The sequence below is a fragment of the Streptomyces sp. NPDC042102 genome (assembly GCF_055582305.1).
In genome coordinates, this window is record NZ_JBVJDL010000008.1 from 1 (window position 1) to 211,999 (window position 211,999).

Here is a 211,999-nt window from a genome sequence, read left to right on the forward strand (position 1 = left end):
CGCCCGCTGGGCATCAGTGACCGACAACGGCGGAATCTTCGGACCCGGACGACTCATGCCCGACTAACGACGAATCTTTGACTCAGGTCACTAGGTGGGTCCCACCCGCCACACCCAGACGTCCGCCACCCGCGCCGGCTCCGCGCCCAGCAGCTCCGTCAGCAGGACGCGCAGCTCGTCGGCCCGGTCCTGGTCCGGCAGGACCACCGCGCCCGCCTTCCAGTGCGCCAGGTCCTGGCGGGCCTGCTCCTGCCACTGCGGACCGATCTCGGGCAGGTCGGCGCCGTACCGCACGTCGCGCAGCAGGTTGGACAGGTGCCGCGGGGCCGCGCCGTAGATGCCGATCCGCTCGGGTCCCCAGGGGCCGTTGAAGTACCCGCCGGCCAGCCGGAAGCCGAAATCCGCCTCGACCTGCCAGTGCAGCGCGTCCGCCCCGGCGGGGTCCGGCAGCGGTACCGGAACGAGCGTCTCGCCCTCCTTGACGTACGGCTTCCAGGCACCCGAGGTGACGAACTCCGGCACCGGCGCGCGGTCCCGTACGGGCAGCGGCGTCGGCAGCACCGGCACCAGCGCGGCCGCCACCGCCAGCATGCCCAGGACGCGCTGGTCCCGGACGCGCAGGCGCAGGATCCGGTCGAGGGCGAGGGCCAGCAGCATGCCCAGGACCGGGGCGCAGATCATCGCCACGCGGCCCTCGATGACCGATTCGAAGAGCGGGGCCTCGGCCAGCAGCGCCCAGGGCCCGGGCAGCACCACGTCGGTGTGCGGGATGCGGACGAGGGGCCCGAGGGAGAGCAGGGCCGCGGCCACCGCCGTGAGCGCCAGCGCGCGCACGGCCGTACGGCGCCGCATCCACACCGAGACGGCGCCGCCGAGCGCGAGGAGCGGCCAGCCGTAGAAGGCGTTCTGCTCGGTCGGGTTCATCGAGAGCCGCTCGGCGGTCTTCTCGTCGCCGAAGAGCGAGCGCCCGGCGTACTCGATCAGGGCGCGCGGGCTGTTCCCGGCGTTGTCCCCGTGCAGCACCGAGTGGTAGCTCTGCGGGCCGAAGAACTGCCACCACAGCGGGAAGGCCACCAGCGGTACGGCGACCGCCGCGCCGATGGCCAGGCCCCGCCCCAGCGGCCGCCAGGAGACCCGGGCCCGCTCGCGGTCGAAGGCGGCGTACCCGGCCGCGAAGACGAGCATGCCGACGGCCGCGAGCAGGAAGGGCTCCTCGCCGAGGAAGACCTGGTACGCCGACAGCAGCCCGAGGATCACACCGTCACGTACGACATTGCGCCCCGTGCACAGCCGCAGCGCCCGGTCGATGATCAGCGGGAGCACGAAGAGGACGACGAAGTTCGGGTGCGCGGTGGCGTGCGAGACCATCGGCGGCGCGAAGGCGGCCAGCGCCCCGCCCACGGCCGCCGGCCAGCGGCCCACAGGCAGCCACCGGCGCATCAGCCGGTACCAGGTCCAGGCGGTCACGGCGATGCCGAGCGTGAAGACCAGCGCGAGCGTGAAGGTCGGGCCGAACGCGAGCGTGACGGGGGTCAGCGGCACGGACAGGCCGAGCATGACCGTGTTGCCCATCAGGTTGACCCCGTCGGGCGCGCCCTGGAACGTGGTGAAGAGCGGATTGCGCAGGTGGGAGACGTTGTCGGCGGTGACCGCGAAGAACCATTCCCACTGGTTCTGGTCCTGCATCGCGTCGCGCAGGTAACCGCCGCCGAGGTCGGACCACAGACGGTGGTAGAGCAGCACCGCGCCCAGCAGGTAGAGCGCGGCCACGGCCAGCCCGCCGGCCTTCAGCCGGGCCAGGTCCCCCAGGACGCGCAGGTAGTCGGCCGGGCGGATCTTGGAGCCCTCCTGGTGCGCCCAGCGCACCGGCACCTCGGCCACCGGCCAGCCCCGGGTCCGGAAGTACTGCAGGATCTCCACGTCGATGGCCCAGCCGTCCAGCCGGGAGGCGGCGAAGGCGGCGCGTGCCCGGTCGCCGTCTAAGAGCTTGAAGCCGCACTGGGTGTCACGGACACCGGGGACGGCGACGGCGCGTATCAGCCGGTTGCCGGTACGGCCGAGCAGCTCGCGCAGGGGGCTCTGGTGGCGCTCGATGAGGGAGTCGGGGTGGGCGCGCGAACCGATGGCGGCCCAGCTCGCGGGCTCCTGCGCGAGGGTCTGCTCCAGCCGTTCCAACTCCTCGACGGGCGTGGCGAGGTCGGCGTCCGTGAGCAGCACCCGGCGGCCGGCGGAGGCGGCCACGCCCAGGCGCAGGGCGTGGCCCTTGCCGCGGTTGCGGTCGGAGCGGACCAGGCGGATCCGGGGTTCGGTGGCGGCCGCGGCCCGGGCGACGGCGGCGGTGCCGTCCGGGGAGCCGTCGTCCACGACGATGACCTCCCAGTCGGCGGGGCCGGTGCCCAGCCGCTGGTCGAGGTGGGCGCGGATGCGCTCCAGGGACGGCCCGAGGCGGTCCTCCTCGCAGAAGGCGGGGACGACGACGCTGAGCGTCACGGGGCCGAGCCACGGGCGGGGGGCTGCGGGGGTGGTTCCGGCGGTGCGGATTCTGGTGGCCGTGGTTCCGGCGGTGCGGGTTCCGGTGGCCGTGGTTCCGGTGGCCTGGGCGGGATCGGTGCGGTCGGGGCGTTCCGTGGCCGTCACGCGTCCGCCGCCTCGAGGCCTGCCGCCCAGTCCAGGCCGTGCTGGTTGTAGGCGCGCACGAGGCGCCGTACCTCCTCCGCGTCGGCACGCGTCACCGCGTCCACCAGCTCGCTGTGCCCGCGCCACAGCACGGTGTTCAGCTGCGGCTCCCGCTTGAGGTGGGGCACCGCGAAGACCCAGCACTGCACGCGCAGGCGGTGCAGGAACTCGGAGATGTACGTGTTCCCCACCAGTCCGCCCAGCTCGCGCCAGAACCGCAGGTCGTAGCCGATGAGGACCTCCAGCGAGCCGCTCTGGGCGGCCCGCATGGCCTCCTCGGCGCGCCGCCGTACGGACACCAGCTGCTCGGCGGCGCGGGCCGACGTACCGCGCTCCACCAGCCGGCGGAAGATCCCGTCGACTATGAGGATCCGGGCCTCGACCATGCCCCGGAAGTCGGCCACCGAGTAGACCCGGACCCGGAACCCGCGGTGCGTCGCGGATTCCAGCAGCCCCTGGGCCGAGAGGTCGACGAGCGCCTCCCGGACCGGGGTCGCGGAGACCTCGTACTGCTCGGCGATCTGCTTGACCGTGAACTCGGTCCCGGGCGGCAGGCGTCCCGCGAGCACCTCGTCGCGCAGTGCGTCGGCGATCTGCTGGCGAAGTGTGTTGCGGGTGACAGCGCCGCTGCCGGCCATAGGGGTCCGTCTCCTTCGTAAGAACTTCCGGACACCTTAGGCCAGGCGACGGAGCCGGACCGGGTGGATGTGACGCCCCTAACCGCCGGTCGTGTGGCGGTCGGCGACCGTCAGCGCCTCGTCGAGCAGGGCCAGGCCCTCCTTGGCCTCCTCGTCGGTGATCGTGCAGGCGGGGACGACATGGGTGCGGTTCATATTGACGAAGGGCCACAGACCGGACTTCTTGCACGCGGCCGCGAACTCGGCCATCGGCGCGTTGTCGGCGCCCGCCGCGTTGTAGGGCACGAGCGGTTCGCGGGTGGCGCGGTCGCGTACGAGCTCCAGGGCCCAGAAGGCGCCCAGGCCCCGGACCTCGCCGACCGAGGGGTGGCGCTCGGCGAGTTCGGCCAGGCCCGGCCCGAGGATGTCGGCCCCCAGGTGGGCGGCGTGCTCGACGACGCCCTCCTCCGCCATGGTCGTGATCGTCGCGACGGCGGCGGCGCAGGCCAGGGGGTGACCGGAGTAGGTCAGTCCGCCGGGGTAGGGGCGGGTGGCGAAGGTCTCGGCGATCGCCGCCGAGATGGCGACGCCGCCGAGCGGCACGTAACCGGAGTTGACGCCCTTGGCGAAGGTGAGCAGGTCGGGCGTGACGTCCCAGTGCTCGGCGGCGAACCAGGTGCCGGTGCGGCCGAAGCCCGCCATCACCTCGTCGAGGATGAAGACGATGCCGTGGCGGTCGCAGAGCTCACGGACGCCCGCGAGGTAGCCGGCCGGCGGGACCATGATCCCGGCGGTGCCGGGCACCGTCTCCAGGATGATCGCGGCGATGGAGGCCGGACCCTCGAAGGCGATGGTGTCGGCGAGGTGGGCGAGCGCGCGCTCGCACTCCTCCTGCTCGGTGGTGGCGTGGAAGGGCGAGCGGTAGAGGAACGGTCCCCAGAAGTGCACGACGCCGGCCGAGGCGGTGTCGGAGGGCCAGCGGCGCGGGTCGCCGGTGAGGTTGATCGCGGCGGCGGTGGCGCCGTGGTACGAGCGGTAGGTGGAGAGCACCTTCTGGCGGCCGGTGTGCAGCCGGGCCATCCGGACGGCGTTCTCGACGGCCTCGGCGCCGCCGTTGGTGAAGAAGATCTTGTCGAGGTCGCCGGGGGTCCGCTCGGCGATGAGGCGTGCGGCCTCGGAGCGGACGTCGACGGCGAAGCCGGGGGCCAGGGTGCAGAGCCGGCCGGCCTGCTCCTGGATCGCGGCGACGACCTTGGGGTGCTGGTGGCCGATGTTGGTGTTGACCAGCTGGGAGGAGAAGTCGAGGAAGCGGTTGCCGTCGTAGTCCCAGAAGTACGACCCCTCGGCCCCGGCGACGGCGAGCGGATCGATGAGCTTCTGGGCGGACCAGGAGTGGAAGACGTGCGCGCGGTCGGCGGCCTTGACGGCGGCACCGGCCTGCGGGTCGGCGGCGGACACGGAGTGAGGGGTCATGGGGGGAGGGTAGAAGTGCGCAGGTGGGAGGGGGTATCGGCGCTGTGTACGGGAGTGGGGCGCGGACCTCGGCAACCTGTCGGGGAGACGATGCATCGCAGCATTGACAGCATGCTGTCGTCATGACAGTCTTATGTCATACGGAGCGACACACGGAGGCGAGCAACATGAGCGACACCACTCGGCGCGGCATCGTCCACCTCGCGGTCTACGACACGTACGCGGACTGGGAGACCGGCCACACCACCGCACACCTGGCCCAGCGCGGCTACGAGATCCGTACGGTCGCCCTGTCGGCCGGCACCACGGTCACCACCATGGGCGGCGTCCGCATACAGCCCGACCTGGCGCTCGCGGACCTCGACCCCGCCGACTCCTCGCTGCTCATCCTGACCGGTGCCCACCTGTGGGACGCCGGCGACTCGCTGGCCCCGTTCGCGGCCAAGGCGCGCGCCTTCCTGGAGGCCGGCGTGCCGGTGGCGGCGATCTGCGGCGCCACGGCGGGCCTGGCGCGGGAGGGCCTGCTGGACGGCCGGACCCACACCAGCGCGGCGCCGTACTACCTGGCGCAGACCGGGTACGCGGGCGGCGAGGCGTACGTCGAGGCGGACGCGGTCACGGACGGCGACCTGATCACGGCGGGGCCGACGGAGCCGGTGGCCTTCGCGCGCGAGGTCTTCGCGCGGCTCGACACGTACAAGCCGGATGTACTGGACGCCTGGTACCGGCTCTTCCACGACTCGGACGCGAGCGCCTTCCCGGTGCTCGCGGCGGCCGCGGAGACGGGCGATGCGTGACGGCCCGGGGGGCGGTGGGGCGCGGGCGCGGCAGGACCTGCTCAGCCGGACCGCGCTCGGCGTCTTCCGGCTGAACGGCCAGTTCCTCTCCGTATCGGAGGAGCTGGCCCGGCCGGCGGGGCTGACGGCGGCCTGGTGGCAGGTGCTCGGCGCGGTCCTGCGCGAGCCGCTGCCCGTCGCGGGCATCGCGCGGGCGATGGGCATCACCCGGCAGAGCGTCCAGCGGATCGCGGACCTGCTGGTGGCCAAGGGGCTGGCCGAGTACGTCCCCAACCCGGCCCACCGGCGCGCCAAACTGCTGCGTCCGACGGAGGCCGGCCGGGCGGCGGTCGCCCGGATCTCCCCGGGGCACGCGCGGCTGGCCGACCGGCTCGCGGCGGAACTCGGCGAGGAGGCGTTCGCGCAGACCGTCCGCACTCTGGAACGGCTGGCGGCGGCGATGGACTCGATGACCGAGGCGGTGCCCGACGCGCTGCCCGAGGTGCAGGGCGAGGTGTAGGGCAGGCCGTACGGCGGGGCGCAGGGCGGGGCCGGCGCGGCGCTCAGGGCGGGGACGGGGCGCCTTCGCGGGCCGCCGGAGAACCGGAAATGCGGCCGAGGCCGTCCCTCTCGCTGCGCGAGCGGCGCAAACGGCACTATCCTCGGCCCGTTCGGCCAGTCCTAGGGGGAGGGACCACTCGGCCATGGAGCAACTGCTGCCAGGCGATCCGCACCAGATCGGCCCGTACCGCCTGCTGTCCCGGCTCGGGGCCGGCGGCATGGGTCAGGTCTTCCTCGCCCGGTCCGACCGCGGGCGGACCGTCGCGGTCAAGCTCGTGCACCGCGAGCTGGCGCTCCGAGAGGAGTTCCGCAACCGGTTCCGGCAGGAGGTCGCGGCCGCGCGCCGGGTCGGCGGGGAATGGACCGCTCCGGTCCTCGACGCCGACACCGAGGCCGACACGCCCTGGTTCGCGACGGGTTACGTCGCCGGCCCGAGCCTGCGGCAGGTGGTCCACCGCGACTTCGGTCCGCTGCCGAGCCGTTCCGTACGCATCCTGGCGGCCGGACTCGCGTACGCCCTCCAGGACATCCATGCCGCGGGCCTGATCCACCGCGACCTCAAACCGTCGAACGTCCTGCTCACCATCGACGGGCCCCGGGTCATCGACTTCGGCATCGCGCGCGCCCTGGAGGCGGCCGACGGCGACGGCGGGCTGACCCGGACCGGCGAACTCGTCGGTTCTCCCGGCTTCATGGCCCCCGAGCAGGTCCGCGGCGAACCGGTGACGGCGGCGTGCGACGTGTTCTGCCTCGGCGCGGTGCTGGCGTACGCGGCGACCGGGTCGCTGCCCTTCGGCGACGCGGAGGGGGCGGGCGGGCTGGCCCCGCTGCTGCTGCGGATCACGGAGGCGGAACCGGCGCTCGACGACGTACCGGCCGAGCTGCGGGACCTCGTACGGGACTGCCTGCACAAGGACCCGTCGGCCCGGCCGACGCCGGCGGACGTGCTGGCGCGGGTGGGCGCGGACGACACGGTCGCCGACGGAAGATCCCTGGAGCCCTGGCTTCCGGGGGCGCTGGTGGCGCAGCTGGGGCGGCACGCCGTACAGCTGCTGGACCGGGAGGACACCGGGCCGGAGCGGACCGTTCCGCCGCAGGGCGGTGCGGGTCGCGCGGCCGGGGCGGGGGCCGCGGGGGCTGTGGGCACGGCGGGTGCCGCGGGTGGCGCGGCCGGTGCGGGTGTTCCGGTGCCGCCGGTCGCTCCCCCGGGCGCGACGGCTCCGACCGTTCCCGTGACCACGGATCCGGCGACCCTGGTGGCGCCGCCCGGGTACGGGCAGCAGCCGCCCGCGTACCCGGGGCAGATGGCGGGGCACGTACCGGGGCAGATGTCCGGTCACCTGCCGGGGCACGTACCTGGTCATGCGCCCGGTCCCATGCCCGGTCCCATGCCCGGACACGTTCCCGGTCACGCGCAGATTCCGGGGCAGGTGACGGGTCAGGGACACGTCGGATACGTCGCCGGGCCCGGCCAGTCGTACCCGACGTACCCCTCCTACCCGGTGTTCCCGCCGGTCGAGGAGCGACGGCCGCCGCGTACCGCCTCCACCGCGTTCCTGATCGGCGTTGCCGCGGTGGTCGCGATCGCGGCGGGCGGCACCGTGTACGCGGTGATGCGCGGCGGTGACGCGAACAACGCGGCGCCCGTCGCCCCGAACGGCTCGGCGTCGGCCCCGGCCTCGCCCGGTTCCTCGGGATCGTCGGGGGCATCGGGGTCCTCCGGTTCGCCTTCCGGTTCGTCCTCCGGTTCGTCGTCCGGCTCCTCCTCCGGCCCGTCCGGCACCGCGCCCACGGCCCCGGCGACGCCGCCGACCGCGCCGGACGCGCTGCCGTCGGGATACGTGGGCAGCTGGCGGACCACCTCCGCCACCCAGAGCTGGCAGCTCACGCTCGCGCCCGGCCGGGTCGGCGACACCGTGATGACGCTGTCCGTCCAGGACTCCGCGTTCTCCTGCACCTGGACGGCCACGCTGCAACGCGGCGGCAGCAATGTCGAGCTCAGTGCCTCGTCCCTGACGGCCGGCGGTCCGCCGCACTGCGACCCCGGCCAGTGGAGCCGGCTGCGGCTGCTCGGCGACGGCTCGCTGGAGCGTGAACTGGTCGGCAGCAGCCGCTCGCCCCTCGTATACCGGCGCGGCTGAGCGAGCCGACCGTTCCTCGCGGCGGATTGTCACCCTCGTCATACCTGAGAGCCAGTCGGAAAGGCGGCTCTGAAGCGTGACGCCGACCACGGGACGCGATTTCTAACTTCGGAACCAGGGAGAAAGATCCTCTCCCTCCCCTGGACCGAAGGGACGAACTGCCATGACCAGCAGCCGGAAGCGTCGCCGACCCACCGGACGTCTGCGTCGCACGCTGCTGGCCTCGCTCGTCGCCGGCGCCGTCGTCCTCCCCCTGTCCGCGGCGACCGCCGCGCCCGACGTGCCGGCGCCCGCCGCCATCGGCTTCGGTGACGGGTCGGGTGCGGGCGCCGACGCGGCCGCGGTGCAGGAGCGGTACGCCGCCACGCTGGCCGGCGTGGCGGGGGCCGCCGCGATGGCCGAGGACGCCGGGCGCCCGGAGCGGGCCGCGAAGCTGCGGGAGATGACCGCGGGCGGCTCGGCGCGGTTCCTCGCCTTCGACGGGCACGGGAAGGGGAGGGCCGTCGAGGTGTTCGGCCGGCTCGTGACCGCCGACCGGGTCACGGTCCTGGTCCCGGGGTCGGACACGACGCTCGACACCTATCAGAGGTTCCGTGCCGGGGCCGTCGCCCTGCAGCAGCGCCTGGAGCGGGAGCACCCGGAGTCCGCCGTCGTGGCATGGCTCGGGTACGACGCCCCCGGCACGGTCAGTCCCGCGGTGGCCACCACCGGCCGCGCCGACGACGCCGCGCATGAACTGGCGCCCTTTCTGGACCGGTTGCCGGCGCTGACCGCGCCCGGGGCCCGGCTGTCGTTGCTGTGCCACTCCTACGGCTCGGTGGTCTGCGCCCGGACCAGGACCGGTCCCGCCGTCACCGACATGGTCCTGTTCGGCAGCCCGGGCACCGGCGCCGACGCCGCGGCGGCCCTGCCGACCGGGGCGCGGGTGTGGGCCGGGCGCGGCAGCCGTGACTGGATAGCCCACGTGCCCCATGTGCGGTTCGCGGGGATCGGCTTCGGGGCCGACCCGGTGGACCCCGCCTTCGGGGCCCGCCCGTTCGCCGCCGGTCCGGCCGGGCACAGCGACTACCTCAAGCCCGGCACGCGCTCCCTCGACAGCCTCGCCGCGATCGTTCTCGGCACCGCTGCCCCGGAGGCCTCCCATGGGTGAGCTCCGTGAACGCTGGTCGGTCCTGGCCGGACGGATCGAGACGGGCACCCCCGCCGGACGTGACCGGGCCGTCGATGCGCTGCGGGCCTTCGCCATCCTCGGCGTGGTCCTCGGACACTGGCTGGTCACCGCACTGACCACCGCCAAGGGGGGCCTGAGCACCACCAGCCCGCTCGTGCACCTGCCGTATCTGGTGCCGCTGTCCTGGGTGTTCCAGACCCTGGCGGTCTTCTTCCTCGTCGGTGGGCAGGTGGCCGCCCGCGGGTACGCGTCGGCGCGGGAGCGCGGGACGCCGTACCGGGAGTGGGTCGGGGGGCGGCTGGGGCGGCTGTTCCGGCCGGTGCTGGCGGTGCTGACGCTGTGGGCGGTGGCCTCGGCGGGGATGCTGGTGGGCGGGGTACCGCTGGACACGGTGCACACCCTGCTGAAGCTGGTGCTGTCGCCGCTGTGGTTCCTGCTGGTCTTCGCGGTGCTGACCGCCGCGACCCCGCTGGTGGCCCGGCTGCACCCGCTGTGGCCGCTGGCCGTGGTGGCGGCGGTCGATGCCGGCCGCTTCGTGGGCGGTGCCCTCGAGTGGCTGGGCTGGATCAACGTGGCGGCCGGCTGGCTGGTCCCCTTCACCCTGGGCGCGGCCTGGTCCCGCGGCGCCGCGTACACCCGGCGCGGGCCGGCCGTGGCGCTGCTGGCCGGCGGCGCGGTCACCACGGCCGCGCTGATCGTGTGGGGCGGGTACCCGGCCTCCATGGTCGGCGTACCGGGGGCGGCGGTGTCGAATCTGAACCCGCCGACCCTGGCGGCGGTGGCGTTCGGGCTGGCCCAGTGCGGGCTGGCGCTGCTGGTGCGCGGGCCGCTGGCCCGGGTGATGCGCCGGCCGCGTGCGTGGGCGGCGGTGGCGCTGGTGAACCTCTCCGCGATGACCGTGTTCCTGTGGCACCAGACCGCGATGATGGCCGTCACCGCCATGGGTCTGCTGGCCGACGGGGACCTGCCGGGCCTGCACACCGTGCCCGGCGACTGGACGTGGATAGCGGCCCGCCTGCTGTGGCTGCCGGTGTTCGCGGGTGCGCTGCTGGTCTGCTGGGGCGCGTTCCGGATCCACGAGCAGGGGCGGCGGGCGGCGGGGCGCGGTGCCCCGGTCTCCCGGGCCCGGGTGGCGGCTGAGCCGGAGATCGCCCGTGCCTAGGCTGATCGGCGTGAAAGAGCCGAACGAGTCCGACGAGCCCCGGGGTCGCGCCGCCGTCCCGGTCATGGCGTGGATCCGCGGGGCGGCGGGGACCCTGGCGCGGGACCTGCTGACCGCGCAGCGCGACCCGTTGCCGAGGATGCGCAAGCCACGCTGGCTGGCCCGTCTGCCGCACGTCTTCGTCGGCTACTGGGCCTACTTCTTCGGCTTCCTCGTCTCCATACAGCTCAGCGGCACGTACCAGGTCTACGGCTTCGTCCCCGGGACCATGCTCGGGGTGCTGGCCGGGCTGTCGATCCTGGTGGCGATGTTCCGGCCGATGCCCGGCTTCTGGCTGGGGATCGGTGCGGCGACCTGGGCCGCCTGGGAGATGAGGGACAGCCTCGGCGCCGACGGGGTCGAGGCGTTCGCCGTCGGTGGCCAGAGCTGGCCCTGGACACCCGCCGGGCTGCCCGCGTTCGCGGTGGTGATCCTGCTGGTCGCCCTGCGGGTGCCGCCCCGGGTCACCGCCGAAGCGGTCGGCGTGGCGCTGGCGTTCACGGCGCTGGCGGAGCTGGTCTTCGCCCCTGTGGTCCCGGCGGGCGCCACCACCTCCACGTTCCTGGAGGCGGTGCTCGTCCTCGGCGTCGCCGGCATCCTCGGCTACGCGCTGCGCGCGGTGCGGCTCGCCCGCGGCAAGCTGGAGGAGCAGGAGACCCTCACCGAGGCCGAGCGGGCCCAGCGCACGCTGCTGGAGGAGCGCAGCCGGATCGCGCGCGAGCTGCACGACGTGGTCGCCCACCACATGTCGGTGATCTCGATCCAGGCGCAGGTCGCCCCGCACCTGGTGGAGAACCCGTCGCAGGAGCTGAAGGAGAACCTGGCGGGCATACGGCAGAACGCGCTGGAGGCCCTCACCGAGCTGCGCCGGGTGCTGGGCGTGCTGCGCTCGGAGGATCCGGACGACCCGGCCAATCCCCACCATCCGCAGCCCACGCTGGCCGATCTCGACGCGCTCGTGGACAACGTGCGGGGAGCCGGGCTGGAGGTGACCACCGAGATCGCCGGTGTCCGTCGGCCGCTGACCCCGGGCACGGAGCTGACCGCGTACCGGATCGTGCAGGAGGCGCTGAGCAACTGCCTGCGCCACGCGCCCGGTTCCCGGGTCGAGGTGGGCGTCGCCTACGGGCCGCGCGAGCTGCACCTGTGCATCGCCAACAGCAGGCCGACCCGGTCCGCCCCGCCCTCGCAGGGCGCCGGGCACGGGCTGCTCGGCATGCGCGAACGGGCGGGCATGCTGGGGGGCGAACTCGCCGCGGGGCCCCGCCCCGGCGGCGGGTACGAGGTGTCCGCCGTGCTCCCCATGGATCCCCCGGCCGCCACCACCGAGACGACGAAGGACTGAAACAGCCTCATGACCACGCCGATCCGGGTGATGATCGCCGACGACCAGATGATGGTCCGGCAGGGCTTCACCGTGCTGCTCAACGCCCAGCCCGACATCGAGGTGGTCGGGCAGGCCGTGGACGGCGCCGACGCCGTCGAGAAGGCCGCCGGACTCGCCCCCGACGTGGTCCTCATGGACATCCGCATGCCGGGCATGGGCGGTATCGAGGCCACCGCCGCCCTCACCGGCGCGCCCGGGGCCACGGTGAAGGTGCTGGTGCTGACCACCTTCGACCTCGACGAGTACGTGTACGAGGCGCTGCGCGCCGGGGCCTCCGGGTTCCTCCTCAAGGACGCCTCCGCCGACCAGCTCGCCGAGGCGGTCCGGGTGATCGCCGCCGGCGAGGCGCTGCTGTCGCCGAACATCACCAAGCGGCTGATCACCGAGTTCTCCCGGCTGGGCGCGCCCAGGGCGCCCTCCAGGGACCGGATCGGGGAGCTGACGGAGCGGGAGACGGAGGTGCTGGCGCTGATCGCCCAGGGCCTGTCGAACGCGGAGATCGCCGCGCACCTGGTGGTGGCCGAGCAGACGGTGAAGACCCATGTCGGACGGATCCTGCTGAAGCTGGGCCTGCGCGACCGCACGCAGGCGGCGGTCTTCGCCTACGAGACGGGTCTGGTCCGTCCGACGGGCTACTGAGGGCCGCGGGTCATACCTGAGGGGGACCTGGAGAGATCGGTATCAGTGGCGACGCGGGTGAGGGGGGCGGCGGCCTAACGTTTCGAGTGTGACCGAGACGACTCCCGGGGCGGCCCCCCGGACACCCGAGATCCGGATGGCCTCCGGACTGTTCGAGACCCTGCGGCGGGATCTGATCACCGACGCGTTCGCCTACCGGCCGCTGCCGCCGATGCGGACGGACGGACGGCTGACACGTCTGCTGCCGGCGCGCATACGGGCCGAGATGCGCCACGCGCCGCATGCGTTCGTGGTGCTGATCGCCCTCGTGGTGGTGCTGTCCATGGGGGTCGCGACGCAGTCGCCGCTCCATCTGGTGATGGGGCTGATAGCGGCCGCTCCCGTGATGCTGGCCCTGACGCGACCGGTCGGAGCGTTCTGGTGCTCCGTGGCGGCCTCCGCGCTGCTGGCCTTCGCCGACCACGGGGGCGCCACCTGGCCGTGGTCGCCGGCCTCCTTCTTCGCCTACCTCGCCGTGCTGACCATCGTGGCGATGCGGACCCGGCCGCGCGTGGCGGGCTGGATGTGGCTCGTCACCGTGCTGCTGGGGGTGATCATGTCCGTGGTGCTCCGCGCCGACACGGTCTCCAACTCCGTGCCCATGGCGGTTGTCGCCGCGGTCGTGCTGCTGGTGGTCACCGTCCGCAACACCCGCCGGGAGGCCGTGCAGGAGGTCACCGCCCAGCAGGAGGTGACCGCCGTCGAGCGGGACCGGCGGACCCTTCTGGAGGAGCGGACGACGATCGCGCGGGAGCTGCACGACGTGGTGGCGCACCACATGTCGGTGGTGGCGATCCAGGCGGAGGCGGCGCCGTACCGGGTGAAGAACCCGCCGCCGGAGCTGGAGGCGGCGTTCGTCACCATCCGGGAGAACGCGGTGGCGGCGCTGACCGAGCTGCGCCGGGTGCTGGGCGTGGTCCGCTCCGCCGACTACGAGGCGCCGGACGCCCCGCAGCCGACCCTGGCCACGCTGGAGGGGCTGCTGGCCAATGTGCGGGAGGCGGGGCTGAGCGTGGAGCGGACGGTGACGGGCTCGGTGCGGGAGCTGCCGCAGGGCGTGGAGCTGTCGGCGTACCGGATCATTCAGGAGGCGCTGAGCAATACGCTGCGTCATGCGCCCGGGGCGCGGGCCGGGGTGGAGCTGTCGTACGTGCTGGGCGGGCTGGGCATACGGATCGTCAACGACGCCCCGACCGGGGCCGTGCGGCCCTCGCCGGGAGCCGGGCACGGGATCACGGGGATGCGGGAGCGGGTGGCGATGCTGGAGGGTGAGATGACGGCCGGACAGACGGCGGAGGGCGGGTACGAGGTGGCGGTGTTCATACCCGTGGCGCGGCCCGCGGCGGAGCCGGCATGACGATCAGGGTCCTGATCGTGGACGACCAGATGATGGTCCGCGAGGGCTTCTCGGTGCTGCTCAACGCGCAGCCGGACATCGAGGTCGTGGGGGAGGCGGTCGACGGCCGCCAGGCGATCGCGCAGGTGGCGGCGCTGCGGCCGGACGTGGTGCTGATGGACATCCGGATGCCGGAGCTGAACGGCCTGGAGGCCACCCGGGAGATCGTGGCGGCGGACGCGGACGCGAAGGTGCTGGTCCTGACGACCTTCGACCTCGACGAGTACGTGTACCAGGCCCTGCGGGCGGGAGCCTCCGGGTTCCTCCTCAAGGACGCCTCGGCCCGTCAGCTCGCGGACGGGGTCCGGGTGGTGGCGGCGGGCGAAGCCCTGCTGGCGCCGTCGGTGACGAAGCGGCTGATCGCGGAGTTCTCCAAGATCTCCAGCGGCCCCCGGGTCCCCGACACGGCGGCGGCCGGCGAACTGACCGAACGGGAGACGGAGGTGCTGGTCCTGATCGCCCAGGGGCTGTCCAACTCCGAGATCGCCGACCGGCTGGTCGTCGCGGAGTCCACCATCAAGACCCATGTGAGCCGGATCCTGGTGAAGCTGGGCCTGCGCGACCGCACGCAGGCGGCGGTGTACGCGTACGAGACCCGCCTGGTCATCCCCGGCTAGGGTCCGGGGATGGACTTCGATCCGTGGAATCCCGCATTCGTCGCCGATCCCTATCCCGCCTACGAGGCGCTGCGCGCACGGGGACGGGTCATCCGGTACGAGCCCACCGGGCAGTGGCTGGTCCCGCACTACGCGGATGTCAGCACGCTGCTCAGGGACCGCCGGCTGGGGCGGACGTACCTGCACCGCTTCAGCCACGAGGAGTTCGGCCGGACCCCTCCCCCGCCCGAGCACGAGCCGTTCCACACCCTCAACGACCAGGGCATGCTCGATCTGGAGGACCCCGCCCACGCCCGGGTGCGGCGGCTGGTCGCCAAGGCCTTCACGCCGCGGACGGTCGAGCGGCTGGCCCCGGCCGTCACCCGGATGGCCGAGGACCTGGTGGCCGGCTTCGTCGCCGACGGCGGCGGCGACCTGCTCACCGCGATCGCCGAGCCGCTGCCCGTCGCCGTCATCGCCGAGCTGCTGGGCATCCCCGGTCCGGACCGGCCCCTGCTGCGGCCGTGGTCGGCGGACATCTGCGGGATGTTCGAGCTCAACCCGGGCGAGGAGGTCGCCCGCCGGGCGGTCCGCGCGTCGGTCGAGTTCAGCGCGTACCTGCGCGGGCTCATTGCCGAGCGCCGCAAGGATCCCGGCACGGACCTGATCTCCGCGCTGATCGCTGCCCACGACTCCGAGGACGGCCGGCTCAGCGAACAGGAGATGATCTCCACCTGTGTGCTGCTGCTCAACGCGGGCCACGAGGCGACCGTCAACACCACCGCCAACGGCTGGTGGACGCTCCTGCGTCATCCGCACGAGCTCGCCGCCCTCCGCGCCGATCCCACGATGTTGTCCACAGCTGTGGATGAACTGATGCGCTACGACACCCCGCTCCAGATGTTCGAGCGCTGGGTCCTCGACGACATCGAGGTCGGCGGGACCGTCGTCCCCCGCGGCAGCGAGGTCGCCCTGCTCTTCGGCTCCGCCAACCGCGACCCCGCCCGCTTCGAGCGCCCCGACACCCTGGACCTGCGGCGGACGGACAACCCGCACCTGAGCTTCGGCGCCGGGATCCACTACTGCCTGGGCGCTCCGCTCGCCCGCGTCGAGCTCGCCGCGTCCTTCGGCGCGCTGCTGGCGGACAGCACTCCGCCACTGCGGCTCGTGCGCGAGCCGCAGTGGCGGGAGGGCTATGTGATCCGGGGCCTGCGCGAACTCGTCGTCGCGTTCTAGACGGCCAGGTCCCGGCGGCGCAGGGCCGTCAGGCCGGCCCCGGCGAAGGCCACGGCCAGTGCGGTCAGCACCAGCAGCGGGGACCAGGCCACGTCGGCCGCGCTCGGCAGCTTGGGCAGGTGGGCGAAGGGCGAGAGGTTCAGGGCGGCCTGCGGAAGGTTCAGCACCGGGCCGATCCAGCCCAGGGCCAGCGCGATCCCGGCCACCGCCCAGGCGCCCACCGCCAGCCGCGGTGCCGCGCCGTGCAACAGCACCGCCAGCGCCCCGACCACCCAGACGGCGGGCAGCTGCGCGAGGGTCGCGCCGACCGCGGCGCCCACGTCCTGGCCGTGGCCCAGCCCCAGTCCGAGCCCGCCGAGGGTGAGGATCAGCGCGGCGCCGCCGAAGGCGATGGCCAGGTGGCCGCCGGCCCAGCGCAGCCGGCCGACCGCCGCCGCGAGCAGCGGTTCGGCGCGCTGCCCGGACTCCTCGCCCGACAGCCGCAGGACCGAGGCGACGACGTAGAGGGCGGCGACCATGCCGAGCATCCCGGCCATCGACGCGAGGAAGGCGTCCGTCAGGCCGCTCTGGCCGCCCATCCGCTCGATGATCTGGCGGGTCTTCTCGTTGTCGCCGACCAGGTCGGCGGCGCCCTCCGTCATCCCGCCGAAGACCAGTCCGGCGACCAGGAACCCGGCGCTCCACCCCAGGACGCTGCCGCGCTGCAGCCGCCAGGCGAGCGCGCCCGCCGTGCCGAGCCGGCCCTCGGCCGGGCCCGGCCGGGTGGCCAGGAAGCTCATCCCGAGGTCGCGGCGGCCGGCCAGCACGTACGCCAGGCCCAGCTGGGCGACGACGGCGGCGGCCAGGAGCGCCAGCACCCACCAGCGTTCGGTGGCGAAGGGCCGTACGTTCTCGGCCCAGCCGAGCGGCGAGAGCCAGGTCAGGACCGACTCCCCGCCCGGCGTCCCCGCGTCGCCCGCCGCCTTGAGGACGAAGGCGGCGCCCAGGACGGCGGACGTGATGCCCTTGGCGGCGCGGGCGCTCTCGGTGAGCTGCGCCGCTATGGCGGCGGTGGTCGCGAAGAGCATGCCGGTGCCGGCGATGGCGAGTGCCAGGGCGAGCGCGCCCGGCCCGCCCTGCTCGGCCAGCCCGCCCGCGATCAGCAGGGCGACGGCGGTGTTGGCGACCAGCGCCGCCAGCAGCGCGGACGTCAGCGGGGCGCGCCGGCCCACCATGGCGGCGGAGAGCATCTCCTGACGGCCCGTCTCCTCTTCCTCCCTGGTGTGCCGGATGACGATGATCAGGCTCATGACGGCGGCGAGGACGGCGCCGTAGACGCCCATCCGCCAGGCGCTCAGGCCCCCGAGGGAGTCGCTGAACACGGGCCCGTACAGGGCGCGCATGGAGCCGTTGGCGTTCATCGAGGCGGCCAGTTCGGCGCGTTCGGCGGCGGTGCCGTACACGCTCTCCAGCGAACCGGGCATGCTCACCACCATCATCGCGGTGATCAGCACCCAGACCGGCATCATCACGCGGTCGCGGCGCAGGGCCAGCCGGAGCAGCGCGCCGGTGCCCGCCAGTTCTCGCTTCATCGTGCGTTCGCCTCGTCAGCGGTGGTGTAGTGGCGCAGGAACAGCTCTTCGAGGGTGGGCGGGGTCGAGGTCAGCGACCGCACGCCCGAGTTCGTCAGGGAGCGCAGGACGGCGTCCAGCTTGTCGGTGTCGGCCTGCAGCCGGACCCGCTCGCCCTGGACCTGGACGTCGTACACGCCGGGCAGCTGCGCGAGGCCGTTGGGCGGCCCGGCCAGCTCGGCGCTGATCGACGTACGCGTGAGGTGGCGCAGCTGCGCGAGGGTGCCGCTCTCCACGGTGCGGCCCTTGCGGATGATGCTGACGCGGTCGCAGAGGGTCTCGACCTCGCTGAGGATGTGCGAGCTCAGCAGGACGGTGCGGCCGGCGCTGCGCGCCTGGGCCACGCAGTTCTGGAAGACCTCCTCCATGAGGGGGTCGAGGCCGGACGTCGGCTCGTCGAGGATCAGCAGTTCGGCGTCCGAAGCGAAGGCGGCGACGAGGGCGACCTTCTGCCGGTTGCCCTTGGAGTACGTCCGCCCCTTCTTCGTGGGGTCCAGCTCGAACCGCTCGATCAGCTCGGCCCGGCGGGCCGTGTTCAGGCCCCCGCGCAGCCGGCCGTAGAGGTCGATGACCTCGCCGCCGGACAGGTTGCGCCACAGGGTCACGTCGCCGGGCACGTACGCGATCCGGCGGTGCAGCTCGACGGCGTCGGCCCACGGGTCGCCACCGAGCAGCCGGGTGGTGCCGGAGTCGGCGCGGAGCAGCCCGAGGAGGACCCGGATGGTGGTGGACTTGCCGGCGCCGTTGGGGCCGAGGAAGCCGTGGACCTCGCCGGTCGCGACGGAGAGGTCGAGGCCGTCCAGTGCGTGGGTGCGGCCGAACGCCTTGTGGAGTCCGGCGACGCTGATTGCCTTCGTCATGTTTCTGAACGTACGCTACTTTCATAAATTTGTGAAGCTCGGGAATCACGTAAAGTTCGGAGGGTGGAGATGAACACGAAGAACGTGGAGAAGACGCAGAGCAGCGCCCCTGGCCGGGACGACGAAGCGGTCTCCCGCTTCGTGGAGCGGTTCGCGGCGCAGCTGACGGACGCCGGCATGCAGCGGATGGCCTCGCGCGTGTTCGCGGCCCTGCTGGCCAGCGACGGCGCGGCGATGACCTCGGTGGAGCTGGGCGAGACGCTGCAGATCAGCCCGGCGGCGGTGTCGGGGGCGATCAGCTACCTGACCCAGGTCGGCATGGTCAGCCGCGAGCGCGAACCGGGCTCCCGGCGGGACCGGTACGTCCTGCACAACGAGCTCTGGTACGAGACGTTCACCCATCGTGACCAGGTCCTGACGATGTTCGAGAAGACCCTGCGCGACGGCGCGGCGAGCCTGGACCCGACGACGCCGGCGGGTGCGCGCGTCGCGGAGACGGCGGCGTTCTTCGAGTTCCTGACGCGGGAGATGCACGGGATGATGGAGCGCTGGCGCACGCACCGCACGACGCTGAACCTGCCGGGGTCCTGACGGGGCCGCGGCCGACCGGGCCTACGCGTACGGGCCGGACGCGGGCGTCCCGCCTTCCCGGCCCGTACGCAGCGCCCGCAGCGCCCGGTGCCTACGGGCCCGGCCCAGCGGGCGGGCCAGGCCCAGCCGCCCGGTCTCCGGGACCCACAGCAGGACCGCGTCGGCGGGATCCCCGCAGAGCCACACGACCGGCCCGCACGCGGGCGCCGCTCCGGGTTCCCGCGCGGGTGACGGCCCCGGCCGGCGCCAGGGGTGGAAGGGACGCAGGACACGGTGGGACAGCGGACCCAGGGTGAAGGCGTGCGGCCCCCCGGCACCGGGCTCCGCCGGAACGGCCGGGGCCGGGGCCGGGTGCGGGCGCGCACCCCGGGCCGCGGGGCCCGTCAGCAGGGCCACTGGTGGGCGCAGCCGACCGCCGGTCACCGTGAGGACGTACGGCGTCCAGCTCGCCCCCGGCCGCAGGCGGCGCTCCGCGCCGCGCAGGACGTACAGCTCCCTCAGGCCCAGCCCGCTCGGCGCGCACAGCACCGCCAGGTGCAGGGCCGCCACCGGCCCCCACGGCACCGCGACCAGCTGCGCCAGCAGCGCGGGCAGGAAGAACAGCGGCAGGAGGCACAGCAGTACGCCGTCCCGCCGCCAGTCGGCCACCGCGTCCCGCAGCGCCGCGCCGTCCGGCCCGTCCGTCACCCCTTCCCCGCCCGCCCCCGCCACCCGCCGGCTACCGCGGAACCGTCAGTTCCCACGCCCCCGGGCGCAGCGTCCAGGTGCGGCGCCGGACCGGGCCCGTCACCGTGTGATCGGCCCGGTAGCGGAAGTCCGGCCCCGACACCGTCACCGACCGCGCCCGCGCCACCCTCGGCCCGGCACCGCCGCCGGCCCGCACGCTCACCTCGGCCAGCCCGTCCCGCACCACCACCGACACCTCGTGCACCGGCTGGTCCACGTCCGCCAGCAGCACCCCGTCCGCCTCCACCCGCAGCCGGTGCGCCGCCCCCGGCGCGACCGGGCCCTCGCCGCCCACCGGGGGCCGGACCAGCGTCCGCACCAGCGACCGGCACGCGCTCCACACGGACGGCGCCGCCGGCCCGGACACAGCGCGCCGCGCCGCCGCCGGGGACGACGGGATCCGCAGGCCCCCCAGCACCACCCCGTCGCTGTCGTCGACCAGCAGGTCGTACGTCCGCACCGCCCCGTCCAGGACCGCCCGCGCCGCCGCCACCGCCCCCGCCGGAACCCCCAGCGAGCGCGCCACCACCAGCGACCCGGCCGGCCCCACCGGGATCAGTGCCACCGCCGACGCCCCCAGCTCCCGCGAGCGGTGCAGCAGGGCCACCGTCCGTGCCAGCGCCCGGTCGTCGCCCACCACGACCGGCCGGCGACTGCCGCGGCGGGCGAGCGCCCGCGCGTACTCCTCAGGGGTCTGCGGGAGGCAGATCTTGGCCGCCGCCCCCGCGCTCAGCACGTCCTTCGCGATCCGTACGGACTCGCCGTCCAGGCGGCGGGCGACCGGGTCGACGAGCACGAGCAGGCCGCCCACCGGCGCGCCCGCGTGACTCATGGTGGGCTCTGGAGCCGACACCTCGGTCCTTCCTCGGGTAGCATCTTTGTGCAAGAGCCCCTTGCGCTATTGCGCCAGGGGCTTCGTCTATTCCGGGGCAACCGGTCCGACGGCTCAGCCTGCGGTGTACATCGTCGTACGCCCCCTGACCTTGGACATGCCCCATCCGGAAGAGGTGTACGCCTGTGCCCGCTCTTGTGCTGCTCGGAGCCCAGTGGGGTGACGAGGGCAAGGGAAAGGCCACCGACCTCCTCGGTGGCTCCGTCGACTACGTGGTCCGCTACCAGGGCGGCAACAACGCCGGCCACACGGTCGTCGTAGGCGACCAGAAGTACGCCCTTCACCTGCTCCCTTCCGGCATCCTCTCGCCCAGCTGCACGCCGGTCATCGGCAACGGTGTCGTCGTCGACCCGTCCGTGCTGCTGTCCGAGCTCCGTGGCCTGAACGAGCGCGGGATCGACACCTCCAAGCTCCTGATCAGCGGTAACGCCCACCTGATCACGCCGTACAACGTCACCCTCGACAAGGTGGGCGAGCGCTTCCTCGGCAAGCGCAAGATCGGCACCACCGGCCGCGGCATCGGCCCGACGTACGCGGACAAGATCAACCGCGTCGGCATCCGCGTCCAGGACCTCTACGACGAGTCGATCCTCACCCAGAAGGTCGAGGCGGCGCTGGAGAACAAGAACCAGCTGCTCGCCAAGCTCTACAACCGCCGCGCCATCGAGGCCGGGGCGATCGTGGAGGAGATGCTCCAGTACGCGGACCAGATCAAGCCGTACGTCGCCGACACGACGCTGATCCTGAACAACGCGCTGGACGAGGACAAGGTCGTCCTCTTCGAGGGCGGCCAGGGCACGCTCCTCGACGTCGACCACGGCACGTACCCCTTCGTCACCTCCTCGAACCCGACGGCCGGCGGCGCCTGCACCGGCACCGGCGTGGGCCCGACGAAGATCACCCGGGTCATCGGCATCCTGAAGGCGTACACCACGCGCGTCGGCGCCGGTCCGTTCCCGACCGAGCTCTTCGACCAGGACGGCGAGGACCTGCGCCGCATCGGTGGCGAGCGCGGTGTCACCACCGGCCGCGACCGCCGCTGCGGCTGGTTCGACGCGGTCATCGCCCGCTACGCCACCCGCGTGAACGGCCTGACCGACTTCTTCCTCACCAAGCTCGACGTCCTCACCGGCTGGGAGCAGATCCCGGTCTGCGTCGCGTACGAGATCGACGGCAAGCGCGTCGAGGAACTGCCGTACTCGCAGTCCGACTTCCACCACGCGAAGCCGGTCTACGAGTACCTGCCCGGCTGGTCGGAGGACATCACCAAGGCGCAGACCTTCGATGACCTGCCGAAGAACGCCCAGGCGTACGTGAAGGCGCTGGAGGAGATGTCCGGCGCCCCGATCTCGGCGATCGGCGTCGGCCCGGGCCGCACCGAGACGATCCAGATCAACTCGTTCCTGTAGGAACCGCGTGTCCCCGAGGGGGACGGCCGACGCACCCCGTCGGCCGTCCCCCTCCGCCGTTCCCTCCGGTCGACACCGCCACGCCGGGGCGGGATCATGAGAAGGAAGTGACGTTCCGGCGTCGCCCTCCTGCGCCGACGCGCCATGGGAGGAGAGCCATGAACCGGCGCACCCGTCGCACTCGTCTCATCACCCTCAGCCCGCTCCTCGCCGGCGCGATCGCCCTCGGCCCGTTCGCGGCCGCTGCCGGTGTCGCCTCGGCGAAGGCCCCGGTCATCACGTGCACCGTGGCACGGGACCCCGCAGCCGCCGACAGGGTGACGGTGAGCGGTACCGGCTTCACCAGCCACAAACAGGTGTTGCTCAAGCAGTTGCAGGTGCCCGCCTCGGGTGAGCACCGGGTCGCGGTGTCGGCGGGAAAGTTCACGGCGCTGCTCCCCGAGGGCGACTACACCGCCACCCCGCAGGAGCCGGCGGGCGATCGCGTCCTCTGCACGAAGGTGAGCATGGCCCAGACCGAGGGGTTCGACGCGAAGGCCGAGTTCGACAAGGGCTTCCAGCGCGCGTTCCAGCAGATGAGGGCCAACTGCCAGGCCACCCCGCCCCAGACCGCCGAGCCGCTCGACCCCGACTGGCTGAAGGGTTTCGCAGCCGGCGCCGCGCTCGGGGAGAAGACCTTCTGCACGTAACCCCGCCCCACGGGAGGCAAGCCATGACCCGGCGCACCCGCCTCGTCGCGCTCAGCCCGCTGATCGCCTGCTCGGTCGCCCTCTTTCCCTACGCGGCCGCCACCACGACGGCCGCCCCGCAGGTCCCGGCCGCACCCTCCTGCACCGTGGAACCGTTTCCCGGCGCCGCCGATCACGTCACCGTGAAAGGGGCCGGATTCGACGGGAAGGTCGTCGTCAGGGAGACGAGCGGGCTGAAGCAGGTCACGGTCGACACGACGGCGCAGGGCACGTTCGAGGCACCGGCCCTCCCGGCGGGCTCGTACGCCGCCATCCCGTACAAGTCACAGAGCCAGCAGGACGAGAGCTACCCCTGCACGCAGAAGGGCGGCAAGACCACGACGGACGGGGACAACGCGAAGGCCGAGTACGACAAGGGCTTCCAGTTCGCGTTCCAGCAGATCAAGGCCAACTGCCAGGCCACCCCGCCCAAGACCGCCGATCAGGTCGACCCCAACTGGCAGAAGGGCTACGACAACGGCGCCGAACTGGCGGCCAAGACCTTCTGCAAGGGCCGGACCAACGACCCGAAGGCCGGCAAGAGCCCCGAATGGATCAAGGGTTACGACCTCGCCTACGGCCGGATCCAGGCGAACTGCCAGGCCACCCCGCCCAAGACCACCGGTCAGGTCGACCCCGAGTGGGAGGCCGGCTACACCAAGGGCGCCGAGGACGCGGCCGCGAAGTTCTGCACGCAGGCCCCGTGAGCCGCACAGGCCCTACCCCGGGTCCGGCGGGGCGCTGTCGTACAGTTCCTCCGCCACCATGAACCGGAAGTGGAAGACGGCCGACCACTTGCTCTCCAGCACCAGCAGGAAGCCGTCACGGTCGCGGTAGAGCCTGCGGCGTACGACCCGCCCCGGGCGTTCGGGGTCGAAGCACTCCGCCCGGCGGCGCAGCTCCGCCAGCGCCTCCTCCCGGGTGCCGTCGACATGCCCCACCACCCTCGCCTGCCACATCCGCCGCTCGTACCCGACGTTCTGCTCGACGATCAACCCCCACCTGGCCAACGCCACCACCCCCAGCGGCCATTGTCTCGAACCAGCCGCTTTTCGTCCCGGGTCGTGACGCCTGTCTGCTGTCTACCAGGCGAGCTGGGCGATCTCCTCGCAGACCACCGCGCAGGCGTCCGCCGCCGGGTCGATCAGCGGGAAGTGACCGACGCCGTCCAGCAGCGTCAGACCGACCATCTCGCCGGCCTTCGCGGCGGCGGCCACGTACGACTCGGCGACCGGTGCCGGGACGACGATGTCCTCCCGGCCATGGACGATGGCCGTGGCGATGCCCGTCGGCAGCAGGGCCGCCGGGTCCGCGTACGGCAGCCGCTCCGTGAACGCGGCCGCGCCGCCCAGCAGCTGGGCGCTGGCGCCGCCGCAGACGCCGAGCTCCTCCGCCACCACGAAGTCCGCGATGGGGGCCAGCGCCACCACCCCGCGCAGCGGCGGCGGGGAGGGCAGCCGCCAGGGCGAACCGGCCGGCAGGACGTGCCGGGCCGCGGCCCACAGCGCGAGGTGGCCGCCGGCCGAGTGGCCGGTGACGACCGTCCGGCGTACGTCGGCCTGCGGCAGCGCGGCCGCCACCAGCGCCGGGAGCGCGTCCATCGCGGCGGCGACGTCGTCGAAGGTCTCCGGCCAGCGCCCGGCCACGGGGCCGCCCGGGCCCTGGTGCGGCACGGACCGGCCGCGCCGGTACTCGATGTTGGCCACCGCGAAACCGCGCCGGGCCAGGAAGTCCGCGAGGGGGGTGATGTGCTGCCGGTCGTACGGGGCGCGCCAGGCACCGCCGTGCAGGACGGCCACCAGCGGGGCGGGCACGGCGCGTTCGCCCCGGGGGGCGTAGAAGTCGATGACCTGGTCGGGGTGTTCGCCGTACGCGGCGGTGGCGTCGGGGGCGACCGGGGGGTGAGCGAAGGCCGAGGCGGCCTCGGCGGCGTCCCGTTCGACTGCGGGGTCCGTCATCGGCTCAACCTCTCGGTAAACGCGTGGGACAAGGGGGACACATGTTCCGGGCAGAGCGGGACGGTACCAGGCCGGAACCGAACGTCTCGCGCCAGCCCGAGGCCCGGGCGGGCGCACACGGGGCCGATGCGGGGGCGGACCGGACCGAAATCCCGCCCGCCCCCGGCACGTCACGTCCGAGGTGACGTTTCAGCAGCCCGTCACCCGAAAATGTGACCCAGTGTCCGCGCCGCCCGCTCCGCGTCGGCGAAGCCGACGTACAGCGGGGTGAAACCGAAACGCAGCACGTCGGGGGCCCGGAAGTCCCCGATCACACCCCGCGCGATCAGCTCGCGCATGACCTCGGCGGCGTTGTCGGTGCGCAGCGAGACCTGGCTGCCGCGCTCGGCGTGGGCCAGTGGAGTGACGCACTCGACCCGGCCGGCCGGAACGTACGCCTCGACGCACTCCAGGAAGAAGTCCGTCAGGGCGAGCGACTTCGCCCGTACGGCCTCCACCGCGACCCCGTCCCACGCGTCGAGCGCCGCCTCCAGGGCGAGCATCGACAGGATGTCCGGGGTGCCGACCCGGCCGCGGACCGCCCCCTCGCCCGCCGTGTACACCGGGCTCATGGCGAACGGGTCCGCGTGCGAGTTCCAGCCGGGCAGCGGGGAGTCGAAGCGGGCCTGGTGCCGCTCGGCGACGTAGAGGTACGCGGGCGAGCCCGGACCGCCGTTGAGGTACTTGTACGTGCAGCCCACCGCGAGGTCGACGCCGTGCTCGTCGAGGCCCACCGGGAGGGCGCCCGCGCTGTGGCACAGGTCCCAGACGGCGAGCGCGCCCGCCGACCGGACCGCCGCGGTGAGCCCGGCCAGGTCGTGCAGCCGGCCGGTGCGGTAGTCGACGTGGTTGAGCAGGACCGCGGCGGTGCGCGGGCCCAGGGCGGCCGGGACCTCCGAGGGCTCCACCGGGACCACGGTCAGGCCGGTCATCCGCGCCGCGGAGGCGGCGATGTAGCCGTCGGTGGGGAAGGTGGTGGCGTCCACGAGCAGCTCGGTGCGGCCCTCGCCCGCCAGGCGGGCGGCGCCGACCAGCGCCTTGAAGAGGTTCACGCTGGTGGAGTCGCCCACGACGATCCGGCCGGGCGCGGCGCCGACCAGCGGGGCGATCCGGTCGCCGATCCGCTCGGGCGCGGTCCACCAGCCGCTCTCGTCCCAGGACCGGATGAGCAGCTCGCCCCACTGGCGGCCGATGACGTCCGCGACCGCGCCGGGGACGGAGGCCGGCAGGGCGCCGAGCGAGTTGCCGTCGAGGTAGACGACGCCGTCGGGGAGCCGGAAACGCTCGCGCAGCTTGCCGAGGTCGTCGGCGGCGTCCGCCTCGGCCGCGCGTATGCCGAGCGGGGTCGGCGTCGGCTCAGACATGGCTGCGCGCCGTCCACAGCTCGGGGAAGACGTTCTTCTGGGCGCGCTTCTCCAGCCAGGTGACCCCGGCGGAGCCGCCCGTACCGGTCTTCGCGCCCATCGCGCGGCGGGTGGCGACCAGGTGGTCGTTGCGCCAGCGCCAGACGAGCTCGGCGACGTCGGTGAGGACCTCGCCGAGGCGGTGCAGGTCGTGCTCGGCGTCCGGGTCCGCGTACAGGGCGGTCCAGACGGCCTCGACGGCGGGCGAGGGCTCGTAACGCCGGGAGAGGTCGCGTTCCAGGACCTCCGGCGGGACGGGCAGGCCGCGGCGGGCGAGCAGGCGCAGGACCTCGTCGTAGAGGCTGGGCTCCTGGAGGGCCTTCTCCAGCTCCGCGTGGACGCGCGGGGCGCCGCGGTGCGGGACGAGCATGGAGGCCGACTTCTCGCCGAGCAGGAACTCCATCCGGCGGTACATCGCCGACTGGAAGCCCGAGCCCTCGCCGAGGGCGGCGCGGTAGGAGTTGAACTGCCCCGGAGTGAGCTGGGCGAGCGGGCGCCAGGAGGCATTGAGGGCCTCCAGTTCGCGCAGGGACCGCTTCAGCGCGTCCATCGCGACCGGCACGCGGTCCTCGCGGAGGGCCTTCGCGGCCGTCTCCCACTCGTGGACGATGACGGTGAACCACAGCTCCATGACCTGGGTGGTGACCAGGAAGACCATCTCGCCCGGATCGTCCGAACGGGGGTGCTGGAGGTGGGTGAGGACGTCCGCCTGGACGTAGTCCTCGTACGGGGTGGTGCCGTCGAAGTCGAGGTTCGGGGTGTCCGAACCGCCGGCTCCGGAGGCATCAAGGGAAGGCGTCGACATTGCTGTCTCCTCGACACGTGGTTCCGGGTAGCGGTCCGCTCCTTCCTGTCTCGGAAAAGTGGAGCCCCGGTCCCCTGCCCGCATCATAAGCCGGTCCGGCCCGCCGCCCCCAGCGAAGAGTGACGGGCATCACATCGGGGGCGGCGGCCGGTCGGCACGGGCCGCGACGGGCCCGGGCGCAGGTCAGCCGAGGGTGTCGGCGGCCGTCTGCGAGGAGTCGCGCAGGAAGGTCGAGCAGCGCTCGTACTCGTCCTTCTCGCCGATGGCCTGCGCGGCCCGGGCGAGGGCGTGCAGCGCCCGCAGGAAGCCGCGGTTCGGCTCGTGCTCCCACGGGACCGGGCCGTGGCCCTTCCAGCCGGCGCGGCGCAGGGCGTCCAGACCGCGGTGGTAGCCGGTACGGGCGTACGCGTACGACTCGACCGTGCGGCCGGCCTCGAAGGCGTCGTCCGCCAGCCGCGCCCAGGCGAGGGAGGAGGTGGGATGCTGCGCGGCCACCTCGGCCGGTTCGGTGCCGGCGGCGAGCGCCTCGCGCGGCTCCGGGTCGTCGGGGAGGTGGGTCGGGGCGGGTCCCCCGAGCAGGTTCTCGTGAATGGCCATGGTCACCAGTCTGCTGCACCGGACCCCGCCCGCGGCGCCGGGCCGTCCGGCCACCCGCCCCGACCGGCGCTAGCCGGCGGTGCGGACCGCGCGGACCATGCGGGCGGCCAGGAAGCGTACGGAGTCCAGCGAGGCCTGCGCGACGGACAGCGGCACGTGCGGGGAGGACGGCGGGGGAACGTGCGTACCGAGCCAGTCCATGCCCAACCCCTGTGCGAAGACGCACAGTTCCCGCAGCCGGTCGTACGGGTCGGCCCGCGGGTCCGTGAACCCGGCGGCGGGCCGGCCCCGCCAGTCCGCGCGCCCGGCCGCGCCGGGCAGCTCGGCGCCGAACAGGATCCCGCCCGCCGCCCGCAGCAGCGCCCACTGCGGCTCGCCCAGGCCCTGCGACCCGACGAGCACACAGCGCGCGCCGACTTCCGCCGCGCCGTCACGGGCGGCATAGGCCTGCGGCGAGGCCCAGCCCTGACGGCCGTCGTGGACGACCGCTATGAGGGGTGTCGTGCCAGCCATCGCTCAGGTCCAGCCCGTGTCACCCGACCCGCCGGTCGTCGGCTCGCGGTATGGCTGCGGTGCCCCCACCGTGCTCTCCCCCGTACGAAAAATCAGTACCTGTAAGTGTTTTTCCTGGAACGTATTCATGATCACGAAGAACGTAGCGCCCGCACCGCCCCGGCCAAAACCGAACCCCCCGCCAGCGGCGGGGGGTTCGGTCGGGTCCCACGCGGACGAGGGGCCCTGCCCGCCGTCCCGGGACGGCGGGCAGGGCCCCTCGCGTGGTGCTGAGCGGCGGCGTCGTGACGCTGCCGCGCTGCCGCGTTACTTCAGCTTGGTGCCGGTGGAGCGCAGGTTCGCGCAGGCCTCGGTGACGCGCTGGGCCATGCTCGCCTCGGCCAGCTTGCCCCAGGTGCGCGGGTCGTAGGTGGACTTCTTGCCGACCTCGCCGTCGACCTTCAGGACACCGTCGTAGTTGCGGAACATGTGGTCCGCGACCGGGCGGGTGAAGGCGTACTGGGTGTCGGTGTCGAGGTTCATCTTCACGACGCCGTTCTCCAGCGCGGTGGCGATCTCCTGCTCGGTGGAGCCGGAGCCGCCGTGGAAGACGAAGTCGAACGGGGAGGACTTGCCGTACTTCTCGCCGACACCCTGCTGCAGGTCCTTCAGCAGCTCGGGGCGCAGGACGACGTTGCCCGGCTTGTAGACGCCGTGCACGTTGCCGAAGGAGGCGGCCAGCAGGTAGCGGCCCTTCTCGCCCAGGCCCAGGGCCTCGGCGGTACGGATCGCGTCGTCGACGGTGGTGTACAGCTCGTCGTTGATCTCGTGGGTGACGCCGTCCTCCTCGCCGCCGGTCGGGGTGATCTCGACCTCGAGGATGATCTTCGCCGCGACGGCCTTGGCGAGCAGCTCCTGGCCGATGGCCAGGTTGTCGGCCAGGGTCTCGGCGGAGCCGTCCCACATGTGGGACTGGAAGAGCGGGTTCAGACCCTTGGCGACGCGCTCGGCGGAGATGTCGAGCAGCGGGCGGACGTAGCCGTCCAGCTTGTCCTTGGGGCAGTGGTCGGTGTGCAGGGCGACCGTGATGTCGTACTTGGCGGCCACGACGTGCGCGAACTCCGCCAGCGCGACCGCGCCGGTGACCATGTCCTTCTTGTGCTGGCCGCCCAGGAACTCGGCGCCGCCGGTCGAGATCTGGATGATGCCGTCGCTCTCGGCCTCCGCGAAGCCGCGCAGCGCAGCGTGCAGGGTCTGGCTCGAGGTCACGTTGATGGCCGGGTAGGCGAACTTGCCTGCCTTCGCCCGGTCCAGCATCTCGTTGTAGACCTCGGGGGTTGCGATGGGCATCTGTCCGCTCCTTGGGTATGCGGGTGGTGTGCTGAGTTGCTGTCCCTGACCTGGGGGCGACGTCACCGTCGCGCCCATCTTTCCAGACTCTCGGAGACACTCCAGACCGCGTCCGGGCGGCCGTGCTCCACGACGGTCCGGGTGTTTCACGTGAAACACCCGGGCCCGCCGGAAAGGCGCAGGTCAGGCCTGATCAGGCGAGGTCGAGGTCCTCGAGGCGGTACCCGGTGAGGTACTGCAGACCCGCCTGCGCGATGGCGTCGGCGGCACCGCGGTCCACGATCGTGGCCACCGCGACGACCTCACCGCCGGCCTCGCGGACCGCCTCGACGGCGGTCAGCGGGGAGCCGCCGGTGGTCGAGGTGTCCTCGACGACCAGGCAGCGGCGGCCCTTGACGTCGGTGCCCTCGATACGGCGCTGCATGCCGTGGGCCTTCTGCGCCTTGCGCACGACGAAGGCGTCCAGGCGCTGCCCACGCGCGGCGGAGGCGTGCAGCATCGAGGTCGCGACCGGGTCGGCGCCCAGGGTCAGGCCACCGACGCAGTCGTAGTCGAGGTCGGCGGTGAGGTCGAGCATGACCTGCCCGACCAGGGGGGCCGCCTCGCCGTCCAGCGTGACCCGGCGGAGGTCGATGTAGTAGTCGGCCTCTAGGCCGGAGGAGAGGATCACCTTGCCGTGCACGACGGCCTTGTCCTTGATCTGCTGGAGCAGCTCACCACGTACGTCACTCATGAACCCACAGCTTAGGGGGTGCCCGGCGGACACCCCCTCGGCCCTGGAACCCGCGGCTCCGCGTGCCGCTTCTAGAGCCGCCGCCAGGTCCAGGTGGCCGTGACCTCCAGGGGGTCGACGGGGGTGACCAGGCGAGGGGCGGTGTTGAAGCCGTTCGGCGGGCCGGACTGGGGCTCGACGCAGACGGCCTCGGGCTGTTCGTCGTAGACGACCACCCATTCCGCCCGGCTGGTGATCTTCAGCTCCAGCGCGCCGGGCCAGGTCAGCATGACGTCCACGCCGTAGGGCATGCCGAAGCAGTCGTCCCACGGGCCGGGGCGCGGCTCGATCCGGCGGCCGGTGGGCAGGTGGTCCTCGCCCCGCTCCTCCTGCCACTCGGGCCGGAAGTCGAGCACCGCGTCCTCGCCGTGCCCGAGGTTGCGCAGGAACCAGGGGTGCCAGCCGGCCTGCGCCGGGAAGCTGTCCCCGTACGTCTCGACGCCCAGCGCGAGCGTCAGGGAGTCCTCGGTGAGCGCGAAGGTCTGGGTGACGCGGCCCGGGTGGGGCCACGGCTCGGCGAGGTCGTACGTGAAGGCCGCCTCGGTCTTGTCGGCGGTGGCGGTGCGCCAGGCGGCGTCGCGGCCAAGGCCGTGGAGGGCGTGCGGAGGGTGGTTGAGCGGCATCTGCCGGGTGACACCGCCGTCCTGGAACCGCCCGTCGGCGAGCCGCCCGCACCACGGCACCATCGGGAACGCGCCGAAGTGCGGACCCTGGCGCAGCAGCTCGGTGCCGTCGATACGGAGGCTGCTGATACGGCAGCCGTTGTCCTGGTCGACGGTCACCTCGGCGCCGCCGGCACTCAGTTGCGTACTCATGGCCCCGACCCTACGGCCCGTCAGCCCGGGACGCCCCCTACCTGCGGCGGCGCAGCACGCGGCCGACGACGACGGCGGAGGCGATGGCGAGCGCGGCGGCGGGCGCGAGCCAGCGCAGGCTCGCGCCGGGCGCCACGGTGGCGGGGGCGGGCACCGGCGCGTAGCGGCCGCGCGGCGGCGCGTGGTCGACCTCCTCCGCGCTGCGCCCGATCATGGTCCGCCGTGCGTGGGCGGCCTCGGCGGGCGGGCGCGGCCCTTCGCCGAACTCGGCCTCCAGGAAGGGTTCGAGGGAGGGGTCGAGGGAGGGCGGCGGCACCTCGGCGTCGAAGACGGAGGCCGAACCGTCGGCCGGCGATCCGTCGACGGACGGAAAGTCGGCGGACGGAACGTCGACAGGTGGAATGTCGGTGGGCTCGATGAAGTCCGGGGCCTCCACCACGTCGACCCCGTCCTCGCCGAGGCCCGCGTCCGTGCCCGTGCCCGTGTCGACGTCGTCGTCCAGGCCCGCATCCGTATCGACGTCGGCGTCCAGGTCCGCCTCGACCACGTCCGCCCCGGCCGCGCCGGGCGCCTCAGCGGCCCCGGGCCGGCCGGCCACCGTGGCCAGGTGGGCCGCGGTCCGGTCCAGCAGCCGGTGGACGGCCGTCGTGGTGGCCTCGGGGGCGAAGGCGGCCGCCCGGCCGTCGGCGGTGGCGTCACCCGTGAAGGCGACCCGCGTACCACCGTCCACGTCGGCCAGCCGCAGGGCCAGCGCCAGCTTCACGGTCCCCGAGCCGCGGACCTCGGTACCCTCGCCGCTGATCTCGTACGTGTCCGGGTCCCGCTCGGTGACGGTCAGCGCGCCCCGGTAGGTGACGGTGTGCCCGCCGACGCGCAGCTTCAGCCGCCCGGCCAGCGGCCCGCTGGCCTCGTCCGCGTCCTGCTGGAGCCCCGGCACACACCGGGCCACCTGCACGGGGTCCCGCAGCACGGCGCGGAGGTTCTCTACGGCCACCGGAACGAACACCAGATGCTCCATGCAGCCGAGCCTACCGACGACACCCCCTCCCGCACCCGGTCCGGCACCGACCAAACGCCGACCAGCACCGTGGCTCCAGCGGAGCCCGAGCGCCGCCGGCCGCCCCGGCGCCGGTCAGGAGAACGAGTACCGGGGGTGCGGGAGCGTCGACGGCGGCAGGCCCGGCATCCGCAGGCGCTCCGCGTCGCGCGCCGCGTCCCGCAGGGAGCCCGTCGAGAGGGAGCGCAGGCCGCCGGGGGTGTCGTGGTCGACGTACAGGGCCGGGCGGTGGTCGCGGGCGGCCAGGACGAAGCCCCAGTCCTGCGGCGGGGCGTCGGCCGCGCCCAGGGTGCGGTCGGGGCCCGCGGCGAAACCGGAGAGCCGGCCGCCCGCGCTGTACGGCGCGGTCCGCAGGCCCGCCGCCCGCAGGGTGGCCTCAACCGTCCAGTACGTGCGCGGCCGCGTGGCCAGCGGCCCCGCGTGCACCACGAGCCGTCCGCCCGGGGCCAGCGCCCGCCCGGCCAGTCCGTAGAACTCCTGCGAGTACAGCTTCGTGCTGGGCGTGATCCCGGGGTCGGGCAGATCGGAGACGATCACGTCGTACCGCCCGGCCTGCACCCCCCGCAGCCAGCGGAACGCGTCCGCCGTGACGACGTGGACGCGCGGGTCCGCGAACACGCCGGCGTTCAGCGCCGACAGCATCGGGTCGGTCCGGGCCAGCCGCACCACCCCCGGGTCCAGCTCCACCACAGTCACCGCCGCGACGTCCGGGTGGCGCAGCACCTCCCGCGCGGCCATCCCGTCCCCGCCGCCGAGCACCAGCACCCGCGCGTGGGGGCCCGACATCGCCGGGTGCACCAGCGCCTCGTGGTAGCGGTACTCGTCGTAGCCGCTGATCCGCAGCCGGCCGTCCAGGAACAGGTCGAGCGAGCGCGGCGAGCCGGTGCGCGGGCCCGTGACCACCAGTTCCTGCACCCCGGTCTGCACCGCCACCCGCACCTCGCCGCCGTAGACCGCGCGCCGGGCGGCCCGCTCGAAGTCGTCGGCGAGCACGGTCGCGGACGCCAGCGCGGCGAGGACGGCGACGTTCGCGGCCAGGATCAGCCAGCGCGCCCGCCGGGTCAGGTCCCGCCGGAACAGCCACAGCACCAGGGCCCCGCCGGCCGCCGCGTTGACGGTGCCCGTCAGCATGGCGCCGGTCAGCTGGCCGAGCAGCGGCAGCAGCAGGAACGGGAAGGCCAGGCCCCCGACCAGCGCCCCCACGTAGTCGGCGGCGAACAGGTCGGCGACCGCCCCGCCGGCGTCCTGCCGCCGCACCCGCTGGATCAGGGTCATCAGCAGCGGCACCTCGGCCCCGATCAGCACCCCGATGACGAGCGAGAAGCCCACCAGCGCCGGCCGCGACTCCCCCAGCCAGGCGAAGCTCGCGTAGAGCGCGGTCGCCGAGAGCCCGCCAACCAGCGCCAGGGCCGCCTCGATGACGGCGAAGCCGACCGCCGGGCGCGCCCGCAGCCCCTTGGCGAGCAGCGAGCCGACGCCCATCGCGAAGACCATGAGGGACAGCACGACGGAGGCCTGGGTGACGGAGTCACCGATCAGGTACGAGGCGAGGGCCAGCAGCTCCAGCTCGTACACGAGCCCGCAGGCGGCGCAGACGAACACGGTGGCCAGGACGAGGAGTCGGCCGGTCCGGGGCCGTACGGGCAGGGCGGCCGGGACGGTCGCCGCACCCCGAGGCTCCGGCGCCGGGAGCACCCCGCGGGAGGCGGAACGGTCGATCATGCAGCGAACCGTACGTCACGGCCCGCTCGCACCGAGTCACCCACATGGGTGCAACTGGAGCACTGCTCCGGCCAGTTGGAGTAACGGAGCAGAAACGACTCGGCACCTCGCCCGCCGGCGCGGGAACGGCGCCTCACACGGCGGCGGCGGCCATCCGCACCCCGACCCTCGTCCGGGTCGCGACCAGCTGTCCTTCCTGCGGGTAGGCGTGCCAGGTACGCCAGCGCACCTGCCCCTCGTAGCGCTGCGCGAGCATCGCGGTGAAGGCGTGCGGACTGCCCGGAAAGGTGCCGGCGAGTCCGTTCGGGTGATCGGCGACCAGCGCGAGCAGTTCCTGCGCCCGACCCGCGAAAGACCCCTGGGAGAGGGTCTCCACCCGCGCGGCGAACTCGTACTCCCAGTCACCCACCCGCTTTGCCACGCCGAGCGGCAGCGGCGTGCTGCTGCCGGGGATACAGGCCACCGTCTCCGAACAGAGGACCTCGTCCTCCTCCAGGAGCACCTGATGGGAGGCTCCGAGCAGGCGCAGCTCCACCTTCGCGCCCGCCAGCTCGAGGTTCAGTACGGCCAGTGCGGGCAGCCGGTCACGGCCCAGGGCCCAGGCGAGGTCGGCGGCACGCGTGTCGGTGTAGGTGGTCTGGAGGGTCGTGAGCATGAGTCGGCTCCGCAAACGCGCGAGGGAGAGGGGCCGGAGCCCCGCCAGCGGTCATGCGACGGGTGGGGGGTCACCGGCTCGGGTCCACAGGAAGTCCAGGGAGGTCCGAGGACTGGTCTACTCAACCGAGGGAATCATGAAAGGCACGGCACTCACAGCGTTTTTACCCAACTTGAAGGGGTTTACATCCCCTCGGGGGCTCCACAGTTCACGTGTTCAACCAGGCACGTCACCCGCCCCGCGCGAAAGGCGCTCCAACGGGACGGCGCCCGGCGGAAGTTGTCCCCGCCGGACGCCCCGCGCGGGCCGCTCACCTGCGTCAGTCGACGCCCTGACAGCCGTTCAGGCAGGAGTGCGGTCCGCTGCCGCACTGCGGGTGACCGCCGCAGGAGTGCGGACGCCCGCATTCCTGCGGCGCCGCCGTTTCGGCCGCCGCCCACCAGCTGTGCGTGGTGTCGTTCGACGGCCGTGCGAGCCGGTCCAGCCAGGCTCTGATCATCGTGCTCGACCCCCTTCCGGGCACCGCGGGACGCCGGGGGCCGACACCGTGTCCCGGCCCCCGGCGTCCCGCGTACAGACGTAGAGAGGGGATGCCCGCACCACGCCCTGCCGAAGCAGGATCAGCTGCCTCCGCCTCCGCAGCCCCCGCCGCCACCGCCACCGCCGCCGCCCCCGCACGAGGAGGACGACGAGCCGCAGGAGGAGCCCCCGCCGGAGTCGCCACCGGAGTCACCGCCCCACCAGCTGGAGGACGACGACGCGTGCGAGCGCCTGCTCCTGGAGCCGGAGCCGACCGCGCCGATCCGCGCGACCAGCACGATGAACCCGACGACCACCAGGATGGTCGGAATGAGAATGGCCATCCACATGACGTCCAGCCCCCTTCGTACGCCTCGGTCCCCCGAGGAGCGGGATCCCCGCGTCCCGCGTGAGAGGGGGATGCCCCCGCCTCCGGCGGCCCAAAGCACACTTGAGCAAGTCCAGAGGTTCCCCTCAGGATGGCGCCCATGAGCGCATCCGCGGGCGAGAACCGCCCCTTCCTGAACCGCCGTCTCGCGGCTTTCGGCACCACGATCTTCGCGGAGATGTCGGCTCTGGCCACCCGCACCGGCTCCCTCAACCTGGGTCAGGGGTTCCCCGACACCGACGGCCCCGCCGAGATCGCCGAGGCGGCCGTCCGCGCCGTCCGCGACGGCCGCGGCAACCAGTACCCGCCCGCCCCCGGCATCCCGGAGCTGCGCCGGGCGGTCGCCGCCCATCAGGAGCGCTTCTACGGCCTGTCCTACGACCCCGACACCGAGGTCCTCGTCACGGCCGGCGCCACCGAGGCCATCGCCGCCGCCCTCCTCGCGCTCCTCGAGCCCGGCGACGAGGTCGTCGCGCTCGAACCCTTCTACGACTCCTACGCCGCCTGCATCGCGATGGCCGGCGCCACCCGCGTCCCGGTCACGCTGCGCCCGCGCGACGGCGCCTTCGCGCTCGACCTCGACGAGCTGCGCGCGGCCCTCACCCCGCGCACCCGGCTGCTCCTGCTGAACACCCCGCACAACCCCACGGGCCACGTCCTGCCCGACTCCGATCTCGCCGCCATCGCCGCCCTCGCCGTCGAGCGCGACCTGCTGGTGGTCACCGACGAGGTGTACGAGCACCTCGTCTTCGAGGGCGGGCACACCCCGCTGGCGGGCCTGCCCGGGATGCGCGAGCGCACCGTCACCATCTCCTCCGCCGGCAAGACCTTCTCCTTCACCGGCTGGAAGGTCGGCTGGGTCACCGCGCCTCCCGCCCTGGTCACGGCGGTCCGCTCCGCCAAGCAGTTCCTCACCTACGTCGCCTCCGGGCCCTTCCAGTACGCGATCGCCGAGGCCCTGGCCCTGCCGGACGCCTACTACCGCGACTTCCGCGAGGACCTGCGCGCCAAGCGGGACCTGCTCGCCGACGGCCTGCGCCGGGCCGGTTTCGAGGTCTACGCGCCCCGGGGCACGTACTTCATCACCACCGACATCGCCCCGCTCGGCGAGGAGGACGGCCTGGCCTTCTGCCGTGCCCTGCCCGAACGCGCGGGGCTGGTCGCCATCCCCAACTCCGTCTTCTACGACGACAAGGACGCCGGCCGCACCCATGTGCGCTGGGCCTTCTGCAAGCGCACCGAGGTCCTCGAAGAGGCCGTCGCCCGTCTCGGCAGGCTCTAGTGCCGGTGACGACGGGCAGAGCGCCCGCCGCCACCGTCCCCTCCCCCGCCGTCCCCGCCGCCCTGCCCGGGGCCGTCGTGGCGCTCGCCGCGTTCGCCCTCGTACGGGGGCTGGGCGCGGGCGCCGTCGCCCTGGGCGCGTGGTGGGCGGGCAAGGACCCGGTGGCGGTGCTGGGGGCGTCGTGGGACTCCGGCTGGTACATCGCCATCGCCGAGCGCGGGTACGGGCGGACGCTGGCGTGGCCCGAGGGCGGCTACCTCCAGAGCGACCTGGCGTTCTTCCCGCTCTACCCGGGTCTGATGCGGCTGGCCTCGGCCGTGCTCGGCGTCGGCGCGGCGGGCGCCGGGCTGCTGGTGGCCTGGGCGGCGGCCGCCGCCGCCGCGGTCGGCGTGTACCGGATCGGGGAGCGGATCTCGGGGGCCCGGGCCGGGGTGCTGCTGGTGGTGCTGTGGGCGGCGGTGCCGCACGCGGTGGTGCTGAGCATGGGCTACACCGAGGCGCTGCTGGCCGCGCTCGCCGCCTGGGCGCTGTACGCGCTGCTGACCGGGCGGTGGCTGTGGGCGGCGGGCCTCGCGGTCCTGGCCGGACTGACCCGGCCGACCGGGATCGCGGTGGCGGCGGCGGTGTCCGTGGCGGCGCTGTGGGCGCTGCGGGAGCACCGCGGGCGGGCCGGGGCGGCCGTGTGGGCGGCCGGGCTGCTGGCCCCGGCGGGCTGGGCGGCGTACCTGCTGGCCGTCGGGATCCGGCGGGGGGATCCGCTGGGCGGGTACTTCACCGTGCAGCGCGGCTGGGGGTCGCGCTTCGACTTCGGGGCCGGGGCGGCCGGGTCCGCGGCGCGCGTGCTGACCGGCGACGGGCGGACGACGTTCGCCTCGGTGGTGACGCTGCTGGTGCTGGTGGGGGCGGTGGCGCTGGGGGTGGCGCTGGTGCGGTACCGGGCCCCGCTGCCGCTGCTCGTGTACACCGGCGTCCTGCTGGTGATCTCGCTGGGCGGGAGCGGGTTCTTCGAGTCCAAGCCCCGGTTCCTGCTGCCGGCGTTCCCGCTGCTGCTGCCGCTCGCGGCCGTCATGGCGCGAGCCCGGCCGCGGTCCGCGGTCGTGGCGACCGCGGCCCTGGCCGGGCTCTCGTCGGGCTACGGGGCGTACCTGCTGCTCATCGCCCGGGTGCCGTTGTGACGGCGGGTGCGGGGGCGGGGACTACTTGCCGTCCTCGCCGCCGTCGGCCTCGCCCTCGGACGAGTCGACCTCCTGCTCCAGGCCGAGCTGCTCCAGGAGCCACTTGTCGAACTCGATCGAGGCGCGGACCCAGCTGACCGTGGAGGACACGAAGTGCTCCAGGGAGACGCCGGTGCCGATCAGCATCTGCGCCTCACCGATCAGACGGACGGAGCCGTCGTCGTGGGTGTGGGTGTAGACCTTGGGCCACAGGGTGCGGCGGTTCCAGTCGTCGATCGACTCCAGCAGCTGGTGCTTCTCGTCGATCTTGTGCGGGCGGTCGTAGAACGTCCGCACCGAGAAGACCTGCTGCTCGTCCTCGCCGCGGAACATGAAGTACGTGCGGAACTCCTCCCACGGCGCCGCGAGGTCACCCTCGTCGTCGACGACGTACTTGAGCTCCATCTGCTCCAGCAGCTGCTTGACCAGGTCCTGGTCGGGGACGACGGGGCCCGCCGGTCCTGAGGCCTGCGGTTCGGGCTGACTCCCGAAATTCGGAATCGAGGCCGGGTCGATGCTCACCGTGTTTTTCCCTTCGTGCGGATACCGCCATCCTCCCCCATGGCGCCCACCCCGTGGCAACCCTCGCACCGACGATCCGCTCCGGGCGGACACGATCGGCGGCGTCAGGGGCCCCGCGGGGCCCCTGACGTGGGCGATCGCCGCGACCGCGGCCGCGGCGACGCCCGGACCGCGGTTACAGGGCGCGGCCGACCAGCAGGTCCTCGCCGGCGACGTCCACGCGTACGGTGTCCCCGTCGCGGACCTCGCCCGCCAGGATCTCCTTGGCCAGCCGGTCGCCGACGGCCGTCTGGATCAGGCGGCGCAGCGGCCGGGCGCCGTACGCCGGGTCGTTGCCCTTCTCCGCCAGCCAGGCCAGGGCCTGCGGCGTGACGTCCAGCGTCAGCCGGCGCTCGGCCAGCCGGCTCGCCAGGCGGCCGATCTGGAGCTCGGCGATCCGGCCCAGCTCGGCCCGGTCCAGGGCCGAGAAGACGACCAGGTCGTCCAGCCGGTTGAGGAACTCCGGCTTGAAGGAGGCCCGGACGACCTCCAGTACCTGCTCGCGCTTGACGTCCTCGCTGGTCAGCGGCTCGACCAGGTACTGGCTGCCCAGGTTCGAGGTCAGGATCAGGATGGTGTTGCGGAAGTCCACCGTCCGCCCCTGGCCGTCGGTGAGCCGGCCGTCGTCGAGGACCTGGAGCAGGATGTCGAAGACCTCCGGGTGCGCCTTCTCCACCTCGTCCAGCAGCACCACGCTGTACGGGCGGCGGCGCACCGCCTCGGTCAGCTGGCCGCCCTCCTCGTAGCCGACGTACCCGGGAGGGGCGCCGACCAGGCGGGCGACCGAGTGCTTCTCGCCGTACTCCGACATGTCGATGCGGACCATGGCCCGCTCGTCGTCGAAGAGGAAGTCCGCGAGCGCCTTGGCCAGCTCGGTCTTGCCGACGCCGGTGGGGCCCAGGAACAGGAAGGAACCGGTGGGGCGGTCGGGGTCGGCGATCCCGGCGCGGGTGCGGCGCACGGCGTCCGAGACGGCCCGTACGGCCTCCGACTGGCCGATCAGGCGGCGGCCCAGCTCCTCCTCCATGCGCAGGAGCTTCTGGGTCTCGCCCTCCAGCAGCCGGCCGGCCGGGATGCCGGTCCAGGCGCCGACCACGTCCGCGATGTCGTCGGGGCCGACCTCGTCCTTGACCATGGTGTCGCGGGCGGCGCTCTCCTCGTCCGCGGTGGCGGCCTCCAGCTCCTCCTTCAGCGCCGGGATCTCGCCGTACTTCAGCTTGGACGCCGCCTCCAGGTCGCCGTCCCGCTCGGCACGCTCCAGCAGGCCCTCCAGGGCGTCCAGGCGCTCCTTGAGCTCACCCACCCGGTTGAGGGACTGCTTCTCCTTCTCCCAGCGCGCGGTGAGGCCGCGCAGCTCCTCCTCCTTGTCGGCGAGGTCCTTGCGCAGCTTCTCCAGGCGCTCGATCGAGGCGGGGTCGGACTCGTTCTTCAGCGCCAGCTCCTCCATGCGGAGCCGGTCCACCGACCGCTGGAGCTCGTCGATCTCCAGCGGGGAGGAGTCGATCTCCATGCGCAGCCGGGAGGCGGCCTCGTCGACGAGGTCGATGGCCTTGTCGGGCAGGAAGCGGGAGGTGATGTACCGGTCGGACAGGGTCGCGGCGGCCACCAGGGCGCTGTCGTTGATCTGCACCTTGTGGTGGGCCTCGTAGCGGCCCTTGAGCCCGCGCAGGATCGCGATCGTGTCCTCGACGCTCGGCTCCGCCACCAGCACCTGCTGGAAGCGGCGCTCCAGGGCCGGGTCCTTCTCGATCCGCTCGCGGTACTCGTCGAGGGTGGTCGCGCCGACCATGCGCAGCTCGCCGCGCGCCAGCATGGGCTTGAGCATGTTGCCCGCGTCCATGGCCGAGTCGCCGCCGGCGCCCGCGCCCACGACGGTGTGCAGCTCGTCGATGAAGGTGATGATCTGCCCGTCGCTGGCCTTGATCTCCGCGAGGACGGTCTTGAGGCGCTCCTCGAACTCTCCGCGGTACTTCGCGCCGGCCACCATCGCGCCGAGGTCCAGGGCCACCAGGCGCTTGTTCTTCAGCGACTCGGGGACGTCGCCCTTGACGATGCGCTGCGCGAGGCCCTCGACGACGGCCGTCTTGCCGACGCCGGGCTCGCCGATGAGCACCGGGTTGTTCTTCGTACGGCGCGAGAGCACCTGGACGACGCGGCGGATCTCGTGGTCGCGGCCGATGACCGGGTCGAGCTTGCCCTCGCGGGCGGCCGCCGTGAAGTCGGTGCCGAACTTCTCCAGGGCCTTGTACTGGCCCTCGGGGTCGGGGGTGGTCACCCGCCGTCCTCCTCGTACGTTCTCGAAGGCGGCCAGCAGTTTGCCGGCGGTCGCGCCCTGGGCGGTCAGGACCTCACCGGCGGCGCCGCCCTTGGCGGCGACGGCGATGAGGAGGTGTTCGGTGGAGAGGTAGTCGTCCCCGAGCCGGCCGGCCTCGGCGTCCGCCTCGGCCAGGACGGCGAGCAGCTCGCGGCTGGGCTGCGGCGGCGCCACCGTGGAGCCGGTGACGCTGGGCAGGCCCGCCAGGACGCGCTCGGCGCCGGCGCGGACGGCGGCCTGGTCGGCGTCGACCGCGACGAGCAGATCGACGATGTTCTCGTTGTCCTCGCCGGCGAGGAGGGCCAGCAGCAGGTGCGCGGGGGTCAGGTCCGGGTGGCCGTCCTTCACGGCCCGGGTGGTGGCGGCGTTCAGGGCGGCCCGGCTCCTGTTGGTCAGCTCGGCGTCCACGTGCGGCTTCTCCTCTCCGGCTCTTCCTGGATACTGACAAGGTCAGCGTACACAAAGTTGAGTCTATTCCACTCAAGGCGCTGGCCGGTAGAGGCGCGGGCGTCGGCCCACACCCCGGTGGATACGCTGCGGCCCATGTCCCACGACGTACGGAACCCGACGCCCGACTACCTCGCCTTCTGGCGGGAACGGCACGTCTGCACGCTGACCACCCCGCGCCCCGACGGCACCCCCCACGTGGTCCCGGTGGGCGTGACGTACGACCCGGAGGCCGGGGTGGCACGGGTGATCAGCAACAAGCACAGCAAGAAGGTCCGCAACGTCCTGGCGGCGGCGCCGGGGACGGCGCGGGTCGCGGTCTGCCAGATGGCGGGACGGCGCTGGGCCACGCTGGAGGGGCGCGCGACCGTCGCCACGGACGAGGCGTCGGTCGCCGACGCCGTGGCGCGCTACGCGGTGCGGTACGGGCGGACGCCGTCGCCGAACCCGGACCGGGTGGTCATCGAGATCGCCCTGGACCGCGCGATGGGCCGGGCCTGATCACGAACGTGGCACCGAGTGCCGCCGGCGCGGGGCCGTGACCTGGTACGGCACCGGCTGAGAGCGGGATTCCGCTTTCGGTTCGGATTTCATCTTGTCCGGTTCGCGTATGGACGCGGACAGCACAACGGCGCCATCGTGTTCAGGTCCACGATGGCGCCGTTGTGTGGGGGTAGCGCCTGAGCGATCTGCGACGACGGGGGAATCGCGTCAGGCACTGCGGGGGGTGGCGGTGGTGATGTCGGGCTCGAACAACTGGTGGTCCCGCTGGTCCAGGTTGACGAACACCATGCCGTACCGGACTTCGCAGCGGACGGGCTGCGGCGCACCACGGGGGCGCCGCAGGCACCGGTACGCCCGGACGTCTTCGTCCTCCTCGCGCACCACGACGATCGGCTGCCCGAACAGGGTGACCATCAACGAATCGCCAGGGTGGGGGATGGCCGTGACGAGATCGATGAACTGCCACCCGGACCGGTAGGCCGAGGCCATTTCACGCCGGAAGTCGCGGTCGTCGGGGGTCATCAGGACACCTTCGCAGGGGCCGAGGTCCACCCGGTGTCCAACTTGCCCGCCGTCGGACCGTTGGTCCAGCCGGTGTCTCCGTCGGCACGAGCACTGCCCGCATCAGCGTCGATCGCGCTCACTGCCCCAAATACCGCAACGGCGGAGAAAACAACGGCAAGCGCCGAGCGAAGCATTCTCTTGTACATGGTCGGCTTCGTCCTCACTTGATGGAATCCTCTCCCCCGCGTGTCAGACGATGGCTCATTCGGGCACGTCAATGCCACAGGGACGATGCATCATGTTCTTGCATGTTCAGGACCCTGGGGGGTGGAGATTTGCCCAGAAACGACACAAACCCGACACATCCCCACCCCGTCACGTCCCTGTGCGGCGAGGGAACACGGCTTTACGCGGCAGCGCTCAGCACCGGACGAATCGCCCGGGGAGAGGTCCAGAACGCTCCCTGCCTGCTTGAATTCGCCCTTCTTCAGCCCGACCCTGACGACGCGAACCAACTCCGTCCGGTTCCCCCGTCCGTCGCGCTCGCCCAACGGCTCCACCCGATTGAACGGGAGATCCAGGACCGGCGACGGACCGCTGTAGATCTCACCGACGCTTTCGAGCCGTTCCTGGCCATCAGCGCGCAGAGCCCGTCGGACACCCACGCCATCACGGTGCTCGAGGGCTTCGAACGGATCAACGCCGCCCTCAACCTCGCCACCGCCGAGTGCCACACCGAGGTCCTCACGGTCCAGCCGGGCGGCCCGCGGCCCTCCCTGGCCCTCAGTCAGGCCCTGGAACGCGACGCCCCGCTGATCGACCGTGGGGTCAGCATACGGACTCTCTACCAGCACACCGTGCGGCACAGTCAGGGCACGCTCGCGTACGTCGACCGGATATCCGCCGGCAAGGTGGAGATCCGCACCCTGGAGGAGCTCATCGAGCGCCTCATCATCTTCGACCGCTCGGTGGCCTTCATCCCGGCGAGCGACGACCGCCGGGTGGCGCTGGAACTGCGGCATCCGGGACTGGTCGACTACCTCATCAAGGTCTTCGAACAACTGTGGCGGCGCGCCGTGCCGCTGCGCGACGAGGTCACCTACACCCCGACGCCGACCGGCATATCGGGGGTCCAGCGCTCGATCGCGCAGCTCCTGGTCGAGGGCCACGTGGACGAGGCGATCGCCCGCCGGCTGGGCATGAACGTCCGCACCTGCCGGGCGCACATCGCCAAACTGGCCACCACCCTGGGCAGCGGCAGCCGCGCCCAGCTCGGCTTCCTCATCGCCCAGTCGGGCATCCTCAACGGCCCGGAGCGCTGATCCCCGTACGCTCGCCGGTACGTCGGCCCGGAGGCGGCCCCGGAGGCCTCCCGGGACGCGCGAAGGCCCCGCCCGGGGTCTTCCCGGGCAGGGCCTTCGTCACGTACGCCGGTACCGCACCGGTGCCGGGTCAGTCCTGCGGGCGCTTGGGTCGCCACACGACCAGGGCACTGGTCTGCTGCGGCGGCTGGTACGGGACCAGGTCGCGCCGGTAGGAGGCGTGCACCTGGGCCTCGCGCTGGCGCATCGCCGCCGCCGCGCCGTCCACCGCCGCCGAGAGCTCGGCCACCCGCTGCTGGAGCGCCGCGACCTGGTTCTCCAGCTCGATGATCCGCTTGATGCCCGCCAGGTTGATGCCCTCGTCCTGCGACAGCTGCTGCACCGTGCGCAGCAGCTCGATGTCACGGGCCGAATAGCGCCGGCCGCGCCCGGCCGTACGGTCCGGGGAGACCAGGCCGAGCCGGTCGTACTGGCGGAGGGTCTGCGGGTGCAGACCCGAGAGCTGGGCGGCCACCGAGATGACGTAGACCGGGGTCTCGTCGGTCAGCTGGTACGGATTCCTGCGGCGGCCGTCCATGTCATGCTCCCTTCGCGGACTCGAACAAGGTGGCGCGCGGGTCCTCGGAGGAGGTCGCGTCGCGGTACGTCTCCAGTGCCTCGCGGGCCTTGTCCGACAGCTGCGTCGGAACGGCCACCTCGATGGTGACGAGCAGATCGCCCCGGGTGCCGTCCTTGCGGACCGCGCCCTTGCCGCGGGCGCGCAGCGTGCGCCCGCCCGGGGTGCCCGGCGGCAGCTTCAGGGTCACCGAGGGGCCGCCCAGGGTGGGGACCTTGATCTCGGCGCCCAGCGCCGCCTCCGTGAAGGTGACCGGGACGGTCACCGTCAGGTTGTCGTCCCGCCGCCCGAAGACCGGGTGCGTGCCGACGTGCACGACGACGTACAGATCACCGGCCGGACCGCCGCGCTCGCCCGGGGCTCCCTTGCCGCGCAGCCGGATCCGCTGGCCGTCGGAGACGCCCGCCGGGATCCTGACCTGCATGGTCCGCGAGGACTTGGCCCGGCCGCTGCCCTTGCAGACGTCGCAGGGGTGCTCGGCGATCAGGCCGCGGCCCTTGCAGTCCGCGCACGGGTCGGTGAGCGAGAAGCCGCCGCCACTGCCCCGCGAGACCTGCCCGGTGCCCACGCAGGTCGGGCACACGCGCGGCGTGCCGTTCTTGTCGCCGGTGCCGGAACAGGCCTTGCAGGCCGCCTGGGAGGACATCCGCAGCGGCACCGTGGCCCCGTCCACCGCCTCCGTGAAGGAGAGGGTGACCTCGGACTCGATGTCCTGGCCGCGGCGCGGCTGCGTACGGGTGCCCGTACCCGCCCCGCCGCGGTTGAACAGGCCGCCGAAGACGTCGCCCAGCCCGCCGCCGAAGCCTCCGGCGCCCGCTCCGCCCGGCTGCGTGCCCCCGAAGAGGTCGCCGAGGTCGAAGTTGAACGAGCCGCCGCCACCGCCCGGTCCGGGGCGGAAGCCACCGTTGCCGAAGAGGGCGCGGGCCTCGTCGTACTCCTTGCGCTTCTTGGCGTCGCCGAGGATGTCGTTGGCCTCGGAGATCTCCTTGAAGCGCTCCTCCGCCGAGGCGTCGCCCTTGTTGGCGTCCGGGTGGAACTCGCGCGCGAGCTTCCGGTACGCCTTCTTGATCTCGGCCTCGGTGGCGTCCTTCGGGACACCGAGGACCTTGTAGTAGTCCTTCTCCACGAAGTCCTTGGTACTCACCCTCGGTGTCCCTCCTCTCGCAGTGGAATTGCGTCAGCCCTTGTCAGGGGCATCCGTGTCCGCATCGCCAGCGTCCTCGGACTTCGGCGCCGCGCCCGGCTGGGGCTCGGCGACCGCGACCCGCGCGGGACGGATCGTGCGCTCGCCGATCCGGTACCCCGGCTGCAGGATCGCCACGCACGTCGTCTCGGTGACATCCGGCGCGTAGCTGTGCATCAGGGCCTCGTGGATCGTCGGGTCGAAGGGCTCGCCCTCCTTGCCGAACTGCTGCAGACCCATCTTCGCGGCGACCGTCTCCAGCGATTCGGCCACCGACTTGAAGCCGCCGACCAGCTCGCCGTGGTCCCGCGCCCGGCCGATGTCGTCCAGCGTGGGCAGCAGCTCGGTCAGCAGGCTCGCGACGGCGATCTCCTTGACCGTGACGCGGTCCCGCTCGACCCGGCGGCGGTAGTTCTGGTACTCGGCCTGGAGCCGCTGGAGGTCCGTGGTGCGCTCGTTGAGCGCCGTACGGGCCTGGTCCAGCTGCGCCAGCAGAGCGACGTCCTGCTTCGCGTCCCCGGCCGGGGCCGCCGCCTCCTCCTTGGCGGAGTCGGCGGCCTTCGGCTCGTCGGGCGTGGTGCCGTCGGCGGGGACTTCGGGCTTCTCCTCGAAGCCCGGGGTCTCCTCCGACATCAGGCAGCGCCGCCCTTCGGCTTCTCGTCGTCGACGATCTCGGCGTCGACGACGTCGTCGTCGGCCTTGGCCTGCTGCTCACCGGCGGGGGCGCCGGCGGCCTGCGCGCCCTGGGCGTCGGCGTAGATCGCCTGGCCGAGCTTCTGGCTGACCGCGGCGACCTTCTCGGTCGCGGTGCGGATCTCGGCGGTGTCCTCGCCCTTGAGCTTCTCCTTCAGCTCGGCGACGGCCGCCTCGACCTCGGTCTTGACGTCGGCCGGGACCTTGTCCTCGTTGTCCTTGACGAACTTCTCCGTCTGGTACACGAGCTGCTCGGCCTGGTTGCGGGTCTCGGCGGACTCGCGGCGGCGCTGGTCCTCCTCCGCGTACTGCTCGGCCTCCTGGCGCATGCGGTCGACCTCGTCCTTGGCGAGCGAGGAGCCGCCGGTGACGGTCATCTTCTGCTCCTTGCCCGTGCCCAGGTCCTTCGCGGTCACGTGCATGATGCCGTTGGCGTCGATGTCGAAGGAGACCTCGATCTGCGGGACGCCACGCGGGGCCGGCGGCAGGCCGGTCAGCTCGAACATGCCGAGCTTCTTGTTGTACGCCGCGATCTCGCGCTCACCCTGGTAGACCTGGATCTGCACGGACGGCTGGTTGTCCTCGGCCGTCGTGAAGATCTCCGACCGCTTGGTCGGGATCGTGGTGTTGCGCTCGATGAGCTTGGTCATGATGCCGCCCTTGGTCTCGATGCCGAGGGACAGCGGGGTCACGTCGAGGAGCAGGACGTCCTTGACCTCACCCTTGAGGACACCGGCCTGGAGGGTGGCGCCCATGGCGACGACCTCGTCCGGGTTGACGCCCTTGTTGGCGTCCTTGCCGCCGGTCAGCTCCTTGACGAGCTCGGCGACGGCCGGCATGCGGGTCGAGCCGCCGACCAGGACCACGTGGTCGATGTCGGACAGCGAGATGTTCGCGTCCTTGATGACGTTGTGGAACGGGGTCTTGCAGCGGTCCAGGAGGTCCGCGGTCAGCTGCTGGAACTGGGCGCGGGTGAGCTTCTCGTCCAGGTGCAGCGGGCCCTCGGCGGACGCCGTGATGTAGGGCAGGTTGATCGTGGTCTCCGTAGAGGAGGAGAGCTCGATCTTCGCCTTCTCGGCGGCCTCGCGCAGGCGCTGGAGCGCCATCTTGTCCTTGGACAGGTCGACGCCGTGGCCGTTGGCGAACTGCTTCACCAGGTAGTCGACGACGCGCTGGTCCCAGTCGTCACCACCGAGGTGGTTGTCACCGTTGGTCGCGCGGACCTCGACGACACCGTCACCGATCTCCAGGAGGGACACGTCGAAGGTGCCGCCGCCGAGGTCGAAGACGAGAATGGTCTGGTCGTCCTTGTCGAGGCCGTACGCCAGGGCGGCGGCGGTCGGCTCGTTGACGATGCGCAGGACGTTCAGGCCCGCGATCTCGCCGGCCTCCTTGGTGGCCTGGCGCTCGGAGTCGTTGAAGTACGCCGGCACGGTGATGACCGCGTCGGTGACCTTCTCACCCAGGTAGGCCTCGGCGTCGCGCTTCAGCTTCTGCAGGATGAAGGCGCTCATCTGCTGCGGGTTGAAGTCCTTGCCGTCAAGGTTGATCTTCCAGTCGGTGCCCATGTGGCGCTTGACCGACCGGATGGTGCGGTCCACGTTCGTGACCGCCTGGCGCTTGGCGACCTCGCCGACGAGGACCTCGCCGTTCTTGGCGAAGGCGACGACGGACGGCGTGGTCCTGGCGCCCTCGGCGTTGGTGATGACGGTGGGCTCGCCGCCTTCGAGAACGCTGACGACGGAGTTGGTGGTGCCCAGGTCGATGCCGACCGCACGAGCCATTTTGATTCCTCCAGCTGACTTGAGTGGAACAGACTCAAGGATGCAATACGGGTCGCCGCCCCGTCAACAGACCTGAGTCGACGGGACTCAACTCTTACGCCAGCCTTACGCTCACCCCGGCCGTGGCCCGTCCGGGCGGGCCGGGACCGGGGTGAGCCGGGCGGGGGACGGCCGCCCTCCCGCGCCGCGCGGCGCGCGGCGCCGCCGGGGGCGGTGCGGCACGGTGCCTGCATGCCGTTGCCGCCGCCGCCGCCGCTGACGCTGCCGCTGCCGTTGCCGGCCCTGCCGCCGGCCAAGCGGGTCGTCGACCTCGCCGGCGCGCTCACCCTGCTGGCCCTGCTCGCGCCGGCGCTGGCGCTGGCGGCCGCCGCGCTGGCCGCGACCGGGCGCGGGCGGGCACCCGGACGGGTCCCCGGACGGATCTCCGGACGGGTCTCCGGACGGGTCTCCGGACGGATCTCCGGACGGATCTCCGGACGGGTCTTCGTACGGCAGGAGTGCGCCGGGCTGGCCGGCGCCGCCTTCCGGACCTGGCGGTTCGCGACCACGGGGCCCGCCGGAGCGCTGCTGGAGCGCTGCGCGCTGGACGGGCTGCCGCAGCTGCTCAACGTCGTGCGCGGGGAGATGTCCCTGGTCGGCCCGCGGCCACAGGCCGGCCCCGGCGGCCCGGACACCGGGCGGGCGCCCGTACGGCTGCCCGAGCGGCTCCCCGTACGCCTGCTCGTACGCCCCGGGGTGACGGGGCTGTGGCAGGTCAGCGCCCGATCGGAGCTACCGTGGGAGGAGATGGCGCTGCTCGACCGGCACTACGTCGAGCACCACTGGCTGGGAATGGACCTGGCGATCCTGGCCCGGACACCACGCGCGGCGCTGGCCCACCGGGCCCGCGCCGGGGCCGCCTGAACCGCACGCTCACGCCGCCACGTAGGGTTGCCTGAGCGACACAGATCACCGCCTGCGCGGCTACAGTGCGGCCGTATAAGTCGGTAACCTCAGGCTTGACTGAATAAGTTACCGCTTAGTAACGGCCCGCCCGAGGAGCCCGTCATGCAACTCGCCGCGATCATTGTGTCGCTGACCCTGACCGTGGTCGGCGTTGCACTCTTCGCCCGAGCGATCGCCCAGATCTACCGGTTCGTGAAGATCGGCCAGCCCGTGCCGGCCGGCAGCCGCACGGACAACTGGAAGGCCCGTACGGTCACACTGACCAGGGAATTCCTCGGCCACACCCGGATGAACCGGTGGGGCATCGTCGGCTTCGCCCACTGGTTCGTGGCGATCGGCTTCCTGACCCTGCCGCCGACCCTGGCCCAGGCGTACGGCCAGCTCTTCGAGGCGGAGTTCACGCTGCCGATCATCGGCGGCTTCCTGCCGTTCGAGCTGTACATCGAGTTCATCGGCGTGATGACGATCCTGGGCATCCTCGCCCTGATCGTGATCCGCCTGCTGAGCCTGCCCTCGCGGGCGGGCCGCAAGTCGCGCTTCGCGGGCTCGAAGGCCTGGCAGGCGTACTTCGTCGAGTACGTCATCCTCACCATCGGCCTCGCCATCTACGTGCTCCGCGGCCTGGAAGGCGCCATCCACCACGTGGACTCCTACGAGGCCGCGTACTTCGCCTCGTACCCGCTGGTCGTGGCCTTCGAGGGACTGTCGGTCACCACCCTGCAGAACCTGCTCTACTTCACGGCGATGGTGAAGATCAGCGTCTCGCTGATCTGGATGATCACCGTCGCGCTGAACACCAACATGGGTGTCGCCTGGCACCGCTTCCTCGGCTTCCCGAACATCTGGTTCAAGCGCAACGCCGACGGGGCCACGGCGCTGGGCGCCCTGCAGCCGATGACCAGCGGCGGCAAGGAGATCGACTTCGAGGACCCGGGCGAGGACGACGTCTTCGGCGTCTCCCAGGTCGAGCAGTTCTCCTGGAAGGGCATCCTCGACTTCTCCACCTGCACCGAGTGCGGCCGCTGCCAGTCGCAGTGCCCCGCCTGGAACACCGGCAAGCCGCTCTCGCCGAAGCTCCTGATCATGTCGCTGCGCGACCACGCGCACGCCAAGGCCCCGTACCTGCTGGCCGGTGGCGGCAAGAACATGGAGGGCGAGGAGAAGGCCACCGAGGAGCAGCTGAAGGACGTCCCGGCCGCCGCCCTGGCGGAGGCCGAGCGCCCGCTGATCGGCACCGCCGAGGAGAACGGCGTCATCGACCCGGACGTGCTGTGGTCCTGCACCACCTGCGGCGCGTGCGTGGAGCAGTGCCCGGTCGACATCGAGCACATCGACCACATCGTCGACATGCGCCGCTACCAGGTGATGATCGAGTCCGCCTTCCCGAGCGAGGCCGGCACGATGCTGAAGAACCTGGAGAAGAAGGGCAACCCCTGGGGTCTGGCCAAGAAGCAGCGCGTGGAGTGGACCAAGGAGGTCGACTTCGAGGTCCCGATCGTCGGCAAGGACGTCGAGGACCTGTCGGAGGTCGACTACCTCTACTGGGTCGGCTGCGCCGGCGCCCTGGAGGACCGGGCCAAGAAGACCACGAAGGCCTTCGCCGAGCTGCTGCACATCGCGGGCGTGAAGTTCGCGATCATGGGCGGCGAGGAGAAGTGCACGGGTGACTCCCCGCGCCGCCTGGGCAACGAGCCGCTGTTCCAGCAGCTGGGCCAGGAGAACGTCGCGATGCTGAACATGGCGTTCGGCGAGGACGACGAGGACCCGGAGACGAAGAAGCCGAAGTCGGCGAAGAAGATCGTCTCCACCTGCCCGCACTGCTTCAACACCATCGCGAACGAGTACCCGCAGCTCGGCGGCGAGTACGAGGTCATCCACCACACCCAGCTGCTCCAGCACCTCATCGACGAGGGCCGGCTGCTGCCGGTGACCCCGGTCGACGGGCTGATCACGTACCACGACCCCTGCTACCTGGGCCGGCACAACAAGGTCTACACGCCGCCGCGCGAGATCATGTCCGCCGTCCCGGGCCTGCGCCAGCAGGAGATGCACCGCCACAAGGAGCGCGGCTTCTGCTGCGGCGCCGGTGGTGCGCGGATGTGGATGGAGGAGCGGATCGGCAAGCGCATCAACACCGAGCGCGTGGACGAGGCGCTGTCCCTGAACCCGGACATCGTCTCCACCGCCTGCCCGTTCTGCCTGGTCATGCTGACCGACTCGGTCAACGGCAAGAAGAACGACGGCCAGGCGAAGGAGTCGCTGCAGGTCGTGGACGTCGCGCAGCTGCTGCTCGACTCGGTGAGGACACCGCCGCAGGCGGCGGGCGAGGACGTCGCGGAGCCGGAGCCCGAGCCGGAGCCGCAGCCCGCGAAGTGACCGGGCGGCCGGCGGACACGTGAGCGGCCGGGATCCCCCGTGGGGGGATCCCGGCCGCTCGGCGTTCCGGCCCGACTGCCGACTGCCGTCTAGCCCTTCAGCTGCCGGTCGGCCGGCTGGGAATACCGTCGAGAACGTAACAACCATCCACAGAAGGCTATGTAGGGGTGTGAACCGGACGGGGTGCGTACCCCATGGGGTACCCCTAGGGGATGTCACAGGTCAGCCGCAAAGGGTGGCAATTCCGGTCGCTCGTTCACCGTCCCGCGCCGGACCAGGTACGTTCGATCACGTGGCTGGATTCAGGATCGGACGGGGCCGGGACAACAACCGCACCCCGCAACAACCCCCGCGGCAGCAGCCGTACGGTCAGCAGCAACCGCCGCAGGCACCGTACGGCCAGCAGCCCTACCCCCCGGCAGGCCCGCCGCCGCAGCAGCAGTGGCCGCAGCAGGCCCCGGGAGGTCACGGCGAACCGGAGTACTTCGACCCGCACACGGGTGGCCCGGCGTACGGCGGCCGGCAGCAGCCGTACGGCTACGACCCCGGACACGGGCCAGGCGACGGCGGGTACGCCAACAACCCCGGCCACACCCAGGCCTTCGCCGTCGGCGAGGACCCGTACGGCCAGGGCGCGACGTACCACGCGGGCGCGGCGGCCGCCCCGGCCGGACCGCGGCTGCACTGGAAGGACCTGCTCCGCGGCATCGTGCTGCGGCCCGGGCCGACCTTCCTGCAGATGCGGGACTACCCGGTGTGGGGCCCGGCGCTGATCGTCACGTTCCTCTACGGCCTGCTGGCCGTCTTCGGCCTCGACAAGGCCCGTGAGGACGCGATCAACGCCACCCTCTCCCAGGCCGTCCCGATCGTCCTGAGCGCCGGTGTGGCCTTCGTGGTGTGCGGTCTGATCCTGGGCGCCGTCACGCACACGCTGGCCCGCCAGATGGGCGGCGACGGGTCCTGGCAGCCGACCGTGGGCCTGTCCATGCTGGTCATGTCCATCACGGACGCGCCGCGCCTGCTCTTCGCCGTCTTCCTGGGCGGCGACAACATGCTGGTGCAGGTGCTCGGCTGGGCCACGTGGGTGGCGGCCGGCGCCCTGTTCACCTCGCTGATCAGCAAGTCCCACGACCTGCCGTGGCCGAAGGCACTGGGTGCCTCCGCGATCCAGCTGATCGCCCTGCTGTCGATCATCAAGCTGGGCACGCTGTAGCCGTCGACGAAAAGGGCCCCGCCGCGCGAAACGCGCGGCGGGGCCCTTTCCCTTAGCTCGTCCCTCGACGGCTCGGACGACTCAGGCGTCGAGGACCTGACCCTCACGCTTGACGACGGGCGGCTCGACCGACCAGGGGAAGTTGATCCACTCGTCGGTCTTCTTCCACACGTATTCGCACTTCACGAGCGAGTGGGACTTCTCGTAGATGACGGCGGAGCGCACCTCGGCGACGGTGCCCAGGCAGAAGTCGTGCACCAGCTTCAGCGTCTTGCCGGTGTCGGCGACGTCATCGGCGATCAGCACCTTCTTGTCGCTGAAATCGATGGCGTCCGGCACGGGGGCGAGCATCACCGGCATTTCGAGAGTGGTGCCCACTCCCGTGTAGAACTCGACATTCACGAGGTGAATGTTCTTGCAGTCGAGGGCGTAGGCCAGCCCGCCGGCCACGAATACGCCGCCCCGCGCGATGCTCAGAATGATGTCGGGCTCGAAGCCGTCGTCGGCGATGGTCTGCGCCAGTTCGCGCACCGCGCGTCCGAACCCCGCGTAGTCCAGGTTCTCGCGTACGTCACTCATGCCGGTCGCCTTACTTCGGTGCGGTGGAAGTTCTGGAAGGAACGCGAGGCGGTCGGCCCGCGCTGCCCCTGATACCTGGACCCGTACCGCTCACTGCCGTACGGGAACTCGGCGGGCGAGCTGAGCCGGAACATGCACAGCTGGCCGATCTTCATCCCGGGCCACAGCTTGATCGGAAGCGTGGCGAGATTCGACAGCTCGAGGGTCACGTGACCGGAGAATCCCGGATCGATGAACCCGGCCGTCGAGTGCGTCACCAGACCCAGCCGCCCGAGACTGGACTTCCCCTCCAGTCTGGAGGCGATGTCCTCGGGAAGCGAGATGACCTCGTACGTCGAGGCGAGGACGAACTCCCCGGGGTGGAGGATGAAAGCCTCGTCGCCTTCCGGCTCGACCATCCTGGTCAGATCGGGCTGCTCGATCGCCGGGTCGATATGGGCATAGCGGTGGTTCTCGAACACCCGGAAATACCGGTCGAGCCGCACGTCGATACTGGAGGGCTGCACCATCGATTCGTCGAACGGGTCGATGCGCACCCGTCCGCTGTCGATCTCGGCCCGGATGTCCTTGTCTGAGAGAAGCACGTCCCGAGGATACGCAGAGCGCGCAGGTCCCCCCCAATCGAGAGCACCCGCGCGCGTCCCCGCCCCGCCGATCCCTAGCGCTTCACGGCCCCCACGGGCACGGCATGCCGGAGCCGCGCGCACCGCGGACACCGCAGCAGCCGCCCCGGCCCGATCCGGCCGGCCCCGAGCTGCTGCATCGGGAACGTGGCGGTGCTGAAAACATGCCCTTCGGCACAACGGACGACGGTGTGCTCCATCGAGTCCCTTTCCCCAACGAGCGTACTGCGACGAATCGCCACATTAGGGGATGTTCGGGACCCGCTCCAGCCGCCGCTCCGCACCCCCACGGTACGCCCCAACTCCCGCCCCCACAGCAGCCGGTACCCACCCACAACACGACGACCCCCGGGCGAATTCACCGAGGGCCGACCATGGGGTACAGTGTGCAACGATGCGGTTCCAGGAAGCTGGCCCGCTGTGCGGATGTAGTTTAATGGTAGAACATGAGCTTCCCAAGCTTATAGCGCGGGTTCGATTCCCGTCATCCGCTCCATGACAAAGCCCCAGGTCAATGACCTGGGGCTTTTGTGTTGTCCAGACCTCTCTACGATCCGCGTGCCAGATCCGTGCCAGATGCCTTGATCCTCATGGCACGCACCCGCGCATCGATCCCCGCTGCAACCTCCTGCTGCCGCTCAAGGTTGGAGTGCTGGTAGATCATCGCCGCCTTCTCCGAGGACTGGCCGGCCCGCACCATGGTGTCTTTCAGCGTGGCGCCGGACTGGGTCGAGAGCGTGTGCCCGGTGTGACGAAGGTCGTAGAGCGTGAACCCGTCGGGCAGTCCCACTTTCTTCCGGGCCTTCTTCCACTTCCGTCCAAAGGTGGTCCGCCGAAAGGGGCCGCCTCGCTCCCCCACGAAGAGCAGACCGTCCGGCTTTTGCTCCGCATACAGATACATGTGGAGCTTCAGATCACCCTTCATGAAGTCCGGCAGGACGATGAACCGCTTACCTGCCTCGGACTTGGTCTCGCCAGGAGCACGCTTCCCGGTGTTCAGCTCAGGCTCGGCGGACCGCACCCACACGCCGTTGTTCACCAGGTCGACGTCATGCCGTCGCAGGGCTGCCTGCTCCTCCGGCCGGGCGGGGCCGTAAGCGGCGATGTAGACGAGGAGCCGCCACCGCGCCCCCAGCTCCCGGGCGAGCGCGTCGACCTGCTCGACGGTGGCGGTCTGTCGTTCCGCCGGCGACTCCTTCCCCGCGCCCTTGATCCGGCAGGGGTTCCGGCGGATCAACTCATCGTCGGCAGCCGTCTCCATGATCGCCTTCAGCAGCCGGTACGCCTTCGCCACGGTCGTGGCCCCGGTCACCTTGAGACGCTCGGCCCGCCAAGTGCGGACCCGGGGCGGTGTGATCTCGTCGAGGTCGTACTCCTCGAAGGCAGGCAGCAGGTGCAATCGCAGAAGCCGCCGGTACAGCTCATCGGTCGTGGCGGCGAGCCCCCGCTCCTCCACCCACTGGAGTGCGTAGTCCCGGAAGTTGACCGCCCCGGCGTCCGGGTCCCGCCAATCCCCCTTCTTGATCTCGGTCTGCTGCTCGGCGAGCCAATCGTCCGCGTCGCGCGAGGACGCGAAGGTCTCGGGCGCCGGCCGCATGACGCCGTCAGGACCCGGATACCGGGCCTGGAACCGCCCGGACGGCAACTTGCGAATGGCGCCGAACGTACGCTTCCTGCCCTTGCGGTTACCCATCAGGCAGCCCTCCGGAAGCGCGACCGCTGCGGCCGACGAGGCTCGACGGTGTTGGCGCTGATGTACTCCTGCACCGCGCTCTCAGGGATCCGCACGTGCGTGCCGACCTTCACGTACCGGATGCGCCGCTCGGCCACCAGGCGACGCGGAAACCGCACGGTGGTGCCGAGCAGTTCAGCGACCTGGGCGACGGACAGGTGGCGCTCATTCATGCAGTTCCCCCTTCATGGCTTCGCGGGCGGTGTCGCGGTTGAGCTGGATGTCGCGGGCGATCGAGGCGGCGAGGACGGCTTCACCCGGGGTGTGGCCGTGGCCGGCGTACTGCCAGGAGGCGAGGACGAGCACGGTGTCCGGCTCGACGTCGTCGAAGCCGCGGGAGGCTTGCTCCTGGGCGGCGCGGTAGTCGGCGCGGGTCTGGCGGAGGGCGCCGAGGGTGGTCGAGTACTGGCGGGACTTGGTGGAGAAGTGGCCCCGGAAGCCGAGCATGTGGGCCCAGCGGGTCAGCGCGCGGTCCGGGTAGAGGGGCTGCAGAGCGACGCAGGCCTCCATCAGGCGGCGGGCGTGGTCGGAGATGGGCAAGCGGGTGAGGTCCTCACCCAGGCCGGTCCCCCGGCAGCGGGTGCAGCGGCTGAGCGCGGATCCAGGGCGGCGGTAGGAGTCAGACAAGCCGCTTCCCCGGCACTTGCGGCAGTGCACGGCCGTGTCGGTCGCGCCCGTCGTCTCCGCAGCCTTGGTGGCGTACTTGGCGACGTAGGAGGCCACGGCCTGTTCGGTGATGTCGGAGCCGTCGCCGAAGGCCTTGATGGGGCGGATGTCGAGCTGGGTGCCCCAGCGCAGGACGCGGGCGGGTTGGCCGGCGGCGGCCGGGACGGTGATCGAGGTGTAGGTGTGGTGGGCGGCGGCGCGGATGGCTTCGGTGAGCAGGTGGGTGCTGGCCCAGTGCGGGGGCGGGGTGTCGGCGTCGGCCCAGCCGTCGAGGCGGATGACGGCGTGGAAGTGGATCGCGCCGCGCTTCTGGAACTCGGCGACCTTGCCGAACGCTACGCGGCAGGTGACGGCCAGTTCGCGTTGGGTGAGTCCTGCGCGGGCGGCGATCTCGCGGCGCAGACGGGTGGTGAAGCGGGACCACAGCCCGCCGGCGTGGTTGTTGAAGAGGACGGCGCCGGCGTAGTCGTAGGTGGCGGGGTCGAGGGCGGTGCCGAGTTCCTCGTCCTGGGGGGTGTGGTGGGTGCCGCAGCGGCAGCGGCCGGAGTCGGGGCGGTTGTGGACGGGGCCGAAGGAGGGGGCGGTGAGGGTGGCGAAGACGCGGGGGTGTTCGCGGACGGTGGAGGGGATGTTGCGGCGGTCGTCTCCGGCGAGGCCGGCGCGGATGAGCTGGTAGGTGTCCCCGGCGTACGTCCAGGCGCAGGAGGGGCAGCGGGAGGCGCGGCGGTTGCCGCAGGCGATGCGGAGCCGGGCGCCGGGCTCGTCCTTGGTGGTGTAGCGGTGCAGAGTCTCGCCGGTGGTCTTGTGCTTGGCGAGGGTCCAGCCGGTGATGTGGATCGGGTCGGAACAGCCGCCGGTGCGGTGGATCTGGTCCTGCCAGCGGTCGAAGCCGGGAGCCCCGGCCACCGTGAGCAGGTCGCCCAGGGTGGCCGGGTCCAGGCCCGCCATGTTGACGGTGTCGGTCACGCGTGCACCGCCTCGCCACAGGTCGGGAAGACGGTGTAGACCCGGATGCTGATGCGGCCCAGCGGTGCGGTGAACAGGAGCTTCCTGTCGTCCTCGCGCTCGGTGAGTGCGACGTCGGCGGAGTCCGTGTGCGTGGCCACGCGCCAGGCTTCCAGGTCGGCCGGACCGTCGAGGAGGACGTGAGCCTCGTGAGGAGTGATCTGACTTGCGGTGATGTAGGCGCCGGGCAAGTCCGGGTGCAGGTCGGCCAGCCGGGAGAGGGTCGCAAAGATCTCGGTCATGGCGGCCAGCGGAGCGGTCATCTCGGTGTGGGTGAGCATCGTCGTCACCGTCCGGCCGGGACGGTCGCCGTGTGGCGGACGGCGCGGGTGCCGGTGCCGTGGCAGGCGGGGCAGTGGGCGGTGATGGTGCGCAGGTGGCCGGCGCGGTCGCGGCCGCCAAGGGTGATGGCGACGGAGGCGTGGCCGACGCAGTCCGGGCAGATGCGGCCCGGGGGGTGGGTGTGCTGGGTCATGATGGTGCTTCCTTCCGGATCGGTTGGTTCGGGCAGGAGCACGGCACCGGGACGGCCGAAGCGTGGTGGCAGAGACCGTCCCGGGGCCGGTCAGCGGCGGCGGTTGCGGCGGGGCTTGGAGTAGCCGGGCGGGATCGCGTCGTACGCCTGGACTCCGTCGGCGAACGCGGAGAGGTCCCCGTCGCTGGCGGTGATCTGGCGCTTGATCGCGTTCATGGTCCGGCGGTCGCCGTGGCGGCGGGCGTTGGCGTACTCGCGCCCGAGTTCGGTCATGGCGGGGTCGGCGGGCGGGGTGCCGTCGGGCTTGCTGCGGCGGAAGATGCCCATGTCAGCGGTGTCCTTTCAGCGGGTGGGCGGGTCAGTGGGTGATGTGGCGGGGTCTGCGGGGGCCGGTCGATGGAAAGGGGCTGGTCAGCGGTTGCCGAGCTCCTGGCGCAGGGCGCGGACCAGGAGCAGCAGGACGACGCCGCTGACGGACAGGGCGACGGCGGTGACGGCGACGGCCAGGAGGAGCGAGACGGCGACGGAGGCCAGGGCGAGGACCCCGGCGACCCCGCCGGCGGCGAGGGCGAGCGCGGTTCCGGGCGACTGAGTGGCCAGGCCGCCGAGACCGGATGCCTTCACGGCCGGGGCCGGGGCGGCGGTGGTCTCGGTCTGCTCGGTCGGGACGGGGGTGGGGTGGACGATCGCCGGGACGACGTAGGTGTCGGGGGTCGGGTAGCGGGGCTTGAACACGGGGTTTCTCCTTCCGGGTCGGGTTACTTGATCGCGGTGTCGATGGCGGGGCCGAGGATGCTTCCGGCGAGGAGGAACCCGCCGAGGAGGATCACGGCGACCAGCCACCAGGGCGGGCGGACGAGCTTGACGCCGAGCCAGCCGATGACGATCACGGCGAGCCAGAGCGGGATGTCCATGGCGGTGTCTCCCTGAGGTCAGCGCGGGGCGCAGCGGTGAGCGGTGGCGGCGAGTTCGGCGGCGGCGCGGCTGGCGTAGTCGGCGGACCAGTCGCAGCGCGGGGCGGTGCAGGCGGCGGCGTGGGCCTCGCGGCCGTGGCGGTCGGTGTAGGTGCCGACGTCGACGGGGCCGAAGCGGCGTACGTCGCGGAAGCGGTAGCGGGGCACGGGCGGTTCCTCCTGTCAGGCGAGCTGGGCGGCGATGGCGTCGGCCATGGGGGCGGGGACACCGAGGCGGGTGCGCAGGGTGTCGGGGTCGATCGGGTTGCCGGTACGGGCCCGGTGCTCGTCGGCGACCTTGCGGCCGTACGCGAGCAGCGCGTCCGGGATCGCGACCGGTGGAGGGGCGGGGTCCGGCGGAGCTGGCATGGCGACCGCTTCCGGGGCCGGGACCTCGGCGAGCGGTCCTGTGGCCGGTAGGGGCTCGACATCGTCCACCGGGCCGGCGGGGGCGGGTTCTGCCGGGCTGTGCGCCAGGAGGGTGCCGCCGAGGAAGGCCAGGGCGGGCCATCCGGCGACGAGGATCCGCAGCCAGGCCGGGACGTCGTTCAGGTCGAGGAGGCCGGCGGTGGCGACGTTGGCGCCGAGGGACGCGGCCAGGGCGATGCCGAACCAGGTCCACGCGGACCGAGTCGGTTCCCCGGCGTCGCGCAGGCGCCGGAGCCGGTGCCAGGCGGCGACGAGGAGCAGGTCCACACTGACCGGGTAGGCCCAGGCCTTCCAGCCGTCCTGGCCGGCGGCGGCCGCCAGGTCGTGAAGGTGGGCGAAGGACAGGGCCCCGGCGATCACGGCCTGTACCAGGACGGCGTCCGGTCGGAGCTTGGCGGGCATGACGGGCTTCCTCTCCGCTTTCAGGCATGGGAGGGGTAGGGACGTGGCGCGAGGCGGTCACGCCGACCGGTGGAGAGGGAGAGATCAGACGGTCCGCTGGGCCTGAGAGGGGATCTCGGCCGGGACCGGGACGTGCGGACGGAAGGCGTCCAGTGCCGGGACGTCCGGCGTCAGTCCCTCGTACGCGGCGCAGACGGCCGCGGCTTGATCGAGGGAGACGAACGGGGACCGGATGCGGGCCCAGCCACCACTCGCGAGGCCGACCACGGCCGTACCGGGCCGTTCAGCCGGGATGGAGGTAGCGGCACCGACAGCCCTCAGACTGATGTCGCCGAGCGCCATCTTGGCGGACGCTTCGTCGTTGACGCGATGCGAGACACGCCCCGTGAGCTGGGCGCGCAGCGCAGTGGCACCGGTGCCGAGTTCGGAGCCGAACCGCTGGCCGCAGATCTCCAGATAGATCGCGGCGGCCCGCCCCAGCTGCCCCAGCCGCACCAGCTGAGTGACCATGTGGTCCCGGCGCTTCTCATCCGCCTTGCTGGCGATCAGGAACAGCTCCGCCACCTCGTCCACGATCACCACGATCGGTACCGGCCGGATGTCCTCGGGCAGGCCCCAGACATCCGAGGTGATCGACTCCGGCGACGCATCCGGGTCCAGGTTCTGGGAGGCCCGTATCAGCTCATAGCGACCGGTCATCTCCTCCACCAGCGCATCGAGCAGAGCGCCGGCGTCCTCCGGCGTGTACGCCAGTGCCGAGAGGCGACGGGTGAACGGGGCCAGCTCCACGCCCCACTTGCAGTCGATCCCGACCAGCGCGACCCGCTGCGGTGCCAGGCCCTTGATCAGCCCGCGCAGGTAGACCGACTTCCCCGACTCGGTCGCCCCGATGACCAGTTCATGAGGGCTGGCCCGGAAGTCCCGCTCATGCACGGCCCCATCGGCCCGGAGCGCGACCGGCACCCGAAGCAGCTCGGCCGCCAGCTTGCGCGGCATCTCCACCCACCGCAGCACGTCGTACGCGATCAGCCGTACTTCCAAGTACCCGGGCTTCAACGCTCTGACGTGCACCCCGTGCATCCGCCAGGAGTGCCGCAGACGCTCGCTCGCGGCGTCGAAGTCCAGGACCTCCTGGCCGGGCAGGATCTTCAGCCGCAGCACCAGCCCGGAGCGGGTGACCCGCGCTCCCCTCACCCTGGGCACCGCACGAGCCGGCGCCCGGTCCATCGCGGTGGCCATCCACACCCGGGACCGCGACGGCTGCTCGGTCAGCCCGCAGGCCTCCATCACCGCCCGGTACGACCACAGCAGCCGCACCAGGGTGACCAGCCACCCGAATCCGAGCCAGTACCAGACCGGCCGCTTCCACCTCAGCCACCCCACCAGGGCGGCGACCAGCACTAAGCCGCCCAGCGCGGCGAGCGTCCCCCCGGACATCGGGGTCAGACCGTAACCGGCGCGGCCGCGATGGCGGTGACGGCGGCGGCGCGGAAGCTGATCCCGTGCCGCTTCTGGCCGTTGAACTCGTTCTCCCACGGCCGGGCCATCAGCCCGGTCAGCGCGACCGGGGTCCCCATGACCAGCTCACCCGAGACGCCGGGCTTGGGCACCGCAACGGCCAGGACCTCGGCCTCACCGTTCGCGGCGAACAGCACCTCCACCGTCATCATCGCGGCCCCGGTGTCGGGGTCGGTCGCGATCTCACCGGTCCGCCGGTCCTTCAGCTTCGGCGCCGGGGGCACGGCCACCATGACCAGCGCGGACGACGTGTCGACAGGGATCTGACGCACAAGAACCACTCCTCTGTACAAGCTGGACTCCCTCACTCCTGTATAGGAGTGACATGAAGAAGAGTGCCCAACTCCTACACATGAGTCAACCCGCTACGAAAGAAAACTCGCAGCGGGTCGAGGGAAGTTGAGCGACCGTCAGTCGGTGGCGGGGATCCGGAACTCGAAGACGAACTGGTCAGCGGCCATGAGGGTGTCGCAGACCTCCACGACCCGTCCTTCCTCGGTCACCGCGTTCCGCAGCAGGTGAACGACTGGCGCCCCAGGGCTGAGAGCCAACTCGGAGGCCTCAGCCTTGGCGGCCGGCCGAGCCTGCAAGGTCTCCACGAACTCGGCGAAGACGTGCCCCTGGTCCTCAAGTCGGGCGTAGATGCCGCCGGGACCAGGGTTCTCCTCGAAGAGTTCAGGGATGTCCCGCACCACGTCCCAAGGCAGGTACGACGTGGCCGTCTCCACAGGCGTCCCATTACGGAAGTAGAGCCGCCGCCGGGCAAGCACCTTCGTCCCCACCTCAACGTCAAGCCGCTCGGCGATCCCCTCAGGCGCTTCGGCCGGCCCGATGTAGATCACGCTGACACCTGCGGTGGCGCCGGACTGCTCGGACTCGGCGAGGTAGGCGGCCTTGCCGCCCCGACGGAGCGAGCGGCGGAAGCGGTCCGAGGACCGGTGACGCACGGGCGGCCGGGACTTCACGTACGAGCCCTTGCCGTGCCGCGTATCGACGAGCCCGCTGGCACGGATCTCCAGCATGGCCTTACGAATCGTCCCGCCGGAGACCTTGTAGCGGTCGATCATCTCCGCTTCGCTCGGCACCTGGTCGCCGGGCTCCAGCACCCCTGAGCGGATCTGCTGGACGATGTCCTCGGCGATCTGCAAGTACCGCGGTACGGCCTTGCCCCCTCCTACAGCTGTTCCCATGGTCCTTCGCTTCCTCCTATGCTCCTGTACATGAGTAACAGCGCCCCGACGACCAGGTCAACGCCGCGCCACTCCGTATCGGTAGCGGGCGTGGTGGTGCGCGAGGACGGCCGGCTGCTGGCGATCCGGCGGGCGGACAACGGGACGTGGGAGCTGCCGGGCGGAGTGCTGGAGCTGACAGAGGCTCCGGAGGAGGGCGTCCGGCGCGAGGTCCTGGAGGAGACCGGGATCGAGGTCGAGGTCGCCGACCTCACGGGCGTCTACAAGAACATCGTCGTCGGCGTCGTGGCCCTGGTCTTCCGCTGCAAGCCGTCCGGCGGCACCGAGCGCACGTCCGACGAGACCACGGCAGTCCAGTGGCTCACGCCCGAAGAAGTAGCCGACCGTATGTCCGAGGTCTACGCGATCCGCCTCCTGGACGCCCTGGACGGAAACGGCCCCCACGTCCGCAGCCACGACGGGCGCCAGCTCCTCACGGTGCGGTGAGAGTTTCCCTACTCCATCAAGGCACCCGCCGCGCACAGCGCGGCGAGCGCGCCCGTCGCCCGGGCCTGCGCTCCTGTCTCCGCCCCGCTCCAGCCCAGCCGCCGGCCGCGCGCCGGAGGGCGCGGGTCTGATGGTGCGAACCCCACCTTGCGGCTGGCGGTAGTAGGCACTGCGGCCGCACACCACGCCAGCCCAACTGCCGAGTCGAGCAGGCCCAGCGACACCGCCCCAACTCTTCCCAGGCACGCCCCTGCCGCCAGATCAGCCGGGGCGACCGGAAGTACCGCGGGATGCCGCACCTCGCCCCAGCCACATCGCCGCCAGCACCTCAGAACCCTTGCCTCCGGCGGGGGCGCTCCGACTCCGGGATGCCCGGGGGCCGACGTGCGGGTGCCGGCCGGTTTGTGGTGGGGGTGGGGAGCTGTCATCCCGTCTGCCGTCGACCCAGGCAAGCCATAGCAGACCAGGCTTCTGGGGCCCAGGTCGTTCGTCCAGCAGGGCGCTCCACCTGGGCCCCAGAAGCCTGCCCCGCTATCACTCCGTGTGGGTCGACGGCAGACGGGATGACAGCGGGGGCCGTGCGGCTGGCCACCTGGCCGCAGTCCGGCCGGTGTAATGGCACCGTTCGGGTCACCCCGCCTCCCGATGCTGACAAGATGCCTCTGTACCGGTACAGGGGAGGAACTTTGCGCGTCTCACCAAAGGTTATGCAGAAGCTCGACCTGAATGGATCCACTACCTTCTGCCTAAACACGCCTCTGGATCGCCTTCCTGCGCTGATCTCAGATCGATGCATGGAAAACGCAACCGGCACAGTAAACAAATGGGTACAGGCCAACTTCACAGGGGGCATGCATATCCCCAAAGAAATCATCACCATGCCGAAAAGCAGATTCGGCCAGCGCCCTGTCACCCTAACCTCCTTCTCGGCTCGAGTCCTCTATCATGCCCTCGTGTCAGGAATTCAGGGCGACCTAGAGCCCAATAGTCGTGGCGGGGAAGCATGGGTGCAGCATGAAGCATTCGCCGAAGAGTCTCCGAGCGAATATGTCGTCGAAGTCGATATCGCCGCGTGCTACGAATTCATCGACCACGAAAGATTGCGGGAGGAGATCGTCACACGTACCCTTGACGCGGAGCGCGCGAGGGCAATTTCAGATTTCCTTGGCGAATGTTCCACGAACAAAAGAGGACTCCCCCAGCTCACTGCGGCGAGCGACGCCCTAGCCGACGTATACCTGAGCATCATCCAACGGCAGTTGATGCGGCAAGGCCTCGACGTTTCTCGTTACGCAGACGATTTCATAATCAGAGTGAGCAGCTGGGAAAAAGCGAACGAAACGATCGAATATGCCGCCGAATTCGCAAGAAACTTGGGCTTGATCCTTTCCTACGAAAAGACAAGAGCGTCGCGGACTTACTTCTTCAAGCAGAAGGCCGAGTCACAGAGAGAGCTTCAGAGGAAGTACTTCGACAGCGAGAAGGAGCGCATGACGTTCTTCCATGTCGTGGGGGGCGACCGGTATGGCGATGCCTCGCTCATAGAGATCCAGCCAGACGACGCCGAGACGCTCAAGGCCTCAATGTGGAGGGTCATCGCCCACTGGCAGGAGCAAAGCGGTGCTGCCCGGGCGAACCCGGATATCGAAGTTGCCAGCGAATCATCGCTTCGGCGCCTGCTGCCACTCGCGATTTCAGTCCTGCAGGATGACGAGAGAATTAAAAACCAAGTCTTGGCCGATCTGGTCCGGGCAGAGCCAATCCGGCTTGAACGGGTGTGCAGGTACATTCTAGCTCGACTTTCACGCCCAGAGGAGGCGACTAGTTGGAGGCTGGTGCAAACACTCACCGAATCCGGGAGACTCAGCCCATGGGCCCGACTCTGGCTGTTGCACGTTGCCTCGGAACTGCCGGCTGTAGATGATCCAGCATTTGAGCGAGTGCAGAAATGGGTGGATATCCAGCTTACCGATCGACACGAGACGGTCAGGGCCCAGGCGGCCTGGGCGGCCGCCAGTTTCAAGAAGCTTAATAACGAGCAAGTTCTTGAGCTTCTGCGGAATGCTACCCCCATCACCCAGACGGGTATCGCAGCATCCATGGGACGCAAGGCGGGCACCCTAGCTGCCGAGGAGCGCCAGGGCGGGCTCAGTAAGTCCCTAATCAATTCGGTTATCGGCGAAAACGGATTGATGAAGGCAGCTTACGAATGGGGGGAATCTCTGTGAATACCAGATCTCTCACTTCTTCCGGCGAGGAGACGATCCGCAGGGTCTCTGCTCTACTGAAAGAGGCTGAGGATCTCCAGGCTGATAGCGGCGGGAATGAAGTGGTAGCCTTCGCGACCCTAACCGAAGCCCACGTCGACAAAACAATCCGTCAACTCTTCAGCGATTCAGGAGTTTTTGAGGCTGAAGTCAGTAGGCGCCTCTATTTGGAAGTTCACGACGCTATCCATCGAAGCTGGGATACTCGCTACAAGTGGCTCTCTCAGTCCTTCGGTGTCAAAATTGCGGGGGAGCGATTTGAGCAAGACTTCAACCTGCTCGTCGAGCTTCGAAACAGCATAATTCACGGAAACGGAAATCTGACTGCGCTGCAAGCCTCGAAGGTGCCGCAAATGATCGCGATTCGCGCTGGGCTGCGCAGGGTTCTCGGTTTGGAGTCTCACGGGAGGAAGTTCCTGCTCAATGGCACGATCGTAGTCCCGTCTGCGAAGATCTGCCGAGATTACATCTTCGGGTTCGATGCCCTTGTAAAAGAGCGCTTTCCTAAATTTGACGTCTGATTCTGCCTCGGATCGCTGCATCGGACCGTGTGGGTGCGGGTGGCAGTAGGTGGCTGGCCCCGTCGAATGACGCCGTGGCCTATTCGCGGGCGACTGAAGCCGCGATGGGCGGCATGCTGACCTGCTCCTACGTGAGAGGTACACGGGCCTTCCGGAGCCATGCGCAGAGAAGCCCCGGTGTGAGCCGGGGCTTTCTGCCGTGATGAGTGGCGTTGCTTTATCAGTCGAGAACTGTCGTGGGCGGCCGAGAGAGCCGGCGTCAATGCTGGGGCATGGAGTCAGCGGCTGTGGCCGCGGCTTTCTGCTACGCGCAAGGTGTTCTGCAAGGCGCGGGCGAGGTCTGTGGCCAGGGTGCGGAGGTCCTCCGAGGTCGTCTTCTTGTCGTCGAGTATGGCGGAGGCGTCGTCCAGGAGGTCGGCCGCCGAGTCGAGTTGGAGGGCTTCGGTGGTGTCGGCGAGGCGGGACAGGAGGCTGTTGCTGTTGTCGGTGCTCAGGAAGCACGGCTTGCCGTCAGGGCCCGACCACGGGAGGAGCCGCAGCTGGTCGTGGGGCGTCATCCGTCCGTCTCGCTCTCTTCGGTTGCGGGGTGGGTGGTGAAGACAGCGTTGGTGTTGTCGCCCGGATGGGTTTGAAGTGCGGCTTCGATGACGCGGCCCCTGGCGTTGGTGGCCACCCTGGTGATCGCGAGCACGGGCAGGGTGGGGCTGATGCGGAGGGTTGTCGCTTCCTCTGGGGTGGGGAGGCGGGCCGTGACTGTCTCGCGGATCTCCGTCCAGCCGCTGCTTGTCCCGCAGGGCCAGGGTGGCGAGCCGGCGAGTATGGCCGGCGCCAGGTCGCGGGGGACGTAGATGCGGGCCAGGCCTCGGGGGGTCTGGTCCTCGTGCGTGATGCAGAAGAACTCGGTCAGGAGGCTGTTCGACGTGACCTTGAGCAGAGTTCTGAGGTGGCCCCTGGCCCGGAGGTTGGTCGTGCGGACTGTGACCTGGAGGCGCGGGTCGAAGAGAGTCCGGCCACCGCCGGCGTACGTGATGTGGCGCCGTGGGGGACGTACGAAGTTGCCCTTGCCGTGGACCTTGTCGATGAGGCCCTCGGCCTGGAGGAGGGCGAGGGCCTGCCTCAAGGTTGGGGTGCTGGCCTTGTAGTGGGTGGCGAGCTGGGGCTCTGAGGGCAGGCGTTCGCCGGGGTTGAGGCGGCCAGTGGTGATCTGCGTGCGGAGGTCTTCGGCGATGGTGTCGCGCAGGGTGGGCACGGGGTGGTCACCACCTTCTGAGGACTCGGAGGGCGACGAGGCGCGTGCGACGGTGCATCGTCAGCTGCTCGCCCGTCTCGAAGAGGAGACGTTTGGCGCCGCGGGGCAGTTGGCGAATGTCGATCACTCGGTACGGCTCGCCGCCGACCTGGATGACGTCCCCGCGCTGCACGTTGGTCGAGGTGATCTCCACCCGGGAGGCGATGGCGCCGGTCGGGGTCCATGACGTCATCCCGTCGCCTCCGTGGGCTCGTGATGGGTGGCCGGCGGGTGGCAGGGGCAGGCGCACGCCTCGTAGATGACGGGGATACCGAGCGGGGCCGTGGCCGGGGAGGAGTGCGCGCACTCGTGGTGCGTGCCGATTCGGCACGAGGTCGAGTGGTACGGCGCTGCCTGCGCGTGGAGCATCAGGAAGCCTCCGCCGGCGTGAGGGGCTGGCCGGCGGTGAGCGGTAATGCCTTGTGGCGGCGAGGGCTTCCCGGGCGCCGGCCTCTGGTGGGTGGCGCCGCGCGGCGGATACGGTTGAACACGCTGATCAGCTCCTATCGCTGATGGCCAGGTCCCCGGACGTCGCCCGTCGCGGGGACCGCTTTGTGTACGGCGGCCCATAAGGTGCGGCCGTTCTCGCTGCTGGCGTGGAGGCCGAATCGGTCTGCCTGCGCCACCACGTCCAGGGCCTCCCGCCATGCCTGCGCGGGGAGGGGTTCCGGCACCTCCGCTTCGATCGTCGTTCGGTCGGCGTGCGGCTCCACGCGCGTGATGAATCCGAGGGCGGACAGCCCGGCGGCGATGTCCTCGGCGCTTGGCTTCGAAGCGGGCACAGACGAGCCTCCGTCGCCGGATGATGACACTGCGTGAAGCTAGTTAACTAGATTAGAGCTAGTGGACTAGATTTTCCACATGCCTGAGCAGCCGCCATACCTCCGCATCGCGGATGTCCTTCGAGAGCGGATCGCGGCGCACGAATGGGCGCCGGGGGATCGGCTGCCCTCACGCGCGCAGATCGCCCAGGAGCACGGCGTTGGCGACAACGTGGTGCGTCGGGCGCAGGAGTTGCTGATCTCTCAGGGTGTGCTGGAGGGGCGTGCGGGGTCGGGAACGTACGTCGCCGAGCCGCGGCAGCGGGTGCGGGTGGTTCGCTCCGTGGCGCGGGAGCAGGGCGGTGGTTCGCCGTTCCGGTCCGACATGAGGGCCATGGGCAGGCTCGGGGACTGGGAGAGCCGCATGGAGGCCAAGGTCCCGGCGCCGGCCGAGATCGCCGCGCGGCTCGGAATCGGCGAGGGGGACCTGTGCGTGCGGACCACGTACGAGTTCCTCGCGGATGGCCGGCCCGTGCAGCTGTCAACCAGCTGGGAGCCGTACGACCTCACCGGCGGGACCATCGTCGTCCTGCCCGAGGGCGGGCCCCACGCGGGTGAGGGTGTCGTGAACCGGATGGCCGTCATCGGCATCACGGTCACCCACGCCTTGGAGCAGCCCGAGCCGGCGCATGCGACCGCGGAGGAAGCCACGCTCCTCGGGATCCAGAAGGGTTCCTTCGTGACGCGCATCCGGCGGACGTACTACAGCGACGAGGGGCGGCCCGTGGAGACGGCGGACATCGTCGTGCCCGCCACGCTGTGCGAGATCGTTTACGAGGTGCCCGTCAGCCGGTAGGCAGGGCTGTCAGTGCTCCGGCGTACCGTCCCACCATGGCGAACAGACCCCCTGAAGCGTGGCGTGCCTGCATGGCGGAGGAAGCTCAGGCGGTGGCGTCCGGAGCGTTGAAGGCGGAGGGCGCCGGGGCGGCCGAGCTGTATCCCGAGTCTCTGTTGAGGGCGACGGACGTGGCGCTGGCGGCGTTCGAGGTGGAAGTGCGCGCCCTGGTGGAGCCCAGTGACGCGGAGGTCTTCGGGACGGTCGAGAGGGTAGTTCTCGCGCTCAACGCCGTCGACGGTGACGATAGTCATGGTGGCGCCGGCTACTGCACGGAGGAGCGGGAGCAACTGTGCGAGTACATCGATCGCACCTTGGGAGAGCACGGCGTGGATGTGGCCGCTCTGGCGGCGAGGAGGGGCATCGGCCGCGCCGAGATCACCGACGCTTGGCGTGACTGGTGACCGCTACCCGAGCGGGCGGAGGTCCGTCGTTGATGTCGTCAGGGGAGGAGTCCGGTCGCTCACATCCAAGGCCGACGCCATCGGGACTTGCGGTACAGCAGCGTCGTACCGCAACCACCGCAACCGCGCCTGGCTCGTTGCGGCCCGGAGCGGTCGTGAAGCGGCCGGTATGGCCCCCGCTGACCGATCCGGCTAGAGCTACGGATCAGAAGGTGTCTGACATGCAAGCCGCCGCCGGATGGGTCCGATTGCCGGCGCGACGAGCAGTGGTGGACTCGGCGGGGACGATCGCATCTAAAGCGGTGGTGGACAGCCGTCAGTATCTGCACGCTGTACGCATGCTTGCCGACGATGATTACCTGCTCCGCATCGGGCGCTTCTCCTACCTGGTCACCTACCTTGAGTGGCAGGTTCTGGGGGACCTCCCTCACATCCCAGGTCTGCCTGCCGAGCTGGACGTACAGAGGCTGGTTGGCATGACCACTGGGCGCCTCGCGCAGACCTTCCAGAGCAAGAAGGTCCTTCAGCAGGTGACGGACGTCGCTGCCCGGAACTGGCTGCGGAGATCGGGGGAGCTGTTGGAGAGCACCGCCCGGGATCGAAATTCTGTTCTGCATGCCCGCCCGGCCACGATCGCTGGCAGGCAAATGCTGCATCGGTGGCACCCAGAGGGGAGCCAAGTGTTCGCCGTAGATGAGGCATGGCTCGAAGCAGCCGAGCAGCGGCTTCGAGACGCCATTCGCGAAATCTCTGCCAGCCGGCTGGCCCGGATCCCATAGCGGCACGAAGTTCGGTGAAGGCTTGGCTTGCGGTACCACAGCGATACCGCAAGCCCCCGCTTCCGTCCCCCAACTTGCGCCATCCCGTAAGACTTTGAAGGGGCCGGTATGGCTGCACCTGGCCAGTCTTTCTAGAGCTACAGGTCGGAAGGTCGCCGTGCCAGACGCGTGCCAGACAGGGCGGGGAATCGCGGTCAACGGCGGGCACCGGGGCAAGCCTCAGCCTTCCGACTGAGACCTGTTTCCGCTGGTCAGAGGGCAGATGGCGCGGGCAAGATCGGTGATTCCCAAGCTTATAGCGCGGGTTCGATTCCCGTCATCCGCTCTTGAACGAAGGCCCTGGTCAGCGACCAGGGCCTTCGTCATTGTCTAGACCTCTCACCCTTTGCCGTGCCCTCCACGCGCCCCAACTCCCGCGAATGCCCTGGCCGGGGACCCTTTGGCACACCACCTGCGGCACCTGGACAGCCAGCCGGCCCGAATCGCGAGACGCACTTTGAGTGACCTGCGTCATAACCTGCCGTGGATTCGCGCATTCGCCGTCTCAAAGACACTGGCCAATCGCCATCCCGAACGCGTCAGTTGACGACGTCCTGCTGATGGTCCGCTCACCCAGCTGCCGGGATCCCGAGCTCGTCGAGCAGACCACGGACGCGCTGCTCGATCTGGTCACGGATGGGCCGGACCGAGGCGACGCCCTGGCCGGCGGGGTCGTCGAGGGTCCAGTCGAGGTAGCGCTTGCCGGGAAAGTACGGGCAGGCATCCCCGCAGCCCATGGTGATCACGACGTCCGACGCCTGGACAGCTTCCACAGTCAGCACCTTGGGGGTCTCGGCGGAGATGTCGATGCCGACCTCCGCCATGGCCTCGACCACCGCGGGGTTGACGGTGCCGGCCGGGGCGGAGCCGGCGGAGCGGACCTCGACGCGGTTCTGGCCGAGGTGGGTGAGGAAGGCGGCGCCCATCTGCGAGCGGCCGGCGTTGTGGACGCAGACGAACAGCACGGACGGGCGCGTGGGGGACGGGTTCACGGCAGGGGGCTCCAGACTTCAGCGGGAGGCGGGGACGGTGGCGATCGGCGCGGATCGGTCGGAGGCCTGCCGGGCGGGCGGGCCGAAAACAAGGAGGAGCAGGCCGAGGCCGGCGGCGGCGCCGAGGATCTGGGCGGCGACGAACGCGGGGACGGAGGCGGGGGCGATCCCGGCGAAGGAGTCGGTGAAGGCCCGGCCGATGGTGACCGCGGGGTTCGCGAAGGAGGTGGAGGAGGTGAACCAGTACGCCGCGCCGATGAACGCGGCCACGACCGCCGGGGCGAGGTGCGCCCGGCCGGTCCGGTTCAGACCGAAGGCGACCATCAGCAGTCCGGCCGTCGCGACGACCTCCCCCAGCCACAGGTGCGAAGCGGAGCGGTCATGCACGGAGAGGGCGAGCACGGGCTGACCGAAGACGGCGTTGGCCAGGAGCGAGCCGGTGATCGCGCCGGTGATCTGGGCGGGCACGTACGCGGCCACGTCCCTCGGGGACGGGCCGTCGCCGGAGCGGCGGCCCGTGAGGTGGGCGGCGAGGGTGACGACGGGGTTGAAGTGGGCGCCGGAGACCGGTCCGAACACCGCGATCAGCACGCCGAGGCCGAAGACCGTCGCCAGGCAGTTGGCCAGCAGCTGGATGCCGACGTCCTGGGACAGCTCGGTGGCCTGGATCCCGGAGCCGACCACGACCGCCACCAGCAGCGCGGTCCCGACCGCCTCCGCCGCCACGCGGCGTCTGAGCGGCACCGGGTCCGCGCTCACGTCTTCACCTCGGCAGCCTGCGGGGCGCCTTCAGGACGGCGGCAAGCCGGTCCAGAGTGGCGGGCAGCAGCCAGTAGTAGACCCAGGTGCCACGGCGTTCGCAGTCGACGAGGCCGGCCTGCCGCAGCAGCTTGAGGTGGTGGGAGATCGTCGGCTGGGACAGCTCGAAGGCCGGGGTCAGCTCGCACACGCAGACCTCGCCACCCTCTCGCGAGGCGATCATCGACAGGAGCCGCAGCCGGACCGGGTCACCCAGGGCCTTGAATACCTTCGCCAGGTCGGTGGCCTGGTCCTCGTCCAGCGGGGCCGCAGCGATCTGGCCGCAGCAGCCGTCGGCGTCCTGCCCCAGGACCACAAGCTCTTGTTTCGACATGCCTCTATGTTGACGTTCCTCGATCCAAGGCGCAAGCTTGTATCGATAAACATCGATGCAAGCTCGTCCCGCCAGGCCGGGCAGGGACCTCGTCCGTTGGGAGTCATCGTCATGAGCGAGCAGTCCACCAACCCGCGGGAAACCGTCCGCCGCCGCTACGCCGCGGCAGCCGTCCAGGTCACCGCGGGCGGCACCGCCTGCTGCGGGCCGGAGCCGGTCGAGATCGACGAGAACTTCGGCTCCACCCTCTACGCCGCCGACGAGCGCGAGGTCCTGCCCGCCGAGGCCGTCGCCGCCTCCCTGGGCTGCGGCAACCCCACCGCCGTCGCGGACCTGAACGAAGGCGAGCGCGTACTGGATCTGGGCTCGGGCGGGGGCATCGACGTCCTCCTGTCCGCCCGCCGCGTCGGCCCCACCGGCAAGGCGTACGGGCTGGACATCACCGAGGAGATGCTCGCCCTCGCCCTGGCCAACGCCGCGAAGGCGGGCACCACGAACGTCGAGTTCCTGAAAGGGGCCATCGAGGAGATCCCGCTGCCCGCGAACACCATCGACGTCGTGATCTCGAACTGCGTGATCAACCTGTCCACCGACAAGCAGGCCGTCTTCGCCGAGACCTTCCGCGTCCTCAAGCCGGGCGGCCGGATCGCCATCTCCGACGTCGTCGCCGACGACACCCTGAGCCCGGAACAGCGGGCCGAGCGCGGCGACTACGTCGGCTGCATCGCCGGCGCCCTCTCCTTCAGCGAGTATCGCCGCGGGCTCGAATCCGCCGGGTTCACCGACGTCGAGATCACTCCGACGCACTCCGTCGCGGACGGCATGCGCTCCGCCATCGTGCGCGCCGTCAAACCCTCCGCCATGGCTGACGCCTGGGCCGCCATCGGCACCCTCGTCGAGGAAGGAAAACTCCCGCTCCACGCACCCCTGGGCACCTTCCGGGACGAGGTCGCCACCCACCCGCTGGCCCAGGCCACGGCCCACCACCTGCTCAAGGACTCCCTCCGCGCCCACCAGGTCTACGGCTGCTGCTTCGACGACACCGCCGAGTGATGCTGTGCGAGGTGCCGCCGACGGCCACCTCCCTGTGCCCGTAGCGGCGTTCGGGATCGCAGCACTGCTTTCTGTGATTGGTCGAACAGCCGTTGGTCTGGCGGGGCGGTGGCCGGTTCTGCGATGCTTCCGTCCGACAAGCGACGGCGGAACGAGGAAGCCGGTGGGATTCCGGCACGGTACCGCCACTGTGTAGGGGGAGCGACTCCGCCATGGCCACCGCCCCGTCGAGGGGTGGGAAGGCCGGAGAAGCGTTGATCCCGAGTCAGGAGACTCACGCCGTCGCACCTCGATGTACGGGGCGGATTTCCCCAGGAGAGGCGGTGGCACCCGTGTGCCTGCGTACGTGTGGCGGCGGCTTCGCGCGGCCCTTGGCCCGTCCGGGCCTCTCGGCCCGGTGTGATGCGCCGCGAGCCCGTTCGGCCGGATTCTGACGACCCTCCCAACGGGCCCCTCTTCAGGAGTCCTTCTCCCGCGGGTCCCTTCCCGTACGCCGCGCCACGCGCCCCGGAACGCCGGTTCGCGCTGCCCACGCACGCCACCAGGAGTCACCTTGTCCGTACACCCAGTCACGCCCGGCCGCCGGCCGGCGGCGGCCACGGCCGCCCTGCTCGCCCTGGCGCTCGCCCTCACCGCGTGCGGTGGTGGCCGCGACTCCAGCCCATCCGCCGATGCGAAGGCCCAGGCCGCCGGGGAGGGATGCATCAAGGACTTCGACCCTGCCAAGGACTACTTCCCGGTCAAGTCGGCGGTGAAGCACGCCAAGAACTTCACGCTCCGGTACGAGAAGAGCTACCAGGTCCTCACCGTCAACGAGCCGTACCCCAAGGGCAAGCCCGAATCGTATGTGCTGGTCAAGTGCGGTGCGCCGAAGCCCCAGCTGACCGGTGAACTGGCCTCCGCGCAAGCGGTCACGGTCCCCGTCAAGAGCCTGTACTCCGCCTCCACCACCCACCTGCCCCTGCTGACCGAGACCGGCACCCTGGACGTGCTGACGGGTGTGGCGAGCGCAGCGAACATCAGCTCGGCCGAGGTGATCGAGCGCGTGAAGGCCGGCAAGGTCACCGAGTACGCCAAGGACCGGACCCTCAACGCCGAGACGGTCATCGGTGCCAAGCCGGACGTGCTCATGACCCAGGGCACCGACGACCCGCAGTACCCGAAGCTCCGTCAGGCCGGCATCGCCGTGGTCGCCAACGCCGAATGGCTGGAGCCCAGCCCGCTCGGCCGCGCCGAGTGGGTCAAGGCCATGGCCGCGCTCACCGGCGCGGAAAAGCGTGCGGGCGAGGTGTTCGACACCATCGAGGGCGACTACCGCAAGGTCGCCGACAAGGCCGCCGAGACGGTCAAGGCGGGCAAGCCCGTCGAGGTCCTGCCCGGCACGATGTACCAGGGCACGTGGTACATGCCCGCCGGCGGCAGCTACGCCGCCCAGTTGATCAAGGATGCGGGCGGTACCTACCCCTGGGCCGGCGAGGCGGGCACCGGCAACGTGCAGCTGAACTTCGAGGCCGTGTACGCCAAGGGCGGCCAGGCCCCGGTCTGGATCGCCGACAAGAAGTGGGAGTCCACCGGCGACGCGGTCAAGGCCGACAGCCGGTACGGGGAGCTGAAGGCGGTCTCCGACGGGGCGGTGTGGACGAACCAGAAGGCGCTCGGCCCCGGCGGCGGCAACGACTACTTCGAGCGCGGTGTGCTGCGCCCGGACCTGGTCCTCGCCGACCTCTTCGCGCTGATCCACCCCGACCAGGCGAAGGGCCACGCCTTCACCTTCTACAAGCCGGTGCCGAAGGCGTGAGCACGCACACGGCAACCGCGCCGGCCGCCGCCCCGGACACCACGCCGGGGCCGCGGCCGGCGGTACGGCCAGGGCGGCGGCGCCTCGCCGTCGTCCTCGCCCTCGCGGCCGGTACCGCCTTGCTCTTCGTCCTCACCATCGCGACCGGCTCCCACCCGGTGCCGGTCGCGGAGGTGGTGCGGATCCTGTTCGGCGGCACCGCCGACGACCCGCGATGGACCGTGATCGTCGAGCAGGTCCGGCTGCCGCGCGCGCTGACCGCCGCCGCCGTCGGTGCCGCCCTCGCGGTGGCGGGCGTGCAGATGCAGACCCTGTTCCGCAACGCGCTGGCCGACCCGTTCTCCCTCGGGGTGAGCTCGGGCGCGAGCATGGGCGTCGCCGCCGTGGTGGTCGGCACCGGCGGGGTCGCCGGAAGCTTCACCGGGAACCTGGCCGGGCTGGGACGGCTGGGCGTCGTCCTCGCCGCCTCACTCGGGGCCGCCGCCGTACTGGCCCTCGTCCTGCTCCTCTCGCAGTGGGTGCGGTCCGCCGTCACCCTGCTCGTCATCGGCGTCATGATCGGGTCGGCGGCCACCGCCGTGGTCAGCGTGATGCTGGTCTACGCCCGGCCCGAGCACGCGCAGCAGTTCGTCATGTGGGGCTTGGGCAGTTTCAGCGCCACGACCTGGCCCGACCTCCAGGTCATGCTGCCCGTCATCGGCGCGGGCCTGCTGGCCGCGCTCCTGACCTCCAAGCACCTCAACGCCCTGCTGCTCGGTGAGGACTACGCCCGCACCATGGGGCTCAACGTGCGGCGCAGCCGCGATCTGGCACTGCTGGGAACCTCGCTTCTGGCGGGCGCGGCGACCGCGTTCTGCGGCCCGGTCGCTTTCCTGGGCCTCGCGGTGCCGCATCTGACGCGGGTCGCGCTGGGCACCTCGGACCACCGGGCACTGATCCCGGCGTCGATGCTCGCGGGGGCGTTCCTCGCGCTCGCGTGCGCGCTGCTGAGCCAGCCCCCCGGCACCGAGGCCGTGCTGCCGCTCAACGCCATCACCTCACTGTTCGGTGCCCCGGTCGTCATCGCGTTCCTGATCCGCAGCCGTCGCGGCGTACAAGGAGTGACCTCGTGACCGACACGATGACCGAGCCCGTCAAGGACATGGCCGAGGGGTCGGACCGCCCCGGCGGACTGGCCACCGACCGGCTCGCCGTCGGCTACCGGGGCCGGCGGGGCCGCGGGCGCGGAGCGGGACGGGCCGTGCTGTCGGGGCTCGATCTCCAGGCGCGGGCCGGCGAGCTGACCGTACTGCTCGGGCCCAACGGCGCTGGCAAGTCCACATTGCTGCGGACCCTGTGCGGGCTCCTGCCGCCGCTCGACGGCCGGATCCGCGTGGGCGGGGCCGACCTGGCACGGCAGTCGCCGGCCGCCCTCGCCCGGCGGCTGGCCGTCGTCCTGACCGACCGGGTGGACCCCGGGCTGCTGTCCGTACGGGAACTGGCCGGGCTCGGCCGCCACCCGCACACCGGGTTCACCGGCCGCCTCACGGCAGCGGACCACGCCGCGGTCGAGTGGGCGCTGAAGGCGGTGGGCGCAGCGCAACTGGCGGACCGTCCGGCCGCCGAACTCTCCGACGGCGAACGCCAGCGCGTACTGACCGCTCGGGCCCTCGCCCAGGAGCCGGAGGTCGTCCTCCTCGACGAGCCGACCGCCTTCCTGGACGTGCCCTCCCGCGTGGCCCTCACCGTACTGCTGCGCGACCTCGCCCGGGACAAGGGTTTGACCGTGGTGGTCAGTACGCACGATCTGGAGCTGGCCCTGCGGGTGGCCGATGCCGTCTGGCTCGTCGACCGCGCATCCCGTGTTCAGGCCGGAGCACCCGAGGACCTGATCCGCAGCGGCGCCGTCGCCGGGGCGTTCGACGCCGACCACCTCGCCTTCGACCCGGCATCCGGCACCTTCGGCCTGCGCCGCACCGCACGCGCCGCCGTCGCGGTGGACGCGCCGGCCGATGTGCTCCCGCTCCTCGAACGCGCCCTCGCCCGGGAAGGGCTGGCCGTCGCGGACCAAGGTGATCCGCCCGCCAGGTCGAACGTGAGCTGGGACGGCGCGGACCGGCTCACCCTCACCGGACCGGACGGACGGACCGTCCGCGTCCGGGGCTTCCACGAACTCACGCGGACGGTGCGGACATGGTGACGTCGGCCCTCACCCCCGCCGCCCTGGCACGGATCTCGGTGATCGGCCCGTACTTCGCGCTGGCCACCGGCCATCGCCCCGGCACCGAGGGCTTCCGGCCGCTGACCGACCTGTACACCGACCCGGGCGCGCTGGAGGAATGCGTACGGGCCGTCTCCGGGCGGCTCGGCACCGACCAGCCCAGGGTGGCCGCGTCCACCCTGCACCTGGGCACCGTCTCCCGGCTCTGGTCCATCGCCCTGGCCTGCGCCACGCTCACCGGCAGCGTCCCCGACCTCGCGCCCGACCGGCTGTGGTGGCGCCTGCCCGCCTCCGGCCCCCTCGACCTGTGGCTCCCCGACCTGAGGGAGGTCGACCAGGAGCCGCTCCCGGCCCTGCTCCACACCGTCGCCGTCCAGAACCTGGCCCCCTGGGCCGACGCCGTACGGCGCGTGTCGGGCGTATCCGCGCACACCCTGCGCGGCAACGCCGCCTCGGCGCTGATCGGAGCCCACCGCGTCCTGCTGGCCAGGGCGCCGGACCCCTTCCTCCCCGTCGTGCCCCTCGTCCGCGCGCTGCTGGACCGGCCGCCGCTGGCGGGCACCGGCACGTACCGCGCCACCCCTCCCGGACCGCTCGCCTTCCGACGTCGCAGCTGCTGCCTGTACTACCGCGTACCGGGCGCGGGCACCTGCGGCGACTGCGTCCTCACCCCCAACGCCCACAAGGAGAAGACCCCGTGACCACCACCGAGCCGACCGTCGTCGAGACCCCCGGCGGCGGTACCCAGCACGTCTGGCCCCTCCCGGTCGACGAGGCCACCCTCCTCGACCTCGTCACCACCGTCTTCACCGACCACTGGCAGCATATCCACTTCGGTCCCATCATCGAAGGCGCCGCCTGGGAGGTGGGCGCCCCGGGCGCCCCCACCGCCATCACCATGAACGACGGCTACGCCACCATCGACTTCGGCGCCTGGCACTTCCACCTGTGCATCGGCGAGCACACCGCCTCCGGCCCCGAACTCGGACGCATCCGCCGCTGCTCCCGCGCCGAGCTCTACCGCAGCATCGGCTCCGACGGCGCCCCCGTCAGCTGGGGCGCCCGCCTGTTCAACGGCCGGGACGAGCAGATGATGACCGTCCTGCTGCCCAACCCGTTCCTCACCGACCGCCAGGAGATCCTCGACGCCCCCGACTTCACCCGGCTCACCGCCTGGGACGCCCTCCGCGACCGCTTCCTCGGCCTGTCGCCCGACCCTCTCGACCGCACGGGCAAAGGCTTCCGGCACGACGGCTGACGTACGGGCGGATGCCGCTCGCGTCCGCAACAGCAGGCCCGGCACGCCGGACCGGACCGCAAGACGGCATCGCCCCGCAGTTCGCCGCGGCACGGGGCGGCCTTTTCGCTACCCCTGCACTTCACGGACCCAGGCCGTGAGTCCCGCCAGGAAACCCGCCTTCTCGTCGGGCGACAACCCCTCCAGCGCGCGCAGCAGCGGATCCGTTCGCCGGACGATGAAGGATTCGAGCGGCGGGCGGTATTGCTCGGCCAGGGACACCAGGACGCGGCGACGGTTGGCCGGGTCCTCTGCCCGTTCCACGATGCCGGCCCGGCTCAACGCTCCCACCAGCTCGCTGGCGGTGGGCAGTGACACCTGAAGACGTCGGGCGATCTCACTGACGGCCAGCGGCTGCCCGGCCAGCAACTGTGGCAGCACCGCGCCGTGGCGTGGCGTGAGGCCGTGCGCCTCCATGGCGTCGCGCAGGGGCTCCGGCATCAGGTCCCGCACGGCCGAACCGCGGAAGAACGGCTCCAGCAGCGGGACGAGACCGGCGACTTCGAGCTCGGCCGGCGTCGGCTTCCGTGGCGTTCTCGCGGAGTCCTGGGTGCGCGGCATACTGCAAGTGTATATGGTTTGGATCTCCAAACTATTTGGCTTTCCGAAGGGACTTCTCATGCCCTCGATCGGCTACAGCGATGCGCTCAACGACGCTCTTGAACGGATGGACGACCTCGGATACGAGCGAGGAGTGGGGGTCGACCTCGCCAATCACGGCCCGATGGGCGCCGAGGCGCTTGCCCTGCTCGGGCACGGGGACGAGGTCGCCCGCTGGGTGGAGCGCTACCGGAAGGCGATGGAGCACCACGAACCCCCCGCAGCCCGTTTCGCCCTGGACCCCGCGGACGAGGCTTCGTGGCGTCCCGCTCTCGGCAGCTTCCAGCGGGCCGGTGACTGGGAGCGGCTCTTCGTCCGGGAACTGGCCGAGCAGCACTGGCGCGACGTGCTCGTACGCTGGTGGCCCCGCCTGCTCCCAGGTCTGTTCGCGGGCCTGACGCACGGACTCATCCGCACCGCGCACGCCGTACGCGGCCTGTACGCGGCCGGCGACAGCCCCGCACCGCTCCAGCTGAACGAACTGGCCCGTGGGCTCGCATACTGGGCGGCCCGCTACACCGAACTCCCGGGCCACCCGCGCCTGCGCGGCTCCCAAGCGCTGCCCGACGCGGTCGCGGCGCTGCCCCGCGTACCGCTCGACGGCCCCATGGGGCCGGACACCGCACGCCACCGCCTGGACACGCTCGCCGAACTGCCCGGCTACGGCGACTCGTTGGATCTGCTGGAGCGGCAGCAGGCACCCCGGCTGCTGAGCGAGATGACGGCCCAGTTCGCGGATGTCTATCTGGGCCACCCCGAGGTGTACCCCGTACCGCTGATCCACGGCGTCACCGCGCCCGCCGCCGTCCGCCTCGTGCTCCCGCATCTGCCGCACGAACTGTACGAACCGACGGTGGCTCGGCTCTGGCAGGTGCAGTCCGCCTTCCTGTTCGCCTTCACGTCGGACCGTCGCGACGAGGGCACTGAAGCCTGGCGGTCGGAGATACCGGACCTCCCCGCGCCGGCCGAGCTCGGGGCCCGTGCCGCCGAGCACGGTGACGAGCACGTCATCAAGTTCACCGAGGCGTGCCTGCGCGAGTACGCCCTGCGGCCCGACCCCCGGTACCCGGCCGCCGCCTACGCCGCGCTGCGGCGCATCGCCCCGCTCGACGACGGCGGCGGGGTCCGCGGCGCCGTCTCGTGACGCACCGGCGCCCGAGATCTGGTCGGTGACTGCCTTTACCTCGTCGCGGACGACCTTCGTCAGCCGGCCTCATCCTCGGCGTGGAAGGCGTACTCCCACACCCAGCGGTCGCCGGTCACCGGGCGGCCCCGCCGGCGGTTCGGATGCCCGCCTCGGTGGCCGCGGCGCCCGACCCGAGGCCGCCGAGTCGGAGGGCGTCTCTCATCTCGCTGAGCTTCGCGGTCGACTCCGGAGTTCGCTCCTGCGCCCGTTCCGCGAGTTGAACGGCGTCCTCGATCTCGCGGAGCTTCGCGGAGGGCAGGATGCCGGCCGGCTCGATCAGGTCGTCCCGGGACACAGTGGTCAGCCACGTACAGGGGGTGAAGCCCGGTCGCGGGAACGCGAACCGCAGGACACCGTCAAAGGGCAGTCCCTCCAGGGCGCCCACGGCCACTTCGACGCCCAGACCGCTGATGTCCACGCCCGCTGGGTCGACGACCTGCATCACCCTGATCCCGGAGGCGCTGTCTCCCGACAGCACGACGGCCGGCCGCCGCTCGTCGAACTCGACCCACCAGACTTCCCCACGTCGCACAGGTCCTCCCGGATGCAGAACGGCGGTGGACACGGACACCCTGCGCCAGAGTACGGAGTGATTCCCGGCTCCGCGGGATGGTGGGCAGGGGCGGAGGTCAGCCCAGGGCGAGCCAACGGATGCCGAGTCGTTCGACCTGAGCGGCCTCCGCTTCGTCCAGTGCCTCTCGGCCGGTGGCCTTGCGCAGGAAACGCGTCGGGTTCCACCCCAGATTGTCAGCCGCCGCCGTGTGCTCCGGGCCGAGGAGCAGCTCCGTCAGGGTCTCGCCGGCCGCCGGGGTCAGCCAGGCTTCGCATCCGAGCGCGTCGGCCAGGTCGAGGCCGTGGACGGCGACCTCCACGACGCGGGTAAGAAGGAAGTCCGACAGCAGCATGGCGTCGCCGTGGCGTGTCCGCACGGTCCGGCCGGCGGGTTGTTCCTGGCACATCCGGTCGACCCGCCGCCAGGTCGCGGCGAAGTCCTCGGCGCATTCGGGGCCGTCTGTCGGCCGCGCGGCACGGTCCTGGGCCAAGGCGATCCGCTTGCTGTTGGTCTGCGCCGAGAAGCGGTCGTCCGGGCGGTAGTACTCCACCGCGGAGATCTCCGCCTCGCCGGGTGCCGGCGCGTCCAGCATGGCCGGAAGCCAGTCGATCACCACGCATACGTGCCCGAGCAGGTCGCGTACGGACCAGGGAGTGCAGCGTGTCGGGAGGTTCCACTCGGCCTCGGCCAGTCCCGCCACGGCGTCGCCGAGAGCCTCGCATTCCAGCCGGAAGGCTCCGAGCACCTGGTCGTGGTCCACTCCGCTCCGCTCCCCGTCCGCTCGCCGTCCCGCGCTCACTTCGCCCCCCGTTCCGCTCCGCCCGGAGCACTGAGTAGATCACCAGATCGTTCCGATGTCCGCCTCAGATCATCGATACGCGCGGCAATGCGCTCCCGGTTGCAGACCGATGAAAAAGATCGCCGGGCAGGAGCCCGGCCTTCTCCGCCGATCTTCCTCACGGGGCGTGCGACAGCTTCCCCGCCATGACCGAACCCGGATCCTTCGCCTGGCCGCCCGCCCCGATACCGAGCTCGCTGTTAAGGGGCATGGTCAGCCCGCACCACGCGCGCGAAAGTGCCGGGGCCGAGGGTGTCGGTGCGCCGAAGTTCGATCGTGGTCTTCGGCGGCACGCAGAAGGATGGCAGGTCAGGAGGCGGGGAAGGCGGCCCCGCGCGGCCACTCGGCAGGCAACCGCGTCACGCGTGGCCCTTTCGAGTGAGCGCTCCGCAGGGCGTCAGCGTGCCGACCGGGCCCGTTGTGATCATGGCGATGCACGCACCCTTCTCCGCCAACGCGAAAGGCAGCGCCCCATGAGCACTCCCGGAGATGACAGCCCTACGCCGGTCACCGCGAACCAGCTGTCCCAGGTGCAGAGGTCCGGCGTCTGGGCCTCTGACACCTCGGTCTCGGCCGACGCCGTGGCGTTGAGCGAGGCGCTGGTCGCCACGATGACCGGCACCGCTGAACAGCCTCTGCTGCCGAAGGAGTTGCAGGAGCTGGTCGACCAGGTGAAGGCGGTCGCCACGATCGGCGTCCCGTGGATCACCGCGCACGACGGCGTCCGGCTGTCCGCCTTCAGCATCAAGCTCAACGGCGACGAGCCCCGCCCGGTGGTCATCGTCCCGGCCGGGTGGACGCCGCTCGGCTGGACGATGTTCCCGTACCTGTACCTGCGCCTGGCCAAGCGCGGCTACCACGTGCTCGCCTACTCCCCGCGCGGCATCGGCCAGACCTTCCAGCTCCCGGGCGGCGACTTCATCGACGCCCCGTTCACCTCCAAGGGCACCGTGGATGTGGCCGGACCCGACGACTGGGCCGACGGCTCCACGATGATCGACTACGCGCAGCAGCAGTTCGACCCGAGCAAGGTCGCGTTCCTCGGCGAGTCCTACGGCTCCGGGATCAGCCAGCTGGTCGCGGCACACGACCGGGCGGAGCGCGTGGCTGCCGTGGTGGCGCTGAGCACCTGGGGCGACCTGCATGCCTCGCTGCTCGGCAACACCACCCGCCACCTGGCCGCCGTCGATGCCCTCGCCAAGTTCACCGGCGGGCCCGAGGAGCGCAAGTTCGATGCGGCCACCCGACAGCTGCTCAAGGACTTCCGCGACGGCACGAACCCGAAGGGCGTGAAGGCCTGGGCGCTGGAGCGGTCCCCGATCAGCTACCTGAAGCAGACCAACGCCCGTGGCATCCCGACGTTCTACTCCAACACGTGGCACGAGACGCTGTTCCCCGTCAACGGCGCCCTGGCCACGTTCCAGAAGCTGACCGTCCCCAAGCACCTGAACCTGTGGATCGGCGACCACGCCGCCCCCGAGGGCGCCGGCCTGACCGTGCCGGGCCCGAACCTCCCGGTCGACGAGGCCCTCGCCTGGCTCGACCACCACATCCTCGGCGTCGCCAACGACGTCCCCTCCTGGCCGCAGATCAGGAGCCAGGTGATGTTCGCCCCCACCGTCCGCGAGTCCATCGCGAACTGGGACGAGGTGACCAAGCGCACCGAGAAGCTGTACCCGGGCGCCGCGGCCGAGGGCCAGGACGGCCCGCTCGGCACCGCCCCGGCCGCCGGATGGCAGGTCTCGTTCACCACGGGCAAGCTCACCGAGGCCAAGGCCGTGGACGAGCTCCTGACCACCGGCCAGCAGGAGTGGCAGGGCAACCCGAAGAGCTACGCCACGGGTAAGTTCGACCGCCGCTACCTCGCCACCTGGGTCTCCCCGGCCGGAGCCCGCAAGGTGCGCGGCGTGCCGCACATCCAGCTGACCGTCACTCCCGCCGCCGAGTCCGCGACGCTGGTGGCCTACCTGTTCGACCTCGCCCCGGACGGCAGCGCCCGCATCATCACCCACGAGCCGTACACCCTCACCGGCGCCACGGCCGGGCGGGCCACCACCGTGGACTGGGACCTGCAGGCCGCCGCCTACGACATCGCGGCCGACCACAAGGTGATGCTGGTGGTCAACGCCAAGGACAAGCTCTACTCCGACGACAACCCCAACCTCGTCACCCTCGGCATCGGCTCCACCGCCGGCAGCGAGGCCCGCCTCGACCTGCCCCTCGGCTGATCCGAGCCCCCGCCCGCCCCGCAGTGACGGCGGGGCGGGGCGGGCCGGAACCCGGATCTCTACGGCTGGGTGGAGAAGATGGTGCAGATGCCGTCCTCCGCACAGATGGCCGGGTCCGTCTCGGCGGCGCGGCGGGCGAGGACGCGAAGTGCGCTGCGGGTGGTGCGGAGTTCCGCGATGCGCCGGTTGATCTCTTCGAGGTGCTGGTCGATGAGGTCACCGACGTGGGCGCAGGGGGCTTGTCCGCTGTCGCGGAGGGTCAGGATGTCGCGGATCTCGGCGAGGGTGAGGCCGGCATGCTGGGCGTCACGGATGAAGGCGAGCCTGGTGACGGCTTCGGGCGCGTAGTCGCGGTAGCCGCCGGGGGTCCGCGACGGTGCGGGCATCAGGCCGACCTGCTCGTAGTAGCGAATGGTCTTGGCCGTCAGCCCGCTGGTGCCGGCGAGGTCTCCGATGCGCATGCCTCAAGGCTAACGCTTGACCTTCCAGTGCGCTGGAAGGTTTACGGTCGGCTCAGAGGCAACGAGCCGAGGCAGCGAGCTGAGAGGACGATGCCATGCGGATCACGGTTCTGACGGTTCCGGACTGCCCGAACGGGCCGGTCGTGGAGGAACGGATCACCGCCGCGCTGGCCGGCCGGGCCGCCGAGGTCGAACACGTCGAGGTGCACGAGGAGAGCGAGGCTGCTCGCTGGGGCATGACCGGCTCCCCGACCGTTCTGCTGGACGGAGTCGACCCCTTCGCGGTGCAGGACGCCGTTCCGAGCGTGTCGTGCCGCATCTACCGCGACGGCGGCCGGGCGGACGGTGCCCCGAGCGTGGCCGCCCTGCGCTCCGCCCTTGTCGACGCGGGCCTTGCCGAGGCAGGCCTTGCCGAGGCAGTGGAGGAGAGCTGCTGCGAGACGGATCTGTTCGATCCCATCGGGCGGAACGGCCGCGGACGGGTGGCTCCGGCTGAACGCGGCTTGCGGGCCGTGCATCAGGCCGTACTGCGTCACTTCGCGACGGCCGGCCGGGCCCCGGAGGCGGCGCTGCTGGAACCTGTCGCAGCCGCTGCCGGGCGTACGGCCCGGGAGGTGCTGGCGGAGCTCGACCGGGAGGACTTCCTGACCCTGGACGAGGACGGGCAGGTCCGGGCGGCGTATCCGTTCTCCGCCGTACCGACCCCGCACCGGGTGTGCATCGACGGCGGGGCGGAGGTGTTCTCGATGTGCGCCGTCGACGCCCTCGGAATCCCGTCGATGCTCGGCCGGGACGTGGTGATCTCCTCCACCGATCCGGTGACCGGCGAGCTGATCACTGTCACCTCGACGGGCGGGACGACGGTGTGGGAGCCGGACTCGGCCGTGGTCTTCGTCGGCCGCCGCGGCTCCTCCGGTCCCGCCGAGACGGTGTGCTGCGACGCGCTGAACTTCTTCACCGGCCGCGCCTCGGCCACCACCTGGTCGCAGCAGCATCCGGATGTGCCCGGCGGCATCGTCGGCCAGGCCCGCGCCGAGCAGCTGGGCCGGCAGACCTTCGGCCCCTTGCTGACGACGGCGTCCCCGAACTCCCCCGACTCCCCCGACGCTCCCTGACGCTCCCTGACGTCCCGCCGGCCGAGGAGAGGATGGCCTCATGCAGATTCGAATCGAAGCCGTCGACCTTCCGGGCCTCACCTGCGGTCCAGCCCCGAACTTCCCCGGCTACAGCAACATCCACGTCGCTGTCCAACGGCGCAACCGCCCGGACGAGCTGCTCGATCCGCACCCCGGCGACGCCGCCTCGGCGACGTGGACGCTGGACTGCACGGCGACGGCGACCGACGCGGGCGTCGACATCAAGGGGCCGTACGTCCAGGGCGGCCCCGGAGCCCGCTTCGTCTACCTGTCCTGGAGCACGGTGGACGAAGCGGGGACCTTCACCATGTTCCGCCGGGCCAAGCTCATGCTCGACGCCATCGCCCCGGACACCGTCACCGCCGCGATGGGCTCCGGACGACTCCTCGCACGCCTGCGTCTCACCGATGGCCGCGGCCAACCCCTGTGTGCCCTGGTCCGGCCGCCGCACATCGAGTGGTCCGCCGCGTCAGGGGCATGAACACCCGGATTCCCGCGGGTCGGACCCCGTGCCTCGACCTCCACCCAGGTACAGGTCGTCGGTAGGGGCAGAACCCGTCCCTGGGCGGGGGTGCGGCAGGGCTGCGTTGCCTAGCGTTCTGAGGGTCAAGATCCACACGGATCGGCGTGACCCACCAGTCGCGCCGTCCGCATCGCGTGAAAGGCGTGAGCCACATGGCGAACCCGAACGTCGGCATCCTCGAAGAGATCGACGACCAGAACCTCGACACCGTCAGCGCCGCCGGCCAGGGCTGGGGGACTCTGATGTCGTCCATCGGCTGCTACGGCGCCAGCTACGTCCTGGGGAACAACGGGAACTTCTGCACCGCCACCGCGGAGTGCCAGAAGAACTGCGAATGACCTCATGACGCCGGGAGTTCCCTCCCGGCGTCACCCCATCCTCCCAGCCCCGGACCTGGAACACATGAAGAGTCACGACGACATATCCGAAGCACTGCGGACGTATCTGCCGGAGCTCAAGTCCGCCGAGCTCATGACGCATGTCGAGGAGCGGCTGCGCGTGGCCGCGGAGGCCGGCGGCGAGCGCGGCGGCGGTGTCAGCGGCCAGGAGCAGCGGCCCCTCCGGCCCGCCGCGTACGATCCGGGTCTCGACTCCGACGGGCTCTTCCTGGACTACTTCGCCCACTTCGTACGGCCCTGGGCGGACCACGTCCGTGAGGGTGTCGCAGGCGCGTCGTCCTTCCTCGCCGCCTCCAACACCATCGTCGACGACTTCGTCACCAGCCAGACGGGCCTCGTGTCCCGTCTGATGGTCCGGACCCTGGTCGAGGAGCTCCATCAGCGCCGTTCGCGCGGACTCCTCGAAGGGGACACCCCGCAGGAGCGGTACTCGGCCTTCCGCCGCTGGACCAACAGCGAGGCCGGGCACCGGGAGCTGCTCGCCGCCTACCCCCACCTGTTCCAGCAGGTGGACCGCTGCGTCGGGGCATCGGCCCGGTACGTCCTCGGCCTGCTCGTCGACGTAGGCGTCCACATCGGCGAGTTGGCGGCATTGGTCCCCGGCCGCCCGCAGCGGCTCGTGGTCGAGCGGATCTCCCTCGGTGAGGGGGACACCCACAACGGCGGCAGGTCGGTCGCGCAGATCGTCTTCACCGACGGCAACCGCGTCCTCTTCAAGCCCCACCCCATCGCCGCCGAGGCCGGCTACAACTCCTTCGTCGCCTGGATGAACGGCCGGCTCGGCACCGATCTGCCCACGGTCTCCGTCCTGCCCACGGCCCGGGGCGGGTTCGTCGAGTTCGTCCCCACCCAGGAGTACGCCGGCGAGCAGCGGGAGTACTTCGCCCGGATCGGGACCGTCGCCGGGATCCTCTTCCTCCTCAAGGCCACCGACATCCACTACGAGAACGTGGTGACCTGCGCCGCAGGACCCGTCGTGATCGATACGGAGACCCTGCTGTCGCCCCGGCTCCGGGCTCCCGAGACCTATGACGCCGGAGCCGCCTCCGCCATCGGGGCACGAGCCCTCCAGGAGTCGATCATCGGGTCGGGGCTGCTGCCCCTGGTCGTCAGGGCCAGGGACGACGACCAGGGCCTGGACATCGGTGCCATCGGCTACGACGCCGGCCAGCGCGCCCCGTACAAGTCGCTGAGCCTGCACAACGCCGGCCGTGACGACATGTTCGTCGCCATGGTCACCACCACGACGACGCAGGCCAACGCGAATCTGGCCGTGCAACGTGCCACCGAGTTGCCGGTGACGGAGCAGCGCGATGTCATCAAGGCGCGGTTCCGGAGCGTCCTGGAGTACGCGGCCGCCCATCCGGACGAGGTCATGGCCGCGATAGAAGAGCACCTCGGTGACGCGCAGTTCCGGCACGTCAACCAGGCCACGATCTTCTACACCCAGCTGCTGCGCATGGCGACCCACCCCCGGGCGATGGCCGATCCGGTCGTCCGCGCCGCCGTGCTGAACCGGGTGGTGCTGCGGACCGGCGACTCGCCCGAGATCGCCGACGAGGAGGTCCGCCAGATGGCCGAGGGGGACGTGCCCTACTTCTCGTACTCGGCCCGGTCCCGCGCCCTCAACTCCGCCAACGGCGTCGTCCTTGCGGATGCCTTCGACGAGCCGCCGCTGGAAACCGTACGCGCCCGCGTGAACGGTCTGGACGCGTCGGTCATCGAACGCGAACTGCGCCTGATCGACTTCTCGTTCGTCAACAAGCTCCCCACCGAGCGGGAGAAGACCGGCTTCACGCCCACCCGGCCCGCGGGTCGGGCGGCCACGACCGTCGACCGCGGCCGACTGCTGCGCGAGGCCGAGCGCATCGGCGACAGGCTGCTCGCCACCCTCGTCAGCAGCACCGATCCCCGTCACCCGGCCACCTGGATCGCCCCGCAGGTGACCACGGACTCACAGAGCCAGTGGAGCCCGGGCACCCTGGGCTACGACCTCTACGGCGGCAGCCCCGGTCCCGCCCTGGTGCTGGCCGGCCTGGCGCGTGAGACCGGACGGCGGGACTTCGCCGACGCGGCGCGGCGCGTGCTGGATCCGGTGGAGGACCAGCTGCGCGGCGGCCTCCTCGCCGAACAGGGCATATCGGTCGGCGGGATGACCGGAATGGCCGGTACCGCATACGCCGTCGCCGTTGCCCGGCAGCTCCTGGACGAGCCGGACCCCACCCGTCCCGGCGATCTGGCCAGGGAACTCGCCCGGTGCTCGGGGACCGAAGTCGGCACCGACTGGCTGAGCGGTATGGCGGGGGCCCTGGCCGTGTCCATGGCCCTGCACGACATGGCCCTGCACGACACGGCCTCGCCCGGCCGTGCGACGGATCCCGCGCAGCAGCAGGTCGTGGCCGCCGCGGTGCGGACCGTGGCCGCTGCGCAGGTACAGGCACTCGGCGGCCTCGGCCTCCAGGACCCCGGGGTCACCGCGTACACCGGCTACGCCCACGGCGCGATGGGCATCGGACCTGTGCTGATCAGGTACGGGACCGAGTTCGCCGATCCGCAGGTGCGCCAGCTGGGTCTGCGTATCGTCGGCGCGGTGCTCGACTCGTACGACGAGAGCGACCGCGACTGGCCGCGGGTGTGGGGCGAGCCCGAGCGGTCCTACGGCTGGTGCCACGGCGCTCCCGGGCTGCTGCTCGGCGCGCTGACGGCCCTGGAGCACGCGCCCGGATCCGTGCCCGGGCCCGTGCTGTCCCGGCTCGCCGACCTCACCCTCGACCGCGGCTTCGGCAACAACCCGACGTACTGCCACGGTGACCTCGCCAGCGCGGAGGTCGTGGCGCTGGCCGAGAGCCGGCTGCCCGGCCTGTTCGGCCAGGACGTCGCAGACCTCTATCCGCGGCTCTTCGACGAGGTCGTCGAGCGGTACGGACAGCGGAACGACACGAAGTACGCCTACACCAACAGCCTCATGGTCGGTGAGGCCGGACTCGCCTGGTCCGTCCTCCACCACCTGGACCCGGAGACCTACCCCTCCGTATTGCGCTTCGCATAGCGCTCCCCGATCGAGGCCCGTCCAGGGCCTTGCCAAGAAAGAGCACACAGAGAGAAAGGAACCGTCATGGGCAACATCGCCATGAACGACGCCACCGGTTACGTCTCCGCCGACGAGCTGGTCGAGCTCGCCGACGCCCCCGAGACGCTCGCCGCGGGCTTCACCCCCACCATCCTGCCCGGCATCGGGGCGGCCACCGCGATCAGCATGGCGATCGGGGACGGCTGCCCGACCACCCGGTGCACCAAGCGCTGCTGATCACACGGTGGAGGGGCGCCCCGGAACTGGTACTTCCGGGGCGCCCCTCCCACCATGCCACGCCCGACCCCGACCCGAGAGCAGACCGTGCAACTGAGCGACACATCCCTCGAAGAGCTGGTGAAGCACATCAGCGAGGAGAGGGCCGATGTCTTCGGCGCCTTCTACACGCCTTACCTCAGGGACTGTGCGCAGAGCCTCGCGGACGTTCCCGGTGGCGCCCTCGATCCCGACAGCGTCGCCGAGTCCGTACTGCGCTCCCTGATGGACCTCTGCGTCGAAACCGGCGTACGGACCCTGATCGCCTCGTTCCACGCAGAGGGCGGCTCCTACGAGGAGTTCCACGCCCGGGTCGGCTGTGAACCGGGCCGCGCCGCGGTCCTCGCCCGCTTCCCCGAGCTGGACCGGCTGCTCCGCCTGGTCACCGCCCGCACCGCCCGCACCGTACGGGAAGTCCTGGCCGCCGCCGCCGCGGACCGGCCGGCCCTCGACGGGCTGCTGGGCGAGCGGGGCCGGGTCACCTCGGTCACTCCCGGGCTGGGTGATCCCCACCGGGGCGGCCGGACCGTCTGCCTGGTGGGATGGGACGACGGGGTCCGTGCCGTGTACAAGCCGCAACAGGACAACTGCCAGCAGCTCCTGTCCGCCCTGCTGACCCTCGTCGACCACGACGGGTCGTTCTTCGGGCCGCTGCATCCGAGGGCCGTCGTCCGCTCGACGCACGTGTGGCAGGAGTACATCGAGCACGGCGACCTCGGCGACATCACGCGGGGTGCCGAGTACTTCCGCCGCTTCGGCCGGGCCAGCGCGCTGCTGAGCATGATCGGTGCGACCGATCTGCACCACGAGAACGTCATAGCCGTGCCCGAGGGCCCCGTGGTGATCGACACGGAAACACTCGTATCGCTCCCGAACGGCACGCGGGCCGACCGCTCCGCCGAAGCCCGGCTCAGCCGGGACGTCGGGGAATCGGTGCTCGGCACCCTGCTCTTCCCGACCCGGTACGCGGGCGCGAAGCTGGACGTCGACATCTCGGCGATCGGCTCCGTACGCCCCGCGGAGTCCGAGCACCTCGACTCTTTCGTGATCGTGGACGCGGGGACGGACGACATCCGTTTCGACCGCGCCCCGATCGTCGTCCCTCCTGGCACCAATATGGCGACCGTGGCGGGCCGGACGCTGGACCCGCGGGACTGGGCCGACGACATCGACGCCGGGTACCGCGAGGCCCGCACGCTCCTGGCCGCACACCGGGACGGCATCGAAGCGGCCATCCGGGACTCCGGTGGCTGGGCGGTGCGCCAGGTGGTCCGGCCGACCTATGTGTACGCGCGGTTCCTGGCGGCCTCCACCCACCCGGTGCACCTGGGGAGCCGACAGGCCCGTGCCGAGCTGCTCGGCAGGCTGCCGCGCCAGCACCGGGGCGCTGCCGAGGCGTCGGCGGACGCGCTGCACCGGGAGGAGGTGGCCGCGCTGCTCGATCTCGACGTGCCCTTCTTCACCGTGGCCTGCGACTCCGAGCAGCTGCGTGGTGACCTGGGGGACGAGGAGATCCACAGCGCGGCCGGGCTCACCCCCCGGCAGTCGGCGCTGGCCTCCGTACGCTCCTTCTTCGCCCGGCCGCCGCGGCGTGACGTCACCTACCTCCGCTATGCACTGGCGGGATCGGTCGACGATGTCTGGGAATCCCGCGACACCTCGCGCCGCGAGACGTTCCCCGACCTGGCCGACCCCCGGGACTGGTACGACACGCTCCGCGATCTCGCGGTCGGCGACGAGTCCGCGCCGACCTGGCTGATGCCACGCCTGCAGGGCGACGGGCTCCGCCTCGGCGGGGTCGACGCGGCGCTCTACGGCGGCGGCGGGCTGCTGCTCCACCTCGCGCACGCCGAGGCACTCACCGGGATCTCACCCGTCGGCGTGGACGTCACGAAGGCCTGCCGGGCCGCCATGCATCCGCGGGTGGCGGCGGACGGAACCCCGCTGGCGGTGTCGCCGTTCACCGGGATCCTCTCCGATCTCGTCACCGACTGGGAGGTCCGGCGCCTGCGCTCGCCCGACGCCCGCTTCGCCGCGGCCTCGCCCCGCCTCCCGGAATCCGTCCTGGACGTCGACGGCCTCACCGCCGCGGACTTCGACCATCTCAACGGGTACGGCGGCTACCTCGTCTACCTCGCGGCCTACGCCGAGCACGGCGCCCCCGAGCTGACCGGCGCACCCGTCGAGCGCCTGGTGAAGCGCCTTGTCGCCGTGGACGGAGACCCGGGCACGCACGCGGGTGACCTCGGCCTGGCCCACGGCCGGTTCGGCCGGATCGCCGCACTGAGCGCGGTGGTCGCCAAGGGGCTCGACGGGGCCGGTCCGGCGCGAGAGCACCTGGAGCGGTTCGCCCACGCCTACCGGCGCAACCGCTGGCTGGACCGAGCTCTCCTGGACCGGGCGAGCAGCAGCGGCTGGTGCAAGGGGCACGCGGGCGTGGCCTACGCGGCCGGCGAACTCTTCTCGGCTCTCGGCGCCTCGCCCGGGCAGGTACGGGAGGCCATCGCCCCCGAGGTGGAGCGGCTCGCCGGGGGCGAACTCGGCGACGACATCAGCTTCTGCCACGGTGTCGCGGGCCGCATCGCCGTCCTGTGCCAGCTGGCCGACCGGTTCCACTGGCCGGAGCTGAGGTCCGAGGCCGCCGCCCTGCGAACCGCGTTCCTGGAGCGGTACGGCTCCGGCGGCTGGTCGTGCGGCATCGGCACCGAACCGCACCTGCCCTCCTTCTTCCTCGGCCTCTCCGGCTGGTACCACGCACAGGCGATGCTGGACGACCAGCGGGTCGGCCTTCCCCTGTGTCTCGGAGGACGCTGATGCCCCCGCGTATCCGACGGGCCCGCAGGGTCCGGGAGGTCCAGCAGTTCGCCCAGACCGAGTGCGGGCTGTGCTGCATCGCGATGGTGCTGTCCGCCTACGGTTCACGCGACTCCGTCGCCGCGCTGCGGCGCGAGCACGAGGTCGGGCGGGACGGGCTCACCCTCAAGGACATCACGGCCATTCTGCGCGGCCGCGGCTTCCGGGTCCGGGCCTTCCGTGCCGGCGTCAACCGGCTCGATCAACTCCAACTTCCACTGATCGCCTACTGGGACGACAGCCACGTGGTGGTGGTCGAGGACATCACCGAGGGCCGGATCACCGTCGTGGACCCGGCGAGCGGCCGGCACAAGTACCCGGTCGAGGAGTTCGAGCAGCACTACTCCGGGCTTGCCGTCGAGGCCGTCCCGACCCCCGAGCACCAGCCGGTCCGCCACCGCGAACCGAGCGTGTGGCGGGAGTTCCTGCGGTCCCTGAGCGGTGCCCGTCGGCCGCTGTTGCGGGCCTTCGTGATGGCGCTGGTGCTGTACTCCTTCACCGTCTTCATGCCGATCGCCACCCAGCACGCGGTGAACGACTACGCCGGATACCTGGAGCGGGCCCCGATCGCGCTGCTGCTGCTGGCGTTCACCCTCCCGATGGCGGTCTTCTTCCTGTTCTCCCTGGTCCGCACGGTGTGTCTGGCCGCGGTGATCCGGAGCCTGGGCGAAGCGATGATGGGCAGAACGTTCAAGAAACTGCTCGATCTGCCCTACAAGTACTTCGCCAACCGCTCGCAGGGCGAACTGTTCTACCGGCTGTCGAGCATCGCGTCCGTACGGGACATGATCTCCAGCCAGCTGCCGATGGTGCTGCTCGACGTCGGCAGCCTGATCGCCATCTTCGGCTACATGTTCTCCCGTTCGCTCACCCTTGGCGCGGCGGCGTTCGCGGTCTTCCTGACCATGCTCCTGGTCGCCGTCCTCACCTACCGGCCGATCCGTCGGATCACCGAGCGGGAGATCACCGAGACCGCCAAGTCCTCCTCCCTCCAGATGGAGGCGCTGTCCTCGATCGAGACCCTGAAGGTCTCCGGGATGACGGAGAGCTTCTTCCAGGACTGGAAGAAGGTCTACACGACGGGCATGGCACAGACCCAGCGGCGGATCGTCCTGCAGGGCGTGGCCACCAGTGGCTACTCGGTGTTCCAGGTGTTCGGACCGCTGCTGGTGCTGGCCGTGGGGCTGTGGCTGGTCCTGCGCGGGTCCCTCGACCTCGGCTCCGCCGTCGCCGCTCAGACGCTCACAGCCACCAGCCTCGGCATGGTGATGTCCCTGTCCGGCGCGTTCACCCAGCTGATCACGGCGAATGCACAGGTGGCCAGGGTCGGCGACATCCTCCACCAGCCCGAGTCCCGAGGGGCGTTCGGCGACCGGAGGACTCCGGTGCGCGGGGGGCTCTCCCTGCGCGGGGTCACGTTCGCCTATCCGGGCGCCAAGACGCCCGCCTTGAGGGACGTCTCCTTCGACGTCGGGCCCGGAGAACGGGTAGCGATCGTCGGTGGATCGGGCTCGGGCAAGAGCACTCTGGGGAAGCTCCTCATGGGGCTCTATCCCCTGCAGTCCGGGGACGTCCGCTACGACGGGGTCTCGATCCGGGAGATCGACGCGGAGACCTTCTACCGGGCCGTCGCGTACGTCCCCCAGGACATCGTGCTCAGCAACCGCAGCATCGCGGAGAACATCCGGTTCGGAGTCCCCGACGCCACCATGGAGACCGTGGCCGACGCCGCCCGGCAAGCTCATGTCCACGAGGACATCGCGGCCATGCCGCTGGGCTACCACACGCCCGTACGGGAAATGGGCGGCAGCCTCTCCGGCGGGCAGCGCCAGCGCGTCGCCCTCGCCCGCGCGCTCGCCCGGCAGCCGCGCGTCCTCGTGCTGGACGAGGCGACCAGTGCGCTGGACACGGTCACCGAGTCCAGGATCGCCAGTGCGCTGGACCAGCTGAGGTGCACGCGGATCATCATCGCCCACCGGCTGTCCACGATCGTCAACGCCGACCTCGTCGTGGTGATGGAACACGGCCGGGTGGTGCAGACCGGACGCCACAGCGAACTGGTCACGGAACCGGGCCCCTACCAGCAGTTGATCCGGTCGCAGGTCGACCTCACGGCGGCATGAGTCAAGAGAATGAGGAGCAGGTGGAGCAAGAGAACGGTGTGATCTCGGTCCGGGGTCTGGTCAAGGAGTTCCGGGGCACGAAGGCCGTCGACGGCATCTCGTTCGATGTGGCACGGGGCCGCATCACCGGCTTCCTCGGCCCCAACGGCGCCGGGAAGACCACGACGCTGCGCATGCTGCTCGGGCTGGTGCGGCCCACCGCGGGGACCGCGTACCTGTGGGGGCGGCCCTATGCGGAGCTGACCGCGCCGAGCAGCAGGATCGGGGTCAGCCTGGACGGCGGTGCGTTCGTGGGCGGCCGGACCGGCCGCAACCATCTGCGCTGCTATGCGGAGGCCGCCGGGTGCGGGCCCGAGCGGATCGCGGAGCTGTTGTCGGACGTGGAGCTCACCGCGGCCGCCGACCGCCCGGTCTCCGGCTACTCGACCGGGATGAGGCAGCGGCTTTCGCTGGCCACGGCGCTCCTCGGCGACCCGGAGCTGCTGATCCTGGACGAGCCCAGCAACGGTCTGGATCCGGAAGGGATGCTGTGGCTGCGTCAGTTCCTGCGCGGCTTCGCAGCGTCGGGCAGGACGGTACTGGTCTCCAGCCATCTGCTCGGCGAGATGGAGCAGACCGTCGACGACGTGCTGCTGATGCACCAGGGGCGTCTTCTGTGTGGCGAACCCCTCAGCGGTCTGCTGGAGGCAGACGGAAGCCTGGAGTCGGCCTTCATGCGCCTGACCCGGGCAGGGAAGGAAGTACGGGCATGAGCACGGTCGCAGGGCACCCGGGCATCGGGGTACAACTCCGTTCGGAACTGAGGAAGCTCACCACCACCAAGCTGTGGTACATCCTGCTGATCGCCATGGTGCTGGGTGGCGCCGGCCTCTCAGCCCTCATGGTCCTCGGTGTCCTCAACGCCCCCAACAGCCCCGTGGACTTCGGCACGGCGGAGGGGGTGGTCTCCGCGTACAACCTGCCGGTCGCGCTGGCCTGCGTCTTCCCGCTGACCATCGGGGCCATGACGGTGACCCAGGAGTACAACCACCGTACGATCACGCCTACGTTCCTGTCGGAGCCGCGGCGGCTTCGGGTGTACGGCGCCAAGGTCCTGGTGGGGCTGGGCACGGCGTTCGGGTACGCGTGCGTGACGATGGCCGCGTCCGCGCTGGTCGTGGCCGCGCTGCTGTCCGGGCACGGGGAACAGACGTTCCTCGGCGAGGCACCCGTGCTGGGAGCACTGCTCGGCAGCGTCGGGGTGATGACGCTGTGGGGCGCGATCGGGGTCGGCGTGGGTGCGCTCGTACGCAACCAGGCCGCTGCGATCGTCGGCATCCTGCTGCTGACCCAGTTCCTGGAGCCGGCACTGCGGATCGTCTCATCCGCCCTGGGCAGCCCGGGCGTGGGCAATCTGCTGCCCGGCGGTGCAGGGGACATCGCGAGCGGCGGAACGATCATGACCGCCGCGGCGGAGGCCGAGGGCGCATCGCAGGCGCTCGGATTCCTGGTCCTCGTCCTGTACGCGGTGACGGTCGGGGCACTCGGCGGCCGGCGCTTCGTGCGCTACGAGGTCTCCTGATCCGGGAGACCGCTGCCGACTCCGGCCGGGAAAGGGAGAAGCCGGGCCGACAGTTCGTCGACCCGGCTTCCTCCGGACGGGGCGCTGCCTCAGCTCGCGCCGCGGACGCGCTCCTTCTTCTGGTCCTGCACGTTGTAGACCGCCAGCAGCAGGGCCAGGACAAGCGGACCCAGCACTGCTTTGAGGCTGTCCCCGAAGAACGCGGCACCGACTCCCGCTATCAGTGCGATCGCCACCGCGGCCCAGCGGACGATGTCCCTCTTCCTCATGTTCATCCCCTTCTGGTCGTTTCTTTATCGAGCGACGGGCAGTCGCGCCGGCATACGGGCCACAAGCTGGCTGCGATCACGGGATCCGGTCTTCTGCAGAATGTTCGACATATGGAACTTCACGGTGCTCTCCGCGATATAGAGAGCTCCGGCGATCTCGCTGTTGTTCATCCCCTGGGTCACCAGGCCCGCAACCTCGGACTCACGGGCGGTCAGCTCCGGATCCAAGCGTGCAGACCTCGCGGCAGCGGCCGCTTCGCCGGCTCGCGCCGAGCTTCTGCGCGACGAGTCGCGGTGCAGGCTGCTCAGGAGCAAGGGACGCACCAGTGTGGGCGAGATCCACCCAAGGCCGCCCACGACCTCATGGACAGCCTCCAGGAAGGCTTCGTCCAGGTCGTCCTGGTCCACGATGGCGCGCACATCGGCCGTCAGCGCCGCGAGGTTCCGCACCTCGGTACCCTGGATCAGCGCCACGATGGGAGCCGAATTACACGCTTCGTCGATGCGGTCAATATCGACGACGAGGACATCGCAGGACGGAATGGAATGACCGTCCTGCATCTCGATCGAATTCCATCCCCGATGACTGAAGAGTCGCATCATCCTTCGCCGCAGTGACATTCTGTCGACGATGAGACCAATGTTTACACTGCCAGTTTCAACCATTCGCGCCTTACTTCCCCCGCGCGGCACGCCGACAACGGCGCACCTTCTCAACTCGCGGGGGAGATCTTAGCTTTCGGAGGGAAATAGTCGCAAGCGACACGGCACTCCAAGGTTAACGCAGGGAATGCCCCCGCCATTCGATGGGCGCGCAACCCGCCAGTCGGCGGGGTGGCGGCATTGGGAAATCCACCCAACGAATGACCGCGAAATACGTCCGACCGCCCCCGTGACCCCTTCCCCTTCTGGTCCGGCTCAGGCGGGGAACGAGGCGTGGACCAGGAAACCGCCGTCGGCGAGGGGGGCATGATGGAACGTGCCGCCGAGGAGCAGCGCGCGCTCGCGCAGCCCCACCAGACCGTGCCCGCCGCCGGGCAGGTCCAAGGGCGTGGTGGACCGGTCGGCAGCGGTATTGCGGATCTCGACGTGCAGACTCCCGTCGCGAGGCTCGATCCGTACCTCGACAGCGGCTCCAGGGGCGTGTCTACGGACGTTGGTGAGGGACTCCTGCACCGTGCGGTAGGCGGCTCGCTCCACCATCTCGGGCCAGCGGACAGCGGTGTCGCACACCTGCCCGGTGTCGAGAACGACGCGCAGTCCGCTGCCATGGATCAGTGCGGGGATGTCCGAGAGCCGGGGTTGAGGGGCGAGCTCGTGGGTGTTTCCGCCCGCGGCGCGCAGCACACCCACCATGTGCTGGAGCTCATGGATCGTCTTCACGGCAAGGTCGCGTATGACGCCCGAACTCTCCCGGACTGTGGCCGCATCCGGGTTGCTCACCTGCAGCGCCCCGGCCTGGAGGCTGATCAGACTGACGTGATGGGCGACCACGTCGTGCATCTCTCGCGCGAGCCGGGCCCGTTCGGTCGACAGTACGCGCTCGGCGAGGAGCCGGTGCTCTCGCTCCCTGCTCGCGAAGACCTCCTGCAGCTGGTCCCGGCGCAGCCGCGTGTTCTGGCCCAGGACGACGGCTCCGGCGGCGATCACGCCGGAATACAGCGCGGCGAGCACGGTCGGCCGGTCCAGGGCCAACGGTGGTGAGCCGTGGAGCGGATGCGGCAGGAACTGCGCGAGAGCGACCGCTGCCGCCCCCATCCCGCTGATGAGCACGCTGCGGCGCCTGTCCGCGAGGCAGTACAAGGCGATCAGCGGGGCGAAGGAGATGTAGTCGAGGTACATCCCCGGCAGCCCGGCGAGCAGCGCCGCTTCGGGAAGACGCTGCCGTACCAGAAGCGCCGCGGCGGCGGTGAGCCCGATCCACAGAGCGGGGCCGAAAGGGTCGAACCGGCTGACCAGGAGCGAGTCGGCCACCGCGACGCCGACGGGAAGGGCGGCGGAGGCGGCGGCGCGAAGCCGCCCGACGCGCGGACGGCGCCCCGCCGCCTCCCGCTCCGCCCGCGCCTTCACGTCACGCACGCTCATCGCAGGCCGCCCCGATGGTCGGTACGAGCAGCGATGAGGCCCATGCGGTCCGCGATGACCGCGGCCTGGACCCGGTTGACGCCACCCAGCTTGGCGAGGAGCGAGCTGACATGGTCCTTGACCGTCCCGTAGGCGAGCCGCAGTCGCCGGGCGATCTCCTGGTTGGACAGACCCTCACCGACCAGGGCGAGCACTTGGCGTTCCCGCTCGGTCAGCACCGCCAGCCGGCGAGCGTCCCCCTCTCGACCGGAGGTGAGATAGCCCCCGATCACGGGCCCTACGGCCTCCGGGGCCAGGATCTTTCCGCCGGCGGCCAGGACCCGTACTGCGTGCGCCAATTGCTCGGGGGCGGTGTTCTTCATCAGTAAACCCGCTGCCCCGGACCGCAGCGCCTCGTCGATGTACTCGGCCGCGTCGAAGGTTGTCAGCATCGCCACTGCCGGCGCGGGTGTCAGCGCCGTCACCTGACGTAGCACGGTCAGCCCGTCGGCATCGGGCATACGGATATCGAGCATGAGCACATCCGGACAGTGGGCTTGCACCGCACCGACGGCCTCGGCACCACTGCAGTCTGAAACCACCTCGATGTCCCCAGCAGCGCTGAGGATCAACCGAAGTCCCGAGCGCACCAGTTGCTCGTCATCCACGATTGCTACTCGAATCACCGGTACACCCCTTCCAAGGATTTGTCATGTACACCTGAATTCTCGGCCGGAGCGGCAGGGCGGACAAAGCCTGTCAGACGGGCAGGATGGAGAATTCAGGCAAAACGGAAGGTGCGCCACGACGCCCGATCAGTGCCTCGACAGTGGATCTGATGCATCGTCACAGTGGCGCCGGACTGGGAGAGTTGCCAATTTCTGCACGGAAGGACCGGGTCCCACCTGGCCATTCCTGTTACAAAACCGAAACGGCGCGGTGAGTCGCCTGGTGAGAATAAGGTTTGAGATTCATCCAACTACTACGCGCTGAAGGCCACTTGCCACGAAGAGTGAGGGAACGTCAGCTGCGCGCAGGAGCATGTTCGCGTGGGCCGGCGTGCGCTCGAGGAGTCCGTGACGTCCCGCCGGCCGAGGAGGATGGCCTCATGCGCGTCGGGGGATTCTCGGGTGCGGGACGAAGGAGTACGGCATGGGGGACGTCGGGGTACGCGTGTCCGTGGAGGAGTTGGAGGAGTACCGGGGGGAGTTGACCGGATACTGCTACCGGATGCTGGGGTCGTACGCGGAGGCCGAGGACGCCGTGCAGCAAGCCCTGGTGCGGGCCTGGCAGCACACCGAGCGGTTCGAGGGCAGGTCCTCCCTGCGGTCGTGGGTGTACCGCATCGCCACCAACACGTGCCTGGACGCTCTCGCCGCCGGGAAGCGGCGGGCGTTGCCGATGGACCTGGCCGGGCCGGCGAACGGTGCCGTGCCGCCGGGGGCGCCGACGGATGACGCACTGTGGATCGGCCCGCTGCCCGGCACCGATCCGGGGGACACGGTGTCGGCGGCGGAGTCGGTGCGGCTGGCGTTCGTCGCCGCGCTCCAGCACCTGCCGCCCAAACAGCGGGCCACGCTGATCCTGCGGAGCGTCCTGGGCTTCTCGGCCCGCGAGGTCGCCGACCTGCACGGCTCCACCGTCGCATCCGTCAACAGCGCCCTCCAGCGGGCCCGCGCCACACTGGCCGATCGCCGGGAGGGGGTCGGCGGGCTCGGCTCCCCGGCGCCCGAGGGCGTCCGGCGCGCCCTGGCCGAGCGGTACGCAGCGGCCTTCTCCCGGTACGACATGGAGGAGCTGAACCTCCTGCTCCACGTCGACGCCACCTTGTCCCTGCCGCCGTACGCGACGTGGATGCGCGGGGTCGCCGACATCGAGTCGTGGCTGACCGGGCCGGCCGTCGGCTGCCGCGGCTCGCGACTCGTCCCCACTGTGGCGAACGGCTCCCCGGCCTTCGGCCAGTACCGTCCCCGTACGGACGGGACCGGCTACGAGCCCTGGGCGCTCCAGGTCGTCGAGTTCTCCGGCGACCGGATCACGAGCATCACGGCCTTCCGCGACACCGCGCGCCTCTTCCCGCTGTTCGGCCTGCCGGATCACCTGAGCGCGGAGACCGACCTCGACGTGCCGGCCTGATCGCGTACGGGAGGTCGAGGCCGTCCTCGGCGCAGGCCGGGTGCGCGAGGGGAGCGTCCTCCTTTCCGGACCCGTCGTCTACTTGCTCCGCAGCTTCGCCAGCGGGTGGGGGTCGGCCGCGACCGCGGCGGCCGCCTCCTGCCAGCCGGTGTCCTCGGGGTGCAGGGCACTGCGCAGGAAGGCCGTGGTCAGCTGCCCGATCAGGGCGACGCGCGCCGGGCTCTCGTCCGTCGTCTCGGCGACCTCGTATCCGGGGATGCCCCCGAGGGAGTGCTCCGCGTCGAACAGCGTGAGCAGGGTCTTGGGTGCCGGGCTGTGGGTGTAGGGGTCGGTGAACCAGTCCGGTCCGCGGGTGGAGAGATGGGACTGGTCCTTGTCACCGGCGACGATGAGGGCCGGGGCCGCCATGGTGGCGAAGGACGGCTTCATGAAGGGGAAGTGCTCGGCGGCGAAGGAGGTCAGGTCGTCGCCCAGGCCGGTCAGGGCGAGCAGCGCACCCGCCTTGATACGGGGGTCGGACATGTCCTCGCCGGGTACGCCGCCGGGGCCGAGGACGCGCGCGCCCAGCAGGGTGCTCGCCGACTGGGCGCCCCAGGAGTGGCCGGCCACGGCGATCCGGTCGCGGTCGACGCGTCCGGCGAGCCCGGGCACGGCGGCTTCGAGGACGTCGAGTCCGTCCAGGACGCGCGTCAGGTCCTCGATGCGGTGGCGCCAGATGCGCGGCGTACGGGGGTCCTCGGCGGGCAGTGCGAGCGTCCTGGAGTCGAGGTGCGTGGGCTGGACGACCACGAAGCCGTGCGCGGCCCAGAAGTCGACGAGCGGGGCGTAACCGTTCATCGACCCGCCGAAGCCATGGGAGAAGACGATGACGGGCAGATCTGCGCCGGTCACGGGGGCGGACACGCGGACCTGGAGGTCCTCGCCGCGGCCGGGGGCGGACAGGACGACCGGCTTGACGGAGATCACCGTGGTGGACATGAAAGTGCCTTCCTTCCAGTGCCTTCGCACCGGGGCGCGAGGGGCCCGGCGAGGCCGAGGGCAGAATGAAACGGAACCTTGCTCCGGAAACGATACGGAACACGGTTCCGCTTCACAAGTCCGTCGGGACCACCGGAGGCCAGGCCCTGTCGGCTGCGGCGTGTTCCGTGGCCATCTCGGCGAGCACCTCGTCGAGACGGGAGGGGGTGATGCCCAGGAAGCGCGTCGTGGACGAGGCGTCGAGGATGCTGGGCCGGTCGTACAGGTAGAGCATCTCCGGGAACTCCGCCATGACCGCGTCGGTCCGCCCGATCCGCTCCAGCTCCGCGCGCGTCATCCGGATCAGCCTCGGTTCGGGCGCGGCGGCCGCCGCGGCCAGGCGCGCGGCCAGTTCGCGTACCGGCGCCTCGGAGGTGGAGGGCACGTGCCAGGCCCGGCCCCAGGACCGCTCGCTGTCCGCCGCGGCGACGAGGGCGCGCGCCGCGTCGCCGGTGTAGGTCCAGCTGTGCGGGGCGTCGAGGTCGCCCGGGTAGGAGGCGGGCGAGCCGGCCAGGACCTGCGCACCGACCATGAGCGTGAACGGCGAGAGCGCGCCCGCGCCGAGGAAGTCGCCGGCCCGGACCTCCGTCACCCGGACCCGGCCGGCGTCGTGGGCGGCGAGGGCCTCCTCCCACATCCGGGCCCGGACCGCGCCCTTGACGCTGGTCGGCGCCATGGGGAGGTCCTCGGTGACGGGTCCGCCGACGGGTCCGTAGCCGTAGGTGTTGCCGAGCATGACGTAGTCCGCGCTGGCGCGTTCGGCCGCGGCCAGCACGGCGGCGCCCAGCGGCGGGAACTCGGCGGGCCAGCGGTCGTACGGCGGCATCGCGCAGTTGAACACCACCGCCGCGCCGCGGGCCAGCCCCACGAGCCGCGCCGTGTCGGTGGCGTCGGCGGCGACCCGTTCGATCCGCTCGTGCTCCGGGCCGCTGCCGCGGCGGGTGACGAGCCGGACCCGCTCACCGGCGTCGGCCAGCAGGCGGGCGGTGGCCGATCCGGTGGCGCCGGCTCCGACGATGACATGCAAGGACACGGGTGGGACCCCCTGGTCGCGGTGGTGGGAGCGGCCGTCGGCCCATGGGCCGCGGCGACGTGCTCCCTACCCTCGGTCCCGCGTGATCCGTAGGGTAGTGGCCCGAATGCCAACTCTGCGGAGGTTCGGGCCATGCACCGCGTCGCAGTCGTCGCCGTCCCGCCGGCGACCACGTTCGACCTGTCCATCCCCGAGCTGGTGCTCGGCGAGACGACGGTCGACGGCGCCCCCGGCTACGAGGTGCGCGTCTGCACCGCCCGGCCCGGGGCCGTCGCCACCAGCGGCAGCCTGTCCCTCACGGTCCCCCACGGCCTGGAGGCCGTCGAGGACGCCGACACCGTCATCGTCACCGGCACCGCCGCCCGCGACGACACCGACCCGCGCGTCCTCGACGCGCTGCGCCGCGCGGCGGCCGACGGCAAGCGCATCGCGTCGATCTGCACCGGGGCCTTCGTCCTCGCCCGTGCGGGGCTGCTCGACGGACGCCGCGCCACCACCTACTGGGCCAAGTCGCAGGAGTTCTCCCACCGCTTCCCCGCCGTCGATCTCCACCCCGACGTGCTGTACGTCCAGGACGGCAACATCCTCAGCTCCGCCGGACTCTCGGCCGGCATCGACCTGTGCCTGCATCTGGTACGCACCGACTACGGGGCCGCGACGGCCAACGCCGTGGCCCGCCTCGTCGTGGCGGCACCGGTACGGCCCGGCGGCCAGGCGCAGTTCATCGAGGCGCCGGTGCCGCGGGAGACCGGGACGTCGCTGGCCGCGACCCGCGGCTGGGCGCTGGAGCGGCTGCACGAGCCGCTGGCCCGGGCCGACCTCGCGGCCCATGCCCGGATCAGCGTCCGCACCCTGTCCCGTACGTTCCATGCCGAAACCGGGCTGAGCCCGCTGCAGTGGCTGCTCCACCAGCGCGTGATCAGGGCCCGGGAACTGCTGGAGACGACCGACCTGCCGATGGACCGGGTCGCCCGGCTCAGCGGTCTCGCCACCCCCGATTCCCTGCGCCGGCACCTGTCCCGGCACACCGGGCTGACCCCCGGCGCGTACCGCGTCGCCTTCACCCGGCGCCGGGCCCTCGGCGCCGCCGACGACCGCGCCTGACCACGTGGGCCGGGGCTCCGGACCGGAGCCCCGGGGCGGATGTCCGGTGTCAGGCGGTGTGCAGGGTCAGTCCGTAGCGCCAGAGGATCTCGTTGACCGGCTGGAACCAGGTGGCGCCGCCGGACCAGCAGTCGCCCCAGCCCCCGGACGTGACGCCCTGCGCCTGGTCGCCGGTGATGAACGAGCCGCCGGAGTCGCCGCCTTCGGCGCACACGTCCGTTCTGACCAGCTCGTGCACATCACCCTGGGCGTAGTGGACGCTTTCGTCCCGGCCCAGGATCGTGCCGCAGTGCCACTGGGTCGTGGAGCCGGAACGGCAGACCGACATCCCCACCGGGGCCTCCCACGAGCCGCGCACCAGCCGGTCCGGTATCCGGCCCCAGCCCAGCACCACGGGTACGGTCCACCAGCCGTAGCCGGTGCTCACCCAGGCGTGGTCGTCGCCGGGGAACGACGAACCCTGGAACCAGCCCATGTCCGATCCGTCCCAGCCCCGGACGAAGCCGCCGGGCCCGCCGCAGTGGCCGGCCGTGACGAACCCGCCGTGGACCGCGAAGCCGATGGAGCAGCGCACGTTGCCGGTGTAGTACGGGTCACCGCCGACGACCCCCGCGGCCCGGGTGGCCGGCGCCTCGGGGACGGCCTCGACCTGGACGGGTCCGGCCCGCCGGGCGCGCTCGAGGAACGCCCTGACCTCGGCGTCGCCGCTCCTCGCGGCGACGACGCGGACCACGACGCGGTTCACCCGGGGATCGACGCTCCAGCCGGCCACGCCGTCCGGTGCGTCCTGGCGGCCGATGTGCCGGGCGACCGCGTCCAGCCGGGCGGCGGTGTGGCTGACGACACGGGCGGATGCGCCGGTGGCCCGTACGGCATCGGCCTTCTGACGGGTGGTCACCGCCACCGTCAGCGTGCCGCTGTCCGCGTCGAACCAGGTGCCGGCGTACGCGTCACCGGCCGCGCGTTCGGCCGGGCCCTGTACGGCGAACGCCGCCTTCTCCTGGGCGAGACGTCGGCGGGCCTGCGGTTCGGTCAGACCCAGGTCCCGCCGCATGGCGCTGATCAGGCCGGGCGATGCGGGTTCGGGAGCCTCCGCGGCGGGGGCCGCTGCCGCGGGCGACGCCGCTGCGGAGGGGGCGAGGGCGGTGCCGCCCCCCATGGCGAGGAGGAGGAGTGCGGCGAGGGTGGCGGAAAGGGGTGCTCTTGAGCTGGTCCTGTCGCGTCTCACGTCGGGGACCCTTCGGTGTGTTCCAGTGGAGTGGGGGGGCGGAACAACGTGCTGAGAGCGCTCTCGAAAGGGTAGGGGCGGCCCCGGCCACCGCCCAGCCCCCGGACGGAAGTTCACCGGTCCGTCGGGTGAAGGGCCGGGTGTCACGTTTCCCCGGGCCCGGTTGTCCCATGGGCATGGATGACATCAAGAGCGTGCTGCTGGCAGGGGCGAGCGGGGTCTTCGGGCGTCACATCGCCGGGGAGCTCACGGCCGCGGGGTACCGCGTCCTGAGCCTGGGCCGGGGAGCGGGGAACGACGTCGTCGCCGACCTGATGGACCGCGAGGGCCTGCTGCGGGCCGTCGACGGGCTGGAGGCCGACACGGTCGTGCACGCGGCCACGGCGCTGCGCGAGGCTCCGATGAGGCACCGGGACATGGCCGCCACCAACGTCCTGCGGGTCGAGGGGACCGCCCATCTCGTGGCGGCCGCACGGGCGGTGGGAGCGCGGCGGATGATCGCCGAGTCCATGGTCTTCGGCTACGGCTACCGGGACTTCGGGGACCGGCCGCTCACCGAGGACGACGTCTTCGGTCCGACCGGGCACGGGCGCCACGCCCAGGCGCACGTGGACGCGATGCGGACCAAGGAGCGGCTGATGCTCGGCGCCGACGGGATCGAGGGCGTCGCGCTGCGCTTCGGCCTGTTCTACGGGCCCGGCGGCACCGAGGGGCTCGTGGAGCTGCTGCGGAAACGGAAGCTGCCGGCCGTGGCCGACCGGGGCCGGGTGCTGCCCTGGGTCGAACTGCGTGACGCGGCACGGGCGGTGGCGCTCGCGGTCGAGGGCGGGCGGCCCGGTGCGGCGTACAACATCGTGGATGACACCCCCACGGGCTTCGGCGCACACGTCCGCGCGGTCGCCGCGGCCTTCGGCACCCCGGAGCCGATGACCGTCCCGGCCTGGCTGACCCGCCCCATGGGATACGCGCACCGCGTGTTCACGACGAACCTGCGCGTCTCCAACGCCAAGGCGCGCGCGGAGCTCGGCTGGGCGCCGCGGTACGCGGACTGCGCCGGGGCCCTCACCGCGCTGGCGGACGGCGGGCACGCCTGAGCTGCGGTCCCGCAGGAGGACACCCTTCGGGGCCGGAGGATCCCGGGCGGACGCCCTCCCGGGCGGCGGGCGCTTGCCCGTGGCCCGGGGCCTTGGCACGATGCGCCGGTGATCACCGAGAGCGCGCCCGGACAGGACCCCTTCACCGAGCACCGGCGGCTGCTGTTCGCCACCGCCTACCGGATGACCGGCACGGTCACCGACGCCGAGGACATCGTCCAGGACGCCTGGCTGACCTGGCACAAGGCGGACCGCTCCGAGGTACGCAACCCCCGGGCGTACCTCGTCCGCACGGTGACCAACCTGGCGCTGAACCGGCTGACGTCGGCGCGCGCCACCCGCGAGGAGTACGTCGGCCCCTGGCTGCCGGAACCCCTGCTGACCTCGCCCGACGCCGCGCAGGAGAGCGAGACCGCCGAGAGCGTGTCGACCGCGATGCTGGTCGTCCTGGAGACGCTCGCGCCCGTCGAGCGCGCGGTGTTCGTGCTGCGCGAGGCGTTCGGCTTCTCGTACGCCGAGATCGGCGGCTTCCTGGAGCGGCCGGAGGCGACGGTCCGGCAGATCGGCCACCGCGCGCGCGGTCACGTCCGGTCCCGCCGTACCCGCTTCGACACCGACGGCGAACAGCGCGAGGAGGTCACCGCCCGGTTCCTGCGGGCCTGCGCCGGAGGCGACCTGAACGCCGTCATGGAGCTGCTCGCCCCCGAGGTCACCGCCTGGTCGGACGGCGGCGGCAAGGTCACCGCGGCCCTGCGGCCGCTGCACGGTCCCTCCCACGTCGCCCGCTGGCTCCTCGGTGTCATGGCCAAGCCCGCGATGGCCGCCGCCACCGTCGCCCCGGCCGTCGTCAACGGCGAACTCGGCATCCTCTGCCTGCTGGACGGCGTCCCCGTCGGCGTCCTCACCTTCGACCTCGAGGACGGTCTGCTGCGCAACCTGTGGGTCCAGGTCAACCCGGACAAGCTGGGCAGGCTGGGCGGTCTGGGCGGGCTGCGGGCGCCGTGACGCGGATCACCCCGGCCCGGGCCGGGGTGCTGTCACGTACGGACCGGCCCGGTTGTCCCCTGGTCGTACCCATGAGGCCGTGAGGCCGAGAGGCCGTCCAGGAGGTTTGACCATGAGAGTCCTGCTCGCCGGAGCGACCGGTGCCATCGGCCGTCCGCTGACCCGCGCCCTGCTCCGCGAGGGGCACGAGGTGCTGGCCCTCGCCCGGACGGACGGCTCCGCCGCCGCCGTAGGCGCCCTCGGTGCGGAGCCCGTACGCGCGGACGCGCTGGACCGGGACGGACTGCTGCGGTCCCTGGACGGCCGGACGGCGGACGCCGTGATCCACCAGCTGACCGCGCTCAAGCGGCCCAAGCTGAAGCTGACCGCCGACGACCCCAGCAACGTCCTGCGGGCGCGGGGCACGGCGAACCTGCTGGAGGCCGCCGGCGCCCTCGGGGCGGGCCGCTTCCTCACCCAGTCCCTCGTCCTCGGCTACGGCTACCGCGACCACGGCGACCGGATCCTCACCGAGGAGGACCCCTTCGGGGTCCGCGGCGGCACCGTCGCCGACCATGTCGTCACCGGCCTGCTTGAGGCGGAGGGCCGGCTCTTCTCCGCCGGTCACGTGGCGGGGATCGCGCTGCGGTACGGGATCTTCTACGGCCCCGGAACCTGGTTCGACCCGACGCCGGGGAGCCGGGCCATGCCGGTCCCGGCCGGCGGCGGCTCGGTCGTGCCCTGGGTCCACGTCGAGGACGCGGCCGGGGCCACCGTCGCCGCGCTGACGCGGGGCCGGGCGGGCGAGGCGTACAACGTCGTCGACGACCGGCCGTCCTCCTGGGGCGAACTCGCCGCGGCGCGCGGCGGACGACGGGTCCTGGTGCCCGGGTGGGCGCTGCGGCTGGCGGTCCCGTACCTCGGTGCGCTCATGCTCGACACCCGGCTGCGGGTCTCGCACGAGAAGGCCACCCGGGAACTGGGCTGGAGCCCCCGCCACCGGGACCACCGGTCCGGCATGGCCTCCGTACCGGCGCCGTGACCGCCGCCACGCCGCGGGCCCGTGGTCAGCGGAGGGTGAGCGGGGTCTCGGAGACGGCGTGGGTGAGCTTCTCGGGGTTGCGGACGTAGTAGAGGCCGGCGATACGGGAGTCCTCGACGTGGATCGCCATGACGCCGTCGAACTCGCCGTCCAGGTGGACGAGGAGCGCCGGGTTGCCGTTGACCGTGGTGGGGGCGACGGCGACCGGGACCTTCTTCTTGCCCAGGCCGCCGATCATGAACCGGGTCACCTTGTCGGCACCGGACATCGGCCGCGGGATCGCCTGCTTGACCCCGCCGCCGTCGCTCACCAGGACGACGTCCGGGGCGAGCACGTCGAGGAGGCCCTGCGGGTTCCCGGTCTCCAGCGCGTGCTGGAACGACGCCAGCGCCGCCCGGGCCACGCTCGGGGAGACCGCCTGGCGGGGCCGGCGGGCATCGACGTGCCGGCGCGCGCGGTGCGCGATCTGGCGGACGGCCGCGGGGCTCTTCCCGACGGCGGCCGCGATCTCGTCGTAGCCGAGGTCGAAGGCCTCGCGCAGCACGAAGACGGCGCGCTCGGTCGGCGACAGCGTTTCGAGGACGAGCATCATCGCCATCGACACGTTCTCGGCGAGCTCGGCGTCCTCGGCCACGTCGGGCGCGGTGAGCAGTGGCTCCGGCAGCCAGGAACCGACGTACGCCTCCTTGCGGCGCTGCATGGTGCGCACCCGGTTGAGGGACTGCCGGGTGGTGATCCGGACCAGGTAGGCGCGCCGGTCGCTCACCTGCGCCAGGTCGACCTTGGCCCAGCGCAGCCAGGTCTCCTGGAGGACGTCCTCGGCGTCGGCCGCCGATCCGAGCATCTCGTAGGCGACGGTGAAGAGCAGGTTGCGGTGGGCGACGAACGCCTCCGTCGCCGGGTCGACGATGTCCTCGGTCATGTCCGGTCCCCCAACCGTCCGCGGGTGCATGTTGATCAACATCCTTGGTGCCGACGGGCGTTCGATCAAGCCCCGGCCCGCCGCGCGGTGGCGGGAGCCTCCTCCTGCGCGGCCTGCCCGGCCACCCTGGCCTGGACCTGCCGCTGCCGCGTGCCGCCTCCCGAGAGGCGGTGCAGGCGGTACCCGCCGGGCTTGGCCGCCTCGTCGGCCAGGTGCTTGACGACACCCGTGCACACGGCCTCCTTGAGCTTCGCGCCCAGGCGGCCGTGGACGTTGAACCACACCGCGACGTCCGTCCGCCGGGCGAACTGGAAGATGCCCTCGCCGCGGCCCAGGCTGATGCACTGGGCGGCGAACGCCTGGTTGAGGGTCTCGGGCCGCTCCCCCGCGATCCGGCTGAGCACCGTGTCGGCGGCCCGCGCGCCCATCGGCATCGCGGCCTGGCAGCTCATCCGCAGCGGCAGGCCCGAGGGCGCCGCCGAGTCCCCGGCCGCGATGATGCGCACGTCGTCCACGCTGGTCAGCGTCTCGTCCGTGAGCAGGCGGCCCAGGGCGTCGGTGCGCAGTCCGCTGCGCGCGGCCAGGTCCGGCACGGCGAATCCGGCGGTCCAGATGGTCACCGCGCTCGGCAGCTCGCGGCCACCGGCGGTCCGGACGGTGTCGCGGGTCACGGCCGTCACGGTCGTGCCGGGGCCGTCGAGGACGGTCACCCCCAGCCCGGTCAGGCGCCCGGCGACCGCGCGGCGGCCGCGCTCGTGCAGGTACGGGCCGAGCACCCCGCCGCACACCAGGGTCACGGCGCGACCCGCCTCCGCCAGCTCGGCGGCGGTCTCGATGCCGGTGGGACCGGCCCCGACCACCGTCACCGCGGCCGTGGCGGGCGTGGCGTCCAGGACCGGGCGCAGCCGTCCGGCCTCCTCGAAGGTGCCGATCGGGTACGCGAATTCGGCCGCCCCGGGCACGCCCGGATCGGCGCTCGCGCTGCCGACCGCGTAGACCAGGTAGTCGTAGCCGACCGTGGCGCCCGAGGCCAGTTCCACGCCGCGCCCGGCCGCGTCGATCCGGACGACGGTGTCGACCAGCAGCCGGACGCCCCGGCCCAGCACCTCCCGGTAGTCGACGACCGCCTCGCCCGTCCCGCCCACCAGCTGGTGCAGGCGGATCCGGTGGACGAACGACGGGCGCGGGTTGATCAGCGTCACCGTCACGTCACCACGCAGCGTCAGGCGATTGGCCGCCATGACCCCGGCGTAACCGCCGCCGATCACGACCACTTCGGTGTTCTCGTTCATGGTGCGTCCTCCCCTTCCAGGGGTTCGGCCACAAGACACCGGAGGGCCGCGCCCTGTGACAGGCACGGCTGTGTGACCCGCGCCACGGCGGAGGTTCCTGGGCGGTCGGACTGTGTGAGCGCGCGGGCCCAGGTCACCGGCCCGGGCGTGCTGCTCCGTCTAGACCCCGGGGGTGGGGTCGTACGGGTCCTCCTCCAGGATCCCGCTCCTGGCGATGAGGTAGGCCAGCTGGGCGCGGCTGCGGCTGCCGAGCTGCTCCGAGGCCTTGCGGACGTGGGTGGCGACGGTACGCGCGCTCATGCCGAGCCGTCCGGCGATGGTGTCGTCGGTGTAGCCGTTCACCATGAGGTGCAGGACGGCCCGCCGGGTCTCGTCGGTGAGCAGCGGTGGCCGGTGCTCGGTCGGCGTGTGCCGCAGGGGCGCGGCGCGCTCCCACGACTTGTCGAAGATGCCCACGAGGTACCGGATCATCCCGGGGTGCTCGATGACCAGCGCGAGCTGCTGCCGCTCCGCGTCCGGGTCGGGGACGAAGGCGATCTTCCGGTCGCACACGATCAGCCGGTCGAACACCTCGTCCAGGGTGCGGACTTCGGCGCCCGCGACGGAGATCTGCTCCACGTAGGCGAGCGTCGGGGCGTGGGAGCGGACGGTGTGCTGGTAGATGGTGCGCTGGCGCACCCCGCGCTCCAGTGCGGCCACTTCGCGCGGGAGGGCCTTCCCCAGCAGCTCCGGCGGCCGGCCGCCACCGGGCTGGGCCGTGAGGATCTCCTCCCTGCAGGACTCGACGACCGAGGACAGCGTGGCGCTGATGACGGCCGCGCCGCTGACCTCACGGATCCCGCTGCTGGTACCGCTGCCGGTGTGGGTGCGGTAGACCTCCTCCGCCCGGTGCATGGCGACACGGGCCGCCGCCAGAGCCCGCTGCTTGTCCTCGATGTCCGTTTCCAGCGGGCGCATCACGGCATTGGCCGCCAGGCCCGGGGGAAGGGGCATCAGCCCGCCGCCGGGCAGTTCCCGCAGGAGCCCCAGGTCCAGCAGACATCGCGGACATTCCCGCGCCGGGAGGTCACCCCGGACGGCGTCCTCGTAGAAGGCCAGCCCCTCATCGCAGAGCTCGACGGGTGGAACACGTACCCCTCTGTCCGATTTCGTGCACATTTAGCCATCCTTCAAGTCTCTGCATTGCGTGATCATGCTCCCGGATTTCCCTGTTCCCGGCGAGAAGGCCAGCACATGATTCCTGTCACGGGCCAGAGAAACCTGGCCGGGCAGAACTCGATCAGGGGGAACCAATGCTCAAGACGACTCTCCGGCAGCTCTTCGGTGCACTTGCCGTCACTGTTCTCGCGACTCTCGGCACCGTAGCGATCGGCGAATCCGCGCCGCGGGCGGAGCTCGCCGCGGCCGCTCCGCTGCCGGGGGACACCGAGTGGGGATGACCTCCTGGCAATCCCTGGATCGTGAAATTCTAGTTACAGGAGACACATGTCCGTCCTTCCCGTATCCGCCCGGCCCCTGCCCGTCCTCGACGGCCTGGAGGAGAGGCTGACAGACCTGAAGAGGTCGGGTCTGTACCGAGAATTCACCCCCTGCTCGTACCTGGCGGAGCAGCCCGGGCACGCGCTGCACCAGGGGCGCCGCGTCCAGGTCTGGTGCACGAACGACTACCTGGGCATGAGCCAGAACACGCAGGTCATGCACGCCCAGATCGCCTCGACGCTGCGGCACGGCACGGGCAACGGCGGCTCCCGCAACATCGCGGGCACCAGCGAGGCCCACGTGGCGCTGGAAACCCGGCTGGCGGCCTGGCACGGGAAAGCCCGCGCCCTGATATTCACCAGTGGATACGTCGCCAACGTCGAAACGCTGACCACACTTCTCGCGGCCGTGCCAGACATGGTGGTTTTCTCGGACTCGCTCAACCACCGCTCATTGATCGAGGGAATCCGGGCCTCCAAGAACCGGCGGCACATATTCCCGCACAACGATGTCGAAGCGCTGGACGAAATGCTCGGTCAGTATCCGGCGGAGCAGCCGAAGTTGATCGTCTTCGAATCCGTCTACTCGATGGACGGGGACATCGCGCCGATCACGGAAATATGCGATCTGGCCGAGCGTCACAATGCCATGACCTACCTGGACGAGACGCACGCGATCGGCGTGAACGGGCCGTCCGGGGCCGGGATATGCGAGGAGATCGGAGAACACCGCCCGACCTTCGTCCAGGGCGTGTTCGGAAAGGCGATCGGTACGACCGGCGGCTATGTCGCCGGCCCCGACACCGCCCTCGACTACGTCCGCTCCCACGCGCCCGGGTTCATCTTCACGACCACCATTCCCCGGTCGAGCCTGGACGCCACCCAGCGCAGTCTCGATGTCGTCCAGGGTGCCGCAGGAGGCGAACTCCGCCTGCAACTCCGGGAGAACGCGGCGCTGATGCGCAGCCTCCTGCGCGAGGCGCGCATCGACTTCATCGACGCCCCCACCCACCTGGTCCCGGTGCTGGTCCCGGGCGGTGAGCGGGTCAAGAGGATCTCGCGCCGCCTCCTGGACGAGCACGGCATCTACGTCCAGCCCATCAACTTCCCGTCCGTGGCGAAGGGGGGCGAGCGCTTCCGGGTCACGGTGGCGCCGTTCCGTACCCGCACGGAGATCGAGGGATTCGTACGGGCCCTGCGCGCCTGCCTCGACGACATCCGATAGCGCAGCCCTTTCACTTCACCGCATCAAGGAGATCCGCTCGTGCAGATCAAGGAAATCACCCCGTTCATCGGCTCGGAGCTGACCGGCGTCGGTTACGAGGAGCTCCAGGACCCCGAGGTCTTCGCCCAGCTCGTCGACATCGTGCACCGCCGCGAACTGGCCGTCGTCCGTGGCCTGGACATCACCCCCGAGCAGCAGATCGAGCTGGCGTCCCGGATCGGCCGGCCCGTGCCGTTCCTCATGGCGAAGTACCGGCACCCCGAGCACCCGGAGATCATGATCTCCTCCAACGCCATGAAGGCGAACCGTCCCGTCGGCGTCGCCCGGGTCGGCAACTTCTGGCACCAGGACTCCTCGTACATGAAGGACCCGGCGCCCTACACGATGCTGCACGGCATCGACGTGCCCTCCACCAGCGGCCACACCCTCTACGCCAGCGCCCTCGACGTCTACGACCGGCTTCCGCAGGAGTGGAAGGACAAGATCGCCGGCCGCACGGCCCTGCACACCGTGAGCAAGCGGCAGCGGATCTCGCCCGAGCACGTCGGGCTCTCCATCGCCGAGCTCAAGGCGCTGGTCGAGATGGAGTACCCGCCGACCGAGCACCCGCTGGTCAAGCACGACGCCGTCACCGGCCGTCCGTACCTCTACGGCGCCCCCGAGTACATGGACTCCGTCGTGGGCTTCGACGCCAACGAGAACGCGGAGTTCTTCGCCCTCGTCGACCGGCTCGTCCAGGACCCCGAGCACGTCTACACCCACCGCTGGACGACCAACGACCTGGTGGTGTGGAAGACGGCGACGACCTACCACGCGGCCACCGCGGTCGAGCCCGGTGCCACGCGGACCGTGCACCGCGTGAGCATCGAAGAGGGCGAGACGTGGGCGGCATAGCCGACTTCGACGTGGCCTTCCCCTCCGCGAGGGCCGACATCCGGGCCATGTCCGCGGCCTCGGGCGTCGCCCTCGCGGACCTGGCCCGGATCACCCACTGCGAGACGTTCCCGGTGCTCGCGGACGGCGAACAGGCCTGGGAGCTCGCCCTGACCGCCGCCCGGACGGTCCTGGAGCGGACCGGCGTGGCACCGGAGCGCATCCGGCAGGTCGTCTACGCCGGGTCCGGCGCGTGGGACCGCCCCTTCTGGTCGCCCGCGGCGAAGGTGGCCCACGCCCTCGGCATCGAGGACGCGCACTGCTTCGAAGTGGCGAACTTCTGCAACGCGGGCATGACCGCCATCCGGCTCCTGTCCACCGCGGGGGCCCTGGATGAGAACGACTACGCGCTGGTCCTCGTCGGGGACCGGCTGAGCCGGATGGTCGACTACCGTGACCCGGATTCCAAAGCTCTGTTCAACTTCGGTGATGCGGCTGCGGCGGTGCTGCTGGGCGGCGGTCCGAGTCGTTTCCGTGTCGTCCACTCCGCGATGCGCACCGATGGCAGCTGGTCCGACTACTACGCCGGTGAGCTGGCCGACGGGCGCGTCCTGATCCGGCGCGGCGCGCACCGCAAGGGGCTCGCCGACGCCTACGTACGGAACTTCACCGCCCTGGTGGACCGAACGCTGACCGCGCTCGGCATCACGGTGGAGGACGTCTCCCACTTCCTCGTCAACCACGGCGACCGGGACATGCACCAGCGCCTGCTGGCGGCCCTGGGCATCCCGGCCGGGCGGAGCGTCTTCAACTACGACCGGCTGGCCCACATGGGCGGGGCGGACACCCTCATCGCCCTGAAGGACCTCGAACGCGGAGACCGGCTGCGGCACGGCGACTTGATCATGCTCGCCGCCAGCGCCATGGGCTTCAGCTGGTCCATCACGACCTTGGAGTATCTCGGATGAAGATCCTCGTCATTCACCAGGTGCCGTACCGGAAGATCGGCTACGAGCGCGGCATCGACCACGACCGCCACGAGGTGACGTACATCGGGCATCCGCACCGGATGGCCGACCTCCCCGGCCACCTGCCGGCGCGGCGGATCGTCCTCGACGCGGACGAGGACCTGGTCGCCGGGATCCGTGCCCGGACCTCGCCCGCCGACGGCTACGAGAAGGTGCTCGCGCTCTCCGAGTTCGGCATCATCGAGGCCTGCCACGTACGGGAGCACCTCGGCATCGAGGGCCCGGACCTCGCCGCCGTCGAGCGGGTCCGGGACAAGGTGCGGATGAAGGAGGCGCTGGCCGGCTCGGGTCTGCGCCACCCCCGGTTCGCCGCCGGGCCCGCGGCGGACGGCACGCTGCCGTGGACCGGGCGTACGGTCCTCAAGCCCCGCCAGGGCGCCTCCAGCGAGGACGTGACGATCCACGCGACGGCCCGCGAGGCGCTCGACGCCTACGCGCGGCTGACCGACGCCGGCGAGTTCCAGCTCGAGGAGCACATCGACGGGGACATCCTGCACGCGGACGGGCTGGTGGCGGACGGCCGGCTCGTCGACCTCGCGGTCAGCCGGTACGTCAACAAGCCGGTCGAGTACGCGCACGGGTCCCCGCTCGGCTCGCACCAGGAGCCGTGCACGCCCGCCCAGCGCGCGCTGGCCGAGCAGGTGGTGGCGGTCCTCGGCATCGAGGAGGGCTGCGTCCACCTGGAGTTCTTCGAGACGCCCGCAGGCGAGCTGGTCTTCCTTGAGGTGGCCAACCGGGTCGGCGGCGCGGCCGTGGTCTCCGTCCACGAGCTGCACACCGGGGTGCACCTGCCCTCGCACGAGATCGCCGTCCGGCTCGGCCTGGACCGGCCGCAGGCCGGCCCGCCCAGCGGGCGCCACCACGGCTGGCTCGCCTTCCCCGGCCACCACCTGGCGCCCGGCGAGGTGCGCTCGATCGACGTACCCGACCGGATCCGGAACCATCCGTGCCTGGACACCCTGCACGTCCTCGCGCCCGACCAGGAGACGCCGCGTCACATCACCTACCAGGAGTGGGAGGTGCCGGTCTTCATCGAGGCGTCCCACGCCGACGCGGGCGAACTGCGCCGCTTCCTGACCGAGTGCGCCGCCGCCGTTTCCGTCCGCACCGCGCCGGCCGGGCAGGTGGCGGCATGAGCGCCCCGGTCCGCAGCACGCGGGTGATCACGCAGCGGCGCCGGCCCCGGGGCATGCCCGTGCCCGAGGACTTCGCCGAGGCGGAGCTGCCCCTGGCGGCGCCGGCCGAGGGCCAGGCCGTGGTGGAGAACCTGTGGCTGTCGGTGGATCCGTACATGCGCGAGGCCATGGACGCCGAGTGGGAGCTGGACGCTCCGCTGGAAGGCCGTTCGATCGGCCGGGTCGTGGAGTCGCGCAGCGCCGGACTTCCCGTCGGGGCCCTGGTGTTCCACCGGGAGGGCTGGCGGACCCACGCCGTGGTGTCCGCGGACGAGGTGCGCGTCCTGCCGCGCTACGAGGGGGTCGCGACCGAGTCCTTCCTCGGCCTGCTCGGCGGCACCGGCCTGACGGCGTACGTCGCCCTGACCCGCATCGCCCGGCTGCGGGCGGGCGAGACGGTCTACGTCTCGGCCGCCGCCGGGGGTGTCGGGACGGCAGCCGGCCGGCTGGCGCGGCTGCTGGGCGCCGGCCGGATCGTCGGCAGCGCCGGTTCCCCGGCCAAGGTCCGGCTGCTGACCGAGGAGCTCGGCTACGACGCCGCCTTCGACCACCGCGCCGGACCCTCCCTGCCCGAGCAGCTGGCCCGCGTGGCGCCCGACGGCATCGACGTCTACGTCGACAACGTGGGCGGCGCGCACCTGGAGGCGGCGATCGGGGCGATGCGCGAGGACGGGCGGATCGCCTGGTGCGGAGCCATCGCCCAGTACAACGCGGGTTCCGCCCCGGCGGCGCCCCGCAACCTCTTCGACCTCGTGGAGAAGAGCATTCGGCTGGAGGGCTTCCTCGTCTCCCGCCACCGCGACGCGCAAGGAGAGCTGGAGGAGTTCCTCGTCCCGCACCTGCGGTCGGGACGGATCACCGACCGGCTGAGCGTGACCGAGGGCTTCGGGCGGACCGTCGACGCCTTCCTCGGGATGCTGCGCGGCGAGAACACCGGCAAGGCGGTCGTACGGCTGGGCCCGGACGACCGGGCACCGGTCCCCGGCAACTCCCCCTGAGCGAGCGAGGGTTCCATGTCACACGTCCGCACCGGACTGCACATCAGCGTCGTGACGCTCGGTTCCACCCACCGGATCTGCGCCATCTGGAGCGTACGGGGGAGCGCGGCCGCGGAGTATCCGTGCGAGTTCCCCGGTGCCCTCCTGCTGCCGCGCAAGGGGGCGGAGCAGGACTGGGCCGTCGAGACGGCGCTGGCGGCGGCCGTGGCCCACGGGGCCGGTGACGGTCCCGCCTGCGTGGACCTGACCACGACGGCGGGCGGGATCGAACCGGCCGGGCTGCGGACCGGGCCGTGCGCCTCCGACCTGCTGGACCTGGCCCGTACGGCGCTGGGCGAGGACCAGCGGGAGTGGGCCGAGCTGGCCCGCACGGACCCGGCCGCCTTCCGTGCCGCGGCCCGTCGGCCGTACACGATGCGGCAGCGGGCCGCGTGCCTGGTCACCCGGGACCCGGCCGGCCCGCGCAGGGACGTGCGGCTGCTGCACGCACGGCAGGACACGGTCCTGCGCGACTACACGGTGGGGCTGCTGGCGTCGGCCGGGACCACCGACGCCACCGCGGGCGACGAGACCCGCCCTTCCGACCTCAGGAGACAGTGATGCGCCTGCCCATGGAACTGAAACCGCGACCGGTGCCGCACGCCGGCCCGGTGCCGGTGCCCGCGACCGTGCCCGCGCTGGTGCCCGCGACCGTGCCCGCGCCGGTGCCCGCGCCCGTGTCCTGGGAGCGGTACTTCTCCCGCAGCGCCCACGCCATGGTGCCCTCCGAGGTCCGCTCGCTGTTCTCCGTGGCCGCCCTCCCCGGCATCGTCTCGCTGGCGGGCGGCATGCCGGACGTCTCCGCCCTCCCGGCGGACACCATGGCCGGGATCGTCGCCGACGTGGTGCGCGAGCACGGCGCGACGGCCCTCCAGTACGGGTCGGCGCAGGGCGACCCGGGGCTGCGCGAGCGCATCTGCTCCGTCATGGCGGTCGAGGGGATCTCCGCCCGCCCCGAGGACGTCATGGTCACCGTGGGCTCCCAGCAGGCCCTGGACCTGCTGGCCCGGGTGCTGCTCGACCCCGGGGACACGGTGGTCGCCGAAGGCCCCACGTACGTCACCGCGCTCGGTACGTTCAAGGCCGCCGGCGCCCGCGTGGTGCAGGTCGCCATGGACCGTGCCGGGGTGGTCCCGGACGAACTGGCCGCGGCCTTCCGGCGGCTGGCGGCCGAGGGCCGGCCCGCGAAGTTCTTCTACACCGTCCCCACCTTCCAGAACCCCACCGGTGCCACGGTCCCGGCGGGCCGCCGCGCGCGGATCCTGGAGGTCTGCCGGTCGGCCGGGGTGCTCGTGGTGGAGGACAACCCGTACGGCCTCCTGCACTACGACGGCGAACCCACGCGGGCCCTCGCCGCCGACGACCCCGAGCGGGTGATCTACCTCGGGTCCTTCTCCAAGACGCTGGCCCCGGGCCTGCGGGTCGGCTGGGTGCACGCACCGGCCGCCCTGACCGCCAAGCTGGTGCTCGCCGCGGAGAGCGCCATGCTCTCCCACTCCGCGCTCGCCCAGCTGACCGTGGACCGCTACCTGCGCACGCAGCCGTGGCGGGAGCGGCTCGCGGACTTCCGCGCGGGCTACCGCGCCCGGCGCGACGCCATGCTGCGCGCGCTCTCCGCCTCGATGCCCGCGGAGGTGTCGTGGACCGTCCCGGACGGCGGCTTCTTCATCTGGCTGACGCTCCCGGAGGGCATGGACGCGCGCGAACTGCTGCCCCACGCGCTGGCGGCGGGGGTCGCGTTCGTGCCGGGAACCGGCTTCTACGCGGACGGCCGCGGCGCCCGGCACCTGCGGCTGTCCTTCTCGTACCCGCCGGCGGAGCAGATCGGCGAAGGCGTCCGGCGGCTGGCCGCGGTGATCACCGTACAGCTGTGAGGCCGCCCCGTGGCGCGGCGCCGTGAACCGGCTGTGCGCGGACGGACGGCAGCCACCCCCTACCTATGACGAGGACATGATCATGAGGCACTACCCCACCGACCTCCTGCTGGCCGTCGAGCACGTCGAGCGCGCCCTCGCGTCCGGCGCCCTCGCCCCGCTCGACGCCGCGTTGCGGCAGGCCGGCGTCGCCGACCCGCCGCGCCGGTTCGACAGCGGGCGGCTCTTCGAGGGGCTGGACCGGCTGCTCGGCGGCGTCTGCCAGTTCCCCTGGCAGCCGCTGACCGACAGCGACGAGGTCCTGGAGCTGAGCCCGGTGGGCACCGTCGTCCTCGACGACCTGCGCGCCGAGGCGACCCTGCGCGGTCTGCTGCTCGCGTGGGCCCTGGGCAACCGGGTCACCGTACGGTCGGCGCGGGGCGAGCTGTGGGAGCAGGTCATGACGGCGCTGCGGGGCGCCGGTGTCCCGCTGCCGACGGGCCGGGTGACCGGGCCCGGCGCCGACGCGCCCGTGGAACCGCTGGAGGTCCCCGAGCTGCCCGCCGGCGCGGACCTCGCCCTCGACTGCCAGGCCGCGTGGGCGCACGGGCTGCTGCGCCGCCGGCACCTGCCGGGCGTCTCCCTGGCCCACATCCGCGGCGAGGACGACGACCACCGCGCGGAACGGCTCGCGGCCCGCCTGCGCTACCTCGTCGCGCGCGCCCGGCGCACCCCGTACTACCGGGAGCTGCCCGACGTGACGCGGGACGCCGACCCCACGCGGCTCCCCGTCCTGGAGAAGTCGGCGCTGGAGGCGCACTCGCTGCCCGCGAGCCGCGACCTGAGCAGCGGGGACCGGGCCACCGGGGAGGTGCTGCGCTCGGGCGCGACCAGCGGCGAGCCGCGCTACATCGTCTACTCGCGCTCCGACTGGGAGAACATGGTCCGCGAGGCCGTCCCCATGCTGTACGCGCTGGGGATCGAGCCGGGCGACCGCATCGTCAACACGCTCTTCGGCGGCGGCATGTACGGCGGGCTGACCACGACCTTCAGCGAGCTGTCCCGGATGCCCGTCGAGTCGTACGCGACCGCGCAGTTCGTGACCGTCGACGATCTGCTGATGCTCACCGGGAGCTTCGGCGCCAACGTGGTCCTCGGCATGCCGGCCCTCATCCTGCCGCTGCTGCGCGACGCCAAGAAGCGCCGCCCCGGGCTGCGGATCGAGAAGGTGATCTACGGCGGCACCCCGATGACCGAGACCGACAAGACCTGGCTGCGCCAGGAGCTGGGGGCCCGGGTGGTGTCCAGCATCCTCGCGGCGAACGACGGCGCGCAGCTCGGCTACCAGTGCGCCTTCCTCGGCGGGACCGTGCACCACGTCAACGACGACTACAACCTCATCGAGGTCGTGGACGAGGCCGGCCGGCCCGTCGCGCCCGGGACCGCCGGTGAGCTGCTGGTCACGGGCCTGCAGAAGTTCGAGGGCCCGCTGATCCGCTACCGCATCGGCGACATGGGCCGCACGTACGAGTACGTGTGCGCGTGCGGGGTGTCGGGGCGGGTGCTGGAGTACCTGGGCCGCTCCGACGGGCTGGTCCGCTTCAAGGGCGAAACGGTTCTGTACGGGGAGGTCTTCGACGTCCTCGCCGCCTTCGAGGTCTCGCAGCTCCAGATCGAGGTCGCCACCGAGGGCAGCCGGGAGATCCTGACGGTCCGCACCGAGGCGCCCTGCCCGCCGGACCCCGAGGCCGTGCGCGAGCTGCTGGTCAAGGAGTTCCCGGTGCTGGGCGGCTACCAGGACTTCGACGCCGCGCTGGACGCGTACGAGCTGCGGATCGTCTGCCTCGCGGAGGGCGGGCTGCCGCGCAATCCGGTCAGCGGCAAGGTCAAGAACGTCATCGACCGCCGGCTGGACGGGGTGCTGTGATGCTCGGACACGACCGGGTCGCGCGCACCATGCTGGGGGCGATCACCCTCTCCAGCGTCGGCGTCGGCATCCACACCCTGGCCATGGGGCAGTTGCTGTACGGCCGTACCGGCAGCCCGGCCGCCTTCGCGTTCGTCCTGACCCTCCAGGGCGTGGCGGCCCTGTGCGTCCTGCCGGTGTGCGGTCCGCTGGTGGACGCCCTCAACTCCAAGTGGGTGTACGCGTTGTGCGGGCTGGGCCGGGCCGGCACCGTCGCGCTGATCGTGGGTGTCGCGGCCCTGCTGCCGGGCACCGCAGCCGTGCCCTGGATCGTGGCGGCGTCCGCGCTGCTCGCCGTCTTCGACAACGTCGAGCGGTCGGCGCTGTTCAAGCTGACCGCGCACCACGTGGACCAGGAGCACGCCACCCGGTTCAACAGCCTGATCGGCGTGGCCTTCCAGGCCGGCGCGCTGAGCGGGATGGCGCTCCTCGGACTGATCCTGACCTGGGGCACCGCGGAGCAGGCCCTGATGATCGACATCCTGATGTCGCTGGCCTGCGCCCTCGCGGTGAGCCGGATCCGCCTGACGGCGGACGAGGGCAACCCGCCGCTGTCCGCACGCCTGCTGACGCGGGCCGTGACGGGCACGGTGGGCGAGTGGCGGCGGATGCTGGTCCGCTACCGGGGCGACCGGACCGTCTTCCTCATGATCGTCCTGTGCGGCGGCGACTTCGTCTTCGCCCAGGGCCTGAGCACCCTGGTCATCCCCCTGACCGCCGAGTTCCACGGCGGCCGGGGCTGGTACGTGGCGGCGCTGGAGGCCACGTTCGCGGTCGGGATGATCAGCGCCTCGTTCCTGACCCGGTACCTCGTCTCGCAGCGCCTGCTGCCGGTGTGGCTGTTCGGCCAGGCCGTGGCGGCCGCCCTGCTGGCCATGAGCGGGACGGCCGCGGTGCACTTCCTCGCCTTCTTCCTGGCGGGGTTCGCCAACCTCAACAGCCTCACCTGGCTGCTGACTTCGCTCCAGCAGCACGCGGCGGAGGGCGACAAGGCCAAGATGGCCTCGCTGCGGCTGCTCGCCATCGGCCTGGGCACCGCGGCCCTCATGCCGGTCGTGGGGCAGTTCGCCACGGCCTCGCTCGGGGCCGGCTTCTGGAGCGTCGCGGCGGCGATGGCGCTCTTCGCGGTGGGCGGGGCGGTGGTGGCTCGCGGGTACCGGCCACGGGCGTCGGGGTCGGGGGGCTCCGTACTCCCGGAGGTCCGGCCCGCGGAGCCGGTGGCGGCGGGGTGAGCCGTACGCCGGGACACGCGGCGGGCCCGGGTCGGTGACCCGGGCCCGCCGTGCTGCCGACGTGCTGCCGATGTGCTGCCGCCGTGGGGACGGTCAGCGGGGACGGGTCAGCGGGGACGGGTCACTGCGGCCGACTGCGCAGGCCGGCGACCAGCAGGGCCACCAGGCGGCGGGCGTCGTAGCCGGGGTCGCTCTCGGCGCCGATGCAGAGGTTCCCGATGCCGCGCATGAGCTGGTACGCGGTGAGGTCGCAGGCGATCTCGTCCGCGGCGACGGCGGCGTCGAGCAGCTCGGTGCACACCGGCACCAGCCGGTCGAGGAAGGAGGCGTGGAGCGTCTCGAAGCCCGCGCTGTCCGACCGCATCGCGGCCGCCAGGCCGTGCTTGGTCACCAGGAAGTCGACGAAGAGGCCGACCCACCGCTCCAGCGCGGCGTGCGGTGTCGGACTGCTCGCCAGCAGGGCCGGGCCGGCCTCGGCGCAGGCGTCGAGCTGATGGCGGTAGACGGCGATGACGAGGTCCGCCCGGGCCGGGAAGTGCCGGTAGACCGTGCCCACCCCGACCCCGGCCCTGGCCGCGATGTCACGTACCGGTGCGTCCACCCCCGAGGCGACGAAGGCCGCCGCGGCCGCGTCCAGCAGGGCCTGCTGGTTGCGCCGGACGTCCTTGCGCCGGGATCCGGCCGCGCCGGCCTGCGGGGTCTCGCCGTCGTTCACCGCGCACTCCTTCCGTGGGCCGCGCCGGACGGAACAGTGTCCGGCGCACTCGCGGAGGAAGGTTCCGTTTCGGTCCTTCCGGTCATGATGCCAGACCCGGCCCGGGCCGTCCGGCCCTGGCCGGGGGCCCGCTGGACGACCTACGCGCGGGCGCTCGGCGCGAGCGAGTCGACGTCCTCCATGAAGCTGAGCATCCGGGCGTTGACCAGGTCGGGGTGGTCGATCTGCGGGCCGTGGCCGGTAGCGGCGACGATCTCCGCGCGGGCGCCGGGGATCACCCGGGGCACCCGCTCCAGCTGCCGCTTCGGGTGCACCAGCAGGCTCCGCTTGCCCATGATCAGGTAGAACGGCGTACGGATCGTGCCCAGTTCGGCGTCCGACAGCGGCAGCGGGGCGGGCCGGCGGATCCGGAAGGCGCGCACGCCCGCCTGGATCCAGGCGCGCAGTTCGGGAACGACGATCACGGGCTGCTCCAGCCAGGAGGCGAGCCGCGGGCGCAGCGCCTTGGGCGCGTACGTGGCGAACAGGCTCGCGAAGATCCATACGAAGAACCGCAGCCCCACCTTCTCCAGGCCGCCCGGGTCGAGGGCGGTGACGGAGGCGAGCCGGCCGGGGCGGCGGTGCACCATGTTGATGACCAGCCAGCCGCCGTACGAGGACCCGACCAGGTGCACCTTGTCGAGGCCGAGGGCGTCGAGGGTCTCGTCGAGCCACTGGGCGGCGCGCTCGGGCTGCCACATCGGCTCGCGATGGACGCTGCGGCCGGGGTCGCCGGGGGTGTCGAAGGCGTAGACCGGGCGGTCGGCGCTGAGCGCGCCGGTGTTGGGGTACCACATCGCGGAACAGCCGCCGGAGCCGTGGATCAGGACCACCGGCGTACGGGACTCGGCGGCGGGGTCGGCGGGGCCGTACCGGTAGACGTGCGTGGTGCCGAAGCTCGTCTCCACGTCGGTCTCGGAGCGCAGGGGCGCGCCCTTCGCGAACAGCACGTCGCAGGCGGCGAAGTACCGGTCGCGCAGGGTGTCGTCGACGTAGCGGCCGATGTCGCGGCGGGCACGGGTCGTGGAGTCGGTCACGGGGCACCTCCTGGGAGAACCTGATCTTCGTGATACGACCGTACCACGACAATGGTACGGCGGTACCATGAAAATCCAGCGACGCATCCCCACCGACGGGCGGAGACCACGAAGACATGCCGAAACGCGTGGACCACGAAGAACGGCGCACCCAGATCGCCGACGCGCTCGTGCGCGTCGCCGGACGGCGCGGACTGCACGCGGTCGGCATGCGCGACGTGGCGGCCGAGGCCGGCGTATCGCTGCGGCTCGTGCAGTACTACTTCGAGACCAAGGAGAAGCTGCTCCTCTACGGACTCCAGCACCTGACCGCCCGCTTCACCGCCCGCGTCGCCGCCCGGCTGAGCGCCGCGGGCCCGGACCCGGGCCCGCGCGCGACCGCGGAGGCGCTGATCCTGGCGTCCCTGCCCACCGACGAGGAGAGCCGGACCTTCCACCTGCTCTACAGCTCGTACGCGATCCTGTCCGTGACCGACGAGGCCCTGGCCGCCCAGCCCTTCATCGACAACCCCGACGCCGCCGAGGACGCCCTGGCCGGCCTGATCGCGTCGGCCCAGGAGGCCGGACGGGCCGACCCGGACGCCGACGCGCGCACGGAGGCGATCAGCCTGCTGGCCATGGCGGCGACCCTCGGCACCAGCATCCTGGTGGGCCAGCGCACCCCGGACGCGGCCACCGCGGTCCTGCGCCACCACCTGGACCGCGTCTTCACGCCGCGCCCACGCCCGACGGACACACCCTGAACCCTCAGGCGGCCCCAGCCCTCCGGCCCTAGCCCTTCGGGCGGCCCGCCTGGAGGGCGGTCACCACCTCGGCCAGGCTTTCGCACGCCTGTTCGATCCTCACGCGGATGTTGTTCTGCTCGGTGACCATGGCGGACAGCAGCAGGGCGGTCAGGGCCGCGCTGCCGTTGAGGGCCTGGAGAATGACCATGACCTCGAAGAGGGTGCGGTTCGCGAAGGGGCCGGCGCCCTCGGTGGCCGCCGAGATCGACAGGACCGAGATGATCAGCACGCACGGCGCGGCGCCGGCGAGCTGGAAGCGCACGGCCGCCCAGATGATCAGCGGGAAGACCAGGAAGAGCAGGGACAGCGTGCTCCGGGTGGTCGCCAGGGTGACCACGGTGGCGGTGATCAGGAGGACGGCCGCCTCGACCGCACGCAACGGGTCCACGGGGAGCCGGGGCCGGCGCAGGGCCAGCAGCAGCGGGGTCAGGACCAGGACGCCCATCGCGTCGCCGGCCCACCAGGCGGACCACACCGGCCAGAAGTTGGCCGCCGGCAGGGCGCCGGTGAGCACCAGCGTCCCGCTGCCGGCGGTCGCGCTGACCAGCATGGGCAGCAGCCCGCCGAGGAAGACCAGGGCCAGCGCGTCGCGCAGCCGGTCCAGCTCGGTACGGAAGTCCGCGCGCCGGAGCATCGCGTACGCGCACAGCGGGGCGAGGGTGTTGCCCGCGAGGATGCCCAGGGCGGACGCGTCGAGGCTGCTGATCGACGCGATGACCAGGGCCGTTCCCGCCGCGATGCCCGGCCAGACGCCGACGCCGAGCCGGAGCAGGGCGGCCACGGCGATGCCCGTGGGCGGCCACAGCGGGGTGACCTGCGCCCCGTCGACGACCACGCTCTGGAGCAGGCCGACGCGCGCGCCGGCGTAGTAGACGACGGTGACGGCGAGGATCTGGAGGAGCGTGGCGCCGGCGCCCCGGCCACGCCACGGGCCCTGTCGCCGGTTCTGCCCTCGGCCCTGTCCCCGGTTCTGCCCTCGGCCCTGTTCCGGCTCCCCCCGCCCCTGCTCGGTGCCCATCACCGTATGAGACACCGCCCGCCGCCCCGCCGCGGAGCGTGACACGCCCGGTCAGGGGTGTCCGGTCGTCACGGCGACGGCGCGGCCGCCTCGTGGCGCAGGACCAGGACCGCGGCGTCGTCGGCGTGGCCGGTGGAGTCGGCCACCTTCATCACCTCGGCGGCCAGGTCCCCGGGGTCGGCGCCCGCGCCGTCCCGGACCACCCGGGCCACGTGGGCCAGCCCCACCTCGATCGGGAACGACGGGCCCTCCACCACACCGTCGGTCAGCAGCACCCAGGCTCCCGCGTGCGTCAGCGGGTGGCGGGTCACCGGGTACGCCGAGCCGGGCAGCATGCCCAGCGGGATGCCGCCCTCGTCCTCGGCGACGCCGTACGCGCCGTCGACCGTGGCCCAGACCGCCGGGACGTGCCCGGCCCGGGCCGCCTCCAGGACCCAGGTCTTCGGATCGAACCGGAAGAAGCCGCAGGTGGCGAAGAGGTCGCGGCCCACCGACAGCAGCAGGTCGTTGGCCCGGCCGAGGACCTGCCCCGGGTCGGCGGCGGCCGCGGCCACCGCCCGCAGGGCGATCCGGATCTGGCCCATGAACGCCGCCGCCTCGACGTCGTGGCCCTGGACGTCGCCGATGGAGAAGGCCAGCGCCCCGTCGGGCAGGGCGAACCCGTCGTACCAGTCGCCGCCTATGTCCAGCCCGCGCCGGGCCGGCGCGTACCGGGCCGCGGTCCGCAGGCCCGGTACGGCGGGCAGGGTGGCCGGCAGCATCTCGCGCTGCAGGGCCTGGGCCAGCTCCACGCGGGCCGTGTGCAGCTCGGCCCCCTCCCGCGCCTGGGCGGTGAGCCGCCCGAGCATGGTCAGCAGGTCGTCGGCGCTCGACCGCGGGGGACGACGCGGGGTCATGGACCGCTCCGATGGACGTCCGTTTTCCCCATCGTATTTCCGCGGGCCGCGTGCCGCCCGGCGTCAGCGGCCGGGCGGCACGCGGCCCGCGGCCTCAGGCCTGAGGCCTCAGGCCGTGGGCGTGGCCACGGCCCGCTCGGCGGCGCTGCGCTCGACGCAGAACTCGTTGCCCTCGATGTCGGCGAGGGTGACCCAGCCGGCGCCGTCGGGACGGCGGTGGTCGCCGACCACGGTGGCGCCGAGGGCGAGCAGGCGCTCGACCTCCTCGTCACGGGTGCGGTCGGTGGGCTGGATGTCGAAGTGGATCCGGTTCTTGACCGACTTGGTGTCGGGGACGGCTATGAACAGGATCGACACGCCCTCCGTCTCGACCAGGGCCTCGGGGTCACCGGGGAAGTCGTCGTCGGCGATCTTGCTGTTCAGCACCGCGGCCCAGAAGGTGGCGAGCCGGTAGGTGTCGGCGCAGTCGATGGTCACGTGATGCACAAGGGATGCCATGGGCGTCACTATGGCCAGCGATCCGATGATCTTCCATCGGGTTTCGGGGCGCCGCGCGGGGTGGCGGGCCGCCGCGCCGGGGGCGACGATGGCGAGGCGGGCACACCCCGCATCCGGCCCCCGTCCAGGGCCGCCGGACCAGGTCCCTCCCGCGGGCCGCCACGACCCGGCGGCCGGGCGCGCGGGCCCGAGGGATACGCGAGGCGCCCGCCGGGTATACCAACACAGGACATGGCTCACGACGGCCAGGCTGCATCCGCCGCGAAGCACCAGCACCGTCGGAGGACGAAGCATGGACCCCATCGCGCACACCCCCGACCACTTCGACCATACGGACCCCGTGGCCGACCCGGCCGCGGCGGCCCCGGACGCACGACGGAGCCACGCACCACGGAGCCACACACCGCACCCTCGGACGGAGAGCCCGGGAACCCCGGACCTCACCGGGCTCCCGGAGATCCCCGAGGACCCGCTGGGCGTCAGCACGGGCGAGGCCCGCACGCTCTCGGTGGCCCTGTTCCACCGGCTGCAGGCCCTGGACGAGGGCAGCGCCGAGTACTCGTACGTACGCAACACGCTCGTCGAGCTCAACCTCAGCCTGGTCAAGTTCGCGGCCCGCCGGTTCCGCAACCGCAGCGAGCCGATGGAGGACATCGTCCAGGTCGGCACGGTGGGCCTGATCAAGGCCATCAACCGGTTCGACGCGGACCGCGGAGTGGAGTTCACCTCCTTCGCGATGCCCACCATCACGGGTGAGATCAAACGTTTCTTCCGTGACACCAGCTGGGCCGTGAAGGTCCCCCGCCGGCTCCAGGAACTGCGCCTGGACACCGCCAAGGCGAACGACGCGCTGGAACAGGACCTCGGCCGCACCCCCACCGACGGCGAGCTCGCCGAACGCCTGGGCGTCGACGAGGAGGAGCTGGCCGAGGGCCGCAAGGCCGCGCACGCCTATTCCACCCGGTCCCTGGACGCCCCGGCGCAGGAGGACGGCGACGCGTACGGCAGCCGGCCCGCGCTCGGCGAGGACGAGGCCGCCTACGACCGCATCGAGTGCCTGGAGTCCCTCAAGCCGCTGCTGGCCGAGCTCTCCGAGCGCGAGCGCACCCTGCTCTCCCTGCGCTTCGGCCAGGAGCTGACGCAGTCGGAGATCGGCGACCGGCTGGGCCTGTCGCAGATGCACGTGTCGCGGCTGCTCACCCGGACTCTGACGACGCTGCGGACCGGGCTGCTGGCGGATCCGGAGCCGGAGCCGGAGCCGCACCCCCAGCGGGAGCCGCAGCCGGTGTCGCAGCCGGTGTCGCAGCCGCAGCCGGACGCCACGGATCCGCGGTGAGCGGCGAGGCCACCTCCAGCCACACCGTCTTGCCGCCCCACGCGCTCGTGGAGGGCACCGAACCCCAGCGGCGGGCGAGCCGCTCCAGCACGGTCAGACCGTGACCGCCCGGCAGGGCGGGATCGAGGATCGGACGGCGACGGGGCTCGACCGGGCTCCCGTCGCTGACCTCCACCCGCAGCCGCTCGGCGGTGTGGCGCAGGACCAGTTCCCTGGGACCGCCGGCATGCATGCAGGCGTTGGTCACCAGCTCGGAGACCAGCAGCAGCACGTCCTCGGCGGCCTCGGCGCGGTCGGCGGCGGCGCGGTCGAAACCGCCCGGCACGCCCGGCACGCCCGGCCCGTCCTGCCCGCCCGGCACGCCCGGCCCGTCCTGCCAGCCCGACCCGTCCGGCCCGCCCCGGCCCTCGGCCGCGTCGGTGCGGCCGGCCGCGTGGTGGGGACGGCCCGCGTCGGGCGCGTACGCGTACCCGTACCCGCGTCCCGGGCCGCGCCCGCCGGCGGTGGCCCACAGGTCCTCCTGCGGTTCCGGGCCGACCCAGCCCCAGTCCACCAGGGCCTGGCGGGTGAAGTCCCGGCAGCGGGTGACCACGCCCGGGGTGCCGCCGCCCAGGATGAGGCGGCGCGTCTGTTCGGTCACGGCGCGCCACCGCCCCCCGCGTGCCGCTCCGGGCCGGCCGGCCCGGAGCGGCCGCTCGGGCCGCCGGGGGCACTGGGGCCGCTCGGACCGCTCGGCGCACCGCTCGCGGCCAGGGCGTCGGCCAGGTCGGCGTGGACCCGGAAGACCCCCGCGGCGCCGGTGAGGTGGAACATCCGCGCCACCGGCTGGCGCAGCCCCGACAGCTCCAGGCGGCCGCCGGCCTCCTCGGCCTGCAGCCGGGCCCGCAGCAGCACGTTCAGTCCGGTCGAGTCGCAGAACCGCAGCCGCGCGCAGTCCACCACCAGCCGGTTCCCTGCGCCCGCCCCGTCCAGGGCGGCCGCCAGCGCCTCGCGCAGCGGCGCCGCCGTGTCGTGGTCGAGCTCACCGGCCAGGGCGAGGACGGTGCCGCCGTCCACGGCGGTCGCCTCGACGGAGAAGCGCCGGGCCATGGTCCCTCCCTCCGGGCTCACATGTGCCGGTTGACGGCGTAGTACTGCTCGATCAGCCGGATGTGGGCCACGTCGTCCTCATGCTGTCCGCGCTCGAAGTCCGGGCCGGCCTTGATGTCGGCCTTGGTCACGGCGACGTGCACGGTCTCCTCGTCGAGGTCCACGTACGTCACCACGCCCGCCGGTACCAGGACGTGGCGCCCCATGAACCAGTGCCCGGTGTCCACGACGATGTACGAACGGCCCACGTCGGCGGAGTGTTTGTCGATCTTCCCCACGTGCCCGTCGCGCGCCACCACCTTGAAACCGGTGAGCTCCACCCCCGCGACATGGCCGCTGCTCTTGGCATAAGCCCACATCTCGGTACCCACGGCAGCCTCCCACTGTCTCTGCGCGGCACCTACCCACGCACCGGGCGATCAATCACCGGCTCCACCGCCCCTCCCTCCCAAGATTCCAGCATCCGGAAATTGCAGTCCGAATCATGGACAATTACCCTCGATCCATGAACGCACGAGACGCCGTCAAGGACGCTGACCGCAAGCACGTGTTCCACTCCTGGTCCGCGCAGGAGCTCATCGACCCGCTCGCCGTCGCCGGCGCGGAGGGGTCGTACTTCTGGGACTACGACGGGAACCGCTACCTCGACTTCTCCAGCGCCCTCGTCTACACCAACATCGGCTACCAGCACCCGAAGGTCGTCGCCGCGATCCAGGAGCAGGCGGCGACGATGTGCACCGTGGCCCCCGGGTTCGCCGTCGACGTGCGTTCCGAGGCCGCCCGGCTGATCGCGGAGCGGACGCCGGGCGACCTCGACAAGATCTTCTTCACCAACGGCGGCGCCGAGGCCGTCGAGAACGCCGTCCGGATGGCCCGGCTGCACACCGGCCGTCCCAAGGTCCTCTCCGCGTACCGCTCGTACCACGGCGCCACCACCACCGCGCTCAACCTCACCGGCGACCCGCGGCGCTTCGGCACCGACTCCGCGACCGCCGGCGTCGTCCACTTCTGGGGGCCCTTCCGCTACCGCTCGCCCTTCTACGCCACCACCGAGGCCGAGGAGTGCGCACGGGCGCTGGCGCACCTGGAGGACACGATCGTCTTCGAGGGCGCGCAGTCGGTCGCCGCGGTGCTCCTGGAGCCGGTGGGCGGCGCGCCCGGCGTGCTCGTGCCGCCGGCCGGCTACCTCGCCGGCGTCCGCGAGATCTGCGACCGCCACGGCATCGTGCTCATCCTCGACGAGGTCATGGTCGGCTTCGGGCGCACCGGGCGCTGGTTCGCCGCCGACCACTGGGAGGTCGTCCCGGACCTGATGACCTTCGCCAAGGGCGTCAACTCCGGGTACGTGCCGCTCGGCGGCGTCGCCATCTCGGCGGAGATCGCCGCGACCTTCGCCCGCCGCCCCTACCCGGGCGGACTGACCTACTCCGGGCACGTCCTGGCCTGCGCCGCCTCCGTCGCGACGCTCACCACCATGGCCGAGGAGGGCATCGTCGAGCAGTCCGCCCGTACCGGCGAGCAGCTCCTCGGCCCCGGGCTGCGCGCGCTCGCCGAGCGCCACCCCTCGGTCGGCGAGGTCCGGGGCCTGGGCACCTTCTGGGCCCTGGAGCTCGTACGCGACCGTGAGACCCGCGAACCGCTCGTGCCCTACAACGCCTCGGGCACGGACGCGGCCCCCATGGGCGCCTTCGCCGCGGCCTGCAAGAAGGGCGGCCTGTGGCCGCTGGTGGCCGGCAACCGCGTCCACGTCGCCCCGGCGTGCAACATCGGCGCCGACGACGTGGCCCGGGGCCTGGAGATCCTCGACGGCGCCCTGTCGGTCGCGGATGCGCACATGGCCTGACCTGCGCTGATGGAGGGTCGCCCAAAAAGGGGACGGCCGTCTCGGACGATCCGTGTCCTTCCTGACGGCCCGTGGGCGTGCTGCAATCCGAGGAGCACCTACGGACCGGGATGCACGTCAGTCCCGGGGCGGCCCCCCTGGGGCCGAACGGCGGGGGGCGGGCCGGCTGCACCTGCGTGCGCGGCCGCCGGACGCCGGGCGTACGGATCCAGTGAGACGGACTCCGTGTTCCCGAGACCCGAAGGAAGACAGCGCATGAGCAAGCACGTCCTGGCCCAGAACCAGTACGGCAAGGCCGAGAACCGCATCGTCAAGGTCACCCGCAAGGGCAACGACGGTTCGTGGCACGAGATCCGCGACCTCAACGTCTCCGTAGCGCTCCGCGGCGAGTTCCGCGACGTCCACCTGACCGGCGACAACACCAACTGCCTGCCGACCGACACCACCAAGAACACGGTGTACGCCTTCGGCAAGGAGCACGGCATCGAGTCGCCGGAGGCCTTCGGCATCCTCCTCGCCAAGCACTTCGTCTCCTCCCAGTCGCCGATCCGCGAGGCGCAGATCCGGATCGAGGAGTACGCCTGGGACCGGATCCCGGTCCCGACCCGCAAGGAGCAGCACTCCTTCGTCCGCAAGGGCCAGGAGGTGCGCACCGCGCAGATCACGTACAGCGAGACCACCGGCCTCCAGGTCATCTCGGGCCTGAAGGACCTGACGGTGATGAACTCGACCGACTCCGAGTTCCACGGCTACATCAAGGACGAGTACACGACGCTCCAGGAGGCCTACGACCGCATCCTGGCGACCAAGGTCACCGCCCGCTGGGCACACTCGGCGCTGGCCGCCGACGACGCGTCGTACGACTGGGACCGCTCGTACAAGAAGGTCCGGCGGCACATGCTGGAGGCGTTCGCCGAGACGTACTCCTACTCGCTCCAGCAGACCCTGAACCAGATGGCCGAGCGGGTGCTCGACCACTGCCCGAAGGTCAACGAGGTACGGCTGAACCTGCCCAACAAGCACCACTTCCTGGTGGACCTGGAGCCCTTCGGCCTCAAGAACGACAACGAGGTGTACTTCGCCGCCGACCGGATGTACGGCCTGATCGAGGGCACCATCCACCGCGACGGGGTGCGGCCGGTCATCGCGACCAGCGACTGGATCGTCGCCTAGCGGACCCCGTCCGGCGGACCTCGCCTAGCGAACCCCGTCGGCGTCGTGCGGCGCCCCGAGCCGCAGGTTCCAGCGCCCCGCGCGGCCGCTCAGTTCGGTGAGCGTGTCCGGGCGGGCGTCCAGCCGCCAGAACGTCCGCGCGTCCAGCCCCAGCGCGTGCACGACCACGGCCCGTACGAAGGCCTGCTCGGCGGTGATCCGGTGGGTGCCCGGCTCCAGAGCGCCCAGCCAGTCCCCGGCCCGCGCGACCAGCCGCTCGACCGACTCGCCGCCGGGCGGGGCCCAGGACGGGTCGGTGAGCCAGCGCTGCACGGCGGCCGGGTCCTCGGCGGCGACCTCCGCCAGCGTGCGCCCGGCCCAGGCGCCCGCGTCCAGCCCGTACGGCCCGGCAGCGGGGAACCGCTGCTGCCGCGCCACCTCGTCAAGGGGCGAAGTGACCAGCAGAACTCGTACCGTTGAGGGCTTCATAAGCGGAGCATAAACGCGGTACGGTCGCCGACGACAAGCCGACGGTAAGCGGAAGCACCGGTGAGAATCCGGCACGGTCGCGCCACTGTGGAACCTCCCGCGGGGAGGACGAGTCAGACCCGCCACCGTCGCAGAGAGCACCACTGACCGGGACGCGTGTTCCCCTGGAGGTTCTGCCATGGCTCAGTCCGCCGTGCCCGCATCGGGCACCGCCGCCGCACCCCTGACCCCGCTGTCCGCCAGGGAACTGGCCCCCTGGGCACTGTTCGTGGGTGTCCTGATGCTGGTCCTGCTCTACTTCGTCGGTGCCGAGCAGGGCGCCACCGCGCTCTTCGAGGGCGAGACCATCCACGAGTGGCTGCACGACGGCCGCCACCTCCTCGGCTTCCCCTGCCACTGATCCGCCGGGGGAATCCGCACCGTGAACAAGATTTCCGTACGTGCCCTGCTGCTGCGGGGCATGCTCGCCGGCCTGCTCGCCGGCGCCGCCGCCTTCCTCGTCGCCTACCTGCTGGGCGAGTCCAAGGTCGACGCGGCGATCGCCATCGAGGAGGCCGCCGCGGCCGGCCACGACCACGGCGAGGAGGCCCCGGTCAGCCGGGCCCTCCAGGCCACGGCGGGACTGGGCACCGGCGTCCTGCTGTACGGGGTCGCGCTCGGCGGCATCGCGTCGCTCGTCTTCGCGTACGCACTGGGCCGCGTCGGCCGCTTCTCGCCGCGGGCGACGGCGGCCCTGGTCGCCTTCGGCGCGTTCGTGACGATGACGCTGGTCCCGTTCTTCAAGTACCCGGCCAACCCGCCGGCGGTGGGCGACCCGGAGACCGCCGCCCGGCGGACCGCGCTCTACCTGCTGATGATCGTGCTCAGCGTGCTGCTCGCGGCCGCCGCGGGCATCGTGGGCCGCCGCCTGGCGCCGAAGCGGGGCACCTGGACGGCGGGCTGGGCCGCGGCCGGCGTGTTCGTCGTGACGATCGGGCTGGCGTACGCCTTCCTGCCGCCGATCGACGAGGTGCCGGCCGGCTTCCCGGCGACGCTGATCTGGCAGTTCCGGCTGGCCTCACTGGCCATCCAGGCTGCCCTGTGGGCGGTTTTCGGCCTCGTGTTCGGCACTCTTGCCGAACGGCTGCTTGTCCCGGCCGCGGCCGCCCCCGAGTCTGGCAGGGAGGCGGTACAGCCGACCAGCTGAGACGAGGGGACCCTGCCCATGCAGGCGGCGATCTGGCAGTGGCGCGGCTGGACGGGCGCGGCCCCGTTCTGGCTGGGTGGCCTGATGCTGGTGCTGGTCCACCTCACCGCGCTGACCCTGTTCGCCCAGATCGGCGTCATCACGGCCCTGGCCGCCCTCGGCGGCCTGGTCCGGCACCTGTGGTCCGGTGACTACGGCCATCCGGCCATCCACCTCGCCGCCGCGCTCATGGGCGCGGCGGCGGTGGCGTCCGTGGTGGTCTGAAGGGGCGTATTTCGTCCCCCGGCCGAGGGCTTTGACGGGCCGGGCGGGGTGGTTCTCCGGCGTGTCGGGGCACAGCACCGGACATGAGCGGGACGCCGTCGTGGACACGGAAGGCGCGCACGGCACTGGCCGAGGCCATGGCCGTGGTCTGCGCCGTGCTGCTGTGCGTGTTCGGCACCGGTCCCGCGGCCGCCGGGGCCCCGGCCGAGCCATGCCCGGCGTCGGCGCCCGCCGAACCCGGCGGCGAGGGCCAGGCCGACCCCGCCGCCGATCCCGAAGTCCGGGCGTCCGTACGGGCGCTCACCCGCGGCGTGCCGGTCCGGCGGCCGCCGGAGGCGGGCGTACCGGTGAGCCTCGCGACACCGGTAGGCGGGATCTCGTACGGGAGCCCGCTACCGGGGCGGTCCCTGCGGACGGTGCGGAGCGAGGTGCTGCGCTGCTGAGCGTTCCGAGCAGCAGCGCACCCCCCACACCCCCACCGCACCCCCGTGAGGTTCCCGCATGCCCATCGACCCCTTCACCGCCCTGAACGCCATGCTCCGCGCGGAGGCGGTCCGGATCGCACCCGCGCCCAAGCCGGCGCCCGCACCCGCGCCCGAGGCGCCGGTGCCGGCCGGGGAGGGCGAGCCCGACCCCGACGCGTACGAGGACCGGCCGGCGGCCGCCGAGGCGGTGAGCCGCTCCAGGTAGCCCGCGCGTCCCGCGTCCCCGCGTCCGGCCACGGGGCGCGGGGACCGGCGTACGCGTCAGTCGTCGTGGACGTGGAACCAGTAGAACGCCGGCACCCCGACGAGCGCGGCACCGAACAGGGCGACGCCGGTGGAGCGGAGCACGGAGTCCCCGGTCAGGCTGTAGAGGTACCCCAGTGCGATGCCCGTGAACGCGCCGTACATCGTGGCGCGCAGCTCGGGCATCAGCGCGGGGCCGACGCGGGCCATCACGGCCATGCACGCCGCGAAGATCACGCCGCACAGGATCCCGTAGAAGACGTTCGCCGCGTCCACCGGACCCATCTGGCGCTGCATGAACGCCGCGTAGACGCCGTAGACGAGGCCCGCGAGCAGGTGACGCACCAGCATCTCCCGCGTCTCGCGGGGCCGGGGCGCCGCGTGCCGCCGGGTGGCGGTGGGTGTGGGTACCGCGTGTGCCATGGCAGGGCTCCTTCTCTCCCCCACCGTCCAGGGCACACCCGCCGCCCGGGGGCGGCAAGTGGATCACCCGTGCGGAGTACCGGTGCGCCGCACCGGTCAGGCGGTGGCGCGCACCGCCACCGCGTCCATCTCGAAGAGCATCTCCGGCAGCGCGAGCGCGGCGACGCCGATCAGGGTCTGGGCGGGCAGTCCGGTGCCCCAGGTGGCGTGCAGGTGCTTCAGGAGGACCTCCAGCTTCCGCTGGTCGTGTCCGACGATGTACGTCCCGATGCGGACGACGTCGCCGGGGCCGAGGCCGGCCGCCGCGAGCGCGGTGCGCAGGTTGGCGAAGGTCTGCGCGACCTGCGCCTCGAAGTCGTCGGAGACGACGTGGCCGCTCTCGTCGGAGCCGTACTGGCCGGCTATGAACACCTGCTCGCCGGGGGCGGAGACGATGTGGCTGTAGCCGAAGCCGGTGGGGTCGTGGAGGCCGGCCGGGTTGGTGATGCTGCGGGTCATGTCCAGGCTCCTTGAGTCGTCCGTGCGTACGTGCGTGGTGCGGGTCAGTGCGTGGCGAGCCAGTCGCGCAGCCGCTGGGGGGCCTGGGGGGCCTGCCGTTCGGCCTGCTGACGGATCTCGTCGAGGTGCTGCGCCGCGAGTTCGCGGCGCCAGGCCAGTTCGGCCCGGGTCATGGCGTGCGCGATGGCGCAGTCGGCGGAGAAGGCGGAGGGCGGGCCGCCGCCGGGTCCCTGCTGACGGATCTCCGCGCAGCGGAAGGCCTCTTCGGGCCCCTCGACGGCGGCGACCACGTCCATGAGCGTGATGCGGTCCAGCGGGCGGGCGAGGCGGAAGCCGCCGCGCGGTCCGGGCGTGGAGGTCACGATGCCCGCCCGGGCCAGCGCCTGGAGCTGCTTGTTCAGGTAGGCCGCGGGGAGTTCGTGCCAGGCGGCCAGGCGCGCGGCCGAGACCGCCCGGTCGGGGCCGGCCCAGGCCAGGTTGACGCAGCTGTGCAGCGCCCACTCGACGCCCTCGCTCATCTTCATAATCTGGATATTAGATGTCCAGATTAGAAGGGGCAAGCGACCGGGGCCGTGCTGGGCCGAACCGGCGACACGGCGCCGACACGGCACCCGGGCGCAGCAGCAGGGCTCGCGCCGCCCGCCCGCGCGTCCTTCCCTGGTGACGTGCGCACCTTCCTGTCGGCGGTACTCGTCGTGCTCGTGGCCCTTCTGGTGCCCGCGAGCGCCGTCGCGTACTGGGCCGACCGGGAGGTGGCCGACGCCGACCGCTACACCGCCGCCATGGCCCCGCTCGCCGACGACCCGGCCGTACGGAACCTCGTCGTCACCCGGGCGACGCACGCCATCGCCGCGCAGATCGACGCGGGCCCCTTCCAGGGCGGGGTGGAGGCGCTCCTGGGCGAGGCCATGCGCTCCTTCACCGGCACCGAGGCCTACCGCAGCGCCTGGGAGGCCGCCAACCGGGCCGCGCACGCCGCGTTCACGCAGGCGCTCGCCCACGGCGACGGGGACGCCGTCACCATCGACCTCGCGCCGGTGGTGGCCCAGGTCAAGGGAGAACTGGTCGCCGAGGGGGTGCCGTTCGCCGACCGCATCCCCGAGACGCACGTGACCGTGACGGTCATGGAGTACCGCAACCTGGGGGCGCTCCGGAAAGGTTTCCGCATGCTCCAGATCGCCGGCATCTGGCTGCCCGTACTGACCCTGCTGCTCGCCGTCGGCGCGGTCGCCGTCGCCGTCCACCGCCGCCGGGCCGTGATCGCGACCGGACTCGGGATCGCGCTGGGCGCCGTCCTGCTGTCGATCGCGGTGGCCGTCGGCCGCCACCTCACCCTCGACGACCTGCCCGCCGACATCGACCGGGCGGCCGCCGAGGCGGTCTACGACGCGCTGACCGCGTTCCTGCGCACCACCGTCTGGGTGGTGCTGGCCATCGGTCTCGCCGTGGCGCTGGCCGCCTGGCTGGCGGGGCGGCTGCGCCGTACCCCATAAGCTGACAACTCAGAAGAATCCGATTCGCGAGCGGCGGCACGGAAGCGGCGATGAGCACCGAACAGATACCGTCCGGGCGGACCCGGCCGAACCGGCTGGCGCCGCCCGCGTGGCTGCTGAGGGGTCTGCGGCCGGCCTCCGCGCCGATCCCGTGGGCCGCGGCGGCGCGGGCCGGTGTCGCCCTGGCCGCCCCGCTCGCGGCCGGTTTCGCGCTGGACGAGCCGGAGTACGGCGCCCTGGTCTCGATGGGCGCCCTGTCCGGGGTCATCGGGGACACCGCCGACGCCTACCGGATGCGGATCCTGAACATCGCCGTCCCCCAGGTGTTCGGCGCGGTCGGGGTGGCCCTGGGCACCCTCGTGTACGGGCGCGGCTGGGTGGCGGTCGGGGCACTCACCCTCATCGCGCTGGTCTCCGGGATGATCTCCTCGATCGGCACGGTCGCCTCCGTCTCCGGGCTGCTGCTCCTGCTCTACGCCGTGATCGGGGCCGGGCTCCCGCTGCCGCAGCCCTGGTGGACGGCGCCCCTGCTGCTCACCGCCGGCGGGCTGTTCGTGCTGGCGCTGACGCTGCTGGGCTGGCCGCTGCGCGGGCGGCAGCCGGAGCGGTCGGCGGTCGCGGCGACGTACCGCCGCCTGGCCGAGCTGCTGGAGGCGGCGGGCGGGCCGGCGTACGAGGAGCGCCGGCAGGCCCTCACCCACGCCCTCGACCAGGCCTACGACCTCGTGCTCGGGCGGCGGGCCCGGGTGCACGGCCGCAGCCCCGCGCTGGTGCGGATGCTGGCGCAGCTCAACGTCGTCATCCCGCTGGTGGAGGCCGCACCGGCCGTACACCAGCGCGGGCGCCCGCTGCCGCCGCGGATCCCGGCGGCGGTACGGGAACTGGCGGCCGCCGTCGAGGAGGGCCGCCCCGGACCCGCCGCACCGGACCTGCCCGCGCCGCACACCCCCGCCGAGCGGGCCCTGGACGCGGCGCTGCGGCACGCGGCGCGGATCGTGCACCTGGCCGACCCCGACGTGGACAACGTCGACGACCGGCTCGGCCGCCCGGCGGCCCTGCGGGTCCGGGTGCGCCGCACCGTGCGCGACGTGATGTTCTCCTCGGCCTCCTGGCGGTACGGACTGCGGCTGGCGGTGTGCATCGGCCTGGCCCAGTCGCTGGTGTCCCTGGTGGAGCTGGAGCGTTCGTACTGGGTGGCGCTGACCGTCACCTTCGTCCTGAAGCCCGACTTCGGGTCGGTCTTCTCCCGGGCCGTGCTGCGGGCCGTGGGCACGGCCGGCGGGCTGGTCATCGCGGCGGCGGTGCTGGCGGAGGTGCCGCGCGGCTGGTGGGACGTCCCGGTGATGGTGTTCCTGGGGGCGCTGATCCCGATCTTCTCGGCGAAGGGGTACGCCCTCCAGACGGCGGCCATCACCCCCGTGATCCTGCTGCTCTCGGACCAGCTCAACCACCAGGGCTTCGAGCTGATCCGGCCGCGGCTGCTGGACAGCTTCATCGGCTGCGCGATCACCCTGATCGCCGGCTATCTGCTGTGGCCGGAGAGCTGGCGGACCCGGATCGGCGACCGGCTGGCCGACTGCGTCGACGACGCGGCGCGGTACGTGGAGCGGTCGTTCGCCCCCGTGGCCGGTCCGGAGGCCCTCGCCGCGGCCCGGCAGGCCCGGCTCCAGGCCCGCCGGCGCATCTACCGCGAGCTGTCGGGCGTCCGCAACGAGTTCCAGCGCGCCCTGACCGAGCCCCCGCCGACCGGTGCGCGGGCGGCCGCCTGGTGGCCGCTGGTGGTCGCCGTCGAGCGGATCGTGGACGCCACCACGGCCGCCCGGGTCCGCGTCAACCACGGCGCGGCCCCGCCCGCGGCGGCGGAGGTCGACGAGATCGTCCGGCAGCTGCGGGAACTGGCGGGCGGGGTACGCGGCAGCCGGATCCTGGGGCCGGAGCCCGCCCCCGGGCCGGGGGAGGACGACACCGGGGTGCTCTGCCCGGTCCGCCAGGAGGTCGCGGCCGCCCGCTCGATCGTCCGCCCGCACCCGGAGGAGACGCCGGCCGCGCCGCGGACGGGACCTGGGTCCCCGGGCGGCACGCCGGGCCGCTGACCGGCCGGGTCCCGGGAAGCCGCCGGCTCTGGGAAATCCGCCGGGGTCCCGGGGCGGCGGTGTCCCCCATTCGGGCCCGGCCCCGGGCTGGGCCCGGCTCCGCGAGGGAGCATCGGAGCATGCGGCACCTCTTCGTTCCCCCGCCCCGCGGCCTGCCCGTCCTGGCCCTCGCGCTGGCCGCGGCCGTGACCGGGTGCGCTGATGTGACGGGGCTGCGGACCGATGGCGATCTGGGCGTGGCCCACGCGCCGCTGGCCCTGTGGAAGGACATCCGTCCCTCCCCGCCCGCGCCCGGGCAGAAGCCGGGCCGGCCGGCCGTGGTGCCGGGCGTCCCCGCCGTACCGGGCGGGACCATGCGCGGCGTGGACGCGCTGGCCGTCGTCCGCGCGGACGTCCTCGCCGACATCGCCCGGGACCGCGGCACCGGGCAGCTGGTGGACCCGCGGGCGGCGCAGCGGCTGGCCCGGTGCACCACGGCCGCCGACGGCGGCCCCGACTGCCCGGTGCGGCCACCGGTCCTGCACGACCTGACCGGCGACGGCAAGGACGAGCTGATCAGCGCCGTGGACATCGACGGCCGGCTGAGCGAGCTCCGCGTCTACACCGTCGACGACGGCGCCGTCACCCGTGTGCTGTCCCACCGCGCGGTACTGGAGGGCGTGGAGGTGGCCGCCGGGCACCTCGCGGTGCGCGAGCCGACCTCCAACCCGAAGCTCGTCTCGATCTCCGACTACGAGTGGGACCCGGCCGCCGGGAGCATGAACCTGTCGCAGCTGACGCTCGACGAATGCCCCACCGTCCAGGAGTCCGCCACGCGCTGCCCGCCGAGCGGGATCTGAGCGGGGCGGGCGGCCGTGCGGGCGACGAGCAGTCTGCGCTGGAAGATCGCGCTGACCACCACCGCCGTGTGCTGCGCGGTCGCCGCCGTGCTCGGGGTCCTGGTGCACAACGTGGTCGCCGAGGAGATCGTGGGACAGGTCCGCAAGGACGCGTCGCGCGACCTGGAGCACGCCGTCGCCCACTACACCTACGGCACCACCCACGGGGACGTGAACACCGCCGTCGACCCGCCCGGCCTGCCCGAACCGCTGCGCCGCCTCGTCGCGCGCGGCGAGACCGGCAGCATGGTCGGCGAGCGGACCGGCAAGCCCGTCATGTGGGCCGCCGGGCCCGCCGACGGCAAGGCGCTGGCCGTCTGGCTGCCGTACGGGGCCACCCGTGACCGGCTGCGCGAGGTGGACACCGCGATCCTCGCCTCCGCTGCCCTGGCGGCCGGCGTGGTGGCGCTGGCCGGCCTGTTCCTGGCCAGCCGGATCAGCCGGCGGCTGACGACCACGGCCGCCGTGGCCCGCCGGATCAGCGCGGGGGACCTGGACGCGCGGGTGGGATACCCGGTGGCGGGCCCCGAGGAGCGGTTCCGTTTCCACGACGAGGTACGGGACGTGGCCGTCGCACTGGACTCGATGGCCGCGTCGCTCCAGGAACGGCTGGAGGCCGAGAAGCGGTTCACGGCGGACGTCGCGCACGACCTGCGCACCCCGCTGGCGGGCTCGCTCGCGGCGGCGTCCCTGCTGCCCGAGGGGCGCCCCAAGGAAATGATCAACGACCGGCTGAAGGCCCTGCACCGGCTCACCGAGGACCTGCTGGAGATCTCCCGCCTGGACGCGGGCGCGGAGCGGGCCGACCTGACCGAGGTGGAACTCGGGCGGGCGGTACGGCGCATCGTCGGCGCGACCGGGCTGCCGGTGTCCGTGACCGTGGCCCGGGACGCCGTGGTCCTCACCGACCGGCGCCGGCTGGACCGGATCCTGGCCAACCTGCTGGTCAACGCCGACAAGCACGGCGGTCCGCCGGTCGAGGTGAGCGTGGACGGCCCGGTCGTGGTGGTCCGCGACCACGGCCCCGGCTACCCGCCCGGCCTGATCGAGCACGGCCCGCAGCGCTTCCGCACCGGGGACCCCGGGCGCGGCCGGGGCCACGGTCTGGGCCTGACGATCGTGGCGGGCCAGGCCGCCGTACTGAAGATCGGTCTGAGCTTCGCCAACGCGCCGGACGGCGGCGCGGTGACCACGCTCCAGCTGCCCGGCGAGCTGCCGCCGGAGGGCAGTTGACGCGCCGAGGGCCGTGTTTCACGTGAAACACGGCCCTCGGATCACTGCACTACATACCGGGACATGACATCACATACCGGCAAGTACCGGATCAGACACCGATGTTGCGGCCGTCCTTGCGCCACACGGACACGACCGAGGGGCGGACGATCTTGCCGGGGCCGTCGGGCCACACCGAGGCGGGCTTCTCGACGGAGGCGCCGTCGATCTCGCCCGGGTGCTGGACGGCGACCAGGACGCGCTTGTCCTGGATGATCGGGCCGCAGGTCTCGGCACCGCGCGGCACCGTCAGGAACTGCTTGAGCTCACCACGGCGCTCACCGGCCGTCGCGACGCCGAACAGGCCGTCGTGGGTGCCGAGCTGGTTGCCGTCGGTGGAGATCCACAGGTTGCCGTGCGGGTCGAAGGCCACGTTGTCCGGGCAGGAGATCGGGCTGACCTTGTCCTTCGGGAAGCCCGCGAAGTAGGTCGCCGGGTCGTTCGGGTCACCGGCGACCAGGAAGAGCCGCCAGGCGAAGCCGTCGCCGGCCGGGTCGTCGAAGTTCTCGGCGAGCTCGAGGATCTGACCGTGCTTGTTCAGGTTGCGCGGGTTGGCCTCGGTCGCACCCTCCGCCTTGCCGGGCTTGCCGCGGTCGGTGTTGTTCGTCAGCGCGACGTAGACCCGGCCGGTGCGCGGGGAGGGCTCGACGTCCTCGGGACGGTCCATCTTGGTGGCGCCCACCTTGTCGGCGGCCTGGCGCGTGAAGACGTACACCTCCTCGGCGGTCATGCCCTCGACGTGCGAGACGTTGCCGGTGGCCAGCTTGATCCAGACGCCCGAGCCGTCGAACTCGCCGTCGGAGGGGTGCTTGCCGGTGCCGTCGATCTCGGCGGCCGGGCTGTCACCGGTGAGCTTGGCGACGTAGAGGGTGCCCTCGTCGAGCAGCGTGAGGTTGTGCTCCTTGGCCGCGCGCGAGTTGCCCTTCATCATCCGCTTCGAGGAAACGAACTTGTAGAAGTAGTCGAAGCGCTCGTCGTCGCCCATGTAGACGACCGGACGGCCGTCCTCGGTCAGGCGCGGCTGGGCGGCCTCGTGCTTGAAGCGGCCGAGCGCGGTGCGCTTGCGCGGGACGGAGTTCGGGTCGTACGGGTCGAGCTCGACGACCCAGCCGAAGCGGTGCGACTCGTTGGGCTCCTGCGCCACGTCGAAGCGCTTGTCGAAACGCTCCCACTTGCGCTCGGTCTCGCCCGAGGTCACGCCGTAGCGCTTCAGACGGGCGGCGGCGACCGGGTCGGTGACCTTGCCGGCGTTGGCGAAGTACTGGTTGAAGTTCTCCTCGCCGTGGAGGGTGGTGCCCCACGGGGTGGTGCCACCGGCGCAGTTGTTCAGCGTGCCGAACACCTTGGTGCCGGTCGGGTCCACGGAGGTCTTCAGGAGCGCGCCGCCGGCGGCCGGGCCGGTCATGCGGAACTCGCTCTTGGTGTGCAGGCGCCGGTTGAGCTGGTGGCGGGTGACGGCCGTCAGCTTGCCGCTGCGGTGGTCCTCCTGGACGACGACCACGGACAGGCCGTGCGCGGCCCAGGCGATCTCGACCTGCTCGCGGGTCGGGTTGGCCGGGTCGTAGCCCTTGAACATCAGCACTTCGTCGGTGTACTCGTGGTTGGCCACGAGCAGCTGCTGGCGCTCGTAGTCACCGCCGAGCGGGAGCAGGCTGAGGAAGTCGTTGTTGTAGCCGAACTGACCGGCCTGGGCGGCGGCGGTCTGCTTGTCGGGGTTGAAGCCCGGCGCGCCCTTGATGATCGGGTCGCCCCAGCGGATGACCACGTTCTGCTCGTGGCCCTCGGGGACGGTGACCTTGTCGTCGGTGTTCGGCGCGACCGGCTTGAAGCGCAGGCCACGGGCACCGTCGCCGTTGCCGCCCGCGCCCGCGAACTTCGCGTCGGCGGCCGGGGTGGTGGCGTTGGCGGTGGAGCCGTCGCCGCCGAGGGCCACGGCGGTACCGGCGGCGGAGGCGACCGTCACGACGGCGGCGGCGCGCATCATCGAGCGGCGGGAGTAGGCGCGGGCTATGACGTCACCGGCGTACTCGTTGTCGCTGGTGTTCGGCACCTCGTGGAAGCAGGCGTCGCCACAGCGGTAGCGGCAGGTGAGGGCGGAACGGCCGCCCCCATGCGGGTTGCCGATGAGCGGCAGGAGCTTGCGCACGGGTGTCCTCCGGGTCTGTACGCGCGCCGACAGCATGTCGGTACGAATCCAGCCGCGACGGTAGGGGGGTGGGGCGCCGGTGCGGCGGCGAGTAGATGAACGATCGGTGAACCCGGCACGGCCAGGCGGGAGTTCACCCAAGCGGCGGTGGCGGACGCCACGAAGGCCGCCCCTGCCAAACTTCATCGCGCGTGGCCGATAACCTTACGTGTCCACTCTGGGCAGGGATCTTCCGCGCAGCACGGACAAATGACTCACGCATCTCATTGCGAAAGGCCTCGCTCATGGGTATTCGGAGCTTGTTGCGCAAGGTGTTCGGCCGCTCCTCGGAGCCGGTTCCGGAGCCCACGACCACGTCCGCCTCGGCCGAGACCGCGACATCGGCGTCGCTGCCGACCCAGGGGGACCGCGCCCCGCTCGACGTCGCGGCCGAATTGGTGGCGGCGTCGTTCGACAATCCGACGGTGCCGCCCCAGTCGGCCCCGCGTGACCACCGCGCCCCGGTCCTGACGGGCGCCCCGTCCCCCACCCCCACCCCGGACCCCACGGTCCCGGAGGCCCGCTCGGAAGCCACCCCCGAGCCTGCCCCGCAACCCGAGCCCGCTGCCGCCCCGGCGGCGCAGGCCACCGAGGTCGCAGCCGGGCCGCAGGCGCAGGCACAGGACACCGAGGTCCAGGCCCCCGCCAAGCCGCAGGCGCAGGACGCCGAGGTCCAGGCCCCCGCCGAGGAGCCGAAGGCCGACGTCGAGACGGCCGCCGCCGCGCCACAGGCGCAGGACGCCCCGGCCGAGACGGCCGAGCCCGCTCCCGCACCGGAGGTGCCGGCGCAGGACACGGCCGAGCCGGCCACGCCTCAGGAGACCGAGGCCCCGCCCGTCCCGGCGGAGCCGGTGGCGCAGGACGCCGAGCAGCCGAAGGCCGACGTCGAGCCCGTCGCCGCTGCGGCGGCCGAGGCCGCCGAGCCCACCACCGCGCCGGAGGCGCAGGACACCCCGGTCGAGGCCCCCGCCGCCGAGGCGCAGCCCGAGGCCGACACCTCGGCGCAGGCCCCCGAGCCCGCCGCCGCGGCGGACGAGGTCGCCCCCGCGCCGGAGGCGCAGGACGCAGAGGTCCAGGCCCCCGCCGAGGAGCCGGTCACGCAGGAGACCGAGGAGCCGGCCCCCGCCGCCGAGCCGCAGGCCGAGACGGTCGCCGCACCGGCGGCCGCTCCGCAGGAGCCCGCCGCCACGGCGGACGAGGTCACTGCCGGGCCGGAGGCGCAGGACACCGCGGCCGAGGTCACCGAGCCCGCCCCCGCACCGGAGGTGCCGACGCAGGACGCGGCCGAGCCCGAGGCCGTGGCGGCCGCGCCGCAGGAGCCCGAGGTCCTGGAGCCCGAGGCCCAGGCGCCCGCCGCCGAGCCGCAGGCCGAGGTCCCGGCGCCCGCCGGCGAGGTGGAGGCGGACGTCGAGACCGTCGCCGCCGCGCCGCAGGCCGAGGTCGCGGCCGTCGCCGCAGAGGCCGACGTCGAGACGGTCGCCGCAGAGGCGGAGGCCGGACCCGCCGTCGGGCTCGCCGACGTCAAGCGGCGGGCCGGTGGGGTCCTCGCCGCGTACAAGGCCGCCGGCCAGGTGCTGCGGGCGAAGGGGCAGGCCGGCGCGCGGACCCGGGTGTACCTCGTCCTGGACCGGTCCGGGTCGATGCGGCCGTTCTACAAGGACGGCAGCGCCCAGTACCTCGCCGACCACACCCTCGCCCTCGCCGCCCACCTGGACGGCGCCGCCACCGTGCACACCGTGTTCTTCTCCACGGAGGTGGACGGCACGGCCGACCTGACCCTCGACGCCCACGACGGCGCCTGGGTCGAGGCCCGCCACGCCGAGCTGGGCCGCATGGGCCGTACGAGCTACCACGTGGCCGTCGAGGCCGTACTGGAGCACTACCGCAAGGACGGCGGTACCGGACCCGCCCTGGTCGTCTTCCAGACGGACGGCGCGCCCGACAACCGTCAGCCCGCCCGCCAGGCGATCACCGACGCCGCCGTCACCGCGCCGGACGTCCACTGGCAGTTCGTCGCGTTCGGCGACCACGACAACAAGGCCTTCGACTTCCTGCGCAAGCTGGACGCCGACAACGCCGGCTTCTTCCACGCCGGCCCGGCCCCCGCCGAGCTGACCCCGGCCGCCCTGCTGAAGGGGCTCCTCCAGAGCCGCTGACGTACAAAGAGCCGCCACGGCGAAGGGCCCGGGATCCACTGGATCCCGGGCCCTTCGTCACGTACTGACGGCGTCGGTTACCGCGCCGCGTCCGGGTGGACGGCCTCCGCGACCGGCTTGGCGTCGGCCGGCTTGGCGTCGGCCTTCGTCTCCACCGGCTTGCGCAGCGCGATGTTCAGCTCGCGCAGACGGGCCTCCTCCAGCACCGTCGGCGCGCCCATCATCAGGTCCTGCGCGTTGCCGTTCAGCGGGAACGCGATCGTCTCGCGGATGTTCGGCTCGTCGGCCAGCAGCATCACGATGCGGTCGACACCCGGGGCGATGCCACCGTGCGGCGGGGCGCCGAGGCGGAACGCGCGCAGCATGCCGGCGAACTCGCGCTCGACGGTCTCCGCCTCGTAACCGGCGATCTCGAAGGCCTTCAGCATGACCTCGGGCTCGTGGTTGCGGATGGCGCCGGAGGACAGCTCGATGCCGTTGCAGACGATGTCGTACTGCCACGCCAGGATGTCCAGCGGGTCCTTCTCCTCCAGGTCCTTCATGCCGCCCTGCGGCATGGAGAACGGGTTGTGGGAGAAGTCGATCCGGCCGGTCTCCTCGTCCTTCTCGTACATCGGGAAGTCGACGATCCAGCAGAACCGGAAGACGTTCTCCTCGAAGTGGCCGGCGCGCTTGGCGGCCTCGACCCGGACCGGGCCCATGATCTTGGAGACCTCGTCGAACTCGCCCGCGCCGAAGAACACCGCGTGGCCCGCGACCAGGCCCAGGCGCTCGGTGAGGACCTTGACGTTCTCCTCGGTGAGGAACTTCGCGATCGGGCCGGTCAGCGTGCCGTCCTCGCCCACGCGCACCCAGGCCAGGCCCTTCGCGCCGAGCGAGACGGCGAAGTCGCCGAGACCGTCGAAGAACTTGCGCGGCTGCGCGGCGGTGTCCGGTACGGCCAGCGCACGCACGTGCTTGCCGGCGAACGCCTTGAACTCCGAGCCCTCGAAGACGTCGGTGATGTCGACGAGCTCCAGCTTGGCGCGCAGGTCGGGCTTGTCGTTGCCGTACTTGAGCATCGACTCGCGGAACGGGATCCGCGGGAACGGCGAGGTGACCTCGCGGCCGCCGCCGAACTCGGTGAAGAGCTCGGTCATCAGCTTCTCGATCGGCTGGAAGACGTCCTCCTGCTCGACGAACGACATCTCGACGTCGAGCTGGTAGAACTCGCCCGGCGAGCGGTCGGCGCGGGCGTCCTCGTCGCGGAAGCAGGGCGCGATCTGGAAGTACCGGTCGAAGCCGGAGATCATCAGCAGCTGCTTGAACTGCTGCGGCGCCTGCGGCAGGGCGTAGAACTTGCCCGGGTTCAGGCGGGAGGGCACCACGAAGTCGCGCGCGCCCTCGGGGGAGGTCGCGGTCAGGATCGGGGTCGCCATCTCGTTGAAGCCGAGGGCCACCATCTTCGAGCGGATGGAGGCGATGACCGCCGAGCGCAGCATGATGTTGCGGTGCATGCGCTCGCGGCGCAGGTCGAGGAAGCGGTACTCCAGGCGGCGCTCCTCGTTCACACCGTCGTCGGTGTTGATCGTGAAGGGCAGCGGGGCGGCCGCGCCGAGCACCTCGACCTCGGCGGCCTCGATCTCGATCTCGCCGGTGGGCAGCTCGGGGTTGATGTTCTCGGCGCCGCGCGAGACGACCTTGCCGTCGACCCGGATCACCGTCTCCTTGGAGAGCTTGTCCAGGGCCTCGGCAGCCGCGGTGCCGGGACGGGCGACGAGCTGCGTGATGCCGTAGTGGTCGCGCAGATCGATGAAGAGGATGCCGCCCAGGTCTCGACGATTGTGCAGCCAGCCGCTCAGCCGGACGTCGGTGCCGACGTCAGAGGCGCGGAGCTCGCCGCAGGAGTGGGACCTGTACCGATGCATCATTCATCCAGTTCTTCGCGATAGCAGGTGGAATTCAGCCTCCCCAAGGTTACCGTCCGCTCCGGCCCCGCCACGGCCCCCGCCCCGGCCCCGCAGGAGGGGCGGCGCACCACGGCGACCTGTAAAGATGGCCTCGTGCGCACCGAGGACGTCCTGGCCGCGATCGCGACGGGCCTGTGGCGATGGGACAACGCCTCCGGGACGGTCACCCTCGACGGCGAGGCCGCCCGGCTGCTCGGCCTGCCCGCGGAACCGGTCGTCCTGCCCGAGGTTGCCGTGCGTTCCCGTTTCCACCCGGTGGACTGGAACGAGATCAACGGCATCGTGAACCTCGCCGTCGTCGAGGGCACCCTCGCCGAGGCCCGGCTGCGGATCATGGACGAGGACGGGCGCGTCCTGCGCACCGTACGCACCCGCTCCAAGCCGGTGGAGAACCGCGCCGGCGACGGCCGCGTCGACTACGAGCTCATCGGCACCCTCCAGGAGATCGCCGAGCCCCAGCCCGGCACCACCGCCGCCCACACCCCCATCACCGGCGACTGGCGCCGCTCGCGCGAGGCGTTCCTGCTGGACGCCGGCCGCGCGCTGGCCGAGGCCCGGTCCACCGCCGAGGTGCTGCGGGTGGCGGCTTCCCTGTCGATGCCCGGGTTCAGCCCGGACGGCCTGGCGGTCTTCGGCGTCGAGGGCGAGCGGCTGTCGGTCATCGGGCACCACGGGCACAGCCCCGGCGACGAGGCCCCCTTCACGGAGATGCGGCTGGACACCGCCTACCCGGCCGCCGAGGTGGTCCGCACCGGCCGGGCGGTCTACCTGCCCACCCCCGAGGACTACAAGCGCCGCTTCCCCGCCACGTGGGCGCTCGCCCAGCGCTTCGACCGGGCCTCCTGGGCCTTCGTGCCGCTGATCGTCGCCGGCCGCACCATGGGCGCCTGGATGGCCGCGTTCAAGCACCCCGTGTCCTTCTCGCCCGACGAGCGGTCGGTGCTGACCACGGTGGCCCGGATGCTGGCCCAGGCCCTCCAGCGGGCCGGGGTGGCCGAGTCCGAGCGGGAGCTCACCACGGGCCTGCAGCGCTCGATGATGCCCACGCTCGGCCCCGAGATCCCCGGCATGCAGATCGCGGCGCGCTACGTGCCGACCGGCGGCGGCCTCCAGGTCGGCGGCGACTGGTACGACATGATCCCGCTGCCCTCGGGACGGTTCGCCCTGGTCATCGGCGACGTGCAGGGGCACGACGTACGGGCCGCCGGGCTGATGGGACAGCTGCGGATCGCCGTACGGGCGTACGCCTCCGAGGGCCACCGCCCGGACGCGGTGCTCTCGCGCGCCTCCCGTTTCCTGGCCGGCCTGCACGCGAACGACCGCGGTACGGACCCCGCGGGCGTCCCCGCCGAGCCGTACGACGACGCCGACTTCCACAGCCCCCGCTTCGCGACCTGCCTGTACGTCGAGTGCGACCCGGAGACCGGCGTGCTGGAGGTTGCCCGGGCCGGCCACCCCGACCCGGTGGTCCGGATGACCGACGGCACCGTGCTGATGCGGCCCACGGCGGGCGGGCTGCCGCTGGGCATCGTCCCGGACACCGACTACCCGACCACCCGGTTCACCCTGGAGCCCGGCGAGACGATGATGCTGTGCACCGACGGGCTCATCGAGACCGGCGGGCACGACCTGGACACCGGCTGGGCGCGGCTGCGGGCGATCCTGGAGTCCGACCTGGAGTCCGGCCTGCACGACGGCGACGGCGACGGCGGGGTACCGGCCCCGGGCCACCTGGAGCGGCTGGCGGACCTGCTGGTGCAGGCCGTCCACGGGCCGTCCTCGCACCACACCACCGGTCCGCTCGCCGACCGCCGCGAGGACGACATAGCCGTGGTCCTGCTGTGCCGCGAGGGTCCGGGCTGCGGCTGCGGCGCGCCGCTGGCCCACCGCGCCCGTCCGGCCCGCCGGACGGTGCTGACGGTGGCGCAGGCCGAGCCGGAGCGCATCGCGGGCGCCCGCCGCCAGATCCGCGAGCTGCTGCACGACTGGGCCGACCTCGAGCAGGTGGACTCGGCGGTGCTGATGGTCTCCGAGATGGTCACCAACGTGCTGATGCACACCGACGGCGACGCGGCCCTGGTCGCGGAGGCCGTGGGCGAGCTCGGGGCGCGCCGGCTGCGCGTGGAGGTCGCGGACGGCAGCGACGAGCTGCCGCACAAGCGCCACCCGGGCGAGATGGCCTCCAGCGGGCGCGGGGTGCTGCTGCTGGAGATGCTCGCGGACACCTGGGGCGTGGACCCGCGGGGCGAGGGCAAGTCGATCTGGTTCGAACTGCATGAGCAGTCCAAGGCCGAGGCGGACGCGGGGTCCGCGGCCGGCTGAGGCTCCCGCCCCGATCATGGTTGGATGACGGCGTGCTGAGCTCCCTCCTCCCCGCGCCCGTCCGCCGGCTCGCCGCCTGGTGCATCGTGTTCCTGCTGGTCACCGGCGTGGCCGCGGTGCTGGTCTGGCTGATCATCGTCTTCAAGACCGCCGTGACGCCGGTCCTGCTGGCCCTGCTGGGTACGGCGCTGCTCGGGCCCCTGCACCAGCGGCTGATCCGCATGGGGCTGCACCGCTCGCTGTCCGCCGCGCTGACCTCCCTGGTCATCGTCGCGGTCATGGGCGGTGCGACGTACATCGTGGTGGCGGCGCTCATCGACACCGGCGACCAGATCCTCCTCAGCCTGCGCCGGGTCGGAGAGGACCTCGCCACGCACTTCGGGGCGGCGGGCACCTCGCTGGAGGACCTGGCCAAGAACGCCAAGGAGCTGCTGTCGCGGTTCGGCAGTACGGCCGCCTCCGGCGTGATCACCGGCATCAGCGTGGTCGGCGAGATGATCGCGACCGCCGTCCTCGCGCTGCTGCTGATCTTCTTCTTCCTGCGCGACTCCCACCGGGCGGCCGGCACCCTGCGCTCGCTCGCGCCGCGCGAGACCGGGGACATGCTGGAGGCGATGGGCCGGCGCGCCTACGAGGCCGTCGAGGGCTTCATGCGCGGCACCACCTTCATCGCGCTCATCGACGCCATCGCCATCACCGCCGGTCTGCTGGTCCTCCAGGTGCCGGGCGCGGTGGGCCTGGGCGCGCTGGTGTTCGTCGGCGCGTACATCCCCTACCTCGGCGCCGTGATCTCCGGCGCGGTCGCCGTCCTGGTCGCCTTCGCCGACCGGGGCTGGGTGATCGGCCTGTGGGCGCTGGGCGTCGTCCTGGCCGTCCAGGTGCTGGAGGGCCACGTGCTCCAGCCGATGATCCAGAGCCGTACGGTCCAGATGCACCCGGCCGTGGTGATGCTGGCGATCACGGCGGGCGCGAGCGTCGCCGGAATCCTGGGCATGCTCCTGGCGGTGCCCCTGACGGCGGCGGCGTTCGGCGTGATCTCGGAACTCCGCTCCCGGTACACGTCCGAAGCCGCCCCCGGCCCCGTGGGTCCCGCGTAGCCCCGGCCGGCGAGACGCCCGCTACCGGCCCGGAACCTGCCCCACCCCGTCCGCAACCCCCCGGGCGACGAGGGCGACGGACGTGACGGGCGTGCCGGCCTTCCCCCAGGCACTGTCCTTGAGCAGCACCGTGCGCTCCCCGAGCAGGCGCATGCTCTCCCTGTCGAAGATCCATTCGGTCCGCTCCCCCTGGTGGACACGGGCGACGGCCACACCTGTCCGGCCGACGGCGTCCGTCGCCTCGGGAACGAGAACGACACCGGGGATACGAGCGGCAGCACGGTAAAGAGCAGCGCTCACCCCCGGCGGCGCCTCGACGGTCCGCAGCAGGTCACCGATCGCCACGAACGCCTGCTGATCGGGACCGGTCGTCGAGCCGGAACCGGAACCGTGGTTCAGCCCGGCGTCGGCGTAGATCAGTTCCAGCAGACGGTCCGGGTCCGTGGGGAGGGATTCGAGAAAGCGGTACGTGGGACCGTTGATCGTGGCCCTGTCCTTCCCTCCGGCCGGGGCTGTCGTCGTTCCCCCGGCCGTGCGCGTGACCGTGCCGGACGATCCGTCGACCGATACCCATCGCTCGGCGGACTCGTCCGTCCGGGCCGCTGCGATCTCCCCGCTCGGCGTCTCGGACAAGGACGTGGAGTGACCGACCGTCCTCGTGTAGAGGAACTGCCCGTCCCGAACGGCCGGCGCCGGCGCCGCATGCGCCGCCATGGCCACGCGGTCCAGCAGCCGCACAGCGGCCGGCTCGGGCTTCGCGACGGCCGGCGGCCCGCCGGAACCGGGCACACCGAGGGCGACGGCCAGGACCACGGCGCACGTCGCACCGCCCGCGGCCAGGAACAGAACAACCCGGCGACGGGACCGGACCGACGCGGGGCGGGCACCGGCACCCGGCGCGGTTTCGCGCATCAGGTGGTCCCTGACCCGTCGGCGCCCGTGAAAGGGAAGGTCCGTGTCGGAGAGCCCGGGCAGCAGCCGCGTCATCTCTCCGGAGCCGGACGGCTCGGGTCGTGTCTCGTGGGCGTTCACAGGTTTCCCTCCCGTGCGGTACGAGCCACCGGCGAGCGCCCGCCGGCCGAGGCCTCGGCAAGCTGAACGGCCACGAGCTCGCGCAGCCGACGCCGTGCCCGGAACAGCCGGGAGCGCACCGTCCCCACGGACACGCCGCACGCGAGCGCCACCTCGCCGTGGCTGAGGCCGGACCACACGCACAGCAGCAGGACCTCGCGGTCCGTACGGCGGAGCCGGCCCAGCGCAGCCAGGACGGCCGCCGCCCGGGCCGAGTCCGTGAGCCGGGATACGACGGCGTCCGCCACGTCCGGTACCGCCTCGGGCCGCGGCAACCGGGCCATCGCCTCGCGGTGGCGGCGCCTGGCCCTGCGCGTGTTCCTCAGGACGTTCGTCGCGATGCCCAGCAGCCAGGCCCGCCGGCTGCCGACCACCTCGAGCGTGTCACGGAGCCGCCAGGCCTCGAGGAAGGTGAGGGAAACGATGTCCTCGGCTCCCACCCGATCGGACGTCATCCGCACGGCATGCGCGTACACCGCTCCGGCGTGTGCGTCATAGATCTCCGCGAACAGTTGCTGGTCCACACCGGGTAGTGTCCGCAGCCCCCACCCCATTGCACGTGACCTGCCTCACACCTTCACGGTCCGCGAGCTCTACGAGGAGACGGCAGGGGCAAGAACCCGACGTCAACTCCGGCGTGCTCTGCGATGCTGGAGGCCGATCGAGAGGGGCCGCAGCGATGCAGTGGAAGATCCACGGGGAACGTCCGATCTACGAGAACAAGTGGGTGAACCTCTGGCTCACCGACGTCGAGACGCCGGACGGGCACCGCTGGGAACACCACGTCGTCAAGCTCCGCCACCTGGCCGTGGCCGCCGTCATCAACGACCGCCAAGAGGTCCTGATGATGTGGCGCCACCGCTTCATCACGGACGCATGGGCCTGGGAACTGCCCATGGGCCTGGTCGAAACGGACGAGACCCCCGGCGAGGCTGCCGCCCGCGAAGTCCTCGAAGAGACCGGCTGGCGGCCCGGCCCGATGAAGCCCCTCGTCTACGCCGAACCCGCGAACGGCATCACCGACTCCCAGCACCACCTGTTCCGGGCCGACGGCGCCACGTACGACGGGCCGCCGACCGAGAAGAACGAGTCGGACCGCGTCGAGTGGATCCCGCTGGCGAACATCCGAGGCATGATCGACCGCCGCGAGATCGTCAGCAGCGGCTCCCTCGTCGGCCTGCTCTACGTCCTCATGGACGAAGGGGTCCGCTGACCGGGAACCGGCAGCACCTCACGTAGCCGGGCCTCGAAGGCCACCGCGGCCGGCACCTCGCGATGCGGCGCAAGCTGCTCATAGAACTCGCGAAGGTGTCCGGCCACCCGCGCCGAGGTCACCGCTGCGGCGGGCACAAGCGCCTCCGTCGCCGTGTGACACGCCTGCTCTACCTTGCCCCGCTGGAGCTGCGTACGGGCGAGCCAGAAGGCGTGAAAGGCACGGCCCCGCTGATTCGCCTGGTCCTCCCGCTCCAGCGCATCCGCGATCAGCGGTTCGGCGATGGCGGCCTCACCCAGTCGGCCATGTGCGATGCCGGTGTCCACGATGAGCTTCGGCTCATCGAAGTACGTCACCCATGCCGGGTCGGGGTCTCCGGGCCGGATGCGCTCGAACTGACTGTGCGCCTCGGAGATCGCTGCGTGCGTGGCTCTCTTGTCGCCCAGGGTGGCATGGGCGAACGCCTCCCTCATCGCCAGCATGGCCCGCACCCTCGGCGTCGTCCCGCTCACGGCGCGCGCCTGGTCCTGGGCGGCGGACACCAGTGCCAGGGCATCCGCCGACTTGTCCTGGTAGGTCGCTTGCAGGCTCATGCAGGCGAGCACGTTCGCCATGAAGGGGTGGTCGTCGATCTCCCTGGCCAGTTGCAGGGACTCCGAGAAGTAGGCACGCGCCTGGTGGTACTGGCGGGCGTCGAAGTACGTCCATCCGGTGAGCCGTGCCAGTTCCGCGGCGATGCCGTACAGGCCGTGCTGTATCGGTGCCGAGCGCCGTTCTTTCAGCAGTCCTTGGACGTATCGCAGCTGGCCGACGACGGCGGGGCGCAAGGTCTCGCCTCCGTGCTCGTCGTCGCGTCGCCAGTAGTCCTCGATCGAGGACCGGAGCGCCTGGAGCGTGGACGGGCTCGGGTTGGTCCCGGCGGCCAGGGCGAGGATGCTGTCCACCTCCACCCCGGGTAACGCGGGAAGCCGCCTGGGTTCGGCAGGCGGGTGCACCGGCTCGGTCGGCTCCCGTTCGGTCACGGCAAGCGCGGGCGGCGTCTCCCACTCCCGTCGGGCGAGCCCGAGCATGTGGCCCGGGATGCGCAAGCCGTCGGCGATCCGCTCGATCACGTCCATGTGGAGAAGCTGCCGCTGACCCGCGATGACCTCGCCCACCCGGCTCGGCGTCAGCTCGCACTGCCGCGCGATCACCGACGGGTAGATGCCTGCCCGGGCCTTGACCAGCCGGAAGACCCTCGCGAAGTCGCGTACGCGGCACGCGTCGAGCATCTCAGGATCGGTGAGCAGGCTTGCGGGGAGTTCCTTCGCACGACGTGGCTCGGGCATCGGGCACGCTCCGGAGGAGGACTACGGATCGCTTCAAGGTCTCAACCGAGCGTGATGTTACCCACGTTGGGTAATCCGCTTGGCCTTTCTGGCACCCGGCCCTGATCGCGATCCTTCTGCACATGGCGAAGCGACCGAGGACGACCGCCTTGGTCTCCTCACCGGCCCGGAAACGCTGGGCAGGTGAGGCACGCCCGCAACGGGCTGGGCCGGCATTCGTCGGCCCTGGACTTCCAGGAAACGGAGACCCACATGGCAGCGCAGAAGGAAGACCTGCTGATCGGCGTCGAGAGCCTGATCAAGGTCCAGGACCGCTTCACCGCAGAAGCGGCGGAGTCCGACCCCACGGGCACCTCCGCGGGTGACAACGGCGAGAACCGCGACGGCCTGAACCTCCCGCAGGAGTAGCACCACCAGCACGCCACAGCACCAACCGGGGGCTCGTCATCCATGGCGGCCCCCGGTCCTCACCTCATGACGCAGACCGGAGGAACGCGTGGACCACCACTTCGTCACGGCGATGGAGAAGGCCCTCGGCTGGGACGGCCCCGGGGAACTCGGGGCCGCTTTCGCCCGGGGAACCATCGAGGATCTCGATCTGCTCGATCGCCTGCTCAACCCCAAGAAGCTGCTGGACCTGGTGATGCGTCGCAGTGTCACCACCCCCCAGTTCCGCATCTTCCAGGACGGCGCCGAACTGCACCCCGGCCGCTACATCCATCCCTCCGTCACCCGGCGGGGGCAGGCCATCCCCATGGCCGACATGCGCCGCGTCGGCGCGCTGATGCGCGAGGGCTGCACCATGGTTCTGGACGAGGTCGACTTCTTCGACCCGGCCATGGAGGCCACATGCCGTGCGCTTCAGTGGTGGGCCCGTGAGCTGGTGCAGGTGAACGCCTACCTGACCACCCAGGACGCCAGCGGCTTCAAGCTCCACTGGGACGATCACGACGTCGTGATCGTCCAGCTCGCCGGCCGCAAGAGCTGGGAAGTCCGCGGCTCCTCGCGCAAGGTGCCGATGTACCGCGACTCCGCCCCCAACTCCGAGCCCAGCCACGAGATCGTGTGGCAGGGCGTCATGCAGCCCGGCGACGTGATGCACATCCCGCGCGGCTTCTGGCACCAGGCCACCCGGGACGACCAGGGTGACGGCTACAGCCTGCACGCCACCTTCGGCATCGTGAAGCGCGTCGGCGTGAACTGGCTGGCCTGGCTGGCCGACCAGGCCCGGACGCAGGAGCTGTTCCGGTACGACCTGGACCGCTGGAACTCCCCTGGCCAGTGGGAGGGGCAGCAGCGGCTCCTGGCCGACGCCGTCGCCGAGATGGCTACGAAGCTGACCCCGCAGGACTTCTTCGATGCTCGGGAGCGGGAACGCCTGGCCGCCCGGCATGTCCCGGCCACCGGGCTGTTCGGTGAGCCGGCGGCCGTTGTGTGCGTCACCGACTTCGAGCCCGTGATCGAGCAGCACGCCGACACCGTGGACGTCCTCGCCGCAGGCAAGAAGCTCTCCTTCTCCGGCAAGGCGTACCCCGCCCTCGCCCTGCTGCTGAGCGGCCACCCCGTCGACATCGCCGACGCCGCCGCGAAGACCGGCCTGGACGTGGAACAGCTCGCCGAGATCCTGCTGAGGGAGGAACTGTGCACGGAGCTGACCCCCGCCTTGTCCTCGGCCTACACCGGTCTCGTCACCACCGCGACATCCTGACGGCCGCACTCGACCTCGGCGTCACCGCTCTGGACACCGCGACTGCCTACCTCGGCTTCCGCTCGCACGCGGTGCTGGCCGAGGCGGCCGCTGATCTACTGCCGAAGTTCGCCCTCTCCACCAAGGTGGGCTTCTTCCCGGGCGCCAGAGGTGCTGAGCACTCCCTCGATCCGGTCCGGCTGCGGCTGGCCATCGAGCGAGCGGCCCTGGAACTCGGCAGAGAACCTGAGACTGTTCTCCTCCACAACCCCGAGCGGAGCCTCGCGGGCATGTCTCCGGCCGATGGCCATGCCCTCCTCGGCAGCGCTTGCACCGCCTTGGTCGACGCGGCCCGCGACGGCCTGTGCCGCACCTGGGGTGTGTCCTCTTGGGACACTCGCCCGATCGGCATGGTCGGGGTGGCCGACCTGCCGTCTCCGGACGTCCTCATGGTCCGGGCCGGGTTTCTGGTGGGCATCGACCTCTTGGACGCGACGGCCGTCCTGCGCAACGCCTGGCAGACGGGCGAGACCTGGGGCATGAGCCCCTTCGGGGGCGGCAAAGGGAAGGGCTGGGAGGACTTCGACCCCCGCCCGTTCCTCCGACCGCCCCACGATGGCTTGTCCCGCGCGCAGGCAGCATTCCGTACCGCGTTCCACCTGCCGAGTGCAGCCGCAGTGGCTGTCGGCACGGACAACCCCGGTCACCTGGCCCAGCTGGTCCAGGCCCTGGGCGCGGAGGTGGACGCCACCGCCGTCAGTCGGTACCTGCGGGCCCTGCATGGGCGCCGTCAGAGCTGAGCCCGGCCACCAGGCGCTCGGCCTCCTTCCGGGCCGGCGCCAGCAGCGGATCCTCCTCGTGCGCGTGGGGTCCGACGATCTTCGACAGGAAGTACAGCGACATCAGCTTGCCGTCCCGGCTCTCCAGGTCCGCACGCCGCTCCTGGCGGATGCGGTCCGCGAGCGCCGGGACGGCCAGCGCGTTGCCCCACAGCGTTGCGGCGTCCAGGCCCCGGGGCGCCATGCCCCAGTCCTCCCAGTCGATGATGGAGAACTCTGGTCCCATCACGTTGGCCCAGGTCAGATCCGCATGAGCCGGCGCCCACCGCTCGATCCGCGTATCGGCAATGCCGGGGAAGACCTCGCCGAGTGTCCGCGTCACCTGCTCCTGGGTAATCGTCACCGTGTCCGGCGTCGCCATCCGCGGCGTCTGCTGGTCCGCGAGGGCGTCCAGCGAGGCGTTCAGCGCTGCCCACCAGGCATCCGGTAGGCCCGGATCTTCGAGCGCCAAGGCGCCCTTGGCGACAGACGGCGACGCAAGCAGCTCCAGCTCATCCGCACGCCACATCACCGGTTCGCCCGGCTCGCGCCACGCCACGCCCTGGTACCACTCGGGCATCGAGACCCCTTGCAGCACGGCGGCGGCCTCGGTCCCGTTCCAGCCCTGGGGGCCGATCCGCTCGAATCCCCGCCGCTCGATACGAACCCACGTATCCCGCTCTGTTCGGCCGCCCAAGGAACGGCGCTTACGTACCAGCGCCTGCCGATCCAATCGCACGTGCAGCGCCCCTTCCACACGCTCCAGCACGTCTTCGACCGGCTGACGGCGCAGGTCCACTCGGGTAGCGACCGGCAGGGAAACAGCCATCATGACCTCCTCGGCGAGCGGACGACCCTAGCAGCAGGCCCTCCTCCAGTGGAGCCTGGACGGGCCCCGTCCATATCCAGACCGGACCCGTCCGCAGGTGGCTCTGGTGAGGCCTACAGGCCGCCCTCGGTCATGCCGTGTACGGCCGGGATGGTGCCCAGGCGGCCCTTCTGGAAGTCCTCGAAGGCCTGCTGGAGTTCGGCCTGGCTGTTCATGACGAACGGACCGTAGTGGGCCATGGGCTCGCGGATCGGCTGTCCGCCGAGGAGCACGACCTCCAGTTCCGGCGTGTGCGAGTCCTGCTTCTCGTCCGCGCGGACGGTGAGCGAGGAACCGGTGCCGAAGACGGCGGTCTGGCCCATGTGGACCGGACGGCGCTCGGCACCGACCGAGCCCTTGCCCGCGAGTACGTACGCCAGGCCGTTGAAGTCCTCGCGCCACGGCAGGGTGATCTCCGCGCCCGGAGCCAGCGTCGCGTGGATCATCGTGATCGGCGTGTGCGTGATGCCGGGGCCCTGGTGGCCGTCCAGCTCACCGGCGATCACCCGGAGCAGCGCGCCGCCGTCGGGTGACGTCAGCAGCTGGACGTTGCCGCCGCGGATGTCCTGGTAGCGCGGGGCCATCATCTTGTCCTTGGCCGGCAGGTTCACCCACAGCTGGAGGCCGTGGAAGAGGCCGCCGGACATGACGAGGTGCTCCGGCGGGGCCTCGATGTGCAGGAGGCCCGAGCCCGCGGTCATCCACTGGGTGTCGCCGTTGGTGATGGTGCCGCCACCGCCGTTGGAGTCCTGGTGGTCGAAGATCCCGTCGATGATGTACGTGACGGTCTCGAAGCCGCGGTGCGGGTGCCACGGCGTGCCCTTGGGCTCGCCCGGCGCGTACTCCACCTCACCCATCTGGTCCATCATGATGAACGGGTCCAGGTACTGGTAGTTGATCCCCGCGAACGCCCGGCGCACGGGGAACCCCTCACCCTCGAAGCCGCTCGGCGCGTTCGTCACGGCCAGTACGGGACGGGCCACGGCGTCGGCCGGGGCGGTCACACGCGGCAGGGTCAGCGGGTTCTCAACAGTCACTGCAGGCATGGTGGGCCTCCTTCTGCGTCGAGTTTAGTTGAAACTCGAACTTTCTGCCACCCGCAGGAACCATGGATGTCCCGCCGGCATTCCCGGACCCGGACAACCCGCGGCCGCGCCATGGCGTCTACCCGAGGAGAACGAGCGCACCGCCGCACACCACACGGCACCGCGTCGACGACCTCGGGGGAACAGCGTGACCAGCAGCCCGGCACCGGACGGCACCACCGGATCCGCGGAAGAGGCGGAGGAGACGGAAAAGGCGGAGGAGGCCGCCCGGCGGCGGCTGCCCGCGCCGGTCTCCGCCCTGCTGCGCTCCCTCGCCTCCACGGCCGTGCTCGTCCTGTTGGGCTACGCCGCCTACCGGTGGGCGGCCACCGGCCTGCCGATGGAGCCGCGACCGGGCCCGCCCTGGGCCTACCTGGCCGCCTGGGCCGCGTTCTGCCTGGCCGGCTGCCTGCTGCTGCGCTGGGCGGTGGCCGCCGCGAAGGCGCGCGCGGATGCGGACGGGGACTACGACTACTTCTCCGGCATGGACTACGTCGTCGGCGCCGTCGTCTTCGCGGGCATCAGGATCTGCCTGGCCCACCGGCCCGACCTCGCGACGGTCTGGACGTACGGCTTCCTCGGCCTCGGGGCCCTCGGCGTGGTCGCGGTCGTCTGGCGCCACCGACTGGCCCGCCACCTCTGAAGAGGTGGTACGGCGGGGAGCCCCCCGTAACTCCCGCTCCCCGCCGTACTCATGTTCGGCGACACGGGGCCGGCCCCGCGAACGTTTCGGCCGTGCCCGAAACGAACCCCTGGCCCGTACGGCCCCTCAGCGCGCCCGGTACAGCAGGTCCACGCCCAGCCCGGTGGCCGCGTGCAGCACCGCCTTGCCGTCCCGGCGGGTGGTGATCAGGCCCGCCGCGCGCAGCGTGCGCGTGTGCTCGGAGACCGACGGCAGGCTGATGTCCAGGTCACGGGCGAGCTCGCTGGTCGTACGGCCCTCCACCAGCCGTTGCAGCACGGCCGCCCGGGTCCGCCCCAGCAGCGCGTCCAGGGCGCCCACCGGAGGCTCCGCCGCGGTCAGGGGGAACGGGGTCAGCGAGGGGTAGACCAGCACCGGCGGCCCCTCGGTCAGCTCCGCCAGCAGCGGCCGGCCCGTCCAGAACGCCGACGGCATCAGCAGCAGGCCGCGCCCGGCCAGGTGCACCTCGTAGTCCGGCGGCAGCCCGACCTCCAGGGTGGTGCCGGACCAGCGGGCCGCCGGGTGGGTGCCCGCCAGCGCGGCCTTGATCCCGTGGGCCGCCATCAGCCGGGTGCGCCAGGCGATGTCGGCGTGGAAGGACTGCCGGATCCGGGCCCCGTACGGGGCGATGACGCTCTCGTACCCGGCCCGCAGCGCCGCGTCCAGCTCCCGCCAGGCGGCGGGGTCCTGCGCCCACAGGGACCGCAGCCAGCCGGCCCAGCCGGGGGCGCGGGCGAGCGTGCGGTGCAGCTGGACGTCGGTGAGCCGGGTCCCGGCCTCCCGGACCTCCGCCAGGCCCTCGTCGATGTCCCGCACGAAGGGCTCGACGAAGCACGGGTTGTCGCCGTCCGCCCCCAGCAGGCCCAGCAGGGGCCGGGTGCGGCCTGGCAGCTCACGGGTCAGCCGGGCCCGCCAGCGGCCGAAAACGGCCTGTTCGTCGGTGCGCTGCCAGGAGGCGAGCGCGAGGGCCAGCTCGACCAGCGGATAGGGCTCGGACGCGAAGGTGACGCCCAGCAGGTCCTCCGCCGTGAAGTGGATCCTCAGCACCGAACCCGCCCCCGGTTCCGCCGTCGCGTCAGCCGTACATGCGGCGCATCGCGAAGTCGACCATCTGCTCGACCGCCTTCGCGTCGAAGACCATCCGGTGGTCGCCCTCCATGTCGAGGACGAAGCCGTAGCCGGTGGGCAGCAGGTCGATCACCTCGGCGCCGGTGATCACGAAGTACTTCGACTCCTTGCCGGCGTACCGGCGCAGCTCCTTGAGCGTGCTGAACATCGGGATCACCGGCTGCTGCGTGTTGTGCAGGGCCAGGAACCCGGGGGTCTCGCCGCGCGGGCAGTAGACCTTCGACGAGGCGAAGATCTGCTGGAAGTCCTCGGCGGACAGCGACCCGGTCGTGAAGGCCCGCACCGCGTCCGCGAGGGAGGGCGGCGACGGCTCCGGGTACAGCGGCGGCGCCTGCTGCGCATAGCCCTGCGGGGGCGGCTGCGCGTACCCCTGCTGGGCACCCGGATTCTGCTCGTAGCCGTACATGCCGCCCACCCTATCGAGGCCGGGGGCGGCGGGGCCGCCGAGTTCCGGTCAGTGAGCCTTTAGCTGCGCGACGAACGGGGCCCATGCGGTCGCCGACACGATCACGACTCCGCCGTCCCGCCGCTTCGAGTCACGGACGGGGACGACCCCGGTGACCCCGTCAGCGACCTCGACGCAGAGTCCCTCTTCCGCGCCGCTGTAGCTGCTCTTCCGCCAGGCGACTGCGCTCACGTCGACGTGCATGGGTGCCATTTCCGTAGTCCTCCGCTGCTTGCTCGATCATCCTCAGAGACACCGCGGGTGACAGCGCGGTCGCCCTGAGACGGTTGTACGCCTGCTGGTACTTCTCCACGATGCCCGGATCGTCGATGATTTGGCCGCTGTACATGCCCTCCGTGTACATGATTGGTGGAGCGTCGCTGAAGCTCATGAGGAAACCCGATCCCATCATGAAGGGGTGCGCCCCGACGCCGCACGGAAGAATCTGTGGAATGTAGCGACGGCGACGCGCGACGGCCGCCACGTGGTCCAGCTGCTCGGCCATGACTTCGTCACTAGCTAGGGGATCCCGAAGGATCGACTCGTGGAGGACGACCCAGGAAATGGGTCCTTCCGGCTCTTCGATGGCCCAGGCGCGAGCACGGCGCGACGCCACCTTTCGCTGGACCGCCTCCTCATCGTCCAGGGGGCTGAACGCACGGATGATTTCCCGGATGTACGGCTCCAGTTGCAGCACCCCCGGGACCATCATGGGGGACCACTCCTCGATGTTTCGGGCGTACGCCTCCATCTCGACCGCATCCGCGAAGTACGGCGCGTACTGATTCGCTCGCGCATTGCGGACGTCCTCGCAGCGGCGCGCGAAGAAGCCGTCGGTCATCAGGACTCGGTCCACATGGCGAGCCAAGTCCAGCGGCATCCTGCGGTGCCCCCGTTCGATCTCGCTCAGGTAGCTCACGCTGTAGAAGATCTCCTCCACCACCTGCGCGAGCGTCAGGCCCGCCGCTTCCCGCTTCCAGCGCAACTCCTTGCCGTAGAAGGCCGGCACACTCGCCGAGCCGTCAATCTCCTTGCCCGTGGCCAAGATCGCCCGCCTTTCCACACTCCGCACTGTGGACCGGAAACCCTTCCCACCGTACGCGGCGAGACGCCAGCCTGTGAGGGCTTCGTCACAGTCCGCCACGAAAGGGTTTGGCATGAGCGACCACCCCCACGACCGTGAGGCCACCGCGGCCCTCGACGCGCTGCGCGCCGCGCTCGCCGCGCACGGGATCACCCTTCCCTCGCTGGAGCTGCACCTCCTCTCCTACGCCGGGACGTACGCGACCCCGCCCCTGATCAGCCTCGGCAACTGCAACCCGGCCACCGCCCAGCGGCTCGCGGACGCGCTGGGCCCCCGGTGACCCTCACCGTCCGGCTGCTCGCCGTGCCGCAGGCGGCCCCCGTCCTGCGTCACGCCGTGCGGGAGCACCTCGGCCCCGACGGGCATCCAGACGCCGAGCTGTGCGTCACCGAGCTGCTGGCCAACGTGATCGCCCACGTGGGCACCGGGACCCCGGTCACCCTGCGGGTCAGCGGCGGCGGAGGCGGAAGGGCAACCCGTACGCGGGTCGAGCTCACCGACCCCGCGCCGGGCGGGCAGCCCGTACCGAGGTGCGCGAACGAAGGCGACGAGTCCGGACGCGGGCTGGCGCTGGTCGACGCGCTCGCCGTGCGGTGGGGCGTCACGCACGGGCCCGGCAGCAAGACCGTGTGGTGCGAGTTTTGACGCTGGTCACAGTTCACCGGGGAAGGGTTGCTCTTATTACCGGTGGGTAGCATCATGACGTTACCGATTGGTATGTACGAGGAAACTGTCTCCCCGATCCTTAACGGAGCCGTCGCCATGGGGCACTACAAGTCGAATCTTCGCGACATCGAGTTCAACCTCTTCGAGGTCCTCGGTCGCGACAAGCTGTACGGCACCGGCCCGTTCGCGGAGATGGACAGCGAGACCGCCAAGGACGTCCTGTCCGAGATCGCGCGCCTGGCCGAGAACGAGCTGGCCGCCTCCTTCGAGGACGCCGACCGCAACCCGCCGGTCTTCGACCCCGCCACCAACACCGCGCCGGTCCCGGCCTCGTTCAAGAAGAGCTACGAAGCCTTCATGGACTCCGAGTACTGGCGCCTGGGCCTGCCCGAGGAGATCGGCGGCACCACCTCCCCGCGCTCCCTGGTGTGGTCCTACGCGGAGCTGCTGCTCGGCTCGAACCCGGCCATCTGGATGTACTCCTCCGGCCCGGCCTTCGCCGGCATCCTCCACGAGGAGGGCAACGAGGCCCAGAAGAAGATCGCCCAGATCGCGGTCGAGAAGCGCTGGGGCTCCACCATGGTCCTCACCGAGCCCGACGCGGGCTCCGACGTGGGCGCCGGCCGCACCAAGGCCATCCAGCAGGCGGACGGCTCCTGGCACATCGAGGGCGTCAAGCGCTTCATCACCTCCGGTGAGCACGACATGGAGGAGAACATCCTCCACTACGTCCTCGCCCGCCCCGAGGGCCACGGCCCGGGCACCAAGGGCCTCTCGCTCTTCCTCGTGCCGAAGTTCCACTTCGACTGGGAGACCGGCGAGCTGGGCGAGCGCAACGGCGTCTACGCCACCAACGTCGAGCACAAGATGGGCCTGAAGGCCTCCAACACGTGCGAGATGACCTTCGGCGACCAGCACCCCGCCAAGGGCTGGCTGATCGGCGACAAGCACGACGGCATCCGCCAGATGTTCATGATCATCGAGTTCGCCCGCATGATGGTCGGCACGAAGGCCATCGCGACGCTCTCGACCGGCTACCTCAACGCGCTGGAGTACGCCAAGGAGCGCGTGCAGGGCCCGGACCTGGCGAACTTCATGGACAAGACCGCGCCCAAGGTCACCATCACGCACCACCCGGACGTCCGCCGCTCGCTGATGACGCAGAAGGCGTACGCCGAGGGCATGCGCGCGCTCGTGCTCTACACGGCCTCGGTCCAGGACGAGATCCAGCTCAAGCAGGCCGCGGGCGAGGACGCCTCCGCCGCGATCGGCCTGAACGACCTGCTCCTGCCGATCGTCAAGGGCTACGGCTCGGAGCGCTCGTACGAGCAGCTCGCGCAGTCCCTGCAGACCTTCGGCGGTTCCGGGTACCTCCAGGAATACCCGATCGAGCAGTACATCCGGGACGCCAAGATCGACACCCTCTACGAGGGCACCACGGCGATCCAGGGCCAGGACTTCTTCTTCCGGAAGATCGTCCGCGACCAGGGCGCCTCGCTGAACGTCCTCTCCGAGACGATCAAGAAGTTCCTGGCCGAGGGCGAGGGCGGCGAGGAGCTGGCCGCGGCCCGCGACGCGCTGGCCAAGGCCGCCGTCGACCTCGAGGGCATCGTCGGCAAGATGATCGTCGACCTCACCGCCACCGGCGAGGACGTCAAGAACATCTACAAGGTCGGCCAGAACACCACCCGCCTGCTGATGGCGTCCGGTGACGTGGTCGTCGGTTACCTGCTGCTCAAGGGCGCGGCCGTGGCCGCCGCCAAGCTGGGTTCCGCTTCCGCCAAGGACGTGCCCTTCTACCAGGGCAAGATCGCGGCCGCGAAGTTCTTCGCCTCGCAGATCCTGCCGGGCGTCTCGGTCCAGCGTCAGCTGGCCGAGGACGTCGACAACTCCCTCATGGAGCTCGACGAGGCCGCCTTCTAGGAAGCGACCGCCGGGCAGCGCGCCCACGGACGACCGGGGCCGGGCCTCCTCCGCACGGGGAGGCCCGGCCCCGCCGTACCCGGGGCCCGTTGTCCACAGGCGCGGCCGCCGGTTCCCCGGATGTCGGTGGTTCGTGGCACGCTCGTAGGCATGAGTCGACAGGAAAAGCCGCACGGCACCGGCAGGGGGTACAGCGTCCCCACCGGGCGGCCGTACGCCCTCAGGGAGCTGCAGGCCAACCTGGGCACGCTCGGTGACCAGGTCGGGGAGCTGTACGAGGGCGCCCACCCCACCGAGTACGAGCCGATCACCGACGCGCTGTACGCGGCCTTCCAGACCGCCGCCGGGCTGGCCCCCGCCAAGAGCTACACGGGCTGCCCCGAGCACCCCAACGGCGCCCTCGACCCCGAGGCGCCCGAGGGCTGGGGCCGCTGCCTGATCTGCAACGACCGCAGACGCCTGGCCCGCCGGACGCAGGGCGGCGGGCCGGCCGGGCAGGGCGGGCCGGGCCCGGCGGTGCCGGCCGGGCAGCAGCGGCGGCTCGGCTATCCGGTCCCGCCCGGCCCGTACACGCTCGCAATGCTGCGCGCCTACCTGCGCACGGTCGACGAGCAGCGGTTCCACTTGTCCCTCACCTCACCCGACGAGGACTTCGTCCGGATCGCCGACGATGTGCACCAGGCCTTCATCGTGGCCCGCGAACTGTCCCGGCCGCGCAACGCATCGGGATGCGCCGAACATCCCGGCGCGCCGATCGATCCTGATGCTCCGCCGGGAGAGGCCTGTATCTTCTGCGCCGGACGCAAGAGGCGCGCGCAGCGCTCTCCGCAGACCCCCGAGATGCTCCCGCGCATCCGCCGGGGCGAGCGGCGGCAGCTGCAGCGCCGTTTCGAGCGACCGCCGGGCTGAGCCCGGCCGAGACCGTGGTGCCACCGTTACCGCGCGCTCTGGGCCCTCGGCTGTCGTCGGCTATCCGCCACAGTCCGGCCATGGCGAACACGACCGTCGTTAAGGTGAACCACATGAGCTCTCCCGCCCGCTTCGACCGCGGCCACACCGACGATCTGATGACCTTCCTGGCGGCCAGCCCATCGCCGTACCACGCCGTCGCGAACGCGGCGGAGCGGCTGGAGAAGGCCGGATTCAGGCAGGTCTCGGAAACGGACGCCTGGGACGCGAGCGCGGGGGGCAAATTCGTGCTCCGCGGCGGCGCGATCATCGCCTGGTACGTGCCGGAGGGCGCCGCCGCGCACACCCCCTTCCGCATCGTCGGCGCCCACACCGACTCCCCCAACCTGCGTGTCAAGCCGCTGCCCGACACCGGCTCGCAGGGCTGGCGGCAGATCGCCGTCGAGATCTACGGCGGGACCCTGCTCAACACCTGGCTGGACCGCGACCTGGGCCTGGCCGGCCGGCTGACGCTGACCGACGGCAGCGAGCGGCTGGTCAACGTGGACCGCGCGCTGCTGCGCGTGCCCCAGCTCGCCGTCCACCTCGACCGGCAGGTCAACACCGACGGGCTCAAGCTCGACAAGCAGCGCCACATGCAGCCCATCTGGGGCCTGGGCGAGGTCCAGGAGGGCGACCTGATCGCGTTCCTGGAGGAGGAAGAGGGCCTGCCCGCCGGGTCGGTGGCCGGCTGGGACCTGATGGTGCACTCCATCGAGCCGCCGTCCTACCTCGGCCGCGACCGCGAGCTGGTGGCCGGCCCGCGCATGGACAACCTGATCTCGGTGCACGCCGGCGTCGCGGCGCTCGCCGCCGTCTCGGCCGCCGGCACGCTGGACCACATCCCGGTCCTGGCCGCCTTCGACCACGAGGAGAACGGCTCGCAGTCGGACACCGGCGCCGACGGCCCGCTCCTGGGCAACGTGCTGGAACGATCCGTCTTCGCCCGCGGCGGCACCTACGAGGACCGCGCCCGCGCGTTCGCGGGCACCGTGTGCCTGTCCTCCGACACCGGCCACGCCGTGCACCCCAACTACGCGGAGCGGCACGACCCTTCGCACCACCCGCGTGCCAACGGCGGCCCGATCCTGAAGGTCAACGTCAACCAGCGCTACGCGACGGACGGCAGCGGGCGCGCGGTGTTCGCGGCGGCGTGCGAGCGCGCCGGGGTGCCGTGGCAGACGTTCGTCTCCAACAACTCGATGCCCTGCGGCACGACGATCGGCCCCATCACGGCGGCGCGGCACGGCATCCAGACCGTCGACATCGGCGTGGCGATCCTGTCGATGCACAGCGCGCGCGAGCTGTGCGGGGCGGACGACCCGTACCTGCTGGCGAACGCGCTCGTGGCCTTCCTGGAGGACTGAGCCGCCGGCGGCCACGCGCACGCGGAGCGAAGGGCCCCGCCCCCATCGGGGACGGGGCCCTCGGCCGCTACTCGCCTGCTCGCCTGCTCACCTACTCGTCCATACCGGCCAGGACCAGCGGCAGGCGGGCCGCGCCCCCGGCGGTGACCCGCACCGGGACGCCCCAGTCCTGCTGGTGGACGTGGCACGCCGGATATTCGTTGGCGGGGTCGTCGTCGCAGGAGGCCGCCATCGCCGACACGTGCAGCACGCCTTCGGTCACGCCGTCCGCGAGGACCAGGTCCCGGGACAGGTCCGTGCCCGCGCCCTCGCCCGCCGCCAGCAGCTCCGGCGGCGTGGCGGAGACCAGCAGCCGCGTGGAGGGCCCGTACCGGGTGTCCAGCTTCTGCCCGGCGGGCGCCTGGAAGACCACGTCCAGGCGCAGCCGCCCGGGCGCGACCTCGGTCGCCGCCCGCTGCGTGCGGTGGGCGACCGACTCCACCCGTACCGCCTCCTCCGGCAGCCGCAGCCGGGTCAGCCGGTGCCGTGCCGACTCCACGACGACGATGTCGTCCCCGGCCAGCACGGCGGCGCTGGGCTCGCGCAGGTCCGTCGCCAGCGTGCTGACCTCGCCGGTGGCGGGATCGTAGCGGCGCAGCGCGTGGTTGTACGTGTCGCAGACCGCGACCGAGCCGTCCGGCAGGGCGGTGACGCCCAACGGGTGCTGCAACAGCGCCTGCCCGGCGTCCCCGTCCCGGTGCCCGAAGTCGAACAGGCCCGAACCGACGGCGGTGTGAACGACCCCGTCGGTGTCGATCCAGCGCAGCGCGGAGGTCTCGGAGTCGGCGATCCACAGCCGGTCCCCGGCCGCCGCCAGCCCCGACGGCTGCGCGAACCAGGCCTCGGCCGCGGGCCCGTCGTGCAGCCCCTCGTTGGTCGTCCCGGCCGCCACCTGGACCGTCCCGGCCTCCGGGTCCCAGGTCCACAGCTGGTGCACGCCGGCCATGGCGATCCACACCTTGCCCTGCCACCACGCCACGTCCCACGGCGAGGACAGGTCCACCTCCAGGGCCGGCCCGGACGTGGGCGAGCCCTGCCACCACTGCCGCCCGGTCCCGGCGACGGTCTCCACGACGCCGGTCTCCGGGTCCAGGACCCGCAGCGCGTGGTTGACGGTGTCCGCGACCACGACCTTCCCGTCGGGCAGCAGCGCCAGCCCCTGCGGCTCGCTGAACGCGTCCGGCCCGAATCCGCGGGTGCCGCTGCCGATCCGGCGCACGACGCTCTCGCCGTCGGGGGCGAGTTCGACGAGCTGGTGCCGGGTCGAGTCGGACACCAGGACGTTCCCGTTGCCGAGGACGACCGCCTTGCCCGGGAACCGCAGGTCGCTCGCCACCGGCTCCGGCGCCACGTACGGCCCGTCCCCGCGCCGCAGCGTCCCCTTGGCCTCGTGCTCGGCCTCCAGCTCCTCGACGAGCCGCGCGATGGCGTGCGCGTGCCCCTCGCCGGCGTGCTGCGCGACGACGTACCCCTCGGGGTCGATCACGACGAGCGTGGGCCAGGCCCGCACGGCGTACTGCTTCCAGGTCGCGAGCTCGGGATCGTCGAGCACCGGGTGGTGGACCTCGTACCGCTCGACGGCGTCGACGACGGCGGCGTGCTCGGCCTCGTGCACGAACTTCGGCGAGTGCACCCCGATCATCACCACGGTGTCGCGGTGCTTCTCCTCCAGCTCCCGCAACTCGTCGAGGACGTGCAGGCAGTTGATGCAGCAGAAGGTCCAGAAATCCAGGATCACAATGCGCCCGCGCAACGCCGCGAGGCTGAGTTCCTCGCCCCCGGTGTTCAGCCAGCCGCCCTTGCCGATCAGCTCGGGGGCACGGACACGGGCACGTCGTCGGGGCGCGGGCGCGGGCGCGGGGGTGGGCGCCGGGGCGGCATCGTTCATGCTTCAAGCTTGCCATCCGCCCGTGAACGCCGGATCACGCCCGTGCGTCAGGCCGCCCGGGGGCTGAAGTCGAAGAGTTCGTCGTGGCCCGGCTGGACGATGCCGTACGTGCTCTCCGGGACCTCGTTCCAGGCGCCCGGGAGGTCGCCCAGGGGTTCCGAGACCACGAGGCGGGTGTCTTCGGAGACCTCCTGGAGGAAGGGCATGTCGGGGTACAGCTTGCGCAGGGTGTCGACGCGGCTGCTGTAGAACAGCGACCGCGACGTGCCCTGGCTGGAGTAGCGGAAGCCCCACAGGCGTACGCCGTCGCTGATGGCGAGCGTCATCTGGAGCGGGAACTCCACCCCGTGCGCGCGGCCCGCGGCCTCCACCACGCCCGCCATCCTCGCCACCGCCGCCGGCGGGTCGTCCTCCAGGCCGAAGGTCAGCGCGAGGTGGAACATCACCTCCGAGTCCGTCGTCCCCTCGACGTGCGGGTAGAGCTCGGGGTCGATGAGCAGGACCAGATCGCGCCGGAAGAGGTGGAAGTCGGCGATGGCGCCGTTGTGCATGAACAGCCAGCGGCCGTACCGGAAGGGGTGACAGTTCGTCTGCTGCACCGCCGAACCGGTCGACGCCCGGATGTGGGCGAAGAACAGCGGGGAGCGCACGTGGTCGGCGATCTCCCGCAGGTTGCGGTTGTTCCAGGCGGGGCCGATCTCCTTGAGGATCGCCGGCGTGTCCGAGGGCTGCTCCGGATACCAGCCGATGCCGAACCCGTCACCGTTCGTCGTCTCCACACCCATCCGGGAGTGCAGGCTCTGGTCGATCAGCGAGTGGGCCGGTTTGTAGAGGATCGTTTCGATCAGCAGCGGGGTTCCCGAGTAAGCGAGCCAGCGGCACATGGGCGATCACCTCGAAGGGCGCGTCGCACGGCCGCGACGCACGGGCACGGCCCTCCCATTTTCGCCCTGGCCCCCGCCGCCCGCCACGCGGCACGTGGCACGTGACACGCGGCGGTCCGCACGGGTACGCCCGGCGCTAGGCCGTCTCTTTCGGATCTTGCCGGTTAAGCCCGCGTCGTCCGGTGCCGTGCATCGCAAGGCGGAGAGGCTCCCGATTACTGGACGTCCTCGGGTGCCTCGACAACGCGGCGAGGTGCGGTGCCGGGCGGCGCGGGTCTGGGGGCACCTCCCAGCGGTAGCTGGGGGAGCAAGATCCGGAAGAGACGGCCTAGCCGTGGCGGAGGCCCAGCATGCGGTCCTTCAGGGCCGGGAACTGCTCGCGGGTCTCGGCCACCTTCGCCGGGTCGAGTTCCACCGTCAGGACCTCCTCGCCCGCCCCGGCCTCGGCCAGGACCTCGCCCCAGGGGTCCACCACCAGGCTGTGGCCGGCCTGCTCCACGCCCGCGTGGGTGCCCGCCGTGCAGCAGGCCAGGACGTACGCCTGGTCCTCGACGGCGCGCGCCCGGCTGAGCAGGGTCCAGTGCTCGCGGCGGCGGGCGGGCCAGCCCGCCGCGATCACCAGGGTGGTGGCGCCGACGTCGACCAGGCCGCGGAAGAGCTCCGGGAAGCGCAGGTCGTAGCAGGTGGCCAGGCCCAGGGTCTGCTCGGGCAGCTCGACCGTCGTCAGGGAGTCACCCGCGGCCATCATCACCGCCTCGCCCTGGTCGAAGCCGAACCGGTGGACCTTGCGGTAGGTGGCCGCGAGCTCGCCCTCGGGGGAGAGCACCAGGGTGGTGTTGTAGAGCGAGCCGTCGCCCGCGCGCTCCACGATCGAGCCGGCGTGCAGCCAGACGCCGGCGTCGCGCGCCGCCTTGGCCATCACCTCGCGCGTGGGGCCGTCCAGCGGCTCGGCCTCGGTCTCGAACAGCTCGTACGCGAACGCGCCCACCGGCCACAGCTCGGGCAGGACGACGAGGTCGCTGTCGCTCTGCTCGCGGACGAGTTCCGCGACGCGCGAACGGCGGGAAACCACCGATTCGCCGTCGTGGACAGCGATTTGGATGAGGGAGGCGCGCACGGTACCACCGTCCTGGCGTTCAAGCCGACAACTCGGGCCTACGATCGTCACACGAAAGCACTGCCGGGGTGCTCATCGGCAGCGTAGCTTTGGAAATCAAGTCCACAACGCGCCACTGAACTGCACGCGAGGGGTCCCGTTGACCGTCCATCCCAGCCTTCAGCCCTATGCCGATGCGTGGACCCACTCCATCGAGGCGATATCCGAACTGGTCCTGCCGTTGACGGAGGGCGAGTGGAACCGGGCGACGCCGTGCCCCGGCTGGTCGGTCCGTGATGTGGTGTCCCACGTCATCGGTATCGAGTGCGAGATGCTGGGGGACCCGCGCCCGATCCACACCCTGCCCCGCGACCTGCGGCACGTGGTGGACGAGTTCACGCGGTACATGGAGGTGCAGGTCGACGTCCGGCGGCACCACACCGCCCCCGAGATGACCTCCGAGCTGGAGTACACAGTCATCCGGCGCGCGCGGCAGCTGCGCAACGAGAAGCGGGATCCGTCGACCACCGTACGCGGTCCGCTGGGCGACCAGGTGACGCTGGAACACGCGCTGCGGCTGCGCGCGTTCGACGTCTGGATCCACGAGCAGGACCTGCGCACCGCGCTGGGCGCACCGGGCAACCTGGACTCCCCCGGCGCGCACGTGGCCCGCGACATCCTGCTGGCGGGGCTGCCCAAGGTGGTCGCCAAGAAGGCGGGGGCGCCGGCGAACTCGGCGATCGTGCTCGACGTCCACGGCCCGCTGGAGTTCATGCGGACGGTCCGGGTGGACGCCGAGGGCCGCGGCACCCTCGGCTCGACCCCGTCCCTGGGCCCGGCGGTGACCCTGGTGATGGACTGGGAGACGTACGTCCGCCTGGCGGCCGGCCGGGTCCGCCCGCACGCGGTCGCCGACCGGGTCAAGACCGAGGGCGACCCGGAGCTCGCCGACGCCATCCTGGGCGCGTTCTCGGTCACCCCGTAAACCAGGGCGGGCGCGCGGTGCACGGAATGCCGGGGATTCCTGCACGCCCGGCACAGCCGGGGCCGGCAGGCCGTTCGTAGGCTCGTGCGTACCGCGGTACCGGCACGGTCACGTCCGCGCGGCACGGGAAGGGACGGGGGTCCGTCCCGTCCCGCGGACGGCCGCGCCGGCCCGTTCGCGTTCGCGGCGCAGGGCGCGGCCGCGCAGCCGCAGGATCTGGGTGACGCCGAGGGCTTCGAGGACGAAGACCGACGAGAACGCGATCCGGTAGTCGTCGCCGGTGGCGTCGAGCAGGACGCCCACCGCCAGCAGCGTCGTCATCGAGGCGAGGAAGCCGCCCATGTTCGTGATCCCGGAGGCGGTGCCCTGCCGGGACGGCGGGTTGGCCGGGCGTGCGAAGTCGAAGCCGATCATCGAGGCGGGCCCGCAGGTGCCCAGGACCACGCACAGGGTGACGAGCAGCCACATCGGGGCGCGGGCGCCCGGGTGGGCCAGGACCGCCGCCCACAGCAGGGCGGTCGCGCCGACCGTGCCCAGCGCGAGCGGGATCCGCGCGGCGGCGTACCGGCCCACGATCTGGCCGTAGAGCAGCCCGAAGCCCATGTTCGCGGCGACCACCAGCGTCAGCAGCCCGCCGGCCGTGCCCCGCGCCAGCCCCTGGTCCTCGACCAGGAACGGCATGCCCCACAGCAGCAGGAAGACCATCGCCGGGAACTGCGTCGTGAAGTGCACCCACAGCCCGAGCCGGGTCCCCGGCTCCCGCCAGGACCGCGCGATCTGCGTACGGACGAAGGCGAGGCCCCCGCGCGGCACGGGCGGCGGCGCGTGCCCCTCGGGGTGGTCGCGCAGGAACAGCGTCAGCGGGACCAGGACGACCAGGCCCGCCACCGCGCTGCCCGCGAACGCCGCGACCCAGCCGACCTCGTGCAGGACCGGCGCGAGGACCAGCGTGGAGACCAGGTTGCCCGCCATGCCCGCGAGCCCGGCCAGCTGCGCCATCAGGGGCTGGCGCCGGACCGGGAACCAGCGGGTGCCCAGCCGCAGCACCGAGATGAACGTCATCGCGTCGCCGCAGCCCAGCAGCGCCCGCGCGGCCAGTGCCATGCCGTACGAGGGGGACAGCGCGAAGCCGATCTGGCCGGCCGTGAAGAGGACCGCGCCGAGGGTCAGGACCTTCTTCGTGCCGAGCCGGTCGACCATCAGGCCCACCGGGACCTGCATGCCGGCGTAGACGAGCAGTTGCAGCAGCGAGAACGTGCTCAGGGCGGCCGCGTTGACGTGGAAGCGGTCGGCCGCGTCGAGGCCGGCCACGCCCAGGCTGGTGCGGAAGATGACGGCGACGAAGTACACGGCGACGCCGATGCCCCAGACGGCGATCGCCACGCGCCCGCCGGGCGGTTCGGGGGCGGACGGGCCGGCGGGGCCGGCAGGGGCGGGCGGGCCGGCGGGGGTGCCGCTCACCGGGCGTCCCCGCGGACCAGGCTCTGGACCCGGCCCAGGTGCGCCCGGACCCGGGCGGCCGCCCGGTCGCCGTCGCCGGCCCGCAGCGCCGCCAGGATCTCGCGGTGCTCGACGAGGTTCTGCGCGACACGGTCCGGGTGGGCGTGCATGACCGCGACGCCCATCCGCAGCTGCCGGTCGCGCAGCTGGTCGTACAGGCGGGAGAGGATCTGGTTGCCGGCGTGCCGGACGATCTCGGCGTGGAAGCAGCGGTCCTCGGCGGCGAAGGCCGCCAGGTCGCCGCGGTCCGCGTACCGCTCCTGCGCGCGCAGGCTCTCCTCCAGCCGCCCGATCAGCGCGGGCGGCGCCGGGACGGCCCGGCGCACGGTGAACTCCTCGACCAGCAGCCGGGTCTCGACGACGTCCGCGATCTCCTGCGCCGAGACGGGCAGGACCAGCGCGCCCTTCTTGGGGTAGAGCCGGATCAGCCCCTCCGTCTCCAGGCGCAGCAGCGCCTCGCGCACGGGGGTCCGGGAGACGCCGACGGCCTCGGCGACCTCGCCCTCGGTGAGGAGCGTGCCGCCCTCGTAACGGCGGTCGAGGACGCCCTGCTTGATGTGCCGGTAGACGCGGTCGGCGGCGGGTGGGGTCGCTGGCATGGGCACAGCATAGATACAACACAGGTGCAAGCCGGGCGGTGTCTCGCCATCCGAGATCACGGGGCGGGGGCGCCGGACCGCGGGCGCCTCCTCCCACCCCCGCCGGCGACTGCATCGAAGGGTGTACGCGGCGTTCGTCCACCGGCAGGACGCATCGGCCCCCGCCCGCCGCGACGCTGAGAAGCATGGCGAACCACGGCACCGCACCCTCCGGCCGGCTCCCGCTCCTCGACGTCCTGCGCGGGGCGGCCATCCTCGGCACCCTCATGACCAACGTCTGGATCTTCGCGGCACCGGGCTCGGAGTGGGCCGTCCTGCAGGGCGATTTCGCGGTGGCGGACCCGCTGGCGGACCCGTCCGCCGCCCACGTCGCCGAGTTCCTCTTCCGCTTCCTCGCGGACGGCAAGTTCCTCGCCCTGCTGACCCTGCTGTTCGGGGTGGGGCTGGCCATCCAGTACGACTCCGCCGCCCGGCGCGGCGAGCCCTGGCCCGGCCGCTACCCGCGCCGGGCGGCCTTCCTCTTCCTCGAAGGCACCGTGCACTTCGTGCTGGTCTTCGCCTGGGACGTGCTGATGGGGTACGCCGTCACCGCACTGCTCGTGGCCTGGCTGCTCGCCCGCTCCGAGCGGGCGCGGCGCGTGGTGATGTGGACGGCGCTGGGCCTGCACCTGACGCTGATCACGCTGCTGACGGCGGTGCTCGCCGGCTCCGGCGGCTCCGGCGGCGGCGACGCCGACGAGCCCTCGGTCGCCGCCGACCTCTACGCCCACGGCAGCTGGGCCGATCAGATCCTCTTCCGCCTCGAAAACGCCGTCGCGCTGCGCATCGAGCCGGTCTTCTCCTTCGGGCTGCTGGTCTTCCTCTTCCTGCTCGGCGTGCGCCTGCACCGCGCCGGCGCCTTCGCGGCGGGCGGCGCGGGTCTCCTGATCCGCCGGCGCCTGATGGTGTGGGGCCTGGGCCTCGGCCTCCCGCTGAACGCCGCCTGCTCGCTCGCCGGCGGGGACTTCTTCCTGCTGGGCCGTTACGCGGCCGCGCCGCTCGTCGCCCTCGGCTACATCGGCCTGATCGGCTTCGCGCTGGACCGGTTCCGGGTGCCCGCGCCGCTGGTGACCGGCCTGTCCTCGGTGGGCCGCACCGCACTGTCCGCGTACGTCCTGCAGAACGTGCTGTGCATGCTCGCCTGCTACGGCCTCGGGCTGGGCCTGGCCGAGCGGATGGCGGGCCAGGGGCCCTGGTGGGTGATGGGCCTGTGGGCGGCGGTCGCCCTGACCCTGGTGGCCGGCTCCCGGCTGTGGCTGCGCGGCTTCGCGCACGGCCCGCTGGAATCCGTCCAGCGGTGGGCGCTCAGCCGTACGTGAGGGCCGGGCGGCGGCGGGGGCCTCCGCGTCGGGCCTCAGGGGGTGACCTCCACGTCGAGCAGGAACTCGTCGTACGGCGCCTCCTGCGGGTAGGGCGGGCGGACCTGCGCGAAGCGGATCCGGGCCCGCCCGCCGGGACGGCGGCCGCGGACGACGTACGTCAGCTCGACGTCCGCCCCGGGCAGCGCGTCCGGCGCCGCCGGGGCGCCCGCGCCGGCCTCGACCTCGACCTCGACCGCGTCCGCGTCGCCGCCGACCTGCCAGGTCCACACGTACCCCCGCGCACCGCGCCCGGTGAGCCGCAGCGTGTACGGCTCACCGGCGCGCAGGGCGATCGCCCGTACTTCCACGCGCTGCCCCCGTCGGGGATCAGGAGGGGCCGAACACCGGTCCCTCGTGCCAGCCGGCGCCGTCCCGCCAGTAGTGCTGCAACTGCCGGTCGGTGCGCAGGACGACGACCTCCAGATTGAACCCGAAACTGCCCTGGAGCATCCCGGTGACGGCCAGGGCGTCGTGCCCGAAGACCGTGCTGCGCCGCCAGGGCGCCCCGCGCGCGTTGCCGCGCCACCAGTGCTCGACGCGGCCGCCCGCCCCGACCGCGCACAGCTCGTAGCTCCCGGCGGTGTCCTCGTCCGCGGCCCCGTACTGGGCCTCGATCAGGCAGGGCGCGGAGGTGATGCCGGCCCCGAAGATCTCGCCCTCGCGCCAGACGAACCCGTTCGGGTCGTCGCGCCACCACAGCTGCATCCGGCCGTCGGTGCGCGTGGCGACGACGTCGAGGTGGCGGGCGCGGGTCTGGACGAGGGCGGGGCCGTAGTGGGCGATGCCGCAGGCGAAGCGGCCGCCGTCGTTCCAGGTCCAGGGGGAGCCGTTGATCCGCCACCAGTGGTTCAGGCGACCGTCGGCGGTCCGGACCACCACCTCGAAGTTGCCGGGCTTGCCGTAGTCGCTCTGGATGAGGGCGGGGGTGGCGCCGACGGCCGCGTCGCCCGGGCCGAAGAGCCCGCCGTCGCGCCAGGTGCCGGCGGACTGCTCGTAGTACCAGTGGCGCATCCGGCCGGCCGGGGTGACGTGCAGGGACTCCATGTTGCGGTTGTAGGTGCTGCCGGTGAAGGCGGGGTGGCCGGAGGCGTCGGCCGCGAAGGCGGCGGCGCGGCTCCAGGCGAAGGGCGCGTCGCCCTCCCGCCACCAGTGTTCGAGCCGGCCGGAGGCGGTGGCGGCGAGCAGCTCGAAGTTGCGGTGCGCGCGGCCGTTGCCGCTCTCGTAGACGTTCCCGGAGTGCAGGCGGCGCTTGCTCCAGGGGTCGACGTTGGTGCCGCGCAGGCCGCACTTGGCCCAGTGGTCGATCCGGGCCTCGCCGTAGCCGATCCGGCCGAAGCCGCCGACGTGGTAGCCGGGCCCCCAGGAGTTCTTGAACAGCCAGCAGCCGGCGGCGTCGTCGTAGCCGGTGATCAGGACGCAGTGGCCGCCCGCGAGCCGGTCGCTGGTGCGGTGGTAGACGCCGGCGCCGAGGGCGAAGAAGTCGTCGTAGACGTCGAAGCAGGCGGTGAGCGGTCCGACCGTGTCCAGCCACATCTTCTGCTGCTCGACGTCGCCCAGGCGCACGTAGTCCCGGATCCGCACGGTGCGCCCGGAGCGGTCCCAGCTGGGGACGTACTCCGCCCGCCAGGCGTCCCGGCGGTCGGCGGGCAGGCCGGGTGGCGGGGTCGTGTAGGGGTGGCAGCCCGGGTCGGCGAGCCCGCCGTTGTCGCGCACCCAGTCCAGCGCGGTCTCCGGGTTGCTGCCCTGGCCGCAGCTGAACCGCAGCCCGTCGTGGACGTCGCCCTCGGAACGCTCCGACCACACGCCGTGCTCGATCCGCGCCATCGACTCGACGAGTCCGGCGGCGCCGAACGCCCAGCAGGACCCGCACGGGTTCTGGTCCTTGACCCTGGTGATCCACGGCCAGCCCCACCGGCTGCGCCAGTCGACGGCGGCGGGCCGGGCGGTCCCGGCGGCGAGCGGCGCCCGCCCCGCGCTGAGCAGCCCGTGGGCGGCCCGCCGCCGGGTCAGGTGCGGATTGCCGCTCTCGTGCCCTACGAGGGCCCGCAGGTCCACGGTGCCGGCCTCGTGCGCGGTCGTCAGGTTCGCGCCGGGTTCCAGCCCGAGCGAGGCGCGGGGCACGGGGTCGGTGTCGGCGAGGTGCTCGCTCACCGACCACCGGGCGCCCCGCGCCGCCAGCAACGCCCGCAGCTCCCCCGCCGACTGGACAGGCTGATCAGACTCTTCCGGCATGCCATCCCCCCAGATGCCCCGTATGTCTTCTCCGAGGCCCGGGAGCGTGCCGCGCCCCGCGGAGGCCGTCAAGGGGGTCCGCACGGTCGCGCGAGGGCACGGGGGGAGCGCCGGGGCGGCGATCCGGCCGCCCCGGCGGCGGCCGGACGTCCGGCCGCGTCAGTGGACGGGCAGCGGGAGGGTCGGGAGCGGGGGCAGCGGCAGGCCCAGGCCGGTCAGGAGCGCGAGGACGAGGTTGACCAGGCCGGTCAGCACGCCGGTGGCCTGGGCCTTGGCGTCGGCGGTGCAGCCGCAGGGCCCGGCGGCCTTGGCCAGGCCGTCCAGGGCCTTCAGCAGGGCGGCGACCGCGTCCTCGACGGGCCCGGCGGCGGGCTTGTGCGGCACGGGCGCCGGGCGGGTGGCCGGGGCCCCGTGGGCGGCGGGCGGCTTGGGGGCCCCGGCGGCGGGCTTGGCCGCTGCCCCGTCGGTGACGGGCTTGGCGGCATCGGCGACCGGCTTGGCCGCGTCGGCGACGGGACTGGCCGCGTCGGCGACCGGCTTGGCCGCATCCGTGACGGGTTTGGCCGCGTCGGCGACCGGCTGGGCCGCCGCGTCCGGCTTCGCGGCGTTCGCCGCCGGTGCCTGGACCGGGAGGGCCGGCGGCGTGACGGGCAGCGCGGGCGGGGTGACCGGGAGGGCCGGCGGATCCACCGGCAGGTCGACCGGCGGCACCCCCGGTACGGGCGGGACCGGGGCCGGGACGGCCGCCTTCACCTTGTCGACGGCCGCCTTGGCCGCGTCGAGCAGCCGGGTCAGGTCGGCCTCGGGGATCTTGCCGTCGGGCGAGTTCAGCACGGCGGTCAGCAGATCCGTGACGGGCGCCAGGACCGCGCCCAGCGCGCCCAGGTTCTGCACCTGCTTCAGCAGGTCCTCGACCCCGGGGATGGCCTTCCCTCCGCCCGGACCGGCCAGGGCTGCGGAGGCTGCGGCGGGGGCGGCCGGACGGGCCGGCGCGTCGGCGGCGCCCGCCAGGCCGGGGGACGCGGCGAGGAGGGTCAGGGTGAGGGCGGCGGGGACGGTGTAGCGGGTCAGGTGGCGCAACGGTCTCTCCGTTCCGGTAGCGGTGTGGCAGGGGACGTGCCGTCCACCACTCACGGACACCGCCCCAGCCCGCGCAACCCGGGGCCGCCCGATCATGTCCCCGACACGCCGTCACCCGGTGGTCACGCCCGGCGCTGACCTGGGCGGATCGCGTCACCCCGGGCGGCTGATCCGACAGACTGTCACCGGACCGCTCCGGTCAGGCCCCCAGGTCCTTCGCGAGGCCCTCGATCAGGTCCAGCGACTCGGCCGGCGTCGCGCTCAGGCCGGCGGCACGCTCGAAGAGGCGGGCGCAGCGGGCGCGGTCGTCCTCGTGTTCCACCCACGCCGTGGCGGCGGCCGTCCCGGCGTGCACGACGTCCAGCGCGGCCGGCCGGGCGAAGGAGATGATGCTGAACGGGCCGCCGGCGCACGGGTGTCCGCCCGCCCGGAAGGGCAGGATCTGCAGGTGCACGTTCGGCAGCCGCGCCGTCCGCGCGAGGTGGACGAGCTGCGCGGCCATCACCTCCCGGCCGCCGATCTCCTGGCGCAGCGCGCCCTCCCAGAGCACCGCGTGGAGCTGGAGGGGGTCCTGCGCACGCAGCCGCTCCTGCCGTTTGAGCCGTACGGCGACCCGCCGCTCGACGTCGTCCGGCTCGGGCTCGGCGCCCTGACCCGCCCCGTCGCCGCGGGTCAGGGCGCGCGCGTACGCCGCGGTCTGGAGCAGGCCGGGGACGCGCGCGAGCTGCCAGATCCGTACGCGGGTGGCGACGTCCTCCAGCGCGATGTACTCCGCCGACGCGCCCGCGGCCGGCGCCTGCTGCCACCAGCCCTTGGCCTTGCGGCGTTCGCGGTCGAGCCCGGCCAGCTCCAGCAGCGGCGCCACGGCGGCCCGGTCGTGCAGGCCGTAGAACGTGCACAGCGCCAGGATGTCCGGGTCGCGCATGGGGACCCAGCCGCGCTCCATCTTCACGACCTTCGTCGACGTGGCGCTCAGCACCTGGGACGCCTGCGCCTGCGTCCTGCCCGCCGCGTCGCGCAGCTGGAGCAGCCTGCCGCCGAGGCGGCGCCCCAACACCGTTGAGGCCCGGTTGCCTTGACCCTCTCGTGTACCGCGGTTCATCGCCTCAGTCTGGCCTCCGGCGCAAGCGGAAGTACACACCGTCCCTCATCTGGGGAATATCTTCCCCATCCCGCTTGCCTCAAGATCACGTGGACTCCTACGGTCGGCGGCGACGAACCGCTCACTCCCCAGCGCCCGTTGACGGCCCGGAGGTTCCCCACGATGCGACGCGACGTACGGACCTACCCACCCCGCCAGGACTCCGTCCCGGCCGCCCGGCGCCGCGCCGCCTGGCTGGCCGTGGCGTGGGGGCATCCCGAACTCGCCGCCGACGTCGCCCTGCTGACCAGCGAACTGACGACCAACGCCCTGCTGCACGGCTCGCTGCGCGACCGGCTGCTGCGGGTCGAGATCAGCGCCCGGGACGGCAGGTTCCGGATCGCCGTGATCGATCCGCGGGGCGAGCGCTGGCCGGAGATCCTGGACCCGGCCGAGGACGAGAGTTACGGGCGCGGCCTGCGGATCGTGAACGCCGTCGCCAAGCAGTGGGGGGCGGAACACCGCTGCGTGGGCAAGACGGTGTGGGCCGAACTCGCGCTGGACGACCGTCATGACGACGAGTCCATCATGATCACGGACGCCGGGGCGGAAGATCCGCCCAAGATCACCCCCTGAGCCCGGGGAAGGGCCCCGGCAGCCGCGGGCGGACCCTCACGGCAGCCGCGGGCGGACCGCCGCCCACGCGTCCACGGCCGCGCCCAGCGGATCGTCCGCCGCCAGGTGGGGCCGCACCAGCACCAGCCACGGCACCAGGTTCTTGATCCGCCTCAGGTGCCGGATCCGGGCCTTGGGCAGCTCCCGCCAGCCGTGCGCCTCCTGAGCCGCCTCCTGCGGGCCCGGCTCCAGCAACGGCAGCATCCGGCGGCACAGGGCCGCCGGATCCCTGAGGGGATCATCAGGTTCCGGTCCGAACCGGTCGATCAGGTAGCCGCGCACGTGGGCCTCGTCGGCGGCCGCGGCCAGCGGGTCCTCGCCCGTCCAGGCGGCCCTGCGCAGGCAGGCGGCGTACGCGACGCGGCCCCAGCGCAGCCGGACCGCGCCGGGCAGCCGGTCGTCCTGCATCCGGCCGACGGCCAGCACCCTGAGCTGCACCGGCCGCGGTTCGTCGGCGAGCGGGGGATCCCCCGCCAGCCAGGCCTCCAGCTCCTCCAGCGCGTGCCCGTCCGGGGGTACGGAGGTCAGCACCTGGCCCCGGCTGAGCAGCGCGACCACCGCCCCGCTCAGGTGCACCGTGGCCGTGAGCCCGGCGCGGAAGGAGGCGACCGTCCGCCCGTACCGTTCGATCCGGCGCAGTCCCACCCTCAGCTCACCGGCCGCGTACACCTGTCCGGCCCGTGCGACGCCGCCCACGCAGCGCACGACGCAGACCCCTCCGGACACGTCCGCCTCCTCGACGGAGTAGACCTGCAACTCGGCGATGGACACCGCGGCCCCCCTTCCACGGCGGGCACGCTACCGCGTCACCGGAACCCCGGCAGCTCCCCGCCGGACGGAGCCCGGACGGGGCCCGGACGGGGCTCAGCGGGTCCCCGGCTCCTCCATGATCAGGCGGTGCTCGGTGACCGCGTACCCGGCGCGGTCGAAGGCGGCGGCCATGGGGAGGTTGACCGTGTCGGTGGTCGCGGTGATCCGGTCGGCGCCCTCGGCCGCGTGGAAGCGCGTGATGTGCGCGAGGATCTCGTCGATCAGGCCCCGGCCGCGCTGCTCGGGTACGACGCCGAGGTAGCCGACGTTGCGGTGGTACGGGGTCCGGGAGGGGATGGCCATGCCCGCGAGGGTGCCGTCGGGCAGGTGCGCGAGCCGCCACCAGGAGCGCTCGCCGGGGCAGTCGCGGTAGAACGCGAGGTCCTCGCGGGCCAGTTGCGCCGCGTCCATGGTCCGCAGTTCCGCCTGCGTGGCCTGGTCGAGACTGCCCGCGGAGAGCCGCTCGAAGGCGTCGAGGAACTCCTCGTCGGTGCCCTCGCGGAACACCAGCCGCCCGCCGGGCCGCTCGGTCCCCTCGGCCCCTTCGGTCCCCGCCGCCGGCGTCCACTCGTAGCGCAGCCGCTCGATCTCACGGCTGAGGCCGACGCGGGCGGCCGCGTCCAGCCGCCAGCGGACGGCGGCGGCCGTCTCCGGGTCCTCGCGCCAGCCGGCGGGGAGGGAGACGTTGTACAGCGGGCGGTTGCCGAAGGCCGCGTGGCCGGCGGCCAGCAGACCGGCGGCGAGCCCGGCCGGGTCGGGCACGGTGGACCGTACCTGGAGACAGTCGAGCGCGACCGGCCGCTCGCTGTCGGCGCGCCCCCACCACAGGGCCCGGGCCAGCACCTCGCCGGTCCCCTCGTCCTCCGCGAACCAGATCCATTCGGGACGGAAGCGGTTCTCGGCGAGCTCCTCGCGGAGCGTGTCGGCGGGCAGCGCCGGCACGGGGCCGTCGCCCGCGTAGCTGGTGGCACGGTCGAGGTCATGGGGGTCCGCAGTGGCGGCACGAAAACGCATGCGCCGATCATCACCGCCCCCGCCCCCCGTGACCAGGGATTTTCCGTACCGCGGCGCGCGGGTCCGGCCCGGGGTACGCCGAAGGCCCCCGTGCGGGGGAGCCGCGCGGGGGCCTTCGGGGAGGTGCCGGGGCACCGGGGTGCCGCGGTACCGGGAGGTGCTTACGCCCAGGTGATCAGGCGGCGGGGCTGCTCCAGGACGGCGGCGATGTCCGCCAGGAACTTCGAGCCCAGTTCGCCGTCGATCAGGCGGTGGTCGAAGGACAGCGCCAGCGTGGTGACGTGGCGCGGCTTGACCTTGCCCTTGTGGACCCACGGCTGGAGCTTGATCGCGCCGACCGCGAGGATCGCGGACTCGCCGGGGTTCAGGATCGGCGTACCGGTGTCGACGCCGAAGACGCCGACGTTGGTGATGGTGATCGTGCCGTTCTGCATGTCCGCCGGGGAGGTCTTGCCCTCGCGGGCCGTGGCGACCAGCTCGGACAGGGCCGTCGACAGCTCGGGGAGCGTCTTGGCGTGCGCGTCCTTGATGTTCGGCACGATCAGCCCGCGCGGGGTGGCCGCCGCGATGCCCAGGTTCACGTAGTGCTTGAGCACGATCTCCTGGGCCGCCTCGTCCCAGGACGCGTTGACGTCCGGGTTGCGGCGGACGGCCACCAGGACCGCCTTGGCGATCAGCAGCAGCGGGTTGATCCGCAGGCCGGCGAGGTCCGGGTCCTCCTTGAGCTCCTGGACCAGCTTCATCGTGCGCGTCACGTCGAAGGTGATGAACTCGGTGACGTGCGGCGCGGTGAAGGCCGAGCCGACCATCGCCTGCGCGGTGACCTTGCGGACGCCCTTGACGGGGATCCGGGTCTCGCGGGCACCGGCCTCGGCGGCGGGCACCCCGGCCACGGCCACGGCCGGGACCGCGGCGGGCGCGGGGGCCTGGGGCTGCGCGGCGGGCGCCGCCACCGGGGCGGGAACGGCGGCGCCGGCCGCCGCGGCGGCCGCGGCGTGCACGTCCTCGCGGGTCACGACACCGCCGTCGCCGGTGGGCACCACCGAGGCGAGGTCGATCCCGAGGTCCTTGGCCAGCTTGCGCACGGGCGGCTTGGCGAGCGGACGCCCGCCGTCGGACCCGGGCGCGTGCCCGTTGCCGTTCAGCACGGCGGGCGCGGCCGTACCGTTGCGGCCCGCCGGAACGGCCGGGACGACCGCCGGGACGGCGGGCACGGCCACCGCGGCTGCGGCTGCGGGGGCGGCCTTGCGCGGGCGGCGCTTGGTCGAGCCCTGCGAGACGCCGTAGCCGACGAGGACCGGCTGGCGGGCCGCGACGGGCTCCTCGGCCACCGGAGCGGCCACCGGCGCGGCGGCCGGGGCCGGGGCGGCGGCGGGCGCCGCGGCGACGGCGGCGGCGTCACCGGCGGACGCGCCGCCGGTCTCCACCGAGATGATCACCTGGCCGACGTCGACCGTCGTGCCCTCGGCGAAGCGCAGCTCGTGCACCACGCCGTCGAACGGGATCGGCAGCTCCACGGCCGCCTTGGCCGTCTCGACCTCGCAGACGACCTGGCCGTCCTCGACGGTGTCGCCCGGCTGGACGTACCACTTGAGGATCTCGGCCTCGGTGAGGCCCTCGCCCACATCGGGCATCTTGAATTCGCGGATGGTCACGGGGCTCTCCTCAGAACGCCAGCGAGCGGTCGACGGCGTCGAGCACCCGGTCCAGGCCGGGCAGGTACTCGTCCTCCAGGCGGGCCGGCGGGTACGGGGCGTGGAAGCCGCCCACGCGCAGCACCGGCGCCTCCAGGTGGTAGAAGCACCGCTCCGTGATGCGGGCGGCGATCTCCGAGCCGACGCCCAGGAACACCGGGGCCTCGTGCACGACGACCAGCCGGCGGGTCTTCTCGACCGACCGCTGCAGGCCGTCGAAGTCGATCGGGGACATCGAGCGCAGGTCCACGACCTCGACCGACTTGCCCTCCTCGGCGGCGGCCGCGGCCGCCTCCAGGCAGACCTTCACCATCGGGCCGTACGCCGCCAGGGTGAGGTCGGTGCCCTCACGGGCCACCCGCGAGGTGTGCAGGGCGTCCGGGATCGCCTCGACGTCCACCTCGCCCTTGTCCCAGTAGCGCCGCTTCGGCTCGAAGAAGATCACCGGGTCGTCGCTCTGGATCGCCTGCTGGAGCATCCAGTACGCGTCCGAGGCGTTCGACGGGGAGACCACCTTCAGGCCCGGCACGTGGGCGAACAGCGCCTCCGGCGACTCGCTGTGGTGCTCGACCGCGCCGATGCCGCCCGCGTACGGGATACGGACCACGACGGGCAGCTTGATCTTGCCGAGCGCGCGGGCGTGCATCTTCGCGAGCTGCGTGACGATCTGGTCGTACGCGGGGAAGACGAACCCGTCGAACTGGATCTCCACGACCGGCCGGTACCCGCGCAGGGCCAGGCCGATCGCCGTACCGACGATGCCGGACTCGGCCAGCGGGGTGTCGATGACCCGCTCCTCGCCGAAGTCCTTCTGCAGGCCGTCGGTGATGCGGAAGACACCGCCCAGCTTGCCGACGTCCTCGCCCATGATCAGGACCTTGGGGTCGGTGTCCAGGGCCTTGCGCAGCGACTCGTTGAGCGCCTTCGCGATCGACATCTTCTCGATGGCCATCAGTGACCCTCCGCCTCGGACTCGAAGGACGCGAGGTAGGCCGCGAACTGCGCGCGCTCCTCGTCGACGAGCGCGTGCCCGTCCGCGTACACGTTCTCGAAGATCGCCATGGTGTCCGGGTCGGGCATGGCGCGCACGACCTCGCGCACGCTCTTGCCCAGCGCCTCGCTCTCGGCCTCCAGCTCCTCGAAGAAGGCCTCGTCGGCGTCGCCGGTGGCCAGCAGGTGGGCCTTCAGACGCAGGATCGGGTCCTTGTCCTCCCAGGCCGCGCGCTCCTCGTCCCGCCGGTACTTCGTCGGGTCGTCGGAGGTGGTGTGCGCGCCCATGCGGTACGTGAAGGCCTCGACCAGGGTCGGGCCCTCGCCGCGGCGGGCCCGCTCCAGGGCCCAGCGGGTCACGGCCAGGCAGGCCAGGACGTCGTTGCCGTCGACGCGGACGCCGGGGAAGCCGAAGCCCTGGGCGCGCTGGTAGAGCGGCACGCGCATCTGGCGCTCGGTGGGCTCGGAGATCGCCCACTGGTTGTTCTGGCAGAAGAACACCACGGGCGAGTTGTAGACGGCGGAGAAGTTGAAGGCCTCCATCACGTCGCCCTGGCTGGAGGCGCCGTCGCCGAAGTACGCGATGACCGCCGAGTCGGCGCCGTCCTTGGCCACGCCCATGGCGTAGCCGGTCGCGTGCAGCGTCTGCGAACCGATGACGATCGTGTACAGGTGGAAGTTGTTGCTGTTGGGGTCCCAGCCACCGTGGTTCACACCGCGGAACATGCCCAGCAGATTGGTCGGGTCGACCCCGCGGCACCAGGCGACGCCGTGCTCGCGGTAGGTCGGGAAGACGTAGTCGTCGTCGCGCAGCGCCCGGCCGGAGCCGATCTGCGCCGCCTCCTGGCCCAGCAGCGAGGCCCACAGGCCCAGCTCGCCCTGGCGCTGGAGCGCCGTCGCCTCGCCGTCGAAGCGGCGGGTCAGGACCATGTCGCGGTACAGCCCGCGCAGGTCCTCGGCGGTGATGTCCTCGACGTACGACCGGAACTCGGCGTTCTCGGCCGTCTCGACCCGGTCCCCCTCGGGGGTCAGCAGCTGTACGAGCTGGGGCTCGGCACTCTGCGCGGTGGCGGCGGCCTTGCGGGCGCTCGCCCCGGCCGCGCGCTTGGTGCCGCTACTGCGTCGCGGCTTGCGCGCGGCAGTGCTCTCCACGGTCACGTGTGCTCCTCCGTCGGTCCGGCACCCGGGTTCTCCGGGGACCAGTGCGGCTCGCCCGTATCCCTACGGGCGCACGGGGTGGGTGCGACTCGTTCGGGATTCAGGCGTGACAGGCGCCCCGGCGAGTGCCCTGCGCAATGCACGTTACCCAGTGCGCCGCATAACTGCGAAACCCCGTTTGACCTGGGATTTTGCTTGGATTTCCAAGTAAATCCGCCACACCGGGAACAACCACTGGTCACAGCCTTGCAGGGGGCCGGAACAACGGCACGTTATCCCGGGTAACTGCGTCAGGGAAGAGGCGAGTGTGTGAACGGGTGTGTGAAGATGACTTCGTGCGCGAAGACGGAAAAATCAAGGTATTTCTCCTGGACGACCACGAAGTGGTGCGCCGAGGGGTCTACGAGCTCTTGTCGGTCGAAGAGGACATCGAGATCGTCGGCGAGGCCGGTACCGCCGCCGATGCCCTGGTCCGCATCCCGGCGACCCGCCCCGACGTCGCCGTCCTCGACGTACGGCTGCCGGACGGCAGCGGTGTCGAGGTCTGCCGCGAGGTCCGCTCGCAGGACGAGGACATCAAGTGCCTGATGCTCACCTCGTTCGCCGACGACGAGGCGCTGTTCGACGCGATCATGGCGGGGGCCTCCGGGTACGTGCTCAAGGCCATCCGGGGGAACGAGCTGCTCCAGGCCGTACGCGACGTGGCGGACGGCAAGTCGCTGCTGGACCCCGTGGCCACGGCCCGGGTGCTGGAGCGGCTGCGCGACGGCAAGAACGGCAGGGGTGACGACCGGCTCGCCAACCTCACCGAGCAGGAGCGCAAGATCCTCGACCTGATCGGCGAGGGCCTGACCAACCGCGTGATCGGCGAGCGGCTGCACCTCGCCGAGAAGACGATCAAGAACTACGTCTCCAGCCTGCTGTCCAAGCTGGGCATGGAGCGGCGCTCGCAGGCCGCGGCGTACGTCGCCCGCCTGCAGGCGGAGAAGCGCGGCTGACCCGGGTTTGCGGCTGACCGGGGTCGGCGGCTGACCGGGCCGGCGGCCGTCCCGGGTGATTCGGGACCAACGTCCTGGCGTCGGGGGGCGGGGTCCCCTTCCGGCGCACGGGGCCGGTCCCGGAGAGTGAGTTCCATGTCACCGGAGGAACTCCACGCCCTCGAACTGCTGCGCCAGGTGCCCTACGGCCGGGTGGCCACCAGCATGCGCGCGCTGCCCTTCCTGGCCGCGGCCCGGCACATCGTGGCGGACGGGCGGGTGGTGCTGCGCATGCACGCCGGCTTCGGCTACCACGACGCCTGCGACGGCAGCGTGGTCGCCTACGGGGCCGACAACCTCAACACCGGCGATCCGTACCTGTGGTCGGTGCAGCTCACCGGCACGGCCCGGACGGTGGAGCCGGCCACCGCCGAACTCGAACTTCTCGGCCCCGCTCCGCATTTCGTGGACGGGGAGGTTTTCGACCCGGTCCACATGCGGATCGAACCGCAGTTCGTCACCGTCCATGCCCTGCGGCCCAGTCCGGCGGAAAATCCCCGACGGCAGTTCCAGCCCATGCTCTGAACTGCGCGGATACGCCATCTGACAGCGCGATGGATAGGGCGAAGGGCCCGGCGGAATTACTTCTTCCGGGCCCTTGCCGATGCCTGCGCGGCGTCAGCCCTCGCCACCGCCCACCGGGTTGGCGCCGGTAGTCGTCGGGTTGGGCTTCGTCGTCGGGGGCACGGTCTTCGTCGGCGTGCTGGTCGGCTTGGTCGCCGTCGGGTCGGGCGACGTCTGCGAATGCGACTCCGTCGGCGTCGGCGACTGGCTGAAGCTCGGGGCACTGCTGCGCGTCCGGCTCGGCGGCGGAGTGTTCTGCTCCCACGTACGGGTGTTGTCCGGCGTCACGGTGGGCTGCGAGGCGTCCGGCGACGACGGAGCGCTCGTCTGGCCGGTGGCCGGGCTCTGCGAGCTGGAGGGGTTCTTGTCGGTGCCCCCGCCCTTGTTGCCGACGTTGTCCACCGCGTAGACCACACCGCCCGCGATGGCCACGACGGCGAGCACCGCGAACAGCCACGCCTTCCAGCGGCCGCCGCCACGGCCGTCCTCACCGTGGCCCGGGCCGTCGTAGCGGTCGTAGCCGCCGCTGCCACCGCCGCCGGGGAAGGCGGAGCCGTCGTCCGGGTTGAGCGGCGGCACCATCGGCTGCTGGAACTGCGAGGTGGTGGCGTGCGCCGGGTACTGCTGGCCGGCGCCCGTCATGGCCGTCGTGGCGGCCGGGCCGCGGCCGTGGGGCAGCGCCATCGTCACCGGGCCGGTGTTCCACGTACCGGTGCCCGCGCCCTCGTCCTGGAGCATCTGCAGGCCGTACTGGACCAGCCCGCGCATCTCCTCGGCGCTCTGGAAGCGGTCGTCGGGGTCCTTGGCGAGCGCGCGCATCACCAGGCCGTCGAGCTCCGGCGGCACGTCCTGGCCCAGCTGGGAGGGCGGCACCGGCACGTCCTGGACGTGCTGGTAGACCACGGAGAGCGGGGTCTCGCCGGTGAAGGGCGGGCGCAGCGCGAGCAGCTCGTAGAGCAGACAGCCGGTCGCGTACAGGTCGGAGCGGTGGTCGACGGCCTTGCCGAGCGCCTGCTCCGGGGAGAGGTACTGCGGGGTGCCCATGACCATGCCGGTCTGCGTCATCGTGGCCTGCGCGCCGTGCAGGGCGCGGGCGATGCCGAAGTCCATCACCTTCACCGCGCCGGCGTTGGTGATGATGACGTTGGCGGGCTTGATGTCACGGTGCACGATGCCGTGCTGGTGCGAGTAGGCGAGCGCCTCCAGCACCCCGGAGACGATGATCAGCGCCTGGTCGGGGCCCGGGGCCTCGGCGCTGAGCAGCAGCTCGCGGATGGTGCGGCCCTCGACCAGCTCCATCACGATGTAGGGGACGGTGTTGGGCCCGACCCGGTCCTCGCCGGAGTCGTACACGGCGACGACGGCGTGGTGGTTGAGGCCGGCGACCGACTGCGCCTCACGGGTGAAGCGGGCCTTGGAGACGGGGTCCTCGGCGAGGTCGGCGCGCAGCAGCTTCACGGCGACGGTGCGGCCCAGGCGTACGTCCTCGGCCGCGAAGACCTCGGCCATGCCGCCGCGGCCGAGCCGGTGGGTGAGGCGGTAGCGCCCGTCGCCGACGAGACCGCCGGCTCCCCAATGTTCGGGACCCTCGGCCATCCCGGCGCCGTTTCCCTCGGGTTCGGGTGCCATCAGTCCTCGCCGTCGTCTCTCTCGGCCGCAGAAGCGGTGGGTCTTGTGCAGGGTGCTCCGGTGAACGCTACAGCCTCGGAACAGGTGACCGTTCGGACAATGGCACCCCGTGGCCCCGCGGTCACGGAACGAGCACCTGGCTTGACGTGTGCTTGCCCTCCGGCAGACTGGGCGCGACATGCGCCCAGCCAGGCGCGGACGGAACTGGGCGAGGGGAAGCAACAGTCATGAGCCAGGACGGCAATCCGGGCCGGTACGCAGGCGGCTCGCTGGCCGGTGGCCGTTACCAGCTAAGGGACTTGCTCGGCGAGGGCGGCATGGCGTCCGTCTACCTCGCGTACGACTCGGCGCTCGACCGGCAGGTCGCCATCAAGACCCTGCACAGCGAACTGGGCCGGGAGCAGTCCTTCCGCGAGCGCTTCCGGCGCGAGGCCCAGGCTGTAGCGAAACTGTCGCACACGAACATCGTGTCCGTGTTCGACACGGGCGAGGGCGAGCTCGGCGGCGCGCTGATGCCGTACATCGTGATGGAGTACGTCGAGGGCCAGCCCCTGGGCTCCGTGCTCCAGGCGGACGTCGCGCAGTACGGCGCCATGCCGGCCGACAAGGCGCTGAAGGTGACCGCCGACGTGCTGGCCGCGCTGGAGACCAGCCACGAGATGGGCCTGGTGCACCGCGACATCAAGCCCGGCAACGTGATGATGACCAAGCGCGGTGTGGTCAAGGTCATGGACTTCGGTATCGCCCGTGCGATGCAGTCCGGCGTCACCTCCATGACGCAGACCGGCATGGTCGTCGGCACCCCGCAGTACCTCTCCCCGGAGCAGGCGCTGGGGCGCGGCGTGGACGCCCGCTCCGACCTGTACTCGGTCGGCATCATGCTCTTCCAGCTGCTGACCGGGCGGCTGCCGTTCGACGCGGACTCGCCGCTGGCCATCGCGTACGCCCACGTGCAGGAGGAGCCGGTCGCCCCGTCGACCATCAACCGCTCCCTCACGCCGGCCATGGACGCGCTGGTCGCGCGGGCGCTGAAGAAGAACCCGAACGAGCGCTTCCCGACGGCCGCGGCGATGCGCGACGAGATCGCGCGCGTGCAGTCGGCCGGGCAGACGGGCGCTCCGGCGATCGTCGCCGGCGGGCCGGTGAGCAGCGGCGCGGGCGTGGGTTCGGCCGTGTTCCCGCCGGTGGACTCGGGCTTCCAGGCGCCGGGGCCGCAGTCGGTGCAGCAGCCGTACCCGTCCTCCCCGTACGCGCCGCAGGCCCCGCACACCCCGGCCCCGCACACCCCGGCCCCGCAGCCGTTCGCCCCGCAGACCCCGCCGCCGGTCCCGCAGCAGGGGTACGCCTACCCGCACACCCCGGCGCCGCAGCCGTTCGCGCCGCAGACCCCGCCGCCGTTCACGATCTCGCCGACGGGCGGGACGCCGACGCGGGCGGGCGGGCCCGGGGTGGCGGCGCCGCGCCGGAACATGCCGGTGGTCGTCGGGGCGATCGCGGTGGCGCTGCTGGCCATCGGCGGTCTGGCCACGGCGATCTACATCAACGGGAAGGACGAGGAGGGCGGGGGCGGCGGCACCGCGGCCCCGAACGGCTCCACCTCGGCGAACCCCGCGAACCCGTCGGGCGCGGCGTCCACGAAGGGCGGGCACAAGGGCCCGGACCCGTCGCGCACGATCGAGCCGTCGAAGTGCAAGGAGGCCTACAAGTCCTACAAGGACCCGAACAAGGTCTCGGCCCCCGACTTCCGCTACAAGAACGTGAAGTCCGTGAAGGAGTGCATCCAGGCGGCGGGCTGGCGCTACAAGGTCCAGGAGCGTGACGAGGCCGTCTACGGCGAGGACACGGTGCTGGAGCAGATCCCGGCGCCGAGCACGGACGTGGACAAGGCCAACACCGAGTTCACCCTGGTCGTCTCGACGGGCAACCCGCAGTAGAACCGGCCGGGCCGTTCCGCGGCGGGCGGGCCGGCCCGTTCCGCGGCGGGCCGGGCGGGCGCGGTAGGCGGGGCCGAGCAGGCGCGGTAGGCGGGCCGCGGTAGGCCGGGCGAGGCGCGCGGGGTTCTGAACGGCCCGTCCAGGATGCCGGTTTTGCTCCGGTATGTGAATCTGGGCGGGTGAACCAGGGCTCTCGTCCGCTGCGCGGACTGGCCGCCGCGGCCCTCGTGGCCGCCGTGCTCGTACCGCCGGCGCACGCGGTCCCGGGCGAGGACCCCCGGCTGGCCGGCAGCACCGCGGGCCAGGGGCGGGAGCGCCCCGGCCGTCCGGTGACCGAGCCCGCGAACCCCGAGGCCGTCCTGGCGGCCCGGCCGGTCCCGGCGCGGCCGCTCCCGGACGGTCCCGCTCTGCTTCCCGCCCGCCCCGCACACCCGGCACACCCGGCGCACCCGGACCGCCCCGCACGTCCCGCCCTTCCCGTTCCGGACCGGCCGGCCCTCCCCCTTCCGGACCGGCCCGTTCCGCAACGGCCGCAGCCCGTTCCGGTGCTGCCGCCGCCGGAGATCGCCGCGCCGTCCCGGCCGCCCGCCCCGTCGCCCCCGCCGGCGGCACTGGGCACCCCGACCAACGACCGCGCCGCCGATCTGGCCGCGCACATCCTGCCGCTCGGCGCCGGAATCGCCCTGATGGGACTGGGGCTGGGCTTCCTCGCCGTGCGCCTGCGCCGCGGCTGAGGCCGGCGCACTCCACCCCGCCCCTTCCTTGCCCCCGCCCCGGCCCTCCCCGCGGGCATCCCCCTTGAGATGTACGTCCGACGGCGGTTGCGACGATCGACATACTCGGTATACATACTGAGTATGTCCATCCGCCACGGCCTTCTCGCACTGCTGGATACGGGTCCTCGGTACGGCTCTCAGCTGCGTACCGAGTTCGAGTCCCGCACCGGCTCCACCTGGCCGCTCAACGTCGGGCAGGTCTACACGACCCTCGCCCGGCTGGAGCGTGACGGCCTCGTCGCCCCCGGCGGCGAGGACGACGCAGGCCACACCCTCTACACGATCACCGACGCCGGCCGCACCGAACTCGCCGACTGGTACGAGCGGCCCGTCGACCGCACCAACCCGCCTCGCGACGAGCTGTCGATCAAGCTCGCCATGGCCGTGGGCTCGCCCGGCGTGGACATCCGCGCCGTCATCCAGGCCCAGCGGCACGCCACGATCAAGGCCATGCAGGACTACACCCGGCTCAAGGCGCAGGCGCTCGCCGCGATCGAGACGGGGCGGTCGCACGAGCGCGACGACGTGGCCTGGCTGCTGGTCCTGGAACAGCTGATCTTCCAGACCGAGGCCGAGGCCCGCTGGCTGGACCACTCCGAAACCCGGCTGGTGCGGCTCTCCGTCCTGGCCGAACGGAGAGCCCCGCACGCAGCGCCCCAGGCCGACACCGGCTCGACCGACTCCGGCACCGACTCCGACACCGCCGCCGCGGCCACCGCCGCGGCCGCACAGCCCCACACCCGCGCGACACGGGGCTGAACCACCGCCCCGGGGGGAGACCCTTCATGCCCGACCAGCACCGACCCCAGCCCGTGCTGCAACTGCAGCAACTCACCCGTACGCACGGCAGCGGCGCCACCGAGGTGCACGCCCTGCGCGGGATCGACCTCGCCGTCCACCCCGGCGAGCTCGTCGCCGTCATGGGCCCCTCCGGCTCCGGCAAGTCCACGCTGCTGACCCTGGCGGGCGGCCTGGACTCGCCCACCAGCGGCCGGGTGATCGTCGAGGGCACCGACATCACCACCGCGAGCCGCAAGCAGCTGGCCGCCCTGCGCCGGCGCAGCATCGGCTACGTCTTCCAGGACTACAACCTCATACCGGCGCTCACCGCCGCCGAGAACGTGGCCCTGCCGCGCGAGCTGGACGGAGTCTCCGCCCGCAAGGCGCGCGTCTCCGCCCTCGCGGCCCTGGAGGAGATGGGCCTGTCCCAGCTCGCCGACCGCTTCCCGGACGAGATGTCCGGCGGCCAGCAGCAGCGCGTGGCCATCGCCCGCGCCCTGGTCGGCGACCGCCGCCTGGTCCTGGCCGACGAGCCCACCGGCGCCCTCGACTCCGAGACCGGGGAATCCGTCCTCGCCCTGCTGCGCGCCCGCTGCGACGCGGGCGCCGCAGGCATCCTCGTCACCCACGAGCCGCGGTTCGCCGCCTGGGCCGACCGCGTGGTCTTCCTGCGCGACGGCGGCGTGGTCGACGAGACGCTGCGCAGCCACGCCGACTCGCTGCTGTCGGGGCGGGCGGCCCAGCGGTGAAGTCCTGGTACCACTCCTGGATCGCGGCCATCCGCATCGCCCGCCGCGACGCCTGGCGCGCCAAGGGCCGCAGCCTCCTGGTCCTCGCCATGATCGCCCTGCCGATCGTCGGCGTCAGCGGCGCCGATCTGGCGCTGCGCAGCGCCGAGCTCTCCACCGAGCAGGCCATGCACCGCGTCATGGGCGCCGCCGACGCCGTCGTGAAGACCGGCAACCTGGGCACGGCGCTCTACCAGACCCCCGACGGCGAGCACTACGAGCCGGTCGGCGGCTTCGACGCCCGCGCGTCCCGCCCGCCCCGCCCGGAGAAGCCCCCCACGGACCTCGCTGGGGCCGCCAGGGCCGCGCTGCCGCCCGGTACCGAGCTGGTCAAGGACAGCATCGGCCACGGCCGCGTACGGACGACGCACGGCCTCCTGGACACCCAGCTGCGCGAGCTGGACCTCGCGCACCCGATGGTGCGCAGCCGGATCACGCTCGACCGCGGGCAGCTGCCGCGGGCGGCGGGCGAGGTCATCGCCTCCCAGGCGTTCCTCAAGGAGTCCGGTCTCTTCGTCGGCTCCGGCGTCACCCCGCGCGGCTCGAAGATCATGTACAAGATCGTCGGCGCGTACGAGGAGCCCTCGAACCTGTCGAACCTGCAGCTGATCGCCCCGCCCGGCACCCTGCTCGCCCCGCTCGACCAGGCCCTGCAGGCCGCCGGCATGACCGGCGTGACCCCCGACGACACCTTCCTCGCCAAGGCTCCCGGCGGCGCTGGTTTCACGTGGAACATGGTCAAGGAGGCCAACGCCAAGGGCGCCCTGCTGGTGTCCCGGGCCGTGGCGCTCGACCCGCCGGCCGACTCCGAGGTCCCGCTCTACCAGCAGACCTCCAAGGAGCGCCTGTACGGCAACGGCGACCGGACCACGGAGCTGGCGATCCTCGCGACGGTCGTGGGCCTGGCCATGCTGGAGGTCTGTCTGCTGGCCGGCCCCGCGTTCGCGGTCGGCGCCCGCCGTTCGCGCCGCCAGCTCGGTCTGGTCGGCGCCAACGGCGGCGACCGCCGGCACATCCGGGCCATCGTGCTCTCCGGGGGCCTCGTCATCGGTGTCGCGGCCGCCGTCGTCGGCATCGCGATCGGCATCGCCCTGACCCTCGGACTCCAGCCGTGGCTGGAGGAGCAGGCGAACCGGCGGTTCGGCAGCTTCGACATCCGGCCGCTGGAACTGCTCGCCGTCGCGGCCCTGGCCGTCCTGATCGGCCTGCTCGCGGCGATCGCCCCGGCGGTCACCGCCTCCCGGCAGACCGTCCTGGCCTCCCTCACCGGCCGCCGGGGCATCCGCCGGTCCAGCCGTGTGCTGCCGGTCATCGGCCTGATCGCGATCGGCGCGGGCGCCTCCATCGCCCTGTACGGCACGGTGTCCGGCATGGGCTTCATCGTCGTCGCCGGCGGCAGTGCCCTGGCCGAGCTGGGCCTCGTCGCCCTCACCCCGGTCCTGGTCGGCATGTTCGGGCGGATCGGGCGCTGGCTGCCGCTGTCCCCGCGGCTCGCGCTGCGCGACGCGGTCCGCAACCGCGGGCGTACGGCACCGGCCGTGGCCGCCGTGCTGGCCGCCGTCGCCGGAACGGTCGCGGTGGCGACGTACCAGCACAGCCGTGAGGTCCAGCAGCGGCAGAACTACGTCGCCGAACTCCCCGACGGGGTCGGCCGGCTGAACCTCAACGAGTCGGCCGGCTGGCGCGACGTACCCGCCGTCCGGGACGCGCTCAGCCGCGGCCTCCCGGTGGCGGTGCGGGCCGACATCGCCCGCGTCGCGGTCGGCAGGGCGGACTGCGAGTCGTACTCCCGGGCGCCGGGCTGCGGCCAGGCCGAGATCGTGGTGCCCAAGGAGCAGCGGTGCCCGCTCTACGCACGCGACGCCGACTTCTCGCGGGAAAAGGCGCGCGAGCTGCGCAAGGACTGGCGCTGCAAGCGGGGTACGCACTTCGCACCGGAGTCGACGGTCGTCGCCGACGAGAAGCTGCTGACCACCCTGGGGATCACCGACCCCGCGACCGTGAAGGCGCTGCGGGAGGGCACCGTCGTCTCGTTCGACCGACGCCAGGTCAAGGACGGCAAGGTGACGATGCGACTGGTCACCGATTTCGAGAAGGCCGAAGAGGCCTCCGCGCGTGACGAGGACGCCCCCGGCCAGGACAAGGTCTTCCCCGTCCACCAGGCGCCGGAGAGCGCCGAGGCCTACGGCATCAGGCTGATCCTGCCGGAGTCCGTCGCCAAGTCCGCCGGGCTCGTCGTCGCCCCGGTCGGCTCGTACTTCACCCTCGACGGGACGGCCACCAGCGAGCAGCGGCAGCGGCTGGAGGGCGAGTTCGACCGCATGGGAGTCGACGCCGGCTTCTACATCGAGCGCGGCCACCAGGGCGACGACACGATGATGCTGCTGATCCTGTCCGTCTTCGCGGGCCTGGTCACCATCGGCGCGGCGGGGATCGCCACCGGGCTGGCCCAGGCCGACGCCGAGGGGGACCTCAAGACCCTGGCGGCGGTCGGTGCTCCCCCGCGGGTGCGGCGGACGCTGAGCGGCTTCCAGTGCGGTGTCGTGGCCGCCATGGGCGTGGTGCTGGGCTCGGCGGCGGGCGTGCTGCCCGCGATCGGGCTGCGGCTGACCGAACGGCGCGAACAGCAGCAGTTCTACGAGGAGGGCCTCAACTCGGGCTTCGGCGGCGACAGCATGCCGTTCGTCCCGATCGTCATCCCCTGGGAGACCTTCGCGCAGCTGCTGATCGTGGTCCCGCTGGGCGCGGCCCTGCTGGCCGCCCTCGTCACCCGCTCCAGTGGCGCACTGGCCCGGCGGGCCACGGGCTGACGAGGTCCGTGCCCCCGTACAGGGTGGATCACGCCTGTACGGGGGCACACCGTGTGAGAACGAAGGTGTGCGAGAGAATGGCGGCATGGAGATGCCGAGGAGTGAACGGTCGCAGGACAGCCCCCCGCAGGTTCTGATCGTGGGCCAGGACGGGACGGCGGTCGGCGGCGCCGATGACGAGTCGCGCGAGGTCCCGGTGACGGAGATGGTCGAACAGCCCGCCAAGGTCATGCGCATCGGCAGCATGATCAAGCAACTTCTGGAAGAAGTCCGCGCCGCCCCTCTGGACGAGGCCAGCCGGGTCCGGCTCAAGGACATCCACGCGAGCTCCGTGAAGGAGCTCGAGGACGGTCTGGCACCGGAGCTGGTGGAGGAGCTGGAGCGGCTCTCCCTGCCGTTCACGGACGAGGCGATCCCCTCGGAGGCGGAACTGCGCATCGCGCAGGCACAGTTGGTCGGCTGGCTGGAAGGCCTCTTCCACGGCATCCAGACCGCCCTGTTCGCGCAGCAGATGGCGGCGCGGGCCCAACTGGAGCAGATGCGCCGCGCCCTGCCGCCCGGCGCCCCGCACGACGACGAGGACGGCCCCCACGGCGCCATCCGCTCGGGCCCCTACCTCTGACCCCACCCGCCCCCGAACCCTCGAACCCCCGTGCCCGGCGCACGGGGGTTTCCCGCGTCCGGGCACGCAGGGGCGCGGCGGCGCGGGTGCGGGGTGGGGCGGTGGACCGGGAGCGGGGCGGCGGACGCATACTCGGGGCATGGGTTACGACGCGATCGTGCTGGCCGGCGGAGCCGCGCAGCGGCTCGGCGGGGCGGACAAGCCCGCCCTCAGCGTCGGCGGGCGCGCCCTGCTGGACCGGGTGCTCGACGCCTGCGCCGGGGCTGCGCGGACCGTGGTCGTCGGCGGCCGGCGGGCCACCGCGCGGCCCGTGACGTGGGCCCGCGAGGATCCGCCCGGCGGCGGCCCGCTGGCCGCGCTCGAGGCGGGGCTGCGCCGTACCAGCGCCGACCGGGTCCTCGTCCTCTCGGCCGACCTGCCGTTCCTGGACCGGCACACCGTCCAGGCCCTGCTCGACGGCGCCGAAGGCGCCCACGGCGCCGAAGGGACCCTCCTGCGCGACCCCGACGGGCGCGACCAGCCCCTCGTCGCCGCCTACCGCGCCGAACCCCTGCGCCGCGAACTCGCCCTCCTCGCCGCCGAACACGGCACGCTGCACGGGCTCCCCCTGCGGGCCCTGACCGCCGAGCTCGACCTCGCGCGCCTCACCGCGGCCGATCCCCTCGCCTCCTTCGACTGCGACACCTGGGACGATCTCGCCGCGGCCCGTGCCCGGATCAGAGAGCATGGGAACGTGCTGGATGAATGGATCACCGCTGTCAAGAACGAGCTGGGCATCGACGTCGACGTCGACACCAAGACCCTCCTCGACCTCGCCCGCGACGCCGCCCACGGCGTCGCCCGCCCCGCCGCGCCCCTGACCACCTTCCTGATCGGCTACGCGGCAGCCCGCGCCGAAGCCACCGGCGCCGAGCCCGCCCAGGCCGTCGCCGAGGCCGCCCGCAAGGCGTCCGCGCTGGCCCTGCGCTGGGCCGCCGAGAACGGCACGGGCAGTACGGGCGGGACGGGCGGGACGGGCGGGACGGGCGGGACGGGCGGGACCGACACGGCCAGCGACGGGAGCGGTTCCGGATGACACCCTCCGACACCGAGCGGGCCCTGGACGAGGCCCTCGCCCTGGTCGCCCGCAACCCCGACGGCGGCGGCCACCGGGCCGCTTCCTGGCCCCGGGCCCGGGAGATCGCCGCCCGTACCGGCGCGGCCGTCCGCCCCCGCACCCACCGCGCGGCCCTCTCCGACGCACTCGGAGAGGTACTCGCCGCCCCCCTGGACGCGCTGACCGACCTGCCCCCCTTCGACACGTCCGCCATGGACGGCTGGGCCGTCGCCGGACCCGGCCCCTGGGCGGTCCGCGAAGGCTCCGACGTTCTGGCCGGCTCCGCCCGCCCCGATCCCCTGGCCGACGGCGAGGCCGTCCGGATCGCCACCGGCGCCCGGATCCCCGCCGAGGCCACGGCCGTGATCCGCAGCGAGCACTGCCGCACCGCCAGCGGCCGGCTGCACGCCGAGCGCGACGTCCACGCCGGCCAGGACATCCGCCCGCGGGGCCAGGAGTGCCGCTCCGGGGACCAGCTGCTGCCCGCCGGGGCCATCGTCACCCCCGCCGTCCTGGGCCTGGCCGCGGCCGCGGGGTACGACGACCTGCCGACCCGCCCGCGCCCCCGCGTGGAGATCCTCGTCCTGGGCGACGAGCTGCTCACCGAGGGCCGCCCGCACGACGGCCTGATCCGGGACGCGCTCTCCCCCATGATCGGCCCCTGGCTGGCCGGGACCGGCGCCCGGATCATCGCGACCCACCGGCTCGGTGACGACGCCGAGAGTGCCGAGGCCCTCCTCAAGGCGGTCACCGGCTCCGAGGCCGACCTCGTCATCACCACCGGCGGCACCGCCTCCGGCCCCGTCGACCACGTCCACCCGGTGCTGTCCCGGGCCGGGGCCGAACTCCTCGTCGACGGGGTCGCCGTCCGGCCCGGCCACCCCATGCTGCTGGCCCGCCTCGACGGCGGTGCCCGCCACCTCGTGGGCCTGCCCGGCAACCCGCTCGCGGCCGTCTCCGGCCTGCTCACCCTCGCCGAACCCCTGCTGCGCGGCCTCGCCGGGCGCGCCCCGCGGCCCCGCTACGCCGTCCCCGTGCGCGACGCGGTCCCCGGGCACCCGTACGACACCCGGCTCGTGCCGGTGGTGCTCCGGTACGACCAGGCCGTCCCGCTCCGCTACAACGGCCCGGCGATGCTGCGCGGCATCGCGGCCGCCGACGCGCTGGCCGTCGTACCGCCAAACGGGGCACGGGCCGGGCAGGAGCTGGAGATGCTGGATCTGGCGTGGGCCGGGGAAGGATGTTTCACGTGAAACTCCACGGACAGGACGCGATGGCCCGTGGCGCGGAGGAGAAACTCGTCTCACGGCGCGTCAAACTCCCCCGTCGCATCGTCGAGAAGCCGATACGCCAGGTCACCAAGCGTCTGCTGATGGCCCTGTTCGTCCTCTGCCTGACCGTCCTGATCGTCTATATCGACCGTGACGGCTACCACGACAACGCCGACGGCAGAGTCGACTTCCTCGACTCCGTCTACTACGCCACCGTCACGCTCTCGACCACCGGGTACGGCGACATCGTCCCGCACAGCGACAGCGCCCGCCTGGTCAACATCCTGCTGATCACACCCCTGCGTGTGCTGTTCCTGATCATCCTGGTCGGCACCACTCTCGAGGTCCTCACCGAGCGGACCCGGGAGGAGTGGCGGCTGAACCGCTGGAGGAAGAACTTGCGCGAGCACACGGTCGTCGTGGGCTTCGGCACCAAGGGCCGCTCGGCCCTGCAGACCCTGCTGGCCACCGGTCTCCAGAAGGAGCAGGTGGTCATCGTGGACCCGAGCTCCAAGGTGATCGACTCGGCCAACGCCGAAGGATTCACCGGGGTCGTGGGAGACGCGACGCGCTCGGAGGTGCTGCTGCGCGCCGAGGTGCACAAGGCCCGCCGGATCATCATCGCCACCCAGCGCGACGACACCGCCGTCCTGGTCACCCTGACGGCCCGCCAGATCAATCGTGGCGCGAAGATCGTGGCCGCGGTGCGCGAGGAGGAGAACGCGCCGCTGCTGCGCCAGTCGGGCGCCGACGCGGTCATCACGAGCGCCAGCGCGGCCGGCCGGCTGCTGGGACTGTCGGTGCTCAGCCCGAGCGCCGGCACCGTGATGGAGGACCTGATCCAGCAGGGCACCGGCCTGGACCTCATCGAACGCCCCGTCAGCAAGGCGGAGGCGGGCAAGGGCGTGCGCGAGACCGAGGACCTGGTGGTCAGCGTGCTGCGCGGACACCGGCTGCTCGCCTACGACGACCCGCACGCCAGCCCGCTGCAACTGACGGACCGGCTGATCGTCATCGTCCGCGCGGCTCCTCCGGCCACCCCCGCGGTGGTCAAGAGCCCCGCCGAGTAGGCGCGCGTACTACTGTCCGGGCCATGCATGCCATCACCATCCCGCAGCCCGGCGGCCCCGAGGCCCTGGTCCTGGCCGACGTACCCGATCCGGCGCCCGGCGAGGGCGAGGTCCTCGTCGACGTCGCGGCCACGGCCGTGAACCGCGCCGACGTGCTCCAGCGGCAGGGCTTCTACGACCCGCCGCCGGGCACCTCCCCGTATCCCGGCCTGGAGTGTTCCGGGCGGATCGCCGCGCTGGGCCCGGGCGTCTCGGGCTGGGCCGTCGGCGACGAGGTGTGCGCGCTGCTCACCGGCGGTGGGTACGCGCAGCGGGTCGTGGTCCCGGCGGGCCAGCTGCTGCCGGTGCCGGACGGCGTGGACCTGGTCACGGCCGCGGCGCTGCCGGAGGCCGCCTGCACGGTGTGGTCCAACGTCTTCATGATCGCCCATCTGCGACCGGGCGAGACCGTACTGGTGCACGGTGGCGCCAGCGGCATCGGGACCATGGCGATCCAGCTCGCGAAGGCCGTCGGGGCGCGGGTCGCCGTCACGGCGGGCGGGCCCGAGAAGCTGGCGCGCTGCAAGGAGCTGGGCGCGGACGTGCTGATCGACTACCGCGAGCAGGACTTCGTGGAGGAGCTGCGGGCCGCGACGGACGGCGCCGGGGCCGATGTGGTCCTGGACATCATCGGCGCGAAGTACCTGGCCCGGAACGTCTCCGCGCTCGCTCTCAACGGCCGTCTCGCCATCATCGGCATGCAGGGCGGAGTGAAGGCCGAGCTGAACATCGGCGCGCTGATGGCGAAGCGCGCGGCCGTCACCGCGACCACGCTGCGCGGCCGCCCGGTGCAGGAGAAGGCGGCCATCGTGGCGGCCGTCCGCGAACACGTCTGGCCGCTGATCCCCGCGGGCCGCGTCCGCCCGGTGGTCCACGCGACGTACCCCCTGGCCGAGGCCGCCGAGGCCCACCGCGTCATGGAGTCGAGCACCCACGTCGGCAAACTGCTGCTGACGGTCTGACGTTTTGGCGGTCGGACGGTCTGACGGGCCGGGCGCCCTCGGCCGGGCGGATCAGCGCAGGGCCGCCGCCACCAGGCCCTCCAGGGCCTCGCGGGGCACCGGGGTACCGGTCAGCAGGTGCTCCAGGACCAGACCCTCGACACAGGCCAGCAGGCTGTGGGTGCGGGTGTCGGGGTCGGTGACGCCGTGCGCGGCCAGGAAGGCGCGTACGGTGTCCCGCCCCGCGTTCGCGCGCGGGACGAGGATCTCGCGCAGCTCCGGGTCGCGCACGCTCTCCACCATGCAGGCGTAGCGGGCCAGGGAACGGCGCCGCCCCTCGCCGGTCAGCCGGAGCACCGTCAGGGTCTCGAAGGCGTCGGCGAGTTCGGCGGGGGTGCGGGGCATCGGCAGGGCCTCGCCGGCGGCCTGGAGCTCGGCCTGGTCCCGGGCGACCAGCCGCAGCACCAGGCCGGTCAGCAGGGCGGCGCGGGTGCGGTAGTACGCGGACGTGGTGCCCGGTGGCATGTCCGCCGCCCGGTCCACGGCCCGGTGGGTCAGCCCGCGCATACCGGCCTCGGCCAGCACCTCGATGGCCGCGTCGGCCAAGACGGTTCGTCGTTCGTCGCTCACCCCCTCTTTCTACACCTGTAGAAGCACCGGAGTACGCTGCACCCCAGGTCTTCTACAGCTGTAGAAAAGGGGGCGTCATGGGTGAGCGGGCCGTGGTGGTCGGCGGAGGCATCGGCGGACTGGCGGCGGCGATCGGGCTGCACCGCACCGGCTGGGAGGTGACCGTCCTCGAACGCGCCGCCGTACTCGATGACGCGGGCGCCGGCATCTCGCTCGCCGCCAACGGGATCCGGGCCCTGGACGCCCTCGGCGTCGGCCCGGCGGTGCGGGCGGCGGCACGCGGACAGTACACGGGCGGGACCCGCACTCCCCGGGGGCGCCGGCTGTCCCGGATGGACGGCGCGGCGCTGGAACGGGCCCTGGGCACCCCGGTGGCGGGCATCCCGCGCGCCGACCTGCACCGGATCCTGCGGTCCGCACTGCCGGCGTCCTGCCTGGCCGTCGGCACGGAGGTGACCTCCGTCGACGACCTGGAGGCGGACCTGGTGGTGGCCGCCGACGGGCTGCGCAGCCGGATCCGGGCCGCCCTCTTCCCGGGCCACCCCGGACCCGCGTACGGCGGATCGACCGTACTGCGCGCCATCACCGCCGAACCGGTGTCCCTGGACACCGACTTCGAGCTGACGTGGGGCGCCGGCGCGGAGTTCGGGCACATCGCCTTCGCCGACGGGCGTGCCGAATGGCACGCCGTACTGGGCTCACCGCCGGGCGTGCGCCACCGGGACCCGCTGGCCGTGCTGCACCGCCGGTTCGCCGACTGGCACCGCACGGTCCCGTACCTGCTGGACGCGACCCGGCCGCAGGACGTCCTGCACCACGACATCCACGAACTGGCCGAGCCCCTGCCGTCGTTCGTGGCGGGCCGGGTGGCCCTGCTCGGCGACGCGGCCCACGCCATGCCCCCGCACCTCGGCCAGGGCGCCTGCCAGGCCTTGGAGGACGCGGTCACCCTGGCCGCCGAACTGGCCGCCGGCCCGGACCGGGCCGCCGCGCTGGCGCGCTACGACGCCGCCCGGCGGCCCCGCACGTGGGCGGTGGCCCGCGCGGCCCGCCGGGCGGGCCGGATGGGTCCGCAGCTGACCCACCCGCTCGCCCGGGCGGCACGCGACACCGCCCTGCGCCTGGCCCCCTCGGGCGCCACCGTCCGCGCGATCCTCCGCCACGCGGACTGGACCCCGCCGAGCCTGGTGCCCCGGGGCTACAGCGACCGCAGCAGCACCGCCGGCGACTCCACGCAGTCCGCGACGTAGCGCAGGAACCCGCCCGCCGCGCCACCGTCGCAGACCCGGTGGTCGAAGGTCAGCGAGAGCTGGACCACCTGGCGGACCGCCAGTTCGCCCTGGTGGACCCACGGCTTGGGGATGATGCGGCCGACGCCGAGCATGGCGGCCTCGGGGTGGTTGATGATCGGGGTGGACCCGTCCACCCCGAACACCCCGTAGTTGTTCAGCGTGAACGTCCCGCCCGTCAGGTCGGACGGCGCCAGCTTCCCGGTCCTCGCCAGTTCGGTCAGGCGGGCGAACTCGGCGGACAGCGCCTCCGGGTTCATCGTGTGCGCGTCGCGGACCACCGGCACCATCAGGCCCCGCTCGGTCTGGGCGGCGAAGCCCAGGTGGACGCCGGGCAGCCGGACGATCTCGTTCGCCGCGAGGTCCACCGTGGAGTTGAGCTCCGGGAAGCGGGCCAGCGCGGCGGTGCAGATCCGGGCCAGCAGCGCCAGCACGGATATCTTCGGCCCGCCCGCCGCGTTCATCGCGGCCCGCGTCGCCATCAGCTCGGTGGCATCGGCGTCCACCCAGCACGTGGCGTCGGGGATCTCACGCCGGCTGCGCGAGAGCTTCTCGGCGACGGCGCCGCGCAGCCCCTTGAGCGGGATCCGCTCCCCGGCCGCCGTGACCGGCACGGGAGCCGCCGCCACCGCCGAGGCGGCCACGGGCGCCCGCAGCGCGGCCTCGACGTCGGCCCGCAGGATCAGGCCGTCGGGTCCGCTGCCGGACAGGGCCCGCAGGTCGACCCCGTTGTCCCGGGCGAGCTTGCGCACCAGCGGGGAGATGACCGGCACCGGCCCACCCGCCGCGACGACGGTCACCGGCGCGGATACGGCCACCGGCGCCGGCGCGACCACCGGCGTGGCCACCGGAGCGGCAGCCGCGGCCGGTGCTCCCGGGCGGACGCGTCGGCGGCGTGCCGGGCGGGAGTGGTCCGTGCCGTACCCGACCAGGACGTTGCCCGATCCGGCCGTCTCCGTCTCCGTCGCCGCCGGCGCCGCGTCCGCGGCCGACCCGACCGCCACCATGATCAACGGCGCTCCGACGGGCAGCTCGGTGCCCTCCTCGCCGAAGCGGGCCGTGACCACGCCGCCGTACGGGCAGGGGACCTCGACCATCGCCTTGGCCGTCTCCACCTCGACCACCGGCTGGTCGACGGCCACCACGTCGCCGACCGCCACCAGCCAGCGCACGATCTCGGCCTCGGTCAGGCCTTCGCCGAGGTCGGGGAGCTTGAACTCCAGTACCTGAGGCATCAGTTCTCCCACTGCAGGCGGGCCACGGTGTCCAGGATCCGGTCCACGCCGGGCAGGTGGTGCTTCTCCAGCATCGGCGGCGGGTACGGGATGTCGAAGCCCGTGACGCGCAGCACCGGAGCCTCCAGGTGGTGGAAGCACCGCTCCGTCACGCGGGCGACGATCTCACCGCCGGGTCCGCCGAAGCCGTTGGCCTCGTGGACCACCACCGCGCGCCCGGTCCGCCGTACCGAGGCGACCACCGTCTCCTCGTCGAAGGGCACCAGCGAGCGCAGGTCCACGACCTCCAGGTCCCAGCCCTCGGCCTTGGCCGCCTCCGCCGCCTCCAGGCACACCGGCACCGACGGGCCGTAGGTGATCAGCGTCGCGCTCGTGCCCGCACGCCGCACCAGTGCCTTCCCGATGCCCGGGACCGGCGCCGGGGCGTCCGGGTTCCACTCGGCCTTCGACCAGTACAGCCGCTTCGGCTCCAGGAGGACCACCGGATCGTCCGAGGCGATCGCGGCACGCATCAGCCCGTACGCGTCCTCCACCGTCGCCGGGGTCACCACGTGCAGCCCCGGGGTGGCGATGTAGTACGCCTCGGAGGAGTCGCAGTGGTGTTCCACGCCGCCGATCCCGCCGCCGTACGGCACCCGGATGGTGATCGGCAGCGGCATCGCGCCCCGCGTCCGGTTGCGCATCCGCGCCACGTGCGAGATCAGCTGCTCGAACGCCGGGTAGGCGAAGGCGTCGAACTGCATCTCGACGACCGGCCGCAGCCCGTACATCGCCATGCCGACCGCGGCGCCGAGGATGCCGGCCTCCGCGAGCGGGGTGTCCGTGCACCGGTCCTCGCCGAACTCCTTCGCGAGCCCGTCCGTGATCCGGAAGACCCCGCCCAGGGTGCCGACGTCCTCGCCCATGACGTGGACCGTCGGGTCCTCGCGCATCGCGTCGCGCATCGCCCGGCCCAGCGCCTGGGCCATGGTCGCCGGCTTCACCGCCACCGTCGTCACGACCGGTCCTCCGCTTCCGCTTCCGCCTCGAGCTCCGCACGGAGCATGTCCGCCTGCTCCCGCAGCCGGTCCGTCTGCTCCGCGTAGACGTGGCTGAACAGGTCCATCGGGTTGAGCACCGGGTCGGCGTTCATCCGTTCGCGCAGGGCCGCCGCCATCGTCTCGGCCGCCTGCTTCGCCGCCTCGATGCCCGCCTCGTCGAGGAGGCCGCGCGAGGTCAGCTCGCGCTGCAGCAGCTCCACCGGGTCGTGGGCCTTCCAGGCCGCCACCTCGTCGTCCTCCCGGTAGCGCGTGGCGTCGTCGGCGTTGGTGTGGGCGTCGATCCGGTACGTGATCGCCTCGACCAGGGTCGGGCCGCCACCCGTACGGGCCCGGTGCACCGCCTCGGCCAGCACCTCGTGGACGGCCGCCACGTCGTTGCCGTCGACCAGCCGGCCCGGCATGCCGTACCCCACGGCCTTGTGCGCCAGCGTCGGGGCGGCCGTCTGCTTGGCCAGCGGCACGGAGATCGCGAAGCCGTTGTTCTGCACGAGGAAGACCACCGGGGCCTGCCAGACCGCCGCGAAGTTCAGCGCCTCGTGGAAGTCGCCCTCACTGGTGCCACCGTCGCCGACCATCGCCAGGGCCACCACGTCGTCGCCCTTGAGGCGGGCGGCGTGCGCCAGGCCCACCGCGTGCGGCAGCTGGGTGGCGAGCGGGGTGCACAGCGGGGCTATCCGGTACTCGCGCGGGTCGTACCCGGTATGCCAGTCGCCTCTCAGCAGGGTCAGCGCCTGCACCGGGTCCAGGCCGCGGGCGACGGCCGCGAGGGTGTCGCGGTAGCTGGGGAAGAGCCAGTCCTGCTCCTCCAGCACCAGCGCGGCCGCGATCTCGCAGGCCTCCTGGCCCACGGTGGACGGGTAGACCGCCAGCCGGCCCTGCCGGGTCAGCGCGGTGGCCTGGGCGTTGTAGCGACGCCCGCGCACCAGTTCGGCGTAGCACCGCCGCATCAGCTCGGGATCCAGCTTGTCCGCCGCCGGAGTGCCCAGCACCCGATACGGCTCGGGGTCCGGAAGCAGCGGAGCGGCATCCGTACGGGGCCTCCAGGCGGGCGGCGGGGTGGGTCGGTAGGACGCACCGGCACCGGGCAGCTCTTGGACCGTCATGGCGGCGTACACCTCCTCGTGGGAAGCGGGCTGGGGGCACGGCCCAGCGGTGGGCTGGGCGGGCGGACGCCTCGGGTGTGAGGCGCCTCACCTACCGATTGTTCGGTCGTCCGCGCATTTTGGCTACAGGCACCCGCAGGCTGTGGACAAAGTGGCGCCGGAGCCCTGGGATGGATGCAGGACGTCCAGGAGAGGGAGGCCGGGGGCAATGGCGGATGAACAAATGGCCGGAGCGGGTTCCGCGCCGGTCACACCGGGTGCGGCCGTCGGCGTGCCCGCCACGCCCGCCGGGGCGCCGGAGCCCGTCGCGGCCCCGCCGCGGCCGCTGGACCCGATCGACCGCTCGATCCTGCGGCTGCTCCAATCGGACGGCCGGGCGTCCATACGCTCGGTCGCCGAGCAGGTGCATGTCAGTCGGGCCAACGCCTACGCGCGCATCAACCGGCTCATCGACGACGGGGTGATCCGCGGCTTCACGGCCCGCGTCAACCACGAACGCGCGGGGCAGGGCGCGTCCGCGTACATCACCTTGAAGATCGTCCAGAATTCCTGGCGGACGGTGCGCGAACAGCTGCGCGAGCTGCCGGGCGCCGCCCACATCGCCCTGGTCAGCGGCGATTTCGATGTCCTGCTGCTGGTCCACACCCCCGACAACCGGACGCTGCGCGAGCTGGTCCTCACCCGTCTCCAGGCCATCCCCGAGGTGCTCTCCACCCACACCCTGCTGGTCTTCGAGGAAACGGATCTCCTGGACCCGGCCGCACCGCGCGCCCAGGCCCTCACGGAGGAGTGACGCCGCCGGACCGCCGACGGGCGGCCGCCTGGCCCTTACGGGCGTATCGTCCGCAGGCCGTCGAAGGACATCCGCACGACCGTCTCCGCCAGCTGGTCGTGGCCCGTGTCCGGGTGCGGCCGGTACCACTCCACCAGCGAGTTCACCATGCCGAACAGCAGCCGGGTGGCGAGCCGGGTGTCCACGTCCGCGCGCAGGTCGCCCTCGGCGACGGCCGCGCCGAGCAGCTCGGCGACCCGGTGGTCGAACTCCCGGCGGCGCTCCAGCGCCCACCGCTCCGTACGGGTGTTGCCGCGGACCCGGAGCAGCAGCGTGACGTACGGCAGCTCGGTGACCAGCACCTCCACCGTGCGCCGGGTGACGTACTCGACGCGGTCGACGGCCGGGCCGCGCGTGGCGCCCGGCTCCTCCAGAATGCCGAACAGGCCGTCCAGGGCCCGGCTGACGGCCCGCTGGAGCAGCTCCTCCTTGCCCGCGACGTGGTGGTAGATCGAGGACTTGGAGATGCCGGCCGCCTTGGAGAGGTGCTCCATGGAGGTGCCGTCGTAGCCGCGCTCGTTGAAGACCTGGACGGCCACCGACAGCAGCGTCTCGGGGGTGTACGTGTCCCGCCGGACGGTGGTCATGACGTCTCCTCCGCGTCCGTGTCGACGTCCGGACCGGCATCGGCGTCGCCGGCGTCCTCGCCCGCCTGGTAGCCCAGCCGGAAGAGCGCCAGCGACGGCGCGTACCGGCCGCCCGGGCACCGCTCGTCGAGGTGGTGCAGCAGGTCGTACGCCCAGTCGGGGCCGAGCCGGTCGTGCCACTCGGAGGGCCCGAGGGGGTAGTTCACGCCGAGCTTCATCGCGGTGTCGATGTCCTCGGCGCTGGCCGCCCCGCGCGCGACCGCGTCGGCGGTCAGGTCGATCAGCATCGCCACGGTCCGCGCGACGATCATGCCGGGGACGTCGCCGATGACGCTGACCTGCTTGCCGAGCTTCTGGAACAGGCCCACGGCCTCGGCGAGGGTGCGCGCGGAGGTGTCCTCGCTCGCGGAGAGCGCGATCCGGGTGGCGCCCCGGTAGTCCAGCGCGAGGTCGAAGTAGACGACGTCGGCGAACTCGACCGAGGTCTTGCCGTCCGCCAGGACCAGCTGGCCCTCGCCGGGCAGCTGGATGTACGGGCCGCCGGTCCCGGCGGTGGCCACCGCGATCCCGGCCTCCTCCAGCAGGTCCACCAGATCGGCGGCCGGGCCCAGGTCGCCGACCACGGTGACCTTGTCGGGGGCGGCCTCGGGCGCGGCGGTGTGCGGGGCGGGCACCTCGGCGTCCGGTCCGTAAGGGAACCAGCCCCGCCCCGACTTGCGGCCCAGCCGGCCCGACTGGACCAGGCGGCGCTGCGCGAGCGAGGGGGTGAACTTGGGGCTGCGGAAGAAGGACTCCCACACCGAGCGGGTCACGGCTTCGTTGACGTCCTGCCCGATCAGGTCGGTCAGCTCGAAGGGGCCCATCCGGAAGCCGCCGCTCTCGCGCAGCACGGCGTCGATGGTCGCCGGGTCCGCGCCGCGCTCCTCGTACACCGCGAAGGCCTCGGCGTAGAAGGGGCGGGCGATCCGGTTGACGATGAAGCCGGGGGTGTCGGCGCAGCGCACGGGCGTCTTGCCCCAGCCGGACACCGTCGCGTACGCGCGCTCGGCGGCCGCCGGGTCGGTCGCGAAGCCGCTGACCACCTCGACGAGCGGCAGCAGCGGCGCCGGGTTGAAGAAGTGCAGGCCGAGGAAGCGGCCGGGGTGCGCGAGCGGGCCGGCGAGCTCGGTGACGGAGAGCGAGGAGGTGTTGGTGGCCAGCAGCGCGTCGGCGGCGACCACACCTTCGAGTGCTGTGAACAGCTCGCGCTTGACGCCCGCGTCCTCGACGATCGCCTCGATGACGAGGGCGGCGTCGGCCAGCTCGGCCAGCGAGGTCGCGGCGCCGAGGCGGCCGGTGGCGGCGTCCGCCTCCGCCCGGTCCAGCCGTCCCTTGGCCACGAGCCGCTCGATCCGGCCGGTCACGGCGGTCACGGCCTCGCCTGCCCGCCCGGGCAGGGCGTCGTGGAGCAGGACGCGGTGGCCGGCGAGAAGGGCGACCTGGGCGATGCCCTGGCCCATGGTTCCGGCGCCGACGACCGCCACGGTGCGGGAGCGCTCGATAGCTGTCATGTCCCCGATCCTCCCGCATGAGTTGTCCACAGGCTCGATCGGCCCTCTTGTCCCGACCGATCGTTCGGTTACTCTAACTCCAGTCTGCTCCGCTACGCCCGGCTCAACGAGGAGTTGGTCTTGATGGCCGCCGCCGACCTGTCCGCCGCTCAGCTCTCCGAGAAGCACCGGCACACTCTCGACCAGGCGCTGGATGCCATCCGCAGCCGCGCCTACTGGTCCCCGCATCCCGAACACCCCAAGGCGTACGGCGAGACCGCCGGCGCCGACGGGCTCGCCGCCTTCGAGGCCGTCCGCGACACCCGGCTGGATCTCGGCCAGCCCGGTACGGACGGCTGGACGCCGGGCGAGACCTCTCCGTACGGCGTGCCGCTCGGCGTCGAGTACCCGCACGTCGACGCGGACGTCCTGCTGCCCGCGATGAAGGCGGGCATGGCCGCCTGGCGCGATGCCGGTCCCGAGACCCGCGCCCTGGTCTGCATCGAGATCCTGGCCCGCATCAGCGCGCGCACGCACGAGTTCGCGCACGCGGTCATGCACACCAGCGGCCAGGCGTTCATGATGGCCTTCCAGGCCGGCGGCCCGCACGCGCAGGACCGCGGCCTGGAGGCCGTGGCCTACGCCTACGAGGAGCAGACCCGCGTCCCGGGCCAGGCCGCCTGGTCCAAGCCGCAGGGCAAGAAGGACCCGCTGAACCTGGGCAAGACCTTCACGGCCGTCGCGCGCGGCGTCGCCCTGCTGATCGGCTGCAACACCTTCCCCACCTGGAACGGCTACCCGGGCCTGTTCGCCTCCCTGGCCACCGGTAACCCGGTGCTGGTCAAGCCGCACCCGCGTGCGGTGCTGCCGCTGGCGCTGACGGTGCAGGTGGCGCGCGAGGTGCTGGCCGAGACGGGCTTCGACCCCAACCTGGTGGCGCTGGCGACGGAGCAGCCGGGCGAGGGCATCGCCAAGGAGCTGGCCGTGCGCCCCGAGATCAAGGTGATCGACTACACCGGCTCCACGGAGTTCGGCGACTGGCTGGAGACCAACGCCCGCCAGGCGCAGGTGTACACGGAGAAGGCCGGCGTCAACACGGTCGTGGTCGACTCCACCGACAACTACAAGGGCATGCTCTCCAACCTGGCCTTCTCGCTGTCCCTGTACAGCGGCCAGATGTGCACGACCCCGCAGAACCTGCTGATCCCGCGCGACGGCATCGACACCGATGCCGGCCACAAGTCGTACGACGAGGTGGTCGCCGACCTCGCGGCGGCCGTCGACGGTCTGCTGGGCGACGACGCCCGGGCCAACGCGCTGCTGGGCGCCCTGGTCAACCCGGACGTGAAGGCCCGACTGGAGGCCGCGGCGGGGCTGGGCGAGGTCGCGCTGGCCTCGCGCGCGGTCACCAACCCCGACTTCCCGGACGCCGTGGTCCGCACCCCGGTGGTGGTCAAGCTGGACGGCGCCAAGCCGGACGACTCGGCCGCCTACCTCTCGGAGTGCTTCGGCCCGGTCTCCTTCGCGGTGGCCGTCGACTCCACCTCGGACGCGCTGGACCTGCTGCGCCGCACCGTGCGGGACAAGGGCGCGATGACCGTCGGCGCGTACACGACGTCCTCGGACACCGAGCGGGCGGTCGAGGAGGTCTGCCTGGAGGAGTCCGCGCAGCTCTCCCTCAACCTCACCGGCGGGGTGTACGTCAACCAGACGGCCGCCTTCTCCGACTTCCACGGCTCGGGCGGCAACCCGTCGGCGAACGCGGCCCTGTGCGACGGCGCGTTCGTCTCCAACCGGTTCCGCGTGGTGGAGGTCCGCCGCCAGGCCTAGGTGTATTGCCCAGTGAGGTTGGGGACGCGGCTGGCAGGTGGTTTGCCTGCGAGCGCGGTGTGTCCGCGGTGGTGATTGTAGGTGTGCAGCC

At 72.2% G+C, this 211,999-nt stretch carries 208 protein-coding genes, 1 tRNA gene, 1 pseudogene and 1 riboswitch; of the genes and pseudogenes, 103 read left to right on the forward strand and 107 right to left on the reverse strand.

What is annotated here, in order from left to right:
• Positions 1-90 precede the first annotated feature (90 nt).
• The 3 genes from ACZ6KO_RS26790 to ACZ6KO_RS26800 form a co-directional block, all read right to left on the reverse strand.
• On the reverse strand, positions 91-2,541 hold the full coding sequence (locus ACZ6KO_RS26790) for a dolichyl-phosphate beta-glucosyltransferase (RefSeq protein ID WP_469306768.1): 2,451 nt from the start codon (positions 2,539-2,541) through the stop codon (positions 91-93).
• 92 nt (positions 2,542-2,633) lie between these two features.
• Positions 2,634-3,314 (reverse strand): GntR family transcriptional regulator, encoded by a 681-nt coding sequence (locus ACZ6KO_RS26795; protein ID WP_469306579.1) that lies wholly within the window; start codon positions 3,312-3,314, stop codon positions 2,634-2,636.
• Positions 3,315-3,392: 78 nt separating this feature from the next.
• On the reverse strand, positions 3,393-4,766 hold the full coding sequence (locus ACZ6KO_RS26800; protein WP_469306580.1) for an aminotransferase class III-fold pyridoxal phosphate-dependent enzyme: 1,374 nt from the start codon (positions 4,764-4,766) through the stop codon (positions 3,393-3,395).
• A 167-nt stretch (positions 4,767-4,933) separates the two neighbouring features.
• Between ACZ6KO_RS26800 and ACZ6KO_RS26805 the strand changes: the two genes are divergently transcribed.
• The 10 genes from ACZ6KO_RS26805 to ACZ6KO_RS26850 all read left to right on the forward strand — a co-directional run bounded on the left by ACZ6KO_RS26805 (position 4,934) and on the right by ACZ6KO_RS26850 (position 15,909).
• The gene (locus ACZ6KO_RS26805) at positions 4,934-5,563 is read left to right on the forward strand and encodes a DJ-1/PfpI family protein (protein ID WP_469306581.1); all 630 of its coding nucleotides are present in this window, start codon (positions 4,934-4,936) and stop codon (positions 5,561-5,563) included.
• The gene (locus tag ACZ6KO_RS26810; protein ID WP_469306582.1) at positions 5,556-6,062 is read left to right on the forward strand and encodes a MarR family winged helix-turn-helix transcriptional regulator; all 507 of its coding nucleotides are present in this window, start codon (positions 5,556-5,558) and stop codon (positions 6,060-6,062) included. Before ACZ6KO_RS26805 ends, ACZ6KO_RS26810 begins: the two co-directional genes overlap by 8 nt.
• 184 nt (positions 6,063-6,246) lie before the next feature.
• The gene (locus ACZ6KO_RS26815; RefSeq protein WP_469306583.1) at positions 6,247-8,244 is read left to right on the forward strand and encodes a serine/threonine-protein kinase; all 1,998 of its coding nucleotides are present in this window, start codon (positions 6,247-6,249) and stop codon (positions 8,242-8,244) included.
• A gap of 163 nt (positions 8,245-8,407) precedes the next feature.
• Complete coding sequence (locus ACZ6KO_RS26820; RefSeq protein ID WP_469306584.1) at positions 8,408-9,394, forward strand: alpha/beta hydrolase; 987 nt, start codon at positions 8,408-8,410, stop codon at positions 9,392-9,394.
• Positions 9,387-10,577 (forward strand): acyltransferase family protein, encoded by a 1,191-nt coding sequence (locus tag ACZ6KO_RS26825; RefSeq protein WP_469306585.1) that lies wholly within the window; start codon positions 9,387-9,389, stop codon positions 10,575-10,577. The genes ACZ6KO_RS26820 and ACZ6KO_RS26825 overlap by 8 nt, the downstream gene beginning before the upstream one ends.
• Positions 10,578-10,587: 10 nt before the next feature.
• The gene (locus tag ACZ6KO_RS26830; protein WP_469306586.1) at positions 10,588-11,961 is read left to right on the forward strand and encodes a histidine kinase; all 1,374 of its coding nucleotides are present in this window, start codon (positions 10,588-10,590) and stop codon (positions 11,959-11,961) included.
• Positions 11,962-11,970: 9 nt separating this feature from the next.
• Positions 11,971-12,642, forward strand: a complete 672-nt coding sequence (locus ACZ6KO_RS26835; protein ID WP_469306587.1) for a response regulator — start codon at positions 11,971-11,973, stop codon at positions 12,640-12,642.
• A gap of 88 nt (positions 12,643-12,730) precedes the next feature.
• Entirely contained in the window at positions 12,731-14,038 is a 1,308-nt protein-coding gene (locus ACZ6KO_RS26840) for a sensor histidine kinase (protein ID WP_469306588.1), read from the forward strand.
• On the forward strand, positions 14,035-14,694 hold the full coding sequence (locus ACZ6KO_RS26845; protein ID WP_469306589.1) for a response regulator: 660 nt from the start codon (positions 14,035-14,037) through the stop codon (positions 14,692-14,694). The genes ACZ6KO_RS26840 and ACZ6KO_RS26845 overlap by 4 nt, the downstream gene beginning before the upstream one ends.
• A 9-nt stretch (positions 14,695-14,703) precedes the next feature.
• Complete coding sequence (locus ACZ6KO_RS26850) at positions 14,704-15,909, forward strand: cytochrome P450 (protein WP_469306590.1); 1,206 nt, start codon at positions 14,704-14,706, stop codon at positions 15,907-15,909.
• Here ACZ6KO_RS26850 and ACZ6KO_RS26855 read toward each other — a convergent pair.
• Together ACZ6KO_RS26855 and ACZ6KO_RS26860 are read right to left on the reverse strand one after the other, a co-directional pair.
• Complete coding sequence (locus tag ACZ6KO_RS26855; protein WP_469306591.1) at positions 15,906-17,480, reverse strand: ABC transporter permease; 1,575 nt, start codon at positions 17,478-17,480, stop codon at positions 15,906-15,908. The genes ACZ6KO_RS26850 and ACZ6KO_RS26855 overlap by 4 nt on opposite strands.
• A complete protein-coding gene (locus ACZ6KO_RS26860) occupies positions 17,477-18,379 on the reverse strand; it encodes an ABC transporter ATP-binding protein (RefSeq protein WP_469306592.1) in 903 nt (300 codons plus the stop codon). Before ACZ6KO_RS26860 ends, ACZ6KO_RS26855 begins: the two co-directional genes overlap by 4 nt.
• A gap of 69 nt (positions 18,380-18,448) precedes the next feature.
• Between ACZ6KO_RS26860 and ACZ6KO_RS26865 the strand changes: the two genes are divergently transcribed.
• A complete protein-coding gene (locus ACZ6KO_RS26865; RefSeq protein WP_469306769.1) occupies positions 18,449-18,970 on the forward strand; it encodes a GbsR/MarR family transcriptional regulator in 522 nt (173 codons plus the stop codon).
• A 21-nt stretch (positions 18,971-18,991) separates the two neighbouring features.
• Here the strand turns inward: ACZ6KO_RS26865 and ACZ6KO_RS26870 are convergent, their stop codons facing one another.
• Together ACZ6KO_RS26870 and ACZ6KO_RS26875 are read right to left on the reverse strand one after the other, a co-directional pair.
• Positions 18,992-19,657: a hypothetical protein gene (locus ACZ6KO_RS26870; RefSeq protein ID WP_469306593.1), complete on the reverse strand. Its 666-nt coding sequence runs from the start codon at positions 19,655-19,657 to the stop codon at positions 18,992-18,994.
• 31 nt (positions 19,658-19,688) lie between these two features.
• Positions 19,689-20,528, reverse strand: a complete 840-nt coding sequence (locus ACZ6KO_RS26875) for a diacylglycerol kinase (protein WP_469306770.1) — start codon at positions 20,526-20,528, stop codon at positions 19,689-19,691.
• Positions 20,529-20,713: 185 nt separating this feature from the next.
• Here ACZ6KO_RS26875 and ACZ6KO_RS26880 point away from each other — a divergent pair, with 185 nt between their 5' ends.
• The 3 genes from ACZ6KO_RS26880 (at position 20,714) to ACZ6KO_RS26890 (ending at position 23,432) form a co-directional block, all read left to right on the forward strand.
• Entirely contained in the window at positions 20,714-21,997 is a 1,284-nt protein-coding gene (locus ACZ6KO_RS26880) for an adenylosuccinate synthase (protein WP_469306594.1), read from the forward strand.
• A gap of 158 nt (positions 21,998-22,155) precedes the next feature.
• Complete coding sequence (locus tag ACZ6KO_RS26885) at positions 22,156-22,686, forward strand: hypothetical protein (protein ID WP_469306595.1); 531 nt, start codon at positions 22,156-22,158, stop codon at positions 22,684-22,686.
• A gap of 23 nt (positions 22,687-22,709) precedes the next feature.
• Positions 22,710-23,432: a hypothetical protein gene (locus ACZ6KO_RS26890; protein ID WP_469306596.1), complete on the forward strand. Its 723-nt coding sequence runs from the start codon at positions 22,710-22,712 to the stop codon at positions 23,430-23,432.
• A gap of 12 nt (positions 23,433-23,444) precedes the next feature.
• On the opposite strand, the gene ACZ6KO_RS26895 is transcribed toward ACZ6KO_RS26890, so the two are convergent.
• The 14 genes from ACZ6KO_RS26895 to ACZ6KO_RS26960 form a co-directional block, all read right to left on the reverse strand.
• Entirely contained in the window at positions 23,445-23,720 is a 276-nt protein-coding gene (locus ACZ6KO_RS26895) for a hypothetical protein (protein ID WP_469306597.1), read from the reverse strand.
• An 87-nt stretch (positions 23,721-23,807) separates the two neighbouring features.
• A complete protein-coding gene (locus ACZ6KO_RS26900; protein WP_469306598.1) occupies positions 23,808-24,683 on the reverse strand; it encodes an alpha/beta hydrolase in 876 nt (291 codons plus the stop codon).
• A 200-nt stretch (positions 24,684-24,883) separates the two neighbouring features.
• Positions 24,884-26,086: a kynureninase gene (gene kynU, locus ACZ6KO_RS26905; RefSeq protein ID WP_469306599.1), complete on the reverse strand. Its 1,203-nt coding sequence runs from the start codon at positions 26,084-26,086 to the stop codon at positions 24,884-24,886.
• A complete protein-coding gene (locus tag ACZ6KO_RS26910) occupies positions 26,079-26,930 on the reverse strand; it encodes a tryptophan 2,3-dioxygenase (RefSeq protein WP_469306600.1) in 852 nt (283 codons plus the stop codon). Before ACZ6KO_RS26910 ends, kynU begins: the two co-directional genes overlap by 8 nt.
• A gap of 183 nt (positions 26,931-27,113) precedes the next feature.
• Entirely contained in the window at positions 27,114-27,527 is a 414-nt protein-coding gene (locus ACZ6KO_RS26915; protein ID WP_401445293.1) for a DUF3151 domain-containing protein, read from the reverse strand.
• A gap of 69 nt (positions 27,528-27,596) precedes the next feature.
• Complete coding sequence (locus ACZ6KO_RS26920) at positions 27,597-28,040, reverse strand: hypothetical protein (protein ID WP_469306601.1); 444 nt, start codon at positions 28,038-28,040, stop codon at positions 27,597-27,599.
• 306 nt (positions 28,041-28,346) lie between these two features.
• Entirely contained in the window at positions 28,347-29,369 is a 1,023-nt protein-coding gene (fbaA, locus tag ACZ6KO_RS26925; RefSeq protein WP_469306602.1) for a class II fructose-bisphosphate aldolase, read from the reverse strand.
• 193 nt (positions 29,370-29,562) lie between these two features.
• Entirely contained in the window at positions 29,563-30,102 is a 540-nt protein-coding gene (gene pyrE, locus ACZ6KO_RS26930; RefSeq protein ID WP_469306603.1) for an orotate phosphoribosyltransferase, read from the reverse strand.
• Between the two features lie 71 nt (positions 30,103-30,173).
• Positions 30,174-30,956, reverse strand: a complete 783-nt coding sequence (locus tag ACZ6KO_RS26935) for an aldose epimerase family protein (RefSeq protein WP_469306604.1) — start codon at positions 30,954-30,956, stop codon at positions 30,174-30,176.
• A 37-nt stretch (positions 30,957-30,993) separates the two neighbouring features.
• Complete coding sequence (locus tag ACZ6KO_RS26940; protein ID WP_469306605.1) at positions 30,994-31,974, reverse strand: SRPBCC domain-containing protein; 981 nt, start codon at positions 31,972-31,974, stop codon at positions 30,994-30,996.
• A 114-nt stretch (positions 31,975-32,088) separates the two neighbouring features.
• On the reverse strand, positions 32,089-33,735 hold the full coding sequence (locus ACZ6KO_RS26945; protein ID WP_469306606.1) for a polyamine aminopropyltransferase: 1,647 nt from the start codon (positions 33,733-33,735) through the stop codon (positions 32,089-32,091).
• Positions 33,736-33,868: 133 nt separating this feature from the next.
• The gene (locus tag ACZ6KO_RS26950; protein ID WP_469306607.1) at positions 33,869-34,390 is read right to left on the reverse strand and encodes a DUF2617 family protein; all 522 of its coding nucleotides are present in this window, start codon (positions 34,388-34,390) and stop codon (positions 33,869-33,871) included.
• Between the two features lie 319 nt (positions 34,391-34,709).
• Positions 34,710-34,889 carry a hypothetical protein gene (locus ACZ6KO_RS26955; RefSeq protein WP_469306608.1) on the reverse strand — a complete coding sequence of 60 codons (180 nt, stop codon included), beginning with the start codon at positions 34,887-34,889 and terminating at the stop codon, positions 34,710-34,712.
• Between the two features lie 121 nt (positions 34,890-35,010).
• Positions 35,011-35,253 (reverse strand): hypothetical protein, encoded by a 243-nt coding sequence (locus ACZ6KO_RS26960; protein ID WP_469306609.1) that lies wholly within the window; start codon positions 35,251-35,253, stop codon positions 35,011-35,013.
• Between the two features lie 135 nt (positions 35,254-35,388).
• On the opposite strand from ACZ6KO_RS26960, the gene ACZ6KO_RS26965 reads away from it, so the two are divergent.
• Entirely contained in the window at positions 35,389-36,579 is a 1,191-nt protein-coding gene (locus ACZ6KO_RS26965) for a pyridoxal phosphate-dependent aminotransferase (protein WP_469306610.1), read from the forward strand.
• Complete coding sequence (locus ACZ6KO_RS26970; RefSeq protein ID WP_469306611.1) at positions 36,579-37,754, forward strand: hypothetical protein; 1,176 nt, start codon at positions 36,579-36,581, stop codon at positions 37,752-37,754. Before ACZ6KO_RS26965 ends, ACZ6KO_RS26970 begins: the two co-directional genes overlap by 1 nt.
• 21 nt (positions 37,755-37,775) lie before the next feature.
• Here ACZ6KO_RS26970 and ACZ6KO_RS26975 read toward each other — a convergent pair whose 3' ends face one another.
• On the reverse strand, positions 37,776-38,315 hold the full coding sequence (locus ACZ6KO_RS26975; RefSeq protein ID WP_469306612.1) for a type III secretion system chaperone family protein: 540 nt from the start codon (positions 38,313-38,315) through the stop codon (positions 37,776-37,778).
• Positions 38,316-38,490: 175 nt separating this feature from the next.
• Positions 38,491-41,076, reverse strand: a complete 2,586-nt coding sequence (clpB, locus tag ACZ6KO_RS26980) for an ATP-dependent chaperone ClpB (protein ID WP_469306613.1) — start codon at positions 41,074-41,076, stop codon at positions 38,491-38,493.
• Positions 41,077-41,211: 135 nt separating this feature from the next.
• On the opposite strand from clpB, the gene ACZ6KO_RS26985 reads away from it, so the two are divergent.
• Complete coding sequence (locus ACZ6KO_RS26985) at positions 41,212-41,616, forward strand: pyridoxamine 5'-phosphate oxidase family protein (protein WP_469306614.1); 405 nt, start codon at positions 41,212-41,214, stop codon at positions 41,614-41,616.
• A 210-nt stretch (positions 41,617-41,826) separates the two neighbouring features.
• On the opposite strand, the gene ACZ6KO_RS26990 is transcribed toward ACZ6KO_RS26985, so the two are convergent.
• Entirely contained in the window at positions 41,827-42,141 is a 315-nt protein-coding gene (locus tag ACZ6KO_RS26990) for a Rieske (2Fe-2S) protein (protein WP_219667885.1), read from the reverse strand.
• 290 nt (positions 42,142-42,431) lie between these two features.
• Between ACZ6KO_RS26990 and ACZ6KO_RS26995 the strand changes: the two genes are divergently transcribed.
• Positions 42,432-43,445 carry a helix-turn-helix transcriptional regulator gene (locus ACZ6KO_RS26995; protein WP_469306615.1) on the forward strand — a complete coding sequence of 338 codons (1,014 nt, stop codon included), beginning with the start codon at positions 42,432-42,434 and terminating at the stop codon, positions 43,443-43,445.
• A gap of 130 nt (positions 43,446-43,575) precedes the next feature.
• On the opposite strand, the gene ACZ6KO_RS27000 is transcribed toward ACZ6KO_RS26995, so the two are convergent.
• Genes ACZ6KO_RS27000 through dnaK form a run of 4 tightly spaced genes read right to left on the reverse strand, consistent with a single transcriptional unit; the run spans position 43,576 to position 47,721 of the window.
• Entirely contained in the window at positions 43,576-44,022 is a 447-nt protein-coding gene (locus ACZ6KO_RS27000; RefSeq protein WP_401445259.1) for a heat shock protein transcriptional repressor HspR, read from the reverse strand.
• A 1-nt stretch (position 44,023) separates the two neighbouring features.
• On the reverse strand, positions 44,024-45,205 hold the full coding sequence (gene dnaJ, locus ACZ6KO_RS27005; RefSeq protein ID WP_469306616.1) for a molecular chaperone DnaJ: 1,182 nt from the start codon (positions 45,203-45,205) through the stop codon (positions 44,024-44,026).
• A gap of 33 nt (positions 45,206-45,238) precedes the next feature.
• A complete protein-coding gene (gene grpE / locus ACZ6KO_RS27010; protein WP_469306617.1) occupies positions 45,239-45,877 on the reverse strand; it encodes a nucleotide exchange factor GrpE in 639 nt (212 codons plus the stop codon).
• Positions 45,877-47,721, reverse strand: coding sequence for a molecular chaperone DnaK (gene dnaK / locus ACZ6KO_RS27015; protein ID WP_469306618.1), 1,845 nt, complete (start codon positions 47,719-47,721; stop codon positions 45,877-45,879). Before dnaK ends, grpE begins: the two co-directional genes overlap by 1 nt.
• Before the next feature lie 231 nt (positions 47,722-47,952).
• On the opposite strand from dnaK, the gene ACZ6KO_RS27020 reads away from it, so the two are divergent.
• The 3 genes from ACZ6KO_RS27020 (at position 47,953) to ACZ6KO_RS27030 (ending at position 52,255) form a co-directional block, all read left to right on the forward strand.
• Positions 47,953-48,624, forward strand: coding sequence for a sugar transferase (locus tag ACZ6KO_RS27020; RefSeq protein ID WP_469306619.1), 672 nt, complete (start codon positions 47,953-47,955; stop codon positions 48,622-48,624).
• A 144-nt stretch (positions 48,625-48,768) separates the two neighbouring features.
• Positions 48,769-51,042 carry a (Fe-S)-binding protein gene (locus tag ACZ6KO_RS27025; protein ID WP_469306620.1) on the forward strand — a complete coding sequence of 758 codons (2,274 nt, stop codon included), beginning with the start codon at positions 48,769-48,771 and terminating at the stop codon, positions 51,040-51,042.
• A 292-nt stretch (positions 51,043-51,334) separates the two neighbouring features.
• Positions 51,335-52,255, forward strand: coding sequence for a Yip1 family protein (locus ACZ6KO_RS27030; protein ID WP_469306621.1), 921 nt, complete (start codon positions 51,335-51,337; stop codon positions 52,253-52,255).
• Positions 52,256-52,336: 81 nt separating this feature from the next.
• Here the strand turns inward: ACZ6KO_RS27030 and ACZ6KO_RS27035 are convergent, their stop codons facing one another.
• A complete protein-coding gene (locus tag ACZ6KO_RS27035) occupies positions 52,337-52,834 on the reverse strand; it encodes a phosphoribosyltransferase (protein ID WP_401445245.1) in 498 nt (165 codons plus the stop codon).
• Positions 52,831-53,418 carry a dCTP deaminase gene (gene dcd / locus ACZ6KO_RS27040; protein WP_401445242.1) on the reverse strand — a complete coding sequence of 196 codons (588 nt, stop codon included), beginning with the start codon at positions 53,416-53,418 and terminating at the stop codon, positions 52,831-52,833. The genes ACZ6KO_RS27035 and dcd overlap by 4 nt, the downstream gene beginning before the upstream one ends.
• A gap of 461 nt (positions 53,419-53,879) precedes the next feature.
• Between dcd and ACZ6KO_RS27045 the strand changes: the two genes are divergently transcribed.
• A tRNA-Gly gene (locus ACZ6KO_RS27045) sits at positions 53,880-53,953 on the forward strand.
• A gap of 51 nt (positions 53,954-54,004) precedes the next feature.
• Here ACZ6KO_RS27045 and ACZ6KO_RS27050 read toward each other — a convergent pair.
• From ACZ6KO_RS27050 to ACZ6KO_RS27110, 13 genes are all read right to left on the reverse strand, one after another.
• A complete protein-coding gene (locus tag ACZ6KO_RS27050; RefSeq protein ID WP_469306622.1) occupies positions 54,005-55,150 on the reverse strand; it encodes a tyrosine-type recombinase/integrase in 1,146 nt (381 codons plus the stop codon).
• Positions 55,150-55,362, reverse strand: a complete 213-nt coding sequence (locus ACZ6KO_RS27055) for an excisionase family DNA-binding protein (RefSeq protein ID WP_401445237.1) — start codon at positions 55,360-55,362, stop codon at positions 55,150-55,152. The genes ACZ6KO_RS27050 and ACZ6KO_RS27055 overlap by 1 nt, the downstream gene beginning before the upstream one ends.
• Positions 55,355-56,803 (reverse strand): replication initiator, encoded by a 1,449-nt coding sequence (locus ACZ6KO_RS27060; protein ID WP_469306771.1) that lies wholly within the window; start codon positions 56,801-56,803, stop codon positions 55,355-55,357. Before ACZ6KO_RS27060 ends, ACZ6KO_RS27055 begins: the two co-directional genes overlap by 8 nt.
• Positions 56,804-56,817: 14 nt before the next feature.
• Entirely contained in the window at positions 56,818-57,141 is a 324-nt protein-coding gene (locus ACZ6KO_RS27065; RefSeq protein ID WP_469306623.1) for a hypothetical protein, read from the reverse strand.
• Positions 57,142-57,146: 5 nt separating this feature from the next.
• Entirely contained in the window at positions 57,147-57,335 is a 189-nt protein-coding gene (locus tag ACZ6KO_RS27070; protein WP_469306624.1) for a hypothetical protein, read from the reverse strand.
• 90 nt (positions 57,336-57,425) lie between these two features.
• Positions 57,426-57,662 carry a hypothetical protein gene (locus ACZ6KO_RS27075; protein ID WP_469306625.1) on the reverse strand — a complete coding sequence of 79 codons (237 nt, stop codon included), beginning with the start codon at positions 57,660-57,662 and terminating at the stop codon, positions 57,426-57,428.
• An 84-nt stretch (positions 57,663-57,746) separates the two neighbouring features.
• Positions 57,747-58,070 carry a SpdD protein gene (locus ACZ6KO_RS27080; protein WP_469306626.1) on the reverse strand — a complete coding sequence of 108 codons (324 nt, stop codon included), beginning with the start codon at positions 58,068-58,070 and terminating at the stop codon, positions 57,747-57,749.
• Between the two features lie 23 nt (positions 58,071-58,093).
• On the reverse strand, positions 58,094-58,249 hold the full coding sequence (locus ACZ6KO_RS27085; RefSeq protein WP_401445228.1) for a hypothetical protein: 156 nt from the start codon (positions 58,247-58,249) through the stop codon (positions 58,094-58,096).
• An 18-nt stretch (positions 58,250-58,267) separates the two neighbouring features.
• Positions 58,268-58,456: a mobile element transfer protein gene (locus ACZ6KO_RS27090; RefSeq protein WP_469306627.1), complete on the reverse strand. Its 189-nt coding sequence runs from the start codon at positions 58,454-58,456 to the stop codon at positions 58,268-58,270.
• Between the two features lie 15 nt (positions 58,457-58,471).
• The gene (locus tag ACZ6KO_RS27095) at positions 58,472-59,119 is read right to left on the reverse strand and encodes a DUF2637 domain-containing protein (protein ID WP_469306628.1); all 648 of its coding nucleotides are present in this window, start codon (positions 59,117-59,119) and stop codon (positions 58,472-58,474) included.
• Between the two features lie 84 nt (positions 59,120-59,203).
• The gene (locus tag ACZ6KO_RS27100; RefSeq protein WP_469306629.1) at positions 59,204-60,556 is read right to left on the reverse strand and encodes an FtsK/SpoIIIE domain-containing protein; all 1,353 of its coding nucleotides are present in this window, start codon (positions 60,554-60,556) and stop codon (positions 59,204-59,206) included.
• Between the two features lie 5 nt (positions 60,557-60,561).
• A complete protein-coding gene (locus ACZ6KO_RS27105) occupies positions 60,562-60,909 on the reverse strand; it encodes an SCO3933 family regulatory protein (protein ID WP_401445219.1) in 348 nt (115 codons plus the stop codon).
• 138 nt (positions 60,910-61,047) lie between these two features.
• Positions 61,048-61,827 (reverse strand): GntR family transcriptional regulator, encoded by a 780-nt coding sequence (locus tag ACZ6KO_RS27110; RefSeq protein WP_469306630.1) that lies wholly within the window; start codon positions 61,825-61,827, stop codon positions 61,048-61,050.
• Between the two features lie 18 nt (positions 61,828-61,845).
• Here ACZ6KO_RS27110 and ACZ6KO_RS27115 point away from each other — a divergent pair, with 18 nt between their 5' ends.
• The 3 genes from ACZ6KO_RS27115 to ACZ6KO_RS27125 all read left to right on the forward strand — a co-directional run bounded on the left by ACZ6KO_RS27115 (position 61,846) and on the right by ACZ6KO_RS27125 (position 65,101).
• A complete protein-coding gene (locus ACZ6KO_RS27115; protein WP_469306631.1) occupies positions 61,846-62,313 on the forward strand; it encodes an NUDIX hydrolase in 468 nt (155 codons plus the stop codon).
• Between the two features lie 707 nt (positions 62,314-63,020).
• Entirely contained in the window at positions 63,021-64,541 is a 1,521-nt protein-coding gene (locus tag ACZ6KO_RS27120) for a reverse transcriptase domain-containing protein (protein WP_469306632.1), read from the forward strand.
• Positions 64,538-65,101: a hypothetical protein gene (locus ACZ6KO_RS27125; protein WP_469306633.1), complete on the forward strand. Its 564-nt coding sequence runs from the start codon at positions 64,538-64,540 to the stop codon at positions 65,099-65,101. Before ACZ6KO_RS27120 ends, ACZ6KO_RS27125 begins: the two co-directional genes overlap by 4 nt.
• Before the next feature lie 278 nt (positions 65,102-65,379).
• Here ACZ6KO_RS27125 and ACZ6KO_RS27130 read toward each other — a convergent pair whose 3' ends face one another.
• The 3 genes from ACZ6KO_RS27130 to ACZ6KO_RS27140 are packed head-to-tail and all read right to left on the reverse strand — an operon-like array spanning position 65,380 to position 66,582.
• Positions 65,380-65,658, reverse strand: coding sequence for a hypothetical protein (locus ACZ6KO_RS27130; RefSeq protein ID WP_469306634.1), 279 nt, complete (start codon positions 65,656-65,658; stop codon positions 65,380-65,382).
• Positions 65,655-66,350 carry a GntR family transcriptional regulator gene (locus ACZ6KO_RS27135; protein WP_469306635.1) on the reverse strand — a complete coding sequence of 232 codons (696 nt, stop codon included), beginning with the start codon at positions 66,348-66,350 and terminating at the stop codon, positions 65,655-65,657. The genes ACZ6KO_RS27130 and ACZ6KO_RS27135 overlap by 4 nt, the downstream gene beginning before the upstream one ends.
• A gap of 7 nt (positions 66,351-66,357) precedes the next feature.
• Positions 66,358-66,582, reverse strand: coding sequence for a hypothetical protein (locus tag ACZ6KO_RS27140; RefSeq protein ID WP_469306636.1), 225 nt, complete (start codon positions 66,580-66,582; stop codon positions 66,358-66,360).
• 668 nt (positions 66,583-67,250) lie between these two features.
• Between ACZ6KO_RS27140 and ACZ6KO_RS27145 the strand changes: the two genes are divergently transcribed.
• The 3 genes from ACZ6KO_RS27145 (at position 67,251) to ACZ6KO_RS27155 (ending at position 69,228) form a co-directional block, all read left to right on the forward strand.
• Complete coding sequence (locus ACZ6KO_RS27145; protein WP_469306637.1) at positions 67,251-68,006, forward strand: GntR family transcriptional regulator; 756 nt, start codon at positions 67,251-67,253, stop codon at positions 68,004-68,006.
• 35 nt (positions 68,007-68,041) lie between these two features.
• The gene (locus ACZ6KO_RS27150; RefSeq protein WP_469306638.1) at positions 68,042-68,449 is read left to right on the forward strand and encodes a hypothetical protein; all 408 of its coding nucleotides are present in this window, start codon (positions 68,042-68,044) and stop codon (positions 68,447-68,449) included.
• 221 nt (positions 68,450-68,670) lie between these two features.
• Positions 68,671-69,228: a hypothetical protein gene (locus ACZ6KO_RS27155; RefSeq protein WP_469306639.1), complete on the forward strand. Its 558-nt coding sequence runs from the start codon at positions 68,671-68,673 to the stop codon at positions 69,226-69,228.
• A 608-nt stretch (positions 69,229-69,836) separates the two neighbouring features.
• On the opposite strand, the gene ACZ6KO_RS27160 is transcribed toward ACZ6KO_RS27155, so the two are convergent.
• The 3 genes from ACZ6KO_RS27160 to ACZ6KO_RS27170 are packed head-to-tail and all read right to left on the reverse strand — an operon-like array spanning position 69,837 to position 71,391.
• Positions 69,837-70,259: an arsenate reductase ArsC gene (locus ACZ6KO_RS27160; protein ID WP_469306640.1), complete on the reverse strand. Its 423-nt coding sequence runs from the start codon at positions 70,257-70,259 to the stop codon at positions 69,837-69,839.
• Positions 70,260-70,277: 18 nt separating this feature from the next.
• Positions 70,278-71,018, reverse strand: a complete 741-nt coding sequence (locus ACZ6KO_RS27165; RefSeq protein ID WP_469306641.1) for an aquaporin — start codon at positions 71,016-71,018, stop codon at positions 70,278-70,280.
• Positions 71,019-71,022: 4 nt separating this feature from the next.
• On the reverse strand, positions 71,023-71,391 hold the full coding sequence (locus ACZ6KO_RS27170; RefSeq protein WP_469306642.1) for an ArsR/SmtB family transcription factor: 369 nt from the start codon (positions 71,389-71,391) through the stop codon (positions 71,023-71,025).
• A 111-nt stretch (positions 71,392-71,502) separates the two neighbouring features.
• Between ACZ6KO_RS27170 and arsM the strand changes: the two genes are divergently transcribed.
• From arsM to ACZ6KO_RS27200, 6 genes are all read left to right on the forward strand, one after another.
• Complete coding sequence (gene arsM, locus ACZ6KO_RS27175; protein ID WP_469306643.1) at positions 71,503-72,444, forward strand: arsenite methyltransferase; 942 nt, start codon at positions 71,503-71,505, stop codon at positions 72,442-72,444.
• 107 nt (positions 72,445-72,551) lie between these two features.
• Positions 72,552-72,742, forward strand: a riboswitch (cobalamin riboswitch).
• A 255-nt stretch (positions 72,743-72,997) separates the two neighbouring features.
• The gene (locus ACZ6KO_RS27180; protein ID WP_469306644.1) at positions 72,998-74,242 is read left to right on the forward strand and encodes an ABC transporter substrate-binding protein; all 1,245 of its coding nucleotides are present in this window, start codon (positions 72,998-73,000) and stop codon (positions 74,240-74,242) included.
• Entirely contained in the window at positions 74,239-75,354 is a 1,116-nt protein-coding gene (locus ACZ6KO_RS27185) for a FecCD family ABC transporter permease (protein ID WP_469306645.1), read from the forward strand. Before ACZ6KO_RS27180 ends, ACZ6KO_RS27185 begins: the two co-directional genes overlap by 4 nt.
• A complete protein-coding gene (locus tag ACZ6KO_RS27190; protein ID WP_469306646.1) occupies positions 75,351-76,421 on the forward strand; it encodes an ABC transporter ATP-binding protein in 1,071 nt (356 codons plus the stop codon). The genes ACZ6KO_RS27185 and ACZ6KO_RS27190 overlap by 4 nt, the downstream gene beginning before the upstream one ends.
• On the forward strand, positions 76,415-77,143 hold the full coding sequence (locus ACZ6KO_RS27195) for a (2Fe-2S)-binding protein (protein WP_469306647.1): 729 nt from the start codon (positions 76,415-76,417) through the stop codon (positions 77,141-77,143). The genes ACZ6KO_RS27190 and ACZ6KO_RS27195 overlap by 7 nt, the downstream gene beginning before the upstream one ends.
• Positions 77,140-77,700, forward strand: a complete 561-nt coding sequence (locus ACZ6KO_RS27200) for a DUF7676 family protein (RefSeq protein ID WP_469306648.1) — start codon at positions 77,140-77,142, stop codon at positions 77,698-77,700. The genes ACZ6KO_RS27195 and ACZ6KO_RS27200 overlap by 4 nt, the downstream gene beginning before the upstream one ends.
• 108 nt (positions 77,701-77,808) lie before the next feature.
• Here ACZ6KO_RS27200 and ACZ6KO_RS27205 read toward each other — a convergent pair whose 3' ends face one another.
• Entirely contained in the window at positions 77,809-78,300 is a 492-nt protein-coding gene (locus ACZ6KO_RS27205) for a MarR family winged helix-turn-helix transcriptional regulator (protein ID WP_469306649.1), read from the reverse strand.
• 58 nt (positions 78,301-78,358) lie between these two features.
• Here ACZ6KO_RS27205 and ACZ6KO_RS27210 point away from each other — a divergent pair, with 58 nt between their 5' ends.
• Positions 78,359-79,483, forward strand: a complete 1,125-nt coding sequence (locus ACZ6KO_RS27210; RefSeq protein ID WP_469306650.1) for a questin oxidase family protein — start codon at positions 78,359-78,361, stop codon at positions 79,481-79,483.
• A 115-nt stretch (positions 79,484-79,598) separates the two neighbouring features.
• Here ACZ6KO_RS27210 and ACZ6KO_RS27215 read toward each other — a convergent pair whose 3' ends face one another.
• A complete protein-coding gene (locus ACZ6KO_RS27215; protein WP_469306651.1) occupies positions 79,599-80,057 on the reverse strand; it encodes a type II toxin-antitoxin system PemK/MazF family toxin in 459 nt (152 codons plus the stop codon).
• 97 nt (positions 80,058-80,154) lie between these two features.
• The gene (locus tag ACZ6KO_RS27220; protein WP_469306652.1) at positions 80,155-80,838 is read right to left on the reverse strand and encodes a maleylpyruvate isomerase N-terminal domain-containing protein; all 684 of its coding nucleotides are present in this window, start codon (positions 80,836-80,838) and stop codon (positions 80,155-80,157) included.
• A gap of 551 nt (positions 80,839-81,389) precedes the next feature.
• Here ACZ6KO_RS27220 and ACZ6KO_RS27225 point away from each other — a divergent pair.
• The gene (locus tag ACZ6KO_RS27225) at positions 81,390-83,144 is read left to right on the forward strand and encodes an alpha/beta fold hydrolase (RefSeq protein WP_469306653.1); all 1,755 of its coding nucleotides are present in this window, start codon (positions 81,390-81,392) and stop codon (positions 83,142-83,144) included.
• 59 nt (positions 83,145-83,203) lie between these two features.
• On the opposite strand, the gene ACZ6KO_RS27230 is transcribed toward ACZ6KO_RS27225, so the two are convergent.
• Positions 83,204-83,605, reverse strand: a complete 402-nt coding sequence (locus ACZ6KO_RS27230) for a heavy metal-responsive transcriptional regulator (RefSeq protein ID WP_469306654.1) — start codon at positions 83,603-83,605, stop codon at positions 83,204-83,206.
• Positions 83,606-83,700: 95 nt separating this feature from the next.
• On the opposite strand from ACZ6KO_RS27230, the gene ACZ6KO_RS27235 reads away from it, so the two are divergent.
• The 9 genes from ACZ6KO_RS27235 (at position 83,701) to ACZ6KO_RS27275 (ending at position 95,545) form a co-directional block, all read left to right on the forward strand.
• Positions 83,701-84,720: an alkylmercury lyase family protein gene (locus ACZ6KO_RS27235; RefSeq protein WP_469306655.1), complete on the forward strand. Its 1,020-nt coding sequence runs from the start codon at positions 83,701-83,703 to the stop codon at positions 84,718-84,720.
• 40 nt (positions 84,721-84,760) lie between these two features.
• Positions 84,761-85,222 (forward strand): DUF5990 family protein, encoded by a 462-nt coding sequence (locus tag ACZ6KO_RS27240; RefSeq protein ID WP_469306656.1) that lies wholly within the window; start codon positions 84,761-84,763, stop codon positions 85,220-85,222.
• A 194-nt stretch (positions 85,223-85,416) separates the two neighbouring features.
• Positions 85,417-85,602, forward strand: coding sequence for a plantaricin C family lantibiotic (locus ACZ6KO_RS27245; RefSeq protein ID WP_469306657.1), 186 nt, complete (start codon positions 85,417-85,419; stop codon positions 85,600-85,602).
• Positions 85,603-85,666: 64 nt separating this feature from the next.
• Positions 85,667-88,711 carry a type 2 lanthipeptide synthetase LanM family protein gene (locus ACZ6KO_RS27250; RefSeq protein WP_469306658.1) on the forward strand — a complete coding sequence of 1,015 codons (3,045 nt, stop codon included), beginning with the start codon at positions 85,667-85,669 and terminating at the stop codon, positions 88,709-88,711.
• Between the two features lie 66 nt (positions 88,712-88,777).
• A complete protein-coding gene (locus ACZ6KO_RS27255) occupies positions 88,778-88,969 on the forward strand; it encodes a class II lanthipeptide, LchA2/BrtA2 family (RefSeq protein WP_469306659.1) in 192 nt (63 codons plus the stop codon).
• An 87-nt stretch (positions 88,970-89,056) separates the two neighbouring features.
• Positions 89,057-91,822 (forward strand): type 2 lanthipeptide synthetase LanM, encoded by a 2,766-nt coding sequence (gene lanM / locus ACZ6KO_RS27260; protein WP_469306660.1) that lies wholly within the window; start codon positions 89,057-89,059, stop codon positions 91,820-91,822.
• A complete protein-coding gene (locus ACZ6KO_RS27265) occupies positions 91,822-93,984 on the forward strand; it encodes a peptidase domain-containing ABC transporter (RefSeq protein WP_469306661.1) in 2,163 nt (720 codons plus the stop codon). The genes lanM and ACZ6KO_RS27265 overlap by 1 nt, the downstream gene beginning before the upstream one ends.
• A 20-nt stretch (positions 93,985-94,004) precedes the next feature.
• Complete coding sequence (locus ACZ6KO_RS27270; RefSeq protein WP_469306662.1) at positions 94,005-94,736, forward strand: ABC transporter ATP-binding protein; 732 nt, start codon at positions 94,005-94,007, stop codon at positions 94,734-94,736.
• The gene (locus ACZ6KO_RS27275; protein WP_469306663.1) at positions 94,733-95,545 is read left to right on the forward strand and encodes an ABC transporter permease; all 813 of its coding nucleotides are present in this window, start codon (positions 94,733-94,735) and stop codon (positions 95,543-95,545) included. The genes ACZ6KO_RS27270 and ACZ6KO_RS27275 overlap by 4 nt, the downstream gene beginning before the upstream one ends.
• 89 nt (positions 95,546-95,634) lie before the next feature.
• On the opposite strand, the gene ACZ6KO_RS27280 is transcribed toward ACZ6KO_RS27275, so the two are convergent.
• From ACZ6KO_RS27280 to ACZ6KO_RS27295, 4 genes are all read right to left on the reverse strand, one after another.
• On the reverse strand, positions 95,635-95,814 hold the full coding sequence (locus ACZ6KO_RS27280) for a hypothetical protein (RefSeq protein ID WP_469306664.1): 180 nt from the start codon (positions 95,812-95,814) through the stop codon (positions 95,635-95,637).
• Between the two features lie 24 nt (positions 95,815-95,838).
• A complete protein-coding gene (locus ACZ6KO_RS27285; protein WP_469306665.1) occupies positions 95,839-96,435 on the reverse strand; it encodes a LuxR C-terminal-related transcriptional regulator in 597 nt (198 codons plus the stop codon).
• A gap of 297 nt (positions 96,436-96,732) precedes the next feature.
• Positions 96,733-97,899, reverse strand: a complete 1,167-nt coding sequence (locus ACZ6KO_RS27290) for a sensor histidine kinase (protein ID WP_469306666.1) — start codon at positions 97,897-97,899, stop codon at positions 96,733-96,735.
• Positions 97,896-98,564, reverse strand: a complete 669-nt coding sequence (locus ACZ6KO_RS27295) for a response regulator (protein WP_469306667.1) — start codon at positions 98,562-98,564, stop codon at positions 97,896-97,898. The genes ACZ6KO_RS27290 and ACZ6KO_RS27295 overlap by 4 nt, the downstream gene beginning before the upstream one ends.
• Before the next feature lie 466 nt (positions 98,565-99,030).
• Between ACZ6KO_RS27295 and ACZ6KO_RS27300 the strand changes: the two genes are divergently transcribed.
• Positions 99,031-100,014, forward strand: coding sequence for a sigma-70 family RNA polymerase sigma factor (locus ACZ6KO_RS27300; RefSeq protein WP_469306668.1), 984 nt, complete (start codon positions 99,031-99,033; stop codon positions 100,012-100,014).
• Positions 100,015-100,092: 78 nt separating this feature from the next.
• Here ACZ6KO_RS27300 and ACZ6KO_RS27305 read toward each other — a convergent pair whose 3' ends face one another.
• Together ACZ6KO_RS27305 and ACZ6KO_RS27310 are read right to left on the reverse strand one after the other, a co-directional pair.
• Positions 100,093-100,992, reverse strand: a complete 900-nt coding sequence (locus ACZ6KO_RS27305; protein WP_469306669.1) for an alpha/beta hydrolase family protein — start codon at positions 100,990-100,992, stop codon at positions 100,093-100,095.
• Positions 100,993-101,104: 112 nt separating this feature from the next.
• Entirely contained in the window at positions 101,105-102,064 is a 960-nt protein-coding gene (locus tag ACZ6KO_RS27310; RefSeq protein ID WP_469306670.1) for an NAD-dependent epimerase/dehydratase family protein, read from the reverse strand.
• A 132-nt stretch (positions 102,065-102,196) separates the two neighbouring features.
• Here ACZ6KO_RS27310 and ACZ6KO_RS27315 point away from each other — a divergent pair, with 132 nt between their 5' ends.
• Positions 102,197-103,168 (forward strand): GlxA family transcriptional regulator, encoded by a 972-nt coding sequence (locus tag ACZ6KO_RS27315; protein ID WP_469306671.1) that lies wholly within the window; start codon positions 102,197-102,199, stop codon positions 103,166-103,168.
• A 49-nt stretch (positions 103,169-103,217) separates the two neighbouring features.
• Here the strand turns inward: ACZ6KO_RS27315 and ACZ6KO_RS27320 are convergent, their stop codons facing one another.
• Entirely contained in the window at positions 103,218-104,327 is a 1,110-nt protein-coding gene (locus tag ACZ6KO_RS27320) for a S1 family peptidase (RefSeq protein WP_469306772.1), read from the reverse strand.
• Positions 104,328-104,572: 245 nt separating this feature from the next.
• Here ACZ6KO_RS27320 and ACZ6KO_RS27325 point away from each other — a divergent pair, with 245 nt between their 5' ends.
• From ACZ6KO_RS27325 to ACZ6KO_RS27335, 3 genes are all read left to right on the forward strand, one after another.
• Entirely contained in the window at positions 104,573-105,490 is a 918-nt protein-coding gene (locus tag ACZ6KO_RS27325; RefSeq protein WP_469306672.1) for an NAD-dependent epimerase/dehydratase family protein, read from the forward strand.
• 111 nt (positions 105,491-105,601) lie between these two features.
• Positions 105,602-106,495 (forward strand): RNA polymerase sigma-70 factor, encoded by an 894-nt coding sequence (locus ACZ6KO_RS27330; protein ID WP_469306773.1) that lies wholly within the window; start codon positions 105,602-105,604, stop codon positions 106,493-106,495.
• Positions 106,496-106,607: 112 nt separating this feature from the next.
• Complete coding sequence (locus tag ACZ6KO_RS27335; RefSeq protein WP_469306673.1) at positions 106,608-107,516, forward strand: NAD-dependent epimerase/dehydratase family protein; 909 nt, start codon at positions 106,608-106,610, stop codon at positions 107,514-107,516.
• 25 nt (positions 107,517-107,541) lie between these two features.
• On the opposite strand, the gene ACZ6KO_RS27340 is transcribed toward ACZ6KO_RS27335, so the two are convergent.
• The 3 genes from ACZ6KO_RS27340 to ACZ6KO_RS27350 all read right to left on the reverse strand — a co-directional run bounded on the left by ACZ6KO_RS27340 (position 107,542) and on the right by ACZ6KO_RS27350 (position 110,888).
• The gene (locus ACZ6KO_RS27340) at positions 107,542-108,438 is read right to left on the reverse strand and encodes an RNA polymerase sigma-70 factor (protein WP_469306674.1); all 897 of its coding nucleotides are present in this window, start codon (positions 108,436-108,438) and stop codon (positions 107,542-107,544) included.
• 65 nt (positions 108,439-108,503) lie between these two features.
• Entirely contained in the window at positions 108,504-109,730 is a 1,227-nt protein-coding gene (locus tag ACZ6KO_RS27345) for an NAD(P)/FAD-dependent oxidoreductase (protein WP_469306675.1), read from the reverse strand.
• Between the two features lie 159 nt (positions 109,731-109,889).
• A complete protein-coding gene (locus ACZ6KO_RS27350) occupies positions 109,890-110,888 on the reverse strand; it encodes a LuxR C-terminal-related transcriptional regulator (protein WP_469306676.1) in 999 nt (332 codons plus the stop codon).
• A 327-nt stretch (positions 110,889-111,215) separates the two neighbouring features.
• On the opposite strand from ACZ6KO_RS27350, the gene hemA reads away from it, so the two are divergent.
• The 9 genes from hemA (at position 111,216) to ACZ6KO_RS27395 (ending at position 121,597) form a co-directional block, all read left to right on the forward strand.
• Complete coding sequence (hemA, locus tag ACZ6KO_RS27355) at positions 111,216-112,433, forward strand: 5-aminolevulinate synthase (protein ID WP_469306677.1); 1,218 nt, start codon at positions 111,216-111,218, stop codon at positions 112,431-112,433.
• A 39-nt stretch (positions 112,434-112,472) separates the two neighbouring features.
• Positions 112,473-113,327, forward strand: a complete 855-nt coding sequence (locus ACZ6KO_RS27360) for a TauD/TfdA dioxygenase family protein (protein WP_469306678.1) — start codon at positions 112,473-112,475, stop codon at positions 113,325-113,327.
• Positions 113,315-114,274: a 3-oxoacyl-ACP synthase III family protein gene (locus tag ACZ6KO_RS27365; protein ID WP_469306679.1), complete on the forward strand. Its 960-nt coding sequence runs from the start codon at positions 113,315-113,317 to the stop codon at positions 114,272-114,274. Before ACZ6KO_RS27360 ends, ACZ6KO_RS27365 begins: the two co-directional genes overlap by 13 nt.
• Complete coding sequence (locus ACZ6KO_RS27370) at positions 114,271-115,470, forward strand: ATP-grasp domain-containing protein (protein WP_469306680.1); 1,200 nt, start codon at positions 114,271-114,273, stop codon at positions 115,468-115,470. Before ACZ6KO_RS27365 ends, ACZ6KO_RS27370 begins: the two co-directional genes overlap by 4 nt.
• Positions 115,467-116,507, forward strand: coding sequence for a zinc-binding dehydrogenase (locus ACZ6KO_RS27375; RefSeq protein WP_469306681.1), 1,041 nt, complete (start codon positions 115,467-115,469; stop codon positions 116,505-116,507). The genes ACZ6KO_RS27370 and ACZ6KO_RS27375 overlap by 4 nt, the downstream gene beginning before the upstream one ends.
• Before the next feature lie 15 nt (positions 116,508-116,522).
• Positions 116,523-117,107 carry a hypothetical protein gene (locus tag ACZ6KO_RS27380; RefSeq protein WP_469306682.1) on the forward strand — a complete coding sequence of 195 codons (585 nt, stop codon included), beginning with the start codon at positions 116,523-116,525 and terminating at the stop codon, positions 117,105-117,107.
• Positions 117,107-118,420 carry an aminotransferase-like domain-containing protein gene (locus ACZ6KO_RS27385; protein ID WP_469306683.1) on the forward strand — a complete coding sequence of 438 codons (1,314 nt, stop codon included), beginning with the start codon at positions 117,107-117,109 and terminating at the stop codon, positions 118,418-118,420. The genes ACZ6KO_RS27380 and ACZ6KO_RS27385 overlap by 1 nt, the downstream gene beginning before the upstream one ends.
• Before the next feature lie 82 nt (positions 118,421-118,502).
• Complete coding sequence (locus ACZ6KO_RS27390) at positions 118,503-120,326, forward strand: phenylacetate--CoA ligase family protein (RefSeq protein WP_469306684.1); 1,824 nt, start codon at positions 118,503-118,505, stop codon at positions 120,324-120,326.
• Positions 120,326-121,597, forward strand: coding sequence for an MFS transporter (locus ACZ6KO_RS27395; RefSeq protein ID WP_469306685.1), 1,272 nt, complete (start codon positions 120,326-120,328; stop codon positions 121,595-121,597). Before ACZ6KO_RS27390 ends, ACZ6KO_RS27395 begins: the two co-directional genes overlap by 1 nt.
• Before the next feature lie 121 nt (positions 121,598-121,718).
• Here ACZ6KO_RS27395 and ACZ6KO_RS27400 read toward each other — a convergent pair whose 3' ends face one another.
• Together ACZ6KO_RS27400 and ACZ6KO_RS27405 are read right to left on the reverse strand one after the other, a co-directional pair.
• Positions 121,719-122,312 carry a TetR/AcrR family transcriptional regulator gene (locus tag ACZ6KO_RS27400; RefSeq protein WP_469306686.1) on the reverse strand — a complete coding sequence of 198 codons (594 nt, stop codon included), beginning with the start codon at positions 122,310-122,312 and terminating at the stop codon, positions 121,719-121,721.
• Between the two features lie 140 nt (positions 122,313-122,452).
• The gene (locus ACZ6KO_RS27405; RefSeq protein WP_469306687.1) at positions 122,453-123,388 is read right to left on the reverse strand and encodes an alpha/beta fold hydrolase; all 936 of its coding nucleotides are present in this window, start codon (positions 123,386-123,388) and stop codon (positions 122,453-122,455) included.
• 116 nt (positions 123,389-123,504) lie between these two features.
• On the opposite strand from ACZ6KO_RS27405, the gene ACZ6KO_RS27410 reads away from it, so the two are divergent.
• Positions 123,505-124,131: a TetR/AcrR family transcriptional regulator gene (locus ACZ6KO_RS27410; protein ID WP_469306688.1), complete on the forward strand. Its 627-nt coding sequence runs from the start codon at positions 123,505-123,507 to the stop codon at positions 124,129-124,131.
• 28 nt (positions 124,132-124,159) lie between these two features.
• Here ACZ6KO_RS27410 and ACZ6KO_RS27415 read toward each other — a convergent pair whose 3' ends face one another.
• The 3 genes from ACZ6KO_RS27415 to ACZ6KO_RS27425 form a co-directional block, all read right to left on the reverse strand.
• Positions 124,160-125,191, reverse strand: a complete 1,032-nt coding sequence (locus tag ACZ6KO_RS27415; protein WP_469306689.1) for an MASE1 domain-containing protein — start codon at positions 125,189-125,191, stop codon at positions 124,160-124,162.
• A 68-nt stretch (positions 125,192-125,259) separates the two neighbouring features.
• Positions 125,260-126,087, reverse strand: coding sequence for a PP2C family protein-serine/threonine phosphatase (locus ACZ6KO_RS27420; protein ID WP_469306690.1), 828 nt, complete (start codon positions 126,085-126,087; stop codon positions 125,260-125,262).
• A gap of 108 nt (positions 126,088-126,195) precedes the next feature.
• Complete coding sequence (locus ACZ6KO_RS27425) at positions 126,196-126,585, reverse strand: VOC family protein (protein WP_469306691.1); 390 nt, start codon at positions 126,583-126,585, stop codon at positions 126,196-126,198.
• Between the two features lie 292 nt (positions 126,586-126,877).
• Between ACZ6KO_RS27425 and ACZ6KO_RS27430 the strand changes: the two genes are divergently transcribed.
• Positions 126,878-127,921: a SigB/SigF/SigG family RNA polymerase sigma factor gene (locus ACZ6KO_RS27430; protein WP_469306692.1), complete on the forward strand. Its 1,044-nt coding sequence runs from the start codon at positions 126,878-126,880 to the stop codon at positions 127,919-127,921.
• 79 nt (positions 127,922-128,000) lie between these two features.
• On the opposite strand, the pseudogene ACZ6KO_RS27435 reads toward ACZ6KO_RS27430, so the two are convergent.
• The 3 genes and pseudogenes from ACZ6KO_RS27435 to ACZ6KO_RS27445 all read right to left on the reverse strand — a co-directional run.
• Positions 128,001-128,153, reverse strand: a pseudogene (locus ACZ6KO_RS27435) (ATP-binding protein); the annotation flags it as partial.
• 404 nt (positions 128,154-128,557) lie between these two features.
• Positions 128,558-129,010: an STAS domain-containing protein gene (locus ACZ6KO_RS27440; protein WP_469306693.1), complete on the reverse strand. Its 453-nt coding sequence runs from the start codon at positions 129,008-129,010 to the stop codon at positions 128,558-128,560.
• A 17-nt stretch (positions 129,011-129,027) separates the two neighbouring features.
• On the reverse strand, positions 129,028-129,381 hold the full coding sequence (locus tag ACZ6KO_RS27445) for a PRC-barrel domain containing protein (protein ID WP_469306694.1): 354 nt from the start codon (positions 129,379-129,381) through the stop codon (positions 129,028-129,030).
• Between the two features lie 134 nt (positions 129,382-129,515).
• Here ACZ6KO_RS27445 and ACZ6KO_RS27450 point away from each other — a divergent pair, with 134 nt between their 5' ends.
• Complete coding sequence (locus ACZ6KO_RS27450; RefSeq protein WP_469306695.1) at positions 129,516-130,853, forward strand: aminotransferase class III-fold pyridoxal phosphate-dependent enzyme; 1,338 nt, start codon at positions 129,516-129,518, stop codon at positions 130,851-130,853.
• A gap of 255 nt (positions 130,854-131,108) precedes the next feature.
• On the forward strand, positions 131,109-132,026 hold the full coding sequence (pucL, locus tag ACZ6KO_RS27455; RefSeq protein ID WP_469306696.1) for a factor-independent urate hydroxylase: 918 nt from the start codon (positions 131,109-131,111) through the stop codon (positions 132,024-132,026).
• Positions 132,027-132,050: 24 nt separating this feature from the next.
• Here the strand turns inward: pucL and ACZ6KO_RS27460 are convergent, their stop codons facing one another.
• Positions 132,051-132,494: a histidine phosphatase family protein gene (locus ACZ6KO_RS27460; protein ID WP_469306697.1), complete on the reverse strand. Its 444-nt coding sequence runs from the start codon at positions 132,492-132,494 to the stop codon at positions 132,051-132,053.
• A gap of 178 nt (positions 132,495-132,672) precedes the next feature.
• Here ACZ6KO_RS27460 and ACZ6KO_RS27465 point away from each other — a divergent pair, with 178 nt between their 5' ends.
• The 5 genes from ACZ6KO_RS27465 to ACZ6KO_RS27485 all read left to right on the forward strand — a co-directional run bounded on the left by ACZ6KO_RS27465 (position 132,673) and on the right by ACZ6KO_RS27485 (position 134,634).
• Complete coding sequence (locus ACZ6KO_RS27465) at positions 132,673-132,894, forward strand: CbtB domain-containing protein (RefSeq protein WP_469306698.1); 222 nt, start codon at positions 132,673-132,675, stop codon at positions 132,892-132,894.
• Between the two features lie 21 nt (positions 132,895-132,915).
• The gene (locus ACZ6KO_RS27470; protein WP_469306699.1) at positions 132,916-133,680 is read left to right on the forward strand and encodes a CbtA family protein; all 765 of its coding nucleotides are present in this window, start codon (positions 132,916-132,918) and stop codon (positions 133,678-133,680) included.
• An 18-nt stretch (positions 133,681-133,698) separates the two neighbouring features.
• On the forward strand, positions 133,699-133,944 hold the full coding sequence (locus tag ACZ6KO_RS27475) for a hypothetical protein (RefSeq protein WP_469306700.1): 246 nt from the start codon (positions 133,699-133,701) through the stop codon (positions 133,942-133,944).
• An 83-nt stretch (positions 133,945-134,027) separates the two neighbouring features.
• Positions 134,028-134,387, forward strand: coding sequence for a hypothetical protein (locus tag ACZ6KO_RS27480; protein WP_469306701.1), 360 nt, complete (start codon positions 134,028-134,030; stop codon positions 134,385-134,387).
• A 58-nt stretch (positions 134,388-134,445) separates the two neighbouring features.
• Complete coding sequence (locus ACZ6KO_RS27485; protein ID WP_469306702.1) at positions 134,446-134,634, forward strand: hypothetical protein; 189 nt, start codon at positions 134,446-134,448, stop codon at positions 134,632-134,634.
• A 56-nt stretch (positions 134,635-134,690) separates the two neighbouring features.
• On the opposite strand, the gene ACZ6KO_RS27490 is transcribed toward ACZ6KO_RS27485, so the two are convergent.
• The 3 genes from ACZ6KO_RS27490 to ACZ6KO_RS27500 all read right to left on the reverse strand — a co-directional run bounded on the left by ACZ6KO_RS27490 (position 134,691) and on the right by ACZ6KO_RS27500 (position 136,111).
• The gene (locus tag ACZ6KO_RS27490) at positions 134,691-135,095 is read right to left on the reverse strand and encodes a hypothetical protein (RefSeq protein WP_469306703.1); all 405 of its coding nucleotides are present in this window, start codon (positions 135,093-135,095) and stop codon (positions 134,691-134,693) included.
• Between the two features lie 96 nt (positions 135,096-135,191).
• Positions 135,192-135,593 (reverse strand): RidA family protein, encoded by a 402-nt coding sequence (locus ACZ6KO_RS27495; RefSeq protein WP_469306704.1) that lies wholly within the window; start codon positions 135,591-135,593, stop codon positions 135,192-135,194.
• Between the two features lie 44 nt (positions 135,594-135,637).
• Entirely contained in the window at positions 135,638-136,111 is a 474-nt protein-coding gene (locus ACZ6KO_RS27500; protein WP_469306774.1) for an RrF2 family transcriptional regulator, read from the reverse strand.
• A gap of 147 nt (positions 136,112-136,258) precedes the next feature.
• On the opposite strand from ACZ6KO_RS27500, the gene ACZ6KO_RS27505 reads away from it, so the two are divergent.
• The 4 genes from ACZ6KO_RS27505 to ACZ6KO_RS27520 all read left to right on the forward strand — a co-directional run bounded on the left by ACZ6KO_RS27505 (position 136,259) and on the right by ACZ6KO_RS27520 (position 141,290).
• Positions 136,259-137,086, forward strand: a complete 828-nt coding sequence (locus tag ACZ6KO_RS27505) for a hypothetical protein (protein ID WP_469306705.1) — start codon at positions 136,259-136,261, stop codon at positions 137,084-137,086.
• Positions 137,087-137,136: 50 nt separating this feature from the next.
• The gene (locus tag ACZ6KO_RS27510; RefSeq protein ID WP_469306706.1) at positions 137,137-139,179 is read left to right on the forward strand and encodes an FUSC family protein; all 2,043 of its coding nucleotides are present in this window, start codon (positions 137,137-137,139) and stop codon (positions 139,177-139,179) included.
• 119 nt (positions 139,180-139,298) lie between these two features.
• The gene (locus ACZ6KO_RS27515) at positions 139,299-140,018 is read left to right on the forward strand and encodes a hypothetical protein (RefSeq protein WP_469306707.1); all 720 of its coding nucleotides are present in this window, start codon (positions 139,299-139,301) and stop codon (positions 140,016-140,018) included.
• 15 nt (positions 140,019-140,033) lie between these two features.
• A complete protein-coding gene (locus ACZ6KO_RS27520) occupies positions 140,034-141,290 on the forward strand; it encodes a sensor histidine kinase (protein ID WP_469306708.1) in 1,257 nt (418 codons plus the stop codon).
• Between the two features lie 91 nt (positions 141,291-141,381).
• Here the strand turns inward: ACZ6KO_RS27520 and ACZ6KO_RS27525 are convergent, their stop codons facing one another.
• Positions 141,382-143,475, reverse strand: coding sequence for a PhoX family protein (locus ACZ6KO_RS27525; RefSeq protein ID WP_469306709.1), 2,094 nt, complete (start codon positions 143,473-143,475; stop codon positions 141,382-141,384).
• A 284-nt stretch (positions 143,476-143,759) separates the two neighbouring features.
• On the opposite strand from ACZ6KO_RS27525, the gene ACZ6KO_RS27530 reads away from it, so the two are divergent.
• Positions 143,760-145,670 carry a VWA domain-containing protein gene (locus tag ACZ6KO_RS27530; protein ID WP_469306710.1) on the forward strand — a complete coding sequence of 637 codons (1,911 nt, stop codon included), beginning with the start codon at positions 143,760-143,762 and terminating at the stop codon, positions 145,668-145,670.
• Positions 145,671-145,747: 77 nt separating this feature from the next.
• Here the strand turns inward: ACZ6KO_RS27530 and aspS are convergent, their stop codons facing one another.
• Entirely contained in the window at positions 145,748-147,577 is a 1,830-nt protein-coding gene (gene aspS, locus ACZ6KO_RS27535; protein ID WP_469306711.1) for an aspartate--tRNA ligase, read from the reverse strand.
• 135 nt (positions 147,578-147,712) lie between these two features.
• On the opposite strand from aspS, the gene ACZ6KO_RS27540 reads away from it, so the two are divergent.
• Positions 147,713-149,941, forward strand: a complete 2,229-nt coding sequence (locus tag ACZ6KO_RS27540) for a SpoIIE family protein phosphatase (RefSeq protein ID WP_469306712.1) — start codon at positions 147,713-147,715, stop codon at positions 149,939-149,941.
• Positions 149,942-149,976: 35 nt separating this feature from the next.
• Entirely contained in the window at positions 149,977-151,038 is a 1,062-nt protein-coding gene (locus ACZ6KO_RS27545) for an AI-2E family transporter (RefSeq protein WP_469306775.1), read from the forward strand.
• 21 nt (positions 151,039-151,059) lie between these two features.
• Here ACZ6KO_RS27545 and ACZ6KO_RS27550 read toward each other — a convergent pair whose 3' ends face one another.
• Both ACZ6KO_RS27550 and ACZ6KO_RS27555 read right to left on the reverse strand, forming a co-directional pair.
• A complete protein-coding gene (locus ACZ6KO_RS27550; RefSeq protein WP_469306776.1) occupies positions 151,060-152,025 on the reverse strand; it encodes a CU044_5270 family protein in 966 nt (321 codons plus the stop codon).
• Positions 152,026-152,066: 41 nt separating this feature from the next.
• Positions 152,067-152,633 (reverse strand): RNA polymerase sigma factor, encoded by a 567-nt coding sequence (locus ACZ6KO_RS27555; protein WP_469306713.1) that lies wholly within the window; start codon positions 152,631-152,633, stop codon positions 152,067-152,069.
• A 155-nt stretch (positions 152,634-152,788) separates the two neighbouring features.
• Here ACZ6KO_RS27555 and ACZ6KO_RS27560 point away from each other — a divergent pair, with 155 nt between their 5' ends.
• Positions 152,789-153,322, forward strand: coding sequence for an NUDIX hydrolase (locus tag ACZ6KO_RS27560; protein ID WP_469306714.1), 534 nt, complete (start codon positions 152,789-152,791; stop codon positions 153,320-153,322).
• Here the strand turns inward: ACZ6KO_RS27560 and ACZ6KO_RS27565 are convergent.
• Positions 153,292-154,650, reverse strand: coding sequence for a helix-turn-helix domain-containing protein (locus ACZ6KO_RS27565; RefSeq protein ID WP_469306715.1), 1,359 nt, complete (start codon positions 154,648-154,650; stop codon positions 153,292-153,294). The two genes, ACZ6KO_RS27560 and ACZ6KO_RS27565, sit on opposite strands and share 31 nt — an antisense overlap.
• Positions 154,651-154,902: 252 nt before the next feature.
• On the opposite strand from ACZ6KO_RS27565, the gene ACZ6KO_RS27570 reads away from it, so the two are divergent.
• The 3 genes from ACZ6KO_RS27570 to ACZ6KO_RS27580 all read left to right on the forward strand — a co-directional run bounded on the left by ACZ6KO_RS27570 (position 154,903) and on the right by ACZ6KO_RS27580 (position 157,137).
• Positions 154,903-155,058, forward strand: coding sequence for a hypothetical protein (locus tag ACZ6KO_RS27570; RefSeq protein ID WP_469306716.1), 156 nt, complete (start codon positions 154,903-154,905; stop codon positions 155,056-155,058).
• An 88-nt stretch (positions 155,059-155,146) separates the two neighbouring features.
• Complete coding sequence (locus tag ACZ6KO_RS27575) at positions 155,147-156,358, forward strand: JmjC domain-containing protein (protein WP_469306717.1); 1,212 nt, start codon at positions 155,147-155,149, stop codon at positions 156,356-156,358.
• On the forward strand, positions 156,292-157,137 hold the full coding sequence (locus tag ACZ6KO_RS27580) for an aldo/keto reductase (protein WP_469306718.1): 846 nt from the start codon (positions 156,292-156,294) through the stop codon (positions 157,135-157,137). The genes ACZ6KO_RS27575 and ACZ6KO_RS27580 overlap by 67 nt, the downstream gene beginning before the upstream one ends.
• Here the strand turns inward: ACZ6KO_RS27580 and ACZ6KO_RS27585 are convergent.
• Positions 157,094-157,984, reverse strand: a complete 891-nt coding sequence (locus ACZ6KO_RS27585; protein ID WP_469306719.1) for a hypothetical protein — start codon at positions 157,982-157,984, stop codon at positions 157,094-157,096. The genes ACZ6KO_RS27580 and ACZ6KO_RS27585 overlap by 44 nt on opposite strands.
• Positions 157,985-158,097: 113 nt before the next feature.
• Entirely contained in the window at positions 158,098-159,069 is a 972-nt protein-coding gene (locus ACZ6KO_RS27590; RefSeq protein WP_469306720.1) for a pirin family protein, read from the reverse strand.
• 187 nt (positions 159,070-159,256) lie between these two features.
• Here ACZ6KO_RS27590 and ACZ6KO_RS27595 point away from each other — a divergent pair, with 187 nt between their 5' ends.
• Positions 159,257-159,751, forward strand: a complete 495-nt coding sequence (locus ACZ6KO_RS27595; protein WP_469306721.1) for a hypothetical protein — start codon at positions 159,257-159,259, stop codon at positions 159,749-159,751.
• 126 nt (positions 159,752-159,877) lie between these two features.
• Here ACZ6KO_RS27595 and ACZ6KO_RS27600 read toward each other — a convergent pair whose 3' ends face one another.
• Genes ACZ6KO_RS27600 through ACZ6KO_RS27615 form a run of 4 tightly spaced genes read right to left on the reverse strand, consistent with a single transcriptional unit; the run spans position 159,878 to position 162,408 of the window.
• Positions 159,878-160,837, reverse strand: a complete 960-nt coding sequence (locus tag ACZ6KO_RS27600; RefSeq protein ID WP_469306722.1) for an ArsR/SmtB family transcription factor — start codon at positions 160,835-160,837, stop codon at positions 159,878-159,880.
• Between the two features lie 28 nt (positions 160,838-160,865).
• On the reverse strand, positions 160,866-161,324 hold the full coding sequence (locus ACZ6KO_RS27605) for an SseB family protein (RefSeq protein ID WP_469306723.1): 459 nt from the start codon (positions 161,322-161,324) through the stop codon (positions 160,866-160,868).
• A gap of 48 nt (positions 161,325-161,372) precedes the next feature.
• Complete coding sequence (locus ACZ6KO_RS27610) at positions 161,373-161,576, reverse strand: DUF397 domain-containing protein (RefSeq protein WP_469306724.1); 204 nt, start codon at positions 161,574-161,576, stop codon at positions 161,373-161,375.
• The gene (locus tag ACZ6KO_RS27615) at positions 161,485-162,408 is read right to left on the reverse strand and encodes a helix-turn-helix domain-containing protein (RefSeq protein ID WP_469306725.1); all 924 of its coding nucleotides are present in this window, start codon (positions 162,406-162,408) and stop codon (positions 161,485-161,487) included. Before ACZ6KO_RS27615 ends, ACZ6KO_RS27610 begins: the two co-directional genes overlap by 92 nt.
• Before the next feature lie 112 nt (positions 162,409-162,520).
• Here ACZ6KO_RS27615 and ACZ6KO_RS27620 point away from each other — a divergent pair, with 112 nt between their 5' ends.
• The 5 genes from ACZ6KO_RS27620 to ACZ6KO_RS27640 all read left to right on the forward strand — a co-directional run bounded on the left by ACZ6KO_RS27620 (position 162,521) and on the right by ACZ6KO_RS27640 (position 167,351).
• A complete protein-coding gene (locus tag ACZ6KO_RS27620; RefSeq protein WP_469306726.1) occupies positions 162,521-162,727 on the forward strand; it encodes a hypothetical protein in 207 nt (68 codons plus the stop codon).
• Entirely contained in the window at positions 162,724-163,092 is a 369-nt protein-coding gene (locus ACZ6KO_RS27625) for an ATP-binding protein (RefSeq protein ID WP_469306727.1), read from the forward strand. Before ACZ6KO_RS27620 ends, ACZ6KO_RS27625 begins: the two co-directional genes overlap by 4 nt.
• Before the next feature lie 117 nt (positions 163,093-163,209).
• Positions 163,210-165,036 (forward strand): acyl-CoA dehydrogenase, encoded by a 1,827-nt coding sequence (locus ACZ6KO_RS27630; RefSeq protein ID WP_469306728.1) that lies wholly within the window; start codon positions 163,210-163,212, stop codon positions 165,034-165,036.
• A gap of 150 nt (positions 165,037-165,186) precedes the next feature.
• A complete protein-coding gene (locus tag ACZ6KO_RS27635; protein ID WP_469306729.1) occupies positions 165,187-165,945 on the forward strand; it encodes a hypothetical protein in 759 nt (252 codons plus the stop codon).
• 113 nt (positions 165,946-166,058) lie between these two features.
• Positions 166,059-167,351 carry a M18 family aminopeptidase gene (locus tag ACZ6KO_RS27640; RefSeq protein WP_469306777.1) on the forward strand — a complete coding sequence of 431 codons (1,293 nt, stop codon included), beginning with the start codon at positions 166,059-166,061 and terminating at the stop codon, positions 167,349-167,351.
• Positions 167,352-167,442: 91 nt separating this feature from the next.
• Here the strand turns inward: ACZ6KO_RS27640 and ACZ6KO_RS27645 are convergent, their stop codons facing one another.
• The 3 genes from ACZ6KO_RS27645 to ACZ6KO_RS27655 all read right to left on the reverse strand — a co-directional run bounded on the left by ACZ6KO_RS27645 (position 167,443) and on the right by ACZ6KO_RS27655 (position 171,279).
• Complete coding sequence (locus ACZ6KO_RS27645; protein ID WP_469306730.1) at positions 167,443-169,278, reverse strand: NHL domain-containing thioredoxin family protein; 1,836 nt, start codon at positions 169,276-169,278, stop codon at positions 167,443-167,445.
• A gap of 47 nt (positions 169,279-169,325) precedes the next feature.
• Positions 169,326-170,162 (reverse strand): class II glutamine amidotransferase, encoded by an 837-nt coding sequence (locus ACZ6KO_RS27650; protein WP_469306731.1) that lies wholly within the window; start codon positions 170,160-170,162, stop codon positions 169,326-169,328.
• A gap of 328 nt (positions 170,163-170,490) precedes the next feature.
• Entirely contained in the window at positions 170,491-171,279 is a 789-nt protein-coding gene (locus ACZ6KO_RS27655; RefSeq protein ID WP_469306732.1) for a carbon-nitrogen family hydrolase, read from the reverse strand.
• Positions 171,280-171,418: 139 nt separating this feature from the next.
• Between ACZ6KO_RS27655 and ACZ6KO_RS27660 the strand changes: the two genes are divergently transcribed.
• Positions 171,419-172,243 carry a maleylpyruvate isomerase family mycothiol-dependent enzyme gene (locus ACZ6KO_RS27660; RefSeq protein ID WP_469306733.1) on the forward strand — a complete coding sequence of 275 codons (825 nt, stop codon included), beginning with the start codon at positions 171,419-171,421 and terminating at the stop codon, positions 172,241-172,243.
• A 108-nt stretch (positions 172,244-172,351) separates the two neighbouring features.
• Here ACZ6KO_RS27660 and ACZ6KO_RS27665 read toward each other — a convergent pair whose 3' ends face one another.
• On the reverse strand, positions 172,352-173,704 hold the full coding sequence (locus ACZ6KO_RS27665) for an MFS transporter (protein WP_469306734.1): 1,353 nt from the start codon (positions 173,702-173,704) through the stop codon (positions 172,352-172,354).
• Positions 173,701-174,342 carry a GntR family transcriptional regulator gene (locus ACZ6KO_RS27670; protein ID WP_469306735.1) on the reverse strand — a complete coding sequence of 214 codons (642 nt, stop codon included), beginning with the start codon at positions 174,340-174,342 and terminating at the stop codon, positions 173,701-173,703. The genes ACZ6KO_RS27665 and ACZ6KO_RS27670 overlap by 4 nt, the downstream gene beginning before the upstream one ends.
• A 185-nt stretch (positions 174,343-174,527) precedes the next feature.
• Here ACZ6KO_RS27670 and ACZ6KO_RS27675 point away from each other — a divergent pair, with 185 nt between their 5' ends.
• Entirely contained in the window at positions 174,528-175,700 is a 1,173-nt protein-coding gene (locus ACZ6KO_RS27675; protein WP_469306736.1) for a DUF418 domain-containing protein, read from the forward strand.
• 35 nt (positions 175,701-175,735) lie between these two features.
• On the opposite strand, the gene ACZ6KO_RS27680 is transcribed toward ACZ6KO_RS27675, so the two are convergent.
• The 4 genes from ACZ6KO_RS27680 to ACZ6KO_RS27695 form a co-directional block, all read right to left on the reverse strand.
• Positions 175,736-176,050: a hypothetical protein gene (locus ACZ6KO_RS27680; protein ID WP_469306737.1), complete on the reverse strand. Its 315-nt coding sequence runs from the start codon at positions 176,048-176,050 to the stop codon at positions 175,736-175,738.
• A 19-nt stretch (positions 176,051-176,069) separates the two neighbouring features.
• A complete protein-coding gene (locus tag ACZ6KO_RS27685) occupies positions 176,070-177,974 on the reverse strand; it encodes a C1 family peptidase (protein WP_469306738.1) in 1,905 nt (634 codons plus the stop codon).
• 159 nt (positions 177,975-178,133) lie between these two features.
• Positions 178,134-179,054 (reverse strand): hypothetical protein, encoded by a 921-nt coding sequence (locus ACZ6KO_RS27690; protein ID WP_469306739.1) that lies wholly within the window; start codon positions 179,052-179,054, stop codon positions 178,134-178,136.
• 199 nt (positions 179,055-179,253) lie between these two features.
• Positions 179,254-180,111, reverse strand: a complete 858-nt coding sequence (locus ACZ6KO_RS27695) for a DUF5753 domain-containing protein (RefSeq protein ID WP_469306740.1) — start codon at positions 180,109-180,111, stop codon at positions 179,254-179,256.
• A 207-nt stretch (positions 180,112-180,318) separates the two neighbouring features.
• Here ACZ6KO_RS27695 and ACZ6KO_RS27700 point away from each other — a divergent pair, with 207 nt between their 5' ends.
• The gene (locus ACZ6KO_RS27700) at positions 180,319-180,771 is read left to right on the forward strand and encodes an ATP-binding protein (protein WP_469306741.1); all 453 of its coding nucleotides are present in this window, start codon (positions 180,319-180,321) and stop codon (positions 180,769-180,771) included.
• A 36-nt stretch (positions 180,772-180,807) separates the two neighbouring features.
• On the opposite strand, the gene ACZ6KO_RS27705 is transcribed toward ACZ6KO_RS27700, so the two are convergent.
• From ACZ6KO_RS27705 to pdhA (ACZ6KO_RS27725), 5 genes are all read right to left on the reverse strand, one after another.
• Positions 180,808-181,581, reverse strand: a complete 774-nt coding sequence (locus ACZ6KO_RS27705) for a hypothetical protein (protein WP_469306742.1) — start codon at positions 181,579-181,581, stop codon at positions 180,808-180,810.
• A 93-nt stretch (positions 181,582-181,674) separates the two neighbouring features.
• Entirely contained in the window at positions 181,675-182,634 is a 960-nt protein-coding gene (locus tag ACZ6KO_RS27710; protein WP_469306743.1) for a GNAT family N-acetyltransferase, read from the reverse strand.
• A gap of 161 nt (positions 182,635-182,795) precedes the next feature.
• Positions 182,796-184,268: a dihydrolipoamide acetyltransferase family protein gene (locus ACZ6KO_RS27715; RefSeq protein WP_469306778.1), complete on the reverse strand. Its 1,473-nt coding sequence runs from the start codon at positions 184,266-184,268 to the stop codon at positions 182,796-182,798.
• A gap of 31 nt (positions 184,269-184,299) precedes the next feature.
• The gene (locus tag ACZ6KO_RS27720) at positions 184,300-185,280 is read right to left on the reverse strand and encodes an alpha-ketoacid dehydrogenase subunit beta (protein ID WP_469306744.1); all 981 of its coding nucleotides are present in this window, start codon (positions 185,278-185,280) and stop codon (positions 184,300-184,302) included.
• Positions 185,280-186,476: a pyruvate dehydrogenase (acetyl-transferring) E1 component subunit alpha gene (gene pdhA, locus ACZ6KO_RS27725; RefSeq protein WP_469306745.1), complete on the reverse strand. Its 1,197-nt coding sequence runs from the start codon at positions 186,474-186,476 to the stop codon at positions 185,280-185,282. Before pdhA (ACZ6KO_RS27725) ends, ACZ6KO_RS27720 begins: the two co-directional genes overlap by 1 nt.
• 335 nt (positions 186,477-186,811) lie before the next feature.
• Here pdhA (ACZ6KO_RS27725) and ACZ6KO_RS27730 point away from each other — a divergent pair, with 335 nt between their 5' ends.
• Together ACZ6KO_RS27730 and ACZ6KO_RS27735 are read left to right on the forward strand one after the other, a co-directional pair.
• Positions 186,812-187,474 (forward strand): response regulator, encoded by a 663-nt coding sequence (locus tag ACZ6KO_RS27730; RefSeq protein ID WP_469306746.1) that lies wholly within the window; start codon positions 186,812-186,814, stop codon positions 187,472-187,474.
• 135 nt (positions 187,475-187,609) lie between these two features.
• Positions 187,610-188,038 carry a pyridoxamine 5'-phosphate oxidase family protein gene (locus ACZ6KO_RS27735; RefSeq protein WP_469306747.1) on the forward strand — a complete coding sequence of 143 codons (429 nt, stop codon included), beginning with the start codon at positions 187,610-187,612 and terminating at the stop codon, positions 188,036-188,038.
• Between the two features lie 93 nt (positions 188,039-188,131).
• On the opposite strand, the gene ACZ6KO_RS27740 is transcribed toward ACZ6KO_RS27735, so the two are convergent.
• Positions 188,132-189,706, reverse strand: coding sequence for a protein kinase domain-containing protein (locus ACZ6KO_RS27740; protein ID WP_469306748.1), 1,575 nt, complete (start codon positions 189,704-189,706; stop codon positions 188,132-188,134).
• Between the two features lie 227 nt (positions 189,707-189,933).
• On the opposite strand from ACZ6KO_RS27740, the gene ACZ6KO_RS27745 reads away from it, so the two are divergent.
• From ACZ6KO_RS27745 to ACZ6KO_RS27790, 10 genes are all read left to right on the forward strand, one after another.
• The gene (locus ACZ6KO_RS27745) at positions 189,934-191,640 is read left to right on the forward strand and encodes a protein kinase domain-containing protein (RefSeq protein ID WP_469306749.1); all 1,707 of its coding nucleotides are present in this window, start codon (positions 189,934-189,936) and stop codon (positions 191,638-191,640) included.
• 179 nt (positions 191,641-191,819) lie between these two features.
• Positions 191,820-192,374 carry a hypothetical protein gene (locus tag ACZ6KO_RS27750; RefSeq protein ID WP_469306750.1) on the forward strand — a complete coding sequence of 185 codons (555 nt, stop codon included), beginning with the start codon at positions 191,820-191,822 and terminating at the stop codon, positions 192,372-192,374.
• A gap of 123 nt (positions 192,375-192,497) precedes the next feature.
• Complete coding sequence (locus ACZ6KO_RS27755) at positions 192,498-193,175, forward strand: PadR family transcriptional regulator (RefSeq protein ID WP_469306751.1); 678 nt, start codon at positions 192,498-192,500, stop codon at positions 193,173-193,175.
• Between the two features lie 26 nt (positions 193,176-193,201).
• Positions 193,202-193,945 (forward strand): ABC transporter ATP-binding protein, encoded by a 744-nt coding sequence (locus ACZ6KO_RS27760; protein WP_469306752.1) that lies wholly within the window; start codon positions 193,202-193,204, stop codon positions 193,943-193,945.
• The gene (locus ACZ6KO_RS27765; RefSeq protein ID WP_469306753.1) at positions 193,942-196,794 is read left to right on the forward strand and encodes an FtsX-like permease family protein; all 2,853 of its coding nucleotides are present in this window, start codon (positions 193,942-193,944) and stop codon (positions 196,792-196,794) included. Before ACZ6KO_RS27760 ends, ACZ6KO_RS27765 begins: the two co-directional genes overlap by 4 nt.
• Positions 196,795-196,879: 85 nt before the next feature.
• The gene (locus ACZ6KO_RS27770) at positions 196,880-197,416 is read left to right on the forward strand and encodes a bacterial proteasome activator family protein (RefSeq protein WP_469306754.1); all 537 of its coding nucleotides are present in this window, start codon (positions 196,880-196,882) and stop codon (positions 197,414-197,416) included.
• A 139-nt stretch (positions 197,417-197,555) separates the two neighbouring features.
• The gene (locus ACZ6KO_RS27775) at positions 197,556-198,491 is read left to right on the forward strand and encodes an NTP transferase domain-containing protein (protein ID WP_469306755.1); all 936 of its coding nucleotides are present in this window, start codon (positions 197,556-197,558) and stop codon (positions 198,489-198,491) included.
• Positions 198,488-199,765: a molybdopterin molybdotransferase MoeA gene (locus tag ACZ6KO_RS27780; RefSeq protein WP_469306756.1), complete on the forward strand. Its 1,278-nt coding sequence runs from the start codon at positions 198,488-198,490 to the stop codon at positions 199,763-199,765. Before ACZ6KO_RS27775 ends, ACZ6KO_RS27780 begins: the two co-directional genes overlap by 4 nt.
• Positions 199,753-200,853 (forward strand): potassium channel family protein, encoded by a 1,101-nt coding sequence (locus tag ACZ6KO_RS27785; RefSeq protein ID WP_469306757.1) that lies wholly within the window; start codon positions 199,753-199,755, stop codon positions 200,851-200,853. The genes ACZ6KO_RS27780 and ACZ6KO_RS27785 overlap by 13 nt, the downstream gene beginning before the upstream one ends.
• 23 nt (positions 200,854-200,876) lie before the next feature.
• Positions 200,877-201,854, forward strand: coding sequence for an NAD(P)H-quinone oxidoreductase (locus tag ACZ6KO_RS27790; protein WP_469306758.1), 978 nt, complete (start codon positions 200,877-200,879; stop codon positions 201,852-201,854).
• A gap of 51 nt (positions 201,855-201,905) precedes the next feature.
• Here ACZ6KO_RS27790 and ACZ6KO_RS27795 read toward each other — a convergent pair whose 3' ends face one another.
• A complete protein-coding gene (locus ACZ6KO_RS27795) occupies positions 201,906-202,463 on the reverse strand; it encodes a TetR/AcrR family transcriptional regulator (RefSeq protein ID WP_469306759.1) in 558 nt (185 codons plus the stop codon).
• 77 nt (positions 202,464-202,540) lie between these two features.
• Between ACZ6KO_RS27795 and ACZ6KO_RS27800 the strand changes: the two genes are divergently transcribed.
• Positions 202,541-203,713, forward strand: coding sequence for an FAD-dependent monooxygenase (locus tag ACZ6KO_RS27800; protein WP_469306760.1), 1,173 nt, complete (start codon positions 202,541-202,543; stop codon positions 203,711-203,713).
• Here ACZ6KO_RS27800 and ACZ6KO_RS27805 read toward each other — a convergent pair.
• From ACZ6KO_RS27805 to pdhA (ACZ6KO_RS27815), 3 genes are read right to left on the reverse strand one after another with little or no spacing between them, the layout of a single operon-like run.
• Positions 203,662-204,987, reverse strand: coding sequence for a dihydrolipoamide acetyltransferase family protein (locus ACZ6KO_RS27805; RefSeq protein ID WP_469306761.1), 1,326 nt, complete (start codon positions 204,985-204,987; stop codon positions 203,662-203,664). The genes ACZ6KO_RS27800 and ACZ6KO_RS27805 overlap by 52 nt on opposite strands.
• On the reverse strand, positions 204,987-205,985 hold the full coding sequence (locus tag ACZ6KO_RS27810) for an alpha-ketoacid dehydrogenase subunit beta (protein WP_469306762.1): 999 nt from the start codon (positions 205,983-205,985) through the stop codon (positions 204,987-204,989). The genes ACZ6KO_RS27805 and ACZ6KO_RS27810 overlap by 1 nt, the downstream gene beginning before the upstream one ends.
• The gene (gene pdhA, locus ACZ6KO_RS27815) at positions 205,982-207,130 is read right to left on the reverse strand and encodes a pyruvate dehydrogenase (acetyl-transferring) E1 component subunit alpha (RefSeq protein ID WP_469306763.1); all 1,149 of its coding nucleotides are present in this window, start codon (positions 207,128-207,130) and stop codon (positions 205,982-205,984) included. The genes ACZ6KO_RS27810 and pdhA (ACZ6KO_RS27815) overlap by 4 nt, the downstream gene beginning before the upstream one ends.
• A gap of 208 nt (positions 207,131-207,338) precedes the next feature.
• Between pdhA (ACZ6KO_RS27815) and ACZ6KO_RS27820 the strand changes: the two genes are divergently transcribed.
• Positions 207,339-207,923, forward strand: coding sequence for an Lrp/AsnC family transcriptional regulator (locus ACZ6KO_RS27820; protein WP_469306764.1), 585 nt, complete (start codon positions 207,339-207,341; stop codon positions 207,921-207,923).
• A gap of 35 nt (positions 207,924-207,958) precedes the next feature.
• Here the strand turns inward: ACZ6KO_RS27820 and ACZ6KO_RS27825 are convergent, their stop codons facing one another.
• The gene (locus ACZ6KO_RS27825) at positions 207,959-208,549 is read right to left on the reverse strand and encodes a TetR/AcrR family transcriptional regulator (protein ID WP_469306765.1); all 591 of its coding nucleotides are present in this window, start codon (positions 208,547-208,549) and stop codon (positions 207,959-207,961) included.
• Entirely contained in the window at positions 208,546-210,099 is a 1,554-nt protein-coding gene (locus tag ACZ6KO_RS27830) for a 3-hydroxyacyl-CoA dehydrogenase (RefSeq protein ID WP_469306766.1), read from the reverse strand. Before ACZ6KO_RS27830 ends, ACZ6KO_RS27825 begins: the two co-directional genes overlap by 4 nt.
• A gap of 123 nt (positions 210,100-210,222) precedes the next feature.
• Here ACZ6KO_RS27830 and paaN point away from each other — a divergent pair, with 123 nt between their 5' ends.
• Positions 210,223-211,908 carry a phenylacetic acid degradation protein PaaN gene (paaN, locus tag ACZ6KO_RS27835; protein ID WP_469306767.1) on the forward strand — a complete coding sequence of 562 codons (1,686 nt, stop codon included), beginning with the start codon at positions 210,223-210,225 and terminating at the stop codon, positions 211,906-211,908.
• Positions 211,909-211,999 lie beyond the last annotated feature (91 nt).

Excerpts from the sequence above, each read along its gene's own strand:
- ACZ6KO_RS27235 (WP_469306655.1), top strand. The coding sequence starts at position 83,701 with ATGCGGATCACGGTTCTGACGGTTCCGGACTGCCCGAACGGGCCGGTC.
- ACZ6KO_RS27440 (WP_469306693.1), bottom strand. The coding sequence starts at position 129,010 with ATGGCCCGGCGCTTCTCCGTCGAGGCGACCGCCGTGGACGGCGGCACC.
- ACZ6KO_RS27035 (WP_401445245.1), bottom strand. The coding sequence starts at position 52,834 with ATGAGTGACGTACGCGAGAACCTGGACTACGCGGGGTTCGGACGCGCG.
- ACZ6KO_RS27245 (WP_469306657.1), top strand. The coding sequence starts at position 85,417 with ATGGCGAACCCGAACGTCGGCATCCTCGAAGAGATCGACGACCAGAAC.
- ACZ6KO_RS26965 (WP_469306610.1), top strand. The coding sequence starts at position 35,389 with ATGGCGCCCATGAGCGCATCCGCGGGCGAGAACCGCCCCTTCCTGAAC.
- ACZ6KO_RS26850 (WP_469306590.1), top strand. The coding sequence starts at position 14,704 with ATGGACTTCGATCCGTGGAATCCCGCATTCGTCGCCGATCCCTATCCC.
- ACZ6KO_RS27585 (WP_469306719.1), bottom strand. The coding sequence starts at position 157,984 with ATGGCTGTTTCCCTGCCGGTCGCTACCCGAGTGGACCTGCGCCGTCAG.
- ACZ6KO_RS27320 (WP_469306772.1), bottom strand. The coding sequence starts at position 104,327 with ATGGGGGGCGGCACCGCCCTCGCCCCCTCCGCAGCGGCGTCGCCCGCG.
- ACZ6KO_RS26960 (WP_469306609.1), bottom strand. The coding sequence starts at position 35,253 with ATGGCCATTCTCATTCCGACCATCCTGGTGGTCGTCGGGTTCATCGTG.
- ACZ6KO_RS27495 (WP_469306704.1), bottom strand. The coding sequence starts at position 135,593 with ATGACCCGCAGCATCACCAACCCGGCCGGCCTCCACGACCCCACCGGC.
- ACZ6KO_RS27825 (WP_469306765.1), bottom strand. The coding sequence starts at position 208,549 with ATGACCACCGTCCGGCGGGACACGTACACCCCCGAGACGCTGCTGTCG.
- ACZ6KO_RS27475 (WP_469306700.1), top strand. The coding sequence starts at position 133,699 with ATGCAGGCGGCGATCTGGCAGTGGCGCGGCTGGACGGGCGCGGCCCCG.
- ACZ6KO_RS26995 (WP_469306615.1), top strand. The coding sequence starts at position 42,432 with ATGTTCAGGACCCTGGGGGGTGGAGATTTGCCCAGAAACGACACAAAC.
- ACZ6KO_RS27345 (WP_469306675.1), bottom strand. The coding sequence starts at position 109,730 with ATGAACGAGAACACCGAAGTGGTCGTGATCGGCGGCGGTTACGCCGGG.
- ACZ6KO_RS27315 (WP_469306671.1), top strand. The coding sequence starts at position 102,197 with ATGCACCGCGTCGCAGTCGTCGCCGTCCCGCCGGCGACCACGTTCGAC.
- ACZ6KO_RS27565 (WP_469306715.1), bottom strand. The coding sequence starts at position 154,650 with ATGCCCGAGCCACGTCGTGCGAAGGAACTCCCCGCAAGCCTGCTCACC.
- ACZ6KO_RS26815 (WP_469306583.1), top strand. The coding sequence starts at position 6,247 with ATGGAGCAACTGCTGCCAGGCGATCCGCACCAGATCGGCCCGTACCGC.
- ACZ6KO_RS26940 (WP_469306605.1), bottom strand. The coding sequence starts at position 31,974 with ATGGAGCATCTGGTGTTCGTTCCGGTGGCCGTAGAGAACCTCCGCGCC.
- ACZ6KO_RS27230 (WP_469306654.1), bottom strand. The coding sequence starts at position 83,605 with ATGCGCATCGGAGACCTCGCCGGCACCAGCGGGCTGACGGCCAAGACC.
- ACZ6KO_RS27280 (WP_469306664.1), bottom strand. The coding sequence starts at position 95,814 with ATGAGGAAGAGGGACATCGTCCGCTGGGCCGCGGTGGCGATCGCACTG.
- ACZ6KO_RS27740 (WP_469306748.1), bottom strand. The coding sequence starts at position 189,706 with ATGGCACCCGAACCCGAGGGAAACGGCGCCGGGATGGCCGAGGGTCCC.
- ACZ6KO_RS26875 (WP_469306770.1), bottom strand. The coding sequence starts at position 20,528 with ATGAGTCACGCGGGCGCGCCGGTGGGCGGCCTGCTCGTGCTCGTCGAC.
- ACZ6KO_RS26860 (WP_469306592.1), bottom strand. The coding sequence starts at position 18,379 with ATGACGAAGGCAATCAGCGTCGCCGGACTCCACAAGGCGTTCGGCCGC.
- ACZ6KO_RS26985 (WP_469306614.1), top strand. The coding sequence starts at position 41,212 with ATGTCCCACGACGTACGGAACCCGACGCCCGACTACCTCGCCTTCTGG.
- ACZ6KO_RS27570 (WP_469306716.1), top strand. The coding sequence starts at position 154,903 with ATGGCAGCGCAGAAGGAAGACCTGCTGATCGGCGTCGAGAGCCTGATC.
- ACZ6KO_RS27085 (WP_401445228.1), bottom strand. The coding sequence starts at position 58,249 with ATGGACATCCCGCTCTGGCTCGCCGTGATCGTCATCGGCTGGCTCGGC.
- ACZ6KO_RS27100 (WP_469306629.1), bottom strand. The coding sequence starts at position 60,556 with ATGTCCGGGGGGACGCTCGCCGCGCTGGGCGGCTTAGTGCTGGTCGCC.
- ACZ6KO_RS27760 (WP_469306752.1), top strand. The coding sequence starts at position 193,202 with ATGCCCGACCAGCACCGACCCCAGCCCGTGCTGCAACTGCAGCAACTC.
- ACZ6KO_RS27000 (WP_401445259.1), bottom strand. The coding sequence starts at position 44,022 with ATGGACGGCCGCCGCAGGAATCCGTACCAGCTGACCGACGAGACCCCG.
- ACZ6KO_RS27055 (WP_401445237.1), bottom strand. The coding sequence starts at position 55,362 with ATGAATGAGCGCCACCTGTCCGTCGCCCAGGTCGCTGAACTGCTCGGC.
- ACZ6KO_RS27290 (WP_469306666.1), bottom strand. The coding sequence starts at position 97,899 with ATGAGCGTGCGTGACGTGAAGGCGCGGGCGGAGCGGGAGGCGGCGGGG.
- ACZ6KO_RS26845 (WP_469306589.1), top strand. The coding sequence starts at position 14,035 with ATGACGATCAGGGTCCTGATCGTGGACGACCAGATGATGGTCCGCGAG.
- ACZ6KO_RS26795 (WP_469306579.1), bottom strand. The coding sequence starts at position 3,314 with ATGGCCGGCAGCGGCGCTGTCACCCGCAACACACTTCGCCAGCAGATC.
- ACZ6KO_RS27130 (WP_469306634.1), bottom strand. The coding sequence starts at position 65,658 with ATGACGCCCCACGACCAGCTGCGGCTCCTCCCGTGGTCGGGCCCTGAC.
- ACZ6KO_RS26910 (WP_469306600.1), bottom strand. The coding sequence starts at position 26,930 with ATGTCGACGCCTTCCCTTGATGCCTCCGGAGCCGGCGGTTCGGACACC.
- ACZ6KO_RS27515 (WP_469306707.1), top strand. The coding sequence starts at position 139,299 with ATGCGGCACCTCTTCGTTCCCCCGCCCCGCGGCCTGCCCGTCCTGGCC.
- hemA (WP_469306677.1), top strand. The coding sequence starts at position 111,216 with ATGTCCGTCCTTCCCGTATCCGCCCGGCCCCTGCCCGTCCTCGACGGC.
- ACZ6KO_RS27465 (WP_469306698.1), top strand. The coding sequence starts at position 132,673 with ATGGCTCAGTCCGCCGTGCCCGCATCGGGCACCGCCGCCGCACCCCTG.
- ACZ6KO_RS27550 (WP_469306776.1), bottom strand. The coding sequence starts at position 152,025 with ATGACGCGGCTGCTGCCCGGGCTCTCCGACACGGACCTTCCCTTTCAC.
- ACZ6KO_RS27745 (WP_469306749.1), top strand. The coding sequence starts at position 189,934 with ATGAGCCAGGACGGCAATCCGGGCCGGTACGCAGGCGGCTCGCTGGCC.
- ACZ6KO_RS26935 (WP_469306604.1), bottom strand. The coding sequence starts at position 30,956 with ATGAGTACGCAACTGAGTGCCGGCGGCGCCGAGGTGACCGTCGACCAG.
- kynU (WP_469306599.1), bottom strand. The coding sequence starts at position 26,086 with ATGTCTGAGCCGACGCCGACCCCGCTCGGCATACGCGCGGCCGAGGCG.
- ACZ6KO_RS27060 (WP_469306771.1), bottom strand. The coding sequence starts at position 56,803 with ATGGCGGGCCTGGACCCGGCCACCCTGGGCGACCTGCTCACGGTGGCC.
- ACZ6KO_RS27670 (WP_469306735.1), bottom strand. The coding sequence starts at position 174,342 with ATGCCAGCGACCCCACCCGCCGCCGACCGCGTCTACCGGCACATCAAG.
- aspS (WP_469306711.1), bottom strand. The coding sequence starts at position 147,577 with ATGCATCGGTACAGGTCCCACTCCTGCGGCGAGCTCCGCGCCTCTGAC.
- ACZ6KO_RS27150 (WP_469306638.1), top strand. The coding sequence starts at position 68,042 with ATGGCGAACAGACCCCCTGAAGCGTGGCGTGCCTGCATGGCGGAGGAA.
- ACZ6KO_RS27605 (WP_469306723.1), bottom strand. The coding sequence starts at position 161,324 with ATGTACGGCTACGAGCAGAATCCGGGTGCCCAGCAGGGGTACGCGCAG.
- ACZ6KO_RS27420 (WP_469306690.1), bottom strand. The coding sequence starts at position 126,087 with ATGACCCCGCGTCGTCCCCCGCGGTCGAGCGCCGACGACCTGCTGACC.
- ACZ6KO_RS27075 (WP_469306625.1), bottom strand. The coding sequence starts at position 57,662 with ATGGGCATCTTCCGCCGCAGCAAGCCCGACGGCACCCCGCCCGCCGAC.
- ACZ6KO_RS27675 (WP_469306736.1), top strand. The coding sequence starts at position 174,528 with ATGGCGAACCACGGCACCGCACCCTCCGGCCGGCTCCCGCTCCTCGAC.
- ACZ6KO_RS27710 (WP_469306743.1), bottom strand. The coding sequence starts at position 182,634 with ATGCGTTTTCGTGCCGCCACTGCGGACCCCCATGACCTCGACCGTGCC.
- ACZ6KO_RS26810 (WP_469306582.1), top strand. The coding sequence starts at position 5,556 with ATGCGTGACGGCCCGGGGGGCGGTGGGGCGCGGGCGCGGCAGGACCTG.
- ACZ6KO_RS27335 (WP_469306673.1), top strand. The coding sequence starts at position 106,608 with ATGAGAGTCCTGCTCGCCGGAGCGACCGGTGCCATCGGCCGTCCGCTG.
- ACZ6KO_RS27210 (WP_469306650.1), top strand. The coding sequence starts at position 78,359 with ATGCCCTCGATCGGCTACAGCGATGCGCTCAACGACGCTCTTGAACGG.
- ACZ6KO_RS27340 (WP_469306674.1), bottom strand. The coding sequence starts at position 108,438 with ATGACCGAGGACATCGTCGACCCGGCGACGGAGGCGTTCGTCGCCCAC.
- ACZ6KO_RS27500 (WP_469306774.1), bottom strand. The coding sequence starts at position 136,111 with ATGAGCGAGGGCGTCGAGTGGGCGCTGCACAGCTGCGTCAACCTGGCC.
- ACZ6KO_RS27425 (WP_469306691.1), bottom strand. The coding sequence starts at position 126,585 with ATGGCATCCCTTGTGCATCACGTGACCATCGACTGCGCCGACACCTAC.
- ACZ6KO_RS27115 (WP_469306631.1), top strand. The coding sequence starts at position 61,846 with ATGCTCCTGTACATGAGTAACAGCGCCCCGACGACCAGGTCAACGCCG.
- ACZ6KO_RS26835 (WP_469306587.1), top strand. The coding sequence starts at position 11,971 with ATGACCACGCCGATCCGGGTGATGATCGCCGACGACCAGATGATGGTC.
- ACZ6KO_RS27370 (WP_469306680.1), top strand. The coding sequence starts at position 114,271 with ATGAAGATCCTCGTCATTCACCAGGTGCCGTACCGGAAGATCGGCTAC.
- ACZ6KO_RS27070 (WP_469306624.1), bottom strand. The coding sequence starts at position 57,335 with ATGACCCAGCACACCCACCCCCCGGGCCGCATCTGCCCGGACTGCGTC.
- pyrE (WP_469306603.1), bottom strand. The coding sequence starts at position 30,102 with ATGAGTGACGTACGTGGTGAGCTGCTCCAGCAGATCAAGGACAAGGCC.
- ACZ6KO_RS27300 (WP_469306668.1), top strand. The coding sequence starts at position 99,031 with ATGGGGGACGTCGGGGTACGCGTGTCCGTGGAGGAGTTGGAGGAGTAC.
- ACZ6KO_RS26865 (WP_469306769.1), top strand. The coding sequence starts at position 18,449 with ATGAACACGAAGAACGTGGAGAAGACGCAGAGCAGCGCCCCTGGCCGG.
- ACZ6KO_RS27805 (WP_469306761.1), bottom strand. The coding sequence starts at position 204,987 with ATGCCTCAGGTACTGGAGTTCAAGCTCCCCGACCTCGGCGAAGGCCTG.
- ACZ6KO_RS27790 (WP_469306758.1), top strand. The coding sequence starts at position 200,877 with ATGCATGCCATCACCATCCCGCAGCCCGGCGGCCCCGAGGCCCTGGTC.
- ACZ6KO_RS27255 (WP_469306659.1), top strand. The coding sequence starts at position 88,778 with ATGGGCAACATCGCCATGAACGACGCCACCGGTTACGTCTCCGCCGAC.
- ACZ6KO_RS26800 (WP_469306580.1), bottom strand. The coding sequence starts at position 4,766 with ATGACCCCTCACTCCGTGTCCGCCGCCGACCCGCAGGCCGGTGCCGCC.
- ACZ6KO_RS27285 (WP_469306665.1), bottom strand. The coding sequence starts at position 96,435 with ATGTCACTGCGGCGAAGGATGATGCGACTCTTCAGTCATCGGGGATGG.
- ACZ6KO_RS26950 (WP_469306607.1), bottom strand. The coding sequence starts at position 34,390 with ATGCTCACGACCCTCCAGACCACCTACACCGACACGCGTGCCGCCGAC.
- ACZ6KO_RS27380 (WP_469306682.1), top strand. The coding sequence starts at position 116,523 with ATGTCACACGTCCGCACCGGACTGCACATCAGCGTCGTGACGCTCGGT.
- ACZ6KO_RS27250 (WP_469306658.1), top strand. The coding sequence starts at position 85,667 with ATGAAGAGTCACGACGACATATCCGAAGCACTGCGGACGTATCTGCCG.
- ACZ6KO_RS27735 (WP_469306747.1), top strand. The coding sequence starts at position 187,610 with ATGTCACCGGAGGAACTCCACGCCCTCGAACTGCTGCGCCAGGTGCCC.
- ACZ6KO_RS27065 (WP_469306623.1), bottom strand. The coding sequence starts at position 57,141 with ATGCTCACCCACACCGAGATGACCGCTCCGCTGGCCGCCATGACCGAG.
- ACZ6KO_RS27820 (WP_469306764.1), top strand. The coding sequence starts at position 207,339 with ATGGCGGATGAACAAATGGCCGGAGCGGGTTCCGCGCCGGTCACACCG.
- ACZ6KO_RS26890 (WP_469306596.1), top strand. The coding sequence starts at position 22,710 with ATGACCCGGCGCACCCGCCTCGTCGCGCTCAGCCCGCTGATCGCCTGC.
- ACZ6KO_RS27155 (WP_469306639.1), top strand. The coding sequence starts at position 68,671 with ATGCAAGCCGCCGCCGGATGGGTCCGATTGCCGGCGCGACGAGCAGTG.
- ACZ6KO_RS27630 (WP_469306728.1), top strand. The coding sequence starts at position 163,210 with ATGGGGCACTACAAGTCGAATCTTCGCGACATCGAGTTCAACCTCTTC.
- dnaK (WP_469306618.1), bottom strand. The coding sequence starts at position 47,721 with ATGGCTCGTGCGGTCGGCATCGACCTGGGCACCACCAACTCCGTCGTC.
- ACZ6KO_RS27430 (WP_469306692.1), top strand. The coding sequence starts at position 126,878 with ATGGACCCCATCGCGCACACCCCCGACCACTTCGACCATACGGACCCC.
- ACZ6KO_RS27650 (WP_469306731.1), bottom strand. The coding sequence starts at position 170,162 with ATGTGCCGCTGGCTCGCTTACTCGGGAACCCCGCTGCTGATCGAAACG.
- ACZ6KO_RS27410 (WP_469306688.1), top strand. The coding sequence starts at position 123,505 with ATGCCGAAACGCGTGGACCACGAAGAACGGCGCACCCAGATCGCCGAC.
- ACZ6KO_RS27025 (WP_469306620.1), top strand. The coding sequence starts at position 48,769 with ATGCAACTCGCCGCGATCATTGTGTCGCTGACCCTGACCGTGGTCGGC.
- ACZ6KO_RS27610 (WP_469306724.1), bottom strand. The coding sequence starts at position 161,576 with ATGGCACCCATGCACGTCGACGTGAGCGCAGTCGCCTGGCGGAAGAGC.
- ACZ6KO_RS27375 (WP_469306681.1), top strand. The coding sequence starts at position 115,467 with ATGAGCGCCCCGGTCCGCAGCACGCGGGTGATCACGCAGCGGCGCCGG.
- ACZ6KO_RS27110 (WP_469306630.1), bottom strand. The coding sequence starts at position 61,827 with ATGGGAACAGCTGTAGGAGGGGGCAAGGCCGTACCGCGGTACTTGCAG.
- ACZ6KO_RS27635 (WP_469306729.1), top strand. The coding sequence starts at position 165,187 with ATGAGTCGACAGGAAAAGCCGCACGGCACCGGCAGGGGGTACAGCGTC.
- ACZ6KO_RS26900 (WP_469306598.1), bottom strand. The coding sequence starts at position 24,683 with ATGACGGACCCCGCAGTCGAACGGGACGCCGCCGAGGCCGCCTCGGCC.
- ACZ6KO_RS27385 (WP_469306683.1), top strand. The coding sequence starts at position 117,107 with ATGCGCCTGCCCATGGAACTGAAACCGCGACCGGTGCCGCACGCCGGC.
- grpE (WP_469306617.1), bottom strand. The coding sequence starts at position 45,877 with ATGTCGGAGGAGACCCCGGGCTTCGAGGAGAAGCCCGAAGTCCCCGCC.
- ACZ6KO_RS27020 (WP_469306619.1), top strand. The coding sequence starts at position 47,953 with ATGCCGTTGCCGCCGCCGCCGCCGCTGACGCTGCCGCTGCCGTTGCCG.
- ACZ6KO_RS27140 (WP_469306636.1), bottom strand. The coding sequence starts at position 66,582 with ATGACGTCATGGACCCCGACCGGCGCCATCGCCTCCCGGGTGGAGATC.
- ACZ6KO_RS27195 (WP_469306647.1), top strand. The coding sequence starts at position 76,415 with ATGGTGACGTCGGCCCTCACCCCCGCCGCCCTGGCACGGATCTCGGTG.
- ACZ6KO_RS27780 (WP_469306756.1), top strand. The coding sequence starts at position 198,488 with ATGACACCCTCCGACACCGAGCGGGCCCTGGACGAGGCCCTCGCCCTG.
- ACZ6KO_RS27485 (WP_469306702.1), top strand. The coding sequence starts at position 134,446 with ATGCCCATCGACCCCTTCACCGCCCTGAACGCCATGCTCCGCGCGGAG.
- ACZ6KO_RS27450 (WP_469306695.1), top strand. The coding sequence starts at position 129,516 with ATGAACGCACGAGACGCCGTCAAGGACGCTGACCGCAAGCACGTGTTC.
- ACZ6KO_RS27800 (WP_469306760.1), top strand. The coding sequence starts at position 202,541 with ATGGGTGAGCGGGCCGTGGTGGTCGGCGGAGGCATCGGCGGACTGGCG.
- ACZ6KO_RS27275 (WP_469306663.1), top strand. The coding sequence starts at position 94,733 with ATGAGCACGGTCGCAGGGCACCCGGGCATCGGGGTACAACTCCGTTCG.
- ACZ6KO_RS26945 (WP_469306606.1), bottom strand. The coding sequence starts at position 33,735 with ATGATCGACCGTTCCGCCTCCCGCGGGGTGCTCCCGGCGCCGGAGCCT.
- ACZ6KO_RS26825 (WP_469306585.1), top strand. The coding sequence starts at position 9,387 with ATGGGTGAGCTCCGTGAACGCTGGTCGGTCCTGGCCGGACGGATCGAG.
- ACZ6KO_RS27390 (WP_469306684.1), top strand. The coding sequence starts at position 118,503 with ATGAGGCACTACCCCACCGACCTCCTGCTGGCCGTCGAGCACGTCGAG.
- ACZ6KO_RS27530 (WP_469306710.1), top strand. The coding sequence starts at position 143,760 with ATGGGTATTCGGAGCTTGTTGCGCAAGGTGTTCGGCCGCTCCTCGGAG.
- ACZ6KO_RS27715 (WP_469306778.1), bottom strand. The coding sequence starts at position 184,268 with ATGCCCGATGTGGGCGAGGGCCTCACCGAGGCCGAGATCCTCAAGTGG.
- ACZ6KO_RS26915 (WP_401445293.1), bottom strand. The coding sequence starts at position 27,527 with ATGGCCATTCACGAGAACCTGCTCGGGGGACCCGCCCCGACCCACCTC.
- ACZ6KO_RS27225 (WP_469306653.1), top strand. The coding sequence starts at position 81,390 with ATGAGCACTCCCGGAGATGACAGCCCTACGCCGGTCACCGCGAACCAG.
- ACZ6KO_RS26855 (WP_469306591.1), bottom strand. The coding sequence starts at position 17,480 with ATGAAGCGAGAACTGGCGGGCACCGGCGCGCTGCTCCGGCTGGCCCTG.
- pdhA (WP_469306763.1), bottom strand. The coding sequence starts at position 207,130 with ATGACGGTCCAAGAGCTGCCCGGTGCCGGTGCGTCCTACCGACCCACC.
- ACZ6KO_RS27700 (WP_469306741.1), top strand. The coding sequence starts at position 180,319 with ATGCGACGCGACGTACGGACCTACCCACCCCGCCAGGACTCCGTCCCG.
- ACZ6KO_RS27265 (WP_469306661.1), top strand. The coding sequence starts at position 91,822 with ATGCCCCCGCGTATCCGACGGGCCCGCAGGGTCCGGGAGGTCCAGCAG.
- ACZ6KO_RS26990 (WP_219667885.1), bottom strand. The coding sequence starts at position 42,141 with ATGACCCCCGACGACCGCGACTTCCGGCGTGAAATGGCCTCGGCCTAC.
- ACZ6KO_RS27480 (WP_469306701.1), top strand. The coding sequence starts at position 134,028 with ATGAGCGGGACGCCGTCGTGGACACGGAAGGCGCGCACGGCACTGGCC.
- ACZ6KO_RS26885 (WP_469306595.1), top strand. The coding sequence starts at position 22,156 with ATGAACCGGCGCACCCGTCGCACTCGTCTCATCACCCTCAGCCCGCTC.
- ACZ6KO_RS27620 (WP_469306726.1), top strand. The coding sequence starts at position 162,521 with ATGAGCGACCACCCCCACGACCGTGAGGCCACCGCGGCCCTCGACGCG.
- ACZ6KO_RS27685 (WP_469306738.1), bottom strand. The coding sequence starts at position 177,974 with ATGCCGGAAGAGTCTGATCAGCCTGTCCAGTCGGCGGGGGAGCTGCGG.
- ACZ6KO_RS27120 (WP_469306632.1), top strand. The coding sequence starts at position 63,021 with ATGCAGAAGCTCGACCTGAATGGATCCACTACCTTCTGCCTAAACACG.
- ACZ6KO_RS27145 (WP_469306637.1), top strand. The coding sequence starts at position 67,251 with ATGCCTGAGCAGCCGCCATACCTCCGCATCGCGGATGTCCTTCGAGAG.
- ACZ6KO_RS27645 (WP_469306730.1), bottom strand. The coding sequence starts at position 169,278 with ATGAACGATGCCGCCCCGGCGCCCACCCCCGCGCCCGCGCCCGCGCCC.
- ACZ6KO_RS27325 (WP_469306672.1), top strand. The coding sequence starts at position 104,573 with ATGGATGACATCAAGAGCGTGCTGCTGGCAGGGGCGAGCGGGGTCTTC.
- ACZ6KO_RS26955 (WP_469306608.1), bottom strand. The coding sequence starts at position 34,889 with ATGATCAGAGCCTGGCTGGACCGGCTCGCACGGCCGTCGAACGACACC.
- ACZ6KO_RS27050 (WP_469306622.1), bottom strand. The coding sequence starts at position 55,150 with ATGGGTAACCGCAAGGGCAGGAAGCGTACGTTCGGCGCCATTCGCAAG.
- ACZ6KO_RS27170 (WP_469306642.1), bottom strand. The coding sequence starts at position 71,391 with ATGTCGAAACAAGAGCTTGTGGTCCTGGGGCAGGACGCCGACGGCTGC.
- arsM (WP_469306643.1), top strand. The coding sequence starts at position 71,503 with ATGAGCGAGCAGTCCACCAACCCGCGGGAAACCGTCCGCCGCCGCTAC.
- fbaA (WP_469306602.1), bottom strand. The coding sequence starts at position 29,369 with ATGCCCATCGCAACCCCCGAGGTCTACAACGAGATGCTGGACCGGGCG.
- ACZ6KO_RS27640 (WP_469306777.1), top strand. The coding sequence starts at position 166,059 with ATGAGCTCTCCCGCCCGCTTCGACCGCGGCCACACCGACGATCTGATG.
- ACZ6KO_RS27490 (WP_469306703.1), bottom strand. The coding sequence starts at position 135,095 with ATGGCACACGCGGTACCCACACCCACCGCCACCCGGCGGCACGCGGCG.
- ACZ6KO_RS27830 (WP_469306766.1), bottom strand. The coding sequence starts at position 210,099 with ATGACAGCTATCGAGCGCTCCCGCACCGTGGCGGTCGTCGGCGCCGGA.
- ACZ6KO_RS27460 (WP_469306697.1), bottom strand. The coding sequence starts at position 132,494 with ATGAAGCCCTCAACGGTACGAGTTCTGCTGGTCACTTCGCCCCTTGAC.
- ACZ6KO_RS27755 (WP_469306751.1), top strand. The coding sequence starts at position 192,498 with ATGTCCATCCGCCACGGCCTTCTCGCACTGCTGGATACGGGTCCTCGG.
- ACZ6KO_RS27775 (WP_469306755.1), top strand. The coding sequence starts at position 197,556 with ATGGGTTACGACGCGATCGTGCTGGCCGGCGGAGCCGCGCAGCGGCTC.
- ACZ6KO_RS27785 (WP_469306757.1), top strand. The coding sequence starts at position 199,753 with ATGTTTCACGTGAAACTCCACGGACAGGACGCGATGGCCCGTGGCGCG.
- ACZ6KO_RS27770 (WP_469306754.1), top strand. The coding sequence starts at position 196,880 with ATGGAGATGCCGAGGAGTGAACGGTCGCAGGACAGCCCCCCGCAGGTT.
- ACZ6KO_RS27415 (WP_469306689.1), bottom strand. The coding sequence starts at position 125,191 with ATGGGCACCGAGCAGGGGCGGGGGGAGCCGGAACAGGGCCGAGGGCAG.
- ACZ6KO_RS27095 (WP_469306628.1), bottom strand. The coding sequence starts at position 59,119 with ATGCCCGCCAAGCTCCGACCGGACGCCGTCCTGGTACAGGCCGTGATC.
- ACZ6KO_RS26820 (WP_469306584.1), top strand. The coding sequence starts at position 8,408 with ATGACCAGCAGCCGGAAGCGTCGCCGACCCACCGGACGTCTGCGTCGC.
- ACZ6KO_RS27205 (WP_469306649.1), bottom strand. The coding sequence starts at position 78,300 with ATGCCGCGCACCCAGGACTCCGCGAGAACGCCACGGAAGCCGACGCCG.
- ACZ6KO_RS27510 (WP_469306706.1), top strand. The coding sequence starts at position 137,137 with ATGAGCACCGAACAGATACCGTCCGGGCGGACCCGGCCGAACCGGCTG.
- ACZ6KO_RS27590 (WP_469306720.1), bottom strand. The coding sequence starts at position 159,069 with ATGCCTGCAGTGACTGTTGAGAACCCGCTGACCCTGCCGCGTGTGACC.
- ACZ6KO_RS27560 (WP_469306714.1), top strand. The coding sequence starts at position 152,789 with ATGCAGTGGAAGATCCACGGGGAACGTCCGATCTACGAGAACAAGTGG.
- ACZ6KO_RS27350 (WP_469306676.1), bottom strand. The coding sequence starts at position 110,888 with ATGTGCACGAAATCGGACAGAGGGGTACGTGTTCCACCCGTCGAGCTC.
- ACZ6KO_RS27305 (WP_469306669.1), bottom strand. The coding sequence starts at position 100,992 with ATGTCCACCACGGTGATCTCCGTCAAGCCGGTCGTCCTGTCCGCCCCC.
- paaN (WP_469306767.1), top strand. The coding sequence starts at position 210,223 with ATGGCCGCCGCCGACCTGTCCGCCGCTCAGCTCTCCGAGAAGCACCGG.
- ACZ6KO_RS26805 (WP_469306581.1), top strand. The coding sequence starts at position 4,934 with ATGAGCGACACCACTCGGCGCGGCATCGTCCACCTCGCGGTCTACGAC.
- pucL (WP_469306696.1), top strand. The coding sequence starts at position 131,109 with ATGAGCAAGCACGTCCTGGCCCAGAACCAGTACGGCAAGGCCGAGAAC.
- ACZ6KO_RS27720 (WP_469306744.1), bottom strand. The coding sequence starts at position 185,280 with ATGGCCATCGAGAAGATGTCGATCGCGAAGGCGCTCAACGAGTCGCTG.
- ACZ6KO_RS26920 (WP_469306601.1), bottom strand. The coding sequence starts at position 28,040 with ATGGCTGGCACGACACCCCTCATAGCGGTCGTCCACGACGGCCGTCAG.
- ACZ6KO_RS27395 (WP_469306685.1), top strand. The coding sequence starts at position 120,326 with ATGCTCGGACACGACCGGGTCGCGCGCACCATGCTGGGGGCGATCACC.
- ACZ6KO_RS27240 (WP_469306656.1), top strand. The coding sequence starts at position 84,761 with ATGCAGATTCGAATCGAAGCCGTCGACCTTCCGGGCCTCACCTGCGGT.